We start from the raw sequence: 230686 nt of genomic DNA, 5'->3' as shown, positions 1-230686 counted from the left end.
AAAGGCTCCATCAGCAGTGACTGAAGGAAGTGTTGTCGCCGAAGAGAACGTTGTGGCAGAAAGCAAAGTGAGCGGTCAGGAACTGTTGTTGGGCAAAGAAACTGCCGAGGAGATCGATCCACGTTTTGCCGGATTGCTCAAGCCGCGCAGCCAAAACAACACCGCCCCGCAGCAATCCTTACGTGCGCAGGTGCAGGGCAACAACGCCAACTCGAACCCAGCCCAGTTGAATCCGACTGAAGCGGCACCTGTGGTGGCCGAGGCAACACCGGAACAGACTGATGCTGGAAAATTCGCCGAACTGCTGAGCAGCAATCCGAAGCAGGCGATGGATAACCTGGCTCAGCAAGTTCAGGGACAGGTTCAGCCAAACGCAACAGCTCAGACTCAGGGCATGGCCGGTAAACTGATGCCGGAAACCCCGATGGTGCAATTACCCAGCGGACAGCAGGTGGCCGAAAGTCAGATTTTTGACCAGGTGGTCGCGCGTTTCTCTGGTGGCTTTAACGGTGCTTCTGGAAAGATGGTTCTGCGCATGCAGCCGGCGGAACTCGGTTCCTTGCGGATTGAGCTGGCGGTAGAAGGTGATCGTATTACGGCTAATATCCAGGCCCAGAGTCAGCAGGTCCAGGAAGTGCTGGAGCGGAATCTTCCGCAACTGCGTAATGCTCTGGCCGAACAAGGACTGAAAATCGATCAGTTCAAGGTTGATGTTAACCAGGAGCAGGGTCAGCAGAATCAATTTGATCAGTTCGCTCAGCAACAACAACAGCGACAGCAGCAAGATTCGCATGCGCAATCGCGCTGGCAACAGAATTCGGCTGCCGAAGAACAGATCATTCCTTTAGCCCACCTGATGCAGAACGGTGGCGGAGGCATCAGTCTCCACGTGTAACCAAAAAATTAGAGAAAGGAGATCAGATAGATGTCAGCAATTAGTGGAATTGATACTGGTAACACGGCCCCCGCGACCTCAACGCAGGCCAAAGATGTTTCCATGGGTAAAGAAGACTTTCTCACCTTGTTGGTTGCTCAACTGGAAAATCAAGACCCGATGAACCCGGCGGATGCAACTGAGTTTACTGCCCAGCTAGCTCAGTTCAGCCAGCTTGAGCAGCTGGCTAATATGAATGAAAGTCTGCAGGGGCTCAACACGATGAGCAATGAGATGGAACGGATGTCGGCGCTCTCCCTGATCGGGACGGTGGTGATTGCCCAGACCGAGGAGTTTAGCTTTAGTGGCGAGGCCATGGAGCTCGGCTATGATCTTGAAATGCCGGCCGATGACGTCAAGTTGTATGTTCTCAGTCAAACCGGCGCGACGGTGGCGACTCTAAGTGCCCCTGATGGCTCTCCCGGTCAGCATTTTATCGAGTGGGACGGCACCGATGATGCCGGAATGCCGCTGGAACGCGGCGATTATGAACTGGTGATTCGCGCTGTTGATGCGGATGAAAGGGTTGTCGATTCGGCAAGTTTAATCAAGGGGCTCGTCTACGGGGTTGATTTGGACCCTTCCGGTTCGTTACTGGAAACCAGTTCCGGCCCTGTCAAAATGAGCAAGGTGGAAAAAGCGGGTGTGCCGCTATGAGCGACCCGATTACTATCATTCCGCAACCAATAACCCCATCTGGGCCAAAAGGGGGCACCCGGAATAAACAGCAAATCCCGGCCAACGGTGTTGGTAGCTTTGATCAATTGCTGCGTAAGCAAATTAATCAAGACGGGGTAAAGTTCTCCAAGCACGCGGTCGATAGGATGAATAGCCGGGGGATTCAGTTCAGCCCCAACCAGATGCAGCGGCTGGAAACTGCCGTCTCGCAAGTGGAGGCCAAGGGTGGCAAAGAGTCCCTGGTCATGCTTGATGACACGGCTCTGGTAGTGAGTGTCAAAAATGATACCGTCGTGACCGTTGTCGATAAACAGCAGTTGAAGAACAACGTCTTCACCAATATTGACAGCGCCGTTATCGCTTAACCGAACCGGTCCTCTTCGAGGAGGTTCACGAGCTGCCGACTGATTGACGCGGCTCAAACCTAAAGGAGTGACAAAATGGGTATTTCCAGTTCTTTGTACAGTGGTGTCAGTGGTCTGACCGCCAACGGTAACGCCATGAGTGTTATCGGTAACAATATTGCCAACGCCAACACCGTTGGTTTTAAAGCAAGTCGCACCGTTTTTGGCGACCTGCTTTCCAGCTCGATTTCTGGATCCGGCGGGAGCTCTCAGGTTGGCCGCGGTGTCGGCCTGTCGGTGGTGGACAATATTTTCAGTCAGGGAACCTTTGAGAATACCGAAACCAATACCGACCTCGCCGTCGAAGGTTCCGGTTTCTTTATCGTCAGTGACCCGTCAACCGGCAATGCATCCAATAACTTCACCCGTGCCGGGGCCTTTCGTTTTGACGCTGAAGGTTTTCTGGTCAACCCTGAGGGCTTTAACCTCATGGGCTATGCGTTGGATGATAACGGGAATACGGTTGGGGATTTGACGCCAATTTTTGCCAACACCCAGTCTTTTACCCCGGCACAACCGACCTCCAGCCTTAATCTGAATACCAATATTGATTCTGATTCGGTGACAATCAGTGTCGCCGACACCGCGACCAGTGCGACGGCCCTGGATAATGCAGTTATTACTGCCGGTGGAGCAACACATCCTGCGTACACCAATCTGGCTGCCGATCCGACCAATGGTCTGCTACAGGATGCTGCTCTGCTTCAGGCTATCAGCGATGAGAATGATGCAAACTCAGTTCTGTCCGGTGCGCCGGGCGATGTGGACGCCTTAGCGACGATTGCGGCAGTTGCCGATCTGCGCGCTGCCATTACCGGAGCCTTTGATATCAATGATCCGTCCGGGACGTCGAGCTACGCGACCTCAATCCAGGTTTTCGACAGCCTTGGCAGTACCCACCTGATGACCACCTATTTTACCAAGACCTCGGATCAAAACTGGGATTGGAACACCGTGGTCGATGGCGGTGAGGTGACCGGTGGAGCATCTGGCGAGCTGGAAATTGTTGGCTCGGGTGTCCTTGAGTTTGACTCCAGTGGTGATTTGATCAGGATTGGCCAGGAGGATAGTGCTGGCACGCTATCGCTTCAGGATCTCTATACGGTTGCCGGTGATACCAGCAGCGATCCGACCTTTCCGCGACCAACTGCGTCGACAAGGGATGGTGCTCTGACTTGGAATAACGGCTCAGTTCAGACCCAGCAGGTCGCTATCGACATGCAGACGACCCAATATGCCAGTCCCTCGGTGGTTGTTTCGCAGGAGCAGGATGGTTTTGGCACCGGTACTTTGGTTAAATTGAGTGTAGATGAATCTGGAAATGTTATTGGTAACTTTTCCAACGGAACACCACGCAATTTAATGCGTTTGGCCTTGGCTAAGTTTACCAACGCAAATGCCCTGACTAAAATCGGCAGTAACATGTATTCTCAGAGTGGTGGTTCCGGTGTCCCGGTTGTTGGTACGGTTGGCTCTGGTGTCGGCAATATTTTCACCAACGCTCTGGAATTATCCAATGTCGACCTGGCCCAAGAGTTCGTCAAAATGATCACCACCCAGCGCGGCTTTTCGGCCAACTCGAAAACCATCACCACCACCGACGAAATGTTGGCTGAAATTATCAACCTGAAACGCTAATCGCTCGTGGTCAAAATCATGACAAAAAGATCTGCCGCCCCTGTTTGGGGGCGGCATTTTTTTTGAGACTGGTCTTTCGCGCCCTTTTTGTGTTTCTAACATGCTGAAAGATATAGCTAAAAAAATAAAATTTGGCGGAGCCTGGGCTGGCTTGAAAATTGCTTACTCGTTAGGTGGTGCTAAGTTTTAGCCGTGATTCTATTCACGAGAATATAGAGGGTGACACATGGATTTAGCGACAATAGTCGGCTTGGTTGCAGCTTTTGGCCTGATGATCAGTGCGATCTTGCAGGGGGGATCACTGCTGATCTTTATCGATGTCCCGTCGATGATTATCGTTATCGGCGGTACTATCGGTACGTCGCTGGTCAACTTTCCTTTCGGTGATATCATTAGCGCTTTTAAGGTCGCACGCCATGCCTTTTTTCACAAATCAGTCTCTCCGGTCGATACCATCGGCAAGTTGATCAATTATGCCGGCAAGGCGCGTAAGGAAGGGATTCTTTCGCTGCAGTCGGTGATGGGCGAGATTGATGATGATTTTTTCCTCAAAGGTTTGCAGATGGCGGTGGATGGACAAGAGCCGGATGCTTTGAAGGAGATGCTGGAAAAAGAGATTGAATATGTCATGGAGCGGCACGAGAAGGGCGCCGATATCTTTATGACCTTTGCTGCGATTTCTCCGGCGATGGGAATGATCGGGACCCTGATCGGCCTAGTGCAGATGCTGCAGAACATGAGTGATCCTTCTTCGATCGGACCGGCGATGGCGGTTGCTTTGTTGACCACTTTCTACGGCGCAGTCATTGCCAACATTGTGGCAACGCCGATGGCAGGAAAGTTGAAATTGCGTTCGGCCAGTGAGGTGTTGAATAAAACCCTGGTCACCGAAGGAATGAAATCGATCCTCGAAGGGGAAAACCCACGGTTGATGGAACAGCGGCTGCATGCCTTTGTCGCCCCTGTCGATCGTGAAAGCAACTTTGGGAAGTAGAGACGACTGATGGCGAGAAAAGCGAAAAAGAAACCGCCCGGCGCCCCGATGTGGATTGTCACCTATTCTGATATGGTGACCCTGCTGCTGACCTTTTTCGTGCTGATGTTGTCGATGGCCAATATGGATCAGGTTAAGTTTAAGAAGGCCGCCGATTCCTTGGCCGGTGCTTTCGGCGTGATGGGCAGCAGCGACAAGACCGAGGTGACAACGCCCAAGGTGGTTTCTTTCACCCCGGTTAATGATGATTTTACCTCGCAGGTTTACCGACGTTTGAAGACCAAACTGCGGGAACTGAAACTGAACAAGAAGATTAAACTGGTCAAGGATCGGGGGGCGGTGGTCCTGCGGATTGATGAGTCGATCCTGTTTACCTCTGGGCAAAAAACATTGCATCCGGAAGCCTACCCGGTGTTACGCAAGGTAGCGGAGCTGGTTCGGCCCTTGCCGCTGAAACTGAAGGTTGAAGGGCATACCGATAATCGTGGTGATGAACTGGCCAATTGGGACCTGTCGGTCGGCCGCGCGGTTTCGGTGTTACGCTTCCTGGCCAGCAATCAACTGGTGCCTTTAAATCGCCTGGCCGCGACCGGTTATGGTTCGCAGAAACCGCTGTTCCCGAACAACAGTGTGCGGGAGCAGGCACTGAACCGCCGGGTAGAATTTGTCCTCGAAAGTCAGGGTGACCCGGATCAGGACCTGCCCTACTTGATCGATGCACGGGAACAAGCTCCGTTCTAGTTATAAATTGCTGCTGGCGTGATTTTGACGCTGTAGATGTAAGGGAAGGATGAATCATGGCCAAAAAAGATGCTGCGGAACAGCCGAAAGGTGGCGGCTCCAAAAAAATGTTGATCATCATTGTCGCGGCAGTGGTGCTGCTGATTGGTATCGGTGCCGGTGTCTTCATGTTCATGGGGGGTGAGGAGGAAGAGAAACTCACCCCGGAACAGGAGCAGGCGGAATTGGAGAAACAGGCCACGCGGGTCGGCCCGATGGTCAACTTCGACCCATTCATTGTCAATATCATCGATGATGAGCAGAGCCGTTACTTAAAGGCTGCCATCACCATGGAAGTGAATACGCCAGAAACGGTGATGGAGCTCAATGAGCGGATGGCACAGGTTAAGGATTCCATCCTGCTGCTGGTCGGCAACAAGACCTTCGGTGAACTGCAGGATATGCAGGGGAAAATCCAATTGCGCGCCGAACTGCTCAACCGGATCAACAGTATTCTGGTAAATGGCAAGGTCAAGCGGATCTATTTCACCGATTTCGTCGTCCAATAGGGGCAGCTTACGTGGAAAAGATACTCAGTAAAGAAGAAATCTCCGACCTGCTGTCAGCGGTACACCACGGTGATATCGCCGTCGATCAGGTCGCGGCAGAGCCGGGTAGACCAGCTGCTGCTCCAGCTGCTGCACGGGATGTTAAGGCCGAGGCCTGCAACCTGTTCAGCGCCGCCGGGCCGGAAGGTTGGAAGCTGCCGAACTTCGACATGGTTCTCGATAGTTTTGCACATAACTACGCGATGTCGCTGTCGACCCGCTTTCAGCGTTCGGTCAGCATCAAGCTGGATGCGATGGAGTCGATGAGTTTCGACGGTTTGTTGCAACGCTTATCCGGCCGCGGGGCGATCGGCATCCTGCAGATTGAACCGCTCAGTGGCGGTGGGCTGGTGATTTTTGACGAGCAGCTCTCATTTTCGCTCGTCGAGATCGTGCTTGGCGGTTCCTCCGAAAGCGAGATCGCCGCGCCCAATCGGGCGATGAGTGCTATCGAGCTGAATGTTATCCGCGACGTCATCGATTCGACCTGCATCGATTTGAACAAGGGCTTTCTGCAACTGCAGGAAGTTAAATCCTCACTGGTCAAGGTGGTCAGTAACCTGCGTCTGCTCAACTTTGTGTTGCCGGATGCCGGAGTTGTCGCAGCCCGTTTCCGGGTGACCATCGACAGCCTTGAGGGGGATATTACGCTGGCTCTTCCACATTCCGCACTCGAGCCATTACAGAGGCAACAGCAGAACAAGGCCATTCCGTCGAGCGCGGTGCAGAACAGCAAGTGGCGCAAGGTTGTTTGTGATGAGCTCGATCACATGGATGTGGAAATTGAAGCGATGCTCTCAACCCTTACGCTGCGGGTTCGCGACATCCTCAATTTTCAGGTCGGTGATGTTATCGAACTTGGTTGCAATCCTGATACGCCTCTAAAGGTGTTGATTGAGGGGCGCCCAAAGTTTTACGCCATGGCTGGGGTTCAGGGCGGAAAAAAAGCAATACAGATTATGGGACGCGTTCCCAATGGAGGATAGTAAATGAATGACATGAATAAGGACAGTGGACAGCAACTGCCTGATGGTGGGAAAAGTGATCTTGACGGGCGTGGTATCGACCTGCTGCTTGATATTCCGCTGCAGGTTTCGGTAGAAGTCGGCCGGTCAAAAATTCTCGTTCGCGATCTGCTGCAGATGCAGGAAGGAACCTTGATCGAGCTCGACAAACTGGCCGGAGAACCGCTCGATCTCTACGTTAATGGCCGGTTGATCGCCCGTGGTGAAGCGGTGGTGGTCAACGATAAGTTTGGTCTTCGTTTGACCGATGTTGTTAGTCCCTCAGAGCGGATTGAAAACCTCGGATGAAAACGCGTCTTTTAAGCATTATTCTGCTGTTATCGCCTTCTTTGGCGCTGGCGGCGGATATGGCCGATGATGCCAGCATGCTGGGTCCGGCGTTGAAAATGATCGCCGCGCTGGCGGTGATTGTCGGTCTGCTGTTACTTTTCTATGCCGCCAGTCGCAAAGGTTTCGGTTTTTTGCCCAAGCCGCGTGATGGGGCGATCAAGATCATCGAAACCAAGTCGCTAGGCGGTAAGAAATTCCTCTGCCTGGTTTCGGTGCGGGGCGAAGACATGTTGTTGGGACTGAGCAATGAGCGGATCGAATGTTTGAGCAAGCTGCCGCCGCGCAGTGATTTTTCCAGTGCCCTGCAGGAAGAGCTGGAGGGTGACGCATCGTGAAACTGAAAATCGCTCTTTTCCTCCTGCTGCTGCTGCTGCCGGTGGCCGCCTTTGCTGCCGGGCTGCCGACCATTACCCTCGGTATCGGCGAAGCGACCGAACCGGGTGAAGTCTCCACCGCTCTGCAGGCGTTGATTGTTCTGACGATCCTCTCGGTGGCGCCAGCAATCCTGTTGATGACCACCGGTTTTACCCGTATTGTCATCGTTTTGTCTTTTGTCCGGCAGGCGATGGGCACCCAGCAGGCGCCGTCGAACCAAATCGTTATCGGTCTGGCCCTGTTCCTGACCTTTTTCGTCATGGCCCCGGTTTTCGAACGGATCAATGATAACGCCGTGCAGCCTTACCTGGCCCAACAGATCAACCAGGAACAGGCCCTGCAAGAGGCGCTGACGCCAATGCGCGATTTCATGTTTTCCCAGGTCGGTGAAAAAGACCTGCAGCTGTTGGTCGATATCTCCCAGGCCCCGCAGCCGGAAAACCAGGACGATATTTCGATGTTAACCCTGATCCCGGCCTTTATGCTTTCCGAACTCAAGCGCGCCTTTCAGATGGGGTTTTTGCTGTTCGTGCCTTTTTTGATGATTGATATGATCGTCGCCTCAATTCTGATGGCGATGGGCATGATGATGCTGCCGCCGATTATTGTCTCATTGCCCTTCAAAATTCTATTGTTCGTGCTGGTTGACGGCTGGACGCTGGTGATCGGTTCACTGGTGCAGAGTTTTGGCTGATGACTCCTGAATTTGTCATAGATATCGGTCGCCAGGCGATTGAAACGACACTGATGGTGGCTGCTCCGATGCTGATTGTTGCGCTGGTCGTCGGCCTGATCATCAGCATTTTTCAGGCAGCCACCCAGATCAACGAACAGACCATGACCTTTATTCCGAAGATCGTTGGGGTTTTTGTTACCCTGCTGATCTTTGCTCCCTGGATGATGCAAAAACTCACCGCCTTTTTAATCATGATTTTCAACCAATTGCCAAATGTTGGCCAGTAAGCAGCGCGGGGAACGGTGATGGATTTACCCGAATTCACCTTACCGTTGATTCAGGGCTTTCTGATCTGTCTGGCGCGGGTCGGTTCGATGATCGGTTCGATACCGGTTTTTAGCGGTGGTCAGATTCCATCGCAGATGCGGATCGGTATTGTCGTGCTTTTTACCCTGCTGATCTATCCGGTGGTCTCAGTCTTTATCCCTGATCAGAGCTTTGGTGCGATCGAGTTGGCATTGCTGCTGGCCCAGGAAACCATTCTCGGATTGATGGTCGGATTTCTGGCCCAATTGGTGTTCATGTCCGCCGAATTTGCCGGATCCTTGATCGGTTACCAGATGGGCTTCGCCGCCGCCAACGTGTTTGACCCAACCACCCAGCGGCAGGTCGCTCTAATCTCACAGTTTCAGGGCATCTTTGCCATTTTGCTGTTTCTCGCCCTCGATGTTCATCACCTGTTTTTCCGCGCTATCGTTGCTTCCTTTGAGATGTTGCCCCCGGGGAGCCTCAATCTGGCTGGCGGCGCAATCCCGATGATCATGGAGGTGGCCAACCATTCCCTGGTGCTCAGTATCCAGATGGTTGCTCCGGTCATCGCTCTGCTGATGATGGCCAATCTGACCCTCGGCATCATGGCCCGGGTTTTTCCGCAGCTCAATGTCTTCATGCTCTCCTTCCCGATCAATATCGGTGTCTCCTTTATTATCATGGGTGCGACCATCGGTATCTTCGCCACAATGCTCAGTAAAGAATTTTCTGAACTTGCGGATCGATTTTTGCAACTCTTCAGTTTGCTCTAATTTTTCTCACCAATAACTGCCAAAATTCCGCCACCGTTTTGCTGACTTGAAACCTCAGGTCGCTGGTTCACGGTTGCTGGAAACGCAGCAGATAGCTGTTTAACGGCTGTCGAGGTTAAGCTATGGCTGACTCCGATCAGGAAAAAACCGAAGAGGCGACGGGAAAACGTCGCGATGATTTCCGTAAAAAAGGTCAGGTCGCACAAAGTAAAGAGGTTGGAACCGCTGCTTTGATGACCTTTTCCCTGCTGCTCTGGCTTTTTTACGCACGTTCCTTCTGGTCCGACCTGAACGACTTGATGAGCACCTTTCTGCGAATGATGGGACATTTCGAGGCGACCCCGCTTAGCGCGATTAATCTGCTCTGGAAGGTTGTGGCTATGCTCGGCGGCCTGCTCTGGCCGATTTTCCTGTTGACCATGGTGGTCGGCTTCTTCTCTTCATTTCTCCAGGTCGGACCACTGTTCACCCTGAAACCACTCGAACCGAGCCTGAGTAAGTTCAACGTCATTAAGGGGATGGCGAAGTTCGTCTCCAAGCGTTCGGCGGTGGAGCTGGTTAAGTCTCTCTCCAAGGTGGCGTTGATCGGTGCCGTGGCTTACAGCACGGTCAGTAACGAGTTTTCCACCGCCTTGATACTGGTCAACCTTGACCTGTCGCAGACGGTGGTCTTTCTTGCCCAAACCGCCTATCTGGTCATGGCCAAATCCTGCGGCATTCTGATCGTGCTGGCAATCATCGATTTTACCTTCAGTCGCTACGAGATGGAGCAGAAAATGAAGATGACCAAGCAGGAGATCAAAGAGGAGTTCAAGGAGACCGAAGGCGATCCGCAGCTTAAGGCCCGGATTCGTTCTACGCAGCAGGAAATGGCGCGCAAACGGATGATGTCTGAGGTACCGAAGGCCGATGTCATCATCACCAACCCGACCCACTTGTCGGTGGCGATCACCTATAACCGCGAGGAGATGGATGCGCCGACGATTGTGGCTATGGGCGCTGACCACCTGGCCTTTCGGATCCGTGAAATTGCCCGTGAACACCAGGTGCCGATCGTCGAAAATAAGCCGGTGGCACGGGCCTTGTACAAGATGGAAGTAGGTGCGCAGGTACCCGAGGAAATGTTCAAAGCGGTGGCCGAGATTCTGGCCTACGTTTATGGTTTGAAAAATCGTTAATTTACTGAAATAACAAAGATAATGCAGTGATCATAGCGCGGCGAAAACGAATGCCAAAAGCTTGACAGGTCGCTGTCAGAATTCAGGATCCAGGAGTAACTATGGCAGGTTTTGATGGAATAACCGCTGGTAACTGGCGAGAAAAAGTATTGCGCAGTGATGTGCTGGTCGCACTTGGGCTGGTGTTGATTCTGATGCTGATGATTTTGCCGGTGCCACCGATGCTGCTCGACATTTTTTTGTCGCTCAACATTACCATCGGTTTATTGATTCTGGTTATCGCCCTCTACACCACCAGGGCGCTCGATTTTGCCGTCTTTCCCAGTATCCTGCTGATAACAACCCTGTTTCGACTCTCCCTCAATGTCGCCTCGACCCGGCTGATCTTATTGCATGGCGACGAGGGGCCGAGCGCGGCCGGTAGTGTCATTCAGTCCTTCGGCCAGTTTGTGGTCGGCGGCAATTACGTGGTCGGGATCGTTATCTTCGCCATCCTGGTTTTGATCAACTTCATGGTTATTACCAAGGGTGCCGGTCGGGTTGCCGAGGTCGCGGCGCGTTTTACTCTGGATGCCATGCCGGGCAAGCAGATGGCCATCGATGCCGATCTCAATGCCGGTTTGATCGACGATAATGATGCACGGAAAAGACGGGCCGAGGTTGCTGCCGAGTCCGATTTTTTCGGTGCCATGGATGGTGCCAGTAAATTCGTCAAAGGGGATGCCATCGCCGGCATCATCATCACCCTGATTAACATCGGTGCCGGCTTTGTCATCGGCGTCGTGCAAAAAGGGATGCCGATGGCCGAGGCGGCTGCCAATTACACCATCCTTACTGTTGGTGATGGTCTGGTCGGACAGATCCCAGCGCTGATCATCTCGACCGGTGCTGGTATCATGGTGACCCGAACCGCCGGCGACGAGGATTTCGGCACCGAGATGAAGCGTCAGTTTTCGGTCCACCCGCGGGCACTGTGGGTGGTTTCCGGTATTCTGCTGGTCTTTGCGCTGATTCCCGGCCTGCCGCACATCCCCTTCTTCCTGATTTCCATCATGCTGGCAGGTATTGCTTACCGGGTGCAGAAAACCAAGGAGCAGGCCGCTTCGGTCGAGGAATTGGCCGCCGAGGCCCCAGAACCGAAACAATTGACCGAAGAGAACTACGAGCAGATGCTTTCCGTCGATCTGCTTGAAATGGAAGTCGGCTACGGTCTGATCCCACTGGTCGATGCGACCCAGAATGGCGAATTGCTGCCGCGCATCAAATCGATCCGTCGTCAGTTTGCCCTCGACATGGGCTTTATCGTCCCGCCGGTGCATATCAAGGATAACCTGCAGCTCAAGCCGAACGAATACGCCATCATCCTTAAAGGGGTGAAGATCGGCGGTGGAGAGCTGCTGCCCGGTCATTATCTGGCAATGAATCCCGGTACGGCGACTGAGACGATCAAGGGGATAGAGACGATTGAGCCGGCCTTCAAACTTCCGGCGATCTGGATTCCTGAGGACAAAAAAGAGCGGGCGCAGATCTCCGGTTACACCGTGGTTGATAACACCACTGTCGTCGCCACCCACTTAAGCGAACTGATCAAGCAGCATGGTCATGAACTGCTCGGTCGTCAGGAAACCCAGAACCTGCTCGATAACCTGGCCAACGAATATCCGAAGTTGGTGGAGGAGCTGGTCCCGAACCTGCTCAGCCTCGGTGTGACGATGCGCGTACTGCAGAACCTGTTGCGGGAAGCCGTCTCCGTGCGTGATCTTAGAACTATTTTAGAAACTTTGGCAGATTGGGCACCAGTTGTGCAAGATCCTGATCAGTTAACAGAACATGTTCGGGCGGTACTGGCCCGATCGATCAGTAACAGCTACAGCCAAGATGGGCAGGTATTAGAAGTGATGACCTTTGATCGCGATGTCGAAACCAGGATTCAGGAAGCGCTGCACACCACGGAACAGGGGTCTTATCTGGCCCTCGAGCCTGGGTTTGCTCAGTCGCTGATTAACAGCCTGACCCAGACGCTGCAGAATATGGCCGGGGCAACTCCGGTACTGCTCTGTACGCCAACAATCCGACTCCATGTCAAAAGGTTGACCGAGCGCTACCTGCCAAGCCTGGCTATCATCTCCCACAACGAGATCGCACCCCACCTCAAGGTGCGGTCGGTAGGAACGGTGACTGTCGATGTTAGTTAGAAAATTCGAAGCAAATGATATGGCGAGTGCCCTCAAGCAGGTCAAGGAAACCCTTGGTGCTGATGCGCTGATTCTTTCCACCAAGACCTTGCGTAAAAAGGGTTTGGGCGTGCTTGGCAAGCAGGTCATAGAAGTGACGGCCGCCATCGAGTCGCCGGCAATGAAGACCAGTTCAAATAGAAATGTGCAGCCCGCGGCGCAAAAGCCGGCTCCGCAAGCGATCCCCGCCGCTTATCTTAACCGGATGGCGACGCTTGAGGACGAACTGGTCGATTTGCCAAAGGCGGTCCCTGCTCCGGTCAGTCATGCCTTGGAAGATGAAGTCCGCACCTTGCGTTCACAGCTTGAGTCACAGAATGTCAGTCACCTGCAGGCTGAGATTGATCAGCTTAAAGGGCTGATGCAAGGTCTGGTCGATGCGCAAGGATCACCGGCGGTTGCGGTTGCTCCACAGCCAGAAGTGCCGGCAGTTGCCGCCGAAGCGATCCCGGTCGTAGAGCCGCTGCTGCCACGGCGTCAGGCTGCGGTTTCCCAACAGGTCAAGTCTGTTGTGCCCGAGCTGACCGATTTGATCGACCTGTTGGTTGAGCAGGGCATTGACAGTGACGCCGCCGCGACCATCGCCCGTTTTTCCGCTCAGCAGATGAGTGATCGGCAACGGCAGGAACCGCAGCTCTGTCGCGAGTTTTTGACCGGTACCATCGCCAATCTGGTGCAATCGACCGGTCCTTTGTGGCAAGCGGGTGAGCCGCAGAAACGGATTTCCCTGATCGGCCCAACCGGTGTTGGCAAGACCACCACCATCGCTAAATTGGCCGCCGAAGCAATTGGTGCAGGTGCTCGAATCGCCCTGGTGACCATCGATACCTACCGCATTGCTGCCGTTGAACAGCTGAAAATTTACGGCGAGATTATGGGACTACCGGTTGAGGTGGTTCTTTCTCCCGAGCAATTGCAGGACGCTTTTCGCCGTCATCGTGATAAGGATCTGATCCTCATCGATACTGCCGGGCGCAGTCCCCGCGATGGCGAAAGAATTGCCGAATTGAATGAATTTCTTGGTCAAGGCTCACAGGTCGAAAACTGCCTGGTGTTGGCCGCACCGACCGACGAACGTTTGCAACAGAAAAGTTTAGAGGCCTTCAGTAAATTACCAATTTCCCGCTTGATCTTTACCAAGCTGGATGAAACAGACCGCTGTGGTGCGTTGATCAACCTCCCGACCCGCAGCAATCTGCCGCTGGCCTATTTGACCAACGGTCAGCAGGTGCCAGAAGATCTGTTGTTGGCCGAACCGGCAACGGTAGCGAACCTGGTTATGGGCACTGAGACGGAATCACGGAGGATGGCCGTATGATGAATGGAGCCACCGATCAAGCTGGCACCTTACGCAACATGCAGGACCAGCTCGATAATACAGCAGTTGAATTAAACATGCCGGCAACGCGAGTGTTATCGATCACTAGCGGGAAGGGTGGCGTTGGCAAGACCGCCGTTGTTTCGAACGTGGCGGTGTCTCTGGCCAAGCTGGGCAAAAAGGTCCTGATCATCGACGCCGACCTGGGTTTAGCCAACGTTGACGTGGTTCTTGGTCTGTCCCCTCCCTATAATCTCAATCATTTCTTTAATGGCGAACGCAGCCTTGAGGAGGTGATGGTTGAAGGACCGCATGGGCTTAAAATTCTCCCGGCCGGGTCTGGCGTACAACAGTTTACGCGGCTCGATGGTCAGTTGAAAATGCGTCTGATCGATTCCCTGGATGCCATGGAGGAGCAGTTCGACGTGGTGTTGATCGATACCGAAGCGGGGATCTCCGACAATGTCACCTATTTCAACGTTGCCGCCCAGGACATCCTGGTGGTGACCACCCCGGAACCGACTGCAATCACCGATGCCTACGCATTGATGAAGCTCCTTTCCACCCAGTATCACCAGAAGAGTTTTCTGTTGGCAGTTAACTCGGTGCACGAACCGGATGAAGGTCTTGACGTCTTTGAAAAACTGACCATGGTTTCCGGTCGCTATCTTGATATCTCCATCGATTATCTCGGTTGTATCCCCTTCGACCGCAAAATGCATGATTCGGTACGCCAGCAGCAGGTGATGGTCGACCTCTGTCCCGACCATAAGGTCTCCAAGGCGTTTGTCGAATTGGCGGAGAATCTGATTGATACGCCGATGAATAAACAAGCCCAAGGAACGCTGCAGTTTTTCTGGAAGCAGTTTCTCGGAGTCGATTCGGAGGCGAATTGATGGCATATACGAACGGATATGGCCCGCCGGGACCGGCGGAACGGGAAAAGATGATCGAGGCACATCTGTCGCTGGTCGATTTTCTGGTCGACCGGATGATGACCCAGGTGCCGGCCTTTGTCGGCCGGGATGATATTCGCAGTGCCGCACTGATGGGACTGATGGATGCCGCCAGTCGCTTCGATCCGCGTCGGGGAGTGTTGTTTAAGACATTTGCTGAACGGCGCATCCGTGGTGCCGTTTTTGATGAAGTACGGCGCATGGATTGGTTTTCTCGCACCATGCGGGAAAAGCAGTCGCGTTTGACCAAGGTGACCGACGCCCTCGGAAAACGGCTTGGGCGGGCGCCAGAAGATGCCGAACTGGCTGAAGAACTGGACTTGGGGCTGGATAGTTTTCACGAATTAAAACTGCAGGTCAGCCAGCTTGGCACCGTCAGCCTGCACGAAAAACTCGATGACAATGACGAGAGTGGCAAGTCCTTTATCGATAACCTCGAAGATACCCGCCAGGCAAGTGTTCAGGAGCGGATGGAAGCGGGGGAACTGACCAAGGAACTGGCCGGTTATCTGGAGCATCTTTCGGAAAAGGAGCGGCTGGTGATTGCCTTGCTCTACTACGAAGAGCTGTCGCAGAAGGAAATTTCTGAAGTTTTAGAGCTGACCGAAGGACGGATTTCTCAGTTGCATAGTCAGGCCCTGGGTAAGCTCAAAGGCAAGATGAGGCACAGCATCAATGCCCTGCGTGGTGGAGAATAAGTGATGCTCTCTGGACAACTTTCATTGTTGCTGGTCGGCTGTTTGGCCCTGTTTGCACTGTTGCTAGCCCTTTGGCAGCTGCAGGGGGTACGCAAGCTGAGGCGCGAAGTGAGCGAGCTGCGCAACCAAGTTGTCAGTAACCCGACGCCCGATAGTAAAAGCCCTGTCAATTTTTCGACCAGCCTGGATGCGGTCGAGCGTCAGCAACTGCAAGAAACGCAAGCGACCCCACCGCGGAATTCGGCGGAAAAATATCGTTATATTGGTTCACTCTCCGCCCAAGGGCTCGATGCCAAGGGGATCGCAGAGGCATTACAGCTGCCGATTGCCGAGGTGGAACAACTGCTGCGGCTGGCGAAGTTAAGACCTGCCGCCTCGGCTAAGTGAGACGCTAAACTATTTTCGCCGGGTGGTCGACAAGTAGGCAACAGTTAAGGGATGGGAGAGAGTTAAATGGCAGATGGTAAGTATGGAGCAGTCGCAGGGTTAGTCGGCCGGATGCAGATGATGAATAACATCAGCGAGCAACTGGCGTCGGTAAAAACCTACGCCTATAAAAAAGGTGTCCCGACGTTCCAGGCACAACTTGCCGAAGCTCAATCCGGGATGGCGACTAAGGGAGTCAATTTTGTCCGCGTTGCGGAGGAAACCATCGATTTTACCCCCGGGCAACTGGAGTATACCGGCGAACCCTTGCATGTGGGGATCAACGGAGACGGTTTTTTCCAGGTTGAGCAGGCTGACGGCAGTCTCGCTTTCAGCCGTAAAGGAACCTTCAAGCTGGATGCAGAAGGGACCTTGATCAATACCGATGGGCGGCCGGTGATGAGTGCCGGTGGTGGTTCGATTACCTTGCCGAGTCCCGATGTCGATATCGCACCGGATGGGGCCATCTGGTACAACGCCGAGCCGATCGCACAGATCGCCGTATTCAAGTTCGAAGATACTTCGATTTTGCAACGTGCACCAGGGAGTCTTTTTCTTCCCTCCGATGGCAGTCAACCGGAACCACATCCGAAACCGCAACTGGTGCAGAATAATCTGGAAGGCTCCAACGTCGACATGATGCAGGCCATGGTGCGGATGACCGCCAATCTACGGGCCTTTGAAGCGACGCAGAAGGCATTGCAGATTTACAGCAAAATGGGCGCGAAGGCCGCCGAAATCGGCCTGGTTCAGTAAGAAATAAATGCTGCAAAACTGCAGCTTAAAAAAAGAAGGAGATTAACGATGATTAGGGCGCTTTGGACAGCATCGACCGGAATGCAAGCACAACAGACAAATATGGATGTCATTGCCAACAACCTGGCCAACGTTAATAGCTCCGGGTTTAAGAAGAGTCGGGCGGATTTTCAGGATATCCTTTATCAAACCAGTAGAGCCGCCGGAACCGGCGTTGATGGGAACGAAGTGCCTACTGGCGTGCAGGTCGGTCTTGGGTCCCGCGTTGCAGCAGTACAGAAGGTTTTTACCTCAGGTGATTTCCTGCAGACCGGTAATGAGCTGGATGTGGCGGTTGAAGGTTCCGGTTTTTTCCAAGTGACTCTGCCCGATGGAACAGAAGCTTATAGCCGTTCCGGGGCGATGAAAAAAGACAGCACCGGCCGCTTGGTGACTTCTGATGGTTTGCCTTTGGTCCCGGAAATCGTTATCCCGGAAAACTCAACCTCGATCACCATCGGTAGTGGTGGCAACGTCGAAGTTATCCTCGATGGCGAAAGTATCCCAACCCTCGCGGGGAATATTGAATTGGTCCGTTTCGGCAACCCCGCGGGATTAAAGAGCCTAGGCCGCAACCTCTATGCTGAAACCCCGACCACTGGCGCGCCGATCAACGGAACACCGGGTGAGGACGGTTTTGGTACCCTGTCGCAAGGTTTTCTGGAAGGTTCGAACGTCAACATCATGGAAGAAATGGTCAACATGATTGCCGGGCAACGCGCTTACGAGGTCAACTCCAAAGTCATCAAGACGGCCGATGAAATGCTGCAGATGACCAGCGGTTTAGTGCGCTAAGAGGCTGACCCGATGAGAAGACAGTTGCTCATACTTGCTCTGTTGATCCTGTCCCCGCTTCTGGCTCAGGCCGGACCGGAGGTAGCTTCTGGACAATTGATCCGCCCGCAGGAGATAGAGCAGGTGCTGAACGATTACCTGGCCGCCGAGTCCGAGCGCCTGCCGCGGGTGGAGCTGCGTTTCGCTTCCATCTCCTTGCCGAAACCGTTCAAGGTCCCCGAAGGGGCGATCGAATACCAGGTCATTCCGGCCAAACCGGGAGTCATCGGTAGTCGTCGCGTCACGTTGTTGACGCGGGTGGATGGTCAGGTCCTCAGCAATCGGTCAATTCGCGTTGAGTTGGAAGCGATGGCTGAAATTTTGGTTGCGACCGATAACCTACGTCGTGGCGAAGTGCTTGGCCCGCAAAATATCAGTGTCCAGTCCCAAGATATTTCCAAACTGAAACAGCCGCTGTTTAATGGCGATGACGTCTTTGGCAAGCGCCTGAAGCGCTCGTTACGGCTCGGTCAGCCGCTGCTGCGCAAGCAGGTGGAGTTTCCGCCGTTGATCAAACGTGGCGAGCGAGTCGTGATTCAAGCGCGGGGTTCAGGTTTGATGTTGTCGACTGCTGGAGAAGCAAAGCAAGATGGTTTGCTCGATGAGACCATTCGGGTGATGAACCTCGGCTCGCGCAAAGAAGTTCTTTGCCGAGTGGTGGCGCCCGGAACGGTGTCGGTGGAGTTTTAAGATGAATAAAAACGTATTTTGGCTGATCGTAATGTTGTTCCTCCTGGCCGGTTGTGCCGGTCCGGCAAGGCATATCAATCTCGCTGACGTCGAGCCGGTTGCGCCGATAATGCAGCAACCGTTGCCGCCGCAGACGTCCGGTTCGCTCTGGACAGAAAGCCGCGGAGGCCTGTTTCAGGACATGAAGGGCCGCACCGTCGGCGATATTATTACCGTGGTTATTGTCGAAAACGCCAGCGCCAGTAAAGAGGCGACCACCGAAACCGATCGCACCAGCAGCATGTCGGCTGGAATTACCGGTCTGTTCGGACTGGAGAGGAAGATCGGCAGCTTTACCGGAATGGACCCTTCTGCTCTGGTCGATGCTACAACCACCAACGATTTTTCCGGTGGCGGCAAGACGGCGCGCAAGGAGAACCTGGTTGCTACTTTAACCACCCAGGTGGTCGAGGTGCTGCCGAACGGCAACTTGCGCATTCAGGGCAATAAGACGGTCACGGTCAACAGCGAGACCCAGATTGTCTCCTTGACCGGCATCGTTCGCCAGCCGGATGTTTCGCCGCGCAACATCGTTGATTCGAAAAATGTTCTCAACGCCCGTATCGCCTATGTTGGTGAAGGGGTGATCAGTGACAAGCAACAACAAGGCTGGTTGGTTCGGGGCCTCGATCAGATCTGGCCGTTTTAGTTTGGGCGGCAGGAGTATGAGCATGATCCTAAAAAAGATACCGAATAAAATTATCATAATCCTGTTGATTCTTTGGGCGACGGTGCTTTTGTCGACCGCTGATGCTTCACGAATCAAAGAGTTGGCTCAGCTTGAAGGGGTACGCTCCAATCAACTGGTCGGTTATGGTTTGGTGGTTGGCCTCAACGGCACCGGTGATAGCGCCAGTACCCAGTTCACCATTCAGTCGCTGGTCAATATGATGGAGCGGCTCGGTGTGACTGTTGATCCGGATAAGGTCAAGGTTGCGAACGTGGCGGCGGTTATCGTCACGGCTGATTTGCCGGCATTTTCCCGCGCTGGCAACACTATTGATGTTTCGGTGGCTTCGGTTGGCGATGCCAATAATCTGGCCGGTGGAACCTTGATGATGACGCCGCTCAAAGCGGCTGACGGAAAAATATACGCTGTTTCGCAAGGAGCACTGGTGGTCGGTTCGCTGGCTTTTGGTGGTAAAGCGGCAAAGGTGCAGAAGAATCACCCGACCGCCGGTAGAATTCCTGACGGTGCTCTGGTGGAGCGCGAGGTACCTTTCGCTTTCGGCGATCAGCGTGAGCTGAATTACCGGCTCAAGGACTCAGATTTTACCACCGTGTCGCGCATGAGCGAAGCGGTCAACAAACAGTTTGGTGACAACGTCGCCCGTTCTCTGGATGCCGGGCAGATGCAAGTGATGATCCCCGCGAACTACCAGGATCGCGTGGTTGACTTTGTCTCTGTTCTGGAACGGTTGGATGTGATACCGGATGTTCTGGCGCGGATTGTGGTCAATGAAAAGACCGGCACCATTGTTATGGGCGAGCGGGTGCGGATTTCTACTGTGGCGGTTTCTCACGGTAATCTGAGCCTGGTGATCAGCGAAAAGACCGATGTTTCTCAGCCTAATGCGCTCGGTAGCGGGCGGACCGTTGAGTCGCCGGACACCTTGCTTGATGTCTCCGAAGACAAGGGCAACCTGGTGGTTCTGGAGCAGGGGGTCAGTATCGGTGATGTTGCAGCGGCCCTCAATGCCATTGGCGCTACCCCACGCGACTTGATTGCTATCTTCCAGGCGATCAAGGCGGCCGGCGCTCTTTATGCCGATCTGGTCATTCTGTAAGCGGAGTTTGTATGGACAGCAAGATCGATCCAAATCAGCTGCTCAGTCAAGCCTTGACTCAGGCGCCGAAAAAGGCTGCCGGACGGGATCCGGAAAAGCTCAAAGAGGTGGCTCAGCAGTTTGAGGCGATATTTATCCAGCAAATGTTCAAGGATATGCGCAATACAATCCCTGAAGGGGGATTGGTTGAGCGGGGCAACGCTGATGAGGTCTATGGGCAGATGCAGGACGCGGAAGTGGCCAAAGTGATGGCGGAGCGTGGCGGCATAGGCCTGGCTGATTTGATGCTCCAGCAGTTGCTCGATGAAGGTGAAAAATAGTTGGTACGACGGCTTTACATGTCAAAAGTAGTTCTTCAATAAAGAGCATAAAACCATATAAGCAATCGGACACGGATAAAATCTGATCAAATCGGATTTAAGTTTCAAGAGGGGCAGAAGCTAGGCCTTTACTGCTTATTTCTGCTTCCTGGTTATCCACTTGACTTAACCTTGGTTTGTTTCGTGATAACCCACGGTTAAAAATATTGGTCCACTGAAGACACGGAACTCACCGAAAAGTCAGAATCGAGCAAATTCCGTGTCTTCCGTGGACAAAAGCTAGAATATTTTTGCAATACCGATTTTCTGGTGGAGCGAAGTAGATAACCAGGTTTTGTTTTTACAATCAGAAGTTATCCGATTTGATCCGTGTACCAATTGTTTGTCAGGTTTGGCTTCTGGCGGATGATTCGTTCTCTTCAGGTTCGCCGTTGCTTTGGTGGTAAAGCTGTCGCACAATCGACTCAGCGGTAAAATCCCAGCAACTGCCAGCCCTTCTCATGATCCCCTCTATTTCGTCAGAAAAAGCTAAAGAAAAAATCCTCCAGCGTCGATAAAGTACCAAAGAGAGTGAAGCAGTGCCGCAGGACAGCACTGAAAAACTCTTCGCAACGGAGGAACATCATGACCGATCAAATCGATCCGACCCGCAGTGCCAAGCCCTTTGCCAGCGTGCAGCAGGATGAAATGATCCAACGCAAGCAGCGTGAAACAGCTAAGCCTGCCGCTGAGGATCGTGTCTCCTTGGGTGACCAGGAACAGGTTGACGAAACCTACGGTCCCGGACTTAAGGTTGCGACTCCCGACGAGCTGCTACGCAATCTGGTTATAAAAACCTTGCAGGAGCAGGGGCTTGAGTTGCAATTCAAGGCCGGTGATGTGGAGGTTGATTTCAACACCATGACCCCGGAAGACGCCCAGGCTTTGGTCGCTGAAGACGGCTATTTCGGTGTTGAACAGACATCGGAGCGGATTGTCGATTTTGCCATTAACGCCTTTGGTCGTGATCCAGAAAAACTGCAGCAGATGAAAGATGCTATCGATCAGGGCTTCCTTGGTGCACAAGAGGCCTTCGGGGGCGCGCTGCCGGAAATATCACAACAAACATACGACGCTATTACGGAAAAGCTGGACGCCTTTGCTGGCCAGTTTGAAGAATCAGGGGAATAAGGAGTCTATCATGGTCGACAAAATTATCGGTGGTAAGGGGTTCGGTCCTTTAGGGAATGTTAATCGTTCTGGTAAGGCAGGCGCAGCTAAGCAATCAGCTGCAGCCGGTAAAACCGATCGGGTTGATTTTTCCAGCGCCTTGCAGAATGCCAGCAAGGCCCAGGCAACCAGTTCCACCCAGCAATCTGCCAGAGCAGAAAAACTGCAGGCACTAAAGGCGCAGATCGACAGCGGCACCTACAAGCCCGACCTGGAAAAGGTCGCGTCAAGTCTGCTCCCTTTCATCTTGAAGGATAGCTGAGATGGCCAACTCCGATCTTAAAGCCACGCTTGAGACGCTCCTGGAGTTAGTGCTAGAGGAGCGGGAAGCGGCTAAGGCCCTCGATATGACTAGACTGCAGCAGGCGGTTCAGGCCAAAGAGGCTCTGCTGGCACTTTTGAATCCTCAGCCGGAAGAGGTCGCAGGGATGGAAGACCTGCTGCGGACGATTGATCAGGAAAATCGCCGTAACGCTTTTCTGCTCTGGACGGGACTTAATATGGTCCGCAACCTGATGGGCTTTTTCGGCAAGGCAGCAATGCCGGAAGTTTACGGCGGCGGAGGGCAGTCACGCGCTCTGACTCAGGGCGGTCGACTGTTGTCAGGAAGGGTGTAAAAGATGGGACTCAGCGCAGCATTGAACTCGGGCAGAACCTCTCTGCAGACCAATCAGAAAGCGATTGAAATCACTGGTCTGAATATTGCCAACGTTAATACCGAAGGCTATTCCCGGCAGACCCCGAATTTAACTCCCTATCCGGCCCTTAATTTCGGTGACTTTTTTATCGGCACCGGGGTGACCGTCGGCTCGGTAGAGCGCTCCCACGACGTTTTTCTTGATGGTCAGATCAAAGACATGGCGGCTAATTTCGGCCAGGAAAACAGTATGGTCAATACCCTCGCCGAGCTGGAGCGCACCATCGGCATCGGCAACGGCAGCCTGTCGGATGAATTCGATCAGTTTTTTGACGCCTGGCGACAGCTGTCAACCAACCCCGGCGGCGAGGTCGAGCGGCAGATGGTGTTGCAGCGCGGCGAATTGATCGGTAACTCGTTTAGCAGCGTTTACAACGAAACCCAGCAGGTGGTCAAAAACATCAACACCACCATTACCTCAAAAATTGATGGCGTCAATCTGCAGCTCGAAGAAATTGGCCAGTTGAACACCAGGATCTCGGCTTTGGAAACCTCCGGACAAGATGCCAACTCCGACCGCGACCGCCGCGATTATCTGCTGAAAGGTCTCACCGAAGCGATCGGTTCGACCAGCTTTGAGAGCTCAACCGGAACCGTTTCGGTGCAGCTGCCAAACGGCATGCCGCTGGTCGAGGGCTCTACTGCCAACCATATTGTCGCTTCCTACGCCGGGACCGATGTCAACCTTGAGCTTCAAGTGGGCACCACCAATGTCGCCCTCGGCCGGACCTCGCTTGGCGGCGAATTCCGTGGTCTTTACGAGGTCCGCGATGTGACGGTTCCCGATGTCGTCAACCGTCTGGATCAGTTGGCCTATTCTTTTGCCACTGAAGTCAATGCCATGCATCAGGCCGGAACCGATTTGAACGGCGCTGCCGGGCAGGCGTTTTTTGCCCCACCGGCCGCCCATGTCAGTCAGGGCTATGCCAATCCAGCCGCACCCAGTTTCGGCACCGGCGATCTGCAACTGAATGTCAATGGTACCGCAACCACAGTGACCATCGACGGCACCAATAATTCCGTCAACGGCATGGCTGCTGCGATCAATGCTTCCGGGGCCAATGTCACGGCCAGCGTCGATCCGGCCGATAACTCACTGATTATCACGCCCAATGTCGGCGGTGAGAATGTTCTGATCGATAGCAGCGGGCTCTCCGGTGGCAGCTATCCGCGACCGGTTTTTGGTTACGCTGACATGGCCTCATCGCTGGAGATGAACATCTCCACCACCAATGAAATCGCCGCCGGAACCAGTGGCGCACCTGGCGATAATACCAACGCCCTGGCACTGCTGCAAATCGAGCAGCAATCGCTTGGCGGGCTTGGCGGCAGCGATACCTTGGTTTCCTTCTACGGCAAGATTGTCGCTACTGTCGGCGTCGAGTCCGCTCGCAACCGACAGGCCGTGCAAGGCCATGAAGACAGCTTGATTCAGTTACAGAATTTGCGCGACGGGATTGATGGCGTTTCGCTGGAAGAGGAAATGATCAACCTGTTGCAATACCAAAAAGGCTTTGAAGCGTCGGCCAAATTTCTGTCCACTGTCGACGAGATGATGGACACTTTGTTGACGCTGAAAAGGTAGGTGAACTATGAGAGCAACGCAGACCACCACATACCGCAGCCTGCAGTCATTTATGGATCGGACCAGCGATAAGCTGGCCTCGCTGCAATTGCAGGCGGCGACCGGCAAGCGAATCAATCGGCCTTCGGATGATCCGACCGCAATCAGCCCGATTCTCAGTGCCCGCACTCAGATTAAATCCTCCGATCGTTATATCGAAACCATCGAATCGGGACTGGATCGCATTGATGGAGTCGACGGCTACCTTGATGGCATTGAAAATACCTTGGTGCGCCTCAAGGAAATCGGTATAGCGACAGTTAACAGTTCTTTGAGTGATCAGGACATGCGGACCTACGCGGATGAAGTCCATCAGCTGCGGGAAAGCCTGCTCGATTCCGGGAATGCCCAGATAGACGGCAAATACATGTTTTCCGGTTTTGCTGAAAAGACCGCACCTTTTGCCTTGAATCCCAACTACCCTAATTTGACGCCAGGGCCGACTCCGGTGCCGGTGCTGAATGTTCCGACCGATACGGCCGCGCTGCTGGATGGTGGTGGGAGTCCGGTCGCTCAGTTGGTTGTTCCCGGTGAGGGTACTTGGGACGTTGACGTTGCCGATGGCCTGACCTTTACCCCCGAACCCGGTTTTGATGGCACGGCAACTCCTGTCAGCTACACGATTGAAGATGCCATGGGCGTTATTTCTGCACCGGCAACCGTTACGACCAGCTACCATGACTCCCCGGTTCTCTACCATGGTGATACAGGTAAGGTGGAATTTGAAATCGCTCCCAACGAGTTGATCAACGTCAACATCACCGGTAGCGGCTTGCTGCTTGGTGACGCCGACAACGACGGGATCACCGATGCCGGCGCAGTCGATGTGTTCGCCTTGGTCACCCAGTTGGAAGAAGCCTTGAGCGCCAATGACCAGGCCGGTGTCCAGGCGTTGATTGATCCGCTGGAGACGGCCGCTAATCAAGTGCGCAGCCAGCGCAGCTTCAAGGGGAACATCGGTCGTCGACTAGAGACCGCTGGTGACCACATGGAGCAGATTAAGATTGAGATGGAAGAATTTCGCTCCCGCTTTGAGGATGCAGATATTATTGAAACCATTACCAACCTGCAGCAGCAGGAGCAGAGCTTTGAGGCGGCGATGAGTATTACCGGTCGGGTCTCGCAGCTTTCCATTCTCGATTATATTTAGAATTGTCTAAGGATTAAATGCCAGGCGGTCGATAAGTAATAAACACCGTGCTCGGAGGTAGCACGAACCATCAGCCAGGAGGCGCTATGTTGGTACTGACACGAAAAACCGGCGAAGGAATCATCATCGGTGACGATATAAAAATCACCGTTGTTGAGCTCAAGGGGGGCGGGGTGCGAATCGGCATCGATGCACCGCGTGAGATGAAGATCCATCGCCAGGAAGTTTTTGACCGGATCAAACAGGAGAACAGGGAGGCAACTCAGTGGGATTTGGACAAGCTGAACGAATTGAGCAGTATTTTGGATGCGGGGAGAAAAAAAACATGAAGACAATACAATCACGCTTTGGCGAAATAAAATATGATTCTGAAAATACCCTAGAATTTCCCGAAGGCTTGATCGGCTTTGAAGACCTGCGCAAGTTTGTCGTTATGCCGAACGAAAAGGATGGCCCGTTGTTCTGGATTCAGAGTGTCGAAGATCCCCAGATTGCCTTTGTCCTGACCGAGCCGGTCGGTTTTTACTATGATTATAAGATCGTTCCAGATGGCCGCGAACGCCAGAAGCTCGGCATCGACGACAACGCTGATTGTCATGTTCTCTCTGTTGTTACCGTGCCGGAGGATCTTAAAATCACCCTTAACCTGGCCGCGCCGATTCTGTTTGCACCAGACAGCAATCGTGCATTGCAGGTGGTTTTGGAAGGAACAACCTTCAGCTCCAAGACATCGCTGCCGACTATGGAAGAGCTGGATGTCTTGGAAAAGAAGTTGCAATCCAGGGAATGACAACATGGTGGCTAGGTCGTTTTGACAGGTTCTAGGCACTCGATGCGAGATGTGTTGCTGTTTCGACTTAGTGAATTAAATACTGGTGTTGTGGATCGTTTGTGATGCTTTGAATAGTAGAAGACATGGAGCTTATTGGGGGCTTCCTGGTACGTCAAAAAAAACTTTAACTGAAGAAATCGTTTTTTGGTCGAGTTATTACGCGTTTTTTTGACTATATCCCAGATTTTTTTTAGTTTATAGGTCGTGTGCGCATAAAATAATTAACAGGGAGGCTAGTGTGGGTGAGGTTTTTTTTGGTTTTGATACCGACAAAGAATGGGAATATGAAAATGGTTTTTATTTAACAAGCCACCCTACACGACTCCCCAAAATGCTTGCTCACTATGAGCTTTACAAATCAATTGTCGGTTTACCTGGTCACGTCGTTGAGTGTGGGGTTTTTAAAGGGGCTTCTCTTGCTAGATTTAGTACTTTTCGGCAGGTACTGGAAAGTCCTTATTCCAGGAAAATTATCGGATTTGACGCTTTTGGTAAATTTCCTGACCAGGGAGATGCCAGAGATAAAGAGTTTGTGGATAAATTTGAAAGTTCTGCTGGGGATGGCATCCCCGCTGATGAATTGAATCGGATCTTTACTTACAAAAACTTTGAAAATTTTGAGCTTATACAAGGGGATATCGTTAGTACGGTCCCTGATTATGTTACAAAGTATCCAGAATTAAAAATTTCCCTACTACACATTGATGTTGATGTTTATGCTCCTACATCGGTTATTTTGAATTGTTTGTATGATAGGGTCGTTGCTGGCGGCCTGATTGTTTTAGATGATTATGGAACTGTAGCCGGGGAGACTAGGGCTGTAGATGAGTTCCTCGAAGACAAGGATATTCTTATTGAAAAACTCCCCATTTCACATATACCGGCGTTTATAAGAAAGAAATAAAACGGTTCTACCCACCAAACAAAGGCTGCGGTTGAGTAGCGCCGCCATAAATTAGTTCGTCGTAGCTGGGTGCCGATAGTATGTTCAAGGAAATTTTCGAATTGTTCCAGTACCGGCTTCGCTTGCATCACCATCTTTGACAATCCGTTTCGCTTCTTTTCCACTGGTTCACGGTTGCTCCAGCGGACGGTAACCTCACTGAGTCAAAGAGGTATGTGTTGGAGGCTGACAAAATGAAAGACCCCTTGTTTGGCTCCTTCCAGGATCGCATTGACGGATTCTGTTGTGTTGATGTGAGCCTCTCAATGAGCATATTCCTTGATGCCATGGTGGACGCTCTCATTGCTAATTTTACTAATCGCCACATGGGGGGTAACTGGTCCGTCATGATTCGATCGATGGGGAAAACAACCTGTTTGACGTGCGGTGCCAGAACCGCAGAACTGTCATTAGATGTCACGCCAGACCGAACCGGGCCTTTCCGATTGGCCGCGACATGGGTACAGATTTTCTTGGTCCCTTGCCTCACGTGTGTTTTATTCCATGTTGAAACCTCGGCTTGCACCAAGGTGCTTTTCGTCCGACTCAGCGACACCAGTCCGATGGAGTCTGCATGCATAGCCAGCAGCCAGGTTCGATGCGGCAGTTTGGATCTGTGCAAGCGCGTGTTTGTTGTCACTGTGAACGTCCCATTGCAACCGCTGCACTCCTAAAGACCCGGACGGGAAAATTACCTTTAAGCAGCTACGGCTTCACGCGTTCACAGTGAGGACAAGGCCGACCAGAGTGCCAGATTGCTTTTTCCAGATATCTTCGATAGGTATCCTCATCTGGAAACATATTGCGAAACGGATTGAAGTTCGTGAACAGACTTCCTTTCGGAACTATGTTCCGTCACGATAATGTCAATCTAGTTCACATCCACCTTTTCTGGGTGGGTAGAACAGAAATTTATAGCAGCTGAGAAACTGACTGCGTAGCAAGGGGTATCTCAAATGAATGAAATAGAAATAGCAGGTCGTAAAATTGGTGAAAACCAACCTCCTTTCATTATTATGGAAGCTGGAATCAATCATGAGGGAGAAATCGCAAAAGCGCTGCAACTGGTTGACGCGGCTAAGGCAAGCGGGGCTGATTGCATCAAGTTCCAATGCCACATCACGGAAGAAGAAATGGTCCCGACCGACATGAAGCCGGGGGATATTTCCGACGAGCGCCTTTGGGACATTATCAAGCGGTGCGAGTTGACCGCGGCAGAAGAGTTACGAGTCCAGGCATATTGTGTGGAAAAAGAGATTCTCTACCTAAGTACCCCCTTTTCCAGGGCTGCAGCCGACCGGTTAAACGATATGGGGGTCCCTGCATTCAAAATAGGCTCGGGTGAATGCAACAACTATCCACTGATTGAGCACATTGCCCAGATGGGCAAACCGATTATTCTTTCGACAGGGATGAACGATATCCCCGCTATCAAAAAAGCGGTACAGCTAATACAGAAACACTCCTGTCCGCTTGCCCTCACTCACTGCACGTCGATGTACCCGACACCCTACGACAAGGTCCGACTCAATGCCATTACTGAAATGATTGACATTTTTTCAATCCCCGTCGGTCTCAGTGATCACTCCAAGGGGATTTATACCTGCCTTGGGGCTGTGGCGCTGGGTGCTAGTTGCCTGGAAAAACATTTCACCATCAGCCACGATTGGCCAGGACCCGACATCCCGGTTTCTATCGATCCGACAGAGCTGAGCGAGCTGGTCAAAGGCGCACATGCGATTTGGCAAGCAAGAGGCGGAAGCAAAACCATCCTGCCCGAGGAACAACCGGTTATCGCTTTTGCCTATGCTACAGTCGTTACCATCAAAAACATTAAACAAGGGGAACTGCTCACTCGCGACAATATCTGGGTAAAACGCCCAGGAACTGGGAAAATCCCGGCCGAGAACTTTGAAAAAATACTCGGTAAAAGAGCCTTGAAAGATCTACCGGCTGACACCCACGTTGACCCGGACGATTTCAGCTGATGATGACAAGGCAAGAAATTTATTCATTATTAGCGGTGCGGGTGGATTGATTGACCGCGAACTGACACTAAAAGCCGCGCAGTAGCGGCGCAAGGCTGTAGCTCAGGCACACAACCCTCGGAGGTAGCAAAGAGACCAAATCGGCGCCGTTGTGGGAATCTGACCAATATAGCTACTAGGGCTAAGCTTTTACCGTAGAAAACACCTTCAATAATCGGGAAGCAATCTTCGTTAATTTTGCCGCAACCAACGATGCAAAACGAGCCAACAGCGACCCGGCGCAAGCCTTTGACGCGAAGTTAAACTGGCCATCGAAGTATCTCTCAATGCCAGCAACCGCTTTATCAATACTTCTTCTACCGGTGTCTACCCAGGGAGACAATACGCCGGTATCCAAGCAAGATCTATTACGGCCAGCCTCTATCTATGCCGCAAGTAAAATGTTTAGTGACTCTTTCCTTCCTAGGTTTGCAGGGGAAATCCGTTGTTAAATTCTTAAGCTGGTCAAGGTCTATGTCCGGACAGTCCGGAGAACAGTGCCATGGGCAGAATTCTGAAGCAGATTTGTACCGGGGAGCCGATCAAGGGAATGGACACAATCTCGGTAGGCGACTTCATCTATGTTGACGATGTCATTAAAAATCATCCTCATCCCAGACCCCCTTCCACCCCAGGCGCCACAATCACTAACCCGTCAACCAGACCCGGCATCAGCTTCAGTGACTCGATACCCTCAAAGAGATCCCAGGGTTGGAGGCACTGCCGCCTTTCGGCAAAATAAGCAACAACGCCCTTGTTTTAGCGAACGATCTCCTGCAGAGTGGAATCAGCTAAAAACTGACAACGTCTCTGTTGGGTAGATTGCGTATCTTCCTCGACAATATCGGCGGCGAAAAATAATCTGTTGCCGTAACCCTTTTTAGTAGCCCTGCCCTTCTGACTACGTACGACTTAAGCAGTAATGAGCGATCCGAGTCAACCACGGCATAGTATTTGCTTTGCCCTTTAGTACTGTCAAAAAACAGACAACTAGCGGTTGTCGCAGCGTTATTGAGCGCCTAGCAATCAAATGGCTGGGCCTATTCTTAACCGACCTTGGAGAGAGAGTGCAACAGTGAGAAAAGTAGCATTGTTTACCGGAAATAGGGCGGAATACGGGCTGCAATACCCGATCATTAAAGCAATCGATGCCCATCCGGGTCTCGACTACCTCCTCCTCGTCTCTGGATCTCACCTTGACGAAGATTTCAGCAATTCCACCACAGAGATCAAAAAGGATGGCTTCAGAGTAGATCGCGAAGTTAGCATTGATATGCAGGACGATACCCTGCTGGCGATGGCACAAGCGATCGGCAGCGGCATTATCAGCATAAGCGAGGCGCTGGATGAGCTTCGCCCAAGCATTCTGGTCGTCTACGGCGACCGCTTCGAAAGCCTTGCGGCTGTCATCGCCGGAACCCAGATGGGCATCCCCACAGCCCACATTGAAGGTGGTGACATTACTGAAGGTGGAGCGTTGGACGACAACGTCCGCCACGCGATGACCAAACTCGCCCACCTGCACTTCGCAACCAATCAAGAAGCCGCTCAGCGTATCATCGCTATGGGGGAAGAGCCCTGGCGGGTTACCAATGTCGGCCTGCCAGCGATCGACATCATCTCTGCCGGTAACTTTGCCAAACCCGCAGAGTTGTTTGAACGCTACAACCTGGATATCAATAGACCGATCGTACTCTTCACCCAACATTCAATTACAACCGAATTCGAAGCGGCTGAAACGCAGATCACCCCCACACTTGAAGCCCTTGAAATTCTTGCTCAAGATGGCGTTCAGATCATTGTGACCTATCCAAATAACGATGCCGGGGGAAAACGTATTGTCGATCAAATCAAACATTGGTCAGCAGCTGGCATCGAGAATGTCCAAATCCACTCCAGTCTTGGCCGTTACAATTATCATGGGGTTTTACACCTCGCAGGTCATGGGCGCGGCCGTGGTGTATGTGTCGGAAATTCATCCAGTGGCCTCAAGGAGACCCCGGCCCTGGGATGCCCGGCAGTCAATATTGGCTCTCGCCAACAGGGTCGATTACGAGCTGAAAATGTATTAGATGTTGGCTACAATTGTAGCGAGATCCTGGCTGCCATAAAAAAATCCCTTTATGACGATGACTTTCGTTCCAAGTGCAACAATTGCCACAACCCCTATGGAGTTGGGAATTCCGGCAACAAAATTGCTGAAATTCTTGCAAACGCGGACCTTGGCCCAGGCTTGATCCAAAAGAAAATGACTATATAAAACCCCGCAAGAGCACTGGTGGAGAACACTAATGAGGAAGATAAAGAATATCTGCATAAGCCCACAGGCATCAATACGTACCACGCTTGAAGTTATTGATAAGGGAGTTATGCAGATTGCTCTGGTTGTTGAAAGGAACAAGCTTCTGGGGACCATTACCGATGGCGACGTTCGGCGAGGTTTTCTTAAGGGCAAAAACCTGGAAGATAGTATTGAGGGATTGTTCAACACCAATCCCTTCACTGGGAAAATCAATCAGTCACGGGAAGATATTATTCAGGCAGCACTCAGCCATGGTATCAAGCAACTGCCAATGCTTGATGATCAGGGCGACCTTGTCGGTATCGAACTCATTGATGATTATCTCCGTGGACCGGAAAAACCGAATGCAGTCGTACTGATGGCAGGTGGTCAGGGTAAACGGCTGAGGCCTCTTACCGCAAATATCCCTAAGCCAATGCTGACGGTTGGATCCAAACCAATTCTTGAAACCATCCTGGAAAGTTTTTCGCGCTACGGATTCCGCAACTTCTATTTCAGCGTTAATTACAAAGCCGAGAAAATACGCAACTATTTCAAAGACGGCCGCCAGTATGGGGTCAATATCACTTACTTGAACGAAACTCAACGGTTGGGCACCGCTGGGGCCCTCAGCTTGCTCCCAGAGCCAACCGATAAGCCAATAATTGTCATGAATGGGGATCTGCTAACGAATGTTAACTTTGAACATCTTCTTAATTACCATCTTCTCGCCGAAGCTAAAGCGACCATGTGTGTGCGCGAATACCAGTTGCAGGTTCCCTATGGGGTGGTAGAAACCAAGGGGGCATGCATACAGCAAATCAATGAGAAACCGACGCAAAAGTTTTTTGTCAACGCCGGTATTTATGTCTTGAACCCTGAGGTTCTTGAACTGATCCCCCAAAACAGATCTTTCGACATGCCGGAACTCTTTCAAGCCTTGATCAGGGAGGGCCAGAAAAGCTGCTCTTTTCCGATTAAGGATTATTGGATGGATATTGGGCAGCCCAATGACTTCGAGCAAGCAAACACCGAATATGAAGAGAATTTCGATGTATAAACAGAAGAAAATCCTCGGTATTATTACCGCGCGTGGTGGCAGCAAGGGGCTTCCGGGGAAAAATATCAGACCGCTCCACGGTAAGCCGCTAATTGCTAGATCGATCATCGCTGCCCAGGAAAGTCAACATCTTGACAGTTTTTTGGTCTCCACCGATAGCGTTGAAATTGCTGAAATATCGAAAAGCTATGGGGCGCAGGTTCCCTTCCTGCGGCCAGCTGAACTCTCCACCGATAAGGCATCGAGTATTGACGTAGTCCTGCATACCCTGGACTTCTTAAAAGAAGTCTATGAATGGGTGATGATTTTACAGCCCACATCACCCCTACGAACGGCAATTGATATTGATGCCGCCATTGAATTAGCTGACAGCAAAAAGGCGGACGCTATCGTTTCAGTATGTCCCAACGAACACCATCCCTGGCTCAGCAACACATTGCCTGACGATGGAAACATGAACAGCTTCCTCCGGCCAGAGACACAACATCGAACCAGACAAGAGTTCCCCATGTATTACAGGCTTAATGGGGCAATTTTCCTCACAAAAACCAGAGCTCTCAGAGAGACAAGGTCCTTTTTTGGTCCCCGAACCTTTGCCTATGAAATGCCGGCTGAACGCTCGATAGATATTGATCACCTGATTGATTTCAAGCTTGCAGAATGCTACCTCGAAACCCGACCACAAACCAATCTAGATCACTAACAAGGGAGATCGCTGAAGATGAAAGTTCTGCTTGTTGTTTACGACAACGATTCCTACATCAGTTGGTTTCCTCAAGGATTTGGCTACATTGCCGCGATTTTACAACAGCAGGGATGTGAGGTCGAAATATACAACCAGGACCAATGGCACTACCCCGATGAGCATCTCACCGAATATCTGGACAACAACAGATTCGACGTGATCGGTCTGAGTTTCGTCGCAGGATACTATCAGTACCGCAAAGCATTGAAGATTTCCGCAGCGATTAACCGCTCGAAAAACCGCCCTTTCTACATCATCGGTGGACACGGACCATCCCCGGAACCTGAATTTTTTATCAAAAAAACAGCCGCCGACGCCGTTGTTATAGGCGAAGGGGAAGAGACGATCACCGAACTGCTGAATGCCATCTCAAACAAAAGAGATCTGTCAGAAGTAAAGGGTATCGCCTATCGGGACGGCCAAGAAATCAAAATCAACGTACGGCGCCCCTTGATCGCCGATATCGACTCGATCCCCTTTCCAGCTTACGATCTATTCCCGATGGAATTTTATCGCCTGCTAAGGATGCCTCACGCCAGCAATTCAGACTTTCTTATGCCACTGCTCTCCGGGCGGGGCTGCACCTTCACCTGTACTTTCTGCTACCGAATGGATGAAGGCTTCCGTCAGAGGAGCAACGCCGCGATCATTGAAGAAATAAAATTTCTCAAACACAAATATCAAATAAACTACATCGCCTTTTCCGACGAGCTGTTGATGTCGTCACCGGCGCGGGTACAAAGTCTCTGTGAGGATTTCCTGCGCGAAGAGCTCAATATCAAGTGGGACTGTAACGGCCGGCTGAATTATGCCCATCCAGAAATCCTGCAACTGATGAAACGCTCCGGCTGCGTCTTCATCAACTATGGAATTGAAGCAATGGATGACGAGGTGCTGAAAAAGATGAATAAAGCGCTCAGTACCAAGCAGATTATCCTCGGTATCGAAGCGACCCTGGCAGCCGGGATCAGTCCCGGCTACAACATTATCTTCGGCAACCTTGGCGATACGAAAGAGAGCCTGGAGAGAGGGGTTGAGTTTCTCCTGAAGTACGATGACGGCGCCCAGATGCGCACCATCCGGCCAGTCACCCCCTATCCCGGTTCGCCGCTCTACGATCTGGCAATACAGCAAGGAAAAATTAAAGACTGCGAAGATTTCTACGAAAACCTCCATCTGAACTCCGACCTGCTTTCAGTTAACTTCACCGACTTGACCGATGCTGAGTTCCACCAGTGCCTGCTTGACGCGAACAGCACGCTACTGAAGAACTATTTCTCGAAAAAATCGCGATCCATGCTAGCGCAAACCAGACATCTCTACCTGAACCGGGATGCCAGTTTCAGGGGCTATCGGCAAAGCTGAGTGCGACAGTTCGAGGTACAAAATTGGTTTACTCTCTGGGCTGTTGAGGTCAACGTATAAGGGGTCTCTTCACATTAAGCAGTGCATAGCAGAGGCATGAAATGACAAAAATTGAAGAATTGAAAAACTTATTACCTCAGCAGCGCGCAGACTGCCTGGAACGTCTTTTTCAGAAAAACCAAGCTTTCTTCTCGGGTAAATACCCCTCTGTTGGAAACCTTTTGCGTTCCACTGGAACTGCGCCATTTCATATTAATGTTACAGATGATTTTCTCACCATCACCAACACTGAAACCGGAGAGTTGTGCCATCCTGAGGCGGGGTTGGATCGTTTTGCTGAAGCCCTTGGTGATTGGACGAACAATGCATGGATTGATTTGATTGAGGGCCGTGTGCTGCGTTATGAAAGCGATGATGAACAAGGCAAATATTCGCAGAATATGACCCGATTTCAACAGGAAATGCTCAGTCGCTTTCCTGGACTTGCCCCCCGCATGAATGACCGCAGCATAAATTTACCAACCTTGGCCAGCGGTAAACATTTTTCTAATCCGGTTGTATTCTTGGGTGTCTTTCATGGGCTGCATGTTGACTATTTTCTAAGCCGCACCCAATTGCGCACTGTCGCATTTGTCGAGCCGGATCCCTCACGTTTTGCTTTGTCATGCTATTTTCTTGATTACCAGGCTTTGGATAAGCGTTTCGATGGTTTGCTGCTGCATGTGGGAAAGGAATTCCCTGAAAACACTAAAGAGCTTTTTTTCAAAAAGGCCGATATTACCGGAGCGGTCTGGACGCGTATCCTACCGGGTTACCCTTCTGGCGAGTTTGGTACCATAATAGATCAGTTTCGTCTCAGATGGCGGAAACCATTTGATATTTGGTTTCCGCCGGAACGGCAATTGGATGGTTTGCGTAATGTTAAGGGGAATATCGCTGCGGGCCAGCGGATTTTGGCGCAACCGGTAGCATTGTCACCCCGGTCCCGCATCGCTGTTGTAGCTGCGGGACCCTCGTTAAGCAGTGATTTGGATTGGCTCAGGCAAAATCAGGATCAGTTTGTCATTTTTGCGGTCCACTCTGCAGTCTCTGCGCTGCAAAAAACTGGGATTGCCCCGGATTTTCAATTCAGTCTCGATATTAACCGTTGGGGAAAGGAGGAGTTTGAGCGTGTGCAGCTTGATCCATCTATTCCGATTGTCACCCTGGTAAATGATTTTCCGGAAAAATTTGCTTCCTTTGCCGAAGTACTGATGCTACCTGAGCTTCATGGTGTTTATCCGGTTAAGTTTAAACTTGCGATGCCCTTTCTTGATTTCACCACAGGGAATATGGCCTTGAGTTTTGCCTGCTGGTGCCGCCCTGAACATATCTATCTGTTTGGGTTGGATCTCGGCTATCGCCAGGCTACGCAGACCCATGTTGCAGAAAGTTCAGCGTATCGTGACGAGGAAGAGCACAGGGCGGTGGTGTTCTCGGGCCATTTGCAGGTGAAATCAAACTTTGATGAGACGGGACCTGTCTATACGCAGTCTTATTTTAGTGAAGCGCGCATAGCAGCGCAACGTCCCATCGCTTCGGTTGCCGGTCAGGTTCTGGTCTATAACTGTTCTGACGGTGCGCGTATCGCCGGGGCGAATCCCTGCCGCACAAGTGAGATTGAGCTACGTGAGTATGACAAAACGCGGGACGTTGATTTGATCCGGTCGATGTTTGTACCTCTTGAAGAGGGCGTGCATTGGCAAGCGCTGCCGCTGGATGGCGCGGTTCAATTAGAAGAGTTCAGAAAGGCAGCGTTGCGCGTAGTAAAGCTGAAAAAATTTAACTGGCTGAAATTTACAAAAAAAATAGATAATTTTGAAGCGCTCGTCGCGAAACAGCTGCCAAGAAACATCGCCCTGAACCTTGATCGGCGTATTGTCCCCTATATGCGCACTGTCAACAAACTGCTGATTTGCTGGTACATGTTTCTCTGCTTTACCAACAGCGAGGAGGAGTGGCAACAGGTTTACGATCTGGGCTATGCGCAGCTTTCCCAGTTGATCGACGAGATGGATTGGCCGGACGGGCTGTAAAAAAAACTTTTTTTGATAAGTTTTTTCTAAACTATTCGTCAGGCACCGCCGAGAAGACACTTGACGGGGAAATTTAACGCACAAGGAGGTTGTGAAACAAACGCGATTCCCGGAGATACACAGTAGGTTTAAACACAACAGGGCAAGGACGCCCGCAATCACTCATGGAGGAAAAACTCATGGCAATTTCAATTAACACTAACGTCGCTGCTCTCAACGCTCAACGGAACCTGGGTAAATCACAAGGCGCTCTTGGTAAATCGATGGAGCGCCTCTCTTCCGGTCTGCGCATCAACAGCGCCAAGGACGACGCCGCCGGCCTGGCTATCTCTGACCGCATGACCGCGCAGATTCGTGGTCTGAATCAGGCGTCCCGGAACTCCAATGACGGTATCTCCTTAGCGCAGACCGCTGAAGGCGCCCTGCAGGAGAGCACCAACATTCTGCAGCGCATGCGTGAGCTGGCCGTACAGTCGTCCAACGACACCAATAGCGCGTCTGATCGCTCTTCTCTTAACGATGAAATCGGGCAGCTCAAGGCTGAGCTCGACCGGATTGCCGAAACCACCGAATTTAACGGCCGCAAGGTCATCGATGGTTCCATGAGTAATGCGGTGTTCCAGGTCGGCGCTAACGCTGGTGCCAACCAGACCATCTCTTTCGGTATTCAGAGCGCAGCGACTGACGATCTGGGGCAGGCTGGCGTAGAGGCTGTCGCCCTGACAACCGCTGCGGGCACATATAACGGTTTTGAGATCTCAGCCTCTACCGGCAATGAAGGAAGTGGCGGTAACGAAGCATTCAAGGTGGTTGTGGTGCAAGGCACTATTGCTACCGCGTCAGCAAGTAATGTATCTAATGCTGGTGGCGGCGGTACGATAACCATTACGCTTGCTTCCACAGCAACGGTTAACACCGTTACTAATATTGGTGGCTTAATTTCGGCTGAGTTGGGCGATGTCAATGTTGACGTTTCTAGTGCGTCTGCAGTAACCGTGGACTCTAGCGGGTCGCTCTCCATGAACGGTGGCTTTGACCAAGTTCTGACGACTACGGTTGACGGTATTTCCGTAGGGACTCGTGACGCTGCCTTGGGCGCGATCAAGAGTGTCGATCAGGCTCTCTCTGATGTTGATAACATCCGTGGTGGTCTCGGTGCGGTGCAGAACCGTTTTGAGTCAACCATCGCCAACCTGAACAACGTCTCCGAGAACCTCTCGTCCGCGCGTTCGCGGATCCTGGATGCGGATATCGCTCAGGAAACCTCGGCGATGACCAAGAACAACATCCTGCAGCAAGCTGGGGTTTCGATCCTGTCGCAAGCCAACCAGGCTCCTCAGTTAGCACTGTCACTGTTGGGTTAATCTTAGACTAACTGGAATGGGGGCCGGCCTGTCCGGCTCCCATTTTTTTAGCGGCATGGTGGTTAACGTAAAGGTTGCAGGGGAGAAAATCATGAAAATCGAAGCTATTAATATCGCCGGTGGTTCACCACTGGCGTTACCGAAGGCCGCCGACAAGGTCGACGATCTGCGCAAGAAGAAGGACGATCTTGCTCAGGGGCCCCAGGTCGATAAAAACCAGGTGGCCCCCGAAGAGCTGCTCCAGCAGATCAAGGGCCTGACCGAAGACGGTCTCTTCAGCGTACGTTTCGAGAACGATGACCGATCCGATGTCCTGGTCGTGAAGATTGTCGACCGTGAGACCGATGAGACAATCCGGCAGGTTCCGGCAGAAGAGTTGCTGGATCTTAAAAGTTCTTTGGAACGTTTGCGTGGCAACATCGTAGATACCAAGAGTTGATTTTGTCCTGAGCAGGCAAGGTTTTTCGGACGGAAGGAGACAAGGATGGCCATCACATTTGGCGGCTTAGCAACAGGTATGGATACAAACGCCATTGTCGATCAGTTGATGGCGATTGAACGCCTGCCGATTAACCGTCTGGAAAGTGACAAGGCGTGGTTTTCGAAGCGGCAACTGGCTTATACCACCTTTGACAACAAGCTCAGGGGGTTTCTTTCGAGTATTCAAAAGCTCGGCTCATCCGACGATCTGCTCAAGAAATCGGTTACTGCGACCAGTGAAGATAACTTTTCAGTTACCGCCGCGCCCGATGCCTTGCCGGGGGCCAGTTACGAGATCGAAGTGGTTTCTCTGGCCAAGGTACAAAAGGATGTTTCACAGGGTTATGTTGACAAAACCGCCCAGAGTTTCGGTACCGGCGAACTGTCTCTGACCGTTGGCGACAACGAAGCCGTTAGCATTACCATCGATGAGACCAATAATTCCCTCGAGGGGATGGCGCAGGCGATCAACGCTGCCGATGCGGGGGTGAACGCTGCCATCATCAATGACGGAACTGGCAGCCCCTATCGCCTGGTCTTGACCGGCGCTGATGTGGCGACCGACTTTTCGATGACCTCAGACTTGCAGACCTTTAACGGAGATATCAGTCCACAGTTGCAGGCGGGCGGTTTTGCCGATCAGTCAGCCACAGTTTTTGGCAGCGGGACCCTTGATTTGTCTACCGGCCACCAGATCACCCTGGGCAACGCCACCAACTCGCTGACCGATATGATGGACGCGATCAATGCTGAGAGCGGAACCACCGGCGTGACCGCAGCTATCGTCGCCGATGGCGACAACTTTGTGCTCTCCTTAAGTGGTGGTGAAACGATTACGACGACGAATCTGGCCGGGGGGAATTATGATCCGTTTAGCCTGACAACAACTCAGGCGGCAACCCAGGCGCATGTCATAGTGGATACGATCGATATTTATTCCGCCAGCAATACGCTGGACGAGGCGATCCCCGGACTGACTCTAGATTTACTCCAGGCCGAAGAGGGTGTGAACACGGGTGTTTCTGTTGGGATTGATGAGGCAGCCATAAAGTCGCAGATTCAGTCCTTTGTAAAGGGTTACAACGAGGTTGCTAGCTTTATCAATAGCCAGTCCACGATCAACGATTCTGAGGGGGGGGTCTTGAATGGGGATTCGGGAGTCAATGTCGTTAAGCGGCGCTTGCAGAATCTGCTGACCTCTTCTGTCGATAACAGCGGGAGCCTTAGCGCCATGTCACAACTCGGGCTTAAAACCCAAATAGATGGAACCCTGTTGCTCGACGATGGAATCTTGACTGATGCCATTCAGAATAACCTGGCCAGCGTTGAAAAATTACTGGTCGGCGAGGACGATTCTGAGGGGGTGGCCGTCAAATTCCAGAACTATCTGGAGGATATCACCGATTCCATCGATGGCGTCTTGGCAGGGACGAAGAACAGCACAGCATCAAATACCAAGCGGATTGACAATCGCATCGAACAAATGGAAATGCGCCTTACTAAGCGGGAAGCAACCATGCGCAGTCAATATACCGCGCTTGAAAGCTTGATCAGCGGTATGAACGCGCAGAGCAGTTTTCTCACCCAACAAATGAATATGCTCAGCAACATGATGACGGGGAATAACTAATGAATGCCTATATGAGCCAATATCAGAACAACCAGGTTTTATCCGCGAGTCCAGAGCAGATTCTGATCATGCTTTACGATGGCGCCATCCGTTTTGTTCGTCAGGCGGAAAGGGCCCTGGCTGACGGTCGGGAAGCAGAGAAGGCTAAAGCGATCAGCAAAGCGGTCGCGATTATTGCCGAGTTCTCCAATACCCTTGACCGGGAAGTTGGTGGTGAGATTGCGGAAGATTTGAGCCGTCTGTATGATTTCATGATTCGTGAGTTGACCACCGCCAATATTAAGAATGATGCGGAAAAACTTGGGCCGGTGGAGAAGATCCTGCTCGATTTGCGCGAAGCTTTTGTCGGCGCAATAGAGATCTGCCGGCAGGATGCTCAAGGTGTGCAGGAAACCGCCAATCCCGGCGCGCAGCACGTTGCTGCGGCCTACTGATTCGGTGTCGTTATGGTTGATGTCGACTTGACAGCTTCGATCCAGCGGTATCGCACTATCATCGAGCACGCGCAGCAACTTGAGCAATTGCTCACCACGGGTGATCCTGAACAGTTACTAGCTTATACCGCCCGTTTGCAAGCGCTTCAGACCGAAGCCGGTTTGTATGATCGGGAATTGCTCGAAGAAATGGCCGCGGATTTTACCCGTTGGCAGGACCATCCATTGTTCCAGCAACGGCTGCAACTATCGAATCAAATTGTGGAAATGAATAATTTGCTTTTGCCAAGAGTCCGTGGCATGATGGCCGTTACTGCGGCTGAATTGACGCAGTTGAAAGAGGGGCGGATTGCCGTTTCCGGTTATCATCCAGAGCTTGCCCGAGGTGAAAAATCAATTAGAGGAATCGGCTGAGTCGGATCGGTCAAGTTGTCATATTATCGATCCTTTTATAGGGATCTGCCATGTCAGTTTTAGATCAATTAAAAGACTATCGGGTTGTCAGGGTTGTTCTGCCTTTGCAAGAGGGAGGGCAACAGCAGGTCGATGGTGTCGCCAAAACAACCACCCCACCTCAAATTGAAATTACTTTTCTACCCGATCAACTCGATTTTGATGCCCTCAATGTGGAAGAACCTTGTCAGATCTCTTTTGATGTGGCCGGTGCAACCAAAACGGTACGAGCCAAGATTATTAGTGTGCTCAGTGACGCCAAGCTGCAATTGGAAATGGTCGAATCTTTCAGCCATGTTCAGAAACGCTCTTATTTTCGGGTTGATGCCGAACTGTCGGTCAGCTATTGGGTGATAAGTGAGGGGAGCCCCTCGGCCAAGTCGATTCAAACGCCGGTCAATATCAGTGGTGGTGGGTTGCGGGTACCGGTTGATGAGCCGCTCAAGGATGGTGCAGAAATCGGTTTGGAGCTTATTATTGATGGTCCGGAGCCGCGTGTTGTTGAGTGCGTTGCGCAGGTGGTACGAACCTATGATACTGGTCCGACCGGCAAACAGGTTGCGATGAGTTTTGTCGACATGGAAGATGAAGATCAGGACGCTATTGTCGCTTATTGTCTGGCGGAACAGCGCAAGCAGCTCCGTCTGAAGGTCCAGGTGTTGGGGAACTGATCTCTTTTGCTGATTTATAAATAAAAAAGCCCGCGAGCATCGTTGCCGCGGGCTTTTTATGTCTAGGATTTGTCGTTCAGGTGCCAAACGCCATCTGGTGGGCAGGGGCGTAGGAAAAGTCGATTCGAGCGTGTTGTGGTCGGCTGTTCGGTTGCCAGATTTCCGTGCGGTTGCGACCATTCTCTTTGGCTTGGTATAGCGCCCGGTCAGCTTCTTCAATTAAACTGGAAGTATGAGAAAAGCCCTTTTTGTCGGCACAGCTAATGCCGATACTGACAGTAATGGGCATCTGCGTCTGTCGGAGTCGCCGCGAAGTCAGAGCGACTTGTCGGTGGATTCTCTCCGCCAGAATAATGGCATGATCGGTGGTGCTGTCGGGGAGAATGACACTGAATTCTTCGCCGCCGTATCGACAGCAGATGTCAGCGTCGCGAGCCGAATCGTTAATTGCTTTGGCGACGTGCTTCAAGACATTGTCCCCAGCCTGATGGCCATAACAATCGTTAAACATTTTAAAATGGTCAAGATCTATCATCAGCAAAGAGAAGGGCGTACCTGAACGTTGGGTGCGTGCGGTCGCCTGTTTGATGCTCAAGTCAAAGGTGGCTCGGTTGCCGACTCCGGTCAGGGCATCGGTCAAAGCCATTTTTTGCAGCTGCTCTTTGCTTTGGCGTAAGTCGAGTAAGCGTTGCCAGCGTTTTAGGTGGCCGAGCAGCCGGGCATTTAGCTCGTTGGGATCGGTCGACAGTTTAAGTGAGTCACTGGCACCAAGATTAAAGCCGTTGATCAGGCTCTGCTGGTTATCGGCAAAGGCGACCAGTGGCAGGTCGTGCCATTGATCGTGCCCCTGAAGTTTGTTGATCCAGTCCGCTTGTGACTCCCCATTATCGATAACCCAGCAGATGATATCTGCTGATTTGGTTTTCAAGTGCTGAAACAAAGCAGCAATCGATTGCAAGGGTTTCACGCGGTCAAAGAGCTGGGTTGCTGACAGGTGTTTAACCAGCTGCAACTTTTTGTTCGAGTCCGAGCCGATGACCAGGGCTGTGGCGTTCATCATTTAATATCCTTTCGTTTTGCGGATATTTGGATTGCAAATTAACTGTTAGTCTACCTCTCGTCATTTAACTGAGAAGTCTTTAGGTTTGTTTTCGATATAGCGAATTCCGTGCCACAGAAAAAACAATGTATAAAATTAGTAGGTTAGGGGTTTGTGACGTTATTTTGACGGTGCTGTCGCCTGGGAAAGGAAGGTAATTGTTAATGTGGGCGGAGTTTTGACTCTCTCTTCCTAGGCCTGTCGGTTTTTGCCGTAACAATGCTAAACTTAGGCGGAACAAGGAGGGTGTAAAATCTTTTGTGTAAATGCTCCCAGTCGGTTACAACCCGTAACCACTGGAGGAACTGATGACCATACCCGACGACTTGCTCGACTCCCTGATGAAGGATTACAAGAATCCTGAAGATCTTATCGGGGAAACTGGGCTACTGAAACAACTGACCAAACAGCTTCTGGAACGTGCAATGAAAACCGAGCTGACCGAACATCTCGGCTACGAAAAGAATGCTCCGTCAAACAACAAGGCTGGTAACGCCCGCAACGGTAGCTACCAGAAGAAGGTCAAAGGCGAGTTCGGCAATCTTGACATTACCGTTCCCCGTGACCGTGATTCCAGTTTTGAACCGATAATACTGCCTAAAGGGCAAAGCCGCTTCAGCGGTTTTGATGACAAGATCATCGCCCTGTATGCCCGTGGCATGACGACCCGCGATATTCAGGCGCATTTGGAAGAGATGTACGGTGTAGAGATTTCACCGACGCTTGTTTCCCAAGTGACGAAAGCGGTCCAAGAGGAAATCGTTCTTTGGCAGAACCGGCCGCTGGATGATATCTGGCCGATTGTTTATCTCGACGCCATTCGGATCAAAGTACGGCAAGAAAATCGAGTCATTAATAAGGCTGTTTATCTTGCCGTTGGTGTCAACCTTGATGGCCTCAAGGAAGTCCTTGGCATGTGGACCGCCGAAACTGAGGGTGCCAAGTTCTGGTTGCAAGTTGTCACAGAGTTGAAGAACCGGGGCGTAAAGGATATCTTCGTCGCCTGCGTCGATGGCCTGAAAGGCTTTCCTGAAGCGATTGAGACAGTCTTCCCTGATACACAGGTTCAACTCTGTATTGTTCACATGGTGCGGCACAGCTTAAACTACGTTTCCTGGAAACAGCGGAAAGAGGTCGCCAAGGATCTGAAGGCAATTTACTCATCAGCGACTGTCGAAGAGGCCGAGTTTAACTTAGAGCTGTTCGAAGATAGATGGAACGCCAGTCACCCGACAATTGCTAAATCCTGGCGACGCAACTGGGAGCGGATTACGCCACTGTTCTCATATCCGTCCGACATACGCAGAGCGATTTACACGACCAATGCCATCGAATCGGTGAACATGTCACTGCGGAAGGTCACGAAGAACCGGGGATCGTTTCCCAATGACGAATCAATGATCAAGCTGCTCTACTTAGCGTTACAGAATATTTCAAAGAAATGGACAATGCCGATCCACAACTGGCGATCGGCACTGAATCAATTTTCGATTATATTTGAAGGGCGAATGCCGCTACTCTGACCGACTGGCCATTTACACAATCTGCGTTACAGGCCCGGAACAAGGGTCGATGAGGAGCCTATGACTATACTGAATCCGATATCTACGGCAATTCCGGTAGCGCAGTCGTCAACTGTCCCCGTGACTAACTCTGAGGAGCGGCAGGTTGGTCTGCGGCCGGAGCAGATGGTGCGTGCGACGGTCGTCGAAGGTGGTCTTGATCGGGCGCTGCTGGAAATGAATAGCCGTCATTATCGGGCTCAGAGTGGTGTGGAGTTGCAGGCGGGGCAGAAACTGACCCTGCAGGTGTTGCAAACCCAGCCAACGCTGGAATTTCGCGTCATCAATGATCCCCTCGGCGGCCGCCTCAGTCAGCTACTGCCGTTATTAACGCAACAATATGATTGGACGCGGTTGCTTGAGGTGTTGCGCCAACAACCGCAGCAGCAACGTTTGCCGCAAAATACAGCACAGGTATATCAGCAACTTACGCAGTTGTTACAACCGAACGGGCAATTGCCGGCCGCTGTCGAGCATCAGTTGGGAGCATTGCCGGTTCAGTTACAGCAACTGTTTGTGTCTGTCGCCAGTGGACAGGGTCACGCCGAATCGTCGATTCCAGGGACGCAGTCCGCTGTTATTTATCGTGCTGATAGTGCTGGACAGCAGAATTTGCAACAACTCGTTCGGGGTTTACAGCAGCAGTTTTCTCAATTGTTGCAAGCCGACGGTCGACCGTTGCCACAGACTTGGGTCACGCAAACGCAAAATATACTTGTGCCGTTGCAGCAAGGGTTGTCGCCAGCACAAATTCCACTACCGCAGGTGACTGATCTGTTTGCTGTTTTGGGTCAAATGCGTCAGCAACCGAACCTGCCACCACAATTAAGCAGTGGCTTGGAGCGCTTGGTTCTGCAGTTGACCGTTCAGGTCGGTCGGGACCTCCCTGCTGCGGGGAAAGTCGCTGGCTCAACGGTTGTTCTGTCGCCAGCACCTGCAGCTGCAGTATCCCCTGCGTCCCTTGCCCCAGGGCAAGCAGCGCAACCGCCATCATCGGGACAAGCGGCACTCGCGGGTCAAACAGTACAGACAGCACAGACAGCACAAGCGGCACAAGCGGCACAAGCGGCACAAGCGGCTCACGCAGGTCCGCCTTTGCCGGGTCCGTCTGTCCAGCCGGCCGCCGGGTTTGTTGCGTCGGGGGGAATCTATCGGCCACCGGTTGCCCCGAGTTCACCGTTACCACCTGCCCCGCCGCCAGCGGTTATTCCCGAAGAGGTCAGCGCCGGTTTGGAGAAGTTGCTGGTTCAGGTCCAGCAAATGCAGGGCAAAACTGCACAAGTTTCACCTGAATTGCTCGGTCGCTTGGAAGGGTTACTGGATAAGCTGCATCAGCTTCCAGCTGCGGCCCGTTCGGGGCAGGTTGCTCTACCCGGCCTGGAACTGATTACTGCACAATTGTCGCAACTGGTCCAAGGCGGACCGCAGCCGCCCCAAGGTGGGCAGCTGGGGTTTCTTTCGCAACTGTTCGGCTTTCATCTTGAAGCGGAGCTGTTGCAAGGGAAAAAGAAAGAGGCTCTCGCTAGTTTGAAGCTGAGCTTGCTATCGTTAAGCAAGGAATTGGGTACCGAGGTGGAAGAGCCACTGCGGCGGCTGGAGATGTTGCAGCTTTGTAAAGCCAAGCTGGCCGAAGAGCAGATACAGTTTTTACCGTTGCCCTTCAATGAACTTGAAGAGGGTTACTTGTTGATGGAAAAACAACGCCAGGCGGATGAGGAGTCGGCTGCCGATCAGCCCTTGCAACTCTCCCTGTCGTTGCGGCTCTCGGCGTTGGGAAATATGCGCGTCGACATGCTCTATGAGAAGGACGGGCTGCACCTGCGCATGGCCTGTGAGGATGAAGAGAAGATGGCCTATCTGCAGGGCCATTTGCCCGAACTCAAGGAGTCGATCGAGACGGTGCCGTTGCAGGGCGTCAGTTTTTCCGCCGATGCCCAGGTGCCGGTTCGGCAATTGCTGGAACGACTATTGCCTGATTCTCCCGGCATGCTGGATGACAGGATTTAGTGATGAGTAAAACCAGTAAACCGATCCAGGCCGTTGCCCTGCGCTATGATCATGAGGCCGGCGCAGCGCCGAAGGTCACTGCCACTGGGCAGGGAGAGGTTGCACGGCGCATTATTGCGGCGGCACAGGCGGCCGGGGTTGATATCGTTGAGGATCCGGATCTGCTGGAAATTCTCGGGCGGATCCCGATCGGAGAGGATATCCCGCCGGAGCTGTTTCAGGCGGTCGCCGAAATCCTTGCTTTTATCTATCGCATCAACGGTCGTTATTCTGCTTCAAATAGCTGATCTTCATCGTTTTTCGTCATCATCCCGCGGCATAGAACGTATTGTGCAAAAATCCACTTTACAGTTTCTGGTTGGTTAGTGTAATGTACCCAGCTTGCGGAGAGGTGACCGAGAGGCCGATGGTGCTCGCCTGGAAAGCGGGTGTAGTTAACGCTACCCGGGGTTCGAATCCCCGCCTCTCCGCCATATTTTACTTGGCTGATGAAAAACGCCCGTCTGCGGCGTTGTCCTTTCTTCATGTCAACGACGTACCTTGCGGTACGTCTTATTCCATGAAACTGCGGACGCCTAGCATCCAGACGCTTTTGATCAGCCCAGTTACATATATTGCTAATTCAAATGAAGTATATCGGTAAACGTTGCCGGTAGAAGTGACAGCCAGGTCCCGCGCAACGGACTTCCGTGAACTCCGTCAGGCCCGGAAGGGAGCAGCGGCAGCGGTTTTGGACGTGTGCCGCGGGGGTGCCTGGCTGTCACTTGTATCGGCAATTTTTGTTTCTGCACTCGCCGGTTTATCGTAACGATTTCAGGGAGAATTCATGTCCTATCTGGTCCTGGCACGTAAATGGCGCCCTCAATCGTTTGGCGACCTGGTCGGCCAGGAGCATGTCAGCCAGACCCTGCAGAATGCTATCTCCGCCGATCGGGTTCATCACGCCTTCCTCTTTACCGGTGCTCGTGGCGTCGGTAAGACTTCTGCTGCGCGTATCTTTGCCAAAGCTCTCAACTGCCAAGAGGGGCCTATCGTCGAACCTTGCGGTGTTTGCCCTTCCTGTATTGAGATTACCGCCAGTCAAGGGGTTGATGTTTTCGAGATCGACGGTGCCTCCAATACCGGCGTTGATGACATCCGTGAACTGCGTGAAAATATCCGCTATCTGCCTTCCCGCTCGCGCTACAAAATATTCATAATCGATGAAGTCCACATGCTCTCGATCAACGCTTTCAATGCCCTGTTGAAAACGCTCGAGGAGCCACCGGATCACGCCAAATTTATCTTCGCCACCACCGAACCGCATAAGATCCCGATTACCATTTTATCCCGCTGCCAGCGTTTTGATTTCCGTAAGATCGGTCTTCCGCAGGTGCAGGGTCGGTTGCGCTATATCGTTGATCAGGAAAATGTGCAGATCAGTGATCTTGGCCTGTCGATGATCGCCCGCAGTGGCGGCGGCAGTATGCGGGATGCCCAGTCGACTCTCGATCAAGTGATTGCTTTTTGCGGCGAACAGATAGCGGATGATGACCTGCAGGGCCTACTCGGTCTGGTCAGCAGACGCATCCTGCTCGATACCATTGAGGCGATTTTGGAGCGCGATGCCCGGCAGGCGTTGTCGCTGGTGCAGAAGGTCGATGAACACGGGCACTCCTTTCGTCAATTCTGTCAGCAGTTGGTGGAGTTGGTCCGTGCTCTGGTGATTCTCAAAGTCGCTGAGCAGCCGGGCAGTCTTCTTGATTTTAGTGAAAGCGAACTGCAGGATTTGCGCACCCTCTCTGCTCCTGCCAATCTTGATGATTTGCAGCGCTTGTTGTCTTCTTTGATCCGCACCGAGGCCGATTTGGCCGTGTCTAACTATCCACGCTTGACGCTAGAAATGGTGCTGGTCAAGTTGGCCAGTTTGCCGGCGGGAATTGACGTGGCTGCGCTGGTTAAAAAATTGGAAGCTCTCGAACGCCGATTGGCGGCGGGGGGCTTGTCAGCGCCGGGCACCGCTCAGTCACCTGTCTTTGCCCCTCCTCAGCCGTCTGCAGCCAGGCCTCAGGCGCCGAGGCCCACGCAGAGTGAGGTGCCGCCATTGCCGATCGATCCAGAGCCGGCAGCTCGGAAGCCTGAGGTTGAACCTGTTTCCGTCGGCGATAAGAGTTGGGCCGGGCTGGTCGATTTTGTTCGTGAGCGGCGGCGCCCCCGGATTGCTTCATTGTTAGAACAGTCAAGCCTGTTGTTGTTGGAATTGCCGCGCCTTAAAATTGGCATGCCGGCGTGCTATTACAGTCTGGTTGATGCTGAAATGCGGGAGTTGATGGATGGCTTGGCGACGGAATATTATGCCGCTGAGGTCAAGGTTGAAGTCTGTCAGGTCAACGCACAGGAAAATGCCCCGCCTTCGCTGCACGAAGAACGGGCCCAGCAGGAAAGCGATCGGCAGAAAAAATTGCGTGAAAATGCGGCTGAACACCCGATGATCAAGTCGGCAATCGAGGTTTTTGGCGGCCAGATAGAAGAAATTAAGCCAACTGATAAGGGCTTTTAATAGCGGATTAATAACCGGCAAACGCCGATCATATTTCTGTGGAGGAATGAATCAATGGCAAAAGGGCTCGGCAACATTATGAAACAAGCTCAGCAGATGCAGGCCAAAATGGCCCGTGTGCAGCAGGAGCTGGAAAAAAAAGAGATCGAAGCGACCGCAGGTGGCGGCATGGTGACAGCTAAGGTCAACGGCAAGCAGGAGTTGCTTGCCCTGCAGATCGAAAAAGACGTGGTTGATCCGGAGGATGTGGAGATGCTGCAAGATCTGGTTATGGCTGCGGTTAACGAAGCGATAAAACAGAGCCAGCAGATGATTCAGGAAGAGATGGGGAAGGTGACCGGTGGAATGAATATTCCAGGGATGTTTTAATCCCACTAAATAATCGTTGTTTTAATCCCCGCAGTGTCAAATTATGTCTTCTGCGGGGATTTTTTATTGATCGGTGGTAATTTCCGATATGCGGTATACGATAAAGGATTGAAATCCCCCTTTTTCTTGTGGTAGAGTTCTGTTTGGTCAGACCAATGCACCAGAAAATGGCTTATAACACTTTGGGGATATTTTATTTTTTAAGTGATACTAAAAAAATAGAACAGCATTTTAAAATGTTGGATTTGGTGGAGAATACATGTTAGTGTCGCTCCCGTCTTTCGCTCGGGTTGTTGCCGAATTGAGCAAGCTCCCGGGCGTTGGTGGAAAGACCGCTGCGCGGTTGGCTTTTCATTTGCTACGGACATCTGATCGCGAGGTTGAAGCTTTGGCTGAAGCCCTGCTGGATATGAAGCGCAAGGTCAGTTTCTGCCAGCGTTGCTATCATATCGCCGAAGGAGATCTTTGCCAGATCTGTGGTGATTCGGCACGTGAAGCGCAGCGATTGTGTATTGTTCAGGAACCTCAGGATTTACTGGCGATAGAACGTAGCCACGCCTATCGCGGCTTATATCATGTTTTGCATGGTGCCCTCTCGCCACTTGACGGGATCGGCCCGGATGATTTGAAAATCTCACAACTGTTACAACGCCTTCAACAGGAGCAGATCGAAGAGGTTCTGCTGGCAACCAATTTTACTGTTGAAGGTGAGGCCACCGCTTTGTATCTGGCCACGCTCTGCAAGGAACAAGGATTGAGGGTGACCCGTTTAGCTCATGGGATACCTTCTGGAAGTGATCTGGAATATATCGATGCAGGGACGGTTCAGCAGGCGGTTAACGGACGTCGCGAACTATAGAGTTAGGGCTTAACTGTCTTCGATGGGAGCCTTGGGTGGGTTCTGTCGTTTTACGTTTTGTTGTTTAGCAGGTTTACGATTCTCATAATTTGGATCGTCATTTTCAACCTTAAAAGGAGGTTCCATGTCTCGGAAAATGGTTTGTATTGATGGTTGTTCTGCAGCCGCGCATGTCGCTCATGCGACCAATGAGGTCATTGCGATCTACCCGATTACCCCTTCGTCGGGGATGGGAGAGATCTCTGACGCCAAGAGTGCAGCAGGCGAGAAAAACATCTGGGGAACGATTCCCAAAGTTGTTGAAATGCAGTCCGAAGGCGGTGCCGCTGGTGCTGTCCACGGTGCTCTGCAGGGTGGCGCGCTGACTACCACCTTTACCGCTTCCCAGGGGCTGTTGTTGATGATCCCGAACATGTACAAGATCGCCGGTGAGTTGACCCCGACCGTCTTCCATGTTTCGGCTCGTGCGGTCGCCACACAGGCGCTGTCGATCTTCGGTGATCACTCCGACGTCATGGCTTGTCGCCAGACCGGTTGGGGGATGCTCTGCTCCAACAACGTACAAGAAGTCATGGACTTCGCCCTGATCGCTCAGGCGGTGACCTTGGAATCCCGCATTCCCTTCCTGCACTACTTCGACGGTTTCCGTACCTCCCACGAGGTGCAGAAGGTTGAAGAGCTGACGATGCAAGACATGAAGGCGATGATCGATGACGAGCTGATCGCTGCTCACCGTGCTCGTTCCCTGTCGCCGGATCATCCAGTACTGCGCGGTACCGCGCAGAACCCTGATGTTTATTTCCACGGCCGTGAAATCGCCAATTCCTACTACGACAAAGTTCCAGGGATCGTCCAGGCACAGATGGACAAGTTCGGCAAGCTGACCGGTCGCCAGTACAACATGGTCGATTACGTCGGTGCCCCTGATGCCGAGCGCGTTGTCGTCATGCAGGGTTCCGGTTGTGAAGCGATGGAAGAGTTGATCCTGCATCTGGTTGCTCAGGGCGAGAAGGTCGGCATGCTTAAGGTTCGCCTGTTCCTGCCGTTCCCGATCGAGCAGTTCTGCAAGGCGATGCCAGCCAGCGTCAAGAAAATTACCGTTCTCGACCGCACCAAGGAGCCGGGTTCCATCGGTGAGCCACTTTATCAGTCGATCCGTACCGCGATCGGCGAAGGCATGAGCGACGGACTGGCCAGCTTTACCGGCTACCCAACCATCGTTGGTGGTCGTTATGGCCTCGGTTCTTTCGAGTTCAACGCCGGTATGTGTAAATCCGTTTTCGATAACATGCTGCAGGATAAGCCGATGAATCACTTCATCGTCGGTTTCGAGGATGATATCAGCGGCAAGAGCCTCAAGTTCGACGAAACCTACAAGGTTCCGTTCACCGGGTACGCAGCCATGTTCTACGGTCTCGGTTCCGACGGCACTGTTGGTGCTAACAAGAACTCGATCAAGATCATCGGTGACAGTACCGATAACCAGGTTCAAGCATACTTCGTCTACGATTCGAAGAAGGCCGGCAGCTTGACCACTTCGCATCTGCGTTTCGGTGAGCAAGTGATCAAGAACACCTATCTGATCTCTGAGAATGAGTCCGATTTTGTTGCTTGCCACAACTTCTCTTTCCTTGAGAAGTACGACATGCTCAAAAACGCCAAAAATGGTGCAACCTTCCTGCTCAACTCACCTTTCAGTAAGGATGAGATCTGGGGCCAGCTGCCGAAATATGTCCAGCAGCAGATCATCGACAAGGGCATGAAGTTCTTTGTTATCGATGGTATCGCTCTGGGCGAGAAGCTTGGTCTCGGTGCACGGATCAACGTCATCATGCAGACCGCTTTCTTCAAGATCTCCAACATCATTTCCCTCGATCTGGCGATCAGCGAGATCAAGGGCGCTATCGTTAAGTCTTACGGTAAAGCTGGAGAAAAAGTCGTCAGCATGAACACCAAAGCGGTGGATGCGGCGCTTGAAAATATTCAGGAAGTGACGGTTTCTACTGCCGACAGTGCGATTGAAATGCAAATCGGCAAGTGGGACGGTTGCTCCGATCTCGTCAAGAACACCATCGGCCCGATCATCGACGGTCTTGGTCATAAATTGCCACTGTCGGCGATGTCTGAAGATGGCACTTTCCCAACCGCGACGGCCTGTGTCGAAAAGCGGAACATCGCGGTGACTGCGCCGGTTTGGAAAGAGGACCTTTGCGTCCAGTGCGGTATCTGCTCTTTCATGTGCCCACATGCCACCATCCGCATGAAGGTCTACGACGAAGCCGATCTCAAAGGTGCTCCGGCAACCTTCAAGTCGGTTCCGGCCAAAGGCAAGGATCTCGACGGCAAAAAGTTCACTCTGCAGGTTGCTGTTGAAGATTGTACCGGCTGTGGTGCTTGTGTTTACAACTGCCCGGCCAAGAGCAAGACCGACGAAGGTGTCAAGGCGATCAATATGGCACCGCAGCCGGCTTTGCGTGAAACCGAACGTGCCAACTTCGACTTCTTCCTCGGCCTGCCTGATCCTGACGAGTCACTGTTCAACCGTGCCACCGTCAAAGGTAGCCAGTTCCTGCCGCCGATGTTTGAATTCTCCGGTGCTTGTGCCGGTTGTGGCGAGACTCCGTTCGTCAAGCTCTGCTCGCAGCTGTTTGGTGACCGGATGATGGTCGCTAATGCGACCGGTTGTTCCTCGATCTACGGTGGCAACTTGCCGACCACTCCTTGGTCCAAGCGTAAGGATGGTCTCGGACCAGCATGGAGTAACTCGCTGTTCGAAGACAACGCCGAGTTCGGTTTCGGTATGCGTCTGGCGATCGATAAGACGGCTGAGTATGCGCGTGAATTGCTGACCAGCAATATCGATTGTGGTTGTAAGGCCTGTGAAGGTACTGCTGATCTGAAGAAGGATATCCTTGGCAGCGCTCAGGATTCCCAGGCAGAGATCGAAACACAACGTGGCCGGGTGGCCCAGTTGAAGAAGATCCTTGCCGCCTGTACCCACGAAACCGCTAAGCCGCTGTTGGGTGACGCTGATTACCTGGTTGTTAAATCGGTCTGGATCCATGGTGGCGACGGTTGGGCATACGACATCGGTTACGGTGGTCTTGACCACGTTCTGGCTTCCGGCGAGAACGTCAACGTGCTGGTCCTCGATACCGAGGTTTATTCCAACACCGGCGGTCAGGCTTCCAAGTCGACTCCGATCGGTGCGGTTGCTCAGTTCGCTGCCGGCGGTAAGGTGATGCCGAAGAAAGACCTGTCGATGATCGCCATGACCTATGGCAACATCTACGTCGCTCGGGTCGCGCTGAGTAATCCTGCTCAGGTGGTTAAGGCGATGATTGAGGCTGATGCCTACGATGGTCCGTCCTTGATTATCGCTTACAGCCACTGCATCGCCCACGGTATCAACATGACCAAGGCGGTTGACAACTGTAAGGAAGCCGTAGCCTGCGGTCACTGGCCGCTGTTCCGCTACGACCCACGCTTGGCTGTCGAAGGCAAGAACCCACTGCAGATGGACAGCAAAGAGCCGTCCATCAGCTTCGAGGAGTTTGCCAATAATCAGAACCGTTTCCGCGTTCTGAAGAAGGCCAACCCTGAGCACGCCGATGAGTTGATGGCCGCTTCGGCTAAGGAAACGGCAACGCGTTACGACCTGTACAAGAAGCTCGCTGAAATGCAGGCCGATTGCGGAAAATAAGCTGAGTTTTTTCAGCTGCTGATAGGAAGCCCCCGGTGCGAAAGTGCCGGGGGCTTTTTTTGTTTGCTGTTCTGCGTCTAAAGAGGCTAGCCTTAGCTCTTCCTCCCCCCCCCCTCTTTTTTTTTGTAGGTGTCGAATGGCAGAACTTTTTTCGATATTTTTAAACGTGATTCTGCCGGTGTTCGGCATTGTTGTACTCGGTTATCTGCTCGGTGGGCGGCTGCAACTGCAGGCCAGTACCCTGACCCGCACCGCCTATTACGTTTTTGTTCCGGCGTTTATTTTTCAGGCGATCAGTAGCGCAGACATTCAGTTTGACGTTGCTTTGAAAATGGTCTCTTTTATTGTTTTGAGCCATCTGTTGGCGGTCTTAATTGCTGGTGGCATCGGCCGGGTTCTCGGTCGTTCGAAAGAGATGATTGCTGCTTTTGTGATGATTGCTTCCTTCGGTAATGTCGGTAATTACGGGCTGGCGATGATCCGCTTTCATCTTGGCGATCAAGCCACGGTTCCGGCAACCCTCTATTTTGTCGCCATCACCATCAGTGCTTTTGTCGTCTGTGTTGGTGCTGCCGGTTGGGCTCATGGCGGTAGTAAGGGGGCCATCTGGGGGGTGTTAAAAACCCCGGCATTGTGGGCGCTGCCGCCAGCACTGCTGGTTTCGGCCGGTGGTGTGACAGTGCCACTGATGCTCTCTAGGATGATCGGCCTGCTGGCTGAGGCGATGATCCCGGTGATGTTGTTCGCTCTCGGCTTGCAACTGCTCGAGCAGCGCCGCGTCTCTTTGGTCGGCGATGTCTGGCTGGCTTCTGGAATCCGACTGTTGCTGGTGCCGGCGATTGCCTTTGTGGTGGCGATCCCCTTCGGCATGAACCAGATCGAGAGTGTTGCCGGAATTCTGCAGGCCGGGATGCCGACGGCGATTCTGGTGGCCATTATTGCCAAGGAAAACGATATTGTGCCGGGCTTTGTCACCTCGGTGGTGGTGGTTTCGACCCTGGCCAGTTTGGTGACCTTAACCCTGTTAATGGTCCTTCTTTAGGGTGGAAATGTCCCTGTTGGCGGGGAAAAGGTTGACTTGCTTTGCGCATTGTGATACTCCAGTCAGCTAAATTTCCTTTACGGAGTGAGACAATGAACAGAACTGCAGCAGCGGCAGCACGAGCGATTCAGGCGGCGATTAACGCCTGATAACTGTCCATCACCTTTTCAGGTGAGCTGCACGAGTTTGTATAAACACCGAGGCCATGGACAGAAAAGTCCATGGCCTTTTTATTTATTGAATTGGAGAGACAAAAACATGCGTAATAACATTGTTCACATCGGTGCCGGCGAACTGACCTATGAGATCCGCGCTATTGTCGAGATCGCCGAGAAGCTGAACAAGCTCGGCATCAAAACCAACATGGAAAATATCGGTGATCCGGTTGCCAAAGGGGAAAAAATCCCCGGTTGGATAAAGAAGATTGTTTCCGATCTGGCGATGAAGGATTGCTCGTACGGCTACTGCGCGACCAAGGGGGTTTTGGAGACGCGTGAGTTTCTCGCCGAATTCACCAACCAGCGTGGCAAGACGCAGATTACTCCCGAGGATATCATCTTTTTCAACGGCCTTGGAGATGCTATTCACAAGGTTTACGGCCAGCTAAAGCGTGAAGCCCGGGTGATAGGACCCTCACCGACCTATTCGACGCACTCCTCGGCGGAAGGTGCTCATGCCGGGCAGAAGCCGATCACTTATAAACTGGACCCCTCAAACCACTGGTATCCAGATATTGACGATCTGCGTCTTTCGGTCAAATATAACCCGGCCATCTCGGGGATTCTGATCATCAACCCGGATAACCCCACCGGAGCTGTTTATCCGGAACGGATACTGATGGAGATCATTGCGATCTGCAAAGAGTTTGATCTGTTTTTGATCTGCGATGAGATTTATCACAACATCTGCTACAACGGCACGTCCACCAAGCCGATCTCCGATCTGATCGGTGATTTGCCGGCGATCGCCATGAAGGGGATCAGCAAGGAAGTTCCCTGGCCGGGTGCCCGCTGCGGTTGGATCGAGGTCTACAATGCGGACAAGGACCCAATGTTTGCGCAGTATATCGAGAGTATTCTCAACTCAAAAATGGTTGAAGTCTGTTCGACGACACTGCCGCAAAAAGCGATCCCGGCACTGCTGAGTCATCCTGAGTACCCCAAGTACCTTGCCGAGCGGCGCAATCGCTATGAGCGCTACTCAAATATTGCCTATAATCTGCTCAAAGAAGTTCCGGGCCTTAAGGTCAACCGCACTAACGGCGCTTTTTATATGAGCGTGGTGTTCGAAAAAGACCTGCTTAACGATAAGCAGAGTTTGTCGATTGACAATGCCGAGGTCAAGGAACTGGTTGAGGGGTTGGTCAATGAGCCGGGGACTTCGACCGATAAGCGTTTCGTCTATTACATGCTGGCTTCGACAGGAATCTGTACCGTGCCGATCTCTTCTTTTTGTACCGAGGAGCGTGGTTTCCGGATCACTTTGCTGGAGTTGGATGAGAAGGTGTTTACCCAGATTTTTATCACCATCGCCAATGCGGTGACCAAATATCTGAAATCCTGATAGACTAAAGACGGAACGACCCCACTTTGCGAAAGGACTGTCGATGTCGACGGCCGAAACCTACGAGAATCAACAGCCGGTAGAAAATCTGCAGCAGTTAAGCGATTTTCTGGTCCGAGGTGCCCGACCACGGCGCGACTGGGGAGTCGGGCTGGAAACGGAGAAGCTGGTTATCGATCGGCAGACCGGCGAAGCGGCCAGCTATGCACAGATCCGCGATCTGCTGGCACGTCTTGAGGGGGTCGGTGGTTGGCAGGGCAGTTACGAGGGGGAGCATCTGGTCGGATTGCAGGGCAAGCGTTCTTCGGTGACCCTGGAACCGGGCGGGCAGTTGGAGCTTTCCGGGCGCTTCTGCTGTGATATCCACTGCAGCTGGCGTGACTTGGGTCGTTACCGGGAGCAGATCGTCGAGGCGGGCAAGGAAACCGGTTTGGCTTTTCTCGGTTTGGGGGTGCAGCCTTTCACCCGGGTGGAAGATATCTCCTGGCTGCCGAAACCGCGTTATGGCATCATGGGTCCTTACATGCTCAAGACGGGTGACATGGGCCAGCGGATGATGAAGCAGACTGCCGGCACGCAGGTCAATCTCGATTTTTCCGATGAGGCCGATTGTGCGCGTAAAGTCCGGGTGTCTCAGTGGTTGGCGCCACTGTGTTATGCCCTGTTTGCCAATTCGCCGATTCTCGAAGACCGACCGAGCGGCTTTCTTTCGCTGCGCGGAGAAATCTGGTCGCGTACCGATGCTGACCGTTGCGGCCTGATCGAGCAGCTGTTTAGTGCCGACAGCGGGTTTAGTGATTTCGTTGAATATGCTCTCGATGTGCCGCTCTATTTCCTGCAGCGCGATCACCGCCTGATCGATATGACCGGCAGTCGTTTCACCTTCCGTCAGTATCTGGAAAGCGGTTGGCAGCAAGAGCGGGCCACGCTGGCCGACTGGAATCTGCACCTGTCGACCATCTTCCCCGAAGTCCGTTTGCGCCCCCAGGTCGAAGTCCGCAGTGCCGATAGTCTGCCGCCAGCCTATACCGCATCGGTCGCCGCCTTTTATAAAGGCTTGCTCTATTGTGATGAGGCGTTGGCTTCCATCGAAACCATTTTTAGTGGTATCCCACGGGACGATTTTCAGCAGCTCTACCAGGATTCCTGGAAGGTCGGACTCAAAGCAAACTTTCGCGGCGGTACTTTGCAGGATGTTGCTGCCGCGCTGTTGCCGGCCGCCAGTAAAAGTCTCAAAAAACAATTTAGCTGTGGCAGCAGCGGCGCCGATGAGAGTCAGTTTCTGCAGCCGCTGGAGGAGATCGTTTCCAGCGGGGTGACCTTGGCCGAGCGTTTATTGGCGCGCTGGCAGGGGGATCGTCGCCAGAAACTGGAGCTTCTTTTTGAACACTGTGACTACGCGTAACGCTGAATTTTTACTGATTCCTTAGCTGGTAAGTCGGGCGACTGTGCATATGTACAGTCGCCTTTTGTGTTATTCGTAGCAAATAAATGCGTAAACGCACGTGTTTTTTCTTGCCGCAGGTGGGTACTGTAACCAACATCAACGGTCCGGTGTGGCAGTCGGACGGTTGGTATCAAAAGAAGGTTAATCACACCTCCTTTCTTGTTTAAGGGCCGATAACCGGGAACGCCTCCCTCAGGTTATCGGCCCGTTTTTTTGTTTGCCTGGAAATATTCTCAGCTTAAGAATGGCCATATCCCTTTTCAGCAAACAGATTTAATCGATTTTTCCACGACTTCCCCTTGTTTTTTAGTCCGGTTCCTGTTTCAATGTGCCCTTCAAAAATCCGACCAAGGAGTCATATAAATGCAGCCGAAAGAATTTAGCGATCCAGTTATCCGTGAATCGATCGATACCATCCGCCTGCTTGCCGCTGACGCAGTGGAAAAAGCCAAGTCCGGTCACCCCGGAACGCCGATGGAAGCAGCACCGATTGCCTACCTGCTTTACATGAAGCACTTGCGGCATAATCCGGCTAACCCCGATTGGGCCGGGCGGGACCGTTTTATCCTTTCCTGTGGACATGCTTCGACCCTGATTTATAGTATGTTGCATCTGACCGGGTACGATCTGTCGCTCGACGATATCAAAGACTTCCGCCAGTTCGGCAGCAAGACCGCCGGCCATCCGGAGTTCGGCCACGTGCCGGGCGTTGAGACCACCACCGGTCCTCTCGGACAGGGTGTTGCGGTTGCCGTTGGTATGGCGATGGGCGGTCAGTACCTGGCGCAGAATGTTGACGCCGATCTGTTCGATTACCGTACCTGGGTTATCTGCTCCGACGGCGACCTGATGGAAGGGGTTTCTGCTGAAGCAGCCTCCCTGGCCGGTCACCTCAGCCTCGGTCAACTGAATTATCTCTATCTCGATAACAAGATCACCATCGAAGGCGATACCTCACTGGCCTTCACCGAAGATGTCGGTGCGCGTTATCTGGCCTGTGGCTGGCACGTGCAGCGTGTTGAAGGCGAGAACCTGGCTGAAATTGATGCCGCTATGGAGCGCGCCAAGCACGATCCGCGTCCGTCGCTGATCATCGCCCGGACCCACATCGGCTTTGGTGCCCCGAACAAGCAGGATTCCCACGACGCTCACGGAGCTCCGCTCGGTGGCGATGAGTTGGCCTTGACCAAGCAGGCTTTCGGTCGCGATCCGCAGCAGACCTTTGTCGTCCCGGCTGAAGTGGCCGCGCACATGGGCGCCTGTGTTGCCAAAGGCACCGAGTTGGAAAAAGCCTGGCAGCAGCAGTTCGAGAGCAAAAAATCTAACCCTGCCGTAGCCAGCTGGTTGGCAGTCTCCAACGGTGACCTCCCGGCTGGTTGGGATGCTGAACTCCCGACCTTTGCGGTTGGTGATAGCAAGGCCACCCGTCAGGCCAGTGGTGCAGCAATCAACGCTCTGGCACCGAAAATGCCGTTTTTAATCGGCGGTTCCGCCGACCTGGCGCCATCGAATAATACCGAAATCAAAGGTGAAAACTCCTGGCTGCCGGGCCGCAGTGGCCGCAATATCCACTACGGTATCCGCGAGCACGCCATGGGCTCGATCATGAACGGTCTTTGTCATACTCCGGGCATGATCCCCTTTGCTGGCACCTTCTTCGTCTTTGCTGACTACATGCGCCCAGCGATCCGTATGGCCGCGCTGATGGGCCTGGCGCCGATCTATGTCTTGACCCACGATTCCATCGGGCTTGGCGAAGACGGTCCGACCCACCAGCCGATCGAGCATCTGGCTTCTTTACGCGCCATGCCGAACCTGACTGTGATCCGCCCGGCTGATGCCAACGAAACCGTCGAAGCCTGGAAGGCCGCGATCAGCAACCGCAAGGGGCCGACCGCTCTGGTGCTGACCCGTCAGGGTCTGCCGAGCGTTGACAGTGCTGTTGCGACTGGTTTGCAAAAAGGTGGTTACGTGTTAGCCGCCGAAGAGGGCGAACTGCAGGTTATCCTGATCGCCACTGGTTCCGAGGTGCAGCATGCTGTCGCTGCGCGTGAAACCCTGCAAGCAGATGGGATCGGTACTCGGGTGGTTTCACTGCCTTGTTGGGAGCTGTTTGAAGCGCAGACTGCTGACTACCGTGAGCAGGTGTTGCCATCTTCCTGCACCAAGCGGGTGTCGATGGAAGCGGCCTCAACCTTCGGTTGGGAGCGTTATGTTGGTCGTTGTGGTTGCATCATCGGTATGGAAGGTTTTGGGGCGAGTGCGCCGGCTGGGGAGTTGATGAAGCACTTTGGTTTTACAGCGGAGAATTTTGTTGCTAAGGCGAAGGAAATCCTCGGCTAGTACATATCATTACAATGGCGATCCGTTGGGTTGCTTGCTTTTGTTGATTGATGAAAAGGGTGGTCCGGATTGGGCCGCCCTTTTTTTATAATCAGAACCGTCGGGTCTCGGCCCGACAGCCGACGTCATTTTCTTTGGAAGGCCGCAAAGAAAACGAAGCAAAAGAAAGGCCTTTTTATTACTGTCTCGTCGGTTTGCAGCGTTGTTGGACCGAAGGTGGTTTGATAATGCAAAAAAGCAGCGTCGCTGTTGCAACTGAAAGCGATAGGCCCCGGACGAGCAAGGGGCCGCTCGAACGGGTTAAACGGGAGAAGCCGTGGGAGCAATCAAAAACGCTGCTGGGATCTGTTGTTTAAGGCTTTGCTTCTGCCGAGTGATTCCTTTGCTGCCGGAAGCTACGAAGAAACGCCACCACCGTTTAACCCGTGTGAGCTTGCGAGCCGGGGCCTTACCGATTTCTGCTGAACCGAAGCGCAAAATGTATTTATTTAAGCCGTATTACAGAAGAACACCGAGTCCTCGCGACAGAAATAAAAAAGCCATTTTTTGCTTACTTTTTGTGGGCTTGGACAAAAAGTAAGGCGTCTGGCGGGACGCAACCCGCCGATCCTGCCTTGTCTTACCGGTCTTGATTTTATCAAACAGTCCCTGTCAACCCCTTCAACTCATCCAGCAACCCACGCACAAAATCATACCCTTTTTGCCAAAACTCCGGATCACTCAAATCAATCCCAAACGGCTCCAATAGCTCTTGCGGCGGCGCACTGCCACCCGCCTTCAACAGATCAAGATAGAGCGGTACAAAATCCTCCCCCTGTTCCTGATACTGCTGATAGAGCGCCAGCACCAACAGCTCGCCGAAAACGTACGAGTAACAGTAAAATCGGGAGTGAATAAAGTGGCTGATGTACGACCAACCCCAACGATAAGGTTCGATCATCTCGACACTGTCGCCGAACAGCTTGGCGTTTTCCTGCATCCACAGTTCGCAATAATCGTCGGGCGATAGTAATCCCTCAGCGCGTTTTTTATGCGCGGCAATTTCGAAGCGGGTCAGGGCGTTCTGGCGGAAGGTGGTGGCGATGATCTCTTCCAGTTTGACGCAGAGCAGTTCAATCCGCACCTGTTTGTCTTGCTCCTGATCGAGCATCCGTCGGGTCAGCAGCATTTCGCCGAAGACGCTGGCCGTTTCGGCAAGTGGCAACGGCGCTTGAAAGTGGTAGAGGTTCTGCTGCTGGGAGAGGGCAAAGTGCACCCCGTGTCCCAACTCGTGGGCCATGGTCGAGACATCGCGCAGGTTGCCGGTGAAATTGAGCAGTACGTAGGGTTGATAGCCGGGCAGCATGCCCATACAGAAGGCTCCGCCGGTCTTGCCGGGGGCCGGGTGGCAGTCGATGCGCTGGTCAGTGAAAAAACTACCGGTAACCTCGGCCAGCTGCGGGGCGAAATCGTGAAACGAATCGAAGGTCAGCTGTCTGGCTTCGGCGATGCTGAATTTCCGGTCACTGCCGGGCAGCGGCGCGTAGATGTCGGTATTTTTCATCCGCTCCAGCCCGAGCAGCTGTTTCTTTAAGGCAAAGTATTCACGCGCCAGACCGTAGTTCTGTTCGGTGACCGCCATCATCTGCTCAACCATCTCAGCTTCGGTTTCACTGCTGAGATGGGTCGGCGTCATCAGGTCGGGATAGTTACGCAGTTCGCCTTCGCGTTCGTGATCGAGCAGCAGGTTGTTGAAACAGGCGGTCAGCACCAGACCATGTTCGCGATGTTTGTCGAGAAAGGTGGTAAAGGCCTGTTCGCGCACGGCGCCGTCGGGATGATAGAGCAGCGCCAGGAGTTCATCCCCAGTCATCGTCGCCGAGACCTGTTCGCCGGGACGCATGAATTTAAACTCAAACGAGGAGGTCAGCTCCTCAAACAGTTGCGAAAAGCCCTCTTTTCCAGAGAGGTCCTTGCGTTTCAGCGCTTGTTCCACCTCTTCGCTCAGGGTATAGGGTGCTCCCTTGCGCAGCTGATTGAGGTAGTGCCGATAGGGGGCAAGCTCCTTCGAATCACGCAGGGCACAAAACTTTTCTTCCTCGAGCTGGATCAGCTCCAATTCGAAGAACAGCAGCTCTTCGCTGATCTGTGACCATTCTTCCCGCACGCGGGCGAACAACGCTTTGTGCGTATCCGGGCGGCTGTCGGCACAAAACAGGAGTTGCGCGTAGAGGTAGGGGAGCAACCCTTGTTTCTGCAGTTGTTCGTAGCTGTCGAGGGCTGCTGCCAGCTGCTTGGGTGTCAGGGATAACAGTGTCCCCTTATAGCGTTGTCGAAAGCTGCTGGCTTGTCCCGTCAGTTGCTGCAGGGTTTTGTCGATCTGCGGATCGTCAGCTGCCGTATAGAGGGGATTTAAGTTCCAGTAGATTTTTTCTGCCATCGGTTGACCTCCCGTATGATCTCGTTTTCAACACTATCTGTTATTGCGGAATTGTCTGTCAACCGGACATCTCCTTGGGCTGCCAATATCGGGCGGGGTCAGTTGAGGGGGATTCATGTCGTTCCCGGCTGGTTTGCTCGCAAAAACACGGTAAACTTGTCTTCTGATGCGGAGGATTTAAATCCTGCTGCCAGGGGGTGGAAAATGGTGACAGAAAGTCAAACATACACCTTGCCGATATTGCCGTTGGAAAACACGGTGGTTTTTCCAACCCTCGCCATGCCGATCTCAATTCAAAAACCGGCATCGGTGCAGGCGGTTGAGCTCGCCCTGGCAACTGAGAACCGGATGATTGCCATCTTTGGCAAGAAGAATACGGAGGTAGAGATTCCCCAGCCGGCGGATCTCTATGACCTGGGTAGTGTAGCGACCATTCAGCTGATTGCCCGGTTCGGCGCGACGCTGCAGATCATCGCTCATGGGGTGGAGCGGATCAGGGTTGTCCATTTTATCCACACGGAGCCCTTTCTTAAGGCGCAAGTGCGGCCCTGTCCGGTGATAATCACCCACAATATTGAAACCGAAGCGCTGCAGCGTGACGTGTTGGAGCATACCGAACTCTATTTTTCCCTGGCTCACCCGGGCAAGGAGCTGCATTCCCCTGGCTTGGTTCCCCTCGAAGAAAACATCCTGCAGCTGGTTTTTCCGGTTGCTAAGCTGTTGCAGCTTGAACTGGCGCAAGAGCAGCATTTGTTGGCCGCCGACACCGATATCGAGGCGATGCAGCTGTTTAGCGACCATCTTAATCATGAAATTCAGGTTCTGGAGATCCGCAAAAAAATATCCGACCAGGCCCAGGATAAATTGACCACAGAGCAGAAAAAATACCTGCTGCGCGAACAGATCAAGGCGATGCAGCAGGAGCTGGGCGAAGGCTCACCAGAGGCAGAAAGCCGGGAGTTGCGCAAAAAATTCGAAGCATGCGAGCTGCCGGAAAAGGTCAAAGACGAGGTCGAAAAAGAGTTGGCCCGCCTCGAACAGATCCCCCCCTCTTCAGCGGAATATCAGGTTGCTTCGGCCCATCTGGAGCTGATTCTGGAGCTTCCCTGGCAGGGTCTGACCACGGACAATCTCGATTTAAACAATGCGCGCCAAGTGCTTGATCAGGATCACTATGGTCTGACCGAGGTAAAAGAACGGATCGTCGAACAGCTGGCGGTGATGAAACTCAATCCCCAGGCCAAGGCCCCGATCCTCTGCCTGGTGGGACCACCGGGGGTCGGCAAAACCTCCCTGGGGCAATCGATTGCCAAGGCCCTGGGGCGTAAGTTTGATCGCTTCAGCCTCGGCGGTATGCATGATGAGGCGGAATTGCGCGGCCATCGGCGCACCTATGTCGGTGCCATGCCGGGTCGGATTCTGCAGGCGATTCGTCGCGCCGGGGTGAAAAATCCGCTGCTGATGCTGGATGAAATCGACAAGCTGGGGCACGACTTTCGTGGTGATCCTGCTGCCGCGTTGATGGAAATTCTTGACCCGGCGCAAAATGATTCTTTCCGCGATAATTACCTGGATCTGCCCTTTGACCTTTCGCAGGTCTTTTTCATCACCACCGCCAATACCATCGATAATATCCCCAAGCCGTTGCTGGATCGCATGGAAACCCTGCACCTGAGCGGTTACAGCGATGAGGAAAAGCTGGAGATCGGCCGGCGCTACCTGTTCCCACGACAGCGCAGCGAAGCCGGACTGACGGACCAACAGTTTGCCGTGGCGGATGAAACCATGGTCACCATCATTCGCCGCTATACCCGCGAGGCCGGGGTACGGGAATTGGAGCGCATGTTGGGACGCCTGGCCCGCAAGGTGGCGGTGCGCTTTGCTGAAGGCGAAGCTGCCCAAGTCAGCGTTGCCGAGACCGACCTGTGCGAGCTGCTGGGGCCGGCACGTTTTTTTGTTGAGCAACAGCGCAAGGAGCTTTCCCCCGGGGTGGCCACCGGATTGGCTTGGACCGAAGCGGGTGGCGATGTTCTCTACATCGAAGCGCTCGAGCTTCCCGATGGGGAAAGGCTCACCCTGACCGGATATCTTGGCGAGGTGATGAAGGAATCGGCCATGGCCGCCAACAGCTATATTCTTTCTCATGGCCGTGAGCTCGGTATTGCCAAGAGCTTAGCAGCGGTACATCTGCATGTGCCCGCCGGCGCCATCCCGAAAGACGGCCCCTCGGCCGGAGTCACCATGGCAACCGCCTTGGCTTCCCTCTATCTGGGGCTGCCGGTCAGAGGGGACACGGCGATGACCGGGGAGATTACCTTAAGTGGTCTGGTGCTGCCGGTCGGTGGGATTAAGGAAAAGGTTCTCGCCGCCCGGAGGGCTGGGATTCTCCGGGTGATCATGCCGCGTGAGAACGACAAGGATCTGCCATCACTACCGGAGCAGGTGAGGGCTGAAATGGAAATTATTTTCGCCGACCGGATCGAAGATGTATTAAGTGCCGCGATTCCTACACCGGGAACGGAAAAACTTATCCCGCATTGAACGGCGATCGCTCCCTGTCTTGGCGGGGGCGATCCTGAGCAGTTTCTGTTTCCTGGTTCGGCGACAGAAAGCAATAATACCGTGCTGTTCGGCTCCGTTCTGGTCAATCCACAGCGGCTTCATATTGTCACCATGGTGACAATATGAAGCCGCTGCGCAACGATACCCTGTTGGCGAGTATCATGCTCGCCAACAATGAAACCGCCGTCTGTAATCCGGTCGCCAATTTGGCGCGACTCCCCAACGCCCTGAATATAGCCATCCATGGATCGTTGTGGATCAGTCTGAGTCGTTATCCTGACGAGAAGGACATTGAGCGGATCATTGCCACCCTGCCCGAGATTGTCGCTAACTTGAGAAGGCTTTCTCCTTATTGGGATGACCGGCGAAATTGCCTGGCGATCTCGCTATTTCTGGTTTGCTCTCTTTCCCGTCAGTAATACCTTTGGCGGCATTATCGCGACTATCGTCTGATTGAAAAATCTTTCTATTTTGCTAGGATTCGAGGTCCAGCATTATGGAAACTTTGTCTCAGCATTATTATAAGAAAGGACCCGTAATGGAACCACCGCGGCACAAGGACTATTCCCGTAAAGAGTTTATTGAGGAGGTCCGAATCTTGCGCGAGAGTGTTTATTGGCCCTACCTGCAGTCTAAGACGCAGGAAGATATTCTCGTCCTCCTCACTGAATACGCAGGTGAAAATTTTGAAGAGAGTTGAACGTGATGGCACCGGTTTAAAAGAACCTCTAGCTTTGATCTTTAAATGGCAGAAAGTCCGAAAACAGGAGGACCGCCGCCAGCAGGCGGTACTGAAAAAAGAAGCCTGGTATTGATTTCGATATTTTGGATAAGGATTTGAATCAGCGTCGCCCATCTGACCATTCTCCGCTCGCCTTACGACTCAAAAAGTGCGGTTGTAAAACTGCATCCATATCTTGATTTGCTTTAAAAATTCGGTAGTTTTAAGTGATAGGTTTTTATTCTTGTATCGCTAGTTGGGGGCAAATTGGGATCTGTTTGCTGCTCACCGGGAGTGTGGTTGCGAGTGACCAGGATCGAGATCGAGATCGTGACCGACTTTATGACCAGTCTTCTGATCAGGATCGCGATCGGCTGCGCGAAAGGGAGCATAGCAATGATGATGACAAGGTTTATGGTTCACAGTTGATGACAGAAAGGGAGCGTTATCAGTATCGCGAGCAGCTGCGCTCCATGCAAACCCTGGAGCAGCGCGAACAGTTTCGGCGCCAACATCATGAAAAAATGCAGAAGCGGGCGATAGCCAGGGGGGTAACGCTGCCCGATTATCCTCCCGAGCCGAGACATAACGGCTGGGGCGGCGCTGGCTTTGGCGGGGGTAAGTCTGGCCGTAAATAGCTGTGGGACCGCTGGGTAGATATTTGCTGTCTTGTCCCTACTCGTTCTTATTTGATCCATTTTTTTGCTTTGGGTTGTCGCGAAAACCGGCTGGCTAAGGAGGTCTCTATCATGAAAGTTCCTGTCGTCCTGAAAGATGGTACGGAAAGAACAGTCAGTAAGGATGAATTGCAGTTTTTGCTGACCACCAAGAGAATTATTTCTTTTGAGCGATCCGATGGTTGGGTTCGCCTTGGTCGCGATAAATTGCGTAACCGGAGTGTTCCCTACACCGGAGAGGATCGTCGTAAGCATCGTCCTTTTGCCAGAGATATTCTGTTCTGACCCCTCTATTTAGAGGCGCTGGGTCGTCCTTTGTTGCCGGTCTGTCCTGGCAATTAACCTGGACTTTTCCTCATGACTGACAACCAGTCTTTCCCGATAAATCTTGAGTGTTGAATTTAGATCCATTTTCCAGGCCCAGGAAGCGCGTTCGGCAGTGAATGGTCTGAGTGGTCATTGCGCTACCTGGCTGAAGAGCAGGGCAAAAGTCTGCCAGAACGCTGAAGGGTTTAAACCCTGCCAGGGAAATTGAGAAAGTCTGGCCGTGACCGGGCTATGGTCGGTCTGGTTTGATAGCGACCTCCATCGGGCTGCCGAGCTTCAGGTGAATTTCCTCGTGCTGGTGCGTAATGACCAGTTCCGTTCCCTCGCGTAGCAGATAGGTTGCGGACTCCTGCTTTAGCGTCACTTCCAATACCTGCCCGCGGATGGATAGCGGAAACTGTAAGCGATTCATCTGTTTGGGCAGGTGGGGATCGAAACTCAACTGTCCGGCGTAATCCCGCATTCCGGCAAAGCCGTAAACGACCACCATCCAGGTTCCACCCATCGATGCGATGTGGCAGCCATCTTTGACGTTGCCGCCAATATCGGCCAGATCCATGAGGACGGCGTAGTGGGAGTATTTGAGGGCCTGATCCAGGTCGCCGATCTCAGCGGCGATAATCGCCTGGATACCGGCGGAAAGGGACGAATCACCGGTGGTCAGCGGGTCATAATAATCGAAGTTGCGCTTTTTCTGTTCTAGGGAAAATTCATTGCCGAGCAGGAACGTGGCCAGTACTACGTCGGCCTGTTTGATCACCTGGTGGCGATAGATAACCAGCGGATGATGATAGAGCAGCAGCGGAAAACGGTCGCGCGGAGTGGCCTTGAGGTCCCAAACCTCACGGTCGAGGAAACTGTCATCCTGAGGGTTGATGCCTAATTGCTCATCATAGGGGATGTACATCCGGTCGGCGGCCTGTTGCCATTGTTCGACCTCATGTGGCTCCAGTCCGGTGCGATGGACCAGGGTGGCAAATGGCTCGGGATGGTTTTTTTGCATGTGGTCAACCGTCTCGGCTGCATAACGCAGGTTTCCCCGGGCCATGAGGTTGGTGAAGGCGTTGTTATTGACCACGGCGGTGTACTCGTCGGGGCCGGTCACGTTGTGGATGCAGAATTGCCCCTCTTTACGTTGTGAAAAAAAGCCCAGATCGAACCAGAGTCTGGCGGTTTCGACCAGCATCTCAGCCCCCTCGTTGTAGAGCAGCGCTTTATCGTCGGTAATTTCGACGTATTTGCGTAATGCGTACATGATATCGGCATTGATGTGATATTGAGCGGTGCCGGCGGCATAATAGGCACTGGCTTCTTCGCCGCTGATCGTCCGCCATGGGAACAGCGCCCCTTTCTGGTTCATATCGCGCGCCCGTTGTCTGGCCTGATCTAACATGCTGTGGCGAAAGCGTAACAGCGTGCGGGCGATGTGTGGCGCGCTGTAGATCAAAAAGGGCAGGACGTAGATTTCCGTGTCCCAAAAATAGTGACCTTCGTAGGTCTGCCCGGTTAAGCCCTTGGCCGGAATGCTGGCCCCTTCGACCCGCCCTGAGGCCTGCAGAATCTGAAACAGGTTCCAGCGCAGGGCTTGTTGGAATTCAGCCATCGACGACTGCTCCTGCTGTGGATCAGCGTCGATTTGGATATCACTGCGGCGCCAGAAATCATCCAGATAGCTGCGTTGGCTTTTCAGCAGAGTTTTGAAACCGTCTTTTTGTGCACGATCCAGGGTCCATTCTGACCGGGTGCAGAGCTTTGCCACCGGTGCGCTGTGAGAGCTGTGATAGGCAACGAACTTAACCAGCTGAATCGGTTTGCCCGGTTTTCCTTCGATGTGAAAGGAGACCTTGCCGTAATTGTCCGCGCACTCGCTATGCCAAGTGTAAGGGCAATCAGTCTCGAACTGATGATCGATCCCGCATGCCAGGGTCATTCCGCTGCTGCTGGCCTGGTGTCCCATCAGCAGGCGTAAGTCCCGGCAGTCATGCAGCTGAGGAATGAGAATCTGGTTGTTGAAGCCTTTTGCCTGGCGGGGATCATTGACCCCGGTCTGGTTGGGCTGATCGCCGATCAGTTCGGAAGAGATAACAACCGGCGCCTCGGCATTGAGCAAGGTCACCTGAAAGGAAAAGGCGGCCAGATGTCGGTGTTGAAAGGAGACCAGCCGACGCGATTCAATCAGGACCCGCTTGCCAGACGGGGTTTCCCAGAGGATCTCCCGATCAAGGGTGCCGGCTTGCATGTCCAGGGTCCGCTGATAGAGCTGCATGCTGGCCGCCGGCAGGTAAAAGGGCTCATCATCGATATAGAGAACGATGGCTTTGGCGTCGGTGACGTTAAGCATGGTCTGGCCTGTTTTGGCAAAACCGAAGGCGTCTTCGCCGTAAATAATCGGCCAGGTTTCATGGAAACCGTTTATGAAGGTGCCGCGCTGGAAATATGGGCTGCCCTCCTCAAAGGTTCCCCGTAGCCCGAGGTAGCCATTGCCCAGGGAGAAGAGGGTTTCAGTTTGGGCCAGAAAGCGCGGATAAAAGGTCGTTTCGATGATCTTCCACGGATTGATGGGGTAGATATGCAGTGGCGGATTGAGGGTCTGATGTCGAATCATCGTTGTCGGGCCTTTCCTTTCGTGGGCCAACTCCGGGAATTTATGTTGAATGCATTTTCGGTAGCAGTACTGCCAAATCGCTGACCACCAGGTCGGCACCGTTTTCCCTAAGTGCCTCGGCATCGCCATGCCGGTCGACGCCGATTACCAGCCCAAAACCACCACGCCGGCCCGCCTGAACGCCGGAGATGGCATCTTCGACCACAATCGCCTGCTGCGGGGGAATACCGAGGAGTTCGGCAGCCTTGAGGTAGGTTGCCGGTTCTGGTTTTCCGGGCAGTCCAAGGGATTCGGCCACTTTGCCGTCAACCCGCAGCTCAAACAGTTCGGCAATCCCGGCGGCATGAAGGACCGCTTCGCAGTTTTTGCTGGCCGAAACAACCGCAGTGCGGATGTCCTTGCTGCGCAGATAGCGCACCAGAGCAATTGATCCCTCGTAAACACCGACATTTCCGCCGGCTAGCATTTCACCGACCAGTTTGTCCTTGCGATTGCCCAGGCCGCAAACCGTCTCTTCCGTAGGCAGATCTTCGGTGCTCCCGTAGGGGATCTCGATAGCCCGTGACTGAAGGAAACTTTGCACCCCCTCGTGGCGCAATTTGCCATCTACGTAAAGACGGTAGTCCTGATCAATGTCAAAGGGTTGAAAAGCTTCTCCGGAAAGCAGCGATTTCTGCTGCAGATATTCGTCAAACATCTGTTTCCAGCAAATGGCGTGAATTTTGGACGTAGCCGTCAAGACTCCATCCAGATCAAAAAGTACTGCCGCAAACTGATCGAAGCTGACGCTGTAAGTTGTCTCGTCCATCGATTTGCTACGCTCCTGTCTGCTTGCACCGGGCGATTTGTTACACGAATCCCAGCAATCCGCCTCGCAAGATGAAAAATTACGTTTGTTGTCATTGAATTTTACTGCGAAAGGGTGGTCTGTCAAAGTTGATCTGGTTATGGGGAGTGGTAATGCGCCGCAGTCGGTACCTTTCTTCTGCGCGACCCTCTTGGTGGCAGGGGAAAAGATAGGAGTTGCTGGGCTGGCTGGATTTGCAAAAAGTGGGTTGGTTGTTAAATGATGCAATGATTTAAATGGTGGTGTGCTAGCTGTCCTGATGGAAGGAGAATAGGGATGGTGTTCGCTCTTTCGCTGGTCTGAACATCCGCACCCTCAGCCGGTTTCAGCTCTGTGCCTTCGGCGAGGATGTCTACATATGATTGGCTGGTTAAGCGTCATTTTCTTTTATCTCTTACGTAAATATCGTGAACCGTTCCGCTGCCCGATTTGCGCCGTTCAATTTCAAATAAGTCAGTTTCCTCAATTAACAAAGTAAGTGTTCGATAGCCATAGTTTCTTGGATCGAAATCTGGAAATTGCTTTTTAATAAGTTGACCACAGCTTGCGAGATGAGCCCAGCCATCGTCATTTTCATATTCACTAATCGCATTTCTTAAAATATTGACAAGTTTTGTATCGCCCCTTAGATCATTTTTTTCTTTTTTCTGACCTTTGCTTGTATTCGTGCCATTCGGTGGATCTTGCTTGTCTGAATCCGGGTTTTTAATTACCTCTGTAGAGATGAAATCATCACATGCGTTTCTGAAGGCGGTAGGGGTTTTTTTCTCACCAACTCCAAAAACGTAAATCTGGGATTCTTTCAGCCTGGAAGCCAGTTTTGTGAAATCACTATCACTTGAGACAAGTGCAAATGAATCAAACTTTCCGGAATACAATAGATCCATTGCATCAATTATCATTGCGGCATCAGAAGAGTTTTTTCCCTGAGTGTAGGAAAATTGTTGAACTGGATTAATAGCAAGTTCATTTAAAGGCTGCTTCCAATTTTTAAGATGATTGCTACTCCAATCACCATAAGCCCTTTTTGTAATGATGTGTCCATGCTTGGACAGCTCTGACAATACCGCTCCCAATACTGAATATTGTGCATTTTCGGCATCAATCAAAACAGCTATTTTTTTCTCAGACTCTATATCTTTCATTTTATCTCCATCATGAAGCGCTCAACGGTTTAGTTAACCGGCGGCGACGAACTGCCTGAGCACCACCGAACTATTCAAATTTATTGCAGAAGTATTTTTCGTCCGCGTTGATTAGATGGTTGGTTTTCTTTTGATGTTGATTGTAGTTCTCTATTGTTTTAAATATGTTTACTGTTTTTATTAGATTTGACTTTGTGTGGAAACCAGCAATGCTTAAATGTGGAATAGTTATGAAAATTCGTTTTTCTTGATTGTTGATTTCTATGATACTGCCAAGGCCATGTAGTCTAAATAATTCTATTTTTTTTAAAGTTGATAATTTTATCTCTAGTGGTGTTTGACCTGAAATACTAATTATCTCTTTGTCGATTGAAAGCTTCCCAGGTATAAGCTTAGTGTCAATTCTCAATCTATCTCCTACATGATAGATAATTTTAAATTTCATATTATTCTCGCTTATAAATATTGAAAGCTAACGAATTAAGGGTTTTTGCGACGCGAAGCCGCCGTAAAGACGCCTGTTGGACTAAACCCCTCCGTTTTGTTCTAGGGTGTTTTAACGCAATGTGTTGGAGGATTGACCGGGATTTTACCGGTGTTAATTACTTTTGGCAATGCTGAAGAGGCATATATGGTGTCTTGTGTCGAAGCATTGATGTTTTTTGGCGATTGATGTTGGTCATTTTGGTGGTTTTTTCGGCGGGGTTCGGTGCCTTGAGCGATCTTCCGGTTGGGTCATGGTGGACCTCGTGTTGCTCGGGGGGATTAGGGTGATGACCGGTGTGAAACGGTTTGGCAACGTGGACAAGGGGGCCGCTCTTCGGTTTCGTTGCTTGTCGGTGGCGGTTTAGCTGGACCCGGCGTACATCAGTTTCTGGTGACGCCAGGGGTTATCCTTCCGTCATCTCCACCCCCTCTGGATAGAGTTGCGGAAAATAGTATCCAGCGACTTTGGTTGGGAATGCTAAGCGAACAGGAGCTCTTTCCGAATCTGAAGTTAGGAGTTTCTTTTCAAGTAAATTTTTGAGAATGCGGCGTGCCGATCGGTCGGGTTTGCCAGTAATGCGTGCAACTTCTCCCCTTGGGACTTCTCCACGAAAAAAAGCTTCCTGTAGTAAGTAACTCGCTTCCGGCTGCAATTCTCCAAAGCTTACCTGTCGATCAACATACCCCTCTAGCCGACGCAGAAACCCATCGAGCTCTAAGCGTTCTGACATGAATGAAATTTGGTCCAGTGCCGTCCTTAGAAAGAATGTGCAGAAATCAAGTAAGCCTTTGTTGGACAGGTTCCCCCTCCCATCCAAGTCGCCATGTCGGTGTTCGTCAGCACCAGCCAATGCTTCCATATAGGCGGTTCGGTTTCGTGCCAGTCCTCTTGAAGCAGTCCATAACCCATGCCCGTCAATACGTGCCTTGACCAGATAGGCATGTGTGAAGAGGCGTGTCACTCTGCCATTGCCATCTAAGAAGGGGTGAATCCAAGCTAGACGATGATGTGCAGCTGCTGTCGCTATTACTTTTCGAACCTCTCCTAGTTTGACATTCCCGTAGCATTGCTCAAAGCGCATCATAAACGAATCCAGGCTTTCTGAGGCAGGAGGAAGATGACGACCGATTTCGACCTCATCTTCGCGCAATTTGCCTGGAATAACTGTTTTTATGTCTCCGTCTGGGGTTTCGATCTTCCTGAATTCATCAGGAATCCGCTCATAAAATTCTTGGTGAATCCAACATAGAAACGTTTGGGAGCAGGTGGTTTCATCCGGGTTTTCAACGAGCCTTTGTTCTATTAGTCGTTGAACGTCTATGTGGGCAACGCTCTCCACTTGCAGGGCGCGCTTTGCGGGCTCATCTGAAAAGTCGCGGGCCATGGCCCGTTCGATGTCAGCGGGATGGGTATTGTGTCCTTCAATCAGGTTGGAGTAGTAGCTGTTCATTGTGCGTACCAGCTCGACAACTCCCCTGCGGGTCAGCGGGTGCAGTTTCCCCCCTAATGCCGCAGACTGACGTATTACCTCAACGGCAAGATCATTTAGCTCTTCACCATTGGCGGAGGGGAACATTGGTTCCATCTGTTGAACTTTGTTGTAGAGAACATTTTGGACCACAATGAGCTCCTTTTTTCTTAGCTATTGTCAATGATAGCGGAGTATAGCATGCAGAAAACAACTACGCCACTAGCTTGGCCACTAACTTGGCCACTAACTAGTAAGTTAGCTAGGAGGCTCAACTTGAAGCTAACTATCTTTTCTAGCGAAGGAAGACAGATATGGGCTAGCTAGGCAAGTCAGGTAGAGACGCTAGTTGGGCATGATAATTTGGCCACTAACCACCAAAGCAATAATTCTTGATAGATGCAGCAGTAGTGGTGCGAAAATGAAGCAGTGGCCTTTCGTGTGTGAGGTGGAGCTCATGGTCTCGCTGCTCACCGGGCGGTTGATTTTTTGAACTCAGGGGGATGGCTGGATTGTGGTGTTGGTTGACAAATCGAGACAGTGGTACCTATGTGGTACCAAAAACAAAAAAAGGGTTACAGCAAAAGCTGTAACCCTTTGATATTTATGGTGCCCAGAGACAGAATCGAACTGCCGACACGAGGATTTTCAGTGTTTATATTGCAAGTTAATTTTTGTTCTCGATTGTTCTCAATGCACCGTTATTGCAGGTTTTTATGTGTGGGGGGTGCATTCTTTAGTCCTTGATAGTTCTCTATATTTCTCGGCTTTTCTGAGCATGATTACACAGGAATTACACACGATAAAATACACTGTCGATTACTAGTAGTATCACATCCTCAGGGTAGGCTCCTGTATGCAATTAATTGCATCGCTGTATGGTATGCTGTTTCATTGTTTCGGATTGTCTCCGTTACTGCACGTAAACTGCACTAGATTTCAGTACAGCTGTTTCTCAGGGATAACCCCCCGAACCCCGCCCTTGGGATTTGCAACATCTCCCTCTCTGCGTGGGATCAGATGGATATGAGCATGGGGGATTGATTGTCCAGCAACCTCCCCGCAATTCATCCCCACATTGAATCCTTTGATGGTGGTGTCAGATTCAGTCAGTCGTTTTTTCAGGATGACCAGCAATGTCTCAGTGTCTTTCTTTTCCTGTGCTGTCATAGAAAAGTAATCAGCCGTATGTCGCTTCGGCATAATCAGGTGATGGTCTTCAATAATATCAAGTTCCATGTTGTCGATGGTTGCTGTCATTGGTTGAACCCTCCGCAGATAAAATAATGAAAAGATAGACTGAAAGCATCAATGTAAAGATGGCTTGTCAATGTATATGTTGCTGATAATATTACGAATTGCAAGACGTCGGTGTTGGCGAACACAATGCTATTAGCGAGAGGTTGCAACGTCTGGTAGACTCGGTGCTTAAACATTCGATAAACACATGGGGGGATAGCGATGACCGAAGAGAGTTCAGAAGTAAAAACTAAAGAATGTAGTCATTGTTCTCAAAGTATTTCTCTGACTGCGAAAGTTTGTCACCAGTGTGGAAGGCATCAAAGTCAGATAATTAATGTACTGCAGCATTTAGCAACTGCGACAGCTTTGGTCATGGTCTTGTTGGCTGGAGGTCAGTTCGTAATGAGCTATTTTCAGATGGCTGAAACAAAAAAGAAACGAGTGGAAGCAGAGGAGGTTCTTGACGAGGCAAAGAGGGTACTCAAAACGGCTAAAGAGGACGCCGGACAAATCAGACAGGAAGCCCAAGTTGTTTTATCAACTGCTAAAGAACACTCGGGTGCAGCCATCAAGGAATCAAATACTGTGCTGAAAAATGCGAATGCCGCCTCTGAGTTTGCAAAGAGTGTTTCAGAAACAGTCATAAGTGATGTGGACCAAACCGTAGACCGGATAAATACCGCCTTGGAAGAAGCGAATCAAAGAATAGCTGTAAATGAGAAACAAGCCAAAGAACAAACTAACAGTATTCTCTCTGAAGTTAACAACCTAAAAGGTGATGTTTTGTCCCAGCTTGAGATTCTTACCCAAAGAAACAATCTTGTAGCACTTGCAGACAAAGCAATACTTGGAGATAGAAACTCTCTTGAAAGCCTTCAAGAACTTGTGAATGAAGATGTATCGAAAACTGCTGTCATTGCAGAGATTCTAAGAGTTAAGTCGTTTTACATTGGTGGAAGTAGAATAGCTGGCACAGAATACAAAAAAAACGGTGAAAAAATTGAACCCAAAGACATAGAAACTCAGGTGTTTGCAGCGAACCTTGTCAATCCTAATGCCGCATGGAAATTAAGGGGCCAGATAGCAAAAACACTTTCAGGAAGAAAAGAAAAGGTATCTTTAGAAGCTATTGTTAAATGTATTAAAGGAGATGAGAGTCTTGATGTTTTAAAGGTGTGTATAAATTCTTTTGAAGTAATTACAGAATATAAGAGCGGTGACGTTCTGAATCCGCAAAAATTACTGCAGTGGTGGGAGGAAAACAAAGAGGAGACACTGGCTAAACTAAATGATCAATAAAAAAGAGACTCAACAAATTGATGGACCTTGGGGAGGGTCACCTTGGAGGCTCTTCCAGAGTAAGAGCTTCAAGCCCCCTCTCTGTTGCCACATAATGTAATGGGCTTTGAATGGATCGTCAAGTGGTGACTGTCCCCACCAGATTCAACAAGAGACCTTATCAGGAGGGGCTGATAGATATGACTCATGGACATCTTGGTGGAAATGAACTGTTCAAGCTCTTCGTAGGTCATAATGCAAGTCTCAGCAATCATTTGAGCAAAACAAACCACCTACATCTGGGCAGTTAATCTATGAAAGTGGGGGAGCCTCTTTGCTGTGCCCACTTGGAAATTTATAACCTGTCATATCTGGCAGCACATATTGCATTGTCTTCCAATGCTTTGAATTTGAAATAACTGTTTGAGCGTTTTGGTAAACGATCTCCCTCTTTAAGGTTAATTTCCTCTCCATTCTTCATTATGACGACGTATTTTTTACCGTCATGTGAACCCATCCTTATTTTAGTAGTATATCCTCGAGGACCTCTGATCCAAACATCACTTACTTCACCCTTAGCCAGCGGCTTCGTTTCGTACCACTCGTTAGGTGGCAGGTCGATGTGAGTAATAGGGAACTTTGCAGTGATTTCTGTAGCTGAAAGATACTGAGGTAGTTCTTTTTTCAGGTTTGCCAGTAGTCGTTCATCATCTTTATTGGAATTTGCCTTTTCCAGTAGAAAGCTGCCCATTGCAGCATTGTTCCCCTTTGAATATCGACTTGCAGTACGGAACGCTTTCAGCATTCCATCAATATTTGAACTGAGACCGAACTGATAGAAGAGGTCACTCACGGTCTGATTCTGCGAACTGTCCAGTTGACTCAGTGCTGACAAATAAATATCAGCATTCAGCATTTGCCCTTTTTCAAGCTGACTCTTCCCAGAACGCAAGAGACTATTTAACGATTCCTGCTTCTTTGCTGGGTTGTAGGTGATTGCTTTCTCAAGAGAAGAGACCCCAGATCGTTGATTCCCACGACTTAGATAGTTGAATCCCTTGGTGATATAGGGTTCAGCTACTTTTGAGCAGTATGAGTTGTCCAGCTTACAGGCATTCTTCATCCCCAAGTCAAAGTCACTGGACATACCCAACTGACCATAGACGAGACCTGCTTCGTAATGAACATCTGCATCCAATGGATCATCGAGAATGGCTTGATTCAACAACTGCCTTGCTTCAGACGTTTTTTCTATTTTGGCGTAGTCACTGGCTTTATCAATATTGCTTTTAGCCAAGACAGGTTGAGGTAGGATAACCGTAGCGAGAACGAACATGGTGCATACTATTTTTAACATCTGGTCCCCCATAATGAATAACATTTCAAAGCCCTGCTAACTTGCCTAAGTTTGGCTCTGGATTTTTAATTCTTCTCGTAACTTTGACCCTTGCCGTTACATTTAGCTCAGGGCTAAGATATACAGAATAATTACGCCCGTGTGGCACGTTTTTTACAGTGCTACGGTAATAATTATTTTTAATTGAGATCCACTCGGGACTAAAGCCTTTACCCATGTTTACACACACGGGATCTTCACCTTTTTGAATGTCCGTAAATATTTCAATTAGATCACCTTTTCGGAATCTACTATCCCAGACATACAAAGGTGTCCACTCACCGCTTTTAGGGTTAGCGTTAGTGACGGTATTTTCGAAAACTACTTTGTCGTAAGGTTTCGGGAATACCTGAAAAACCTGTTCTTTTCCGAGAATCTCTACAGCCTTCGCTTTGAATACTTTGTAGTCGTAATTGGGCCATGCCTTGGCTGCGAGTTTAAGGAATTCATTGCCGATCAATGTCTTGGTTTCTTTGTCCCCACCTGTAAATCCTAAAGCTGCGCTGAAATACTTCCCCGCTTGGTCAGCACTGGCAGCTTTTCCTCTGTTTAGAAGTGTCGTAGCTATTCCAGCGGACAACGATTGGTCATATTTGCTGGCCAACTGGTAGAACCTCTCCGCACTCCTTGGATTGGATAAAGAGTTGTTTCCTGAACTTAGATAGGATTGGGCAACTTTTGGGCAGTAAGAGGTTTCAAGCTTACAGGCGTTCTTCATCGCCAGATCAAAATCACTGGACATACCCAACTGACCGTAAACAAGACCTGCTTCATAGTGGACATCTGCATCCAGTGGATCATCAAGAATGGCTTGATTCAACAACTGTCTTGCCTCGGAGGTTTTTTCTATTTTGGCGTAGTCTTTAGCCTTGTCTATATTGCTTTTAGCAAGAGCAGCTTGGGGTGAAACCAACGTAGCGAGAACGAACATGGCGCATAGCAATTTGAACATCTGAGACCCTCCTAAAAAATCAAATCAATATGGATAATTCTTACCCTGTAGTTTTTCATCGTAGGTAAAGCACTGTTCTGCTTTTTCCAGAACATCCTTCTTAAAGAACTCATCAAGGCTACCACCCCGGTATTTGTGCATTGGCATGTCGCACTGATGGACATAGGCTTTCAGTCGGAGTGTTTCCTTGAGCTTGAGATTCATTCCCTTACCCAGTTCCAGCTCAATGAGACCCGCATTGATAGGGTCCACAAGCAACGCATCTTCAGTCTGCCAGCCGTTCTGTTTAAACACAGAGACAAGCTTGGCTTGGGTTTTATAGGCCAGCAGAACGGTGTCTGTTGTTCGGTCACCGGAAATGTCAGGAATTTCAGTTTGAAGGGTAATGGTGGCGGTGATTTCATCGTTGGGATAGCTGATCTTTTTGAAGCTTTTGTTCAGGGTGTCAACAAGGGTTGTTGCACTGGCCAGAGAGGCGGACAGGAATAGAAACGTAATGGTACAGAGTGATATGAAGCTTTTCGGCATGATCATCCCCCCCAATAACAAGCAAATCAATGCAAGTACTCTACTGCTCGATCATTTTGGGGTCAACTCTTTCATTAGGGAGAGTGAGGTCACTCTTCGGGCCGCAATGTGCTTTTGATTGAATCAGGAATGTCACGCAGGGCGTTCATGATGTCCTTCTCAACCTCGTCCTGATATTCCAAGGGTATTTGCCTGATGAGGTGTCTATCCGCAGAGAAGACCGTTTCCCCAGTCCCCAGAACCCTAGGTTGTTTGGTTGCGTCCCCACAAAGACATAGAGTAACTCCAAGGTGTCATTATGGGGCTATGAGTTACAGTCAACCATTTGCAGTATGGATTTCCATTTGTGCAATCAATTGCACTGATCTTACAATAGCCCCTTCAGCATATTCTCTATATCCATAGTGCCGTTGATTTTGTGGGTCATTGATTCAACGTCTGTGGGGCCGATGCCCCATGCATAACACTCATGTTTTCCGGGTTCAAAACCATTAAGCCGTAATATGTCCAGCGCAGCCTTACGCCTCGTCTCCTCGTTTTCTGAATTATCCATCAGGTCGATCAAAGTTTGAATCGCCTTGTTTGGCGATTGTTGGAGCTGGCTTCTAGCACTCTCAAGAATCTCCGTTCTGAGGATATTTAGGGTAGCCATGAAGGCGGGGGAGTTCTTCCACTCAGAGACTGTCTGGGGGGTAACCGATACTTCTTTTGCAACGTCCTTCCCAGACATTCCTTGGGCCATCAGGGGGAGGGCTTTGAGCTGTTTGCTGGTTAGTTTATTCATGTTTATTCGTCTTCCTTCGTGTCTGTGCAATTGATTTCACAGGCGATATCTTTACTGGGCATCCCGTTGGTGAGTAATAGCTCAGCATTCTTCTGCTTGGGGGTGAGCTTCTGATATGTAGATTCAAGTGACATTGTTTGGGCCCTTTGGACTTCATTAGGCTATAATCCTGTATAGGACCTCCGTGTCAGTGGTTCAAGTTGAAAACTACATATCATTACACTCACTCCCCAGCAGATAGTATCAAGCTGGCTTCTTGTTGATAGTGAATAGGGGGCGCTTGTTAACACGAAGGAAGATAACTTTCTCTTGAGCTGAATTAACCGCACTCGTTCGATGTATGAAAGCCTTCATGCGTCTATCAAACTCCAATTGCATTTGTGCACCATTCTTGAGTTGCTGTGCACGACAAAGCCTCTGTAGCTTTTCAAGGTATTCAGTATGGCAATATGCTAGCAATTTATTGTCGCCGTGCCCTGCCTCCATCTCTTCAACCTGCATCGTCAGTATCTCAACGTCTTTCTTGGCCCTTAAATAAAGATATTCCATTCGCGTTTTTCCGTTTCCACGAGCTTCTGCGGTCTGATACCTCCGCTCCCAGTCTTCTCTAGTCTTGTAGGGCCAAGGGGTGCTATCCAGTGGGTCTGGCAGGTCTTTCACTCTCTCGCCAGTGATGATCTCCATGTCAGCCCAGCCCAACTGTCTGCGTTTATAGAGGTTCTCTTTTTTTTGAGAAGTGATCTTAGCCCACTGCGCGACAGTATGGGTTCTGCCATCATCATGAGTGAGGAAGACGTTATTACTCTTGTTGGAGTTCTGGGCATACTTATCTCGCCACTCAACAAATCCGGGACCATATGTGGGGTTATCATTGTCAAGGCGATCTAGGGTGTAGTTGGCGTTTGGTCTAGGACCAACATGCAAGAGAAAATCGTCGAAAGATTCAAGCTTTGGCGCAAGTACACCTAATCCTTTTTTGCAGCGAGATTTCATGTTTTTGTGTGAGCTGTACGTGCTGGGGTATTTCTCTCTAAGCTCAGTTTTCGTCAGGACTTTCACGTCTCGAACATGTTCAGGTTCTTGTTCAGAACCCAGCTCTTCAACTTTCTTTACTGTTGTATTTTCTAAGGTTTGAAGTGCTGTATTAGCAAGTTGAAGTTCACTGCTAAGAAAATCTTTCTTCGTGTTTTCCGGGTTGATAATTGTTATGCTCATTGGTGCCTCCATTATTGTGTCGTGGGGTGAAAGAATTGTACTGACAGACCCACGGTTGCCGCCGTGGGTTTTGTCTTTAGTCTGTCGTGTCGCAACTGCGACAATAAGAGTTAAGCCTTCTGGTTGGCTGCATTCCGATAAGACTTGAGATGCGTGTTGTTGTTCATGTCATATCTCCCCACCGCTCAACCATTTATCAATGTCTGATTTGAAATAGAAGACCAGTCCCCTTTTAGTGAAGCTCGGGCCACTGCCTTTGCTGCGCATCGTTGCCATGGTCTTTTCTTTGAGGCCGGTGTAAAGGGCTGCATTTTTGGTGTCCATTCTGCCGTCGGGGAGGACGGTGACTTTGACCTGATTGATGCTCTGTTCCATAATGTTCTCCTTTTATCAAAAAAATCCTTTGCAAATGTAGTACGCGATATGACACTGTAGTTCTTGAGAGGACGATAAGTTGCTTTGTCGTTTGTGTCAAGCCGTTTTTTTCTGTAAGTTATTGAGTTTCTTGACAAACCTTTAAACCTAAGGAATGAACATGCCGGTTACGTTTAAGAAGAGGACCAAGGGATCACCGTTTTCGGTGCGTTTTTCACCTCGCATAAAGTTTGCACTTGAGTTGATGGGGAGGAAGGAAAAGAGAACCCATGCAATGATCATCGAACGAGCATTAGAGCGTGAAGCGGAAGAACGTCTCTCTATCTCAGCAGGGGAGAGCCAGTGTATAGAGGGCGCTCCTCAGAACATGCTCGACTTTCTTTGGGACCCAGAGGAGGCTGATAGATTTGTTAAGCTGGCGCAGCACTTCCCCAAACTGCTGACCTACCAAGAAGATTTCCAGTGGAAGGCAATCAAGGAGTCCAAGAAGTACTGGGAGAGCAGACAGCCTGTAATGGAAGCGATACGGCAGGATTTTGAAGCGATCAAGATTGCTGCTGCCGAAAAATCTAAAGACTAAGGAGGGGAGCCTGATGGGTATTAAATACTCGAAACTGACCCGCACGAATATGCGGCAACTACTCAAAGACGAAGTGATAATTGAACACGGTATCATGTTCAGTCGACTTGCCAGCGGTGATGGGGTTTTTCGTGTCTGTGCGATGATTGACGGGATACGAGTCAACCGAACTGTCGGTTATGAGTCCGATGGCACTACGAGATCACAGGCGGAAGATCAGCTTGGTAAGTTTCGGCAGGATGCCAAGCATGATCGGTTAAGTTTACCAAGGGGACGGAAGTTGGCTTTGGGTTTTGAGGAGGCTGCCGGCAGCTACATGGAGAGGTTGAAGCAGGAGGGTGGTAAAGACATGGCGGCCAAGAAGCGTCGCCTCAATCAGCATCTGATCCCTTTCTTTGGTAAGACCCCGCTGGCGAAGATTACTACCTTCGACCTTAACCGCTTCAAGAAGCATCGTAAAGATGCAGGAGCTAAGGAGGGTACAGTAAATCGGGAGTTGGCCGTGGTATCCCATTTATTCAGCAAGGGGGTTGATTGGGGGTGGTTGAAGTGTCGTCCAGCAAAGATTGAACGACTGAAAGAGGATAATGGAAAAATCGTCTACCTCACGATTTCTCAGCTTCACCGATTAGTGGAAGAAGCAAGGGCCGATCAAGACCCCCGCATGTACCCTTTCATCATGATTGCAGCAGGTACCGCCATGCGTAAGATGGAGGTATTGTCGATCCGAAAAGAACACATTGATCTTAGTCGGCGGACTATCTTTGTTCCAGAAGCTAAGGCAGGGATGAGAGAACAGCCGATCACGAAGCAGTTGGTAACTTTCCTGCTGTGGTATCTGGAAACATTGCCTTCTGACACTCCGTGGTTGTTTCCGTCGCCCAGCTCTAATTCTGGGCACCGTGTCGAGATTCGGGATTCTTACCGTCGGGTTGTAAGGGCGGCTGGTATGGACCCCGATGAGATCGTTCGACACACTCTCCGTCACACCGCCATTACGCACTTGGTTCAAGCAGGGGTTGACCTTCCAACAGTGAAGCGTATCAGTGGCCACAAGACTCTGATTATGGTGGAGCGATATGCCCACCAGAATGGACAGCATATTCAAACGGCAATGGATGTACTTGATGATAGGTACGGTGAGCTGGCGTAAGACGCTACTATCTGCACCATTACACACGAATTACACATGGCAAATAAAAAGGGGTTACAGCATAAGCCGTAACCCCTTGATATTTATGGTGCCCAGAGACAGAATCGAACTGCCGACACGAGGATTTTCAGTCCTCTGCTCTACCGACTGAGCTATCTGGGCAAAAGGAGACACGTTTATAACCAATGGCCCTGATACTGTCAAGGAAAAATAGATGGGAAATTAGTTAGATGAGATATTAGCTTGCGCGGTTCTTTAAGGTTGATATGCTTTATTCTACGGTTCTATCCACAATACAAAGGCTGTGGCTGAGTAACGCCGCCCCAAATGGTTCTTCGTAGCTGGGTGCCGACAGCATGCTCAAGAAGGGCTTCAAACTGCTCCAGCACCGGTTTTGTTTGCATCACGATCTTTGACAATCCGTTTCGCTTCTTTTCCACGGGAACCCGATTGTTCCAGCGGAAGGCGACTTCGCTGAGATAGCGCGGTATGTGCTGGCGACTGACATAATGAAAGACGCCTTGCTTCGCTCTTTCCAGAATCGCATTGAAGGATTCTGCCGTGTTGACATGAGCTTCTCCGCGAGCGTATTCCCTGATGCCATGATTGACGCTTTCATGATCGGAAAACTCCTTCCCGAGCACCATGTAGGCATGCAATTGGTCCGTCATGACCCGCGCAGCAGGTGAAACGACCTGCTTGACGTGTGGTGCCAGAGCCGCGTAGCTATCGCCATGGATCACCCCGACTCGAACCGGGCCTTTTCGGCTGACCGCCACATGAACACAGGTTTTCTTGGTTCCTTTGCCCCTGGGGTGTTTCACGCCGTGTCGAAATCTCGGCTTGCCGCCAAGATACTTTTCGTCCAACTCTACGATGCCGGACAACAACCCGATGGCGTCAGCATGGACAGCCATCATGGTTCGAATCGCATGACCGACCTTCCATGCGGTTTTCTGATTGACGCCGAGCCACTTGCCTAAAAAGACCGATGAAATTCCTTTACTGGAGTTGATGATGAAATACATCGCCAGCAGCCAGGTTTGAAGCGGTAGTTTGGTGCTGTGCAAGGGCGCCTTTGTCGTTACAGTGAACTGCCCTGCGCACCCGCTGCACTCGTAAAGGCCTGGGCGGGCCGAGTCACTTTTGAGCAGCCAAGATTTCAAGCATCCACAGTGCGGACAAACCCGACCCGAGGGCCAAATCACCTTTTCCAGATATTTTCGACAAGCACCTTCATCTGGAAACATGTTGCGAAACTGATTAAGTGTCATGGGCATACCTCCTTGTGGAGCTATGTTCCATCACAATAATGTCAACCTATGTCACATCCACCTTTGTTTGGTGGATAGGACCGTTATTCTATATTTCAGTGACTTAGCTTTTGTGCCGGAATCTTACAGGAGAGTTCTGTCAGGGAGTGCGGCAATGCACGAGACTGCTATGGAATCACAGGATGATAATTTCCAGGTAAAAGATTGTGCGTTGATTACGCGGATGGCGGGGATCTCTTCGGTGATGAACTTGAGGGAGCTGCGTGAACGGCTGGCTGTCTGCCCGCTGGAGTCTCTTTATCATCATTTTTGCGAAACTCAGATTCGGCCGTCTTTTGATGATCCGGAATTTCGCAATGACTTTGCCGTTTGGGCTTCGCGTTTTCTGGGCGATCGGGCGTTAGCTGAGCGCTTCGGCATTCTTAATCCTTACGCTTTTAACAGTTTGGACGAATTGCGCGAGCGACTGGTTGAGATTGTCGATGAACGGGCAGCTGAATTACCACATGAAATATGGCATCCGGCAAGCGAGGATTTCCGTTTTATGCGCGCGGCGACGGTGATATTCGATACCGGCCTGGAATTACGTTCGCTGGCGGAGTTGCAGCAGGCGTTACCCGCCATGAGCCAGAGCAGCGTCTATTATCATTTTGTCGAAGCACGGCGGCGTACCGCTGGTGGCCAGGATGACTTTAGTTTTTGGTTACAGGGGAGGAAAGAAGCTGCGACAGCGTTTGTGGCTGGGCTGGCGAGCATCGATTTTTATTTTCTCACCTTGCGCGAATTGAAACGGGAACTGGTCGAACTTTGTCTGGCGCAGGAGGCGACGGCATGAGTCGAACGTTGCAATCTTACGAAGAGGTGGTCGGCTCGATTGTGATTTCGCAACTGCGCCAGTTTGCCAAAGAGCTGGCTGGGGCAACGGTGGTGCATGTCAATTCAACCCGGGTTGGTGGCGGTGTTGCGGAGATCCTGGCCTGGCTGGTCCCGCTGATGTGCGATCTGGGGATTGATGCCAGTTGGGAAGTTATCGAAGGTAATGAGCCGTTTTTCCACGTGACCAAATCGTTTCATAATGGCTTGCAGGGGGTGGCCGCGCCATTGACGCAGCGGATGATCGAAACCTACGAAGAGACGCTGACCAGTAATGCACAGCGATTGCGGCCGATTTTGGAAGCGGCTGACTTTGTCATTATTCATGATCCGCAACCGGCGCACCTATTGGAGCTTTGCCCGAATCGCAAGGGCAAGTGGATCTGGCGTTGTCATATCGATGCCAGTCACCCGTATCGGAAAATCTGGAAATATTTGCAAGGCAAGGTGCGCGGTTACGATGCCAGTATCTTTTCGATGCCGGAATTTGCGCAACCGCTGCCGCATCCGCAATTTCTGATCGCTCCGAGTATCGATCCGCTGAGTGAGAAAAATTGCCCGCTTCCCGATACTGAGATTGCCTCAACTCTGGAACGTTACGGGATTCCGAGCGACCGTCCTTTGCTGACGCAGGTGTCGCGCTTCGACCGTTTTAAGGATCCGCTCGGCGTGATTGAGGCATTCAAACTGCTTTCCGAGGTGGTTGATGCGCAATTGCTGTTGGCTGGTGGTGGGGCGACGGACGATCCCGAAGGCGCGGCGGTGCTCGAAGAGGTCGAAGATGCCGCCAAGGGCGATCCGCGGATTCAAATCTTGCTGCTGCCGGGTGATGCCCACCGGACCATCAATGCCCTGCAACGCGCGTCGACTCTGGTATTGCAGAAGTCGTTACAGGAAGGATTTGGACTGACCGTGACCGAAGCGATGTGGAAGGGCAAGCCGGTGATCGGCGGTAATGTCGGTGGCATTCGTCTGCAGGTGCACAACTATCATACCGGTTTTTTGGTCAATACGCCGGAGGGAGCGGCACTGCGGATGCGCGAACTGCTGCGGCGGCCAGAGACGATTAAGCAGATGGGTGACACCGCTAAGGGGTTCGTTAAGGACAATTTTTTGCTCACCCGTCACTTGCGCGAATACCTGACGCTGATGTTAGCCCTGCGGCGCGGGATGGCTGACCATCTGTTTGCCGCCTGATATGCAGATACTGAGCGAAACTTTAGTCTTGGAACAATTCTGGATGCGCTTGCGACAGGCACAGCAAGCGCTGCTGATCCTTGATTTCGATGGGACATTATCCCCCTTTGTCGCTAATCCCGAACTTGCGCGTCCTTATGCCGGGGTCGCTGAATTGCTCCAGCAGCTGATGGCGTTGGAAGATAACCGACTGGTTGTCATCAGTGGGCGTGAGCTGGAGAGCTTGAGGCCCTGTCTCGGGCTTGAACTAACACCTGAACTTTGGGGCTGTCATGGCTGGCAACGCTGTCTGCCGGAGGGGCGGAGTTTACAAAGGAGCTTGCCGGAGTCGGTGGGCAGGTTGCTGGAGCAGGCCGCCGATTTGGTCCAGGCGGCTGGATTTGCCGAGCAGTTGGAGCGCAAACCCGTCTCGCTGGCCCTGCATTGGCGCGGGCTTGATCTGGACAAGACAGCCTGTTTGCGTGATCAGATTGGTCAGAAATGGCGCCAGTTGGTCGCAGGAAAAGCGCTTCAGGTGCACAGCTTTGATGGTGGTTTGGAACTGCGTTGTTCCGGGGTGGACAAGGGAACCGCAGTCAAACAGCTGCTGGTGGAATCCGCCGAGGATGTTGTTGCGGCCTACCTGGGGGATGATTTGACTGACGAGGATGCGTTTGTGGAACTGGCTGATCGCGGGTTAAAGGTTCTGGTTCGAACGGAATGTCGCGCTACGGCAGCCGATCTCTGGTTGCGGCCGCCGCAGGAACTGCTGTGGTTTTTGCATCAATGGATCGCTAACAGGAGGGGGCAGCCCGGTGAATCAACTTGAGGAACAGCTTGTCGTCGTTTCTAATCGTTTGCCGTTGGTTGTCGAACAGGATGACAGTGGTTGGCAGATCAAGCCGTCTGCCGGTGGCTTGGTAACGGCCCTTGAGCCAGTTATGCGCCGGGTCAACGGTCTTTGGATCGGCTGGCCTGGCGGAGTAGTGGATTCTGTGCCGTATGCCGAGCTGTTTTCTCGTTTTGCCACTGAGCACGGCTACCGTTTGGCAGCGGTGCCTCTAACCGAAGAGGATGTCGAACTCTACTATCAGGGTTTTTCCAACGAAACTCTTTGGCCGTTGTTTCATGACCTGCTGGGGCGTTGTAAATTTAAGCTGTCAACCTGGCTGCGCTATTGCGAAGTCAATAAAAAGTTTGCCTTGGCAATTGCCGAGCAGGTGACCGATGGGCAACTGATCTGGGTTCACGATTATCAATTGACGCTGGTCGGCGGATTGCTGCGCGGCTTGGGGGTGAAGAACCGACTGGCCTTTTTCCTGCACATCCCTTTCCCTTCCTTTGATCTGTTTCGGCGGCTGCCGTGGAAGAAAGAGTTACTGGATGGGTTGCTCAGTTATGATCAGCTCGGCTTTCAAACCCTGCGTGATCGCCGCAATTTCGTTGCTGGCGTGCGTGAGATGTATCCCCATGTCAGGGCCGATATCCGCCGGCGGGTGACGGTGCTTGATTTTGGCGAGCGGCAGGTGACGGTCGGGAACTTCCCGATCAGCATCGATTTTGATGAGTTTGATCAGGGCGCCCGACAGAAGGACGTTGAGGAAGCCGCCTGGTATCTGCACGAACACTATCAGAGGCGGCAGTTATTGCTCGGGGTTGACCGGCTCGATTACACCAAGGGTATTCCCGAGCGGTTGTTGGCATTTGAGCGTGCCTTGGAGAAGTATCCGGCCATGCGCCAGCAAACATCACTGATTCAGGTGGTCGTACCGAGCCGGACTCTGGTGCCGGATTACCTGACCCTCAAGGAGACCCTTGATCGCCTGGTTGGCCGGATCAACGCGCGTTTCAGTGAACATGGCTGGGTGCCGATTCACTATCTCTATCGCAGCCTGAACCGAACCCAGTTGCTGGCCCATTACCGGAGCTGCGAGATCGCCCTGATTTCCCCTTTGCGTGATGGCATGAACCTGGTGGCCAAGGAGTACTGTGCGGCGTCAATTGAGGAGAATGGGGTGCTGATTCTCAGTGAATTTGCCGGGGCGGCGGTCCAATTGGGGCAGCAGGCACTGCTGGTTAATCCTTTTGATATCGAGGGAACTGCGGATGCTATTTGGCAGGCTTACTCAATGTCAGACGAGGAACGTCGCCAGCGGATGCGCCAGTTACGCAGCGAAATTCGGCGCAACAACGTCGATCGTTGGGTCGAGCAGGTTATCGCCGCATTACAGCCGCAAATAGGCGATCTGTATTAGTCCATAATCCCTGTGCTGTTGCTGAACGTCGGGCATCCGACTGGCCACTGTCGAGCATGGCCATGGCATTTGCAGAAAATCCTTGCATTGGCGGAGATTTCACGTTTAAACTGCGTCAACATTTTAACTTAAAGGGTGAACGAAGATGACTTTTTACCGCTCCTTTTATAGCTTTTTCTTTTGGTTTTTCGGTTTTTTTAAGCCGTCTGCCGCGGGAAGAGGTCTGTAAGGAGCTAGCAACTTCGGATCACACAAAACCATGGCAGAACGGCAACTCGGTTCTCCCATGGTTTTTCTTTTTTGCAGATTTGAAAATTAAAGGCCGCCGGGAGAATCGGGCGGCCTTTTGCCTTTAGCTGTCGAAACGACGGTAAAGGAGAGACCAATGATCATTGTTATGAAAAAAGGCGCTTCACAGGAAGCACTGGCGGAAGTTGAAAAGAAGATTATGGCCCTCGGTTACCAACCACATGTGATCCATGGCGAGACCCGCAATGTGATCGGCGCGGTCGGCGATGAACGCGGTAAAGAAAAGCTGCAAGCGCTGGAAATCCTGCCTGGCGTTGAGCGGGTGGTGCCAATTCTCAAGCCGTATAAACTGGCCAGTCGCGAAGTGCAGCCGCAGCCGAGTGAGATTGAGATTGTCCCCGGTCTGAGCATCGGTGGTAAGGAATTTGTCGTTGGTGCCGGTCCCTGCGCGGTTGAGAGTCTGGAACAGATTTGCGCCACTGCGGTCGCGGTGAAAAGTTCCGGTGCGCGTATGCTGCGTGGCGGGGCCTTCAAACCGCGCACCAGTCCCTACTCCTTCCAGGGGATGGAAGAGGATGGCCTGAAGCTGCTGGCGGAAGCACGTGAGCGGACCGGGCTGCCGATTGTCACCGAAGTGGTCAATCCGCGCGATGTTGAACTGGTCGCCAAGTATGCCGATGTGATGCAGGTCGGCGCCCGTAATACACAGAACTTCGCCTTGTTGAAGATGCTTGGCCAGCTCGACAAACCGATCCTGCTCAAGCGTGGCATGGCGGTGACCATTCAAGAGTTTTTGATGAGTGCCGAGTATATTCTTTCCGAGGGTAACCGACGGGTGATTCTCTGTGAACGCGGCATCCGCACCTTTGAGACGGCAACCCGCAATACCCTTGATATCTCGGCTGTTCCGGTTCTCAAGCAGCAAACCCACCTGCCGGTGATGATCGATCCTTCCCACGCCACCGGTCATGCCCACCTGGTCGCCCCGATGTGTTATGCCGCAGCGGCTGCTGGCGCCGACGGACTGTTGGTTGAAGTGCATCCCTGCCCAGAGGAAGCGACCAGTGATGGCCCGCAATCGTTGCGACCAGAAGATTTCCAGGTGATGATGGATAAACTGCGGGCCTTCGTTGCCGTCGCCGATCGAGAGATGGCCGACTGATAAATTCAAAACAGGATTGAGAACGTTTATGTATTTTGTCCCATTATCGCAGCTCGACAGTGTCGAGCTGCTGGTTCACAGCCTCAAAGCCGCTGGCGGCGAGGCTGATTGCACGATGTGCCCGGCCTACAAGGTCTGTATGAAGCAATGTCTGACAATCGCCAAGGCGGTTGGGCAGATGCTGGATGACGGCGCACTGCCGCAGATCGGTGGTGATCCCCCTGGTGCCTCCCTTAAGTCCGAAGAACCGGGGACCGATCCGGATAAACCCGCCGGTGGCGGGGCCACTGGGAAGGGGCGGTTGAAGATTGTGAAATAGCGGGGTGGTGATTGACAGCGAATTTGATCCATTGTGAAAACGTCTAGTAGCTTGTTTTTTCATGATATTTTGCCGTCTACAGGAGGAACTTTTATGTACAAAATCCTGACACACAACAAAATCTCTGTTAAAGGTCTGGACAAGTTTTCCCGTGACAAGTACGAGGTCGCCTCGGAGATTGTTCATCCCGACGCGATCATGCTGCGCAGTCATAATCTGACCCCGGAAACGATTGCCGACAGCGTCACTGCTATCGGGCGGGCCGGTGCCGGGGTCAACAATATTCCGGTCGCCGATTGTACCGAACGCGGTATCGTCGTGTTTAATGCTCCCGGCGCTAACGCCAACGCGGTCAAGGAACTGGTGATTGCCGGTCTGCTCATGTCCGGCCGCGATATTCTCGGCGGCATTAATTACGTTAAGCGGGAAGGTCCCGGGCTGACCGAAGGCGAGCTGCATAAGCTGGTTGAAAATGGCAAGAAGCTGTACTGTGGCGCCGAACTGGCCGGTAAAACTCTTGGGGTTGTCGGCCTGGGTGCGATCGGTTCGCTGGTGGCGGAGACCGGATTGATGCTCGGGATGAAGGTTCTCGGTATGGATCCGGCCCTGTCGGTTGATGCCGCCTGGCGTTTGTCGCGCGAGGTCGAGAAGGTCGAGAACATGCAGACCCTGCTCTCTAAATCGGATTATGTCTCTTTGCATCTGCCGGTGCTCGAAGCGACCCGTAATCTGATCAATCAGGAGCTGGCCGCAAGCTTTAAGCCCGGTTCGGTGCTGCTCAACTTCTCCCGTGAAAAATTGGTAGCTACCCCGGCGATTGTTGAGGCCCTCGATTCGGGTAAGTTGCGCCGCTATATCAGTGATTTCCCGATGCCGGAATTGCTCGGTCGCGATAACGTCGTACAGATGCCGCATTTGGGTGCCAGTACCGCCGAGGCCGAAGAAAATTGCGCAATTATGGTTGGCGATCAACTGATCGATTTTCTTGAGAACGGCAATATTAAAAATTCGGTCAATTTCCCTAATACCTCTTTGGAACGTAGTGGCGTTTGTCGGCTGGCGATTATCAACCGAAATGTGCCGAAGATGCTTGGGCAGATCCTTTCGGTGTTGGCCGATCGCGAGTACAACGTTGTCGATATGATCAATAAAAGTCGTGGCGAAATAGCCTACAATCTGATCGATATCGAGCACGAACCGCAGGAAGATCTGGTTGCGGTGCTCATGGAGATCGACGGCGTGATCAGCGCCCGTATCCTTTAATCATTTTTATCCGCTAATGGAGGAAGCAGAAGATGGCGAACAAGGTCTATAACTTCGGCGCTGGACCGGCAATGCTGCCGGAACAGGTGATGCAGAAAATTCAACAGGAGTGGCTCAACTACCAGGGGATGGGGGTTTCGGTTATCGAGATCAGCCACCGGTCTAAAGAATTTGTCGCCATCCTGGAAGAAGCCCAGTCACTGTTTCGTGAGTTGACCGGCCTGCCGGATAACTACAAAATCCTCTTTATCCATGGTGGCGCGCGGATGCAGTTTTCGGCCTTGCCGCTCAACTTGGCCGGGCGTAAGCCGGGCAAGAAGTGTCTTTATTTCGAAACCGGAAACTTTGCCAAGCTGTCCTCCACGGACGCTAAAGACCTGTGTAACGTCGAAATTGCTGCCAGCAGCGCGGCAACCAACTACGATCGGATTCCCGAGTACGACCCGGCAATCTTTAGCGAAGATGTTTCCTATGTGCACATCACCGGTAACAACACCATTTACGGAACCCGTTGGAATCAGTTCCCGGAGACTGGCGATGTGCCGTTGGTCGCTGATATGACCTCAGAGATCCTTTCGCGGAAGATCGATTATTCCAAGTTCGGTGTGATTTACGCGGGCATGCAAAAGAACCTCGGGCCGTCTGGTATGGCAATGGTAATTATCCGCGAAGACCTGCTTGGCAATGCGGCTAAAGAGACCCCGGTATTGCTCAACTACACCCAGGCTGCTGCCGATAACTCCCTGACCAATACCACTAACACCTTTGCTATCTACACCACCAAGCTGGTGCTGGAATGGATCAAGGAGCAAGGTGGGGTCGCTGCGTTTGAAAAGCGCAACGAAGAAAAAGCTGCCCGGCTCTATCAAGTGATTGACGCTTCTGGTTACTACCGTGGCGTGGCTCACCCGGAGCATCGTTCGATCATGAACGTCTCCTTCAATCTGCCGAGTGAAAAATTGGAAGCCAAGTTCCTTAAAGAGGCTGTCGCTGTCGGATTGTATGCCCTCAAGGGGCACCGCAATGTCGGTGGTATCCGTGCTTCGATTTACAACCCAATGCCGATGGCCGGGGTTGAGGCACTTGCCAGCTTTATGCAGGAGTTTGAAAAGAATAACAGCTGATTTTCTCCCTAGTCAGAACAGAGGCCGGACATGATTGTGTCCGGCCTTTTTTTGTTAAAAAAACCGATAGGTCTGCAAGTGGCTGGATGATTTTACCAAGATTCCTGCGGTTCTCGACGATGATGCTTCTGATGGTGATTCAAATTTCCCAAAACCTACAACAGCAGGGGCACCACTGGTCACTGAAGACTCGCAACCGGTTCCCGAGCCGTCAAGTTGGTTACTGATGGCCAGCGGGTTGCTGGTGGTTGCTTTGCGGCGTAAATGGCTCGGTCGTCGCTGATTGAGCTGGATTAAAACGCAGCGAGTCTCTAAAATGAGTGCCGAAATTGGTCCTTAAGGTCCTTTTCGGTTGAGTGAAGCTTCCTTAGCGTGACCGTAAGTGATCCTACTGTTTATTCTGGGCCGAGTAATACTCGGCCCTTTTTGTCTTTGAGGTGTTTTATGACTGCTGAAACTGTTTATCAGCCTGATCTAACCGGTGAGTCCGATTGGGATTTTTTTGACGCTCCGGCTTTGGTCGGCAGTTCGTTGCGTTTTGTCTCCGGCGATCCGCAAGGCCAGCGCTTTCGCACCCGCTACTATCGGCAGGCCGATCAGTCGTTGGTGGCGCGGATCTGGTTTGGCCCGGAGACCGAAGGCCCGCCGGGACATGCCCATGGTGGCAGCATGGCAGCGGTGCTTGATGAAGTTTTGGGCTTGGCTGCCTGGGCGGCCGGACACGCTATTGTTGTCGCAAACCTGAATGTAAATTTTCGTTGCCTGTTGCCGATCCTGCAAGTGGTACAGGTCGACACCGAAGTTGTTTCCATCGAGGGGCGCAAAATTCTGATTCGCGGTAAACTATGGGACGGCAAAGAGAAGGTTTATGCCGAGGCTGATTGTTTGTGTATTGAAATCCAGGCGGTTTAATTTTAGCCGCAGGGCAGGGTAAAGTGAGCACTGGTCCCCTGGCCCAAGTCACTGTCGAGCCAGATCTGGCCGTCGTGGGCGTCGATGATGCTTTTGACGATGGTCATGCCCAGCCCGGTGCCACCGACCGATGTGTCTGACTGGTTGCAGCGGTAGAATTTTTCGAAAACCCGCTCGGTCTGGTCTTGGGTCATGCCGACTCCCTGATCGCTGACCGTCACTTGGTAGCCGTTATCGTCCGGCTGACCGGTGACCGTTATCTCGCCCCCGGCCGGAGAGTATTTAACCGCATTGCTGCAGAGGTTTTCCATCACCTGCCAGATTTTTTCCCGATCGACCTGCAGCTGGAATGTCGGTTCATTTAGTTTTACTGAAAAAGGATGGTCGGGGGAGAAATGGCGGAAATGATGAATGGGCCGTTCGAACAATTCTGCCGCCGAATGTTCTTCTTTATGTAAAGCAAGCGGCTTGCCCGATTCGATGCGACCGATATCGAGGATTTCTCCGACCAGCCTGGCGAGAAATTCCGATTTTTCGTTGATGATGGTCAGGAACTCATGCTGTTCCTCCGCAGGGTATTCATGCTCAGAGAGGAGCAGCTCTGAATAACCCATAACGGCTGTTAATGGCGTGCTGAGCTCGTGTACCGCTGTGCTGATAAATTCACTTTTCATCCGTTCCATTTCGCGTTCGTGCGAGATGTCGTGGATAAGAAAAATCATCCCGACGGCTTCATCGTTCTTGCCGGTCATGACGTAGGTTCTGGCCTGCAGGAAGAGCGGTTTTTTCAGATCCTGAGAAATTTGTACGAACTCGATACGCAGGTCAGCGTATTGTTGTTGCACCGCTTCATCCATCTGTTCAAACACAGCCGCATCACGAATGATACTTTTCAGCGGCTGGCCGAGGCAGTTTTCGGCCTCACATTGAAACAGTTGTTCGGCGCTGGTGTTGAGCAGTTGTAGCTTGCCGTCGGTATCGGTAACGATCAGGGCATCGGTCACTGACGCGATCACATCAGTCAGCTGTTTACGTGTCTGGCTGGTCTGCTCCAGGGCCAGCCAAAGTTGCTCGGTTCGTTCCGCAACCCGCTCTTCCAGTTCGTCGTGAACCTTATTGAGTGCTGCCTCGGCAGCTTTTCGTTCATCGATTTCGCTTTCCAGTTGAACGTTTGTTTTGTGGACTTTTGTCATTTCACCAAGTAACTGTTGGTCGGTTGTCTTTAGTTGTTTCTCGGTTTTGCGCAGGATGGTTGAGGTAAAAAGAAGAAAGCCCCCCGTGGTCAGCAGGTAAAAGCAGGTAAAAATTAAGACCGCGTCCCAGTAGTCAGACAACGTGTCGGTGACATCGTGCAAAACCAGAAAATCTCCAACCTGGCGACCGGATGAGTCGGACAGCGGTTGCAACAGGCCCTGGTATTTGCGCTCAGCAAATGTGAGTTTGATGCGTTTGTCTGGATCGAGTGGCTTGTGTTGCAAGACCGCGAGAATCTCTGGTAGCATTTCTGGAATAGAGGTCTGGACGATGACCTTGTCAGCCAACTGGTCCCAGGTGGCCGGAGATTTTCCTAACATTTTAACCCCGACTTCCCACTGCTTGCGGTCGAGGAATTGTTTATTGATGGTCAGGGTCAGCGCTGTTTTGTCGTGTTTGAAATAGTTGCTTACCAGCAGGTCGATCTCTTCTCCCAACTCCAGATAACCGAGGAGTTTCCCATCTTTGTGCCAGGGTAGAACCGTTCGCAGGGTGAAGGTGCCGAGTGCCCCTAGCTCAACACCGTAGGTTGCTTGTTGCGTGTGGGCCGCCTGTTGCAGCGTGTGGCGGGTAATCCGGTCGCTATGAAGGGTTGGATTATGCACCCGCAAAAAGACCGTCTGGTCTGGATTGTGGACATAGTAATGGGAGATCCGCAAGTGGTCGAGCAGCAGTTGGAAGGTCGGTTTCACCTCAGCCAGCATGCCGCTACGGTTTTTTTGTATCATCAATTGCTGAAGATCTGTCGAGCGGGCCAGTTGCTCAAGTTGCACGCGCATGATTTGCGCTCGCTGGGTGAGCATGCTGTGGAATCTGGAATCGACGTTGGAAACTTTTTGTCTTAAATTGTTTTGGATTTCGCGCTCCAGGTACCAGGAGGTTGAGCCGATGTAGAGGGCTAGCAAAATCAGGATGCCGAAACTCATTGGTAGGAGGATTTTTAGATTTAGTTTTAGTCTTGTTGGCAGGATCGGCGGTGCTTTAGACATCTGAGCTTATTTCCTTGGTTTTGAATGTATATTGCCCGGGCAGGTTTCTGTGTCACATGCAGACACGTAGTACTTGCTCCAGATCCGTGTGTCCGCCCAGAACTTTTTCGATTCCGTCCATCATCAGGGTGCGCATGCCATTTTCTATCGCCAGATCACGCAGGTCTTCATGCATGATACTTTCCTTGATGGCTCGACGAATAGGCTCTGAGGTCGACAACAGTTCGTGGATTGAAACCCTTCCCCGGTAGCCGGTTTTGTTGCAATTCTCACAGCCCTTGGCGCGGTAGAGGGTAATTTGTTCGAGGTTGGTTGGTAGACCATGTGCTTCGTAGTAGCTGGCTCCGTAGTAATGCTGCAATTGCTCCAGCTCTGAGGTCTCTGGTTGGTAGGCTTCTCGGCACTGGTTGCAGAGGTGTCGAGCGAGGCGCTGAGCCAGGACCCCGAGCAGGGCATTGGCAAAATTAAAGGGATCCATCCCCATTTCCACCAGCCGGACGACGGTTTCTGCGGCGCTGTTGGTATGCAGGGTGCTGAGAACCAGATGCCCGGTCAGTGATGCTTCGATTGCGATCTTGGCAGTTTCCGGGTCGCGCATCTCGCCGATCATGATGACGTCGGGATCAGCACGTAAAAACGAACGTAATGCCTGATCGAAGGTGAAGCCGATCTTGGCATTAACTTGGACCTGACGCAGACCCGGCTGGGTGATTTCTACTGGATCTTCGGCAGTCCAGATCTTGCGATCCGGGGTGTTGATGTGGCCGAGTGCTGAGTGTAGGGTGGTTGTTTTACCCGCGCCGGTTGGGCCGACACAGAGGATAATGCCGTAGGGTTTTTCGAGGATCTCGATGAAGTTCTGCCGGTTGCTTTCGGAAAAACCCATTTCATTGATGCTCAGCGGTTGTGACGAGGAAAGAATGCGCAGCACGGCATCTTCTTGACCGCCAGCGGTCGGAGTGGTTTCGACGCGGAATTCAATCTTGCGACGATCGGAGCGCATGACGATTTTTCCGCTTTGTGGTTTGCGCCGTTCTGCTATATCCAACTTGGAGATGATTTTAATCCGCGAAATCATAGCTCGTTTATAGGTGTTAGCAATCTGGTGGGCAACGGCGCAGATTCCATCGATTCGATAGCGGATCTGTAGCGGAAGATTTCCCAGGCCAGGTTCAAAATGAATGTCGGAGGCCCCTTTGCGGAAGCCATCAAGCAGGATCTGGTTGACCAGCGTGATGATTTGCGAGTCAGTTTCGCTGATCGATGAATCGACCGTATCATCAGAGTCTTCTTCGACATTGATCTGTTCGTTGGACAGTTCGCCGATCAGATCGGCAATCTGTTCCTCGTTTTCACCACTGCCACCATAATGTTCTTCGATCGCATCGCGAATCTCCGAGGTCGGGGCGGCGACAAAGTCGATGGTTAGATTGGTGAAAAAGCGCAGGTTGTCACCGATGGTCGGATCGGTGGGATCTGAGGTTGCCACTGTCAATAGGCGGTTTTCCAGGCTTAAAGGCAGCACCTTTAATTGCATGACCATGCTTTTGGTCAGGGTATCCAGAGCTTCCGGGCTTGGCACGACGGTCTTCAGGTCTACGACCGTCATGCGAAACTTGGCGGACAGCGCCATCAGTAACTGTTCTTCGGTAATCATCCCCTTTTCTATCAGCAGCTCACCGACCCTTTTTTTCTTCCCTTCCGACTGGGTATTGAGGGCTGTTTCGACTTCTTCTCTGCTGATCAGCCCGGCCTGGATCAATAGATCACCAATTCTGACCTTCTTCAGGTTGGCAGGGGATGATTCAGTCTGTTGCGCCAGTTCCTCGATCTTTTCCGTTGTTACTGCGGACTCTTCAGCGAGGATTTCACCAACTTTACGTGATCGCAGCTTCTCTTGTTCGTTGAGAACTTCATCGATTATATTTTGCTGCAGCCAGCCGCGCTCTTCGAGAAAGTCGCTCAGCGGGCGTTCTTCACGGCGTTGCCGGATTCCTTGGGAAGTAAAGAAGATATTTCGATAGGATGCATCTTTATCGATGGGAAAAGCGTAGAAACCGCTTTTATAGTTTTGTGTCGGAACCCGTAAGTCGAAGTTGTCGCCGGTGGTTGTTTCGATATGCTCAACCAGTTCTCCCTCTTTGGTTGGCAGTTGCCAGCCGCTTTCGTCGAGAACCATGATATAGCATAGGTCTTCGAGGGGGATGCTGGCCTCTTCCGGGCAGCGCAGCAGTTCGACCAGTAATTGTTTGTCGCGTGGATGGAAGGGGCGTAGCAGGTTGACTTGTTCTTCACGGCCGGTCAAGAATTTGAGAATCAGAGGATGTTTCATTTAGTCGTCTCAGGAAGCGGGGAAGAAGAACCAATGCATCTCATCACAGATTATCGACAGACATCCCATCTCTACAACAGTGGCCTTGTGCTGTCAAATGGAAGTGCATTAATTTTCCCGTAAAAAAGGTGCAGAATGAAAAAGCCACCTGCAACTCAAAAGAATCGCGGTGGCTTGATAAAACGATCACTGACAATTTACGCAGAGGTCAGCTGATCGGGAGAGGCGCTTCTGTAAATTCGCGAATGAAGTTTTGCAGCCGACCCTGTTGCTCAGAACTCAGGTCTTTGAAATAGAGGCTGCCGCGCCGGACCGGAACCAGATTGTCACGTAAGCGATAGTCGGAGACGGTGCGCACGGGAACGGCATCGAGAATGAGTTCAAAATCATGATACAGGCTAACTTCTTTGATCTCGGAGCGTTTCAATTTCTGCCCGAGGTAGCGATAAGAGAGCCCACCTTCACTGATATCCATAATGTGATAAGGGAGAGATTCCGGGCCCTGGTCGATGAGAATTAAGGCCCGGTTGACGGCTTTGAAGCGTTGGTGGCTTCTAGCTGGCTGGTATGTGAGTCGACTTTCCATTTAGTGGCTCCTTCGCATGATTAATCCGCCCTTCGCTAAATTAAATATCATTGCACACATAATCATGTAATGCAGGAACTATGCCTTTGGGGGCTGACAAAGAGTGTTGGAGAACATAGTTGTCCACTGTTATAGTCTCGAGCAAGCCTGAAGTCTGGCTTAGCCTGTAGTTGCCGGTACCTTCGTGTATGTTGTTCATGGTACTTTCGCTTTAAAGATAGTGCAAAGGATTTATCCTCGAAAAGCGAAAATTTCTCAGTGTCGGGATTTTTGACAGTGAAGTTAGTGTAATGAAGTGTAGGCAAATAAATAAATGGGGCCTGCTGCTCGGCTTGGCAGTGCTCTGTCTGATCCTGATGTTTGTCGGTGGTCCCGGCCCCGATTCGTCGCGCACGTTCAGCTATGGTTGGGGGCTTGGGCATCTCTTTAGCTTTGCGCTTTGGACCTATCTTTATCTGAACTGGCGGAGCCCGCAAACGTTGCTGCGACTCGTTACGGAAGTTCTGTTCCTGACGTTGTTGCTCGGTGGGGGGACCGAGTTGTTGCAGGCCGAGATCGGGCGTGAGGCGACCTGGCAGGATTTAGGCAACGATCTGCTCGGCAGTGCGCTGGCCCTGGCCTTTTTTTCATCAATAAAAAACAGACTTTCGGCCCAGGGGCTCCTGTTGGTTAGGTTGCCGGTTCTGGCTTTGGTGTGCTGGGCTGTTTCCCCCTTTCTTAAAGTGACCCTTGATGAGGTGGTGGCCTGGCAGCAGTTTCCGCTCCTTTCCGGGTTCGAGACACCGCTGGAGCAAGGACGGTGGGGGGGCAACTCTCGGCGGCAATTGGCGTATCAGCATGTTTTCAGTGGCACGGCGTCGTTACAGGTCGAGTTGAACACCAAACGTTATTCCGGGGTCAGTTTGAGAAATTTCCCCGCCAACTGGAGCCAGTATCGGCTGCTGCGTTTTCGTGTCTATAATCCCGACAGCGACCAATTTCAATTTTACTTTAGAATCCATGACCAAGCCCATCGCAAGACCGGGAATCGCTATAGTGACCGTTATAATACCACGCTGGTCGCTTCGCCAGGTTGGAACGAGTTGGAGATCCCGCTGGCCAAGGTTGCGCAGGCCCCCAAAGGGCGAAACATGGACCTTGCGAAGATTGCCGGACTGACCCTGTTCGTTGGCAAGTTGGAGCAGCCACGCACCATCTATCTCGATGCGGTTGAGTTGGTCCGCTGATGGCTGACGGAGACTAACTTTCGCGCTGTGTGTATACCAATTGACATCGGTCGGAGATGGGCCTAAAATCGCCTCTTTTTTGCGACCGGTTTGGCCGCGCGGGTAAGAAAAGAAAGGTTGATGATGAAAGTATTAGTGACGGACGAAATCTCCAAGAACGGCTTGCTGCCGATTCTTGATGATCCACGGATTCAGGTCGATTTTAAGGTTGGGTTGCCGGTGGAAGAATTACACCAGGTGATCGGCGAATATCAGGCAATCATCACCCGCAGTATGACCCAGGTGGATCAGGCCCTACTGGATCGGGCTGAGAACCTCAAGGTTATCGCCCGGGCCGGGGTTGGCATCGACAATGTCGATGTCGATGCCGCCAGCAGCCGGGGAATTATCGTTGTCAACGCTCCTTACGGCAATGTTAACTCCGCTGCTGAGCATACCATGGCGATCATGCTTTCCTACTGCCGCAATGTGGCACTGGCCAATGCCAGTCTTAAAGCTGGCGAGTGGCAACGGGCGCCCTTTACCGGCCACGAGTTAAAGAATAAAACCATTGGTGTCATCGGTCTCGGCAAAGTCGGTGGTCGGGTTGCGCTGCGCTGTCGGGCATTTGAGGCCAATGTCATCACCTATGATCCCTATATCTCAGAAAAGCGCGCCGAAGATTTTGGTGTCAAACTGGTTTCGCTGGAAGACGTGATCCGTTTTTCCGATATCATCACCGTGCACACCCCGCTTAACGAAGAAACCCACGATTTGATCAACGCTGAGCATTTTGCCGGGATGCAGGATGGCGTTTTTATCGTCAACTGTGCCCGTGGCGGCATTATCAACGAGCAGGCAATACTCGATGCTTTGGAGAGTGGCAAGTGCGGCGGCGCGGCTTTTGATGTCTGGAGCGAAGAGCCACCGAAAACCGAGACGCTGAAAAAGCTGATTGGTCATCCAAAGATGCTGGTCACCCCGCACCTGGGAGCCAACACCTTTGAGGCGCAGAAAAATGTCGCCGTCGACGTCAGTAAGGAGATCGTCAATTATGTTGACGGCCGGCCGATGTCGAATGCAGTCAATATCCCGCGTTTCGATCCCGACCAGATGGAGCAGATGAAGCCCTACATGAAGCTGATTTCTGTTATGGGCGACTTTGTCTCCCAGCTGGCTCCGCCGAACCCGAACAAGATCACTTTCACCTATAATGGTAAATTGGCGCGATTCGACTGCACACCGTTAAGTGTTTGCGGTCTGGCTGCGTTGCTTAATCACTGTTCCGACCAGGAGGTGAATATGGTCAATGCCAACCTGATTGCGCGGGAGATGGGAATTGATGTCGAATCGGTACGCTCGACCTCGACCGACTCTTTCTCTAGCCTGATCACCTTGACGCTGGAAAGCTCACAGGGGAGGCGGACCATTGCCGGGACCCTATTCGAGGGCATTCCGAAGATTGTCAAGATGCGCAACTTCGATATCGACTTCCGTCCCGAAGATCACATGTTGGTAATGTCCTATGCCGACCGGCCCGGTTCCATCGGCAAGATCGGGACCATTCTCGGCAACGCCAACGTCAATATCGGCAATATGAGCCTCGGTCGGACCGAGAAAGCGGGAGAGGCGATGGTGGTTTTCTCCATCGATTCCCCGGCTGACGAGGCAACCATCAACGAGGTGAAAGAGGCGATCGGCGCTACATTTATCCGCTCGGTGCACATCAAGTAGTAAATTCAGCTCTGCATAATAAAAAAGGCGTGTCACCCCGATGTTGGGCGGCACGCCTTTTTTATTATGGTCTCTGCTCGAAGGCAGGGGCTCCGGTTTTGTAGGGGCGACCCATGGGTCGCCTGGGGAGTGGTGCCAGGGTTTTTAGCTAACGAACAGCGGTTGCTCACTGCGGGGAATGATGCCGCGCGCCTCTGCCCGGGAAAAAAGGGTTTCAATCGCCCGCAGCCCCTCTTCGCCGAGGTCGACGGAAAAGTCGTTGACGTAGAGTTGGATGTGGTTGCGAATGACGTCGTCTTCTAATTCTTGGGCATGCTGCCTGATATAGTCCTGCGGCAGTTGCGGGTTGGTAAAGGCATATTCGACGCTGGCACGCAAGGCACGATCAATCTGTTTGATCAGCTTCGGTCCCAGTGAGCGTTTTGCCAGGATGCCGCCAAGTGGTATCGGACAGCCGGAATCCGCTTCCCACCATTGGCCGAGATCGAGCACCTGGTGCAGCCCCTGCTGCTGGTAGGTAAAGCGCGATTCGTGGATGATTACTCCGGCATCGGCCCGTCCTTCACTTATCGCGGCCATAATTTGGTGGAATGGCAGAATCAGTAGGTCCTCGTATCCTTCACCATAAAGTTGCAGCAACAGGTTGGCCGTTGTCAGCTTCCCGGGGATGGCAATCCGCTTGCCGCGCAACTGTTGCATGTCGGTTGCTTGTCTGGAAATCACCAGCGGGCCACAACCTCGACCCAGTGCGCCACCGCTGCGAAGAAGACAGTATTCTTTCCGCAGATGACCGAGTGCATGATAGGAGATTTTCGTCAGGTCGAGTTCACCCGCAAGGGCAAGATGGTTGAGTGTTTCGACATCCTCCAGCCGTTCCTTGAAGCTTGTTCCGGGACAGGGGATTTTGCCGTGGACCAAACCATAAAAAATGAAGGTGTCGTTCGGGCAGGGGGAATAGCCCAGGGTTAAGTGCTGCATGTTCAGTCCTGTTTCTCCGGCCAGCGTTGCAGCAGTTTGAGCAGGCCCTGCTGGGCCGCTTCTGCTCCGCGGACGATATCCCATTGTTGTGGATCACGCGTGCCGGTCGGGTTTGAAATGCCGCGCAGTTCCAGCAGGGGCAATTGGTATTCGGTGCACACCTGCGCAGCTGCCGCACCCTCCATGTTTTCACAGATGCCGCCGGTTCGTTGGTGGAGCTCATCACTCAAGAGGGCGTGGCCGCTACAGCAATTTATGCTGACGAAGGGGCCGAAGCGGGCCTCTGGTAGGACCTGTTGTGCCCAGTCGGTCAGGCCTGATTGCAGGGGATGGCGTTGCTGGTTAATCAGCATCAGCTCTGGCTGCTGGGGGATGTTGAGTTGTTCAAGGGGGATGAAGCGATCTTCAGTCGCTACGCCGAGGTCGCCGCAGATCTCTTCGCTGGCCAACGCCAGATCGCCGTTTTGCAGGCCGCTTCCGGGGTAGCTCCCGCCACAGCCGCAGAGCAGGACTGCTGACGGCGAGTAATTTTCCAGCAAGCGGGTCAGGCGGATCGCCATGGCGTTTTGACCGACGCCGCTATGGGCCAAAAGGAGTTCCTGGTCGCAGAGACTGCCAGAAAACAGCTGCCAGGAGCCGAGCTGAACGGTGCTGCGGTTTTGCAGCTGTTGACGAAGCAGGGCTGTTTCCAGCGGGACGGCGGCAATGATCAGCAGCATGGGACCATCAGCGTTTGAACCAGTCTTGCCGGATCAGATCGCGGCGCAGGTCGATTCCTTGGTTGCGGACGATTCCCTGGTACCAGAAACGTTCCTGTTGCAGTTTTGGCTGCGAAGGGTGGTCGAGGCGGTTACGGCGATCGATCAGAGCATTCTGCAGAGTTTTGTCCGGCTCGGAGACAATCGAACCGATTTTATCCGCCAGTTGCTCGGGAGCCACTTCGATCACCAGTTGAATGGTGTCGCGAATTTTCAGCCCCTGACGGTACTCCCAGAGATCGCCCTCAAAACCATTTTCACACTCGGTGACAAAATCGCTCCAATCAAGCAGCAGGCTGCCAAATTCGATCTCTGCCAGTTCGTCGTCTGGAATTTCACGCTTGACCAGTTCGGCGATCTGTTCCTGCTCTTTGCGAGTCAGAAAAAACGACAGTCCCTCTTCAACCTGGTACATGTCGAGAGACTCAATCATGTCTTCACAAAAGAGGTTTGAATCGAGATCCTTATCGCTGAAGTGTTGCAACTCATCCGGCAGGTTTTGCTCTGTTAAGCCGAGTAGGGACAGGTGATCATGGCCGAAGTCCGCGGGCAAGGTCAGTCGTTGGGAGTGAGGGATCTGGTGCTGGTGCAGAAAATTGGACAGGCGCAGGTGGTTGTCGGTGAAAAAGGTCATCACTTTTTCTTCCGAATAGAAGAGCTCCAGCCCTTTGCGATTGTTGGCCAAACCAAAGCCGACAAAGCCATCATGAACCATTCGGCTGAGATAGGGGCTGACCAGCTTGAGCAGTTCCTGAGTCGGCATATAGGGTGAATAGTGAACCACCGGTGCCGGTCGTTCGGCTGAACCACTGGGGCGTAAAATAAGCGCTTCTTCCGGATAGTGCTCGAGGATAAAAAATGCCTCGTCCGGCAAAAAGCGGCTAAAATCACAGAAGATGGGCGCAACTTTGTTGGCATTAACCGCTGCTGTAAAGCGATAGGCATTATCGCAGCCTTCCAGCAAGGCCATTTCAAACCCTTCGCACTGCTGGGGGGCAGCAACCGGTTTATCGTGCCAGCGTTTTAGGCCGGCGGGAAATTTGAGGAAATTTGACAAGGGCAACCCTTTGTTCGTCTTGCTTGTAGAAATAAATACTGACTGCATAATTAGTGGATTTTCCCCGTCAAGTCAACCTGCAGATGTGTATGACGGGGAGGTTTGATTCGTCGTGTGTAAATTAAATGTTTTTTAAAAATGCCGGGAAACACCTTGATATGAGACTTTTTAAATGATATATAAAACTTTGTGCTTAAACTACGGCAAGGAGACACTACATGCTTGGTCCCCAGTCCTCTCTGGTGATGTACGACGAGGAGTACCAGCGTATTCTTGTGTTGCTGGAAAAACTTCTTCGTGAATCAAACTCAAAGGTTATCTTTCTGGTTGATAAAAATGGCCAGCTGATTGCTGCTACTGGGGAAACCGCCAACCTCGATACCACCAGCCTGGCTTCTTTGACCGCAGGCAATATCGCTGCAACCGGAGGTCTGGCCAAACTCATTGGTGAGAAGGAATTCTCCATTCTGTTCCACGAAGGGGAGAAGGATAATCTCCATATCTCCATTGTCGGTGGCAGGGTCATTCTGGTCGTCATTTTCGACCAGCGGAGTTCCCTTGGCTTGGTTCGGTTGCGGGTTAAAAAAGCAAGTGCTGATCTGGCGACAGTGTTTGAAGACTTGGCACGCAGGTCCGAAGTTGCAATGTCTCCGACCGCTGGTTCGGCCAGTCCCTTTGCTGAAATCACCGACGACGATATTGATAATCTTTTCAACTGATTGAGGTTCGCAGGATGTCATTCATTAACTATGCATCGCGTGAGATCAACTGTAAGATTGTCTATTACGGTCCCGGTCTCTGCGGCAAAACAAGCAATCTTCAATATATTTACCAAAAGACGGCAAGCGATGCCAAGGGGAAGATGATCTCCCTGGCGACGGAGACTGAGCGGACGCTTTTCTTCGATTTTTTGCCTTTGGCACTCGGCGAAATCCGCGGCTTCAAGACCCGGTTTCATCTTTATACCGTTCCTGGGCAGGTTTTTTACGATGCCTCGCGAAAACTGATCCTCAAGGGTGTTGATGGCGTTGTCTTTGTGGCCGACTCTCAAGAGGTACGACTTGATGCCAATATTGAAAGTCTGGAAAACCTGAAAGATAACCTTGAAGAGCAGGGTTTCGATATCGAAAAGATCCCCTTTGTCATTCAGTACAATAAACGCGACCTGCCGGAGGTTTCTTCCGTCGCAGAGTTGAGTGATTTGCTGAACCCACGCAAGGTCCCCGAGTTGGAGGCCTGCGCAACGACCGGGGAGGGGATTTTTGAAACCCTCAAATCGGTCGCCAAGCTAGTATTGACCGACTTGAAAAAAGGAGGCTGAAAAGTCTCTGTAAAAAAATCTTGACAGCGGTGAATCAATCCCATATATTCCGTCACCGCAACACGCTATTCCCTTTTAGCTCAGTTGGTAGAGCAGGTGACTGTTAATCACCTTGTCGCAAGTTCGAGTCTTGCAAAGGGAGCCATACAATCCAAGGGCTTACAGACGTTAAAATCTGTAAGCCCTTTTTGTTTTTCTGCCCAGGTAGCAAGATAGGTAGCAAGTTTTTTTCGTTACTCTATTTTTTCGTTACCCGTTACCCCATTTTCTAATAATTCAATTCTTGGCGGAAAACAGCTGCATAAGTTGATATGACCCTGAAGGTACGTGGTTTGTTCTGTTCTTCCGTTATTTTTTCAAATTTCACATGGAGTCAACCAGCGGTGCGGCGGTAATTCCCTTCGCTGGGAAATTTAGCTCTATTCCATTTTTCCATTCCATATTCAAAAAAAATCCCGCACACGCTGCCCGGGGCTGTGCGCCCCTTATGGGGGAAACCCCTCAGAAGGACCCAGCCCATATGAAAATAGAAAACAGCAATATGTAGAGTCTTTCGTTTTGGCTTGTTTGAGACTTTCTGCTGTCTCCCCTTTCTGGGTATGCTGGTGTGGTCAAGATCATCGTGGTTGAGAGTTTTTTCTGCGGATGTTTCATGATCCACCGGGGGTGGGGGGGATGTCGTTCTGAGAGGCAGGTCGATAGCCAGAAGAAGTGCTAGGTGGCGTTGTGCCGGGGTGAAGCATTGCAACCTAGGGAAGAGCATGGAGTGCAATGCCTTTATTGATTGTGGGCCGGTCCTGTCCCCCTTGCTCTAGTGTTCGATTCCATAGGTGTTTATTTTTTAGGGGTACGTGCAATAGTGGCTGTAGCTGGTTCATGTTCAAGCTCCAGGTTATTTAATAGCCATCCGGTATCAATTCCGGCGGCGGGTGTGATCCGCATATGCTTGCTCAATGACTTTGTACCCAATGGGATTTGTTTTTCGCCCATGAGGGGATAGGGCCTCAGCGCAGTAACGCCGCTTCTCGTTTGTCTGTGTCAGAGCCCCTGATTGCCAGAATGGGTTGACCGGGCGCAATGTTGTAGCGCGGTTCTATAAGGGGGCATTTCAGTAAGTCAAAATGCTGGGCTATTGCTTCAGATGTTGAGCCTAAGCTGATACGTCCGCACATGGGTTGAATTGTATCGCGAATAAATGGAAATTTTATTTATTGAAATTAGTTCGAGTTCACCACGCAGAGCTGTGCAGAGTTCTTTCGCGAGTTTCCCCTGCTTGCTATGCTCTTTTTCCTGTGGACGAAGAGTACGAGAAAGGCTAGTGTTCACAACTAGTTAAATTTAAGTCTGTTGATTTTGACTCTGGGAGGGGTAGTAAATGTCAACGCTATTTGTAATTCTTCTTTTTTTCGGAATCGCTGTCCTTGCGATTCTCTTTCTCAAGTCCAAGCTTTCCAAGTCGCATATTCCTGAAGAATCGGCCTCTGACGATTTCCCCTACCAGGCGCAGGATGCTTTTCTGACCCCTGCCGAGCGCTCCTTTTTTGGCGTGCTGGAGCAGGTGGTTGGTGATTCGTGTCGTGTCTTTGCCAAGGTGCGCATTTCAGACCTTTTGGCCGTGAAGAAGGGGCTGGAAAGTCGGGATCGGGTTTCTGCTCAAAATAAGATCAATTCAAAGCATGTGGATTTTGTGCTCTGCGATATTGACCGCGTTTCGATTCTGGCGGCGATTGAACTGGATGATAAATCGCACGGTGCGAAAAAACGGCAGGACAGAGACTTCTTTGTTGATGAGGCGTTTAGGGCTGCGGGCGTTCCGCTGCTACGCATGCCAGCCCAAAAAGGCTATTCACTTTCTGAAATAAAGTCGCTTGTGTCGGCCACTGTCGGACTGGAGAAGCTAATAACCGAAACTTCGGTGGCTGAAACTTCGGTGGCTGAAACTCCGGTGGCTGAAACTCCGGTGGCTGAAACTCCGGTGACTGAAACTCCGGTGACTGAAACTCCGGTGACTGAAACTCCGGTGACTGAAACTCCGGTAACTGAAACTCCGGTAACTGACGCTATTGCCCCGATCTGTTCCGCATGTGAAAGCAAAATGGTTAAGAGGCAGGCGAAAAAAGGGAAGCATGCCGGAAGTTATTTTTGGGCGTGTTCAGCCTACCCAAAGTGTAAGCAGATAATTTCGATTTAGTAAGAGGGTATTTTGAGCCCCCTGTGTTGCGGCAATGGGGATGAACTTAAATGCGTATTAAAGTCATTCATTCTTTGAGCGTTCTCGTTTGCAGAATCAAGGCTTTGCGGTGAAAGAGGTGAATATGAGTGCCATTGATGTCGTGAAAATCGAGGATAATGATGTTAAAAAAATATTAGCATTAGAAGAAAGCCATTTCGCGGATCTCAAGGCAATTGAAATTGCTCCTGCAAAACTCACCAGATCAATATCCGCATTTTCGAATGCAGAAGGTGGCGAACTTTATATCGGTATTGATGAGAATGAACAAGGCCGGAACTGGCGAGGCTTTAATAATATTGAAGCTGCAAATCCTTTTATTCAAACATTCGAAGAATTTTTCCCTCTCGGAAAGGGGTATTTGTATACTTTTCTTCGGGCGAAAGGCGAGCCAGGGTTGGTTCTCAAAGTTGACATTGAGAAGAGTCGAGAAGTTCGATCAGCTTCAAATAAAATAGTTTTTATAAGGCGTGGAGCACAAAATCTCCAAGTTAAATCTGAAGATGCACTAGCGCACCTTCGAAGATGCAAGGGCCTCACATCTTTCGAAACAGAAACAGTTGCCGTGGATTCAGATGTCATTACTGATTCACTGCAAATTACTGAGTTTATGATGGAAGTTATTCCTTCTTCAGAAGCTAAACCGTGGCTAAAAAAGCAACAACTTATCAGAGACGACAACCCTACGGTAGCAGGCATTGTCCTTTTTGCTGATGAGCCTCAAGCCATATTGCCGAAACGATGTGGAATCAAACTCTACCGCTATAATTCTAAAGAAGCAGAAGGTGCAAGAGAAACGCTTGCCTTTGATCCAATCTCAATCGAAGGAAGTGCATATTGTCAGATATATGAGGCAGTTGCTAAGGCTGCTGAATTAATTGAATCTGTGCGTATTATGACAACAGAGGGCCTTCAAGCTGCCCAATACCCAAATGAAGCGTTACATGAAATTCTAACAAATGCTGTTATTCATCGTGACTACAGCATTCCAGATGACACCCATATTAGGATTTTTGATAATCGAATTGAAGTTCTAAGCCCTGGAACCCTTCCTGCACACATTACTCCGGAGAATATCCTCGATGAACGTTTTTCACGTAATGGTGTTATTGTGCGGCTTATTAATAAATTTCCAAATCCACCCAATAAAGATGTTGGTGAAGGCCTAAATACTGCTTTTTCCGCAATGCGTAATATGAATTTAAAAGACCCAATCATTGAACAGCAGGGGCAATACGTTAAGGTGATACTGAGGCATGAATCACTTGGAAGGCCACAAGAGCTTATTTTAAAGTATCTTGAAACACATGAGTTTATTGCAAATAGAGACGCTCGCGAAGTTGGCAATGTTAGTTCTGAAAATGCTATGAAGCATATCTTGCAAAAAATGGTTACAACTGGTGAACTTGAAGTCGTCAAGGGGAAAACTGTATTCCAAACAAAATATCGTAAAGGGGCACAGGGCTAACCCAATCCCTCTCGGGAAATGTTTAGCTTGTTTATTAAATTTGCAACTCTTCTTCCCAGTGTCCAGACCCTTCAGTCACGGGGAGCCGTTCGGGAAACGAACAGCAACGCATAAGATTTCCTAGATTACGTTCCTTATAGAACACCAAGCGCCCACGATTACGATGTTGTGGGCGTTTTTCGTAGTACGTAATAAAGGTAGGCACTTTCGCTCAGCGAATTTCAAACGCTGCAAATAGCGGAATGCGGTTAATCTTGTCCTGGGTTATACTCTCGAAAAAATAGGAGTAACTTCAGTGACAGATAAGCAACAGTCCACCAGCGAAAATAGTAGCCCCAAAATGCCAATGTTTACGGAATCGGTAGCGGCAGGCTTCCCCAGTCCCGCAACTGATTACTGTGAATCCCGCCTCGATTTAAACGATCTCTGCGTAAAGCACCCCGCTGCGACATATTTCGTCCGTGCGCAAGGCGACGCTATGATAGATGCAGGGATCTATCCGGGTGATGTGCTGGTTGTGGATCGTTCCCTCACCGCCAAGCATGGTGACATCGTAATCGCTGCCCTGAACGGTGAGCTGACGGTCAAGAAGCTGGAACAAAACCCAAGTTACGTTTGGTCCCAATGAACGACCAATACTCCCCCGTCGAGATCCCTGAAGAAACAGATATTGAAATATTCGGCGTAGCGACAACCGTCGTCCACTCGCTAAAAAAACTATGAGCTCAGTCTTTGCCCTGGTTGACTGCAACAACTTTTACGCCAGTTGTGAACGGTTGTTCGAGCCCTCGCTAAAAAACACCCCGATCATTGTTCTCTCCAATAACGATGGCTGTGTTGTCGCTAGAAGCCCAGAGGTCAAAGCTCTGGGAATCAAGATGGCGGTCCCGGCGTTCAAGATCGAGCAACAGATCAAGCAGCACAACATCAAGGTCTTTTCCTCCAATTACGCTCTCTACGGTGATATCTCATCACGGGTCATGGCAACCCTCGAATCACTGGCTCCGCAGATCGAGGTTTACTCCATCGACGAAGCGTTTTTGAACCTGAGCGGTTTTAAGCTGATGGGGTCATTGGAAGAATACGGCCAAAAGATTAGACAAACAGTCGGCCAGCACGTAGGGGTTCAGGTCTGTGTCGGTATCGCGCCGACCAAGACTCTGACGAAACTTGCAAACCATGCAGCCAAAAAATATGCAGCGACCGGCGGTGTCGTTGACCTGACTGATCCTATCCGACAACGGAAGTTGATGAGCATCACTCCGGTTGACGAGGTCTGGGGTGTCGGCCGGAAGAATGCCGAAAAGCTGAAACAGCTGGGGATAAAGACCGTGCTGCAGTTGGCACAGATGGATAAGAGCAGAGCACAGAGACTTTTTTCAATCGTCATGGTCAAGATCATCGATGAATTAAACGGCCTCGAACGGTTCTCGCTTGAAGATAGCCCAACCACCAAGAAGCAGCTAATGTGTTCCCGCTCGTTTGCTGAACGGATGACAGAATACGATCCGCTGCGAGAAACCGTCTGCGAGTTCGCCGCTAGGGCCGCAGAACGTCTGAGAGGTGAAGGGCAGGTGTGCAGCGTTGTTAACGTGTTCATTCGCACCAGCATGTTTAATGCGCATGAGCCATCTTACTCAAACGCTGCAACAGCCAAGCTATCCACACCCGCTTCTGACACCAGAACCATTCTAAAAGCCGCAACCGACCTGTTCGATTCGATTTGGAAAGAAGGCTACCGCTACGCCAAAGCCGGGGTGATGCTGGGAGATTTCTGCGATCCAAATAAAGTTCAATTAGATCTGTTTGCCGACCCAGTGACCCAAGCCAGCGATGACGGCCTGATGTCAGTCATCGACAAAATCAACCTAGGGGGGCGCGGAACAGTATGGTTTGGAGGGCAGCAGCCCAAAGAAGACTGGTTTATGAAGCGAGCGAATCTTTCACCGGCCTATACGACCAGGTGGGAGGATTTGCCTTTGGTGAGTTAACAGTGCGGTCAAGTTTTCTAAGGGCACAATACAAATTTCTCGCAATTCATCAATAAAGGAGTCCAGCCAAGCGGAGGGGGATGTAAGGCTGGACTCTTCAGTTAGGAGCATATAGCCCCTCCAGATTCATTGATCTTGATACGGTTCAGGTATTGAGATTAATGTCACTGTCTGACAAATTCCTGAATCCACGTATTGAAACTTACAAGTTTTGAGAATGGATGACCTCAATGTCTCGAATCAGATAAGTGGTTGAAAATAGGAAAGCCTAAAGTCGATGAATCGAGGCTTTCCTGATGCCAAACGTTACAACTCAAAACTGTCCGATATTCTTAGGGCGATTCATTCGGACTTATTTCATGTGCTGTGACTGGTGACGCTTGCGAGTAGTGAAGCCCTTACCTCAGGTCATGTAAGTGAGCAATAAACTTGTCATATTCACCAACAGATAACATCATAGATTTTTGAAAAGCAGTCATCTTAATAGACATTTTATAAATTCTAGTTTTCCCGCTGCCTTTATATCGTAGCTCTTCGATGACATTGCAGCTTAACAAATCAGGAAGGATATCATCCATAAATCGAGCACCATCAAGGCCTAGTCTAATTCTAAAAACCTCATCTGTAACAGTTGTTGACCTCATAAACGCTCTGACTGCTTTTTTGCAAATTGTTATTCTGTCATCCTCTTCATTACTAACCTCTATATCATTGTGGCAGCCATTATCTATTTCGACATTAATCCCTACGCTACAGAGATTTTCAACAATTGAACGTGGATTAAACCATGATTTTTCGCTGTCAATATTAAAGATACTTTTCGGTGCCAAGCTTCTAAACACAACACTATCGACGATTGAATTTACAGATATATGGAACTTGTCGATAGTACAATCATCAAATATAATATTTCTAAGTGTTAAGCTGCACATATCAATATCGTAAAAAACACATTTCCTGAATGTAATATTATCAAGGACTTTCCCAGAAAACGAATCTGATGGATAATATAAGGACTCTAAAACAATCCCATTGCCATCAATACCGTTCAGCAAATGGGTGATAAGAGAACTACAGTTTTCTTTTATATACGATGTTCCCCCCTCGCTGGTAGCGGTCCTCACCAAATCCTTGACGGCGTTTAAGGGTTCAACTTCTCTAGATTGAAGCGCCAATGCAATCACCTGAAAGACCATGTCTGGCATCGAGGACTTTCTGAAAACAGCCTTAATGTCAGCAGTAGAATTTTCAGCAATTAGGCTTGCAATCCTGTCCCCCAGAAAGAAATACTTAAACTCATCATGATCAAACCCAAAGTCCCCCTTCTTGTCAGATTTAACTATCAGGGCATGCTGGATGATTCGCTCTGAAACCTGCCTTGATATATTAGAATCTTTCCCCAATGCATCACATGCCATTTCAGATATCATATTAAAGACAGGAGCCGAAAGAGAATCTGTTGAATTAAGCCACATCTCTTCGGCAATTAAGGATAGGATAAAATAATGGTCACTAACTGAGATTAAGGGTTTAGCCGCATCGCCAGTCTTATCTATCCACTTCTCTATTGCCTCTCTTTCAATCAAAACATCTATAAACTGCCTAAAGTAATCCTCTGTATCTATAGATAGCTTGTCTATGATGCTGTCAATTGATGTCTCTTTTATTACAGTAAAAAGTCTCTTAACAAGAACAGCCCTAGAGATAAGGGGATGATCATTAGATTTAAGTTTTGCAACTAAAAGATCGTACAAAGTATCGACATTTTCTATCTTACGACTTAATCCATACTCAATAAACTGCTTACGGCTCCACCTACTTAAAGATAATTTTGAAAATTCAACATCATTATCACAAAACGTATCAAACAATTGAAATTGGTTATTTATATCCTTGAATTCGAAATACGCTTTCCTTGCTGCAATAATTAATGACCCCTGAGACTTTAGCTCACCAACCAAGGATCCAAGGGCAGATATGGCATCCTTGCCAGATGAACTCTCGATGAACATCTCCTCAAATCCATCAAGGGCTAAGACCAGTGCACCCATCCTTACAAGCTCAATAACTGAATCAAAGTACAAATATGGAAATCTAAACTTATTTGTCAAAGTACCAACGACAACATCATCAAACCTAACAAAAGGACGACCACCAAGAGATACTGGCAAAATAAGATAGTCACTCTTTTTATTTTTAAATTTTTCAGCCTGCAACCGCGCAATGTGGTTAATTAGTGTCGTTTTACCTTCGCCAGCATCAGACGTAACATATATTACGTTGGTAGCTGCAACTATAGGCGAATCAATTCGCTCCACTAGATAATTCGCGACTTCATCTATGTGCTTTACGGTATTGCTTGGATTAATATTTACACTGTCAAGGTAATCCCCACTTGCCTCTACATAGTTTTCATCACAACCTATAGAACTAATCAATCGATCAGCAAGGATCGGCAGCTTTGCCAACCTTGCAACTATCCACTTTTCAGCTGGAAGCGCCCCACCACCATCATCTACATAAACATCATAATCGCGATAAGTTAACTCCGCTTCGATTATATCATCCCTGACCTGCATCATTAACTTGCCTGCAGAAAAATCAATATCCTCGGGATTGTCTGAAAAAAAACGCAATAACTGCCTAAAAGTACTTATCTGCACAATACACCTCTATATGTTAATGTAGCTATAGCTACCAGCAGAGCGGCCAAGGGCATGAAAATCCCAATTTCTATTTGTCTTCCCGCTTAGGTGCAGGACAGAAACCCCACTGTCAACAAGTCGCAACACTGCAGGAAAGAGGTCATCGTCCGAACTCACAATCCCAACCAAATCAACATCAGAACCTCTAAATTCCAACAAGTCAACGCACATCATTGTATCAACCTGTTTCTGTTCTTCTAATCCCACCATGTCATCTACTTTTGCCGGACAATTACCACTGGGACAGACACCTGACGTTAGAGTTTTCCAGACAATCTCAAGCCCACAATTATCCTTTCTGCACCCCATAGAGCTTGGATGTTTAGACCTCTTAAGGAAAGAAACATCTCTCTTCCTTCTAGTATTATATATATCCAGCCCTCCCCTATAGCTCAACCCAGTTGTTATCTCTACCCTAGCCAATATTTTTTTCTTTTCGTGTTCGCCGAGAAAGACCTCAAAAGCTTTTGGAAAAGATGATCTGATTTTGGCTGACAGGTCCAGAGCAGTTTTTGTCATTTTCCTACCAGAAAACCATCCGCCATAAATTTTAAACTCTAAGGCATCAACATTAGCAATATTTACAAAATCAATCTTATCTATGATTCGATCAATTATGTATTCAATGTCCGCCCTCTTGGCACCTTTCCAATCGGAAACAAGGTTGTCGTAATCAACAATAATCTTCATCTATTTCTCCATAAGCAGTGGCTCAAAATCAAAAAAGGAGCACCACGAAATTAAACTAGGAATTAAACAAGGGACACTGCCCATATTTCTGAGTGATTTTGAAAGCCACTGGACATAAATGAATTGCCAACAGTTTCCTAGGTATAGCTAAAAAAAACCATCTCCCCAAATATGCATTTGAAAGAAATGGCTTCTATTAATTACTAATTGCTGTCCACACTGCCGCCCCTACAGATAGATATCAATTCATTGTTCGATACTGGCCAAGCCAGTTCATTTAGTCAAGATTCTTTTGAGCAAAGGAATAAGCAAGGTAATGACTGATCAGTTATGCCCCGGTTACGGCCTTTCTCACCGGGAAACAGTTTACTTACTCTCACAGCCTCCCTCAATCCAATCTGAAGACCATTCTCAAAACTTTGGAATTGATCGACAGCAGACCGAGTGGATCTGTTGACTTGAGAGCCAGATAGAGCAAAATCGCTTCTGGAGCGACACCGCCATAAGCCTACCCTGCCGAAAAAAATCAACTATTCCCATCCAGATTGTCTCGAAAGTCCGTATCAAAAAGGCCCTCCCGCTAAACTGCTGAAATTACAACAAAGCGAAAGGGCCGATTTTGGGTTCCAAAAGTGGGGCAGTGAGAATGAAGTCACAATATTTGAGATTCAAAAGTGCCTATTTGGCTTGCGGTGTAGTTAGAGAGCGAAAACAAATCAGTCCCGTTTCCCCCAAAACAGTGGTAGCAGGTTTGCGGTTCACTCCAAGCATCTAAGCATCCAAGCAAAGCTTACTGTACAGGCTGTTGAGCCAGAAACAAAGTGTTCGAAACGCCCGCCCTGTTTGGCCTGGCCCAAACAGCAGCCTTTTCTCATGTCGCTATAAAAAGCAAAATTCAGCCACCTAGGACTGTCCCAAAACTTTAGACGCTCAAGGTCTCTTCTAGGTTGGAGTTGGTGATTCAAGAGGCGTGCACTTGAATGGTTTCCCCTCAGTACTTTCATTGGTAGCAAGATTGGTCTTTATCAAGGTCCGATACCAATCTGGCCCATTCCGGGAAAGCTTTATGCCAATAACCCATGTATGTTGTTCCAGCAAATCCCTTGAAATCCCAAGATGTTTTGCTAACAACATTGGGAATTCAACTGTATTGAGATTGTGAAGGTCTGGACATGGGTTTATTTTAGTTGGCTGTACCTGAGGGAAAAGGTAAATGCATGGTATTATGCCTCCAGCAGGAGCTCCTGGACAACTACGACATTGGGTTCCGCAAAATTGATCCCAGACAACAAGAACGTCATACCTTTTTGATTGCTCCGACTTATTTACCATCACCTTAACTAATCGACCAATAATTGACTGAACCTGCCTTTGCATAGGAACCTGAACTGCGCCGGTCAGCTGGCACCAGATAACAAGCTCATCGCAACCAATGGGGCGATGCGTTAGAGTTACGCTGTTACCTTCTCCTCCTTTTGATTCAACTACTATCTTGTGGCGAGAATTGGATAGCAATGAAAAATCATAGCGACTTCTGTCCGCAGTACAGTCTTCATAATCCAGTATTAACTCTTTTTTCTTCAGTTCATCTAGCACAGCACAAACAAAGGCTTCTCTTGCATTGCCGTCATCCGATCTAAACTTGCCAGTTAGAGATGCTACCGCACTCGGCAGTATTGCCGAATAAACCTCCTCATCATAATTGACGGCATCCAAGAGGCTGTTTGATGGATTTTTGAGGTGATCAGCAAGAGCGTTAGCTTTTTCAACTAATGTTGGATTGTTTGAACACTTAGGAATCTTAAGGGTTTGCTGCTTGTTTCCTTTGGCACCCATGGCCCAAATCCTCCTGTGCAATAAAATGAGCCCTAGGCTCAACAATTTCCCCCTCGGAGGTAAAATCCTCTTGAACATCAAAGAAGGCGTGGCGGATCGTTAAAGCCACATGATAAGCCAACAAAGGAGGAACCGCGTTCCCTACTTGAAGGTACTGAGACTCAAATGACCCCTTAAATACAAATGAATCAGGGAACGTCTGGAGTCGCGCACACTCTCGCACGGTAAGCTGTCGCGGCTCACTCGGATGCAGGTAATACCTTGGCGAATAGAATGAAGGTTGTATGGTATAGGAAGGGCTGTCCCAATGAACTCTGCGATACTTCTCATAATTGGCCTTCGATATGTCATAAAATCCGTTCCCTCTCTCTGCAAGGAAGCCTCGCAGTTCAAGGGATTTCATCATCTTTTCGACCTCACCATGCTGCATTTGTAAAATTTCAGATACTTGTTGGGCTGATAATGGATTGGCATCATTGCTTTTTTTACCGTTTATGTAGGTAGCGTATTTTGAAAGGCGGCGATTTCGCGCAACTGCTTCGAGAAGCGCTTTCTCTCTATCAGAAGTAGCCCCGAATACCGAAGGTATATTCCATGTCCGCACAGACGTCCAAGCATGCCGATTATTGCAAAGTTTCTGGCCTGGTCCAATATGCTTAATTATCTCTTTGTCACTCTTCCGAAGAAGTTTCTCATCGATTTCATGATTAGGGATTCCGCCTAAGGAAACAATATCTCCTATGGTTTCTCTGACTGTCTTGGCTTTGTCGCCACTGAAGCTAGAGTTAAGGGGCAAGGGCGAGCTTGGATTAGGATTAGGCCGATTCTCACGGTTTCCCACAATAAAAACACGTTCACGTTTTTGAGGAAGTCCAAATTCCGTGGCATCAACAAGGAATACATCTACTTGGTAACCGGCATCTTCAAAATCGCTTTTAATTCGCTCTATCGCCCGCCCTCCTCCAAGGCTCAGAATGCCTCTAACATTTTCCGCAACAAAAACCTTGGGCTTCTTAGCTTGAACAACACGGAGCATTTCTAGATATAAGGCATTTCGCCGATCATCTTCCTTTCGAATTGAACGGGCAACTGAGAAGCCTTGGCAGGGAAATCCTCCTATAATTACATCCGCATCAGGAATAGTATTTGTATCGATGTCCTCAATTGGACCCTCAAAGACTGTACTACGATTAAAATTATGGCGGTAAGTTTGGCAAGCCGAAGAATCAATATCGTTTGCCCATATAACATCAAATCCAGCCTTCTCAAATCCGACATCTTTGCCGCCGGCACCTGAGAAAAGACTTACGACTGTTGGGCGAGCTATTGAGGTCATCGAAAAAACATCTCCCTAAATTTATAAAGCAAAAATTACTTAAATATAGAAGTTCAACCGGTATTGATCTAATTACGTTAAATTAGGGCCAAAAGTGCTTTATGTCGCATTCCCAGATAACAAGATATCATCATCCTTTTTTCAATTCACGCTTGAGAGGAGAAACGATATCCATGGCAAGCACTCAAATAAAAAGAATGCCCCTGATTGCGTTGCATTATGTCAAATCAACCAAGAGGCAAGAGGCCCACAAACCACTGACCAAAATAACACAGAAGCAGGCCTTCCCCCATTTAATTTTATGGTTGCGAAGTACATTTAAGATACTGGGAAATCCCTTGGCATCTGATGTCCCAAGCTATCGGCAATTATTATATGCGCTGCACTAGGGCGGAAATTAATCTGTCCCGTTTTCGCCCACAGCGAATAGGGTCAGGGCGAGAAGAGCTTTTTTTATCAAGCACCCTCCGGAGAAAATGGCAGTTTCAGATCAATGATATTGAAAGTAATTTCTAGGTTGGGTGAAGTCAAGAAGGGTTTTCTTAATGGCAATTGCACCTTTCCCACGGCGCTGATCACTACGCCAGAGTCACCTAACCCGTACGGAGTCACAAAGCTATGGAATTTACCAAGGGCCGAAAAACCTACTTCGACACCTTAATCACCATTTTCTGAAATCGTGTCAAAAGGGGTTCTCACAAATCCAAGGACTTTTGAAATGAGGTGGCCAGCTTTAGATCAGAATCCCCGCCGGGTTTAATCAGAACAAACACCGATATTTGCCTGCATGGTGAGGATTCATTTCATGCTTGGGTTGACGGGTGCAGTTGACGGTGTTTGCGGGTCGGATCGCTGCCGATCAGGTCACTTTGCCCTGAATAGGGTGAATCTTCGTGCAGGCAGTGCCGGGTGAAGAATCGGTGTTCAATGTGTCCGGGGGCTATGGTGCGATCAGGCTAGCCGCGACAGTGCGGTGGCGTTAACTGCAATAAACAACGCTATGGCAGCATTCTTGACTGTTGTCGTTGATATATCCACTTGAAATCGGGAGGTTTCTTTCGTGGTCGACTTCTCCGCTTCTTTTTGTGAATGTGTGGCAACGCATTGCAACCTATGGCAGTGCATAGGCCGTAATGCGTTGGAGCGGTTCAACCCGTTTTGCATTATTGTTTGATTCCGGCGGCGGCTGTCTTTTTAAGAATGCGGGCAATCGTGGCAGTAACTCGTTTTTGTTCAGCATCCAGATAAATTAAAAGCCATCCGACATCAGTTCCAGCGGCGTTGATCTCTTCAGCCAGGTCTTGCACTCGCTTAAAGGCGGCGGTAGCTCCGGCAAGATAGACATGCTGAACTTCGGCGGTAGGTGTGATCTTCGTTTTCATGGTGAAGATTCCTTTCATGCGTGGGGTAATGGGTGCGGCTGGCGGTTTTTGAGGCTCGGGTCGATGCCGATAAGATAGCCATGCTCTGCATAGGGTGAATCTTTGCGCAGGCGGTACCGGGTGACGTGACAGTGGGCTATTCGGTGTTCTGTCTGATCGGGGTCTGTGGTGCGATCTGGCCAGCCGTGAAAGTGGTTGCGGTGGCAATAATTGCAATAAACAGCAATTTGACAGCAATCGGGGCCGTTGTAGCTGGTATACCCTCTTGAAATCGGTAGGTGATCTTCATTCATAGTCAGTGTTTCTGTTTGTGGATGTTATGTTTTTAAGTGGTTACGCTGGTTACGTGGTTACCTTGAAGATATTACAAAGGTTTTTCGTTACCTCCGGCGTAACCACGTGGTTACGCCGGAGGTAACTGTTTTCTTAAATGATTTCGCTTCTGTTACCGCGTAACCAGGGTAACCGCAGCGAAATATAAGTTTTATTCTTGTTCCTCAACTTTGGCCGCAAAGTGATAACAACGGGTCGGGCCGAGGCCGGGCAGTCTTTGTACAATTTGTGTTCGTCCGTTCTGTCCTGCGACCATAATCTTCTGTTCGACCAAAACCTTTGCAGCCCAAGTTGAGTCAAAACCTTTGACCAGCTCGGCTTTAAACATTTTCGGCAGGACAAAGTACTCAGTTCGGGAGTATTCGGGGTTTAAGCCGTTTACAACGCTGCGACGAAAACCGACACGATTTGGTATAGGTTGACGGTTTTTTGTATCCATCGATGAAAAGCGAGCCTCGCCATATTGTTCAAAATAACCTCCGACCTGAGCCAAAAGCTGTGAGATTTCTCCCTGTCCGGTAGTGCCTCGACGTGCCAGCCATGAGTCAAAACATTTCAGTGCTGCGACACTGGCCTCTCCGATCTCCCAGCCTGTCAGGCCATAATGCGTGGCAAGTTCCCCCCCGGCAGCGACCAGAGCGAAACGCTTTGCGACGCGGTGAACCTGTCCGGCGGCGGCAGGGGGCAGGACGTCGGTCATGAAGTTGACTTGGAAGTCGTTGAGCCAACGCAGGCGGGCGGCTCGCTGGTCGGAGTCGTTCATTTCTGCGACCAGTTTTTTTAGATATTCACGATAAACAGCACCATGATAGTGACCGGCAGCGGCCTTCAGATGATCGGCAAGATCAGCCGGGTTTGTAAAGTTGTGTTGGTTGGTCATGCTGTACCCCTTTACTCGACTGTGTGCAGAGTTTCAAAGATGCCCATCCCTTGCCCGGCATCGGCTTCAATGTCGGCAAGTCGCAGCTCTTGACCGGTGAAGCTGCGTTTCCCGGCGCTCGCCAGCATGGTTGAAAGGTCGGTTTCACCTGTGGTCAAAAACAGGACTCGCCATTGACGACGTTCGCGGGCGTTGCCATTTTGATCCGCACGGCCTCGGCCAATCCCCCCGGCCAGTTTGTAAACAACCTGTCCGATCTGCTCGGGGTGGGCTTGACCCAGCTCATCTAAAAACAGGCAAGCGTCGTTGTGCTGTGCAGCGGTCGACTCAAAAGCGTTGGCGGTGTTGTCGCAGGTCTTGATTTGTCCGTCTGGTGGTCCTGCTACCGATGCCGCTACGTGGAGACAGGTGGTCTTGCCATCGCCAGAACGGCCAACAATATTGAACCCGCCCCCTTCTACCCCCGAGAGGCGCAAAAGCGGCCCAGCCAAAGACAGGCTGCAGGCAAAAACAAGGCGACTATTACCGCTGCAATACTTGCCGATCTGCTCTTGCCATTCCTCAATAGTGCCGCTGATGCTGTAATCTGGTGCACCGGCTCCGGGGTCGGGAAGGATGACTTGCTCTTTGCTTGACGGTCCGATTGTTTCGTCCGTCAGAACAAAGGCGTGGTGTTGTGATTTGCTCATGGCTTTCTGATCTCCCTTAGTTTATGAGCCAGCCGGTCCGGTCGGCCAGAATGATGCGCGGTAGGTTGCGCGGATGCCGGACAAAACTTTTTAACAGGTCGGTAAATTGACTCCTCTCACGAGTTCCGGGGCCGAAAGCTCCCCCCAGATTGACGAACTGAACGCGGGCCTCATCGCCTCCGCTGCGATAGACAGATTCCTGTGGCAAGGTCCAAATCTTGGTTTTTCTGTCTAGGTCTGTCAGTTCCAGAATCAGGGAATACTGATTCCCCGCACAGGTACGCGCGATCCCCAGCGGGGCCAGTCGGGTTGAAAAATAGATTTCTTCTATGCTGCCATCCTTGGTGTCAATCTGAAGGTAAACAGCATCAGGCTTAACGATGAAGCGGCCATAGGGTGTGCCCTTGGCGGAGTCAATCGCCTTGCTGACTGCCTGTTTGACCGGCGCCAACCCTTTGGACTTGGCCAGGTCATTAAAGTCGGTATTCTCAGCCATGTTAAATGCTCACTTTCTCGGCAAAATCTGGTTCAACCACGAAGCCGTTAACTGCAGCGGCAGATAGCGCGGCGGCGGTGCGTCCGGCATTGTCAGCGTCAGCACAAATCACGATCTGAATCGCTGGGTACTTTGCCCGCAGCGCCAGAGAGACAGGCTTAAGGTTGCCAGCAAAAAAGGCGACGGCGCAGGGGTGTCCGGTGGCTTCAGTTAAGGTGGCAGCGGTGGCAAATCCTTCAGCCAAAAGCAACACGTCGTCGGGCGGGTTGCCGATGGCGTGATAGCAACCGGTAACCGCTGTTCCCTTTAAAAATCGCTTCCCGCCAGAGGCATCAATGAACTGGAGACCGGTTAATTCCCCGGCGCTGTTACGGACCGGCACTACCAGTGAACCGTTCATTTCCCGCAGGCCGAACGGTTTGACCTGTTTTTTAACCAGATACGGGTGATCTGCTGGCGGCGGCTTCGAGCGTCGCCAAAACCAGACCGCTTTGTCGGCTGCTTCAGTGTGGCGTTTCTGTTGTTGTTCGGCCTGCTTGCGACGGGCCTCTTTCATTCGTTGTGTAAACTCGGCACGTTCGGCGGCGGTTTGCGCCTTTTTGCTGTGCCAGGTAAACCTTTCCCCCGGATTTTTCCATGTCCCGAAGGCTGCACCGTGGGTTCCGTCGCCATTGTCGTACAGGACGATCCAGCCATTAGTGGTGCGTGGCTTGTCGCCTTCAATCCAGAACCGCTTCGGCAGGCCGTCAGCAATTATCGGGGCGCTTGTAGGAGCGATTCCAGCGGCCTGCATAGCTGCGATTAATTCGCTGAACATTTGCAGGTGCTCTGCTGCCATTCGAGCCGGTTAAAAGCTTCATCATCCTCGGCAGGGCTTAACTCTCCAGTCTCGAGAGTAACCACCATCGCAGCGGTACCATTACCTGCCCGACAACCGCTAAGACCAAAGGCAACAATGGGATCAAACTTTTCGCCCTCATCGGTTCGATACACTGCGACCAGGCCAGCGGGCGCTGGGCTTATCTGCATTAAGGTTTCGTCGTTTGTCATTGCGTTCCCCTTTTGCTGCGATTGCGCAGCCAGTTGGCAAGTTCTTGGGTGTCATAAGCGACTTTGCGACCGACACGAATCGCCGTTGGTACTCTCTCTCCACGAGATGATAAATTCGCGAGGGTTTTGCCTGAAAGGATGCCGCCCGAAAAGCGAGCAACCTCGGGGCGGGCAACCATGGAGGATGGCCAATGGTCGACCAGTTTGCTGAAATGATCTTGAGTGTTCATGATTTTGTGTCTCCCGTATTCAAGTGAGTGTTGTCGGGCGTCCCCGATTTGCCTTGTGCACGGTCAAAGGATCGCATTGGAACGGAGGCGTTCCGTCAAGGGGAAAAATTATGATTTTTATAAAAAAATAACCCCTTGTAGTCCAAGGGGTTAGGCGGTTTATTCTAGTTTTTGTTGTGTGGAACGGGGCGTTCCGATTATTTTTTCTCTCGGTGTTTGTGCAGCTCTTTGCGTTTTTGGGTTGCGTTTCTTGTTGTATGTTCAGGCCAGATTAAATCATGTAGTTCTTGGCCATCGAAACCATAGTTCGTTTCAATGTAACCGATAACCTCTTTCATCGGCGTGTTGGATTGCCGTTGTTGCGCAGCATACTCAGCCGCATGCTGCTGGTGTTGTTTTTCGATCCTCTCACGTTGTTGTTTTGGGCTGGCTTCTGGCGTGCAGCTGCTCATGGCCTGCTGTCGCTCGACTTCAGAAAACCAAAAGCGCGGTAGCGGATAACCGACGGCAGTGAACCATGGACGAAAATAATCCTGTTTAACGTTGATGCGTTCCTTTTCAATTTTCGATTGTGTTCTGTTCGTAAGGTGTTCAGAAAGATCAGGCTCTTTGCTGTGTTCCAACCAGAGGACGGAGCTTTCAATTTCCCATGGAATCCGTTCTAACACGGGGGATGAGGATAGAAGCCTTGGGGGGGGAGGGGGAGAACTCCAGCCTCTATCTCTTTTTTGGGGGGCATATTTGTCTATCGTTTTTCCTGTGGGCTTGTCTATCCCCCATGTGTTATCGGGGCACAGTATCAGTGGGTTTTCAATAGTATTAGGCAGGGGGGTACCTTTAATGCAGATGCTGTTTGTCATAAGGTTCAGCCAGTACCCTATTGGTTGGTCGTTTTCTTCTTGCAAGTTAATCGCTATGGTATAGATCGGCAGTGCAGGATAACCTGAAAAGTCGTGGGGTGGTGTCAGCATTGGTGGCACTCCCTTTTCGTGCTCTTCCCTCAAAAAAATAATCCGGGCAGGGCGGTAAGGGTTTCCGCCTTTTCAGTGATCAGCCTAGTCCGGCAATGGGTAAAACTATCTGCTCACTTTTTAACCTTTTTAAGTTCAATAACATTATCTCCAGCGGGCCGGATTGCTCGATTCAAAGCAGCTATTGCTTCGCGTTGGGCGTCGGCTGACACGTGTGAATATCTGCTGGTCATGATCAAGTTCTTATGGCCCATGAGGTCGCGGACTATCGGCAGGGATGCTCCATGTTCGACCAGCCAGCTTGCATATGTGTGGCGCAGAGAATGAAATACAACCTTGTCGCGTGGATCTTTGACGCCAACGTTTAAGCCAATCTCAGTGACGGTTCTTGAAAAGGTAGCGGGTACGCTTTTATATGGGCAAAGCGTTATTTCAGACGGTTCTTTTTTTTGTGACTGCTTGCTGGCGGCTTTGCTTATGACTGAGACAAAAACAATGCGCGGGTGTTGGCAATCGACCGACCGTTGCCGCAGCATTTCACGGGCTTCGTCGGTCAGGTAGGTTGTTCGGCTTTCTCCGTTTTTGGTATCGACCAGCAAAAGTTCACCCTTGGTCAAGTTCACCTTGTTCCAGGTCAGGTTGAAAATTTCACCTGCACGCAATCCACAATGAAGGGCCAGCAGGGCCATGTCATGCATATCTTTTGATTTGGCTTTAAGGGCAGCCAGTAGGGCGGCAGCTTCATTTTTCGTCAAGAACCGGGTGCGCTGGTTATTTACTTTGGGTTTTTTGAATGCCTTGACCGCTCCAGGCCATGCCCCAAAAGCAAGTGGGGGCTTGACAGCACAGGCCAGGTTCCAGACTTGTCGGATAAGCGCCAGGGCGTAATTAATGGTCCGTGGTGCCAATGGGCGCGGCGGTGTGCGTCTTTCTTGGGCATCCTTGGCCGCCTTCTTTTTGTCACGGGGGTTCCTTTTGATTTTGGCCCGCTTACCGGCGGCCATGTTGGCCTTGATTTTATTCAGGTGTTCGATACCGACTTGCTCAAAGGTTAATTTACCAATGACCGGTTCAACCCAGAGTCGATATAATCGTTCTTCGGAACGCGATGTTCCGGCGGCCTTGTCCAGTTTTGCTTGCGGGTGGTAAACCTCATCAAAAAACTTACTGAATGTTGTATTCTTCCGACTTTCTGCTGCCTGTTCTGCTTGTTCGGTCTTGATTCTCGCGTCGCGAGCCTCGCGTTCTTGGTCCAGCGATACGGGCCCGCTACTGTTTTTGGCGTTGGCACGGAATGCGGCTATCTTCTGTTCGGCATCCAGTTCAGAAAAGCCCTCGGTCGCCCAGCCGAAAACCTCGATACGGGTCTTGCCTTTAATCGTATAACGAAGAATCCAGAGGCGATCTTTTTTGACTCCGCACTTACGGGTTGAGTGCTCTTTGTAGAATACGCCTTTCCTGCCGGTCGGATTTAGGTCATCAAAAATAGCCATATTCATTACCTCATTTTTTCAACTCTTTAAATGTAGCTATCTGCTGCACTTTGTTTTTTGGGTAGCAAGATAGGTAGCAAGTTTTTGCATGAAGCGTTGTGTTTTTATGGGAACGTACAGGCTGATAATATAACCTAAGTATCTGTTATGTAAAGTGGAAAAAGTTCATGCAGGAATGGGAAGGAAAGATCCAGATCCCGCCTGTTAATCACCTTGTCGCAAGTTCGAGTCTTGCAAAGGGAGCCATACAATTCAAGGGCTTACAGATTTTAATCTGTAAGCCCTTTTTGTTTTTCTGGTTTGTCCCCACTCTGTCCCCACTGCATGACGATATCTCTTTGTTGTCTTGGATCTGCGCGCCTTATTTTTTGTCTGTTTTGACCTTCGTGGTTCGCAACCAATATCCACCATCACTTAGTCGCTTAAATGTTTACGGACTTTTAATTTCCAGGGGTAGTCGTTGTTGTTGAATAGATCCTGCCTTGATTTGCATAAACTGCTTCGACTACCGCAGGGGATGGAGTTTTCCCATTTATAATTGCTGACAGCAGTGAAGGTGTTTTCTTGTGATGGGTTGCCGTCATTTGTCGGGCCATACATTGTACGCAATAAATATAGGGAACAAGCAAGGTGTCGAAATACTTTACAGTTGAGGGACATGGATGTCCTGTGTTTATTAACTTCCCGTTTTTATAAGTAGTTATTTTTTTGGCAGCAAAGTTGCATAAAGACCCGATATCTACCTAAACTTGAACGCTTTGTATTTAATCAGCAATTTTGAGAGTGGAGGAAACTATGAAAAAAAGAATAGCGCTCGTAGGTGTTTTTTTTCTGTTAGTAGGGATGTGTGGTTTTGCCGGTGCTTATACAATCACCTATGATTACACTCTTGAGGGTGATGGTAACAGTTACACCACTAGTGTCGCTAATGCTATCGTAGAGGATTTTTCCGGTGGCACCTTGTCTACCGGGTGGGCTTTGTCGGGGAATTATGCCCTTGTTCAAGGATCACTCTCTGGGAAATATGCTGCGCCTGATGGGTTGACTGTTCCAGATACCTCCTTCTATCTAACCGTTCCAAAGGACTATGCTAGCGCTCCAACAGCAGTCTTTGATTTTGGGGCTGGGGAATACGGTTATTTCGGTCTTTGGTGGGGATCGGTCGATTCTTATAATCTTCTTGAATTTTATAACAACGGTGCCCTAGTTGAGGCGATTACTGGGTCACAGGCAGTAAACCCCTCTACCGCAAACGGAGATCAGCAAGCACCTGATACAAATCTGTATGTGAATTTTTTCAACCTTTCCGCTTTCGATGAGGTTCGCTTGACCAGCACAAGTTACGCCTTTGAACTGGATAATGTTGCAGTTGCTCCAGTTCCCGAGCCTTCCACCATGATCCTGCTCGGCAGTGGCCTTGCCGGTCTTGCTTGGTTCAATCGGAAGCGTAAAAAAGCGTAAGGTTTTCCGACAATAAAAATCTAAAAGGCGGGGTCTTAATGGCTCCGCCTTTTTTTGTGTCTACCAAAACCGCACCCCGAACCGCTGCGATACATACTGCGCCATCACAGCGACTTGAATAGGTAATGCGGTAGCAATGCCGACAATGGAAGTAACGGTGTTAATCGGCATGCAAAAATGACCCACTTACAGGGTTAATCGGCGTCCAAAATTGACCCACCTCAGCACTTGCTCCAAACTCTCAGATTTTGCCTGAGAGAGGAGCTTCTTTAAGGAGATGCTGATCGTGGAAACTATCCGTAAAATTCGTCTTGCCCATCACCGAGACCATAAACCCATACGCCAGATCGCCCGGGATATGAACCTGTCGCGCAATACCGTTCGCAAGATCATCCGTTCCGATGTGACGGAGCAGCATTACGAACGCCAGACCCAGCCCCGTCCAAAGCTTGAGCCGTATAAAGAGCAACTGATTCAGGCTCTCGATGAAGACCACGATAAGCCGAAGAAGCAGCGCCGCAGTGCCCAGTTGCTGTTTGAGATGCTGCAGCGTCAAGGCTTTGCTGGTGGCTACGATGCTGTCCGGCGTTTCGTTCAGAAGTGGACGCGGCAACAGACCGGCGTAAGCAAAGCGTTTGTTCCCTTGGTTTTTTCTCCCGGCGAAGCATTTCAATTCGATTGGAGCTATGAACCGGTTGAACTGGCCGGAGTAAATGTTCAGATCAAGGTTGCTCATTTCCGCCTCTGCCACAGCCGTAAACCGTTTTGTGTGGCCTATGTGCGCGAAACCCTGGAGATGGTTCTAGATGCCCATGTGCAGGCGTTCTCGTTCTACGGCGGAGCTTGTAGCAAAGGGATTTACGACAACCTGAAGACAGTGGTCAGCAAGGTACTGATGGGCAAAGAACGGGTCTTCAATCGACGTTTTTTGACTCTGGCATCCCACTACCTATTTGAGCCGGTCGCCTGCACTCCGGCGGCAGGTTGGGAGAAGGGACAAGTGGAGAGGCAGGTCGGTGTGGTGCGTCAGCGATTATTCGCCAAGCGCCGCAAATTTGCCGATTTGAACGAGTTGAACCAGTGGTTAAGGGATGAGTGCCAGACGATGGCGGCGACGCAGAAGCATCCTGAATTTTCCGAACAGACGGTCGCCGAAGTTGCGATCCGCGAGCAGGCGTCGCTGGTTCCGGTGCCGGTTTTGTTTGATGCCTATCAGGAGAGTACAGCGCGGGTCTCTCGGACAGCGTTGATCAACTTTGATCGCAATCGCTATAGCGTTCAGGCCAGCGCTATAGGCAAGACCGTCACCGTTCGTGCCTATGCCGATCGTATCTCGATGGTTCACAACGGAGAGCTGATCGGCCTGCATCGTCGTCAGTTCAGTCGCGACAAGACCGTCTATGAGCCTTGGCACTACCTTGCGGTTCTCAAGCAGAAGCCCGGCGCTCTACGTAACGGTGCTCCGTTTCAACAATGGGATCTGCCGGAGCCACTAAAAAAGGCTCGCGAGCGACTTGGATCCAGTTCCGATGACGATCGGCAATTCGTCGGAATCCTTGCGTCAGTTCCAACTCATGGATTAGAGGTGGTGGCAGATGCCTGCGCAGAGGCTCTGTCAGCCAGAACCATCAGTCGCGATCTGGTGCTGAACATCCTATCCCGCGCAAGCGAACCGGAACCCGCTACAAATTGTCAGCCACCAGCCCACCTGCCCAAATTAAGATTGCTACCAACCGCCGACTGCCAACGCTACGACCGTTTGCTGGCCGGAGGTGGACATGCTTCGTGAACAACTGCTGGATGCGATGGGAAGCCTGAAGCTGTACGGAATGAGAAGTGTCCTCGATGAGGTGCTGGTCACAGGGACCAGACAGCGCTCAACCCCGGAAAGGATCGTCCTTGAACTGCTGAACGCAGAGCAAGCCGAGCGAAAAGCCAAGAGCATTCGCTACCGATTGGGACAAGCCAAATTCCCCACAGCCAAGGATCTGGACCAGTTCGACTTTAGCGCCTCACCGGTCAACGAGATGCAGGTGCGCAGTCTCTACGAGGGGCAATTCCTGGCTGCCCAGAGCAACGTCATTCTGGTCGGTGGCACAGGAACTGGCAAGACCCACCTTGCCATCGCTATCGCCCGTCAGACGATTCACAATGGCAAACGTTGCCGCTACTTCAATCTGGTCGATCTAGTCAATCAGCTTGAGCAAGAAAAGCTCGCCGGTCGCGGCGGTAAACTTGCCACCAGCCTGGCCCGATTTGACCTGGTGGTACTCGATGAACTTGGCTATCTGCCATTCTCCAAAAGCGGAGGGCAGCTTTTGTTTCACCTGATCTCAAAGCTCTACGAGCAGACCTCACTACTGATCACCACCAACCTGACCTTCGGTGAATGGCCTCAGGTTTTCAGTGACAGCAAGATGACCACTGCCTTACTTGATCGGGTCACTCACCACTGTGAAATCATCGAAACAGGAAACGAAAGCTGGAGAATCAAAAACAGAAATTGCGACCAAAACTAACCCCCTGAGGTGGGTCAAAATTGGACGCCGGTGGTGGGTCAATTTTCAATGCCGATTGACAGTAGACACGTCTGAGCTGCATGTAATGACATCAGAGAGACCGTCTCAAAAATTGTGACTTAAATCCCACTTCTCCTTTTTGAAACACCCAAATTGGCCCTTTCGCTTTACTGTAGTTTCAGCAGTTTAGCGGGAGGGCCTTTTTGATACGGACTTTCGAAATGATTTTGGCGGGAATAGCCAAGTGTTTTTGGCCTGGTAGGGATTTGGGTAGATCGGTCAGGTGGTGTTTGGTTCGAATTGGGATCAAAATCAGCAGATCCGGACGAGCTGCTGTCGATCAACTTCATATTTTCCAGACAACCAGGCCGTCATCCCCAGTATTTGAAAATACATCTCTAATCACAGTAGAAAAGTCTTGACCTGTCTAAAGGTTCATAGTTTAGCTTGAGCCATAAGCTTTATCACTCTCTTGTGAGGATTTTAAACAGGATCCATTTATGTACAAAGTTTCAGATATCTGTAAAAGGATCGGACTTGCCCGTTCAACACTTCTCTATTACGAACGGATTGGACTGGTTAGACCATCCAGAGAGGAAAGTAACGGTTATCGCCTCTATTCTGAGCAGGACTTCAATCAGTTGATCATGATCCGGCAACTGCAGAAGGCCGGTTTGAGTCTACAAGAGTGCAAACGATTTCTGGCGGGACAAGTTGATGCGGAGCTTTTAGAGTGTCGTATATTCAGCCTTGATCAGGAGCTGCGAGAGATGGAGAGCGCCCGCGAGGTTCTATCCGCTCTTTACGGCAAAGTCACCGGCCGGTCGATCGGAAATGAAGTTTTCAGCCAGCGATTGCATGATTGGCACCTCAAATTTGACAAGCAATCGTCTGCGGCGCATATCCAATGGTTACAGAAACTTGGGTTTAGTGAAAAAGAGGCACTCCATATACGTTGTGTGTCCCGCGACTTGGCAACGAACAGGGAATATATGGAGCAGTTCTTTTCCGTTTATGAGCGGATGGAGCGCCCAGGGCCAGGCAGTCAAGATGCAACCCTGAGAGCTTTCAGGTTGATCCCACGTGAAACCGATATCAACAGAATTCTCGATATCGGCTGCGGCAAAGGTTCTGCCAGTCTGACACTTGCTGACGTTTGCGACGCCCGGATAACTGCCGCCGACAACCACGCGCCGTTTTTGCAAAGCCTGAAACAAAACATTGAAAAGCTTGGACTTAGCGACCGGATCACACCCGTTAGCGCAAGCATGTTGGAACTGCCATATGTCGACAGAAGTTTCGATCTACTCTGGGCCGAAGGGACTGCCTACATCATGGGGGTTGAAAACGCACTGCGCGAGTGGAAAAGGCTTCTGCCTGTTGGCGGCTACCTGTTTTTCAGTGACGCCGTGCTAACGACAGATCAGCCTTCGCCAGAATGTGTCGAGTTTTGGAAGACCGGTTATCCAGACATGACAACCTCGGAAAATCGTCAGAAACTTGCTGAGCAACTTGGCTATCGGGTAGTCGACTTTTTTCTTCTGCCTCGTGAAGACTGGATAGCCTTCTACGCCGACATGCAACAGCAACTAGAAGTGATCAGCAGACAATCTGGGCCAAGCAAGGCCTTTTCTGATATGCAGAAAGAAATTCGTATTGGTCAGCTCTATGGGGAAGAGTTTTCTTATATCTGCTTGATGCTGCAAAAACTTTGAACTTGAACTAAATAGGAAAATACGATGTCAAAACAGAAATTTCCAAAAGCAACTAAGTACAAAGATCTCGAAACAATTTATGCTCAATGCAGTGGCCCAGGAGGGCTCAAATTGGCCGAATTTATTGCTGACAAAATGTGCCTAAGTGAAAATTCACGATTGCTTGATGTCGGCTGCAATCGGGGGTATCAAAGCTGCTTTCTGGCAAAAGAATACAACGTATCCATTGTCGGAATCGACCCATGGGACGACCGTATGGATAGCAGACCGATGATTGAACATGCTCAGGAGAACGCTAATAATTGGGGTGTTGCTAATTCCTTTTTAGCGCTCAAAACAGGAGTTCCAGAAACGGGTTTTGCATCGTCATCTTTTGACTTCGTTTATTCGACCACCGCTCTGGAAATGCTCCGTGTGATGAATGGAGAGGAAGGATACATTGCCTGTCTGAAAGAAATCAGACGGATTCTAAAGCCTGGCGGCATATTTGGTTTAGGCGAACCGATGCATTTTGACGTCGATATACCAGCCGATCTTGAACCATATGTTTCTCAAAGCGAGTATCCCTGGAAAGAGTGTTTTTCCAATTTGAACACAACTGTTGAGTCGGTCAGGAAGGCTGGTTTCGAGTTGATAGAGTCAGCCTATGCACCAGAGTCCCGAGAATGGTGGCTCGAATATGCCGAACACGATCCGTTTTGTAAGGCAAAGCCTGATGAAGATCCCAAAACCCTTGAAATTGACCAAGGTCGATGGGTCAGTTTTGGGTATGTTATAGCTAGAAAACCGGTTCCAACCGAGTAATGACTTACTGGGGAAAGTATGTTTCAAATATTGTGACTTAATCTCATGGCCCCCGACATTTGGTACGTAAAATCGGCCCTTTCGCACTGCTGTAAATTCAGCAGTTTAGCGGATGGGCCTTTTTGATACGGACATTCGAGATAATCTGGCCAGAATTGCTGTGTGATTTCGTATATGTAGAAAGTTGGCTACTTCGATTCGGCAGCGTTTTGGTTGATTTGGCTTCAAAATCGGTCAATCTGAGCGCTCTACTGTCGATCATCTCCAAACATTTGAGCCGGAAATTCTTCCGATCATAAGTGTGCTTCTTTGCGGCATTAATTGGACACACGCCACCACCATGCCCGATCAATTGATAGTCTGAACGATAGCAACAGAGAAGTCCCCTTAGTATCTTCTCCTGTTGAAAAGTGGGAGAAATGTCGTATATTTTCGAGACGGCATACTGAAATGTCTTTCCTCGGGAGGTGCTTTGATGAACCGGGTCTCTTTTACGGTACGACGCATGATACTGCCTTATCTGCTCTCGTTTCCATCCCTGGTTGCTGAGAAGGAACTAGCCCCACTCCCACTTCCCCCCCCTCATATGAAAGGTGGCAGGCCTCTGATGCAGGTCCTGAATGAACGAAGGACTTCAAGGAGTTATGACCCCCACCCCTTGCCATCATCGGTACTGTCCAACCTGCTCTGGGCGGCATCGGGGGTCAATCGAGCGGAACAGGGGAAACGTACCGCCCCCTCGGCACGAAATCGACAGGAAATCGAGATTTTTATTTCCAGAGCTGATGGCCTTTATCTGTATGATGCAAAGAGCCATGGCCTTTGCCCGGTTCTGGAGAAGGATATTCGGATTTTGACGGGGAGAAGCAGGTTTGTAAGCGAGGCGCCGGTCAACCTGGTTTTTGTCGCCGATTTGGCCCTTTTCGATCACAAGAAAGAGTCCGATAAAGTCTTATATTCCGCCGCCGACACCGGGTTTGTCAGCCAGAACGTCTATCTCTTCTGCGCCTCCGAAGGGTTGGTGACCTGCGTGCGTGGCGATATTGACAGAGCCTCCCTGGCAAAGGTGATGAAGTTGAGACCCGAGCAGCAAATCATCCTGGCTCAGTCGGTTGGGTATCCAGCGGGGGTGGGGCAGTCTGGATACGCCTAAGCCAATGTCTCCATTGTAAGACGCCACGGACCTTCCCCCGCAAATGTTGACCTCTCTACCTAGCGAGGTGTTTTTTTCGTCTCATGACCCACCATCAATCAGACACAAAGGAAGCCCCGATGCGCTGGTTTGTGGCTTTGATACTGGTAGTTACTATTTGTTCAGGTTGCGCTGCGCCGAAGCAGAGGGACGCAAAAGTCCAGAACAACCTTGCTGTGATGTCCAATAATGAATATGCAAATCCACAGAACAACAAAGCAGCAGTCAATATGTATTGCCTTGCGGATGAGCAGGAAGATGCTGACGGCCAGTACAACCTTGCCCTGATGTACGATTATGGATATGACGTTCCCAAGGACTACAAAGCAGCAGTCAAATGGTATCTTCTTGCGGCAGAGCAGGGGCATGCTAAATCCCAGCACAGTCTTGGTTTGATGTACGATAATGGCCATGGCGTTCCCCAGAACCATAAAGAAGCAATCAAATGGTATCGTCGTGCGGCGGAACATGGGGATGCTGAGGCCCAGGCTCGGCTCGGCTTACTACACTATAGCGGTCAGGGCGTTCCTCAAGACTACAAAGAAGCTTACATTTGGTTTTTTATTGTGGCTGCAAATGGCAATGAAAGTGTGCGTGAGCTATTAGTGGGATCTGAAGAAAAGCTATCCCCATCCCAAATAGAGCAAGGCCAGAAACGGGCCAAGGAGATATTGATCAAGCTTGAAGGGCAGCAATAATCACCGATAAGTGACTATTGCCAGTTCCAGAATGTCCCTGCCTATGTTGACAGAAGGGGATACTGCTTCATCTTAGGATAAATAGAACATCCGCCAAGGTTGCTGCGTCTTAAATGTAGTAACTTAAATGAAAAGCCGCTGAGGCAGCCTCGGCGGCTTTTTTTTAAACTCCAGAAATTTCGATCATCACTACCTTTTACCACGTCGGGTAAAAAGATAAACAATGATCAGCAGGGGATATACGAAAAATGCTTCACCAAATTTTCCCTGGGAAAGTGCGAATGCGCTGAACAGAAAACTAAATATTAATAGGACTATAAGCAGTATTGCAATTGGACGGTTCATTATTCTCTCGCTTTGATAATCTCGATTCGGGAACCTGGGAATAGGACTCTTCATTTTAATACCGCAGGTTGTAAGACAAATCCAGTCATTGATTAGCAGCGAGATATTCCTTCAAGGTGAATAGCCAACAGAAAGCAGATATTTTCAAATCTCAAAAAGCGTGATTTCCCTTCTTGCACCATCCCATAATAGTGAAAGGCCCGCCACTTGTCGCGCGGGCCTTCTAAATATTCTGCGAGTTTCCCTGATCACGGGCTCTTCCGGCGCTCAATGCTCGCCGGTTGCGGTGTAGCACTCATCATTGAATCGGGCGCAGTTTCGATAGGCAAACCTCCTTGTTGGGGTTAGCGAACCTAATACATCCTATGTATACATTATAGCACTATCTGACTGCCGTTGCGCACGCCACAAGTCAATCAGTCTATCCAGACAGAGATGTCTCAAACTTTGTAAATTCACTTTATGTGACTATCCGGACTCCTGTAAAAATGTGCACCTTGACAGAGCCTCTGCTTGCGCTACCGTTGAGTAATCATCGCGATTTAGATGTGGGGATAGACTATGTTAATACCGGTGGTACTTAAAGGTGGTAATGAAGAGATAGTAAGCAAAGATGAGTTACAGTATCTGCTGGCTACTCAACAGATACTGCTTTTTAAGCGGTCGGATGGGTGGGCTGATGTCGAACGGGATAAAATGCGCGACCATAAGACACCTATCGCAGAAAAGGATCGAAGAAAGCATGACGTTTATGTAACAGATTATTAATAGTGGACGTTTAAATGTCGGATAAGTCACCATCTCCAGCACGAAAGAAAACTCCAACTTGTTATCAACTGGGGTTTTCTTGTTTTAGCAAAAGAAAATCTCAAATATTGTGACTTAAATCTCACTTCTCCATTTTGGAACACTAAAATTGGCCCTTTCGCCCTCCTGTACTTTCAGGGGTTTAGCGGAGGGGCCATTTTTGAATGACTTTCGAGACGGCCCAGGTGGAAATAGCTGTGTGATTGCGGCCTGGTAGGAAGTTGGTTGGACTGATCAGGTGGTAATCTGGGTCGACCGGGGTCAGAAACCGACATTTTGGACGGTTTATTGTCGACCATCTCCAAAGATTTGAGACTGAAAATCCCCGGTCAAAGTATTCTAGATTGCAGTAAGGAGAATGCTTTTTTGAGGCTTTATTAGGATTACCAGTAAGATTTCAGTGCTATACAAAATTGACAGGGGGGAGATAACCATTAAAGTGTATCTATATACAGGATGATGTTTTTTGCGGGCTCGGTTTGGGCATAGAGGAGACACCTCTAGCGACGCTGGCATTACTTTAAAAGTCAGTTTGCTGCCACTATATCGGTGCGCTGATGCGGGTCGTCCGTTCGTGTGATAGGGGGGAGGAAAATCTTCTGGCGACGCACGGCATGGATTGATATGGCTTTCATCTGATTTGTAGTGCGAGGAAATGGTTGCCCCCTGTTAGGTTTCCCCTCCTTTTTTCGCTGACCCGATCCTAAAGCTGCGACATTGGGATGATTATATGGCTACGATCTTCGGAACGGAATGCGATCTGGCGCAAGAAGATAGGTTGGCTTCCGCCGTCGACACGGCTGAACTAATGCTACTTTATGCTGCCGAGCAGGGCAAAGACTTTGAAAAGGACCATATTGATACGATCATTCGGGTAAGGAATAACCTAAATAGTCAAAACCGGGAAGAGATCGAGGAGGCGGAATTTTGGGATGCCTACCGCAACCTCCGTCTGGCAATAGAGCCGGTGTCGAGGGAGAGCCTCATGGATACCGCGTTTGAAACGCGGGATGGTGTACGGACCAAGTCTAAGGCTGACAAAGCTGTCAGCCTGTATCAAGTGATAAGAGGGTGTAAAATCTTTTGTGTAAATGCTCCCAGTCGGTTACAACCCGTAACCACTGGAGGAACTGATGACCATACCCGACGACTTGCTCGACTCCCTGATGAAGGATTACAAGAATCCTGAAGATCTTATCGGGGAAACTGGGCTACTGAAACAACTGACCAAACAGCTTCTGGAACGTGCAATGAAAACCGAGCTGACCGAACATCTCGGCTACGAAAAGAATGCTCCGTCAAACAACAAGGCTGGTAACGCCCGCAACGGTAGCTACCAGAAGAAGGTCAAAGGCGAGTTCGGCAATCTTGACATTACCGTTCCCCGTGACCGTGATTCCAGTTTTGAACCGATAATACTGCCTAAAGGGCAAAGCCGCTTCAGCGGTTTTGATGACAAGATCATCGCCCTGTATGCCCGTGGCATGACGACCCGCGATATTCAGGCGCATTTGGAAGAGATGTACGGTGTAGAGATTTCACCGACGCTTGTTTCCCAAGTGACGAAAGCGGTCCAAGAGGAAATCGTTCTTTGGCAGAACCGGCCGCTGGATGATATCTGGCCGATTGTTTATCTCGACGCCATTCGGATCAAAGTACGGCAAGAAAATCGAGTCATTAATAAGGCTGTTTATCTTGCCGTTGGTGTCAACCTTGATGGCCTCAAGGAAGTCCTTGGCATGTGGACCGCCGAAACTGAGGGTGCCAAGTTCTGGTTGCAAGTTGTCACAGAGTTGAAGAACCGGGGCGTAAAGGATATCTTCGTCGCCTGCGTCGATGGCCTGAAAGGCTTTCCTGAAGCGATTGAGACAGTCTTCCCTGATACACAGGTTCAACTCTGTATTGTTCACATGGTGCGGCACAGCTTAAACTACGTTTCCTGGAAACAGCGGAAAGAGGTCGCCAAGGATCTGAAGGCAATTTACTCATCAGCGACTGTCGAAGAGGCCGAGTTTAACTTAGAGCTGTTCGAAGATAGATGGAACGCCAGTCACCCGACAATTGCTAAATCCTGGCGACGCAACTGGGAGCGGATTACGCCACTGTTCTCATATCCGTCCGACATACGCAGAGCGATTTACACGACCAATGCCATCGAATCGGTGAACATGTCACTGCGGAAGGTCACGAAGAACCGGGGATCGTTTCCCAATGACGAATCAATGATCAAGCTGCTCTACTTAGCGTTACAGAATATTTCAAAGAAATGGACAATGCCGATCCACAACTGGCGATCGGCACTGAATCAATTTTCGATTATATTTGAAGGGCGAATGCCGCTACTCTGACCGACTGGCCATTTACACAATCTGCGTTACAGGCCCAGTGATAACGGTTATTTCCATGCTTGTCCTTTTGTTGTTCCAAGTCTACTGGGTATTTCTCTCAAATGTTGTGGAAAACGCAAAGAGAATAAACGATAAGATCATCGAGAATAAAGTCCTAAGGGAGGTGCCCTACATTGAGCTTAGGGCCGGAAAGTTTTCCGCCGTTGCGCCCAGTCTTGGACCTGATGAAGAAAGCATAAAACGAAGAACTGAAAATTATAGGCGGGAGTTGGAACTTGATCAGCTATCTGACCAACTTGAAGCTAACAATGAGCTCTTAGGTTGGACGAAAATCTTCGGGACAGGCAATGCCCTGCAAATACAGGCCGGCACCATTTCCCTTGACATCATGTCCCAGTACCTGCTGCCGATACTGTATGGACTTGTTGGTGCATGTGCCTATATCTTACGAACGATATCGAAGCAGATTAAGGAGCGTACCTTTACCGGCGCCTCCAATACCCTGCTCCAGTTACGAATGGTCCTAGGGGCTTTAGCTGGTTTTTCGATAGCTTGGTTTGCCAACCCGAAGGGTGGAGTGGGCCTACTAGAAAGTCTCACACCCTTCGCCCTCGCTTTTCTAGCCGGTTACAGCGTTGAATTGTTATTCTCTGCAATGGACACGCTTATAGAGGCCTTTTCGAACGGCCGTGCCTCATCGTAATGAGTGCGCAAACGGGCTTAGAGCTCGAATCGGAGCAGTTTCTTCGTCTCGGCTCGTTACCTTCACCCCGCATCTGAGGTTAATGGAGAGAATTTCTTTTATGTTTTTGGACAGGGTGTCTCATAAATTGTGACTTAAATCTCACTTCACCTTTTTGGAACAGTAAAATCGGCCCTTTCGCCCTGTTGTAATCTCAGCAGCTTAGCGGAAGGGCCTTTTTGATACGGACGTACGAGACGGTCTGGTTGAAAATAGCCATGTGATTAAAATTTGGTAGGAGGTTGGACGGACAGATCAGGTGATGATTTTGCCCTGGCTAGCTTCCAAATTGGCCAACCTAGACGATCGGCCGTCGATCAACTCCATAGTTTTAACAATTACCTAAAACGGTCAGGAGTGCCACAAATCGGTAAAAGTCCGACATGCACGTCGCTCATAGTAAAGTGGGATGATTGCTGTTATCAACTTCTCATATATACTTTAAGATTCTGAAAAACATAGACGAAAAGCCAATCTACCTCTTTTGCTGCTACTGGTGTCACCGTAACTGTTGCCGTTAACAATTCGGATAAGGAGCTTAGACATGAGATGGAAAGACGTTAGGTTGGCTGGGAAATTCGCCTGGGGCTTTGGTCTGGTCCTGTTGCTTCTGGTTATTGTCGGAGGTTGGTCCATTATTGGCATCGGCGGTATCACCGGTAGTGCCGAGGAAGTAATTGAAGGCAACAAGCTTCGAGGCGAAATGTTACAGAAGGAGCTGGATCATCTGAACTGGGCAAATCAAGTTAATGCTCTGCTGACTGATGATGCTGTTACTGAGCTTAACGTCCAGACCGATCCCCACAAGTGCGGTTTTGGCAAGTGGTATTACGGTGACGGTCGCAAGCAGGCGGAACATTTGGTTCCTGCCCTGAAAGCTGATCTGGCCGCCATAGAAGAACCACACAAAAAACTTCATCAGTCAGCAGCTGAACTCGGCAGCGCGTTTAAACAATCGCATCAGGGTCTAGCCGAAACCTTGGCTGCACGTCTGAAGGAGCACGTCTCCTGGGTCTCGAAGGTTGCAGAAGAATTGAGCGTCGAGGCCGGAACTCTCTATGCCTATCAAACTCAGGTAAAAAATGCCGTCGATCAGGCGACCTCAATCATAGAAGCCTATGCCAGCGATACCACTCTGGGTGATACCAGGGCCCGGCGAGCAGCAGCTATCAAAGCCTTGCGGGCAATCCGTTACGGTTCACAGGGAACGGATTATTTGTGGATTCAGGCGACCGACGCACACATGGTGATGCATCCCATCAAGCCAGCACTGGAAGGCAGAGACCTAACCGATTTCAAAGATGCCAATAATAAGAAATTTTTTATCGAGCTGACCAACATTGCTAAATCCGAGGGGGCAGGATTTGTCACTTACGTCTGGCCCAAGCCGGGAAGTGACGCACCGGTGTCGAAAATATCCTATGGAAAACTCTATAAGCCCTGGGGCCTGATCGTTGCCACCGGCGTCTACCTTGATGAAAACAACGCCGCGTTGCTGGCTCGTGCCGAAGAATTCGCCAAAGGGACCCCCTTTGCCTTCAGTGTACAGAAAGACTCCACTAAATGCGCTTTTGGCAAATATCTGGACAATCCCAAAACACACGAACTGGAGGGAGAATTCCCCGAGTTTAAGAAAGCTATCGATGCATGCCGTGCTCCTCATAAGAAACTTCATGGATTAGCCGTAAAGATCGAAAATAAGATTGCCGACCTCGATCTTGAAGGTGCCGTTGCTATTCTAAGTGGGGACATGAAGGCGGTCCTGATAGAGGTACAGGGCCATTTTAATGCTGCAATAACTGCGGAATCTGATCTGCGAGCAGGGGCTGCAAAGGCCGCTGGGATCTATGCAAACACAACGGTTCCGAACCTTGACATGGTTAAGTCTTTGCTTGGAAAGTTGATTAACACAGCCGGAGAGAACATCATGACCGATGACCAGATGCTCTCCGAGGCATCAACAACCCGGTCAATGATCATCGCGATCAGTCTGTTCGCTCTGCCGCTTGGCATTTTTCTGGCGTTCGTTATCGCCAAGGGAATTGTTACTCCATTGGGACAGACAGTACAGATGATCGAAGAGATGGAGAAGGGGCATATCACCACGCGCCTTAATGTCGATCGCAAGGACGAGATCGGGATGATGGCCGCTTCTATGGACTCTTTTGCCGATAGTCTGCAGAACGAAGTTGTCGCCAATCTACAGAAACTGGCGGCCGGCGACCTTACCTTCGATGTCACTCCTCAGGATGAGCAGGACGAACTTCGCAACGCAATAAAAGCTCTGGGCAGCGATTTGAATGAAATCTTTGGTCAGATTCAGGTGGCCAGTGAGCAGATCGCCTCCGGCAGCTGTCAGGTTTCTGATTCCAGCCAGTCGCTGTCGCAGGGAGCGACCGAACAGGCCAGCAGTCTGGAAGAGATTTCCGCTTCCCTCAATCAACTCTCCTCGCAGACCACAAACAACGCAGAGAATGCCAACCAGGCGAATGGTTTGGCTACAGAAGCCCGCACTGCCGCGCAGAAAGGCAGTGAGCAAATGGAGTCGATGGTCTCTGCCATGAGTGAGATCAACGAAGCGGGGCAGAACATTTCAAAAATCATCAAGACGATTGACGAAATCGCTTTTCAAACAAATCTGCTCGCCTTGAATGCCGCCGTCGAAGCAGCTCGCGCGGGACAGCATGGCAAAGGCTTTGCCGTAGTTGCCGAAGAAGTGCGTAACCTGGCAGCACGTAGTGCTAAGGCCGCCGAAGAGACTTCTGAACTGATTAAGGGTTCGGTGGAAAAAACCGAAAATGGCAGTGCTATAGCCAACCAGACTGCTGAAGCTCTTCAGGACATTGTTACCGGCATCAGCAAGGCTTCGGACCTGGTTGCCGAAATCGCGGCAGCAAGTTCTGAACAGGCTCAAGGAGTAAGCCAGATCAACCAGGGAGTAACCCAGATTGACCAGGTGACCCAGCAAAACACCGCAAGTGCGGAAGAATGTGCTGCCGCCTCGGAAGAACTTTCCGGACAGGCCGAGCAAATGCGGCAAATGCTACAGCGCTTTTCTCTCAAAAATGCCTCCGGGCGCAACCTTGCTACACCAAGATAATCAACGCCGCAACAGGAGCTCGGTTGGTCGCAGATGGAAGGCTAAGGTTATTGCCAAGTCAGGAATGAATATCGCACTTTATGATGGAGGGAAGATTAAATATCGCTAAACAACAGCCTTGTAGCGAGATTAGTTTTTCTTGTAAGCCACCATCCGTAAGACAAAAACGGCCCGACTAGATTCCAAATGGTTGGGCCGTCTCACATGTTGTAACAAAAGTAAGCCCCGGACCTAGCCGGGGCTTCTTCGTTTCGGCATCTCGTATTTAGTTAGTAGCCAAACCTTCGCGTCGCCGGTTATCATGAACCGTTCGGCACTGCTCGAAACTGGCAATTTATAGTCGATTCTTTTTTTCTATTTGAGCATTCACGATAAAATCGGGAGGTAACAGTTGGGATCAGACAGTGAATCTAAACATAGTGGTCTCAGCAAAATGTCTAAAAAGAGCGATGACGTCGCTGAATACTATGACAACTGGGCCACCGATTATAATGAAACCCTTGCCGATTGGCGCTACGAAGCACCTGAACAAGTGGCTTCAATGCTTCAGGTAAAACTATCGCCGCAATCATCAATTCTGGACGTGGGATGTGGAACTGGCCTAAGTGGCAAGGCGTTGCAAACGGCCGGTTTCGCTACTATCGACGGGATTGATGTTTCATGTCGTTCCTTGGAGATTGCTGGATTGACTGGTGCGTACAGCACCTTAAATGCGATGGACTTGCAACGGTTACCCTTGCCCATTCCAGATAACCATTACGACGGACTTGCCTGTGTGGGCGTACTCACATATCTAACGGACAGTGTAGGCACGCTCCGAGAGTTCAGTCGAGTTGTCAGATCAGGAGGAGTAGTTGCTATGACACAGCGCAGTGATTTGTTTGTGGAGCGCGAATTCAAGAGCGTGCTTGAAGGACTCTTAAATGAGGGGGTAATCACACAAGTGCACATCTCGGAGCCGTGTTCTTACCTCCCCAACAATAATGAGTTTGGTGACCAGATTCTCGTACACTACATTGGTTATACCGTCTTATAGGGTGGTACTGGCGGAGTTTTCATATAACTGCTAAAAAGCCGAACAAATTATTCAACCTGACTGTTTTCCGCGATACTCCGGAAACAGCAAGTTAACCCGGCGTTGAATAGCTGTGTCTCATATATGGTCTCCCCCCTGCATGCAAGGACTTTGTGATGAATGACAGTGACAAGGTTGCTACCATATATTCGGCCTCTTTTTAGCGGCTTTACGCCGCCGGGCCTTAATGATTTACGCGCGCATCGTCCTTATCAAAAGTTCGGTTTTTAATAACCGTTGAGACGCTCAGGTTTTCAATGCGCCGGTCTGACCTGTTTTGTCATTACTGATCACAGGGTCTTCGCAATTTCTGGTGGGAGTTCTCCTTTCCTCGCTTCGTTAATGCTTGATCGATGCGATGGTTACGCTATGTTCGGCTCATAACATGTGTTGTACTTCAGAATAGCCCAACCGATCCGCGCCATTTTGTTCGCCAACGCAACAACTGCTTTGTTCCACCCTCTTTGTTCTCGGATGCGATTGATCCATCGACTCAAGGGATCATCTCTATTGGCTGCTCGAAGGACGACGGTACGAGCGCCATGGATCAATTGCATGCGAAGGTATTTATCCCCGCGTTTGCTAATCCCCAAAAGAACATTTTTGCCGCCACTGCTGTGCTGACGTGGAACCAGGCCAAGGGATGCCGCTGCATGTCGACCGCGAACATAGGCACGCCCATCACCAATCGTACTGCGAAAGGCACTCGCAACAATCGGACCGAAGCCCGGGATTGTTTGTAATCTCTGGCAGGCATCATCCTGCTGACTTAATAACTCCAGTTCCTTCGTGTAAAACGCAATATGCTCGTCAAGCTCGACGAGCTGCTCATAGCGTCGCGCCAGGAGGTTGCGGAACCGAAAGCTCAACACGTTGTCGGCATCTTCCAGTAGTTCCGGAATCTTTTTGCGTAAAACGGTCAATCCTTTCGAGAAGCTGATACCGTACTCTCCGAGCAAGCCCCGTGTTGAGTTACTCAAGGCGGTGCGATCCCTCAAGCACTGGGAGCGCATCCGATGGATGGCTTGCATGTCATGTTCTTCCACTGTTTTAACAGCGACGAACGCAATTCTGGGTCTGTCAAGTGCCTCGGCAATGGCCCGCGCATCGTTGTAGTCGTTCTTGTTTCCTTGCACTAAAGGCTTCACGTACTGGGGTGGTACCAACTTCACATCATGACCAATGGCACGCAATTCCCGACCCCAGTAGTGTGATGTTGCGCAGGCTTCCATACCGACACGACATGGTGGTAATTGAGCAAAGAATTGAAGGACATGATTACGTCGAAGCATACGTTTCTTGACTTCCTTATTGCGCTCATTGAAACAGACAACATGAAAGACGCTTTTTGCCAAGTCCAAGCCGACAGTGGTAATATTCATTACGGTCTCCTCTCGCTCAACGTTGATGGTTAGCTTCTTACTCTCCATCATGGCGCATAGATGCCGATTTCGGTAGCGGGGGAGACCATTTCATCAAAAATAGTGACTTAATTATCACTGCCCCACTTTTGGAACACAAAATCGGCCCTTTCGCTTTGCTGTAATTTCAGCAGTTTAGCGGGAGGGACTTTTTGATACGGACTTTCGAGACAATCTGGATAGGAATAGCTGTTTGTTTCCGGCAGGGTAGCCTTATGATGGCATCGGCTCAGAAGCGATTTCTCTCTATCTGGCTTTAGAATCGACAGATTCAGCCGATCTGCCGTCGATCATTTCCAAAGATTTGAGACATCTATAACAATAAGTAAAATCTACAGCCCGTGCCTTGGGATACAGACAATCAAAACATCAGCAAAGAGCTTGATCTCTTATTGAGCCATGATATGAGTTAGGAGAGCAACGAGATAGTATGTAGACTCTTACTGTTGCTGGCCCATAAGTATCATTTGACGGGAGGTGCGCTTGTGAATTGCCCGCTCCCCAAGGTTCATGTTTTGCTACCTGCATGGATGCTTGCTGCTATCTTGATTCTTGTCTCGCCGATCACCGCTGTCGGGTGCAATATATTATTATGCGAAGAATTTAATATCTGCATAGTCGGTGGACTCATGAACGAGCGGGACGCTGTCTGTGTCGCAGCTCACAATGCGCATAATTTCTTCCGGCCGTTGGATTTGGATTTTCCTGATCAATTAACGGTTTCTTTCCAGCAGCAAATCCAACCGAGTGAAGACTCAGTATCTATCGGATGCTATCATCCAGATAGCAATAGCGTTGTTGTATTGGATTACCAGTCAGCAGTTGCAGCCTCCCACAGGGTTCCACCCGCCTTCGGTATCCCAATGAGCATCTATTTGTGGCGCAGTTACCTAGTTCATGAAATTGCGCATGCAATGGCTGAGAGACATTCCATGGCAGACGACCATAACCTTGCGGCAACAGAGTATATCGCTGCAGTAGCACAGCTCTCAACTTTGCCGAGTGATGTTCTTGCACATATACTTTCAAAGTATCAGCATGTTTCTGCATTCAGGGACAAGTCAGAAATAACTGACTTGTTTTATTTCATGAAGCCTTGTGAGTTTGCCGTCAAGGCATACCTACACTACTTGAGGCCAGCAACCGGACAGGAATTTATTCATCAGCTTTTGCAGGAGGGCCTACCAGAAGCGGGTATCCATGGCAGTATTCCATTTTTTTAGTACCCCCTCATTTCAGCAAAAGATTTATTATGAGCGTGGAGGGTCCGTTGCATGCTTCACCATTTCTAGCGTACAAAAATGAGTCTCATATATTGTAACAAAATGAAGCCCCGGTCCTTGCTGGGGCTTCTTCGTTTCTGCGTCTCGTATATAGTTATTTATGAGAAGGTAGAGCCGAAAGTTAGATGTTAAGTATAAGGCTCCAGTGCCCCGATCCGTCTTGCAAAGGGAGCCAAACAATTCAAGGGCTCACAGTTTATTAAATCTGTAAGCCCTTTTTATTTTTACTTTCAGTATTACTATTTGATATTAGTTCTCTGTTGTGGTCAGATTTCACTAGCCGCATGTAGGGGGAAGTTCATATATTGTCTTTAGAATGTTGGCTTGAGCCTTTCTCAGCAAAATCGTTGCAGCACTAAATTAAGGAATTAAATACATGCACACGCGTGATAACGACAACCTTCGCAAGATCGTGAATTCTCATTTGGGGACGAAGGCTGGAGAGGCATCAAAGGCAAATTTTGAAAAGGCGAAGACAGAGCTTGTTTTTACCAAGACAGCATTGGCTAAAGCGATCAGTCTCTTGACGATTGAAAAATACCTTGAAATTGTTGAGCAGGGCTCCCAGGCTGCTGCTGGTGAAAATAGTGCGACCGATATCGTTGATAGTTACTTTATTCCGCTGCCCAGTGAGTCCATCAATGGTGCTTTTGCTCGCGCCAAGAAAGAGTCGATAGCGAAGTTAAAGAGTGAAGTGGCTCAATTGAAATACTTTACCTTTAAGGATTATGGTTTTAAGAAGAAGGCGAAGGCTCCGGCGAAAAAAGTGCGATCAACCAATTTTGATAATGTCCGGGTTGAAAAAAAGCGAAAATCTTGATTTCTGCTTCGGTGGGAACTGGTCGGCCGACGCAAGATATCGGTAGGAGCCAAGGGGTGGCGAAGGAATCAGTTGCCGATACCCCGCCGCAGATCTCTTTGCCTGGCTGAATTTTCGGCTTTCTTAAAAACGGGACGCTGTTACAAGTTGAAGAGAAATGAAGAAACCCGCCGGGCTATCACAGCTGCCCTGCGGGTTTCTTTGTCTATTTCATGGTAGTTTGTTATGATTCCAAGGTGTTGTCGTTTTGGCTCCGGTTTCCATAGTTGAGTCATCTGCTGTTTCATTGCGTGTGCTGGGGTTTTTGATGGCTGAAAAACGGATAATTAAACGCAAGAGAAAGCGGCTCAAGTTACGTTTTGGGGTCGATTATCCTAAGCGGGTCGCTTTTACTGAAGATATTTCGGATCAAGGACTGTTTGTTATTACCGGGCAACCGGAACGGCCCGGTTCCATGCTGCTGATCGAGATAACCTTGCCGAGTGAAGAGCAGGTGATTGTCAGGGGGCGTGTTTGCTGGGCGAAGAAGGTCCCGCCGAATTTAGTCAGGGTCGCCAATAAAGGGGGGATGGGGGTGCGTTTGCTCAACTTTGAAAGTGGTGAACAGTCCTTTAAGGCGTTGGTCGCCGAATTGCGGCGTTAGAATTAAATGTGTTGCTGATGACAGATGTAACTGAAAAAACAGAATATCTGCCCGCCGTCGCCCCTGATCTGCTGTTGGTCCGTTGGGGGCACGGTGAATGGCAGGTGCGCAGTCTTTCCGAACGGCTGGCTCACTGGGCCGCTATCGATCCCCAGCAAGCCCGTGGCCGTTCTCCCGCCAGCCTGTTTTCCGCCGTCGTCCCGTCAATCATTGATCTGTCCGCCGAGGTTCTTGAGCAGGGCCGTGACCTGGTCGACGTCAAGGTTCGCTTGTTGCCGGCGCTGCCGGAATTTTTAGCCGATATCCAGTTTGCCGGTTTGACCGAGGATTATCTAGGCCAGTTGGTCCGGGTTAGCCTGCGCCGCGAGACGACCGCCAGTCGGCAGGAGATCGGTTTCCGCAGTTTGATCGGCAGCAGCCCGTCGATGCGTGAGGTGTTTCGCAAGATTCAGCTGTATGGCGCCTCCGATGCCGCGGTCATTATTACCGGCGAGACCGGTGCTGGTAAAGAATTGGTTGCGCAGGCGCTGCATGATGAAAGCGCGCGCCATGCACGCCCCTTTGCCGTGATCAACTGTACCGCGCTTAGTGAGCAGCTGCTGGAGTCGGAGCTGTTCGGACATGAGCGTGGCGCCTTTACCGGGGCGGTCCGCGAACATCGGGGTTATTTTGAACGCGCCGATGGCGGCACTCTGTTTCTGGACGAGATTGGTGACATGCCGCTACATATCCAGAGTAAACTGTTGCGGGTCCTCGAAGATGGACGGGTTCAGCGGGTCGGCGGAGAAAAGAGCCATCAGGTTGATGTGCGGATTGTCGGCGCGACCAATGTGCCGTTGGAGCAGGCCGTGGCGGAAAACCGTTTCCGGGCCGATCTCTATCACCGTCTGGCGGTGTTGCGCATCCACTTGCCGGCGTTGCGCGAACGGGGCGAGGACATTCCGTTGCTGGCCGATCTGTTCCTGCGCCAGTTCAATGCCAAGTATGGCAAAGGGGTGCAGCGCTTGACCAGCGAGGCGCTCCGTTTGCTGCAGTCCTACCTCTGGCCGGGGAACGTGCGTGAACTGCGAAATGTTCTCGAACGGGTGGTGGTCGAAGCGGAAACCGAGGCGATTGGTGCGCGAGCCTTTGGCGAATGGATTCAAGAGCGGCAGCAGTTTGCCCCGTCTGTCGCTGCGCCGCTGATGAAAAATCCGCAGAATCTGCCGGTTGTCGTGCCCTATTCTCAGCCTCACTTTGCCGAACCGGTGGTTGATGCCACCGTTGTTCGGTCGGGACGGGGCCGTGGCGTGCGGGCCGAACTTGATGAAGCTAGTATTCGAGAGGCTTACCGTGCCGCAGATGGAAATTTATCCGCCGCCGCCCGTCTCCTGGGGGTGCATCGCGCCACTCTTTATCGTCATTTATCCCATCTGAATCTTTCTCGCCAGCAACTTTCCTGATTTTTATCGTTGAAATTTTCCTTGCGACGTCGCACCTGTCTCAACTTGTCATTTGCTGCGACACCTGCAGCGTCGCAGCTTTTCCTCGGTTTAAAGTCAATCCCCGTAACTTGCTGATTTCATTGGAAACACCTGTGGATTAAAGTTGGCACTCCCTTTGTAATGTCTCTTTGTCAGCAACAACAACTGACGAAAGCTATACAAAAAAGGAGAACGACAATGTTTGGAGCACAGATGATTCACGAAATGGACAGTCTGCAGCGCGAAATGGACCAGATTTTCCGTGGTCTTGGCTTTAACTCTGGCACGACTCACTGCCGGCAAAAGTCGCAGTTCCGGTTGCACGATAGCGGTGAGGCGTTGCTGTTGGAGGCTGCTCTTGCCGGGATCGATAGCGATACCTTGGACATTAACATCCTTGGCCGCCGGTTGACCCTGTCCGGGGAGATCGCCGCTGTGGAGGTTCCGGAGCACGTTGTCTGGCACCGTCAGGAACGTAAGGCGGGTCGCTTCGAAGAAACCATCCAGCTGCCGGCAACTGTCGACCCTGAGCAGGTCGAAGCCGAATATCAGCATGGCATTCTGCGGATCAATCTGCCCAAGGCGGCGTCAGCAATGGCCAAGAAGATTACGGTCAAGACGAGCTGATTGAGTTTTCGAGGTTAACAACAGAATTTATAAAAAATAGCAACAGGAGCAGGATCATGAATGACAAGCAGATGATGGATAATGAAAAGAGTACGCTGGACAGCACTGTGTGGGTGTCCCCCGTTAGTCGGCATGCCCCGGCGGTCGATATCTATGAAAACGATGACGAGTTGGTGCTGCTGGCGAACCTGCCGGGAGTCGAAGAGCGGGCCTTGCAGATCGAGGTTGCACGTGGCTTGCTGACCATTGAGGCCGAAACAGCTGCCGTTGAGGGGGGCGTCAAGACAGCTTATTATCGGCAATTTAAGCTTTCGGAGCGGATCGCTGCCGATGCCGGAGAGGCCGTTTTAAAGGATGGCGTGTTGACCCTGCGCTTGCCGAAAAGTGAGGCCGGCAAGCCAAAAAAAATTGCCGTCAAGACGCTGCACTGATGCAGAGCCGGGCCAGGGGTTGTCGCTCCTGGCCTTTTTTTTCGTCTGAAAATATTCAAGGCGCTATAATTACGGAACGACCCTTTTTCAGGAGCTAGCGATGATTGATCTAAACCGAGCTACCCAGAAAGTCCAGGAAGCGTTGCAGGCCGCTCAGGCCTTGGCGCTGCGTTTCAGTCACGTCGAAATTGATGGCGAACACTTGTTGTTGGCTCTCTGTGAGCAGGAGTCTGGACTGACCGCAAGGTTGCTGCAGAAGTTGCAGGTGCCCCTTGATGGTTTTGCTGAAGGGTTGCGCCAGGAATTGCAATCGCGCTCGCGGGTCAGTGGCCCCGGGGCCGACAGTAGTCAGCTTTATGCCAGTCGCCGGCTGAGTAATCTGCTGTTGCAGGCCAGCGAGGAAGCCAAGCAGCTCAAGGATGAGTACGTCAGTGTCGAGCACCTGCTGTTGGCGGCCGTGGCGGAAGGGGAACGAACCGCATCCGGTCGTTTACTGCGCAAGCTCGGCATTGATCGGGATCGACTGCTGCAAGGACTGACCGAGATCCGTGGCAACCAGCGGGTCACCAGTCAGGATCCGGAAGATACCTACGAAGCATTGCTGAAGTACGGCCGGGATCTGGTCGAAGAGGTGAAAAAAGGCAAGCTTGATCCGGTCATCGGTCGGGATGACGAAATCCGCCGGGTGATTCGAATCCTGTCGCGTAAAACCAAGAACAACCCGGTGCTGATCGGCGAGCCGGGGGTGGGGAAAACCGCCATTGTCGAGGGTTTGGCGCATCGGATTGTCCGCGGCGACGTCCCCGAAGGGCTGAAGGGCAAGACCGTCTTCTCCCTCGATATGAGCGCCCTGGTCGCCGGGGCCAAGTACCGTGGCGAATTTGAGGAGCGACTTAAAGCGGTGCTCAAGGAAATCCACGACAGTGATGGGCGGATTTTGCTGTTTATTGATGAGCTGCACACCATTGTCGGGACCGGTAAGAGCGATGGTGCCATCGACGCTGGCAATATGCTCAAGCCGATGCTGGCCCGAGGGGAGCTGCACTGTATTGGCGCCACCACCCTCGACGAGTACCGCCAGTATCTGGAAAAAGATCCGGCGCTGGAGCGGCGCTTTCAGCCGGTGCTGGTCGAGCAGCCGAATGTTGAGGTGACCATCAGTATTCTACGCGGCTTGAAGGAACGCTATGAGGTCTACCACGGTGTGCGGATTCAGGATAATGCTCTGGTCGCGGCTGCCGAACTGAGTCATCGCTATATTGCCGATCGTTTTCTGCCCGATAAGGCCATTGACCTGATCGATGAGGCCTGCGCCACGATCCGCACCGAGATTGACTCGATGCCGGCCGAGTTGGATGCCCTGACCCGGCGCTTGATGCAGTTGGAGATTGAAGAGGCGGCGCTAAAAACAGAAAAAGATGCCGCCAGTTGCGAGCGGTTGGCGGTGTTGCAGCGGGAGCTGGCCGATCTGCACGAGCAACAGGGCTCTCTGTCGGCGCAGTGGCAATTGGAAAAGGGCGGGATCCGTAGCGTTCAGCAGTTGCGCGAGGAGATCGAACAGATGCGGCTGGATATCGCCGAGGCGGAGCGCGCTTACGATCTGAATCGTGCCGCAGAATTGAAACATGGCAAGTTGCCGGAGTTGGAGCGGCAACTTAAAGCTCAGGAGGAGCAGTTGCAGACCGCCGATGTGGCGGAAAAGATGCTGCGCGAAGAAGTGACCGAAGAGGAAATTGCCGAGATCGTCTGCCGTTGGACCGGCATTCCAGTGACCCGTCTGGTCGAGGGGGAACGGGAAAAACTGCTGCAGCTGGATGATGTTCTGCATCAGCGGGTGATCGGTCAGGACGAGGCCGTCCAGCGGGTTGCTGATGCCGTCATTCGGGCACGCTCAGGGATCAAAGATCCGAAGCGGCCGATCGGCTCATTTATCTTCCTTGGACCGACCGGCGTCGGCAAGACCGAACTGGCGCGGGCCCTGTCCGAGGCGTTGTTCGACAGCGAGGAAAACCTGATCCGTATCGACATGTCGGAGTATATGGAAAAACATGCCGTCAGCCGTTTGCTCGGTGCCCCCCCCGGTTATGTCGGCTACGAAGAGGGCGGTCAGTTAACCGAAGCGGTCCGTCGGCAGCCATACGCAGTCGTCCTTTTCGATGAGATTGAGAAGGCGCATCCGGATGTTTTTAACGTGCTTTTGCAGATTCTCGATGATGGTCGCGCCACCGATGCCAAAGGGCGGACGGTCAGCTTCAAGAATACCGTCATCATTATGACCTCGAACATCGCTTCACAGCAACTGCTCGAGGGGATTACGGAGGGTGAGATTCCCGATCGGGTGCGACAACAGGTCGAGTTGGCCCTACGGCAGAGTTTTCGGCCCGAATTTCTCAACCGGATTGATGATACCATTATTTTTAAGCCGTTAACGCGCGTCGAGATCCGCAAGATTGTCTTACTGCTGCTTGACGAAATCCGCCAGCGTCTGGTTGCGCGGCGACTGTCCCTGGAAGTATCAGCGGAGGCTTGTGATTACATTGCAGAAACCGCTTATGACCCGATTTACGGTGCCCGCCCGCTGAAACGATTTTTGCAGCACCAGTTGGAAACCCGTATTGGCCGGGTGTTGCTGGGCGGTGAGATTGAGGAGGGTGGCGTTTTGCGGGTGCTTCTTGAAGACGGCGAACTGCAGGTGAGAGTTGAAACTGAAGAATCGAAATCACCGGCGGATTAATATAAAGTACTTGCTAATCAAAAGAATGGGCGTATAATATGACAAAATCAGTCATGTATAAAAAGTAACCTGTGTTCAAAGGGGGACATTATGCGCATAGATATCGTTTGTAAGCCGGATCGGCCAGATGCTTGTCGCGGAACCGCGGCGAATGTTCGTGAAGCCCTTGAGAGGTTGGGAGTCGAAGCTGAGGTTCATCAGTTTAACGACTCGCGGAAAATGATTGATAACCGGATTTATGTTGTTCCCGCTCTGCTGATCGACGATCAGTTGCGAATTGCCGGTCGGGTCCCGGATGTGGATGAGATTGTCAGCTTTTTGGTTGAGCGTCCGCGCTATCTGAAGGATGTCGCCGACGTCGCCTGATCGCATTAGCAGAAGTGTTGTCTAGATAAGAGGTTCCCGTGCCCTAATGGCCGGGAACCTTTACTTTTTTCAGGTGCTCAGGTAGGATTTAGGATCATTTTTACGAGGAGTACTTTGATGCCGAAAATCCTGCTGGTCGATGATGTCGATCTGTTTCTTGAGCTGGAACGATCCTACCTCGAAGGCTGTGGTTACGACCTGGTGACCGCCTCTTCCGGTGAAGAAACCCTCCAGCGGCTAAATAAGGTTGCTCCCGATATTCTGTTGCTCGATTTCTATATGCCGGGCATGGACGGCGACGAGGTCTGTCGGCTGATCCGCGAAAATAAACGCTGGCAGAACCTGCCGGTCCTCATGGTCACCGCCGCCGGGAAGCCGGAAGAGGTGCAACGCTGTCTGCAGTCCGGCTGCGATGATTATATTACCAAGCCGGTCAATAAGCAGGAGCTGCGCGAGAAAGTCCAGCGCCTGCTCGGTGAAGTGACGCGGCGCACCGACGAGCGGGTGCCGGTTCAGTTGCCGGTCCAGATCCGTGAGGGTGGGCGGCTGCACGTCGCCAGTGCGCATGATCTTTCTGCCAGTGGTGTTTACCTGAAATCCACTGTTCCGTTAATGGAAAATACCGGGATTGAAATCCGTCTCGAATTGAGCGAAGAGAAGCCGTTGGTGCTGTTCGGCAAGATCAAGCGGACCGCCAAAAAAGCCGAGGATGGTTGCGGCGTTTACTTTATTCATCCGGATCCGGAGAGCAAAGGGCTGCTTGAGACGCTGGTGCGCAGTAAAAAGTCGGAACAGTTGCAGCGCGAAGGGGTCGATGATCAGCTCGCCCAGCGCATGTTAAGCCTTGAAGATGAGTGTCTAAAGCTGCGTAACGAACAGGATGAGGCGATGCGCCGGATCGGCGAACTGGAACAGGAGAATCTGGAGTTTGCCAATCAGTTGGTGCAGGTGGAGGATGTCAACAATAACCTGACCAACCTTTATATCGCCTCGTCGCGGCTGCACTCGACCCTTGATCGCGAAGAGACTTTGGAAATTATCAAGGAAGTTGTCATCAACTTCGTCGGTGCGGAAAAGTTTGCTGTTTTCCTTTTCGATCGAGCCACCGATCGTCTCCTGTTTGAGACCGGTGAAGGGTTTGATGAGGATGAGTTTCCTGAGGTTCCGCTCGGGGAAGGAGTGCTCGGCGAAACGGCGGCCAGTGGTGAAAACTACTTTGTTACCGGCTCGGTCAGTGACGGTTCGGATGATATCCTTTCGCCGATTATCGCCATTCCGCTGATCATTCACGAACAGATGATTGGGATTCTGGCCATCTATCGACTCTTTATCCAGAAAGAGCAGCTGGAGTCGATCGACTACCAGCTGTTCTCCATGCTCGGTGAGCACGCCGCCACCGCCCTGTTTTCTTCCACTTTGTATGGTAAGTCAGAGCGCAAGCGTCAAACCTATCAGGGCTTTGTCGACCTGCTGCTTAAGTAGCAGGCAGCAGTATCCCCTGCTCGACGGCAAACTGCAGCAACTCGTTTGCCGTTTGCCGTTCGATTCCATGCAGCAGTTTTTCTGTTTCCTGCTGACCGCTGGCACTGAGCAACAGCTGGGCAAAGTCGGGCTGCAATGATTCAACCACCGGCTGTCCGTGCTGGTGAAGAAAAATTCCATAAGATGTTTCTGCGTTCAATTGCTTTACCAGCCAGCTGAGTTTTTCGCCGCCGACCTGTTCCAGTTCATCCAGATCGTAATTAAACCTTTGAATTTGTACCGCTGGGTTCAGTTGCCAGCGTTGTTTGCGCAGTAGCTTTGTTTTCGGTGGTCGGTTTGCGGGCAGGCACTCCGGGGCGAGTAGCACCTCGGCGCAGCGGAAATGATAGTTGAGCAGGTCTTCGACCAGCGGCAAAAGTTTTTTCTTCCCCTTGGCGAGTAAAGATTCGGCAATAAAGTTTTGTTGTAGGGGGAGGATCTCGGCCGGTTGCCAGCCTTCGGCCGAAGCCTTCTGCTCGGCACTTAATTCCGGGCGTGCGTTCAGCCAGTCACTGAAGCTCTCCAGCAGTTCGGCCGGTCGATTGGCGAGGGCTTCACATAGCTGGGGGAAGAAGCCGACCGCACGACCGCGGTTGTAAAAGATGTCCGTCGCGGTTGCCAACCGCTGGCTCTGTTCCATCTCTGCCTGGCAATAGCTGCGGTTTTTCTCGATCAGATAGGGGGGCTGGGAGTTCGCGGTGATCCCGAATTCGCTTTGCCGCTGATGCAGTTCCGTTCCCGGCAGGATGGCCAGCGGAAAGATATCGACCTGATTCGGTTGCTGTTGCAGGGTAAAATCGAGGCTGTTAACAAAGCCGCTGTGATTATCGCCGGGCAGGCCGTAGATCAAGTCGAGGCCGTAAGTCACCCCGACGTTAGAAAGCAGCTGCAATGCCTGACTCATCTGTCCCGGTTTGAGTGTCCGGTTCAGCGGTTTAAGGACTTTCGGATCGGCAGACTGCAGTCCGATCTGCACCGAGCAGGAGAGTTGGGCGAGTAGTTCGGCCGTCTCTTGATCGAGGAAGTCAGCCTTGGCCTCCAGGTGGAAATGGATCTGCGGGGCTTGCTCGATTAACAGTTGCAACAGCTGTTTGCCGCGCTGTGGTGGTGCGTTGAAGGTAGAATCGAGGATCCAGATCTGCGCCACATTTTTCTCAACGAACAGTTGCAGTTCTGCCTGCAGCCGCTCCAGAGGTAGTGGGCGTACGCCCTGCTGGCCCTTAGCGTCGTAGCAAAAGGCGCAATTAAAGCGACAACCGCGGGCCACTTCCCAGAGGACCCCGCAGCCCTCTGTTAGTGGCAAGGTTGCCGTGAGCCACGGAGATGGCAACTGTGCCAGATCGGGGCAGATGGCCGGAGTAACGCTGTGGCTGGAATCATTCCCCTTGGCGAGAAATCCGGGGATGGCCACCGGCGGTTCGCTGCTGTTGAGTTGATTTACCAGCTGAGCAAAAGGCAGTTCTCCTTCGCCGCAGATGACGCCGTCCAATTCACCCTCTTTGATGACCGTTGCCGCATCGGCACTTGCTTCCGGACCGCCGGCGATGATGAACAACTCGGGGTACTGTCGGCGCAGGTCGCAACAGAGTTGCAATACCTGTTGCCGATTCCACAGATAGAGCGAAAAGGCGACCAGCTGTGGCCGATTCGCCATGATGCTCCGCATCATGGCGGCGCTGCTTTGTTCGGGGAATAGGTCGATCAGCGTGGTTTGGCGTTGCTGTTCTGCCGGTAGGCAGGCTTTAAGGTTGCCGGCGGCGAGGGGGACGGCCTGCGTGGACTGGCGAACGTGCAGGGTTGGTATTGAGATATGCATAAAATCCTGATCTTGCAGTAATGTTTTTAAAGGCTATTTCTTCAGGCTGACCTTGATCCGGGGCTTGTCGCCACTGGTGTCGATGCTGAAAGCAACCGGTCGGTCGCCGTAGCGTTGGCGGATTTTCTCCCGCTGGGCATCGAGAAAGGCGGCGACCTTGTCGGCTGCTGGTGCCTCGCCGGCTATCCCACAGGCTTGTCTGGCCTTGGCCAGTTCGTTTTGTAGCCGCTGTGCCTCGTCGGGTGGCGAAGCGGTTTTTTGCTGACTGGTGGTGGCCGCTGCCGAAGGGGCATTTATTTTCGCCGTGTGGCGATGATATCTCCCTTCATCCATCAGCCGCAGAATCCGGTCCCAGTACTGGGAATAGGACATGAAGCGCGAGATCAGCCCCTGGTAGCGGAATTTCAGGTCGGTCCAGACGATGCGGCGATTGGTGTACTGTCGCAGCCGCCGCGTCATATTTTTGCGGTCCATTTGCGGCTCTCGCTTTTCGACCCCGGCGAAGTACTGCTCGTAGCGAATTTCCAGCTCCTTCAGCTGTTGCTGGATTTCATCCAGTTCGTATCCCAGTGCGCGTCGTTCGTCCATTCGCTTGATCCTCCAGTCCGAGAACTATACGTGACTGGTCGGGGCTTGTAAATATTTCACCGATTTAACCCGCTTTTGGCCTGGAACCGCTTGACTTGGGTGGGGTCGTCCGAGATAATTGAGCGTTTTTTCTTATTATCAAAAAGCAACAGGGGAGTTCACATGAAAACAGGGCAAGCAGCGGTTATTCTGGCCGCCGGCAAAGGGACGCGAATGAAGTCGGCACTGCCGAAGGTGCTACATCCGATCAGTGGTCAGCCGATGTTGCGTTATCCGCTGCAGGCGGCGCAACAGGCCGGATTTGAGCAATTGGCGGTGGTGGTCGGTCATCAGGCGGAAAAGGTGCAGCAAGCCTTCTCTGCGGACAAGGTCACCTGGGTTGAGCAGACCGAACAGCTCGGTACTGGGCATGCCCTGCTTTGTGCCGCGGAAGCCTTGGCCGGGTTCTCCGGGACCTTGTTACTGCTCTGTGGTGATGTTCCCTTATTGCAAACCGAAACATTACAGTACCTGCAGAAGTTTCATTATCATGAGCGTTCGGTTGTCACCGTGCTGACTGCCGAGATGGCAAATCCGTCAGGTTATGGCCGGGTGATCCGTAGTGGTGAGCAAGTGCTGCAGATTGTCGAAGAGAAGGACGCCACCGATCAGCAGAAGCAGGTCACCGAGATCAATACCGGCATCTACCTGTTCGATGCCGAGTTCGTCTTTGCGGCGCTGAAAAATCTGAAAACCGACAATGCCCAAGGGGAATACTATTTGACCGATGTGGTCGCCGCTGCGGTTGCTGCCGGCAAGAAAACCCGTTCGGTCTGTGTTCCCGATGCAACCGAGGTGATGGGGATCAACGATCGCTGTCAGTTGGCCGAAGCCGAGGCGGTGATGCGCTGGCGGGTCAACACCGAGCTGATGCAGTCAGGTGTCTCGATGATCGATCCGACCACGGTTTATGTCGACACCACCGTTGTGATCGGTGCCGATACGGTCCTACATCCGAATGTGCATTTGTGCGGTGCCACCAAGATCGGTGCGAACTGTACGGTTGAAACCGGTGTCGTGGTGGTCGATTCGACGATTGCCGATGGTGTCCATCTTAAAGCCGGTTCGGCGCTCGAGGAAGCGCAGGTCGGCCCGGACTCAAAAATTGGCCCGATGGCGCATCTGCGACCGGGAACTGTGCTCAGTGGTAACAACAAGATCGGTAACTTTGTCGAAACCAAAAAAGTGCAGTTTGGTGAAGGTTCACAGTCGAGCCACTTGACCTATATCGGCGATGCCGAGGTCGGCCGCAACGTCAATTTCGGTTGCGGCACCATCACCTGTAATTATGACGGTGTCAACAAGCACAAAACGACGGTAGGGGATGATGTTTTTATCGGCAGCGACGTACAGTTTGTTGCCCCGGTCAGCATCGGTCGCAACAGCGTGATCGGTGCCGGTTCGACCATCACCAAGGATGTCCCGGCCGACTCACTGGCGATTTCGCGCAGCGAGCAGAAGGTGGTCGAAGGCTGGGCGTTGCGCAAAAAAGCGAAGAAATCCTGATAGGGGTCGATTATGTGTGGAATTGTCGGATATATAGGTTCGCAGCAAGCATCACCGATCATCATCGATGGCCTGCGTCGTTTGGAGTACCGTGGTTATGATTCAGCCGGAATCTGTACCCTTGATAGCGGAGAGCCGCAGATTTATCGGGCCGAGGGGAAACTGATCAATCTTGAGAATATCCTTCGCCAGACCCCGGCGGTTGGAACGCGTGGTATCGGCCATACCCGTTGGGCCACCCATGGTCGTCCCTCGGAGATCAATGCCCACCCGCACCGGGCCAGTGGTATTGTCGTCGTGCATAATGGCATCATCGAAAATTATATTAAATTGAAAGAGCGCTTGCAGGCGGTCGGTCACCAGTTCTCTTCGGAGACCGATACCGAAATCATCGCCCACTTGGTTGAAGAACATTATCGCCAGTGTGGTGATTTTGAGAGCGCCGTGCGTTTGGCCCTCGGTGAGGTCGAAGGGGCCTATGCGGTGGCGATTCTCTGCAGTGACGAGCCGGACAAATTGATCGCCGCCAAGCTCGGTTCACCGCTGGTTATCGGCCAAGGACAGGGGGAGTACTTTGTTGCTTCCGATATCCCGGCGATGCTCTCCCATACTCGGGAGATGATCTTTCTCGAAGATGGTGAGATGGTGGTCTTTACCACCAAAGAAATGCGCATCACCGATCTGGCCGGACAGCCGCTGGTGAAGCAGAGCAAGACCATCACCTGGAGCCCGCTGATGGCGGAAAAGGGTGGTTACAAGCATTTCATGCTCAAAGAGATCTACGAGCAGCCACGAGCTCTGGCTGATACCATTGCCGGTCGTCTGCGCAGTGACGAGGGGGATATTTACCTCGAGGATCTTGGGCTGGACGATGCTCAGTTGCAGGGGGTGGAGAAAATTTTCATCATCGCCTGCGGGACTTCCTGGCACGCCGGGCTGGTCGGTAAATTCTATATCGAAAAGCTGGCGCGGCTGCAGGTCGAGATCGATATCGCCAGCGAGTTCCGCTATCGCGATCCGATTGTTGATGACAAGAGCCTGACCATCCTGATCAGCCAGAGTGGCGAGACCGCCGATACCCTGGCCGGCCTGCGCGAAGCCCGGAGCAAGGGCAGCAAAGCGGTCTGTATCTGCAATGTGGTCGATTCCTCCATCTCGCGGGAAAGTGATGGTGTGATCTATACCCACGCCGGTCCGGAGATTGGTGTCGCTTCGACCAAGGCTTTCACCACCCAGTTGGTTGCCCTCTACCTGCTGGCATTAAAACTCGGCCGGGTGCGTGGAACCCTGAGCGCGGATGATTGTCGCCAACAGGTCGAGGAGTTGTTAACCCTGCCGCGTAAGTTGGAAGAAGCGTTGGAGCTGGACACGCAGATCGAGGTGATCGCCCGCGAGTTTATGAATGCCCGGGATTTTCTCTATCTCGGTCGTGGCAATCAGTATCCGATCGCCCTGGAAGGGGCGCTCAAGCTTAAAGAGATCTCCTACATTCATGCCGAAGGCTATCCGGCCGGAGAGATGAAGCACGGGCCGATCGCCCTGATCGACGAGAATCTGCCGGTCGTCGTGCTGGTGCCGCGCAATGCCACCTACGATAAGGTGGTCTCAAACATGGAAGAGGTTTGCGCCCGTGGCGGCAAGGTAATCGCCGTTGCCAGCGGCCAGGAGAGCGAACTGGAAGGCAAGGTCGCGGCTCTGATCCAGGTGCCGGAAACCAGCGAAGATCTGTTTCCGATAATTACTTCGGTGCCGATGCAACTGCTGGCCTATCATATTGCCGTGCTTAAAGGCACCGACGTTGATCAACCACGTAACTTGGCCAAAAGTGTCACCGTGGAATAAGTTATTGTTCACCGGTTACAGATAAAAAAGGCTACTGCGAAGATGTTCGCGGTAGCCTTTTTTTATGGCTCTGTGTGTGAATTGAGTTGGTTTCTCGTAAGTAGGGCCAATTGAACCGTCTCGAAACTTCTAAGGGTATATGCGACCCCTTTTGATATAACTTTTGAGAGCCGGATCGTGGGGTCTGGTGAAGAAGGCTGACATCGGTCACAAACCCATACTTTTGAGACAGGCATCACGCCACATCTTCTAAGTTTTGAAAACCTCGATAAAAGAAACTGTTTAGCCAAGGGGAAAGAATAACTAGAAAATTAGACATATTCGTCTATATATCAGTCGCTTAGCATTGCAATATCCATCTTGTTTGCTAGTATAACCAGCATAAGCAACGAATAACTCAAAAGCATTATGGAGTGACAAATGCCAATCCATTTTAATGACTTGGACGTGGCTGGTAAAGTTGAAGGACCAAGCTCTGTTTTGATTATTCCCTGCTATATGTGTCCAGCGGTAACAGTGGCCGTAAGAGAAGGCAGGCCTTTTATTCAACTATTCAGCAGCTTTCTGACTTCCCCTCCCTTTGAGAAATACCTCAAAAAGCTACAATCCCGTTTAGGTGAGAAGGGTGTAACCTCAAAGGTATTCAAGAGCAATTATGTTCATCAATGGTTTCTTTGTATGTGGACTTCTGGGTGCCGTAAGAAGCTTAAACGACAGCTTGAAGAATATGATTCTGCGATAGTTCTGGGTTGCGAGTCGGCGAATGAAACGGTACGTGACTTGATCAAAGATGATACCTGTAAAATAATTCAAGGTATGGAAGTTACAGGCTTTATGAATGCAAAAATGAGATTTCAATGGCCGGGCAATATATCCTTTGAAGACTGTAAGGTCGTCCCCTTCTCTCAGCAAGAGAAAGAAGAACGCACAGCAGTCTGAAAAAAACGTGACGGGGAAGGATCTGCGACACTGCGCCCCAAGGCAAACCGTTGTTAGACTGGTATTGTTTTTATATCTAGTTTTGGCAGGGAGGATCTGGAACCGTTGCAAAGTCACAATTTTCCGCAAATCTATGAAGATTACCGTTCCAGAATCACCAGATATCTGGCAGGACTCGCAGGCAAGGATGTCGCAGATGACCTCTCTCAGGAGGTTTTTGTAAAAGTCGCCAGAGGTCTCAAAGATTTTCGTGAGGAAGCTAATCTTTCAACCTGGATTTACCGCATTGCCACCAATACCTATCATGACCATGTTCGTGGTCGTGCCTTCAGGCAGCAACAGAAAGAACAACTCATTCCAACTGAAAATATTGATATCCCAGAAGGTGAGACACTGGGTATCGGCGAGAAAACTCCGATTGTCGAGCAAGGGGCGATCAGGAGAGAGATGATCGCGTGCATCCGTGGCTACATCAAACAGCTCCCTGAAGACTATAGGGTTGTGTTGCTCCTAAGCGAGGAGGAAGGGTTCAAGAATCGCGAGATTGCGGAAATTCTGAAGATCAGTCTGGAGAATGTCAAAATCCGCTTGCACCGGGCCAAGGCAAAACTTAAAGAGCTATTAGAGGGTCACTGCGAATTCTATCTCGATGATCAGAGTGAAGTTGCCTGTGACCGTAAACAAGGCTGTGATTGATAAAAGTCCACGTCCCTCACCGATTAAATTCTTTACGCAAGCTGTATCCTTTTATTGCCTCCCTTCGTCTATATAGACAGAAAGGAGGTGATCTTGATGACCACATTCGAAATTGCACAATTCTGGTGGCTACTACCTTTACTGTTCTTGGTTTGTTGCCTTTTCTGCTACAGGGGATGCTGCTGCACCCGCAAAAGCAAAATGAGGGAAAGGACAGAAGCCTGAGAGAAGGGCTTTGATGTTTTGGATATACGGTGGATAGTAGTTTAGGTTTTAGAGAAAGGAAACATTTCATGGACGAGAAATTAAAAGAAATGATCGCAGTCGGAGCGTCTGTAACCGCTAATTGCATTCCCTGTATCCGGTACCACTTCGCAAAGGCTTGTGACGCCGGCCTTACAGTCGCCGAGATTAGGGTCGCAGTCCAGATTGGCAGGGGGGTTAGAAAAGGTGCCGCTCTAAAATGGGATGAAGAAGTCAACGTTCTCCTCTCTTCCTCATCTGAGGAACAAAAAGACACTTGTGGCTGCGCATAACTTATTTTAAAAAGGAATTAAAGAAAGTCTGACCGTATTTCAAAACTGTAAAGTTGCGGCGACAGGTAGAAATAAAGGCGGGGACATCATTAGCCCCGCCTTGGGTGAACAGTAGTTACCCCGCTATCAGAAAAGCAGTCTCATATTTTGTGACTTAATTCTCAGACACCCACGGAGTATGAATCTTCATTCTCTTGTTTGTCTGAGTGCCTTGCCAGTACAAGGCACTCAGTAGGGCACTTTATTTTTCTAGTCAGATTTTTGCCGTATATAATTACAGCCGCTTACCTAGCCAGCGAGTATGAACTTTATTACTCGCCCACACAAGAAGGAGGGCTACTGCGAAGATATTCGCGGTAGCCTTTTTTTGTTGGCTCTGTTCGCGTATTGAGTTGATATCCGTCGTCTTTGAACCTGCGTTCCCTGAATAATATATGTTCGTCCAGCGGCAATTTATAAATCAAATGTATTGTTCCCTGGCTCTGTCTAAGGGGCTGATAATGCGACGCTTTGTTGCGATTTGCATTAGTATGTCGTCAGGAGGTATTTATGGCGCAATCAGTAAGGATCAATGATGGGTTGGCTAAATCTGCAAGAACAGTATCCATCGCAGAGCATCGGTCTATGGCGGGCCAACTTGAACACTCGGCTTCCATCGGTCGAGCTGCCGAGGAAAACCCAGATCTTCCGTTTTCCATGCTCCGTGAAATTCTTTTGGCCAAAGTAGAGGTTAATGCCGGGATGGTTGAAAATTACGTCTTTGGAGAGGGCGACTAATGCGGAAGGTTGAGCAAGCCCGCTGTTGGGTGCTTTGCTGATACGTCTCGAAAGAGCGAATGGCTAACTAGGTTCTTTGTCATTCTCTCGCCCATCGCGTACCCAACAACCTCCCCGGTGAAGAGGTCCTTGTGGCCAGCAAGGTACAGCCAGCCATCAGCAGTGGGGATATAGTTGATGGCAGTTGCCACGCCAGATTGGGCGCCTCGACTTCAAAACTTTGCTCTAACTAGATTCTCTGCAACAGGGAGTGAATGGTTAGTGTGCTCTGCCGGGTTAGTTCGCCTCTGTTGTTGGTCCCGCCTTTTTCGTATTTCACGGATTCTTTACTAGGACTGTCATCCCTTTTCAGTTCATAATAACTGCCGATTTTGATTTAGGCGTGTCCACCATCGAGTATGAAACTTTATTCCTTCTTTTTTCATTTGATCAGGACGTAAATTCGATGCAGTATGTAAGTTTGGTTTTTTAGGCTCAATGAATGACACGAGGTAGTGCGGTTTGAACAAGGCTTCAGTGGGTAAGGTTATTACCCGACTTCCATATTCTCAGCAGCTGCAGGGCTTGATCCAGCAGCTGCTGAATCGTTTTAAAATCAGCGAAAATACCTTTCTGATCGTTCTTGCGGTGATCATCGGTATGCTCGGTGGCTTAGGCAATTACCTGTTCCGCAAGACCATCGAACTGGTGCATTGGGTCGTGGTCGAACAGAGTATGGAACTGTTCGACATTTCTCTGGAGACCTGGTCTCCGGAACGTCTGCTGGTGGCTTTGTTCCCGGCGATCGGCGGTTTGCTGGTGATCCCCCTATGGATCTTTTTCGGCAAAGATCTCAAGGGTGGCTTTGCCGGTTTTCTGGTCAAGGTCAATCTCAAAGGGGCGAAATTGCCATTTCGGCCGGTTTTTACCCGTGGTCTCGGCGCCGCCATTACCCTGGGAACCGGCGGTAGTGCCGGGCAGGAAGGGCCGATTGCGGTGATCGGCGGAACCATCGGCAGTCAATTCGGTAAAATGTTCAAAATGAGCGGCGATCGTCTCAAGGTGCTGGTTGCCTGTGGGGCCGCTGCGGGGGTTGCGGCCACCTTTAATGCCCCGATCGCCGGGGTCTTTTTCGCCACTGAAATTGTGCTGCTCTCTTCTTTTGAGGTCGCCAGTTTTACCTCGATTGTCATTGCCAGTGGGATGGCCACGGTTGTCTCTCGGGCATTGCTCGGCAATACCTCGGAGTTGGTTGCCCCCACCTATCAGATGGGTAGCTTCTGGGAGCTCGGCCTCTATCTGCTGCTCGGGATCATCATCGGTGGCCTGGCGGCTGGTTTTATCGACGTTCACTTCCGCATCAAGGATCGTATTGATGCCATCAAGCTGCCCAAATTGGCCAAACCGGTTCTAGGCGGACTGACGGTCGGGATTATCGGCCTCGGGGTGCCGCAGGTGTTCGGCAACGGTTATGAGTTTATGAACGAGGTGATGCTCGGCGAGCATTCCTGGTACCTGCTCGGCTTGCTGATTGTCGCCAAGATGGTGGCTACATCGGTTACGCTCGGCTCTGGTCTGCCGGGTGGCATGTTTGCTCCCTGCCTGTTTTTAGGCGCGGTTGCCGGTGGCGCTTTTGGTCATCTGGTGGAGCTGGCCTTCCCTGCTGCCGGCTTTTCGGCCGGGGCCTACGCGCTGGTCGGCATGGGCGCTTTTCTCGCCGCTGCAACCCACTCGCCAATGACCGCCATCTTTTTGCTGTTTGAGATTACCGACAGCTATCAGGTCATCGTGCCGATTATGTTGACCTGTGTTATCGGTACCGCCATCGCTCGGCATCTGAAGAAGGACAGCTTGGAGACGGTTGAGCTAACCCGGGCTGGCATCGATCTGGAAGCGGGCAAAGAGCGCAATATCATGAAGGCCCTGTCGGTCGGCGAAGTGATGCAGCGCGGGGTGGAAACGGTACCGGAAAATATGACCCTCGGCAACTTTGCCCGGTTTATCGAGCAGACCCACCACACCAACTTTCCGCTGGTCAACGAGGCGGGCGATCTGACCGGGATCATCTCGGTGCAGGATTTCATGGGGGTGGTGTTCGAGCGTGATCTGATGGACCTGGTGGTGGTCAAGGAATTGGCCACCAGCAACGTGATTGTGGTGCATGCCGAGGAAGATCTGGACACGGCGATGCGCAAGATTGGTTATCGCAATATCGAACAGTTGCCGGTGGTCGATCGCGAAACCAATCGCAAACTGCACGGTATCATCTCCCGTCGTGACATGGTCTCCGCCTATAACCGGGCGTTGATGAGTCGGACCTTGGGGGACGATGATGTCTGATCTGCTCTCTGGTCTGAACGAGCCGCAACGTCAAGCGGTGCTGCATGATGCCGGTCCGCTGCTGCTGTTGGCTGGCGCCGGTTCGGGTAAGACCCGTGCCTTGACCCACCGGGTCGCCTATCTGATCCGCGAGCGGGGGGTGCCGGCCTGGCGGATTATGGCGGTCACCTTTACCAATAAGGCGGCGGCCGAGATGCGGGAGCGGGTGGAGGCGCTGCTCGACGACGGTGATTCCCCCTGGGTGGCGACCTTTCATGCCAGCTGTGTGCGGATTCTGCGCCAGGAGATCCAGCACTTAGGTTTCAATCGCGACTTCACCATCTACGATGATCAGGATCAGCAACGGCTGCTGCGCGAACTGCTCAAAGAGCAGGGCATCGCCGAAAAAAAACTCAAGCCGCGGGCGGTGGCGTCCTTTATCGACAACGCCAAAAACCGTGGACTGCTGCCGGAGATGCTCGCTGACTGCCGTCCCGATGAAGTTAAATTGGTCGAACTTTATGCCCTCTATCAGCGGCGGCTGAAAGCGGCTAATGCGGTCGATTTTGGCGACCTGTTGTTGCTGACGGCCCTGTTGTTTGAAAGGTTTCCCGAGGTGCGCCGCCGTTGGCAGGAGCGCTTCAAATATCTGCTGATCGACGAATTCCAAGATACCAATCGGGTTCAGTATCAACTGATTAAACAACTGCTCGGTCCCGAAGCGAACCTCTGTGTGGTCGGCGACGATGATCAGTCGATTTACCGCTGGCGCGGTGCCGAAGTGGGTAATATTCTCGGCTTCGAAAATGATTTCCCCGGCGCGGTGGTGGTTAGGTTGGAGCAGAATTACCGCAGTACCCAGGCGATTCTCAAGGCCGCGGGGCAGGTGGTTGGCCATAACCATGATCGTTGTGCCAAGGAGCTGTGGACCGAAAATCCCCTCGGCGACCTTCTGACGGTTGAAGCAGCCCCTGATGACCGGGACGAGGCGAGTTTTGTTGCCAGAGAGATCGGTCGTTTGCAGGGCGAAGGTTTTAACCTGCGCGACATCACCGTCTTCTATCGAACCAACGCCCAGTCGCGGGTGTTAGAAGAAGCTCTGATTGAGCACAAGCTCCCTTACGTCATGTTCGGTGGTGTTAAGTTTTATGCGCGGCAGGAGATTAAGGACGCCCTCTCGTATCTGCGGCTGTTGGTTAATCCGGCCGATTCGCTGGCGGCCCGACGGATAATCAATGCTCCGGCACGCGGCATTGGCGCGACCACCGTTGATAAAATTGCAGTTTTTGAGCAGGATGCAGGAGGCTTTCTCGCCGCTTGCCGGGTTGCGCTGGAAGCCAGCGCTCTTAAGGGCGCGGCGGCGAAACGTGTGGCCGGATTTGTCGACCTGATCGATGATTTTACTGCGCAACTGGAACGCTTGCCCTATCCGCAACTGATGGCTGAACTGATTCAACAAAGCGGCTACGGACCCACCTTGCAGGAAGAGGCAAAGCAGGGACTGACCAAGGACATCCGCGATGAAGCGAGCGGTCGGCTGGAAAACCTCGAACAGCTGCTGGCCGGGATGCAGGAACAGTCTGGCAAGGGCGGAGAACTCCAGGATTACCTTGAACAGGTGGCGCTGATCACTGACCTGGATCGTTACGATACCGAGCTGCAGCGGGTCACCCTGATGACCCTGCATTCAGCCAAGGGCCTGGAGTTCCCGGTGGTCTTTATGACCGGGATGGAAGAGGGGCTCTTTCCCCATTCCCGCTCCGGTGATGATGGCGAAGAGTTGGCCGAAGAGCGCCGGCTTTGTTATGTCGGCATGACTCGAGCGATGCAGCGGCTCTATCTTTCTCATGCCCGGCGGCGGCGGGTCTATGGCACCTATCAGTTCAATCCGCCGAGTCGTTTTCTGGCCGAAATCCCTCCAGAACTGCTGGCTGGTGAGGTCCCTGAGGTGATGGTTAAAAAAGCGGCCGCTGCTGAACACAACTTGGCCTCGCTGTTTGATCTGGCTGCGCCGAGCAGGGCTGCCGAGGCTGAACCGGTTGCCACTTTGCCAGCGCAGCGACCTCTGGCGGAAGAACCGGTTATCGAAACGCAGGGCGGGTTGCGCCTGGGGATGAAGGTGCGGCATATCAAGTTTGGGGCCGGTACCGTACGGCGGCTGGAAGGGAATGGCGACAAACAGAAGGTGACAGTGCATTTTAACTCGGTCGGCTCGAAGAAATTACTGCTTAAATTTGCTGGATTGATGCCGGTCTGAACGGTCGGTGCAAGGGGTGGGGATGGCAGATAGCAACGAACAGTTTACCCTGTTGTTGGTCGATGATAATCCGACCAACTTGACGCTTTTGGCGAAGATTGTCGAACTCGACCTGCCACAGGTCCGGGTGTTGACCGCCAGTAACGCGCTGGCTGGTTTGCAACTGGCCGAGCAGGAGCAGATTGACGGCGCCTTTATCGATGTGCAGATGCCACAGATGAGTGGCCTCGACATGTGTCGCGAGTTAAAAGCCAACCCGCGCACCACCGGCATGCCGCTGGTTTTGATCACCGCCCACCTGGCTTCGCCGGAAATGCGTGCCGAAGGGCTCGAAGTCGGCGCCTACGATTTTATTTCTCAGCCGATCAGCAACGTCGAAATGCTGGCGCGAATTAAGGTGATGTTGCGTCTTTGCCAGGGGGAACGGTCGCAGCGGCGCGAAAAACCCCAGCCACAAAAATCGGATCAGCAGAGTGCCAGCCAGTTGCGCTGGCTCAGCAGCCTGTTGTTGTCCGGGGATGGTCCCCAAGCGGATTCCGATCAGGAATTATTGCGCAACTTGGCGGCTGAGCTATCTGGTCCCGCTGAAACGGACGAGCTGTTGCTGACCAAACAGCTCGCTGGCAAGTTCCCGCTGGCGTGGCGACGGACCTTTGCGAAGCTCGCCCTGCTCGACATGTTTCCCATTTCTTTGGCGAGGAAGCTGAGCGAAATCAGAGACGTCGAAGCGGTGTTCGATTATCTCCAACGCCACGACCGGGTTTTTCTGCCGCATGCTGGCAGGGAGGAACAACTCTCCTTCAAACCCCAGGTTCGTCAAGTATTGCGCGAGCAGATTGATCAGACCCTGGATGCAGCAGAACGGCAACAGGTCTATCAGCGTGCTGCTGACTGGTATCAGCAGAAAAACGATCTGCCCGCCGCCTTGGCTTGTCTGTTGCGGATCGAGCAGTATCCGGCAGTTTCACAACTGCTCAGCCAATCTGGACTGAACCTGCTGGCGGAGCATTACCAGCCGCAGGTTGCGCAACTGCTGGGCGGGGTTCCTGAAGAGGAAGCGGTGCGATGTGGTTGGCTGGCGTTGTTCACCGGGGTTGGTTTTATGCGGACCCAGCCGCTGGATGTTGATAGCTGGCTGGAGTTGGCACGCACCCGGTTTGTCGCCAGTGCCGATCCGCGCGGTGAATTGCTGGCCTTGTCGCAGCAGATTATTCAGTATCTGGTCGCCGATGGACAACTGGAGTTGGGGTTGCCGCGCTTAGCCCGTTTGCGCCAACTGGCTAAAGAGCAGTTGGCGCTGCTCGACCCGTTCAACCGCCTCAAGGTGCTCTTTACCCAAGGTTTGGCCGAACTGTTCTATGCCGGCGACCTGTCCCGCTGTGAAGATATCTTGACCCGGGGGATGTCCGAGTCATTGCGTGAAAAATTGCTGGAACAGCAACTTGATTTTCAACTGTTGCAGGTTTTGTTGGCCCTTTTCCAGGGGCGCTTCCGGGTGGCGCGGGCTGCCATGGAGCAGGGGCGCCTGATTGGCTCCCGACTTGGAGGTGATTCCTTTTCGATCAAGGCCTTCTGGATTGTTGCCTGCGAACTGCTGTACAGCAGTGGAGAACTGGATTCCTTTTATCAGCAACGGCGCTTTGCTCGCCAGCTTTGGGGGCAGCAGGAGCTGCAACAGTCGGCTCTCGGTCCGTTGTTAAACTGTTTTGCGATTCTTGGTCGCATCGCACAAGGGAATTCGACTGCCGGTCTCGAGCAACTGGAGGTGACTCTGGTCGAAAGCCCGGCAACCGCACGGCCACATTTGCGCAGCTGGTTGCTGCAGCTGCGTGGTTTGCTCAATGCGCAAACGGGGCGGTCGGTCGAGGCGCAGGCAGACTCAGCGCAAGGGCTTGAACTCCGCCAGCAGGTTGGCAAGGGGCTTCAATGTTTGCCGAACCTGTTGCTGGCGGGGGCGACTTTGGTTGTTCTGCAACGCTATTCACAGGCCACCGAGCAACTCCAGCTTGGTTTGACCCATTCTGTTGCATTGGGAGAAGAGCGTTATCGTAGTGGCTTTCACGCCTGGTTGGCGCTGGCGCATCACGGGCAAGGGGAAGAGGCGCAGGCATTGCCTCACCTGGAGCGGATGTTTGAGCTGTTGCGCCGACAGAAGATTGATTTTTTCTTTGCCTTGACCCCCGAACTGCTGCGTAATCTGGTGCCGTTGGCCAGTAGCAGGGTTGAGTGGGCGGAGCCGTTGCAGCGCTTGGTTAGTCACTGGCTCGATTGTCGTGTCGTGGAGGATGGTCGCCTGGTCCCGCTGGCCAGGCTGCAGACCCTTGGCGGATTTCGCTTTCAACTGGGGGAGCAGTTTCTCGATCTCAGCGAGGTGGGTCTGGTTTCACGACAGATTCTGGCCATGTTGTCGGTGGCACCGAATTGCACCCTGAGTACTGAACTGTTGATGGCGAGCCTGTGGCCGGACAGCCCGCCGAGTAAGGCACGAAGCTGCTTCGATACCGCTCTTTCGAGACTGCGCAAGGCTCTGGAAGCTCGCTTTGGCAAGCAAATCCGCGTAGATTATCTGGTGTTGGAAAAGGGCCTGCTGCTGTTGCGCAACCTGCGAATTGATGCGGTTGAATTTACTCAGGAGCTGGAGGCGGTGCGGCGGCATCTGCAACGCCAGCACTTCTGGCAGGCCGAATTGGCTTTTTGGCAGGCTGAGCGTATTTGGGGCGGGGAATTCCTGGCCGGGTATGAGCTGGATGTCGATCTCCCCTACTGCCGGGATCAGTTTAATCAACAGCGTTTGGAGCAACTGGAGGGGCTGGCCCGACTGCTGCTATTGCGCGGTGAGAGTGACGAAGCGATTCGCCTGCTGCAGGCCGGTTTGCAGATTGATCCGACGCATGATGTTTTGGTTCAACAGTTGTTGGATATTTTCCAGCAGCAAAAAGATAAACGGGCTGTTCGGCAACTGCTCGACAGCTATAGTAAGGCGTTGCATGACGCTGATTATGATCTGGAAGAAATTGATGAAATGATGGCCACCTTGGGTCCCCAGCGGCTCGAACTTTGAAAAATTGAAACTTAACAAAAGGAAAGAGACCAAATCATGAGTAATTGTGACAGTTGTAGTGATAGCTCCTGCTCAGTGAAAGAGCCTGGAGAGGCCAATGATGAACAAGCCCAGATCCGTCAGAACCTGGCAATCCGTTTGTGTGGTATCAAGCACAAAGTGATGGTGATGTCCGGTAAGGGCGGCGTTGGCAAAAGTACCACCGCTTTAAACCTGGCTCTGGCGCTGGTCAAACAGGGCTTTAAGGTCGGGTTGCTTGATATCGACCTGCATGGGCCGAGTGTGCCGAAAATGGCCGGATTGGAAAATCAGCGCCCGCAGATGAGTGAAGAAGGGATTGAACCACTGGAGATCGAAGGCCTTAAGTTGATGTCGATCGGTTTCCTGCTCGCTTCGACCAGTGATGCGACCATTATGCGCGGTCCGATGAAGCACGGCGCGATTCAGCAGCTGCTGGCCGATGTGGTCTGGGGTGAGCTCGACTACCTATTGCTCGATTGCCCTCCGGGAACCGGCGACGAACCTTTAAGTGCCGTACAACTGCTGGGCAAAGGTGCGGCTGCCGTGGTGGTCACCACGCCGCAGGATCTCGCTCTGGTCGATGTCGAAAAATCATTGAGCTTTTGTCGTGAACTGAAGCTGCCGGTGGTTGGTTTGATTGAAAATATGAGTGGTTTTATCTGCCCGCACTGCAATGAAAAATCGGATATTTTTAAAAGTGGTGGCGGTGGTCAGCTGGCGGAAAAGGTCGGTGTGCCGCTGTTGGCAAAAGTACCGCTCGATCCGCGTGTGGTTGAAGCGGGCGATGCCGGCAAACCGCATATTCTTTCCTGTCCCGACTCGACTTGCAGCGTAGCACTCAATGCTGCGGCCCAAGCGGTAGTGAAATTCACTGGCGAGGAATGCTCCTGATCCAGGGGTTTCGCTTGTTTTCTCTGCTTTCGAATGCTAATTTCGAGTGTTTAATCACCGCATTGGAGAAGAAGTGATGAAAATCAGTCGCAACGAGGTAGAGCACGTGGCGCGCTTGGCTCGCTTGGCTCTGCAACCGGAGGAACTGGACGCCCTGACCGGGCAGATGGACGCCATCCTCGGTTATGTCGATAAATTGAACGAGCTGGATACCGATGGCATCGAGCCGACCGCTCACGCCGTGCCGATGGAGAACGCTTTTCGCGAGGATATCGTGAAAGCGTCGATCGGCGTTGAGCGGGCGCAGCAGAATGCACCGGCAACTGATGGGACGTGTTTCAAAGTGCCCAAAATCATCGAGTAGTGGGAGGGGCGGTCGATAAAAGACCATCTGCGGCGTTATGCTTGACCTTGGATCCTCGACGTAGCTTAGGCTACGCCTGCGGTCCAAGGTCTGCGCAGGCCCTGCATCTGGACCTTTCTCAACCGCCCTACAAAAGGTAGGTTTGCAAGAGACGTTCGAAAGTGATTCTGGAGTAAATAGGATGGAATTGAATAGTTTGACAATTTCGCAACTGCGGGAAAAGTTGCTGGCTGGCGAAACGACTTCGGTCGACCTGACCAAGGCGTTTCTGGCGCGGATTAAGGCGACCGACGATAAGGTCAACGCTTTTATTACTGTTTGCGAAGAGGAAGCACTGACCGCAGCTGCAGCTGCTGATCAGCGGATTGCCACTGGCGATGTTGCCCCCTTGACCGGGATTCCGTTGGCGGTTAAGGACATCTTCAATACGATTGATGTGCGCACCACCTGCGGCTCAAAGATTCTCGATAATTATATTTCACCCTATGATGCCACCGCGGTTGCCAAGTTGCGTGAGCAGGGGGCGGTGATTATCGGTAAGTTGAACATGGACGAGTTCGCGATGGGCTCCTCCAACGAAAACAGTGCAGCCGGCAGTGTTAAAAATCCCTGGGATCTGCAACGGGTGCCGGGTGGTTCCTCCGGTGGTAGTGCCGCTGCTGTGGCCGCCGGACAGGCGTTGGCGACCTTGGGTACCGATACCGGTGGCTCGATCCGTCAACCCGCTTCGCACTGCGGAGTGGTTGGACTGAAACCGACCTATGGGCGGGTCTCCCGTTACGGAGTGATTGCTTACGCCTCGTCCCTTGATCAGGTCGGACCGCTGGCGCGCACTGTTGAAGATTGTGCTTTGATGCTCGGCGCGGTAGCCGGTTATGACCCGGCCGATTCGACTTCGGTCGACACGCCGGTGCCTGATTATCTGGCCAGCCTCAAAGAGGGCGTCAAGGGGAAAAAAATCGGTCTGCCGAAGGAATATTTCATCGATGGCCTGGATGCTGATGTCAAACAGGCGGTCGAAGCGGCGATTGAAACCTATAAAAGCCTCGGTGCCGAGATTGTCGAGGTCAGCCTGCCGCACACCGATTATGCGGTGGCCTGTTACTACCTGATAGCTACCGCCGAAGCTTCGAGTAATCTGGCTCGCTACGACGGCGTGCGTTATGGCGTCCGCAAGGACAATGGCGAAGGGCTGATCGGCATGTATCAGCAGAGCCGTGCTGCCGGTTTTGGTGATGAGGTTAAACGCCGAATTATGCTCGGCACCTATGCACTGTCGTCCGGTTACTACGATGCCTACTACATCAAGGCGCAGAAGGTCCGCACCCTGATTCGGCAGGATTTTCTCGACGCTTTCGAGCAGGTGGATCTGCTGCTGACCCCGGTGGCACCGACTCCGGCTTTCAAAATCGGCGAGAAGACCGACGACCCATTGCAGATGTACCTGTCCGATATCTTTACCATTCCGCTCAATCTGGCTGGCACCTGTGGGCTCAGTCTACCCTGTGGCAGCAGTAGCGAGGGGCTGCCGATCGGATTGCAGTTGCTCGGTAAGCCTTTTGCCGAAGCAGAATTGCTTCAGGCGGCCTGGGCGTTCGAAAATGCCACTGATTTTGCTGGTAAGCTGGCACCGCTCTGATCTGAATCGTGTAGGGGCGACCTACAGGTCGCCCGCGTTGGGTGAAAACCGGGTGGCCCATGGGTCGCCCCTACAAATATTTGAAATAAAGGTTTCTATTTATGGATTCCAGATATGAAGTTGTGATCGGGCTGGAGGTACATGTTCAGCTCACCACCAAAACCAAGATTTTTTGCGGTTGCTCCAAAGATTTCGGCCAACAACCGAACAGTCAGACTTGTCCTGTTTGTTTGGGTCTGCCGGGAGCATTACCCGTTTTGAACAAACAGGTGGTCGAATATGCCATCAAAACCGGGCTGGCGACCAATCATCAGATCACACCGCGTTCGATCTTCGCGCGGAAAAACTATTTTTATCCCGACTTGCCGAAGGGTTATCAGATTTCCCAGTTCGAATTGCCGATCTGTGAGCATGGTTGGTTGTATATCGAAACCGAAGAAGGTGGCGCCAAGCGGATCGGTATAACCCGCATTCACATGGAAGAGGATGCCGGCAAGCTGCTGCATTCCGATGGCGATAGCAGCTTCGTCGATCTCAACCGCGCTTGCACGCCGTTGCTCGAAGTTGTTTCTGAGCCGGATATGCGCAGCGCCGAAGAAGCAATCGCTTATCTGAAACAGCTGCATCAGATCGTCATGTATTTGGGGGTTTGCGACGGCAACCTGGAGGAAGGGTCTTTCCGTTGTGATGCCAACGTATCGGTCCGGCCCTGGGGACAGAAAGAACTCGGAACCCGCGCCGAGCTGAAGAACCTCAATTCCTTCCGCTTTATCAAGCAGGCGATCGAGTACGAGGTGGTGCGACAGATCGATGTTATCGACGACGGGGGCAAAGTGGTGCAGGAAACCCGTCTGTTCGATGCCGATCAAGGTGTTTCCCGTTCGATGCGTGGTAAAGAAGAGGCGCACGATTACCGCTACTTTCCCGATCCCGATCTGGTGCCGCTGGTGGTCTCCGACGAATGGATTGAGCGGGTGCGGGGTGAACTGCCGGAACTGCCAGCTGTCAAGCTGCAGCGTTATAAGGAACAGTTCGAATTGCCCGATTATGATGCCGGGGTGCTCTCTGCCGAACGGGACGTCGCCGAGTATTTCGAGGCGTTGGTTGCTCTGCACGATAATGCCAAGCTTTGCTCCAACTGGGTGATGGGCGAGGTGTTGCGCTCTTTGAAGGAGAAAGAGATCGCCATTGCCGAGTGCCCGGTTTCGCCGCAACTGCTGGCCGGGGTATTGACGCGGATCGCTGACAACACCATCTCTGGAAAAATCGCCAAGACGGTTTTTGAGGAGATCTGGCAGACGGGTAAAAGTGCCGATCAGGTCATCGAGGACAAGGGCCTTAAACAGGTGACCGACACCGGTGCCATCGAAGCGATTCTCGATGAAGTGATCGCCGCCAATCAAGGCCAGTTCGAAGAACTTAAGGGCGGTAAAGACAAGTTGATCGGGTTCTTTGTCGGCCAGGTGATGAAGCTCAGCAAGGGCAAGGCCAACCCCGGCATGGTGAATCAGCTGATCCAGAAAAAGATTTCAGAGTAGCGGATACCGTAGAAACCGTTTGCTCGTTTAAAAGGAAATAGATATGTCCGGTTGTCAAATTGATCCCAATACCATCCGCCCGATCCGTTTTTTTAATGGCAAGTGCCAGATGCTCGACCAGCGTCTGCTGCCGACCGAAGAGATCTGGCTCGATTACACTGATTACCAAGGAGTGGCCGAAGCGATCCGCAGCATGGTGGTGCGTGGCGCTCCGGCGATCGGTGTCGCGGCGGCAATCGGTGCCTGGTTCGGGGTGCGTGATATCGAAACCGAGTCGGCAGAGGAATTCTACGCTGAGCTGGAGAAGGTGTGTGCGGTGCTGGCTGCGACCCGGCCGACGGCGGTCAATCTGTGCTGGGCGTTGGAGCGGATGAAGAATTTTGCTTACGCCAATCTCGACCGCAGCGTAATGGAACTGAAAATCGGCCTCGAATTTGAAGCGCTGGCGATCACTCAGGAAGACGAGCAGCTGTGTAAAAAACTCGGCAAACAAGGTGAGAGCCTGATCCCCGATGGGGCACGGGTCTTAACCCACTGCAACGCCGGAGCACTGGCAACCGCTGGTTACGGCACCGCCCTCGGCGTCATTCGTGCCGCTGTGGCTTCCGGGAAGAAGGTTTCGGTGATTGCTGATGAGACCCGACCTTTTTTGCAGGGCTCCCGTTTGACCGCCTGGGAGCTGCAGAAGGATAATATCCCGGTGACGCTGATTTGCGACAATATGGCCGGATACCTGATGAGTAAGGGCGAGATCGACTGCGTTATCGTTGGTGCCGACCGGATTGCGGCCAACGGCGATGTGGCTAACAAAATCGGCACCTACACGGTGGCGATTCTGGCCAAGGAGCACAATATTCCCTTTTATGTTGCCGCGCCGATTTCGACCATCGATCTGAGCTTGGCTGACGGCTCGCTGATTCCGATCGAAGAGCGGGATGGTCGCGAGATCACTCATATCAAAGATGTTCAGCTGGCTCCCGAGGGGGTTAGCGTGCGCAACCCGGCCTTTGATGTCACCCCGAATCGGTTGGTTACGGCAATTGTTACCGAACTCGGCGTGGTCGAGGGGAATTACCAGCAGGGGTTGGCCGGCTTGATTGAGAAGAACTAAGGGTTGTTGATGACACCGAATCGCCACGAATTACAGCGCAAACTTGCCCAACTGGGCGGCATTGAGGAGCAGGGTCTCGGCAACTGGCTGGAGAGCTTCGCCTTGTTCGACAGCCAACGGGTGATCACCAACCTGCGCTTGATCAATGAGCAGTTGGGTGATCAAGTGTTGCTGGTCGACATTCTGGAACAGGTGTTTTCCGTTGCCGATCCGGATACGGCTTTGAATGTTCTCGAGCGGCTGTTCGATGTCGTTGAGCAGAAATTGCTGATCAGCGTTTTGCAAGAGCCGCTACGGCGCCGGCAACTGCTAATTATTCTCGGCGGTTCACCCTTTTTATCCGGAATCCTGTGTCGTAAGCCGATCTTTCTCGAGCAGTTGCTGATCGCTGGCGGGATTGATGAGACCTGTGACGAAGCCCAGATGCTTAACGATCTGCGCCAGGCCATTCCAGAGCAGGTCGATTTTTTTGAACTAAAGGCGGGCCTGCGGCGCTACAAGGCACAGCAAATTCTACGTATTGGGAGCCGTGATCTTGCCGGGTTGGCCTCTTTGGAGGAGGTGACGGCTGAACTCTCCGGGTTGGCTGCGGCTTGTCTGCAGAGGGCCTACGAGGTCTGCGGTTTTCAGTTGCAGGCCGAATACGGGCAGCCGCTGGAAAACAAGGAGAATGGTCAGCAATCACCGGCCAAAATGACTATTCTCGGCATGGGGAAGTTCGGCGGCAACGAGTTGAACTTTTCCTCCGATATCGACCTGATCTACTGTTATTCCTCCACCAATGGTGAAACCTGCGGCGGCAGTCGTGGCGAGAAAATTAGCCTGCACCGTTATTTTGTCAAGCTGGCCGAGCTGGTTTCCCGGGCGCTCAATCAGGTCACCGAAGACGGCTTTGTGTTCCGCGTGGATACCCGTTTGCGGCCCGACGGCAATAGCGGCGATCTGGCTATCTCGATCACTGCTGCCGAGACCTATTACGAATCCTGGGGACAGAGTTGGGAGCGCGCGGCGATGATCAAGGCCCGGCCGGTCGCCGGCTCTATCTCTCTCGGTGTGGAACTGTTGCAACGGCTTAAGCCTTTTATTTATCGACGCTATCTCGATTTTGGCATGATCGAGGATATCAAGTTGATGAAGCAGAAGATCAACGCCAGTCTCAGTCGCGAGCAGGAGGGTGAGCGCAACCTGAAGCTCGGTCGGGGCGGAATCCGCGAAATCGAGTTTTTTATCCAGGCGCTGCAACTGGTTAATGCCGGTACCCGTCCGCAACTGCAATATCGGAATTCGCTGCGGATGTTGCAGTTGTTGCAAGCAGAAGGATTGGTCGAAGCGGAGGAACAGCAGCAGCTCAGCGATGCTTATCGTTTTTTGCGCACCGTCGAGCACCGCATTCAGATTGTGCAAGAGCAGCAGACCCACTCGTTGCCAGTTCGTCCTGCCGAGTTGCTGGCCTTGGCCCGGCGCAGCGGGTTTGCCGACAGTGAATCCTTCAGCGCGGAACTTGAGCGGCACCGGCAGTGCGTAAATAATATTTTTAAGGATCTGTTTCATTCTACAGAAGAAGATTTGCAGCAGATGCGGCCGGAGGTCAATTTTATCTTCGATCTCGAATCGGACCCGGATCTGGTCAAGGATCTGCTCGAGGAAAAAGGTTTCAGCAACCCGGACGGGGCGTACCAAAGCCTCAACCTGCTGCGTGGCGGCGATCCGCACAAGCGCTTGACCGAGCGCGGGCGGCGCTGTCTGGAAAAGCTGGCACCGCTGTTGCTGGGGGAGCTGCTTGACTCTGCGAACCCCGACCGAGCGCTGAATAATCTGGAAACCTTCATCGGTGGGATTCGCGCACGGACCTCGTATTTTTCCCTGCTGGCCGAAAATCCTGGGATTGTTAAGCTTTTGATTGCGCTGTTCAGCTCAAGCCAGTTGTTGTCGCGGATTTTCATTCAGCGGCCGGAGCTTCTGGATACCCTGGTTTCCCGCTCCTATGCGGTCGAGGATAAGGATCGACAGCAGTTAGCTGACTCTCTGGCTGAGCAGATGCGATTGGCTACGGATTATGAATTGCAGCTCGATGGGCTGCGCCGTTTCCGCAACGAAGAGTTTTTGCGTATCGCCTTAAGTGATCTGCATGGGCAGATGAGGCAGGGCCAAGGGGCCAGACAGTTGTCCTGGGTTGCCGAAGTCTGTTTGGAGCAGGCGGTGCAGATGTCGCAGCACGAGTTAGTCACGCGTTTCGGTGCTCCCTATGCTGCCGACGCTGGTGATGATGCGCAAGAAACGGCCTTTGCTATTGTCGCCATGGGGAAACTGGGTGGGCTGGAGCTGAACTACCATTCCGATCTCGATATTATCTTTATTTATGATAGCGAGGGGCAGACTCGGCCGGCGGTTGGAACCGATCAGAATCGTTTTCGGTCGATCAGTAACCACGAGTATTTCGCCAAGTTGGCGCAGCGCATTATCACCGCGCTGACGCTGATGACCCGCGAAGGTGTTGTTTACGAGATCGACACCCGCCTGCGCCCGTCGGGCAATCAAGGCCCGTTGGTGACCAGCTTAAGCGCTTTTAAACGCTATCATCACGAATCCGCACAATCCTGGGAACGGCAGGCGATGACAAAGGCGCGGGTGGTTTGTGCCCCTGCGGAATTTGCCGAGCGTTTGCAGCAGTTGGTCTCCGAGCTTGCTTTTGATCGACCCTTGTCCGGTGACTTGAAATCTGAGATTTACCGTCTTCGCGGGCGGATGGAAAAGGAAATCGCCAAGGAAACTGAGGATCAATTTAATATCAAGACCGGTCGCGGCGGCATGGTTGATGTTGAGTTTATTGCCCAATATCTGCAGTTGCGTTACGCACAGCAGGTCAAGGCTTTGTGGCAACAGAATACGCTGGAAATCCTCAGGGTTTTGGCGGACAATGATATTTTGCCAGTCGCCGAGGCTAAGCAGCTGATTAAAGGCTATAAATTTCTCCGCCGGCTGGAAAATAAACTGCGCTTGTTGCACGACCAGTCGATCAACGATCTTCCCCGGGAGAGCAAAGTTTTGAGAAAAATGACCCGAAGTCTCGGCTACGGAAAAAAAGGTGTTGTGCCGGAAAAGGAATTTCTGGAAGAATACCGCATGGTCACCGAGGGGATTCGGTCCCTGTTTGAACGTTACCTGAATCCGCAGCAGGATGGCGAGGTGAGTGAGGATGTCTGACATTTTGAAAAAAGTAATGGTCATTGATGACGACCAGGCCTTACGGTCCTATTTGCAAGAGAAGTTATCGGCTGCCGGTTATCAGGTTGAGACCGTCGATCGTGGTGCGGTGGGACTGCAGAAACTGTTGACTGACGATTATCAGCTGGTTTTGATCGATATTAATATGCCGGAGATATCCGGCCCCGCGGTCTGCAGCGCCCTGCGCAAGCATGAGAAAACCAAAGATCTGAAGGTGGTGATGATCACCTCGATGTTTCATAGCCCGGCGCAAATCGCTCAGGCGAAGGGCGATTACGGGCCCGATGAATTCCTCCTCAAGCCTTTTACTGCCGCTGATCTGTCCCGTTTGCTTGATAATCTGCTTGAAGGTGGAAGCCAGCAGAAAGCGGCCGGGCACGAGCAGGTAGAGTCGCTCGAAGGTTGCCGTTTGCCGCTGCTGTTGCACGAGCTCTATAGTGAAAAGGTAACCGGCCTGCTGCATTTGCAGCGTGGCGAAGCAAAGAAAATCGTCTATATCAAGGACGGTTATCCTATTTTTGTGCGCTCCAATGTGCTCAACGAATGTCTCGGTCGGATGCTGGTCAGTGATGGTGTTATTACCCAGGTGGACTGTGATGCGTCGGTTGAGCGCAGCAAGGAATCGGGTCGTCTCCAGGGGACGGTGTTGATCGAAATGGGTCTGTTGACCCCGCAGGATCTGCACGAAGCCTTGGCCCGTCAGGTGACGGAGAAACTGTTGTCGACATTTAAGTGGCAGGACGGTACCAGTCAATTTGTGGTCGGCAAGGATTTTAAAAAGAACGTCACTTCGATCAAGCTTTCACCGGCATCATTGATTCTGCAAGGGATTAAACGTTACTGGACGCCGCAGCAACTGGACGCCTACCTGAAGCCGTTTCGCAGCCTCTATATGAAACAGGCTTCGGATCCAAAGTATCGTTTTCAGGATATTGACCTGAACCGTCGTGGGGAAGAGATTTTTCGCAGCTGTCTCGGTGGTCTGACGTTGGATCAACTTCTCGAGCAGCACCCCTTGGCGCGTCGCGAGGTCCAGCAGGTGTTGACGGCTTTTCTGATCTCGGAACTGCTGCAAAGCAGTGAGATCGCTGAGCAAATCGAAGAATCAGAGATGCCGGGGCGAGGCAAAGATCAGCCGATTGATGAGCAGTTACGGCGAAAGATATTGGATGATTATCAGCGGGTCATGGAGTCCGACTATTTCGAGGCGTTGGGGATCGCTCGTCAGTGTGGCAGCCCGGAAGTGCGGCGGGCCTATTATAAGTTGGCCAAGGAGTATCACCCCGACCGTTTTCTCGGCAGCGGCTTGTCACGGGAAATGAGCACCAAAATCAATGAGATGTTTCAGTATATTACCCAGGCCTATACGGTGCTCAGCGAGCCCAAGGCTTGCTCTGATTATCTGGATGAGCTGGTTAACGGTCCGAAGAAAACGATCAATATTAATCAGGTGATCGAGGCGGAAACTGCCTATCAGGAAGGGCGGACCCTGCTCAATATCAGGCGTTATAATGCAGCACTCAAACCGTTGCAGCGGGCCATCGAACTCAGCCCGGAAGAGCCTGAATACTTGACCCATTTTGCTTGGGCGTTGTTCAAGTCTTCGCCGGAAAAAAACGCGGGGCAGAATCGCTCTCTGGAGGTGCTGCTTGCCTCCCGCGAGTTGAACCCCAGTCTGGACTTGACCCATCTGTATCTGGGCCATATCTATCATTTGCAGGGCAAGGATCGGCAATCGGAAAAATCATTCGAAATGGCCGTTCAGGCCAACCCCGATTGCACCGAAGCGTTGCGTGAATTACGTCTGATCAATCTCCGTCGAGAGCATTCCTCGCAGTCAAAGGGCTTGCTGAAAAAGTTTATGAAGAAGGACGAGTAGGCCGTTTAGGAGGTGCCATGCAGCGGTGGATCTTTTTCCTGCTGATAGTTGTGGTGCTTGCCGGCTGCCCGCCCTGCGTTCCCTGCTTGTAGGGACGGTCAATAGGAAGAAAATGGTCGGTTGAAATCGAGGAGGATGGCGGTCATGTCGTCGCTGTTCTCCTGCTTTGCGCAGAAGTTATCGACTTGGCCGAAAAGTTCGTCGAGAACTTCGATATGATCCCCGGCCGCCTCTTGAAACTGCTGAATCAAGCGTGGTGTGCCGAACATTTCCCCGGCCGGGTTTCTGGCCTCGGTAATCCCGTCAGTACAGAGTAATAGCCGGTCCCCCGGATTGAGTTGGAAGCTGCAAAGTTCAATTTCCGGGTTTTCGAAGAACCCGAGTGGCGGACCACTGGTATAGAGTGTCTTCAGCTCTCCATTTTGTTTGGCCAGCGGTGGGGTATGACCACAATTGACGTAGTCCATTTGCAGGGTTCGGGGGTCGATGATGGCGAAGAACAGGGTGGTCGAAAAAAAGTGATCCAGTTTCCTGGTGCGCTGCGCGAAGGTAGCGAGAAAACGGTTTACCCCTGCGGCGATTTCATTGGGAGAGCATTCCCCGAGTGTTGAACGGTGAATATAGCCGTAGATGAGTGACATAATGACAGACGCATGAAAACCGTGTCCCGTGACGTCGCCAATAAATATGCTCAGGCATTGATCCGGCATAGTGATGAAGTCAAAATAATCGCCCCCCAGTTTACGGGCCATACGGTTTTTGACCCCGGTACAGCACCAACTGCAAACGGGTGAACTGGGCGGAAAAAGCAGTTGTTGCACCTGACAAGCAAGGTCGAGTTCTTCCTCAATAATCGATTTTCCCGGCTTATTCATCTTGCCTTCCCCACGGTTCCCTTCAGCTGTTTTCCTCCCGCCGCGACAAGCTCTGATCGAGGAGGTGGCTCGGGTGGACGTTTCCCAGAGAGCTGATCATGCTGTTGCGGATTTCCGGAATCTCTTTGGCGAGCGTTTCAATCAACTGTTTCATCTTCTGCCTTTTCTGATCTTCAACCCCAGCAACCGGACAAGAGCAGCAGATGATGGGGTAGTCGCATTGACGACTGTATTGAATAATATCAGACTCTTCAACATAGACCAGCGGCCTGATCAGGGTATGTTTCCCATTGTCAGCCAATATCTTGGGAGTCATTGTCGCCAGGGTGCCGGCATAAAACTGATTGAGCAGCGAGGTTTCGATAAAGTCGTCCAGATGATGACCCAGGGCCAGCTTGTTGCAGTCGAGTTGCTCAGCCTGAGCATAAAGCACGCCGCGCCGTAGTCGTGCGCAGAAGGCACAATAGGACGAACCGGGGCGGCGGAAGGGATAATGCCACTCACCATGTAGTGTGTCATCCACAACACTCTGTTATGTATGTTTTTTATGGTTGTAAGAAGAGATGAGGTATTATTCATGTGGCGGATGCGCAGGAAAATGGTGCTTTACAAATCAGTTACCGGATACAATTTGCCGCCGGAAACGCCGACGGCGATGCGGTCACCATTTTCAATGAGATTGAAATCGCCAATCGCTTTGCCAGTCAATTTTTTGATCCGTTGAAAGAGCTTGTCAGTTTTATTTGCCACCAGTCCTTCTCCCAAAGTGAAGTCGAGAAGCAGTTGTATTATGAATTGGCAAGTAAATGCAAGCCCTTGAGTTGTAAGGATTACTTGCCGGTTCGAATATTGCAGTTACTTTGAGAAGAAGTGTTTTTATCGTCTTTTTTGACACTGTAAGGGGCTGGTTATGAGTATTGACTTGCTAAAGAATGATTTAGCCGTTTCGCCACCGTCAGGACGAGCGTCAATCGGGCGCCGGTCAGTTGTCGGTGGACAGGACTTTGCGCAGATATTAACAGCTGAAACAAACCGGGGCGATCAAGCCGCAATGGCGGTGCAACAGGCATCAGAGATGCTTCGACTGGCCCAGCTGCAGTTGCTGCAGGGACTGTTTGTTGGTGATGAGGACGCCGCTAATAAATCAGATTTGTTTGAATCCCTTGGTTTGGACCCGAAGTCTGCTGCTACTGCGCGGGTTGGTCAAAATATAGACAACCTCTATGTTCGTTTGCAGCCGACCCTGCTGGAAACCGATAAAGGCAATCGTAACGATATTGAAGGCATGATCGAGCAGGTCGCTGAGAAGGTGAGTCTTGCTCCTGAATTGATTCGTTCTGTGGTTGCCACTGAGAGTAATTTTCAGCCAGATGCAGTTTCTTCCGCCGGTGCTCAAGGTTTGATGCAGTTGATGCCGGGAACCGCTGAAGAGCTTGGTGTGACCGATAGCTTCGATCCGCAGCAGAATCTGTTGGCCGGCAGCCGTTATCTGAAACAGCTGATCGATAAATATGCCGGCGACATCGATTCGGCCCTGGCGGCTTACAACTGGGGGCAGGGGAATGTCGATCGTAAGGGTTTAGCACAGATGCCACAGGAGACCCGTGATTATCTCACTAAGGTGAAGGGTTTATTGGGTGGTCGCGTTTAACTGGGGGGAGGCTCCTGTAGGGAGTTATAAATTTGCCCCGGATGTTCAAGCTGTAAGCGCTGCGATTCCGTTAGCGATTCAAAACTGACACCGATAGAGGGGATCGCCATCGCAGTTCCCCAACAGGTCCAGCGGCAAATTTTGACCTTGATCGGTGTCTGATCGTCAAATTCAATAAATCGCAGCCAGACATAAGTTGCAAGTTCCCATTGCTGCGTGGTCAACAGTGAACAGCCACCGAGGGAAATATTCAGCGTTGTTGAGCGCTCCACGTCAAGGCGTTGGAACTTATCATCGTAAGAAATCAGGGTGTTAAAGTGCAGCGGGAAGCGTTTGTGTTTGCGCAATTTTCGTGATTGAAAGGGCCGGCAATAGTCTTCGATGAAGCGGCTGAGTGACATTCCGGTGTTGCTGATGCTGCCGTAGTGCAGGCAGCGCAACTCTTGGCGGTTTTCGTCCCACTTCAGCCGGAGAACCGGGTAGCGATGCAATGATTCATGGGCGGCGGCTTTTTCCGTCCGATCGGCTTTAACCAGCGTTGCCATGTCGATCAGCAGCCCGTTATAGGACGTTTGTTTGAGTGCGTCAAAGAGCTCGCCCAGGCTGGTGACGGAATCGCACTCCACGCCGAGTTTTTTTACTTCCTTATGGTAGCGGTTGCGTAGCTCTTCATTGGCTGCCACCACAATGGTTCGTATTCCCATGAATGCTCTCCAGAAACCCCTCCGCGACACCCTACGAGTATATCTGTGAAATGAGTATTGTTCAATGTTTATGGAAGAGAGAGCAGGAAAAACGGCTGTCAGAGATATTCTGTCAGCCGCGGGTAATGGAAACTAAGGGGAGGCTGTTTTACGTTTTAGTTACCGATTGAAATGCCAATAAGGATTGATCGATCAATCCTCAGAGTGATGGAGTTATTCCCTGGTAATCGGCAATGTTGTCTTTCGTCTGTTGCAGAATAGCGACAAACTCTTTTAATCTTGAGGATCTGGTCGCATTGAAAAGGCAGGGTTGTGTCGAGAAGAACCACCGCTGACCATCCCAGAAAACATCACGATTTATCGGTTGGTTTGGGTCGGTCACCACTTCACATGCTCCAGAAAGAGAGAATCCGCCATAGATTTGCGAGATTACGCAGTCGGCCCCTTCGACAATAATTCTCTCTTTAAGTCCGATCTTTGGGTGATTTTGTTTGCTGATCATGGTGTTTTTCCTCCCCGTTTCGTTGCTAACAATGACCCACGCTTTGTCTGCACGGCCAAAGTACGAAGTCGACAAAACAATAGCCTCTGCAACTGTAGACAACGTATAGGTTTTTTTAGCAGAAATTGACATTTTAGTAAAGCTTGTTGATTTATCCCCTCGGGTAAAGATGATGGAGAAAGAACAGCATAATGTGATCGACCAGGGACGTTGCTGTTTGCGTCAGGGCGATGAGAATTCCCCAATGGTTTTGGGCTGTTCAGGTGGCGCTCTCGTTAAAATTGTTGACTCATGACCGGTAGGGCAGCAAACTGACTTTTTGATAGTGGTGACACTCTGGGAGTGGAGCCGATTGCTGCCTTCTACCTGTATTTGAGCCGAGATAAACTGATGAAACGATTCACTAACCAGCGCGGCGTCGCCCTGATGGGGGTTTTGGTCGCCGTGGTCATCCTTGGTCTGATGTCCAGTATTGCTGGCTCAAGTTGGACAACCATCATGCAGCGCGCCAGGGAGCAGGAACTGCTCTGGCGCGGCAACCAGTATCGTCAGGCGATAGAATCTTATTATACAATGGCCCACGGTGGGACACAGTCGATGCTCCCTTCTGATCTGGAGAGTTTGACCAAGGATCCACGCTCGGTCGCGACACTAAGGCATCTGCGTAAGCTCTTTTCCGATCCGATGACCGGAGAGGATTGGGTGCTGGTCAAAGATCCCGGGGGACGGATCAAAGGGGTGCGCAGCAGTAGCCCGCTGGAGCCATTTAAGCAGGATGGTTTTGCTGAAGAGAATAAGGATTTTGTCGGCAAGACAATGTACAACGAGTGGTTATTTGTTTTTGATGTCACCACGGTGGCGAAAAAAAAGACGGAGAGCGCAGAAAAAAAGTAATTCGCTACTAGCACGTGAAGGTCTCAGTGAGCCCATGCACGTGTTTTGTTCGTTGTCTGTGTTATGAAAAAGGGCCGTCCGTTTGGACGACCCTTTTTCCGCTCTGTGTTCTCACTCAATTTCCGGTTGCTGGTAGGCATGCTCTTCCTTCAGACCGAACAGCCGGCGAATATCTTCCAGTATTAGATACAGTGCCGGAATCAACAGCAGGATGATGCCTGTACCGAAGAGTATGCCGAAGCCGAGCGAGAGCGCCATCGGGATAAGGAATTTGGCCTGTACGCTGGTTTCCAGAATCATCGGCATCAGACCGAAAAAAGTTGTCAGTGAGGTCAGCACGATCGGTCGAAAACGGCGCGTGCCGGCGGCAACAATCGATTCGTACATGGGCATTCCGTCGCGACGGTTACGGTTGGCTTTATCAATCAACAGCAGCGAATCGTTGACCACCACCCCGGAGAGGGCGACTAGGCCGAACAGACTGAGCAGGCTCAGGTTGTAGCCCATGATGATATGACCGAGCACTGCGCCGATCATGCCGAAAGGGATCGCCGCCATGATCAATAGCGGTTGACTGTAGCTGCGGAAGGGGATCGCCAGCAGAATGTAGATCGCCACCAGCGCCAGCTTGAAGCCGCCGAGCATGCTGCCCAGAGAATCTTTACGTTCCTTCTCTTCCCCTTCCATGTCCCAGGATAGCCCCGGATAGTCAGCCACCAGTTGCGGTAGCAGCTCCTGTTTCAGCACCCCGATAATTTCCTGCGCATTGGCGCGTTCGGCATCGACCGTCGCTGAGACGTTGATCACCCGTTTGCGGTCGGTGCGGTTTATCTCTGAAAAGCCGTAGCCTTCAATTACCTCGGCCGCCTGCAACAGCGGAATTTGCTTTCCTCCGGGAGTGTGGATGCGCATCGTTTCCAAGTTCCACAGCTCGCGTCGGTCGGCTTCGGGGTAACGGACCATGACCTTGATTTCGTTGCGGCCGCGCTGCAGACGTAAGGCTTCAGCACCGTGATAGGCAGCGCGTATCTGCCGACCCAGGTCGGCTTCGGTAATGCCGAGCGTGCGAGCGGCCGGTTTCAGTTTAAATTTGATTTCCTGCTTGCCGCGCGCGTAGGTATCTTCAATATCACTGACTCCCTGGTACTCGGTCAGGGTGGCGCGAATCCGCTCAGAGGCCTGCTCCAGTGCGGCGAAATCCTTGTGGGCCAAAAGAACATCGATATTGGCACCCATGCGAACCAGGTTAGAGCGGAAAGTCATGGAGTCGACGCCAGGGATCTCACCGATTTTTTTTCGCCAGAGGGCGGAAATCTCGGTCGCCGGGATATTGCGTTGTTCGCTTTCGGTCAGGTACATGGCGATATTGCTCAGGTGGGTCGCGGTGACACTGCGTCCGCCGCCAGGGCCACCGCCGGGGATATTGCCGCCGACCACCGAATACATATTGCGCAGAATACTGTCCCCTGCGGGGCGGTTGGCGTCATAGTCGGCGACAGTTTCCAGGCCCTTTGCCAGGGCCAGTTCGGTCACCCGGGCGGTCTCTGCGACCGGGACGCCGCGGTTCATCTGGATCGCCACGGTGATGCGGTCGCCGTCAACCTCTGGCATAAAGCTGAATTTGATCAATCCGCTTTTAACCACGCCGAAGCAAAGCAGCAGCATGCAGATGCCGACGGCCAGAGAGGCATAGCGAAAACGCAGGTTAAAGTGCAGCATCCGCAGATAGGGACCGTTGATAAACCTTTCCATGGCCGCGCCGAACCAGCGGCGAACGTTATCGATCCGGCCGAGCAGACCGCCGTTGGTTGGCCGCGCTTTGCCGCCGCTTAAGTGGGCGGGTAGCACCAGCAGCGATTCAAGCAGCGAGGTCAGCAACAGGGTGATGACGATGACCGGGATAACACTGATGAATTTGCCCATCATGCCGCTGACGAAGATCAACGGCAAAAAAGCCGCAACCGTGGTGAGAATCGAAAAGGTGACCGGAACCGCAACTTCCAACGCGCCGTCGATCGCTGCCTGGCGATAGGGTTTGCCCTGCTGGCGGTGGGAAAAAATGTTCTCGCCGACGACAATCGCATCATCGACCAGAATCCCCAAGGCGAGGATGAAGGCAAACAGGGAGATCATATTGATCGACACGCCGATCCAGGGCATGACAAACAGGGTACCGAAAAAAGAGATCGGAATGCCGAGCATGACCCAGGCCGCCAAGCGGAGTTCCAGAAATAGGCCGAGAATGATGATCACCAGCAACAATCCGAGCATGGCGTTTTTTTGCAGCAGGCTCATGCGGCTGTTAAATATTTCCGTGGTATCGTTCCAGATGGCCAGTTGCAGACTGTCGGGAAGGTTTTGCTGTTTTGCCTCGACGTAGGCGAGAATCTGTGCGGAAATTTCGGTCGGCTTCTGCTCACCGATACGGAATACCTTGACCATCGCCGCCGCTTTGCCATCGAAGCGGCCGTAGGTTTCGCCGTCGGCAAACCCGTCGACGACGTTAGCGATCTCTCCGAGTCTCACCTGTGAGCCGTCAGCCTGGCTGATGATGGCAATATCGGCGTATTCCGGCCCCCAGTAACGGCGCTCTTTGGTGCGCAACAGAATCTCACCGCCAGTGGTTTTGATCGTACCAGCCGGCAGATCGAGGGATGCTGCGCGGATGCGACTGGCAACTTGTTCGAGGGTCAGATTGTAGCGGCGCAGGTTCTCTTCTGGAACCTCAATGGTGATCTCCAGCGGGCGCACCCCGCTCAGATCGACCTGGGTTATATTCGGCAGCTCCAGCAGTTCATCGCGAATCACCTCTGCCTGATCGCGAAGCACCTTTTCCGTCGCATCGCCGTAGACCACCACTGAAACCACTTCGCGGCGATTGGAGAGCTTGCTGACGATCGGTTTCTCGGCGTCTGCGGGGAAGGTGGTGATGCGATCGATCTCACTCTTAATATCGGTCAAAACCTCATCGACATCGGAGTAAACTTCGGCGATGACCGAACCGGAACCCTCGTTGGCGGTCGATTTCATCTGCTTGATGCCATCAACCGCAGTCAGGCTTTCCTCTATCTTGAGGATAATGCCTTCTTCCACTTCCTCCGGCCCGGCTCCGGGGTAAGGCACCGACACCGAGATCCGATCGAGAGAGACCTCGGGGAAAATTTCCTGTTTGATACTCGGCCCCATCAGCAGGCCACCGAGAATCAGTGCCAGCATCAGCAGGTTGGCGGCCACATGGTTTCTGGCCATCCATTTGACGGCGCTGTTCATGGGGTCTGCTCCTGCAGAATCGGCCGTAACAGCAGACCGTCGGCGGCACCGGACAGGGTCGTCATGATCAGTTTATCCCCGGCGGCCAGCCCCCGGTCAATCAGCAACGTCTGCTGTTCACGGCGCAGGATGTTGACCGCTCGCAAGCTCAGTCGATTGTCTTGGTCGGCAATCCAAACCTGCCCTCCAGAACGCAGTGCATCGCGCGGGATACGGATAATCTGCTCCAGCTGTGCACCCAAAAACTCAACTTCTACGAACTGTCCGTTGAGCAGAGCGCTCTTTTTCTCACCATTTTGCAGGCGGTACGGATCGTCAATGCTCACCACCACCGTCGCCATACGGCTGCTGGCATCGATCTCACCGAGGCTGCGCGTGACGCGACCTTGCCAGTACGGCTCTGCTTGGTCAGGAATCCTGATGATGGCTGTCGAACCGGCTTCGCTGTTTGTCCCGGCCGGGATGCTCAGCCAAGCGAGTTCGCCTACCGGCAGGGGCGCTTGTATTTCTGCGCGATCGGTGCCGGCAAAGGTGCCGATGCTGGTGCCGGCGCGCAGGTACTGACCAAGGTCGACCTGCTCCTGGCGGATGCGACCATTGTAGGGGGCGCTAAGTTCGGTACGCTGCAGATTCAGTTGAGCCTGTTTTAGGTTGGCATTGGCAGCTGCCAGGTTGGCCTGCTCCTGCAGCAGCTGGATTTCACGGGTGACCAGCGGACCGGGTTCACCTTTGTCGGTCAGTTCCATCCGCTGCCACTCCTGCTGCGCGACCAATGCCCGCTCCTGTTCTGTACGCAGTGCAACCTCGGCACGGGCGATCTCGGCGCGGGCTTTTTCCACCGCCAATTGATAATCGCTGGCTTCAACCTTCAGTAAGAGGTTGCCGGATTGAAAGAGGCCACCACTGACAAACTGCGGTGCAAGCCAGACCACCTTGCCGCTGACCTCTGGCACCAGTGAGATTTCCTGTTCGGCATTGACCGTGCCGGTGGTATGAACCTTGATCTGCTGGGTTTCGGCCCGCAGTTCTATCACATCGACCAGTACCCCAAGCTGTGGCGGTTTTTGCCGTTGCGGCACTTTTTTCATTTTGTTCAATGCCACAAATCCGCCGACGCCGAGCAGCAGGATTAACAGCGGCAGGATGATTTTAACAGCGGTGCCGGATTTCTTGTCTTCGGTCATCTATTTATCCCCAGCTTCTTCAAGGTCTTGTTGTTGTCGGGCTAATTCTTCTGCCATCCAGCTACCGCCGAGAGCGCGGGCCAGGGTAATGCGATTGCTCAGCCATTGGCGCTGACCGGAAATGTTCTGGCTGGATATCTCCAGATAACGGATTTCACTGGAGAGCAGATCCTGACTGTTGATAAGGCCGTGGCGATAATTGTCGAGGGAGTGCAACCGCTCCTGCTGGCTGGCCTGCAGTTGCTCCTGCAGCCATTGTTGGCGCAAGGCGCTGTTCTGATCGGCAATCAGGGCACTTTCCACTTCCTGTACGGCGGTCAGGATGGTTTGCTGATATTTGGCGACCTGTTCGTTGCGGACCGCTTGTTGACGGTCACTTTCTGCGCGCCGCCGGCCGCCGTCAAAGAGCGGCTGTGTCAAACCGAGGGCCAATGTCCAGAAGGTGCCTTCGATGTCCCCCCGCGCCAATTGGCTCGCCGAGTAATAGGCGGTAGCACTCAAGTCGATGGACGGCAGGCGATCCGCGAGCGCCGCTGCAAGCTCTTTATCCGCCGCCTGCAGGTTGGCGAGGGCGGCGGTCACATCCGGCCGCTGTGTCAGCAAGCTCGCCGGCAAGCCTGCGGCAACGGCTGAGGTCAGTTTCGGTAAGCTGTCAAGCGCTGTCAGCTGCTTCTGTGGAAAGCGGCCTAACAGTAAGGCGATACTGTTCTCCGCTTTTGCCACGCCGGTGCGATATTGCGGACGCAGGGCTTCGGCGCGGGCTAGATTTTGTCGCGCCTGGTAGAGCTCTCGGGCGGTTGCGAGTCCACTTTTGTAGCGATTTTCGATCGTCGTGATCAGCTCTTGGTAGTGGCCGATTTGTCCTTCTACCAGACGCAACTGAGCGCGTTGCTCAGCGGCACTGAAATATTGTTCCGCCAGTTGCGCCGAGAGACTCAGCAGTAGCGCCTGGGTTTCCAGAGTGCCCGCAGTGCTGCGTAATTTGGCGGCCGAGGCCTTGTCGTGTAGCCGGTTCCAGAGATCGACCTCGTAACTGGCGGCCAGCGCGGCCCGCTCGGTGGATGCGTAGGTTGAGCTGTTACTGGCGGGGGATTTATCCCGGCTGAGCGAACCACTTAAGGTCAGCATCGGCCAGAGGCTGGCCCCGTTGCTGCGTTGCAGCGCATCCAGCTGTTCCAATCGGTACAGGGCCTGGCGCAAATCGAGATTGTCAGCCAACATCTGTTGCTGCAGTTGGTTGAGCTGCGGCTGGGCAAAAGACTCCCACCAGCGTTGCGGTAGCTTGATGGCTGCTGCTGTCTGCTGGGAACTATATGTTTCCGGCAGTTGCGGCGGTGCTGTTTCCGGCTGGGAAAAGGGACTGCAGGCCGAGAGTAACAGCAGCAGAATGATGCTGGCAGAACGACTTAACATGGTGCCTCCAGCCCGGAGGCGACAAAGCTGACGAGTTCATCGACCAGTTGCTTGTCGGTCAACGGTTCTGTGAGGCCGGGGAACAGTGCGTTGGGGCGCGAACTACCACACATCACATGGCTCATCGATCCCATGGTGAACTGCAATCTGGCCATCAAAATGTTTGTCGGTAGTTCCGGCAGCGCCAGCTGCAGGGCGTCGTAAAGTTGTTTGAAAAGCGAGGCGACCTGGCTGATGAAGTAGTTACGGACCGTTTCGTCCGGTTCGCTCAGTGAGCGGCCGACCAGGGCAATGAAATCCTTGGCCCCGGGGCCGGAGTTACGAAAATCGAGCGTCGGCTCAATAAATGCGCGTAACAGCTCCGCGGCTGCCGGGGGGACGCCGTTGACCGCCGCACCGGCAAGGACCAGCTCAATCTTTTTTTCGCGGATGTCGTTTAATGGCAGTAACCGTCTGTTGATGACGACTTGCAGCAGACCTTCTTTGGAACCGAAATGGTAATTGACGGCCGCCAGGTTGACGTTGGCCTGTTCCGTCAGTCCGCGCAGTGAGGTCATGTGGAAGCCATCGCGAGCAAAGAGCTGCTCCGCGGCGTTTAAAATTCTACTTTTGGTGTCTGTTTGTGACATTGCGTATCCTCTTCGAGAGTTATGGGTTTAATTTAAACACTCGTTTGAAACGCATGTCAACCGCTTCTGGAATTTTTTATTCTGCGCCATTTTATTCTGCACAGTGGCTGCGCAGTTGCCCTATTTGATGCTTAAAAAAAGGGCATCGATTTGCGGTTCTTGTATTTTGGTCTATATAAATCAGCTAGTTATAGACTTGGCACGTGCCCTGCTATAAAGAAATCCGTGTTACGAAATTGAGCGTGACACGAAAATTTTGAATTGATCAGTCGACGAAACAACGCTGTTTCGCATTGATGACTGCTTAAAGGGCAATGGCGCTCTTAACTTCGGAGGATATGGAGTTAAGAGCGCCTTTTTATTTTTTATCTCTCTAACAAAGGAGATCAGGCGAATGAGAAAAATCGAATGCATCATCAAGCCATTCAAGTTGGACGACGTCAAGTCGGCCCTGTGTGATCTGGGCATTAACGGTATGACCGTCAGTGAGGTTCGTGGTTTCGGTCGGCAAAAGGGCCACACCGAGCTCTATCGCGGCGCCGAGTACCAGATCGATTTTATCCCCAAGGTTAAGCTTGAGTTGGTGGTATCCGCTGCTCAGGTTGATGAGGTCGTTGCTGCCGTGCAACGTGAAGCTTGTACCGGTCGCATCGGTGACGGCAAAATTTTTGTCACCCCGGTTGACCAAGCTGTCCGGATCCGCACTGGCGAAACCGGTAACGATTCCCTCTAATTCCTTCAACGACTGATTGAACAGTAGACAATAAAGGAGATTAACCCGATGAATAAATTGACCTCTATCCTCGTTGCCGGTTTGCTGCTTGGCCTGCCTTCCCTGTCGCTGGCTGAAGATGCACCCATTTCGGAACTGTCCTACGTCCTCAATTCCTTCTCCTTTTTGGTGATGGGAATTCTGGTTATGTGGATGGCTGCCGGTTTCGGTATGCTCGAAGCTGGTCTGGTGCGCGGCAAGAACGTGGCCACCATCTGCCTGAAGAACATCTCGCTGTTCGGTATCGCCGGTATCCTCTTTTACCTCACCGGTTACAATCTGATGTATGCCGGGGTTGACGGCGGTTTCATCGGTTCTTTCGGCCCCTGGGCTGCTGATGATGCGGCTGCTCTGGCGGGTGATTTTTCTGCCGGCTACTCGGCCAGTTCCGACTGGTTTTTCCAGATGGTCTTTTGTGGCGCTGCCTGTTCGGTGGTTTCCGGTTGTGTGGCCGAGCGGATCAAACTCTGGTCGTTCCTTGCTTTCTGTGTGGTCCTCTGCGGTATCATCTATCCGATCCAGGGCTCCTGGGGCTGGGGCGGCGGTTGGTTGTCGGAAATGGGTTTTGCTGATTACGCCGGCTCGACCATCGTTCATTCGGTCGGCGGCTGGGCTGCTCTGACCGGCGCCATTATCCTCGGCGCACGTAAAGGCAAGTACGGTAAAGACGGTCGCGTCAATCCGCTCCCAGGGTCCAATATCCCGATGGCGACCTTGGGTACCTTCATCCTCTGGATGGGTTGGTATGGATTTAACGGTGGTTCGGTGCTGGCCCTCGGCGATGCCGCTTCGGTTATCGAGATGGGCAATGTCATTGCAAATACTAACCTGGCTGCATGTGGCGGAATGATCGCTGCGATGATTATGGTTCAGGTCCTGTACAAAAAAGTTGATGTCACCATGGGCCTCAACGGCGCACTGGCTGGTTTGGTTTCGATTACTGCCGGTCCGGCAACACCATCGCTCGGCGCTGCGGTCCTGATTGGTGCTGTCGGTGGTGTGTTGGTTGTTCTCGCTGTTCCACTTTTCGACAAACTGAAGATTGATGACGTTGTTGGTGCGCTATCGGTTCATTTGGTCTGTGGTATATGGGGAACCATGGCAGTCCCTTTGACTGATGATGGCGCCAGCTTTGTGACCCAGTTCATCGGTGTGGCAGCAACCGGTGCCTTCGTCGTCGTCGCCAGTTCGATCGTCTGGTTGGCTCTTAAATACACCGTCGGTATCCGCGTTAGCGAAGAAGAAGAAATGATCGGCTGTGATATGAGCGAGATTGGGATGGAAGCTTACCCCGATTTTCAAACGGTCAGCATCGGTGGCGGCAGCGGAGTACTCTCTAGTTATAGTGCTGCCTCAATGGCAGCCAAGGCAACCCAGCCAGCCAAGCAGAGCTGAAATTGATTGATTCACACAGACTGGCAGCCCATCGGGGGCTGCCAGTTTTTTTTAACAAAACATTATATTGAGTAAAGCTGGAGGGCTGAAAAAGAAATATCTGCCACTGCTTCAATCGGCCATTCTTTCGACCTGCAGGAAGGGTTGTCGCTGAGTCTCGGCGCTCTGGCCAGTTATTCCGATAATGAAACCTTCAGCGATCTGTACAATGCCGAGTTCAGCGCTGGAATTGATTACACGATCATCGAGTAGGTGACGCTGAGCCCGGCAATGGTTTATTCAACGCCGATCAGTGACGACGCTGACGATGCCATTAATGACTCATTTATGGTAGGGCTGACCTTGACTCTCAGCTTCTGATCTCCCTACATACGCAAGTCAATAAAGGCCGCTACCCGGCAAATGGGTAGCGGCCTTTTGCGTTGTCGAACGGCGTAAGGTGATAATTTTGTTGCTTTGTTGGCTGGATGTTGTTTCAGTGTTGCTATCGTCCCTGGTTTTATGTGAATTAAAACTTGGGCAGGGGAGGTTTGTTTCTGTAAACCGCAGTATTTCATGTTGTGGCACGAAGGAGGTCATGCTTGGCAAGGTTGTTTCAGAGGCGATTGATACTTGTTGTCCTGACATCGCTGCTGATTTTAAATGCAGCTGTTCTTGGCGGTAGCCGACTGATACTGCTTGACAGTTACCTGCAGATTGAGCGGCAGGCTGTTGAGGCAAATCTGCTCCGCGTTGCCAATGCCGTGCGCAATGAATCTGAGGCCCTCGGGACCTTGTGCGCCGATTGGGGCACTTGGGATGATACCTATGCCTTTGTAGCAAATATCAGTCCGGATTATATCTCCTCAAATCTGGTTGATATGACGCTGGTCGATTTAAGTCTTAATGCCTTACTGATTTTTGATGCGCAAGGGACGTTAGTGTTCGGCAAGGGAATGGATCTTGTGGAGGAAACTCCCCTTCCTCCACCGTCACAACTGCTGACCTATTTCAAGCAGCGAACAGCGTTCTGGCCGCCACAAAAAAATGTTAGCCGTCAAGATGGGTTGTTGACCTTTTCCGGTCGGCCGCTGTTGCTCTCCTTTCGACCCATTCTGACCAGTCTGGGAGAAGGCCCAGCCCGGGGGATTGTGGTGATGGCACGTTGGTTTGACGCCGCGGTGATTGAGCAGTTGGCCGAGCAAACAGCCCTAAAGCTTAGCCTTCAGCCATTGACCGGACAGCGGGTTGAGGCTGATCAGGTGGTGTCGATTCAAGTGACGGCTGCTGAGACGGAGAATATCCACGGAGAGGTCCTGCTGCACGACATCGAAGGCGCCCCCGCTTTTCATTTGGCCATCGACATGGAACGGAAGCTCTTCAAACAGGGGCAGAATACCGTTGCCTATTTTCAACTCAGTTTCTTTTTGGTCAGTATTGGCTTTGGCGTGCTGCTTTATTTTCTGCTGATTGTTTCTCGAACCAGGCGCGCCGCCGCCGAAAAGAGATTTCGTCAGGTTTTTGAAAATGCCACGGACGGTCTTTTTGTGGTGGAAAAACCTGATCAGCTTGCTTTTGTCAATCCAGCGGCGAAAAGAATACTCGGTGGAGTCGTTGATCGGCAGCAGGCGGAGCAGGTCTGTTTTGCACACCCCGAGTTGTCTGATTTAATCACTGCGGGGTTGGCCGGGAAAATCTCTGGTCCAGTGGATGTGTCGATATCCGGTCCGGTGGAGAGTCACTTACGCGCCTATATGGCACCGTTGTTGGCCGAAGATGGCAAGCACCATGGAGCTATTGCAACCTTGCAGGATACGACGCGCGAAAAAGAACTTGAGCGCTTAAAGAATGAATTTGTCGCTGCTGCGGCCCACGAGCTGAATACCCCTTTGTCGATTATTATCGGCTATACCGATCTTTTATTAAGTGGCGAGCATACTGACGCAGAAGAATTACTGGAATTCTATAATCTGATTAACGAAAAATCCCACGCGTTAGAAAAAATTGTCGACGATTTACTCCATCTTGGCAAGGTTGAGTCTGGGCGGGAGATCTTTTTAGATGTGGCACCCTATGATTTGTCCGCTAGCATTCGGCAGATCGTCGTTGCTTTCGAGAAGAAAACAGTGCAGCACCACTTTAATATCAATCTTCCGGAAGAACATCTTATCGTTATCGCTGATCGCCACCGTCTTGGACAGGTCTTTGATAATCTGCTCAGCAACGCCATCAAATACTCTCCGGATGGCGGCGTTATCAGTGTTTGTGCAGTCAAGACCGAAGGTGAGTTGTTAATCAGTGTGGCTGACCAGGGTGTTGGGTTGACTGAGGAACAGGTGGCACAGGTGTTCGAAAAGTTTTATCGGGTCGATAATTCATCGACCGCTGTCCGCGGATTGGGACTTGGCTTGAACATTACCAGGAATATTCTTGAAGCGCATGGTGGGCGGATCTGGCTCGAGAGTGTTCCGGGCGCGGGGACGCGTTTTTATTTCACCCTGCCTGATGATCTGAACGGTCATTGCTGATAGCACAAACTGCTGTACTTAATCTTTGGTTGTGACCTGCTGCGGGATATCCGAGCCGAGCAGAATCGCCAGCCAGTTGGTGGAATCATTCACTTCCAGGGCGATTTTAACGATCATCGTCAGCGGGACCGACAGCAGCATCCCGACCGGTCCGAGTACCCACCCCCAGAAGACCAAAGACAGAAAGACCACCAGTGACGAAAGCCCCAGTTTGCGGCCCATCAGTTTCGGCTCGACAGCATTGCCCATCACGACATTGATGCTCAGATAGATTGCGGCGACGATTAGCGCCTGTCCAAGCCCCAGTTGGACCACGGCCAGCAACACGGCTGGAACCGCGGCGATAATCGAGCCAATATTGGGAACATAGTTTAGCAAAAAGGCGATCAGTCCCCACAGCAGTGGGTAGTCAAGTCCGAGCAGGAACAGGCCGAGGGCGACCGTTGCTCCGGTGGCCAGACTGACAAGGGTTTTGATGGCCAGATACTGGCGCACGCCGTTGACGAATTTTTCAAATGAGGCCAGGGAGGAATCGGCGTTGGGTAACGCCGCCTGAAGCTTGGCCGGCATTCCGGCCGCCTCGAAGAGGATGAAGATGACCGTCAGTAGGATCAGAAAAGAGTTGGTCAGTACCCCTCCTGCTTTGGCCAGCATGCTGGCCGCAGACTGCATGACGGCACCAGGATCGAAGTGGTCGAGGAGGATTTCTTTGGAAATCTGAATGCCGAATTTATCGAGATAGCTGACTAACTGGAGTGTTTGACCGCGCAGTTTCTGCTGATAGACCGGAATCTCTCGGGTGAAGTCATTAACCGAGGTGCCGATCAGGGTGACGACCAGCAAGCCGGCCAGCATCACCGTACCAATAACCAGCAGCAAGGCCAGTGACGGCGGAACTTTGCGTTGTTGTAGCCAGTGAAAGGGGCCGGCGCAGATGATGGCGATAAAAATTGCCAGTAAAAAGGGGACCAGCAAGGCTGAGGCGGTTTTTACCCCGGCGATGATGATGACCAGCGCAGCCAGGGTGATAAGTAAACCCGTCGAGTTTTTCGGCAGATTGAGGCTTGACATGTAGGTCCGACCTTAGCGTTTGAGTGTCTGTTGTAAGCTTCGCAGACATCTAAACAGCAAGAGCCGGGACTTGTCAATCTTCAGGAGTGGTCATTTGAGTTTGCAGCGCAGCATTTTGACGTCGGATTCGAATTGGACTTCCATTTTGTTCGGTCGGATGCAGTTGACGACCTGGCCAAGACCGAAGCTTGGATGCATGATCAGCATGTCGATTTTCATCGGCGTATTCATGCTGTAGGGCACCGGCTCTTGTTGGCGGGCTTTGTCCTGCAGTTCTTCCCAGCTGCGCTGGGCTTTGGTTGCGGTGCGTGGTTTTGCTGCTGCAGTTTTTCGCACAGCAGGCGCTTTTTTCTTGGTTTCCGCGCGGTAGTTGTGAGTACTGCCACAGATGTTACATTGCACTTTAACGACTTTTTCGCCGACCATTGCCACAATCGTATGATTGGTGGTGTCTTTGCATTTTGTGCATTTGGAAGCGATATAGTCGCCAGCGGATAGAACTTTTGTGGTCATACAAACTCCTTGAAGAAAGGGGAGCATTTTTACCCCGTGAGCGTTGGACTGTCAATCACCGAAAGATTAAAAGATTCAATGAAGCCTTGTACTCTCGCGGTCAGGCGATTATCTTGAATGAACTTCAAATTTCAACCCGTAAGAAGGGGCAATTAAATGCCGATAATCACCTGGGAAAAGGAATTCAGTGTAGGCGTTGCTGAGATAGATGGCCATCATAAGCAGCTTATTAGCATGATCAATGAACTCTATTTCGCGATGAGTCAGGACCGTGGGCAGGCTCTGGTGAACAACATTATTCACGAAATGCTCGATTACGCAAAAATGCACTTTGCCGCCGAAGAGGCCCATATGCATCAGTGTGAGTATTTGGGGGCGTTGCAACACCATCGTGAGCATGAAAAATTTATCAAAAAAGCTGAAGAGTTTTTTAACCGCACACAAGAAGGAGCGTTTGTCCTCTCGTTTGAGGTGATTCAGTTTCTTTCCGACTGGTTGAAAAGCCACATTCTGGAAACCGATATGAAGTATGCACCGCTTTTCAAGGAGAAGGAGTTGCGTTAGCTACCCACGATGCCGACCCTCTCCCTGCTAGATTGATTGTCCTCCCCGATAAATTTCAGCGCAGCTGAATTGATGCAGTAGCGCAGCCCGGTTGGATGCGGCCCGTCGTTAAAAAGATGGCCCAGGTGGGCGTCACAACGAGCGCATACGGTCTCGGTTCGAGCCATGAAATGACTTCGATCTTCCAGGCAGGCAATATTTTCCTTGGCAACCGGTTGGGAAAAACTTGGCCAGCCACTGCCCGAGTCAAATTTGCTGTTCGAATGAAACAGCTCCAGCCCACAGCAGACACATAGATAACGGCCTGCGTTATGGTTGTCGCAGTAGCGGCCACTGAAGGCGCGCTCGGTTCCCGCTTCACGTGTTATGTGGTATTCTTCCTGGTTGAGTCGCTTGCGCCATTGTTCTTCAGAGAAAAACACTTTATCGGTCATCAGATCAGCACCCTGCTAAGGTTTCGCGGTCTTTTTTTTATAACGCTTGAGGATAATGCTAACACAGAGTGGCTGACGAAAGGCAAGGGGGGCGCTTCGATTGTCGATGGAGAGGGTTGTGAGCGCGTGTTGGATAGGGGGCGGCTCGTAACGTAACAAAGTGCCGTTTAGCCGTGTTTAGATGGCGTATATTTCATGTGCCCACTTGATGGCATCCATGTAGGCTTCATTCAGTGGTTTTTCGTTGATATTCAATTCTTCTGACAGAGCCGCAACCTGATCCCAGTCACCTTTTTCGATGGCGACGATCATCTCCAGTATCGTACGCATGGTGCCCGCAGTGCCGACCAGTGCTTCCTGAATATCTTCTTCTACAGTGATCTCTTGCAGAATTTCATCAATCGGGCGCGACATGATGACATCTAAAAGAGAGAACAGCCCCATCAAGAAAAGGTCTGAACCGCGCCCTGGCAATCCACAAGGGTCCGCCAGATGCTCGCAGAATTTGGCTCGTACCAGTGAATTGACAACCAGTTCGGCTGGCTTGTCATCGGCCATGGCCGAGATGGAAAGCAGGGAAATCCAGGAACGGATTTCGCGGATGCCAAGCAGCGACAGCGCCTGCAGGATATTGGTGACCTTGTGACGCAAGCCGAAGGCAGCAGAGTTGATCAGTTTCAACAGCTTGTAGGAGAGGGAAACTTCAGCCTGAATGGTTTTGGCCAATTTTTTGAATTCGATATCTTCAGCGTGGATATCTTTTAAAATACGTAAATACTGCAGTTTGTTGGTTGGGATGTCCTTGCGTGAAATGATCACTGGTCGACTAAAGAAGTAGCCCTGAAACAGTTGGTAGCCCATCTCTTTGGCTTGCTCGTAGACCTCGTGGGTTTCAACTTTCTCCGCCAGCATGCGGATGCCGCGCGGGATCATCATCTTGGCCAGCCGTCTTTGCTCGTCAACATCGCTTTCGAGAAAATCGACCTTGATGATGTCGGCAATCTCAAGGAGTGGCTCGTAGTTGTCGTGGTAGACAAAATCATCCAGGGCCAGTATGTATCCCTGTTGTTTCAGTCGCCGGCAGGCTCCAATGACTTCCTCATCCGGGATGACATCTTCCAAGACCTCGACCACTGCCTGATGTTTTGGCAGGACGGTCATAAAATCGTTAACCAGAACCTTGCGGGTACAGTTGATAAAAACCTTAGCCCCGCCACTCATCTCATTGAGCCCGAATAGCAGGCTACTGTTGGCGATTACGCTGGCCGCGGCCTGATCTTGGTCGGCGGCATCAAAGTAATTATGCAGGCCGGAGCGGAACAGGAGTTCGTAGGCGTAGACATTCCCTTTTTGGTCGAAAATCGGTTGACGGGCAATAAAATGTTCCAAGGGGATGCTCCAAAAGATATCTTGATTCGCCGGTTAAACCCTGCTTCGCAGAAAGTATACAATACCTCATTATGCCTATTTGCAAAAGAAATTAATCTTCTAATCGCTCCTGGGAGTTGACGGCTCTTGCGAGGTAAGATAACTTATTTAGTGACATTTACAGTGATTTATTTTGTAACTCCTCTAACAACCATAGGTGGGTCTGATGAAAAAAATTCTCTTGTTATTGGCTGTCGTGGCTATTTGTGCTGTAACCGCTGCTGTTGCTGTCCCTCCAGGGAAAACGCTCGATTTCTCCAGCAGCTCGATGGGCAAGGTGACGTTCTCCGGGCAGATTCATAAAGATGCCGGGGTCAAGTGTATGGAATGTCACAACAAAGAGATGTTCCCGAAGATGAAGCAGGGAACGGTTTCGATCACCATGGATCAAATTTACGCAGGCAAGCTCTGTGGAGTCTGTCACAATGGTCAGCGGGCTTTTGAGGCCAAGGCAAACTGTAATCGCTGTCACGTAAAATAACAGCTGTAGAAAAAGCATCTAGTCAAAAAGAGTCGCTGCCACGGATTGTGCAGCGGCTCTTTTTTGTTTCTCGTTTAACGCAATTTCAGGCTTGTTACACGTTGTTGTGGGTTTAGGGATAAGGTCAGATCTGCACGTTGCGGAAGTTCCTGCAGTTGATGTTTGGTCAGGCGTTCGTAGTGCATGATAAAGCGGTGCAAGGCGACCTCGCCCATCACCCCGACACCACTGTCTTTAGCGGCGAGTTGTTGTTCCTGTCGTTTGCGCCAGTGGTAGACCATCTCCCAGTCCGGGATCTTCAGCATCATCAGCAGGTCCAGTTGGCTGAATAATTGCCGGTAGGGGCCGTCGAGTTGTTTATTGACGTAGCGCCGCCAGAGTCCAGCGCCGTCCTCCTTTGTTTCGAGACGGTTGATTGGTTGGCGCAGCTCTTCTTCCGTCTGGGGTGTTGCTCCGACACACCAGCCCTCAAACAGAATCAGGTCGATCTCTCCATTGATCGATTCCCATTCATTTGCTGGCAAGCGATCATCGGTAGCCTTACTAAAGCGCGGCATCTCGATGGTTCCTTCTGCTGGGTTATTTTTCAGCCGAGTGAACAACTCCATTCCCAGTGGAACATCATGGGTCCCCGGGACTCCGCGGGTGGTCAACAGCGGGTGGATGTTTTGCGCCAACTGCTGGCGTTCCCGTTTGGGAAGATAGAGATCATCAATCGAGACAATGCAGGTGCGACAGCTAAAGGCCGCTTCGAGAATCCATTTCAGCAGATTACAGAGCGTCGACTTGCCGCTGCCCTGAGAGCCGTTGAGGCCGACCAGCAATGGACCGTTGGCAGGCCGCTGCTGGTTCAGCCAAGCGGCCAGCGGCAGAAAGAGTCGCGAAAGTTCGCTGTTCAGTTCTACTGGGAGCTGATTAAGAACCAGCTGTCCGGCAAAGGTTGGTTTTAGCAGTTGCAGCAGCTCGGCATGCTCGCTCTCTGAAAGGGGCAGATCAGCGGCAGGCCAAAGTGTACTTTCGTCCATATCTCCCTCTTTTATGATGATGACTGTTTGAGTTAAGACTAGCGTGTATAAATGAAGTCGACAAGCGGTGAATTGTTTAGATAACGGGGATTTATCGTTGGCGGCGTGACCTGCTCAGCGACGGGTGCAGTGCTACTGTCGATTGGCAGAGAATCTGGCTTGGATCGCAATACTGTCGAAATGATTTCAGCGCGATGAGACAGGTTGCAAGAGCGGGACACACTCTTGCAACCTGGACGTTTTAGCCTAATAGCTTTTTCATTATTGACAGCGCCGCTCTGCGTCCATCGGCGGCTGCGGTCACGACCAGATCCGCGCCGCGATAACAGTCACCTCCGGCATAAATCTTTGCATTGCTGGTTGCGCTGGTTTCCGTTTCAATCTGTATCTGCCCCCAGTTGTCGCACTCCACCTCGGCGTCGATCAAGCCGGGAAGTGCCTCCATGTCGAAACCAAGGGCCATGATGATGACATCCGCTGTGACGCAGTGGGTGCTGTCGGGGATAATTTCGACCCGCTGGCGGCCATCCTCGCCCGCTTTGCCCAGGCCTGTCTTTTCTACTTCGACGCAGTACTGGCCGTTGTCGCGCTGGTAGATGCGACGCGGACTGATGTTGAAGCAGAAATCAACCCCCTCTTCGACGGCGTTGTGATATTCCTTGTGGCTGCCGGGCATATTCGCCATGTCGCGGCGGTAAAGGCAGGAAACGCTCTCGGCACCGTCGCGCATCGCGGTCCGCAGGCAATCCATTGCCGTGTCGCCGCCACCAATGACAACCACCCGTTTGTCTTGCAGGTTGTATTTGCCGTCGATCTCTTTACCAAAAATCTGGTGCTGCTTAAGGGTCAGGTATTCCATTGCCGGAACCACCTCCGGCAGATCCTCTCCTTCCAATCCGCCCCGTTTCCCTTTGGTGGCACCGATGCCGACAAACACCGCTGCGTACTGGTCGGTCAGTTCCTTCAGGGCAATGTCTGTACCTACTTCCTGTTGCAGATGCAGGGTGAGCCCAGCTTTACGTAACAGCTTAAAGCGGCGTGCGACAATTTCCTTGTCGAGTTTGAAGCCGGGGATGCCGTAGGTCAGCAGACCACCAGGTCGCTCGGCCCGCTCATACATGTCAACCCCAATTCCGGCGCGCAACAGAAAGTGGGCACAGGAGATCCCCGCCGGGCCGGAGCCGATCACGGCAACCTTCTGCTCATGGCGGATGCCGGGAAAGGGCAGTTGCAGGCCGGCCTCAAAAGCCAGGTCGGTAATCGAGGCTTCGATGGCACCGATGGTAATCGCCCCGTGGCCGTCATCCAGGGTGCAGGCTCCCTCGCAAAGATGACCCTGCGGGCAAACGCGACCAAGAATTTCCGGGAACGGTGAACTTTCGTTCGACAGGTAAAAGGCGCGCTCCAGATCGCGGGCGGCAATCGCTTCCAGCCATTGGGGGATATGGTTCTGCAGTGGACAACCGATGGTGGCGCAAAAAGGGTCGCCGCACTGGACGCAGCGTTCGGCTTGCCTGCGAACCTGGCGATTATCGAAAAACTGGTAGATTTCCGCAAAATTTTTCAGTCGCTCGGGGGCTTCAACTTTTTCCGGGTCACGGCGACTGGTATTTATAAAGTTCTGCATAATGTAGGCTTCCTGTTCACTAAAATGATTCGTTCGTAAAGTCTGTATATTTGTGACTTTTGAACTTCGTCAATTAATCGCCTTCTTTTGGGTTTAACGGCGCACTCATATCCTTCGGTGTGACCATCCAGAAATAAGCCAGTTCTTCACGGAAATCATTGAGGATTCTTTTCGCTTTGGGACTGCGGGTGCGGTTGTGGAAACTGGTCAAAATCTTCTTCAGGTAGAGCTTGCCTTCGTTGTCATCATCAACGTCAATCCGCCTGGCGATAACCAGTTCCTGATTAAGTCGATCGATAAACTTCTTCTGCCGGTCATAAACGAAGGCAACGCCGCCGGTCATGCCAGCGCCGAAATTGATACCGGTTTCTCCGAGAATCACCACGGTGCCGCCGGTCATGTATTCGCAGGCATGATCGCCGGTTCCTTCAACCACCGACAGGGCGCCCGAGTTACGGACCGCAAAACGCTCACCGGCAGTTCCAGCGACGAACATTTTACCGCCGGTGGCGCCGTAGAGACAGGTGTTGCCGACCGCGGAAGCCCCTTCCATATAAATGGCCGGGGTGATGATGATCCGTCCGGCGTGCATCCCTTTGCCGGCATAATCATTGGCGACGCCGCTCAGGAAGATGTTGACGCCGCCAGCGAGAAAGGCGCCGAGCGATTGACCGGCAACGCCTTGCAACTTGATGGTAATCGCTTCTTTCGGCAGTCCTTTGTCGCCGTAATAGCGGGCAATGGCCCCACTGATTAAGGTGCCGAAGCTGCGGTTGGTATTGACGATCTGCCGTTCGACGACAATTTCATCGCTCGGATTTTTAATCACCGGCATGATCTCTTCGAGCAACTGTTTTTCGAAGGCGTTGTCATCGAAGGGTGGATTCGGTTTTTGTTTGGTGTTGCAGCCCTCGATCTGCTGCAGAATCTGCGAGTAGTCGAATTTGCGAATCTGTGGATCATCCAGCTGTTGCAGTAGATCGTTGCGGCCGATGACGTCGTGCAGCGAGGTAAAGCCGAGTTCGGCAAGGATCTCGCGGACATCTTCAGCAACATTGCGTAGGTAGCTGACTACTTTGTCGACCGTGCCTTGGTAGTGGGTACGGAGATTGTCGTCCTGGGTGGCGATACCGACAGTACAACGATTGAGATGGCAGACGCGCAGAATTTTACAGCCGAGGATGACCAACAGCGGGGTGCCGAAGCCGAAGCCTTCTGCGCCCATCATTGCCGCCTTGACGACGTCACGGCCGATTTTAAGGCCCCCGTCGGTTTGCAGTGTGACCAGTTCCCGCAGGTTGTTGGCCTTGAGGCTCAAATGCGCTTCGCTCAGTCCCAGTTCCCAGGGATTACCAGCGGCCTTGATCGAGCTAAACGGTGCTGCACCGGTGCCGCCATCCCCACCGGAAATGACGATTTTATCAGCGTAAGCCTTGGCGACGCCAGCGGCGATGGTGCCGACGCCTTCGGTGGAGACCAGCTTGACGCTGATGATCGCCTCGGGATTGACCTGTTTGAGATCGAAAATTAGCTGCGCCAGATCTTCAATCGAGTAGATGTCATGATGCGGCGGGGGTGAAATCAGCGTCACACCGGGAACAGTGAAGCGCAGGGTGGCAATCAGCGGGGTGACTTTTTCGCCGGGGAGTTGTCCCCCTTCGCCCGGTTTTGCGCCTTGTGCCAGTTTGATCTGGATTTCAGCGGCATTGCGCAGGTAGCCGGGGGTGACGCCGAAACGGCCCGAGGCAACCTGCTTTATTTTACTGTTTTTGACGGTTTTGAAGCGGGCTGCATCCTCTCCGCCTTCGCCACAGTTTGACGAACCGCCAAGCTGATTCATTGCTTCGGCCAACGCCTCATGCGCTTCGGGAGAGAGGGCACCGAGGGACATGGCGGCCGAATCGAAACGGCGGGTAATCGCCTCGATCGGTTCGACGTCTGCGAGTTTGACCGGCTGGTTTGGACTCTTGAAAGCGAGGCCGTCGCGGACAAAGGCAAAACCACGATTATCGATCAGGGCCCGGAATTTGAGGTATTCATCGCGACTGCGCTGTTCCGCAAAACGGTGCATCTGGATGACCGTCTGGGAGTTGAAGTCGTGATACTCGAAGCCTGGATTGTCACGATAAAAACCACCGATCTCCAAGGGATAAACCGGTGTCATGTAGTTTTCGACAAACACCTTGCGGTGGATTGTGTCGATCCGTTGTTCAATGTCTGCATAACCGAGGCCTGGCAGCAGTGCCGGTGAACCGTCGAAGCAATTATCGACCATCTCCTTGCTCAGACCGATGATATCGAACAGGGCAGCATTGCGGTAACTGGAGACGGTGCTGATGCCCATCTTCGACATTACTTTGAGAATCCCCTTAGTCAGGGCATCGTAGAGGTTTTTCAGCTGCTGGCGGATATCTTTGGCGGCAGCATTCCGTTTTTCGCAGAGCTGTAGGCCGCTGGCGTACAGCAGCCAGGGATAGATCGCGACAGCGCCGTAGCCGATCAGGACACAGGCCGAATGCGGTTCAAGTACTTCTGCCGTGCTGGCGACAATGGTCACCAAATGCCGCAGTTTGGCTTTGAGCAACTGCTGATTGACGTAGCCGACCGCCATCGCCATCGGCAGCGGTTTCTGTTCGGCCGAAAGGCCTCGGTCATCGAGGATGATGACCCGTACCGCGTCGTCACTTACGGCACTGACTACTTCTTTGCCCAGCGACTGGAGTGATTGCTGTAGGCCCTGCTGGTAACAGGTGCTGAAGGTGCGATGCTTGTAGCAGGGCTCGAAGCGTGGCATTTCCGGGTTGCCGAAGGTCAGCAGTGCCTGGAAGATGTCGTTGGAGAGGATCGGCGAAATGCTTTTCAGGCGTTTGCCGCGCTCCTTGGTTTCGATCAGCGGGTTGCCGATGCCGCCAAAGCCGATGGTGGTCGACATGACCGCTTTTTCGCGCAACGGGTCGATCGGCGGGTTGGTGACCTGGGCAAATTTCTGTTTGAAAAAATCGCAGAAATTGCGTTGCACCCTGGAAAATGCGGCTGGTGGGCAATCGTCGCCCATCGAACCGACCGGCTCTTTGCCCTCGGTCATCATCGGTCGGATCACCAGGTCAACCACTTCACTGGTAATGTTGTGGTAGCGCTGCAGGGTTTCCAGATCCTCGTAGCGATAATCGGATAGGTCTTCGAACTGGCGCTGGATAAACTCCTGCAGATAGTGGGTGTGATCGGTCAGCCATTGATTATAGGGCTGCGACTCCATCAGATAACGGTCGATGTCACGGGTGTAAAAGACCTTGCCCTGTTTCAGGTCGGCAGCAATCATCTCGCCGCTTTGCAAGCGCCCGCGTTCGCGGATTTTCTCCGGCGGGGTGCCGAGTACACCGTATTCACTGCTGATCAGCAGTCGGTCGTCGGTGGTGATGACGTATTTGGCCGGGCGCAGACCGTTGCGATCGAGCACGCAACCGATGTAGCGGCCGTTGGTCAAACTGACGGCAGCTGGGCCATCCCAGGGTTCGAAAGCGGCGGAGCTGTATTCGTAAAAGGCACGCAGCTTGGCCGGCATGTTGGCGACATTGTGCCGCGCCGGGGGGATCAGTGAGCGGATCGCTTTAAAAAAATCGACGCCGTTAGCGAGCAGAAACTCGATCATGTTGTCGAGGTTGGCGCTGTCACTGACGCCGTTTTCCAAGAGCGGCAACAGGCGCTCAAGTTCCTCGCGAGAAAAAACCGGACTCTCTGCGTCGGTAAATTTGTTGCGGCTTTTAAAGCGGTTGCCCTGAATTGAGTTGATCTCGCCGTTGTGGGCGATCACGCGCAGCGGTTGAGCCAGTTTCCATTTTGGTAGCGTATTGGTGGAAAAGCGCTGATGGAACATGGCGAAGGCAATTTTGAAATCCTCGTTCTGCAGGTCGGGGTACAATTTGGCGATATAATGTGGCATCACCAGGCCCTTATAAGAGACGACCGTGCGGGAAAAACTGGGGATATAGAAGTCTGGATCACCAAGCAGCTGTCGCTCGACCTCTTTGCGGGTCAAATAGACCAGCGAGTCGAAACGGCGGGTGGCGATCAGCGCTGCCGGGACAACAAAGACCTGGACAATTTTCGGCAGCATCGACAGGGCATATTCGCCGAGGGCGTCGGTATCGAGCGGCACATCGCGGACCAGCAGCACGCTCAGGTCGTTTTTTTCGCACTGTTCACGAAAGACCGTCAGCTGCTTTTCTTCCTCACTGAGGAATAGGGTCGCCACGGCGAACTGCTCAGGCAACGACATCCCCGCGTCTTCGGCGACTTTACGCATAAAAGTGACCGGCATCGAGCATAGAAGTCCACTGCCGTCACCGGTTTTGCCGTCCGCCGAAACGGCGCCGCGGTGCATCATCCGGCTTAACGCCTGAATTGCATCCAGGAGGAGTTGATGACTGGGTTGGTTGCGGATATGGGCCAGCAGGCCGAAGCCGCAGTTGTCTTTAAATCGTTCGGCAAGATTCATGAAGCTAATCCTTTGTTACATATAATAATTGGCGTTTCAGGTTTTCAGGTAAGGCCGCGAAGGTACCTGATTTAAGCAATAAACGCAAAGATGCCAACAAAGTATACAATATTATCAGCCCCTTCTCGGCGGCTGGAAGAAGAAAAGCGCGCGTTGCCCCAGGGACACGCATCAATTGTTTGTTGGGAATGATTATTGCCATTCTGTTTGCTGGCCAGGGGGCAGGCGTGCTTGGAACTATGCTCAGAAAGTAGTACGATTTTTAATCTCTTTGCGCTTTGGGGGGGGCTTGTGGAAATACAGGTTTTGCAGTTTGACGAGCGGGTTGGTTTGGGTACTTTCCAACCTTGGTTAGAGCAACAGCAGTGTGGTGTGCGCAGTTGGCGCTGTGATCAGCTACAGTTTCCAGGCAGTGCTGATCACGGACCGGTATTGTTGCTCGGCGGCTACATGGGGGTCGAGCAGCGTCAGAACCGCCCATATTTGCAGGCTGCCATCGACTGGGTTGGCGCCGAAGTCGAGACGGGGCGTCCGATTTTGGCGATCTGTTTGGGCGGGCAACTGCTGGCTCACGCTTTAGGTGGGGAGGTGCACAGCCATAAGAATCAGGAAAAAGGGATAGCCGCTGTCTCCCTGACTGCTGTCGGTCAAGCCGATCCGTTGTTTCGTGGTTTACCCGATCCATTTGTCAGTTTCGAGTGGCACAATGACAGTTTTGATCTGCCCGCCGGGTCAGTCCATTTGGCGCAGACGGCTGCTTGTCCAGGACAGGCTTTTCGTCGTCGCAATGCCTGGGGCATACAGTTTCACCCCGAAGTGGATGAGTTGATTGTCGCCGACTGGTGCCGGCGGACGAAAGCGGGCGAGGAACCGTTGGAGACTTTTCGGCAATGGCAGGACGATTATTTTGCCCACTCGAAGCAGCTGTTGCAGAACTTTGTCGCCGTTGCGGCGCGCTTGACAGGTGAACACTAAATCAGCTTGGCAATTTCTGAATGGCTTGCTGTAGGGCAGAGAGCTGATCTGGTTTTTTCAGGAAACCGCTGCTGCCTTTGCCGGCAAAATTTTGTGAAACCTCTTGTTCTTTGTCGCCGCTGCTCATAATGACTTTGACGGTGGGTTCGGTGCGTCGGATTTTAGTGAGGAGTTGAACCGCGGTTTATAGCGATTAATGCCATTTATGCTTGTAATTTATGCATTGCCGGGCATGCGGTCGTGCAAATCGATCCAATGCCGAGAAACGGTTTGCCGGCCATAGCAGTGTGTGCTAAAAAAAAGTGCAGAAACGTAGTTTTGTGCGACCTTCTTTACACTCTCCCTTTTCACTTGGAGTTCGAGATGGATTCAGCGGCACGGGTGTCAACCGGTTATGCCGGGCTTGACAATATTCTTGATGGTTTGCGGATTGGCGACAATGTTGTTCTGACCGTCGATTCGATCGATGATTATCGTTACTTTGTCGGCCCCTATGTGGACCAGGCTTTGGCTGATGGTCGCAACATTATCTATTTCTGTTTTGGCGACCATGTTCCTTTATTGGGCGCTTCTCCGAAAATAAAAAAATACGATCTCGATCCGCGCCAGGGTTTTGAGCTGTTTACCCGCCGTATCCACGAAGTGGTGACCGAGCAGGGCGTTGGTGCTTTTTATGTCTTCGATTGTCTTTCCGATCTGGCCACCGCCTGGGCGACCGATCATATGGTCGGTAATTTTTTCCGCGTCACCTGCCCCTACCTGTTTGAGCTTGATACCGTTGCCTACTTTTCGTTGATTCGCGATCGGCATTCATTTCGGACCATTGAGCGGATTCGCGATACCACCCAGGTATTGATTGATGTTTTTAACCACGGGCAGCATTTTCATATCCAGCCGATCAAGGTCTGGCAACGCTATTCGCCGACCATGTTTCTGCCGCACCGTAAAAATGGTGAGGAATTTGTCCCGCTGACCAACAGTTTCGAGGCCACCCGCCTGCTCAGCTCGCTGGCCGAGCGCGACAAGGATAGTGCCCGGCGACAGATTGATCACTGGCACCGTTTGTTCCTCGATGCCGAGCGGGTCAATGAGGATCCCGAGGGCCGACTTGAACAAGAGCAGATGAGTAAGCATATCTGTCGCCATATGATCGGTCGCGAAGAGCGCATTCTCGGTCTGGCGCACAAATATTTAAACCTGCAGGATTTGCTCGGTATCAAATCGCGGGTCATCGGTTCCGGCTTTATCGGCGGTAAAGCGGTCGGCATGCTCCTGGCGCACAGTATCTTAAGGCGTGACAGCCGATTTGACTGGGACAAACATCTGGAGACCCACGACTCCTTCTATGTCGGCTCCAACGTTTACTATTCCTATATTGTGCATAACGGTCTCTGGCGACTGTTCATGCAGCAGAGGAGTGAGGCCGGCTATTTTGATGCCGCCAAAGAGTTGCAGGAAAAGATCCTGCAGGGCAGCTTTCATCAGAGTCTGCGTGAAGGTTTTCAGAAGATGCTCGAATACTATGGGCAGTACCCGATTATTGTCCGCTCCAGTTCTTTGCTCGAGGACAGTTTCGGCAACGCCTTTGCCGGTAAGTACGATAGCTTTTTCTGCGTCAATCAGGGCTCGCCGGAAGAGCGTTTGGCGCAGTTTGAGGATGCGGTACGCAAGATTTTTGCCAGCACCATGAGCGAGGACGCCCTCACTTATCGCCTGCAGCGCGGTTTGGATCAGCAGGATGAGCAGATGGCCCTGCTGGTGCAGCGGGTCTCCGGGGCTTATCGGGATCATTATTACTTCCCAGAGTTGGCCGGGGTCGGTGTCTCCTACAATACCTTTGTCTGGGATAAGGAGATGGATCCGCGCGCCGGAATGCTGCGTTTGGTGCTTGGACTTGGGACCCGCGCGGTCGATCGGGCCGAAGGGGATTACCCTTGTATCGTCGCACTGGATGCGCCGCAGAAGCGCCCGCACAAGGGCTTTGCCGACACGCGCAAGTTTTCGCAGCGCGATGTCGATCTGCTCGATATCCAGAACAACGAGCTGCGCACCATTTCTTTGCTGAGCCTGACCGAGGAAAAGATCGACATCCCCTGGCATAATTATGCCGTGCGTGATTATGACACCATGCAGCTCCTCGAGCAGCGCGGCAAAAAAGGGCTGGATGTCTGGTTATTGACCTTTGATCAGCTGTTTAAGGAAACGTCCTTTATTGAGCTGATGCAGCGCATGCTCAAGACCATCGAGAAGGCCTACGAGTATCCGGTCGATGTCGAGTTTACGGTCAACTTCGCCAGTGATGGAACGCCGCAGATTGATGTGGTGCAATGTCGGCCGCTGCAGACCAAGGGCGCAGATAAGGAAGTGCAACTGCCCAAGCGGGTGCCCGAGGAGCGGACCTTCTTTAAGAGCGAAGGCAACTTCATGGGCGGCAACATTTCACGTCAGCTAAAGTGGATTATCTGGGTTGATCCCTCGCAGTATGTAAAGCTGCCGATGAATGATAAGTACGAGATCGCCCGTTTGATCGGTCGGCTCAATAAGCGGATTGCCGATAAGGAAAAAAGTCCGACCTTGCTGCTCGGTCCCGGCCGTTGGGGCACCTCGACACCGTCGATGGGAGTGCCGGTCACCTTCTCTGAAATCAGTAATCTGACCGCCTTGGCCGAAGTGGCCTTTACCGCCGGCGAACTGATGCCGGAGTTGTCCTTCGGTTCGCACTTTTTTCAGGATTTGGTTGAGGCGGATATCTTCTATCTGGCCCTGTTTCCAGAAAATAAAAACTGCTTCCTCAATACTGCTTGGCTGGAAAAACAGCCGAACATTCTTGAGGGCTTGCTGCCATCCAGTAGTCATTTCAAAAAGGTGGTCAAGGTTTGCCGCGTCTCTGATGTTGGCTTGTCGCTGATGGCCGATGTGGTGGCGCAAAAATTGATCTGCTGCACGGAAAAATAGTTTCAGGATGCACAGCGGTGTAGAGGCTCGATTGGAGTTCCCCGGAGCATTGCGCTGCGGGGAACTTTTTTTGTCGGCAGAAGAGGTGGGTTTTCGATAGCGTGCCGCCGCAAAAGCAAGTAAACTCGGCTCTCTTGGGTGTGCTTTTGTCTTAGAAAGTGCCCTGTCTTGTAATAGCAATCGAATATCTTTTGGAGTGGCAGATGGATCTTGGCATCGTATATACAGTTGGACTTCCCGTTGTCATCGTCATGGCTTTGCTGTGGTCATTTGTTTTGGATAAGAAAAAGCCGCCGACAGTGAAAGAATTTGTCGCCAAGCTGGCGGCAAGAGCGTTGCTATTAATTGTGTTTCTCGCCGTGATTGTGGGCTTTATTTCTCTGGCGATTGTCGGACCCCTAACCACCTAGTACCTTGTACCCCCTAAATCGTCGCATCTTGCTTGTTATTTGACGCGCCACCTGCGTTGTGACTTCAGTTGCATAGCGGTGCTATGCGCCCTTAATCACGCCTTATTGGCACGCCAAATCCCTTCGCAATCTTGCGACACTTTAAGAGTTACAAGGCACTAGTCCCTTGGGACCATGTAGGGCGGGGGGCTTTGACCGGAATCCATAACCACGCAGTGAGGCGGGTTCAAAGGGCCAGGTCGTCGAGCAGCCACCACTGCTAAATTTGAAAAAGCTCTGTCGGCACCTCTGTGTGCTTGATGGGCCGTATCTACTAGAGCGCTAGCGCCCACGGTTTTCTGATCGTGGGCGTTTTGTGTTTCCTCACGAAATCTTTACACGATCTTTATCCTGTCTTTAATCAGTCGTTAAATAGGTAGGGTATGATTCAAATACTTGAAAACACAAGCTCGGTAGCGAACTGCTCGGAGCAAAAAAAATAATGGAGGACGACATGAAGATTCTGGTAATGACCATTCTCAGCCTGCCGCTGGTTCTGATCGGCTTTCACCCGGTGGAGAGTCAGGGCATGGAACAAAATACTAACGAAATGATGATGTCTCAATCGGTGCGGTCGGACGATATGAAAATGAAATCGGATGATATGGCGAGGGGGCCGGCCACGACTCCACAACGCGACAACAAGGTCCCCGCGGATGCGGAACTCCGTCGCCGGTTAACCCCGCTACAGTATGCCGTGACCCGCAATGATGACACCGAGCGACCGTTTGCCAATCCCTATTGGGACAATAAAGAGCAGGGAATTTACGTCGATGTGATCTCCGGCGTCCCGCTTTTTAGTTCCTCTGATAAATATGTATCGGGAACCGGATGGCCGAGTTTCACGCAGCCGTTGGAGCCAAACAATATCGTAGAGAAAGATGACCGTGGCTTCTTCGCGGTTCGAACCGAAGTGCGTAGCAAGCTCGCAGATTCTCATCTGGGCCATGTCTTCAACGACGGGCCCGCTCCCAACGGGTTGCGTTATTGCATGAACTCGGCGGCAATGCGTTTCATTTCGAGGGCCGATTTGGGAAAAGAAGGCTACGGGGAATACCAGAAGTTGTTCAAGTGATTGCCGCATCGGCCATTGTGGGCCCTTGGGTTTAGTGGAGATGTTTGCGTTCCCCACTCCTTGCCATCTGTTCGTGGCAGGAGAGACTATCCGCGGTCTTGTTTTTTGTCAGCAGCTAACAAATTTAAGGTGGTTTTATGAAAAATAAATTACTCTTTTCCCTGTTTGCAGTTTTTCTCGCTTTTGCCTCAACGGCCTCAGCCGATAAAACAATATTGGCCGGAGGATGTTTCTGGTGCATGGAGTCAGACTTTGAAAAACTCGATGGAGTCACGGCTGTAGTTTCCGGGTTTACCGGCGGAACAGTGAAAACCCCAACCTATAACGGAAATCATGCCGGGCATTTTGAAGCCGTAGAGATAACCTATGACCCCCATAAGGTGAGTTACCAACAGCTGTTGGATCATTACTGGGTCAACATCGATCCATTTGATAGCAGGGGACAGTTTTGCGATAAGGGTCCCAGTTATCTTAGTGCGATTTTCGTAGCGAATGCGGCAGAAAGAAAAATTGCTGAAGAGTCCAAGGTTCGTGTTGAAATGCAGTTTCCTGGTGAAAAAGTTGTCACGCCAATCTTGGATGCAGCAACATTTTATCCGATTATGGGAAAGGAAAGTTATCATCAGGATTATTATAAAAATAACCCAATTCGCTACAATGCTTATCGCTGGAATTGTGGGCGAGACAAACGCTTAAAAAGTATTTGGGGCGACCAGGCAACGCATTAGCACTAAAAACGGACCTGGTGATTGTTAATCGAAAATCAACTCTAAGAACAAATGTGAGCAAAAAAAATGGCCCCCCGAACGGGGAGCCTGCAGAGTTGCAATAAATAAATGCTGAAAATAATATCTTGATAGCCCCCAGCCTTGCGGCCGGGGGCTATTATCGTACGGTGCTGCGGTTGTCGATCAGACAACACCCATGGCCAGCATGGCGCGGGCCACTTTGACGAAGCCAGCGATGTTGGCGCCGACCACATAGTTGCCGGGTACGCCGTACTCTTCGGAGGTCTCGTAGCAATCCCTGTGAATGTTCTGCATGATCTTGTGCAGACGGTCTTCGGTGTAGGCGAAGTCCCAGGAGTCGCGACAAGCGTTCTGCTGCATCTCCAGGGCCGAGGTGGCGACACCGCCGGCGTTGGCTGCTTTACCTGGGCCGTAGGCGATACCGGCATCGAGGAAGACTTTGACGCCTTCTGGGGTGGTCGGCATGTTGGCGCCCTCACCGACGGCGATACAGCCGTTTTTGACCAGCATGGCGGCATCCTTGCCGTTGATCTCGTTCTGGGTTGCCGAAGGCATGGCGACCTGGCAGGGGATCTCCCAGATATTGCCACCGGCCACATATTTGGCGTGCTTGACGGTTTCAGCGTAGACGCTGATCCGGCGGCGTTCAATTTCCTTGATCTGCTGAACCAATTCCAGATCAATCCCTTTTTCGTCGTAGATGTAGCCGTTGGAGTCGGAACAAGCGACAACTTTACCGCCGAGTTGGTTGATCTTTTCGATGGTGTAGATGGAGACGTTGCCCGAGCCCGAGACGATGCAGGTTTTGCCGTCAAAGGAGTCCTTGCGCACCTTGAGCATTTCGTCGACGAAGTAGGCCGCACCGTAGCCGGTTGCTTCGGTGCGGACCAGGGAACCACCCCAGTTGAGGCCTTTGCCGGTCAGAACGCCAGCTTCCCAGCGGTTGGTAATGCGCTTGTACTGGCCGAACATGAAGCCGATTTCGCGGCCGCCGACACCGATATCGCCAGCCGGTACGTCAGTATGCTCACCGATGTGGCGGTACAGTTCGGTCATGAAGCTCTGGCAAAAACGCATGATGTCGCCATCGGTTTTGCCCTTGGGGTCGAAGTCGGAGCCGCCTTTGCCGCCGCCGATCGGCATGCCGGTCAGGGAGTTTTTGAAGACCTGCTCGAAGCCGAGAAATTTGATGATGCCGAGGTAGACCGAGGGGTGGAAGCGCAGGCCGCCCTTGAAGGGGCCAAGGGCGCTGTTGAATTCAACCCGGAAGCCACGGTTGATTTGTACCCGGCCGTGGGTATCAACCCATGGTACCCGGAAGATGATTTGCCGCTCCGGTTCGCAGATCCGTTCGATTAGCTTGTAGTGTGCAAACTCGGGATGTTTTACCAGGACCGGACCGAGTGTTTCGACAACTTCACGAACCGCTTGATGGAATTCAACTTCCCCTGGATTGCGGTCGAGAACTTCTTTGTAGATCGGCGCAATTTTTTCGTCTAGCTTGGTCATCTGGTGTCTCCTTGGCTGGATGTGGCTAAAAAATAAGCAAGTAGGATCTGCTTTGGTCTTCTTTTCTGTGTATTGGTTGTTTCTCTATCCAAAGAGCGTGCCATGTGACTAATTAATAGACAGGTCCGTCTTGGGGGCCGTTATTATGGGCTTCTGTCGAGAATAGGGTCTGCATGTTTGTGTGGCGGGTGTGTTGTGTCGACCGCTGTGAGTGCTTATTGTGAGTGTTTGTGAGTTGTGGCGATACTCAGGTGCTGGGCTGTGTGTGAGGCAGGGTTTGCTATTCTCTCTGCTGCGAGGTTCTTCCTTTCAGTTGCTGGCAAAACAATCCAGCAATAATGAGCAGCAAGCCAACAAAGGTTGCGGGGAGGATGGTTTCTCCGACCATGAAGTAGATGAAGACCAGGGAAAGGAAGGGTGAGATAAAGATCAGGTTGCTGATCCGTGCGGTGTTGTCGGTACTTTTCAGCGCCATTAACCAGAGGACGAAACAGGCGCCCATTTCGAAGGTACCAACGTAGGCGGCACCGAGGAGCCCCGCCAGCGACGGCCATTGATAATCAGCGGTCAGTAGATAGTAGCCGAAAACAAAAGGGAAGCTGCAGAGGAAATTGATGAACAGTCCGACCACCGGGTCGCGGCTGTCTTTGGTACTGTAGATCCAGTAGAGGGCCCAGATGATGGTGCTTGCCAGGGCCAAGATGACCCCGAGAGGATCGGTGAACTGCAGGCTGAAGGGGTTTCCCTCTGTTGAAATGATCAGCACACCGCAGTAGCTGATGAGCAGGGCCAGCCATTGTTGACGACTGACCTTTTGTTTCAGCAGCGGCACCGAAAGCAACGACAGGGTGATGGCCCAGGTGTAGTTGAGGGGTTGCGCCTGTTGCGCCGGAAGTAACTCGTAGGCCTTGAGCAGAACCAGGTAGTAGAGGAACGGGTTAAGCAGGCCGAGGGCGACAGAGAGCAGATACTCCTGCCTGCTACACTGAAAAACAAGTCTCAATTTTCCTTGTGCAAGAAGAATCGCACCGAGCAGCAGGGTGGAAAAAGCGCCTGCGAACAGCAGCAGTTCAATCGGACTTAAATGTCGTAACGAAAGCTTAAAGGCTGTGGCAATGGTTGACCAAAGCAGTACTGCGCTAAGTCCGTAAAGGGTCGCTTGTTGTTCGGGGGGCATCGGTTTATGTCCGGTTTCTAGAAGGGTTTATGTTGTGTTGACTGTATAGACTATGGCTGTTTCAGTACAACAAATTATCTTCTTGATAAAGCTAGATTTCACTTTCTGGTACTACTTTTTTTCTAGTCTGAAGCGCTGGTTGTGGAAGAAAGGTCATGGCAGTGTGTTGTTAGCTAATATGTTTGTTTTTTTGTTTTTGTATTACCGATGGATTGAGTCTCCTCTTGGACACAGAGAGAATGTTGATGCTGTAATTTTTTAAGCCGTGATCCGGTGGAAATTCTATAACCAGCTGATTTTCAATGTGGATATGTTATAATTGGCGCATAGTTGGGTGGGTTTTCTTGAGGTGCGTTTACTTTGTCTCGTTGGCTTTTTTGGGGGGGGCGAGATTCTAGAACATAACTATTTGAAAGAACAATTTTGTTCTTCGTGTAGCGGTTGCCTGGGTGGGGTGGCTTTTCTCCGCTGTCGTTGCAGATATGTTTTGTTCTAAATCTTTTAGGGGGGAACAATGAACGGCAAAGAGAAGATGAACTGTGCTGGGTGCTGTCATAATGGTCGCGCCGTTAAAGTTGTCGCGAAAACTCGTTTTTCAGGTGAACAATTAGCTTTTTTTCTGGAAGAGCAGACCGGGGCCCGCTGTTCCTGTTTTCATTCATTGGCTGAGTTAGCACAGAATGACAGCGATCAGCATGATGATAATCCCCTTATTCTTCTCGAGGCAAATCAGGAACATATGCAGCTAACGAATAAGCTTTGTGCTGATGTCATTGAGTTAACCACACGCCATCATCTTCTTGCCATTTTCAATACACCTAAATCGGCGAAATTTGAAAAGACTGCCTTGTCTTGTGGCATTCGTGGGATTTTCCACGAAAACGATCCTGCTTATGATCTCGTCAAAGGTGTCTGTTCCATTTTTCAAGGTGAAATTTGGGTTTCGCGTCAGGTCATGACCGAGTGCTTTCTGGAGGCACAACGCTTTACTGTCAGGCCGCTGCGGAACCATGAAAACTCCCTCCCTGAACTGACAGCTCGCCAAAAAACGATCCTTTCATTAATTGCCTCAGGAGCGAGCAACCAGCGTATCGCTGACGAGTTATGTATCAGTCCCCATACGGTAAAAACGCATATCTATAATATCTTCAAAAAGATCAGAGTTCCCTCTCGTACCCAGGCCGCACTGTGGGCAGCGAAGAACCTTTAGCTCTGTTGGTACTTTCTTCGTATTAAAAGGACAGGGAATCACCTGAAAGTACCAAGTAGAAATTTACAAATTAAGAAATTAATCACACTTTTGCTCGATTCATCTTTTCTCTTGATCTTGCCATAGTGACACCCTGAAACGTTTTTATTGCGCTAGGGGGATGGTCACTATGGGGAGAAGTCAAACCTGCACGTTATCGCCTGCACTACCCCATTTTGTTTTCTTCCACTGCAAATTCAATTCAATGCTCAGCATCGCAAACTCTGCTTGGATATATTCTGGATAACTGTGGGCGGTTTTTTTTATCGGCACGGAGGTCGTGTCTCGTGCGTTGTTGATAGCGGCTGTTCCTAGTGCCAATCCATATTTGGTTTAGTAACCTCGCTAAGGCAATTGTTGAGGGGAGAGGAGGGTGCAGACCCTATAAATGAAATGGCCAAGTCCTGACTTTTTTGAATGTGAGGTAGTTATGCGAAATGAAAAGTATCTGTGTGAGCGTTTTAGTTTTCTATCGGGGGCATTATGAAAAGGCTGGGTTGCATCATTTTCGCACTATTGCTTTTTTCCTCCACTGCATATGCAGTGCACAACGAGGGGCCAGGTTTGGTTCAGGCACCACTCATCACCCAAACTCTTGAAAAAATTGGTGTTGTCAGTGTCTGGAATACCGGCGACAAGTTTCAGCTTCGGCTCGACGGCGTTGACGGCTGGAAGTTGAAAACGACCCATATCTACGTCGGTAACGATCCGGTTCCGGCATCCAGAAAAGGGAACCTGGTCCCCGGTCGATTTACGTACAAGGACCCTTACCAAGATTCAGAGGGGAGCGGCGTTCTGGTGCTCGACCTAGAAGCAGACCTGGGCTTCTCCTGGGGCGAACCTTACTCCGAGCTGCGAGTGCAGAATATCGCCGTGCATGTCACCGGGGAACAGTTCGATGACAACGGCAATATCATCGCCGCCGCAGCGGCCTGGGCCTATACCGGCGAGGGTGCCGACACCGAGTTCGGCGATATCGACGAAGAGTCGCTGGACGAACTGGAATTCGAAGGGGTCGGTAAGGGCTGGTGGTTCAGTTACATGCTGTCGCACCCGAGCCGCGGCCACTTTATCGATTCTCCGGTCGGCGGCCTGACATTTCGCACCCCGACCAATAGCAACTTGACCGACGAAGCTGGTGCCTTCGATTTTTTCCCCGGCGAATCGGTCACCCTGTCGATCGGCAATTATGTCCTCGGTACCACCGTTGCCGCCCACAAAATTTCACCGCTCGATCTGTTTGAAATGGCCGATACCACCAATAGGGAAGTAGGTAATATGGCCAGCCTGCTGCAGAGTCTAGATAGCGATGCCGACCCACAAAGTGGGATCTCCATCACCCCGGCAGTCAATGACTATCTGGATGCGGCGATGCAGGAATTGGGTTATGACAGTTTCGATTTTTCTGACAGTGTTCAGATTGAAGATATTATTGCCAAAACAATCGAACTGGCTGAAGTCGATGGCTTGATGCTGGACAACGTGAATGTCGAGGATGCGTTGGATCATCTGGACAAGACTCTGGACAGCGTTATGTTCCGCAAGAATGTTTCCAAGACACCGCTGCTCGGCAGCGCAAAAGCCAAGTTGAATGTTATGGGTGTCTGGTTCCCGGCGTTGGAGGCCAACGCAGCGCAGGTTCCCGATTCCGATTATCCAGACGACGCGGAACTTTACACCGACCCGGTTCCGGTGACGATCGAATACTATGACGAAGAGGGTAATTTCATACGTGATGCGGAGGTTGCCAAGCCGTTGATCGCAACTTATACCGACGAAGACCCGGAAACCGGAGCCCATGATGTCTGGGCAGCGGTTTCCCGCGATGATGGCAAGACCTGGAAACGGAAAAATATTTCGCGTATGGCCTATCGTTCATCATTTCTTCTGGCCAACGGCGAAGAGTTTTATGGTCATTGTAAAAAGCCGGTCTTCCAGGTCAAGGGCAACAAAATTCTGATTTCCTGGACCAGCAAGTTCGCCAAAGGTGGCAAGCCGCGTTATGCGATTACGGTAGATGATCCATTAACGACGGATACCGACGAAGGAGATGGGTACACGTACGACGATCCCTATGTCGTGGATGATATCTGGGGTGTTAGTGGTCCGCATCTCTCGGTTGATTACACCGACCAGGGCTACCCGGAAGTCGGCGAAGTGCCCTACAGCGCTGTGTGGACTGCACGCGGCATCATCGCCACCCAGACCGATGTCAACAATGGTGTTGGTGCTTTTGAGGGAGATATTGTTTGGTTCAAGCCTGAGCGTTTGACCTCGGGACGCCGCGATGCCAACCAGATTTTCATGGGCGCTGCCGATGGTGCCGGTTTCGGTATCTCCTGGCAGGAAGACCCGGGCGGCTTGCGTCCGGGTGAAGCCAAAGGCCCCGGTCCCGGTTGGGGCGGTGCAACCACCAACCACAAGACCGACATCTGGTACAGCTACGTGACGTGGGCCGATTTCGCCAAGGTCGATGAAAACTTCGTTTCGGGTGGCGATCCGGAGCATGACGATATCGATTTTGCCGGGCGGGTCAAAGCTTTGGTTCCGATGTCACTGCCTGTGCGGATTTCTGACAACGATGTGGTTAACACTGAGAATATGTGGGTTGAGTTGGATGAAGCCACAGGGCTACCAGCGGTAGATGACGATGGTAATTTTACTCCGATCTACAATACAGAGACCAGTTCCGATGCTGACAGCGACGGTGCCCATCGCTACGGATATATGTTGGAAGGTTTATGGGACTGGGATGGCACTCTGGTCCATGAAGGTGATGCCGTTGATTGGAACGATGGGGATGGCGGTGTTCTTTATGAATTCACCAACCAGCAGGATGAATTGAAGACCGTGGTGGTTACCAACGATGGCCGGGCGCTCGATGGCAACACCGGCGCGGCGCGGCCGAACCTGTTCATGCAGACCTACACTAAGCCTGACGGAACCAAGAGCGCTTGGGCGATTATGGCTTACGAGGAAACCAAGGGTGTCGGTCTGGGGCCGGACGAGGATGCGGGCGAAACAGATGGCGACCAGCTTGAGGATGGCACCGGTTATGATCCCTACGAAACCTTCCCGGATTCGGGCAAGAACGCTATCTATCATAGCTTCGATTTCCAGAATCCCGATAAGGTCAGTGCCGGCACTATCCTCAACCTGCCGGAGACGGATGCCGACGGCAACCCGCTCAACGTTGTTGAACCTGAATATCGCGGCTCCGAGCTGGTCGGTGACGAATACGTTCCGATAGACAACCCGCTGGCTGGCCAGCAGGTCAACGACTGGAAGGGTGATCCGATCCTGGCCTACGAAAACGCCCGGCGGCCGCGCTTTATCCTGCAGTCGAAGACCGCAGCTTTGACGGGAAACTCCGGTACAGTGCTGCTCGTGCTGTACAAAGAAGGTGAAGATGGTGCCGGTCGGCCGTCCGACATCATGGTTCGACGCTGCGTGGTTAAAGATCCAGACGGAAATGTCATCCTCGGCAATCCATGGGCGCCAAAGAACTTCATTCCGCAGAGTGAAGCCGATACCCGGGTCGCCGTGCAGAACGTCAGCACCGTGACCCCGATTGATACCTGGATTAACCCGGATCGTGATGATGCGGCCAAGGGAGATGGTACCAAGGTTTGCAGTTGGGAACAGCCGGAAGAAAATCTGTTGCTGAAGTCGGGCGAGAATCCTTACGAAGATGCCCGCGCCCACCGTGGTGCGATCCGTGGCGACTTCGTTGTGATGGGCTATTCTTATACCCCTAATTGGGCTGCTTCGCGTATGGCTCATGACAAGTACGATTTCTACATCCGTCGTTCTTTCAACGGTGGCGAAACCTGGACTACTGATCCGGCTCCAACTGCGAACGAAGATGGGACGCCGGTTTTGGTGGAACATACCGATATCTTCATTGATCCAGAAGGTATCTCTGGGGCAGAGTTGTCAGACGACGGGGACGATGTCACCGAAGCGACCATGCATTACGAGGTTGTCACCTCTTATGAGCCTGATGAGTATGAGCCGGCGAAGAACGTTTCGCTGATCCAGAACAACAAGATCAGCGTGATTGAGCCGCGGATCGTCGCTGTCCCCGGCACGATCAAGGCGTTAAACACTGCAACAGGGGTTGCAGTGTGGACGGGAGTCGCAGAAGACAAGCAGAACCCGAATATCTTCTACTTGGCCTACGGAACCTCCACCAACCTGCCGGACGTTGAAAAGGCGCCGGAAGATCTGTTCTACAGCTTCTCAATGAACAAGGGAACGACCATGATTGAAGAGGAGTGGGAGGTCAACCCCGACAGTGATGGGAACTATTCCGAGATTCCCGATGAGGATGGCAACATCTTCCCACAGATCGTAACCCGTTGGGATTATCTGGGCAAAGGCGATCCCGAGCAGGGCGAGGTGCAGTTGCGGATGACCCCGGATGGTTCCCGTTTCTACAGCTGCTGGCTGCAGGAAATCGAGCCAGTCGATCCTGAAAGTCCGGGCCACTTCGAGGGCAGCGACATCTGGTTCCGCCGTATTGCGCCGATGGAGTTTTCTGTTAATGAAGCAGCTCCTGAAACAACGACTGAGGTTTTGGCAGAGGATGTCGGTTCGGATGGTGACTTTGGCGACGACTCCGGTGGCGATAGCGACTGATTCTGAACTGAAAGGATAAAAGCAAAAGAGCTGCCGGCGTTGCGGCTGGAACACAAATCCGTCCATCATCGGCTCGGGCCGATGATGGACGGGTCGACATGACATGGTCGTCAAGATGAACTGTACCAAGTGTCACAGTGTGTACCGTCGTCACTGTAAATAGAAACTTGAATGAGGGGCTATAGACGTAAGGCATATTGAAAGGTGTGCCTTGCATTTCAACTAAATGGAAATGGGGAGTGAAATCATGAAAAAGATAATTGTTTATGTGTCAGTGTTTGTTTTTTTGTTTGGAATGGTTGCGCAAGTTGGCGCTGACTCAAAAAAAGGGCCAGTAACCAAGCCCGGTGTTTCTCACAAGAAGATCCAGCCAAGATCAACAACTACGGAGCATTCTTTCATTCGCAAGGCACCGAATAAGAAATAAAAAATTTGATTTTCGTGCTTAGGGTTGAGCCGAGACCTCCCGGCTCAACCTGTTTTTACTCGTCTGTAGGCTGGTCTGCGTTTTAACACCAGTGATGCAAGGCCGAGGAAAATCAGGGCGATGCCAGCAAATGCTTGGATATTCAACTGCTCACCGAGAACAATGATCCCCAGCATGGCAGCAGTCATTGGTTCAGCCAGAGTTAGGGTAACTGCCGTACTGACCTGCACAGTTTTTAGGCCATGACCAAACAACAGATAGGCAAGCGCGGTCGCGGCCACTCCAAGATGCAATGCAACGGCAATCGAGCGTGGCTGCAATAACCAGTTAATATCTGCTTGCAACATGATTGGCGATAGGATAATTGCTCCGAGGCAGAAGACTACGGCCGTTACTGCAATCGTAGAGTTTCCCTGTAGTAGATCTTTGAGTACCAGTGTGAAAGCCGCGTAAAAAACGCCGGCACCGATCGCCAGTAGAATCCCCAGAGGGTCGACCGAGACGTCTCCTCCCGATAGGCTGAGGAGCGCGCAGCCGGAGATCGCGAGCAAGGTTGCAATAACCCAGCGACGACCCAGCTTTTCGCCATGGAAAATCCAACCCAACAAGCCACCGGAAATCGGACCGCTGCCGATACCGACGACAGTTCCAATGGCAACGCCGGTTTTTGCCACTGCGGCAAAAAAGCAGAGCTGATAGCCGGCGGTAAATATGGCCGCGAGTAACAGGGGCCAGAATTTTAAGTTGTTTAGATTCCGCAGTTCACGCCGAAAGATAGCTAACACCAAGAGAGCCAGCCCACCAATCAACAAGCGCAGGGTGCCAATCACCAGCGGATCATAGCCGGCTGGAGCAAACGCCTGAGCTGTTCCGGTTGTTCCCCAGAGAACTGCGCCAGCGAGGATGAACCAGTGACCGTTGCTGGCTGTTGGTTGTGTTAGATCAGATTGAGACAAAAGTATCGTTCCTTTAGGCTTAGAGTAGCGGACAGTTTAGCGCTGCTACGTTTCTCGTTCTTGTACAAAATTGATCTTCAGTTGTTTATTGACCGGCCGCCGCAGAATTGCAACCGCCAGGAGTCTTCCAAGCAGGTAAGCGATTGAAGCGGCTACAGCACCGGAAACGGGGAAGTATAGCACCGCCAAGGTCAAAATAGCGAAAATCCCACAGGCCTCGATGGCTGTGGCAATCGATACCGGGCGGGTGACTCGGGCGTCAATCAACAGTGCTCGTTGCCAGCAGATCAACACCGTTAGTGCTGGGAAAATAGCCATGAATTGCAGCGGTGGGGTAGCAAAATCACTCATCTCCTGACTCAGCCCAGACAGGTCGCGGAACCAGAGTTCGGCCAGCGGAGTAAAGGCGATCAGGCTGAGGCAGGTTGAGGTGAACAGTCCCAGGCCAATGGCAAAGTTGCGAAGTTTTCGATAGTTGCTGCGGTCTTCACCGATTAGAGCAATCGCCACTTCTTGATAGGAAATCCCGACCGCACGAAAAACGAAGGTCAGCCCGTAAATGACTGGCATCACAGCCAAAGATTCGAGGGCATCGCGACTTTTGCCAAGAAAGAAGGTGACCAGAGGATGGATCGACAGGCCGATAAAGGGAGTCAGGGCGAGCGGCAAGTAGTAGTTCCAGATGTCGCGGTAGCTCATCTGTTTGCTATCGACTGCCGGTTGTTTCTGCAGGATTTCAGCAATCGCCTGACTGGAAAGATAGCGGGTAAACAGCGCTTCGGCTGTCACCCCGCAAGACAGAGCCAATGCTCCAACCTGTGCACCGTTTAGGTTCCCAAAGTAGTAAAACAGCAGCGCCGTGGATGTCATCGTTGTCAGGCGCAATATCGTTGCCACGGCTACCCGGCGGGTTTTGTGGCTGGCAATCAGGATTCCTTGATAAAAGCGCCGTACGCCGATCGCCGCCGCCCAAGGGAGGAGGCAGAGGAGTGCCCGATGGGTCAGTGAGGCGATTTCGGGAGATAGGCCGAGCAGTGTTTCGGCAAAAAAGGAAAACGGTGCTGGCAGCAAAAACAGCCCGAGTAACAGGGTGACTGCCAGGCAGAGCCAGAGGGTAAAGGTTCGTAGTCGTTGGTAGCTGATCCGGTCTTTACAGAGAGAGGTGCTGGCACTCATCAACATAATGACGGGCGATTCGGCCACCAGCCCAAAAGCGTAGGCAATGCCGTAGGCTGCTAGGTTCAGTTTTTCCGCAGACATGCGGGCGATAATCGCTGCGAGAAACGGACCTTCCGCCGCCATCATCAGCCAGGTTGCCGCCAGCGGCAGCCAGAAGCGAAAGATTTTGCCGTAGGTGAGTTGCTCGGGCATGTCGCGGGATTCTTTCCGGGGCGCTTGAAATAAAAGGGAGCGGCCGAATCGGGCCGCTCCCTGGGGATCTGTTTTTTTTAGGAAAAAAGTCTATACCGCCAGTGCCATTTTTTTCTTCAGGCGGACGCAGTTGCGGGAGCTCCAGTGGATGCTGTCGCGGATACGTGGCAGGCGAATGGTCTGGCCAATAGTGAACTCGTCGCTCCTGTCTACTTGCTGTTGCAGTTGAACGGTCACATTGTCACGGGCGATCTTTACGATGATCCCCTCCCCGTGATAGTAGAAACCCTCTTTGCACCAGAAGGCCATGACCTGTTTGCCGACGGCTAAGCGCTTGTCTTCACCAAGATAATCACACTCGGTATCGCTGACCATTTCGTCCCCCTCTTTTAAGTGGGATTATTGCGCGTCTGGTTTGCTGCCCTATTGCTTGAGCAAGGGAAGTGCCAAATGTGGTAATTTATTTGTTAAAAATAAGGTCTGAGTAATATAGCAGAAAATCAGCTAGTTGCAGGGCTTGTCGGGGGCGTATACGGTTTTTATGTTAGAGGGTAAGCATTTTTGAATGTGGCTTATCTGCAACGGAAAAACCAACTATGTGTGTTTGCATAAACGGAGCGGCGGTTTATTCATATCTGAATAGGAAATTGTTGTTTCAGCCGCCGATCAACGCCAGCAAATCGTGGTTGGCGAAGATCGCAAAGCAGCGCTGCAAGTCTTCGGCGGACGGTTCTGCCATCGCCGCCAGGTTGCGGCTCTGTCCGAGTTTCTGATCTTTGCCACTGGCGATATTGTGGTAGGGCAACAGGTCCACAGATTTTTTTTCTCCAGCTAATTTCGCAATAAAGGCTGCGGTCGCAGCGAGATTATCATCGTCGGCATTAATCCCCTTGATCAAAGGGATGCGGATCTGGATGGCCGCACCACTTCTTGCTAATGCCTGCAGGTTTTCCACAATCAGTTCATTGCCGACCCCGGTCCATTGTTTGTGCTTTTCGCTGTCCATATGTTTGAGGTCAAAAAGAAACAGATCGGTGCGTGTGGCGATTTCGAGCAGGGTTGCGGTTTTTGCCAGACCGGCGGTATCGATGCAGCGATGGATGCCGCGTTTTCCACAGGCGTCGAGAATTTCGTAGAGAAATTCCGGGTAGAGCAGCGGTTCTCCGCCGGAGAAGGTCACCCCGCCGCCCGACTGGTCGAAGAAGGGGCGTTCTTTTTCGATGATTTCCAACAACTCAGCAACCGTTTGCGTTTGACCTGACATCTCTGTCGCCAGGGTTGGGCAGACCTCAGCGCACTGGCCGCACAGCTTGCACAGCTGCGGATCGGTGATGATTCCCTCTTTGGTCAATTTACAGGCTTCGCCCGGGCAGACCTTGACGCACTCCCCGCAACCGATGCACTTGCTGGCACTGAACAGTTTCTGCACCAGCGGAGAGATGCTTTCTGGGTTGTGGCACCAGTGGCAGTTCAGCGGACAACCTTTGAGGAAGATGCAGAGGCGGATGCCGGGGCCATCGTTGATGGCGTAGCGTTTGATGTCGAAGGTAAGTGCAGATTGCATGAGCTGCTTTCTTTTGCTTGTGAACTTAAATCCCGTGTGACGCCGCCGGAATGTAGCGCTGCTTTGCAGGGATTTCGAAGGGCAAGGAGGTCGGGCGCCTTTTTCTGCTTACTCTTTTGTGGCGTGACAAAAGAGTAAGGCGGTGTGCGGGGCCGCAACCCCGCGACCTTGATTTTTTGATGAAACAGTCAGAAGCAGGACCGGCGGGATTCGGCCCGCCAGCCGAGTTCATTTTCTTGCTCGTCCAAGAAAACGAACCAAAAGAAGACGCCCCAAGCTGTTTTCATCCGCTGCGCGGAAACCTACGCTACATCAAGATCTCGGGGCCGCTCCCATGCGCTTCGCTTAACCTCGCGGCAAAGCCCCCGAAATCTTGATTCCGCTACGGCGAAAACAGATGGGGGGAAGGGCAAAGGCAAAGGCGAAACCGTAGGGGCGACCCGCTGGGGCGCCCGCTTGATCAAAAAGCCTCATTCTCTGTCCGCTCAATAACTTCCTGCTGCAGATCCTGATTCATATCGTTGAAATAATCACTATATCCCGCCATCCGCACCAGCAGATCCTTGTAATCCTCCGGACACTCCTGCGCGGCCTTCAGCGTTGCTGTATCGACAACATTAAACTGGATGTGGTGACCGCCCAAGGTGAAGTAGCTGCGGATCAACTGCCCCAGCCTGGTGATGTCCTCATCCCGTTTCAACAAGCTCGGTAAAAAGCGCTGGTTGAGGAGGGTGCCGCCGCTCATGGTGTGGTCGAGCTTGGTCAGTGAGCGGATCACCGCCGATGGCCCCTTGGTGTCAGCACCGTGCGAAGGTGAGGTGCCATCCGAAATTGATTTGCCGGCAAAGCGCCCGTTGGGGGTGGCGCCCATCACCTTGCCGAAGTAGATGTGGCAGGTGGTCGAGAGCATATTCAGGTGGAAGGTTTCGCCCTTGGTGTTCGGTTTGCCATCGATAGCGGCCAGCAGATCGGCATAAACCTGCAGGGCGATATCATCGGCGTAATCGTCATCGTTACCGAAAAACGGCGTCTTGTTGAGAATCGTCTGGCGGAGGAACTCTTCCCCCTCAAAGTTCTTCGCCACCGCATCGAGAACCTGTGCCATGCTGAAGGTCTGTTCTTCAAAAACGTGTTTTTTCAGTGTCGCCAAGCTGTCGGTAACAGTGCCGAGGCCGGTGCACTGGATATAGTTGGTGTTGTAGCGCGGACCGGCATCGTAGTAATCCCTGCCTTTACTGATACAGTCTTCGATCACCACCGACAAAAACGGAGCCGGGGCGTACTTGGCGAACATCCGGTCGATGTAATTGCTGACCCGTACTTTCAGGTCGACGATATAGTTGAGCTGTTTGACGAAGGCATCGTACAGCTCTTGATAGCTGGTGAAATTACGCGGATCCCCTGTTTTGATACTGACCTGTTTGCCGGTAAGCGGGTCGATGCCGTTATTCAAGGTCACCTCGATCAGTTTCGGTACGTTCAAATAGCCGGTCAGGACGAAGGCTTCTTTGCCGAAGGCGCCGACCTCGATGCAGCCGCTGGTGCCGCCTTCGCGGGCGTCTTTGAGTGACTTGCCCTGGCGCATCAGTTCGACCACGTAAACATCAGGATTAAAGACCGATGGGTAGCCGTGACCTTGGCGGATCACCTTGCAGGCGGCATTGAGGAAACGATCGGGGGTTTTGCTGCTGACGTGCACGGCGTTGCCCGGTTGCAGAATGTGCAACTCCTCGACGATCTCCAGCATGATGTAGGACACTTCGCTGACGCCATCCTTGCCGTCACTGGTGATGCCGCCGATATTGAGGTTGGTGAAGTCGTTGTAGGTGCCACTCTCACGGGCTGTGATGCCGACCTTCGGTGGCGCCGGGTGGTTGTTAACCTTGATCCAGAAGCAGCAGAGCAGCTCTTTGGCTTGTGCGCGGTTCAAAGTGCCGGCGGCGATTTCAGCGTTGTAAAAAGGCGCCAGGTGCTGGTCGAAGTGGCCGGGGTTCATGGCGTCCCAACCGTTCAGTTCGGTGATAGTTCCCAGATGAACGAACCAGTACATCTGGATCGCCTCGTAAAAGGTCCGTGGTTTGTTGGCCGGTACAAAGCGGCAGGTCTCGGCAATCTTCTTTAGCTCTGCGGCCCGCTGCGGATCGTCCTCTTTTGCCGCCAGCTGTTCTGCTCGCTCTGCGTGGCGTTCGGCAAACAGAATCACTGCGTCGCAGGAGATATCCATCGCTTTGAGTTCTTCGAACTTGTCGGTCGCTTCCGGGTCGTTCAGGTAATCGAGGGCAGCAATCTCGCTGGCGATCTGCGCTTTGAAATCGAGCATCCCCTTTTGGTAGATCTGTCCGTCGAGAGCCGTGTGGCCGGGGGCGCGCTGTTCCATAAACTCGGTGAACAGACCGGCTTCGTAGGCGGTCTGCCACTCGCTCGGCACGTGGCCGAAAATCCGCTCGCGCACTGTGCGTCCCTGCCAGTAGGGGATAACCTCGCGCGCGTAGGTGTCGATATCTTCCTGGCTGATCGTGTAGCGTTGCTGGTCGCGGGTGTTCAAAACATGGAAATCTTCAACGCTGTGACAGGTCAGTTCCGGGAAGGTCGGCACCGCACAGGGACGTGGGCCACGTTCGCCGACGATCAACTCGTCAGCACCGATATAGAGGGTTTTCTTTTGGCAGTGATCGAGGAAGTTCAGCGCGCGCAGCACCGGGGTGGAATATTTCCCATAGTTTTCTTTGTAGAAGGCCGTTTCGTGCAAAGCACGTTCGATCGACAGGCTCGGTGCGGTTTCGACGCTCAGTTTACGTAACCGCTGAATCCGTGGGTTCGTTCCGGGGCCGATGGCGCTTGGCAGGTCGGGATAAAAATTGCCTTCGGCGGCGGCTTTACGCTGCGGAACGTTTTCTGCGTTTGGTTTGATTTCCATTTTGCTCCCTTTACACTTTAAACCAGCCAGCGGTGTGATTGCCTGCGCTGAAAAACAACACTCGGTAAGTTTACTGTGGATGCCGCTGTAGAGACAAGATGTGTCGCCGTTGCGGACCGCACTATTCTATTGAGCAATTTGGATACCAATCATTCGCTGGTGTTGCCATGTTGACTAATCTATCGAAATTACTACAAAAAGAGCTGTTTTGTTTGGTTGTGGAGCAAGGGTGGAACCAAGATCTTTATTTGCCAATGAATAAAATAGTCACGCGTAAATAAACCGGGGGGAGTGGACCACTCCGAAATTAGAGTGTGTCGTTTTTGTTTTACAGCGCATCAAAGAACAAATTAATTTAATACCAAAAATGGTAAAAGATACCTTGACTGATGGCGGGTCGGTGATAGAGTTCTCCTTGTCTGTATC

198 protein-coding genes, 3 tRNA genes, 1 other RNA gene and 2 pseudogenes (1 of these 204 only partly in view) are annotated in these 230686 nt (G+C 51.7%); 139 read left to right on the top strand and 65 right to left on the bottom strand.

What is annotated here, in order from left to right; genetic code table 11:
- From ACZ5PT_RS03580 to ACZ5PT_RS03420, 33 genes are all read left to right on the top strand, one after another.
- Positions 1 to 895, top strand: the 3' portion of a protein-coding gene (locus ACZ5PT_RS03580) for a flagellar hook-length control protein FliK (protein ID WP_464265435.1). 734 nt of this gene lie to the left of the window's left edge; 895 of the gene's 1629 nt are visible here — the last part of the coding sequence; its start codon lies off the left edge, out of view; the stop codon is at positions 893 to 895.
- Positions 896 to 925: 30 nt separating this feature from the next.
- Positions 926 to 1591 (top strand): flagellar hook assembly protein FlgD, encoded by a 666-nt coding sequence (locus tag ACZ5PT_RS03575; RefSeq protein ID WP_464265434.1) that lies wholly within the window; start codon positions 926 to 928, stop codon positions 1589 to 1591.
- Positions 1588 to 1977 (top strand): TIGR02530 family flagellar biosynthesis protein, encoded by a 390-nt coding sequence (locus ACZ5PT_RS03570; protein ID WP_464265433.1) that lies wholly within the window; start codon positions 1588 to 1590, stop codon positions 1975 to 1977. The genes ACZ5PT_RS03575 and ACZ5PT_RS03570 overlap by 4 nt, the downstream gene beginning before the upstream one ends.
- Before the next feature lie 75 nt (positions 1978 to 2052).
- Positions 2053 to 3654, top strand: coding sequence for a flagellar hook protein FlgE (locus tag ACZ5PT_RS03565; RefSeq protein ID WP_464265432.1), 1602 nt, complete (start codon positions 2053 to 2055; stop codon positions 3652 to 3654).
- A 226-nt stretch (positions 3655 to 3880) separates the two neighbouring features.
- A complete protein-coding gene (locus ACZ5PT_RS03560; protein ID WP_464265431.1) occupies positions 3881 to 4648 on the top strand; it encodes a motility protein A in 768 nt (255 codons plus the stop codon).
- 9 nt (positions 4649 to 4657) lie between these two features.
- The gene (locus ACZ5PT_RS03555; protein WP_464265430.1) at positions 4658 to 5389 is read left to right on the top strand and encodes a flagellar motor protein MotB; all 732 of its coding nucleotides are present in this window, start codon (positions 4658 to 4660) and stop codon (positions 5387 to 5389) included.
- A 56-nt stretch (positions 5390 to 5445) separates the two neighbouring features.
- Complete coding sequence (locus ACZ5PT_RS03550; RefSeq protein ID WP_464265429.1) at positions 5446 to 5937, top strand: flagellar basal body-associated FliL family protein; 492 nt, start codon at positions 5446 to 5448, stop codon at positions 5935 to 5937.
- An 11-nt stretch (positions 5938 to 5948) separates the two neighbouring features.
- On the top strand, positions 5949 to 6962 hold the full coding sequence (locus ACZ5PT_RS03545; protein ID WP_464265428.1) for a flagellar motor switch protein FliM: 1014 nt from the start codon (positions 5949 to 5951) through the stop codon (positions 6960 to 6962).
- A gap of 12 nt (positions 6963 to 6974) precedes the next feature.
- Positions 6975 to 7289, top strand: coding sequence for a flagellar motor switch protein FliN (gene fliN, locus ACZ5PT_RS03540; protein ID WP_464266704.1), 315 nt, complete (start codon positions 6975 to 6977; stop codon positions 7287 to 7289).
- Positions 7286 to 7666 (top strand): FliO/MopB family protein, encoded by a 381-nt coding sequence (locus tag ACZ5PT_RS03535; RefSeq protein ID WP_464265427.1) that lies wholly within the window; start codon positions 7286 to 7288, stop codon positions 7664 to 7666. Before fliN ends, ACZ5PT_RS03535 begins: the two co-directional genes overlap by 4 nt.
- Complete coding sequence (gene fliP, locus ACZ5PT_RS03530) at positions 7663 to 8400, top strand: flagellar type III secretion system pore protein FliP (RefSeq protein WP_464265426.1); 738 nt, start codon at positions 7663 to 7665, stop codon at positions 8398 to 8400. Before ACZ5PT_RS03535 ends, fliP begins: the two co-directional genes overlap by 4 nt.
- On the top strand, positions 8400 to 8669 hold the full coding sequence (fliQ, locus tag ACZ5PT_RS03525) for a flagellar biosynthesis protein FliQ (RefSeq protein WP_464265425.1): 270 nt from the start codon (positions 8400 to 8402) through the stop codon (positions 8667 to 8669). Before fliP ends, fliQ begins: the two co-directional genes overlap by 1 nt.
- An 18-nt stretch (positions 8670 to 8687) precedes the next feature.
- A complete protein-coding gene (gene fliR / locus ACZ5PT_RS03520; RefSeq protein ID WP_464265424.1) occupies positions 8688 to 9464 on the top strand; it encodes a flagellar biosynthetic protein FliR in 777 nt (258 codons plus the stop codon).
- Between the two features lie 122 nt (positions 9465 to 9586).
- Complete coding sequence (gene flhB, locus ACZ5PT_RS03515) at positions 9587 to 10642, top strand: flagellar biosynthesis protein FlhB (RefSeq protein ID WP_464265423.1); 1056 nt, start codon at positions 9587 to 9589, stop codon at positions 10640 to 10642.
- A gap of 101 nt (positions 10643 to 10743) precedes the next feature.
- Complete coding sequence (gene flhA, locus ACZ5PT_RS03510; RefSeq protein ID WP_464265422.1) at positions 10744 to 12837, top strand: flagellar biosynthesis protein FlhA; 2094 nt, start codon at positions 10744 to 10746, stop codon at positions 12835 to 12837.
- Positions 12827 to 14194: a flagellar biosynthesis protein FlhF gene (flhF, locus tag ACZ5PT_RS03505; protein ID WP_464265421.1), complete on the top strand. Its 1368-nt coding sequence runs from the start codon at positions 12827 to 12829 to the stop codon at positions 14192 to 14194. Before flhA ends, flhF begins: the two co-directional genes overlap by 11 nt.
- Positions 14191 to 15090 (top strand): MinD/ParA family protein, encoded by a 900-nt coding sequence (locus ACZ5PT_RS03500; RefSeq protein WP_464265420.1) that lies wholly within the window; start codon positions 14191 to 14193, stop codon positions 15088 to 15090. The genes flhF and ACZ5PT_RS03500 overlap by 4 nt, the downstream gene beginning before the upstream one ends.
- A complete protein-coding gene (locus tag ACZ5PT_RS03495; RefSeq protein ID WP_464265419.1) occupies positions 15090 to 15848 on the top strand; it encodes a FliA/WhiG family RNA polymerase sigma factor in 759 nt (252 codons plus the stop codon). Before ACZ5PT_RS03500 ends, ACZ5PT_RS03495 begins: the two co-directional genes overlap by 1 nt.
- Positions 15849 to 15851: 3 nt before the next feature.
- Positions 15852 to 16235, top strand: coding sequence for a hypothetical protein (locus tag ACZ5PT_RS03490; RefSeq protein WP_464265418.1), 384 nt, complete (start codon positions 15852 to 15854; stop codon positions 16233 to 16235).
- Positions 16236 to 16301: 66 nt separating this feature from the next.
- On the top strand, positions 16302 to 17030 hold the full coding sequence (locus ACZ5PT_RS03485; protein WP_464265417.1) for a flagellar hook-basal body protein: 729 nt from the start codon (positions 16302 to 16304) through the stop codon (positions 17028 to 17030).
- A 48-nt stretch (positions 17031 to 17078) separates the two neighbouring features.
- Positions 17079 to 17864 carry a flagellar basal-body rod protein FlgG gene (gene flgG, locus ACZ5PT_RS03480; RefSeq protein ID WP_464265416.1) on the top strand — a complete coding sequence of 262 codons (786 nt, stop codon included), beginning with the start codon at positions 17079 to 17081 and terminating at the stop codon, positions 17862 to 17864.
- 12 nt (positions 17865 to 17876) lie between these two features.
- Positions 17877 to 18593 carry a flagellar basal body P-ring formation chaperone FlgA gene (flgA, locus tag ACZ5PT_RS03475; protein ID WP_464265415.1) on the top strand — a complete coding sequence of 239 codons (717 nt, stop codon included), beginning with the start codon at positions 17877 to 17879 and terminating at the stop codon, positions 18591 to 18593.
- A 1-nt stretch (position 18594) separates the two neighbouring features.
- The gene (locus tag ACZ5PT_RS03470) at positions 18595 to 19281 is read left to right on the top strand and encodes a flagellar basal body L-ring protein FlgH (RefSeq protein WP_464265414.1); all 687 of its coding nucleotides are present in this window, start codon (positions 18595 to 18597) and stop codon (positions 19279 to 19281) included.
- A 22-nt stretch (positions 19282 to 19303) separates the two neighbouring features.
- Complete coding sequence (locus ACZ5PT_RS03465) at positions 19304 to 20419, top strand: flagellar basal body P-ring protein FlgI (RefSeq protein ID WP_464265413.1); 1116 nt, start codon at positions 19304 to 19306, stop codon at positions 20417 to 20419.
- Between the two features lie 11 nt (positions 20420 to 20430).
- Entirely contained in the window at positions 20431 to 20739 is a 309-nt protein-coding gene (locus ACZ5PT_RS03460; RefSeq protein ID WP_464265412.1) for a rod-binding protein, read from the top strand.
- Positions 20740 to 21363: 624 nt separating this feature from the next.
- Positions 21364 to 21909: a hypothetical protein gene (locus ACZ5PT_RS03455; RefSeq protein ID WP_464265411.1), complete on the top strand. Its 546-nt coding sequence runs from the start codon at positions 21364 to 21366 to the stop codon at positions 21907 to 21909.
- Positions 21910 to 21919: 10 nt separating this feature from the next.
- Positions 21920 to 22210: a flagellar biosynthesis anti-sigma factor FlgM gene (flgM, locus tag ACZ5PT_RS03450; RefSeq protein ID WP_464265410.1), complete on the top strand. Its 291-nt coding sequence runs from the start codon at positions 21920 to 21922 to the stop codon at positions 22208 to 22210.
- 1 nt (position 22211) lies between these two features.
- Positions 22212 to 22565, top strand: coding sequence for a hypothetical protein (locus tag ACZ5PT_RS03445; RefSeq protein ID WP_464265409.1), 354 nt, complete (start codon positions 22212 to 22214; stop codon positions 22563 to 22565).
- Between the two features lie 3 nt (positions 22566 to 22568).
- Positions 22569 to 24230 (top strand): flagellar hook-associated protein FlgK, encoded by a 1662-nt coding sequence (gene flgK, locus ACZ5PT_RS03440; RefSeq protein WP_464265408.1) that lies wholly within the window; start codon positions 22569 to 22571, stop codon positions 24228 to 24230.
- Between the two features lie 7 nt (positions 24231 to 24237).
- Entirely contained in the window at positions 24238 to 25419 is a 1182-nt protein-coding gene (flgL, locus tag ACZ5PT_RS03435; protein ID WP_464265407.1) for a flagellar hook-associated protein FlgL, read from the top strand.
- A gap of 86 nt (positions 25420 to 25505) precedes the next feature.
- Positions 25506 to 25748 carry a carbon storage regulator CsrA gene (csrA, locus tag ACZ5PT_RS03430; RefSeq protein ID WP_464265406.1) on the top strand — a complete coding sequence of 81 codons (243 nt, stop codon included), beginning with the start codon at positions 25506 to 25508 and terminating at the stop codon, positions 25746 to 25748.
- Positions 25745 to 26209, top strand: a complete 465-nt coding sequence (locus ACZ5PT_RS03425; RefSeq protein WP_464265405.1) for a flagellar assembly protein FliW — start codon at positions 25745 to 25747, stop codon at positions 26207 to 26209. The genes csrA and ACZ5PT_RS03425 overlap by 4 nt, the downstream gene beginning before the upstream one ends.
- 280 nt (positions 26210 to 26489) lie before the next feature.
- Positions 26490 to 27155 (top strand): TylF/MycF/NovP-related O-methyltransferase, encoded by a 666-nt coding sequence (locus ACZ5PT_RS03420; protein WP_464265404.1) that lies wholly within the window; start codon positions 26490 to 26492, stop codon positions 27153 to 27155.
- 744 nt (positions 27156 to 27899) lie between these two features.
- Here ACZ5PT_RS03420 and ACZ5PT_RS03415 read toward each other — a convergent pair.
- On the bottom strand, positions 27900 to 27995 hold the full coding sequence (locus ACZ5PT_RS03415) for a transposase (RefSeq protein ID WP_464265403.1): 96 nt from the start codon (positions 27993 to 27995) through the stop codon (positions 27900 to 27902).
- Between the two features lie 155 nt (positions 27996 to 28150).
- Here ACZ5PT_RS03415 and ACZ5PT_RS03410 point away from each other — a divergent pair, with 155 nt between their 5' ends.
- The 12 genes from ACZ5PT_RS03410 (at position 28151) to ACZ5PT_RS03355 (ending at position 41779) form a co-directional block, all read left to right on the top strand.
- Complete coding sequence (locus tag ACZ5PT_RS03410; protein ID WP_464265402.1) at positions 28151 to 29182, top strand: N-acetylneuraminate synthase family protein; 1032 nt, start codon at positions 28151 to 28153, stop codon at positions 29180 to 29182.
- 1114 nt (positions 29183 to 30296) lie between these two features.
- Complete coding sequence (gene neuC, locus ACZ5PT_RS03405; protein WP_464265401.1) at positions 30297 to 31481, top strand: UDP-N-acetylglucosamine 2-epimerase; 1185 nt, start codon at positions 30297 to 30299, stop codon at positions 31479 to 31481.
- A 31-nt stretch (positions 31482 to 31512) separates the two neighbouring features.
- A complete protein-coding gene (locus tag ACZ5PT_RS03400) occupies positions 31513 to 32562 on the top strand; it encodes a nucleotidyltransferase family protein (RefSeq protein WP_464265400.1) in 1050 nt (349 codons plus the stop codon).
- Positions 32555 to 33265, top strand: coding sequence for an acylneuraminate cytidylyltransferase family protein (locus tag ACZ5PT_RS03395; protein ID WP_464265399.1), 711 nt, complete (start codon positions 32555 to 32557; stop codon positions 33263 to 33265). Before ACZ5PT_RS03400 ends, ACZ5PT_RS03395 begins: the two co-directional genes overlap by 8 nt.
- Positions 33266 to 33283: 18 nt before the next feature.
- A complete protein-coding gene (locus tag ACZ5PT_RS03390) occupies positions 33284 to 34672 on the top strand; it encodes a B12-binding domain-containing radical SAM protein (protein ID WP_464265398.1) in 1389 nt (462 codons plus the stop codon).
- Positions 34673 to 34773: 101 nt separating this feature from the next.
- Positions 34774 to 36747 (top strand): motility associated factor glycosyltransferase family protein, encoded by a 1974-nt coding sequence (locus ACZ5PT_RS03385; RefSeq protein ID WP_464265397.1) that lies wholly within the window; start codon positions 34774 to 34776, stop codon positions 36745 to 36747.
- Between the two features lie 179 nt (positions 36748 to 36926).
- Positions 36927 to 38111 carry a flagellin gene (locus ACZ5PT_RS03380; protein ID WP_464265396.1) on the top strand — a complete coding sequence of 395 codons (1185 nt, stop codon included), beginning with the start codon at positions 36927 to 36929 and terminating at the stop codon, positions 38109 to 38111.
- Positions 38112 to 38202: 91 nt separating this feature from the next.
- Positions 38203 to 38550: a flagellar protein FlaG gene (locus ACZ5PT_RS03375; RefSeq protein ID WP_464265395.1), complete on the top strand. Its 348-nt coding sequence runs from the start codon at positions 38203 to 38205 to the stop codon at positions 38548 to 38550.
- A 45-nt stretch (positions 38551 to 38595) separates the two neighbouring features.
- On the top strand, positions 38596 to 40221 hold the full coding sequence (fliD, locus tag ACZ5PT_RS03370; protein ID WP_464265394.1) for a flagellar filament capping protein FliD: 1626 nt from the start codon (positions 38596 to 38598) through the stop codon (positions 40219 to 40221).
- Between the two features lie 11 nt (positions 40222 to 40232).
- Complete coding sequence (gene fliS / locus ACZ5PT_RS03365) at positions 40233 to 40655, top strand: flagellar export chaperone FliS (RefSeq protein WP_464265393.1); 423 nt, start codon at positions 40233 to 40235, stop codon at positions 40653 to 40655.
- Positions 40656 to 40667: 12 nt separating this feature from the next.
- Positions 40668 to 41069, top strand: a complete 402-nt coding sequence (locus tag ACZ5PT_RS03360; RefSeq protein WP_464265392.1) for a hypothetical protein — start codon at positions 40668 to 40670, stop codon at positions 41067 to 41069.
- A 50-nt stretch (positions 41070 to 41119) separates the two neighbouring features.
- Positions 41120 to 41779, top strand: a complete 660-nt coding sequence (locus tag ACZ5PT_RS03355; RefSeq protein WP_464265391.1) for a flagellar brake protein — start codon at positions 41120 to 41122, stop codon at positions 41777 to 41779.
- A gap of 76 nt (positions 41780 to 41855) precedes the next feature.
- Here the strand turns inward: ACZ5PT_RS03355 and ACZ5PT_RS03350 are convergent, their stop codons facing one another.
- Positions 41856 to 42839, bottom strand: a complete 984-nt coding sequence (locus tag ACZ5PT_RS03350) for a GGDEF domain-containing protein (RefSeq protein ID WP_464265390.1) — start codon at positions 42837 to 42839, stop codon at positions 41856 to 41858.
- A 347-nt stretch (positions 42840 to 43186) separates the two neighbouring features.
- On the opposite strand from ACZ5PT_RS03350, the gene ACZ5PT_RS03345 reads away from it, so the two are divergent.
- The 13 genes from ACZ5PT_RS03345 to tkt all read left to right on the top strand — a co-directional run bounded on the left by ACZ5PT_RS03345 (position 43187) and on the right by tkt (position 60312).
- Entirely contained in the window at positions 43187 to 44401 is a 1215-nt protein-coding gene (locus ACZ5PT_RS03345; RefSeq protein WP_464263630.1) for an IS256 family transposase, read from the top strand.
- Positions 44402 to 44461: 60 nt separating this feature from the next.
- A complete protein-coding gene (locus ACZ5PT_RS03340) occupies positions 44462 to 46447 on the top strand; it encodes a flagellar hook-length control protein FliK (protein ID WP_464265389.1) in 1986 nt (661 codons plus the stop codon).
- Positions 46448 to 46449: 2 nt separating this feature from the next.
- Entirely contained in the window at positions 46450 to 46734 is a 285-nt protein-coding gene (locus tag ACZ5PT_RS03335) for an EscU/YscU/HrcU family type III secretion system export apparatus switch protein (protein ID WP_464265388.1), read from the top strand.
- Between the two features lie 98 nt (positions 46735 to 46832).
- Positions 46833 to 46920: transfer RNA gene (locus tag ACZ5PT_RS03330), tRNA-Ser, on the top strand.
- A gap of 190 nt (positions 46921 to 47110) precedes the next feature.
- An RNA gene (ffs, locus tag ACZ5PT_RS03325) (signal recognition particle sRNA small type) lies at positions 47111 to 47209 on the top strand.
- A gap of 64 nt (positions 47210 to 47273) precedes the next feature.
- Positions 47274 to 48986 carry a DNA polymerase III subunit gamma/tau gene (gene dnaX, locus ACZ5PT_RS03320; RefSeq protein WP_464265387.1) on the top strand — a complete coding sequence of 571 codons (1713 nt, stop codon included), beginning with the start codon at positions 47274 to 47276 and terminating at the stop codon, positions 48984 to 48986.
- Between the two features lie 54 nt (positions 48987 to 49040).
- Complete coding sequence (locus ACZ5PT_RS03315; RefSeq protein WP_464265386.1) at positions 49041 to 49355, top strand: YbaB/EbfC family nucleoid-associated protein; 315 nt, start codon at positions 49041 to 49043, stop codon at positions 49353 to 49355.
- A 259-nt stretch (positions 49356 to 49614) separates the two neighbouring features.
- The gene (recR, locus tag ACZ5PT_RS03310; RefSeq protein WP_464265385.1) at positions 49615 to 50214 is read left to right on the top strand and encodes a recombination mediator RecR; all 600 of its coding nucleotides are present in this window, start codon (positions 49615 to 49617) and stop codon (positions 50212 to 50214) included.
- Between the two features lie 124 nt (positions 50215 to 50338).
- A complete protein-coding gene (gene nifJ / locus ACZ5PT_RS03305; RefSeq protein WP_464265384.1) occupies positions 50339 to 53917 on the top strand; it encodes a pyruvate:ferredoxin (flavodoxin) oxidoreductase in 3579 nt (1192 codons plus the stop codon).
- 136 nt (positions 53918 to 54053) lie between these two features.
- Positions 54054 to 54959, top strand: coding sequence for an AEC family transporter (locus ACZ5PT_RS03300; protein WP_464265383.1), 906 nt, complete (start codon positions 54054 to 54056; stop codon positions 54957 to 54959).
- A 258-nt stretch (positions 54960 to 55217) separates the two neighbouring features.
- Positions 55218 to 56522, top strand: coding sequence for a pyridoxal phosphate-dependent aminotransferase (locus tag ACZ5PT_RS03295; protein ID WP_464265382.1), 1305 nt, complete (start codon positions 55218 to 55220; stop codon positions 56520 to 56522).
- A 43-nt stretch (positions 56523 to 56565) separates the two neighbouring features.
- Positions 56566 to 57927, top strand: coding sequence for a glutamate--cysteine ligase (locus tag ACZ5PT_RS03290; protein ID WP_464265381.1), 1362 nt, complete (start codon positions 56566 to 56568; stop codon positions 57925 to 57927).
- A gap of 405 nt (positions 57928 to 58332) precedes the next feature.
- Positions 58333 to 60312, top strand: a complete 1980-nt coding sequence (tkt, locus tag ACZ5PT_RS03285; protein WP_464265380.1) for a transketolase — start codon at positions 58333 to 58335, stop codon at positions 60310 to 60312.
- 637 nt (positions 60313 to 60949) lie between these two features.
- Here the strand turns inward: tkt and ACZ5PT_RS03280 are convergent.
- The gene (locus tag ACZ5PT_RS03280; RefSeq protein ID WP_464265379.1) at positions 60950 to 62731 is read right to left on the bottom strand and encodes a M3 family oligoendopeptidase; all 1782 of its coding nucleotides are present in this window, start codon (positions 62729 to 62731) and stop codon (positions 60950 to 60952) included.
- Between the two features lie 204 nt (positions 62732 to 62935).
- Between ACZ5PT_RS03280 and lon the strand changes: the two genes are divergently transcribed.
- The 5 genes from lon to ACZ5PT_RS03255 all read left to right on the top strand — a co-directional run bounded on the left by lon (position 62936) and on the right by ACZ5PT_RS03255 (position 66976).
- Positions 62936 to 65272: an endopeptidase La gene (gene lon, locus ACZ5PT_RS03275; RefSeq protein ID WP_464265378.1), complete on the top strand. Its 2337-nt coding sequence runs from the start codon at positions 62936 to 62938 to the stop codon at positions 65270 to 65272.
- A 143-nt stretch (positions 65273 to 65415) separates the two neighbouring features.
- Positions 65416 to 65712: a hypothetical protein gene (locus ACZ5PT_RS03270; protein ID WP_464265377.1), complete on the top strand. Its 297-nt coding sequence runs from the start codon at positions 65416 to 65418 to the stop codon at positions 65710 to 65712.
- 267 nt (positions 65713 to 65979) lie between these two features.
- Positions 65980 to 66108 carry a hypothetical protein gene (locus ACZ5PT_RS03265; RefSeq protein ID WP_464265376.1) on the top strand — a complete coding sequence of 43 codons (129 nt, stop codon included), beginning with the start codon at positions 65980 to 65982 and terminating at the stop codon, positions 66106 to 66108.
- Between the two features lie 202 nt (positions 66109 to 66310).
- Positions 66311 to 66652 carry a hypothetical protein gene (locus ACZ5PT_RS03260; RefSeq protein ID WP_464265375.1) on the top strand — a complete coding sequence of 114 codons (342 nt, stop codon included), beginning with the start codon at positions 66311 to 66313 and terminating at the stop codon, positions 66650 to 66652.
- 111 nt (positions 66653 to 66763) lie between these two features.
- Entirely contained in the window at positions 66764 to 66976 is a 213-nt protein-coding gene (locus ACZ5PT_RS03255; RefSeq protein ID WP_464265374.1) for a GSU3473 family protein, read from the top strand.
- A 271-nt stretch (positions 66977 to 67247) separates the two neighbouring features.
- Here ACZ5PT_RS03255 and ACZ5PT_RS03250 read toward each other — a convergent pair whose 3' ends face one another.
- From ACZ5PT_RS03250 to ACZ5PT_RS03225, 6 genes are all read right to left on the bottom strand, one after another.
- Positions 67248 to 69623 (bottom strand): glycoside hydrolase family 65 protein, encoded by a 2376-nt coding sequence (locus ACZ5PT_RS03250; RefSeq protein ID WP_464265373.1) that lies wholly within the window; start codon positions 69621 to 69623, stop codon positions 67248 to 67250.
- A 40-nt stretch (positions 69624 to 69663) separates the two neighbouring features.
- Positions 69664 to 70431: an HAD family hydrolase gene (locus ACZ5PT_RS03245; protein ID WP_464265372.1), complete on the bottom strand. Its 768-nt coding sequence runs from the start codon at positions 70429 to 70431 to the stop codon at positions 69664 to 69666.
- 416 nt (positions 70432 to 70847) lie between these two features.
- Positions 70848 to 71615, bottom strand: a complete 768-nt coding sequence (locus ACZ5PT_RS03240) for an NYN domain-containing protein (protein ID WP_464265371.1) — start codon at positions 71613 to 71615, stop codon at positions 70848 to 70850.
- A 70-nt stretch (positions 71616 to 71685) separates the two neighbouring features.
- On the bottom strand, positions 71686 to 72060 hold the full coding sequence (locus ACZ5PT_RS03235) for a hypothetical protein (protein WP_464265370.1): 375 nt from the start codon (positions 72058 to 72060) through the stop codon (positions 71686 to 71688).
- Between the two features lie 445 nt (positions 72061 to 72505).
- The gene (locus ACZ5PT_RS03230; protein ID WP_464265369.1) at positions 72506 to 73723 is read right to left on the bottom strand and encodes a Fic family protein; all 1218 of its coding nucleotides are present in this window, start codon (positions 73721 to 73723) and stop codon (positions 72506 to 72508) included.
- Positions 73724 to 74509: 786 nt separating this feature from the next.
- Positions 74510 to 74830 carry an HIT family protein gene (locus ACZ5PT_RS03225; protein ID WP_464265368.1) on the bottom strand — a complete coding sequence of 107 codons (321 nt, stop codon included), beginning with the start codon at positions 74828 to 74830 and terminating at the stop codon, positions 74510 to 74512.
- Between the two features lie 201 nt (positions 74831 to 75031).
- Here ACZ5PT_RS03225 and ACZ5PT_RS03220 point away from each other — a divergent pair, with 201 nt between their 5' ends.
- Positions 75032 to 76111, top strand: a complete 1080-nt coding sequence (locus ACZ5PT_RS03220) for a hypothetical protein (protein ID WP_464265367.1) — start codon at positions 75032 to 75034, stop codon at positions 76109 to 76111.
- Between the two features lie 334 nt (positions 76112 to 76445).
- Here the strand turns inward: ACZ5PT_RS03220 and ACZ5PT_RS03215 are convergent, their stop codons facing one another.
- From ACZ5PT_RS03215 to ACZ5PT_RS03190, 6 genes are all read right to left on the bottom strand, one after another.
- Positions 76446 to 77447 carry a tetratricopeptide repeat protein gene (locus tag ACZ5PT_RS03215; RefSeq protein ID WP_464265366.1) on the bottom strand — a complete coding sequence of 334 codons (1002 nt, stop codon included), beginning with the start codon at positions 77445 to 77447 and terminating at the stop codon, positions 76446 to 76448.
- Between the two features lie 25 nt (positions 77448 to 77472).
- The gene (locus ACZ5PT_RS03210) at positions 77473 to 78438 is read right to left on the bottom strand and encodes a hypothetical protein (RefSeq protein WP_464265365.1); all 966 of its coding nucleotides are present in this window, start codon (positions 78436 to 78438) and stop codon (positions 77473 to 77475) included.
- A gap of 24 nt (positions 78439 to 78462) precedes the next feature.
- Positions 78463 to 78966 carry a hypothetical protein gene (locus tag ACZ5PT_RS03205; RefSeq protein ID WP_464265364.1) on the bottom strand — a complete coding sequence of 168 codons (504 nt, stop codon included), beginning with the start codon at positions 78964 to 78966 and terminating at the stop codon, positions 78463 to 78465.
- Between the two features lie 367 nt (positions 78967 to 79333).
- A complete protein-coding gene (locus ACZ5PT_RS03200) occupies positions 79334 to 79750 on the bottom strand; it encodes a hypothetical protein (RefSeq protein WP_464265363.1) in 417 nt (138 codons plus the stop codon).
- A 243-nt stretch (positions 79751 to 79993) separates the two neighbouring features.
- Entirely contained in the window at positions 79994 to 80965 is a 972-nt protein-coding gene (locus ACZ5PT_RS03195; protein ID WP_464265362.1) for a hypothetical protein, read from the bottom strand.
- 168 nt (positions 80966 to 81133) lie between these two features.
- The gene (locus ACZ5PT_RS03190; protein WP_464265361.1) at positions 81134 to 81340 is read right to left on the bottom strand and encodes a helix-turn-helix domain-containing protein; all 207 of its coding nucleotides are present in this window, start codon (positions 81338 to 81340) and stop codon (positions 81134 to 81136) included.
- A gap of 274 nt (positions 81341 to 81614) precedes the next feature.
- Here ACZ5PT_RS03190 and ACZ5PT_RS03185 point away from each other — a divergent pair, with 274 nt between their 5' ends.
- Together ACZ5PT_RS03185 and ACZ5PT_RS03180 are read left to right on the top strand one after the other, a co-directional pair.
- The gene (locus ACZ5PT_RS03185; RefSeq protein ID WP_464265360.1) at positions 81615 to 81920 is read left to right on the top strand and encodes a hypothetical protein; all 306 of its coding nucleotides are present in this window, start codon (positions 81615 to 81617) and stop codon (positions 81918 to 81920) included.
- A 13-nt stretch (positions 81921 to 81933) separates the two neighbouring features.
- Entirely contained in the window at positions 81934 to 83073 is a 1140-nt protein-coding gene (locus ACZ5PT_RS03180) for a tyrosine-type recombinase/integrase (protein ID WP_464265359.1), read from the top strand.
- Positions 83074 to 83159: 86 nt separating this feature from the next.
- On the opposite strand, the gene ACZ5PT_RS03175 is transcribed toward ACZ5PT_RS03180, so the two are convergent.
- A tRNA-Phe gene (locus ACZ5PT_RS03175) sits at positions 83160 to 83235 on the bottom strand.
- 122 nt (positions 83236 to 83357) lie between these two features.
- Positions 83358 to 84347 carry an IS1595 family transposase gene (locus ACZ5PT_RS03170; RefSeq protein WP_464265135.1) on the bottom strand — a complete coding sequence of 330 codons (990 nt, stop codon included), beginning with the start codon at positions 84345 to 84347 and terminating at the stop codon, positions 83358 to 83360.
- Positions 84348 to 84501: 154 nt separating this feature from the next.
- On the opposite strand from ACZ5PT_RS03170, the gene ACZ5PT_RS03165 reads away from it, so the two are divergent.
- From ACZ5PT_RS03165 to ACZ5PT_RS03120, 10 genes are all read left to right on the top strand, one after another.
- Positions 84502 to 85182, top strand: a complete 681-nt coding sequence (locus tag ACZ5PT_RS03165; protein WP_464265358.1) for a DUF5752 family protein — start codon at positions 84502 to 84504, stop codon at positions 85180 to 85182.
- Entirely contained in the window at positions 85179 to 86417 is a 1239-nt protein-coding gene (locus ACZ5PT_RS03160) for a glycosyltransferase (protein ID WP_464265357.1), read from the top strand. The genes ACZ5PT_RS03165 and ACZ5PT_RS03160 overlap by 4 nt, the downstream gene beginning before the upstream one ends.
- 43 nt (positions 86418 to 86460) lie before the next feature.
- Complete coding sequence (gene otsB, locus ACZ5PT_RS03155) at positions 86461 to 87225, top strand: trehalose-phosphatase (protein WP_464265356.1); 765 nt, start codon at positions 86461 to 86463, stop codon at positions 87223 to 87225.
- Entirely contained in the window at positions 87212 to 88651 is a 1440-nt protein-coding gene (locus ACZ5PT_RS03150; RefSeq protein ID WP_464265355.1) for an alpha,alpha-trehalose-phosphate synthase (UDP-forming), read from the top strand. Before otsB ends, ACZ5PT_RS03150 begins: the two co-directional genes overlap by 14 nt.
- Positions 88652 to 89036: 385 nt before the next feature.
- Positions 89037 to 90062, top strand: a complete 1026-nt coding sequence (gene aroF, locus ACZ5PT_RS03145; RefSeq protein WP_464265354.1) for a 3-deoxy-7-phosphoheptulonate synthase — start codon at positions 89037 to 89039, stop codon at positions 90060 to 90062.
- Between the two features lie 28 nt (positions 90063 to 90090).
- A complete protein-coding gene (locus ACZ5PT_RS03140; protein WP_464265353.1) occupies positions 90091 to 90381 on the top strand; it encodes a hypothetical protein in 291 nt (96 codons plus the stop codon).
- Between the two features lie 93 nt (positions 90382 to 90474).
- The gene (locus tag ACZ5PT_RS03135) at positions 90475 to 91644 is read left to right on the top strand and encodes a phosphoglycerate dehydrogenase (RefSeq protein WP_464265352.1); all 1170 of its coding nucleotides are present in this window, start codon (positions 90475 to 90477) and stop codon (positions 91642 to 91644) included.
- Between the two features lie 32 nt (positions 91645 to 91676).
- Positions 91677 to 92768: a 3-phosphoserine/phosphohydroxythreonine transaminase gene (serC, locus tag ACZ5PT_RS03130; RefSeq protein WP_464265351.1), complete on the top strand. Its 1092-nt coding sequence runs from the start codon at positions 91677 to 91679 to the stop codon at positions 92766 to 92768.
- Between the two features lie 82 nt (positions 92769 to 92850).
- Positions 92851 to 93051, top strand: coding sequence for a PEP-CTERM sorting domain-containing protein (locus tag ACZ5PT_RS03125; protein WP_464266703.1), 201 nt, complete (start codon positions 92851 to 92853; stop codon positions 93049 to 93051).
- A gap of 161 nt (positions 93052 to 93212) precedes the next feature.
- Entirely contained in the window at positions 93213 to 93680 is a 468-nt protein-coding gene (locus ACZ5PT_RS03120) for a PaaI family thioesterase (RefSeq protein WP_464265350.1), read from the top strand.
- A gap of 2 nt (positions 93681 to 93682) precedes the next feature.
- Here ACZ5PT_RS03120 and ACZ5PT_RS03115 read toward each other — a convergent pair whose 3' ends face one another.
- From ACZ5PT_RS03115 to ACZ5PT_RS03105, 3 genes are all read right to left on the bottom strand, one after another.
- Positions 93683 to 95923, bottom strand: coding sequence for an ATP-binding protein (locus tag ACZ5PT_RS03115; protein ID WP_464265349.1), 2241 nt, complete (start codon positions 95921 to 95923; stop codon positions 93683 to 93685).
- 52 nt (positions 95924 to 95975) lie between these two features.
- Positions 95976 to 98255, bottom strand: coding sequence for a GspE/PulE family protein (locus tag ACZ5PT_RS03110; protein ID WP_464265348.1), 2280 nt, complete (start codon positions 98253 to 98255; stop codon positions 95976 to 95978).
- Between the two features lie 208 nt (positions 98256 to 98463).
- A complete protein-coding gene (locus ACZ5PT_RS03105; protein WP_464265347.1) occupies positions 98464 to 98841 on the bottom strand; it encodes a PilZ domain-containing protein in 378 nt (125 codons plus the stop codon).
- A gap of 290 nt (positions 98842 to 99131) precedes the next feature.
- On the opposite strand from ACZ5PT_RS03105, the gene ACZ5PT_RS03100 reads away from it, so the two are divergent.
- Complete coding sequence (locus ACZ5PT_RS03100; protein WP_464265346.1) at positions 99132 to 100067, top strand: CIA30 family protein; 936 nt, start codon at positions 99132 to 99134, stop codon at positions 100065 to 100067.
- A gap of 123 nt (positions 100068 to 100190) precedes the next feature.
- On the top strand, positions 100191 to 101780 hold the full coding sequence (gene serA / locus ACZ5PT_RS03095; protein ID WP_464266702.1) for a phosphoglycerate dehydrogenase: 1590 nt from the start codon (positions 100191 to 100193) through the stop codon (positions 101778 to 101780).
- 144 nt (positions 101781 to 101924) lie between these two features.
- Here serA and ACZ5PT_RS03090 read toward each other — a convergent pair whose 3' ends face one another.
- From ACZ5PT_RS03090 to ACZ5PT_RS03080, 3 genes are read right to left on the bottom strand one after another with little or no spacing between them, the layout of a single operon-like run.
- On the bottom strand, positions 101925 to 102758 hold the full coding sequence (locus tag ACZ5PT_RS03090; protein WP_464265345.1) for a menaquinone biosynthesis family protein: 834 nt from the start codon (positions 102756 to 102758) through the stop codon (positions 101925 to 101927).
- 2 nt (positions 102759 to 102760) lie between these two features.
- Positions 102761 to 103477, bottom strand: coding sequence for a futalosine hydrolase (gene mqnB / locus ACZ5PT_RS03085; RefSeq protein ID WP_464265344.1), 717 nt, complete (start codon positions 103475 to 103477; stop codon positions 102761 to 102763).
- A gap of 7 nt (positions 103478 to 103484) precedes the next feature.
- The gene (locus ACZ5PT_RS03080) at positions 103485 to 104573 is read right to left on the bottom strand and encodes a hypothetical protein (RefSeq protein WP_464265343.1); all 1089 of its coding nucleotides are present in this window, start codon (positions 104571 to 104573) and stop codon (positions 103485 to 103487) included.
- 218 nt (positions 104574 to 104791) lie between these two features.
- Here ACZ5PT_RS03080 and ACZ5PT_RS03075 point away from each other — a divergent pair, with 218 nt between their 5' ends.
- The 3 genes from ACZ5PT_RS03075 (at position 104792) to ACZ5PT_RS03065 (ending at position 106039) form a co-directional block, all read left to right on the top strand.
- Entirely contained in the window at positions 104792 to 105292 is a 501-nt protein-coding gene (locus ACZ5PT_RS03075; RefSeq protein WP_464265342.1) for a roadblock/LC7 domain-containing protein, read from the top strand.
- A gap of 14 nt (positions 105293 to 105306) precedes the next feature.
- On the top strand, positions 105307 to 105894 hold the full coding sequence (locus ACZ5PT_RS03070; protein ID WP_464265341.1) for a GTP-binding protein: 588 nt from the start codon (positions 105307 to 105309) through the stop codon (positions 105892 to 105894).
- Between the two features lie 69 nt (positions 105895 to 105963).
- A tRNA-Asn gene (locus ACZ5PT_RS03065) sits at positions 105964 to 106039 on the top strand.
- An 859-nt stretch (positions 106040 to 106898) separates the two neighbouring features.
- Here ACZ5PT_RS03065 and ACZ5PT_RS03060 read toward each other — a convergent pair.
- Positions 106899 to 107066: an SOS response-associated peptidase family protein gene (locus tag ACZ5PT_RS03060; RefSeq protein ID WP_464265340.1), complete on the bottom strand. Its 168-nt coding sequence runs from the start codon at positions 107064 to 107066 to the stop codon at positions 106899 to 106901.
- 203 nt (positions 107067 to 107269) lie between these two features.
- On the opposite strand from ACZ5PT_RS03060, the gene ACZ5PT_RS03055 reads away from it, so the two are divergent.
- The 4 genes and pseudogenes from ACZ5PT_RS03055 (at position 107270) to umuC (ending at position 111583) form a co-directional block, all read left to right on the top strand.
- Positions 107270 to 108085 carry a DUF2726 domain-containing protein gene (locus tag ACZ5PT_RS03055; RefSeq protein ID WP_464265339.1) on the top strand — a complete coding sequence of 272 codons (816 nt, stop codon included), beginning with the start codon at positions 107270 to 107272 and terminating at the stop codon, positions 108083 to 108085.
- Positions 108086 to 108209: 124 nt separating this feature from the next.
- Positions 108210 to 109592, top strand: a complete 1383-nt coding sequence (locus ACZ5PT_RS03050; RefSeq protein ID WP_464265338.1) for an ATP-binding protein — start codon at positions 108210 to 108212, stop codon at positions 109590 to 109592.
- 340 nt (positions 109593 to 109932) lie between these two features.
- A pseudogene (gene umuD, locus ACZ5PT_RS03045) lies at positions 109933 to 110315 on the top strand (translesion error-prone DNA polymerase V autoproteolytic subunit).
- The gene (gene umuC, locus ACZ5PT_RS03040) at positions 110312 to 111583 is read left to right on the top strand and encodes a translesion error-prone DNA polymerase V subunit UmuC (RefSeq protein ID WP_464265337.1); all 1272 of its coding nucleotides are present in this window, start codon (positions 110312 to 110314) and stop codon (positions 111581 to 111583) included. The pseudogene umuD and the gene umuC overlap by 4 nt, the downstream one beginning before the upstream one ends.
- A 398-nt stretch (positions 111584 to 111981) precedes the next feature.
- Here the strand turns inward: umuC and ACZ5PT_RS03035 are convergent, their stop codons facing one another.
- The 14 genes from ACZ5PT_RS03035 to ACZ5PT_RS02970 all read right to left on the bottom strand — a co-directional run bounded on the left by ACZ5PT_RS03035 (position 111982) and on the right by ACZ5PT_RS02970 (position 125674).
- The gene (locus ACZ5PT_RS03035) at positions 111982 to 114246 is read right to left on the bottom strand and encodes an NACHT domain-containing protein (protein ID WP_464265336.1); all 2265 of its coding nucleotides are present in this window, start codon (positions 114244 to 114246) and stop codon (positions 111982 to 111984) included.
- Between the two features lie 9 nt (positions 114247 to 114255).
- A complete protein-coding gene (locus tag ACZ5PT_RS03030; protein ID WP_464265335.1) occupies positions 114256 to 114978 on the bottom strand; it encodes a hypothetical protein in 723 nt (240 codons plus the stop codon).
- Positions 114979 to 115920: 942 nt separating this feature from the next.
- Positions 115921 to 116814: a hypothetical protein gene (locus tag ACZ5PT_RS03025; protein ID WP_464265334.1), complete on the bottom strand. Its 894-nt coding sequence runs from the start codon at positions 116812 to 116814 to the stop codon at positions 115921 to 115923.
- Positions 116780 to 118150 (bottom strand): DNA cytosine methyltransferase, encoded by a 1371-nt coding sequence (locus ACZ5PT_RS03020; RefSeq protein ID WP_464265333.1) that lies wholly within the window; start codon positions 118148 to 118150, stop codon positions 116780 to 116782. The genes ACZ5PT_RS03025 and ACZ5PT_RS03020 overlap by 35 nt, the downstream gene beginning before the upstream one ends.
- A gap of 1163 nt (positions 118151 to 119313) precedes the next feature.
- The gene (locus tag ACZ5PT_RS03015; RefSeq protein ID WP_464265332.1) at positions 119314 to 119532 is read right to left on the bottom strand and encodes a hypothetical protein; all 219 of its coding nucleotides are present in this window, start codon (positions 119530 to 119532) and stop codon (positions 119314 to 119316) included.
- A gap of 14 nt (positions 119533 to 119546) precedes the next feature.
- Positions 119547 to 119825 (bottom strand): hypothetical protein, encoded by a 279-nt coding sequence (locus ACZ5PT_RS03010; protein WP_464265331.1) that lies wholly within the window; start codon positions 119823 to 119825, stop codon positions 119547 to 119549.
- A gap of 191 nt (positions 119826 to 120016) precedes the next feature.
- Complete coding sequence (locus tag ACZ5PT_RS03005; protein WP_464265330.1) at positions 120017 to 120745, bottom strand: hypothetical protein; 729 nt, start codon at positions 120743 to 120745, stop codon at positions 120017 to 120019.
- A gap of 11 nt (positions 120746 to 120756) precedes the next feature.
- On the bottom strand, positions 120757 to 121434 hold the full coding sequence (locus ACZ5PT_RS03000; RefSeq protein WP_464265329.1) for a DUF927 domain-containing protein: 678 nt from the start codon (positions 121432 to 121434) through the stop codon (positions 120757 to 120759).
- Between the two features lie 16 nt (positions 121435 to 121450).
- Entirely contained in the window at positions 121451 to 121930 is a 480-nt protein-coding gene (locus tag ACZ5PT_RS02995) for a DUF927 domain-containing protein (protein ID WP_464265328.1), read from the bottom strand.
- Position 121931: 1 nt separating this feature from the next.
- On the bottom strand, positions 121932 to 122747 hold the full coding sequence (locus tag ACZ5PT_RS02990) for a toprim domain-containing protein (protein WP_464265327.1): 816 nt from the start codon (positions 122745 to 122747) through the stop codon (positions 121932 to 121934).
- Positions 122732 to 122980 (bottom strand): hypothetical protein, encoded by a 249-nt coding sequence (locus ACZ5PT_RS02985; protein WP_464265326.1) that lies wholly within the window; start codon positions 122978 to 122980, stop codon positions 122732 to 122734. Before ACZ5PT_RS02985 ends, ACZ5PT_RS02990 begins: the two co-directional genes overlap by 16 nt.
- Positions 122977 to 123210 carry a hypothetical protein gene (locus ACZ5PT_RS02980; protein ID WP_464265325.1) on the bottom strand — a complete coding sequence of 78 codons (234 nt, stop codon included), beginning with the start codon at positions 123208 to 123210 and terminating at the stop codon, positions 122977 to 122979. The genes ACZ5PT_RS02985 and ACZ5PT_RS02980 overlap by 4 nt, the downstream gene beginning before the upstream one ends.
- A 197-nt stretch (positions 123211 to 123407) precedes the next feature.
- Positions 123408 to 124181 carry a hypothetical protein gene (locus ACZ5PT_RS02975; RefSeq protein ID WP_464265324.1) on the bottom strand — a complete coding sequence of 258 codons (774 nt, stop codon included), beginning with the start codon at positions 124179 to 124181 and terminating at the stop codon, positions 123408 to 123410.
- A 113-nt stretch (positions 124182 to 124294) separates the two neighbouring features.
- Complete coding sequence (locus ACZ5PT_RS02970; RefSeq protein WP_464265323.1) at positions 124295 to 125674, bottom strand: tyrosine-type recombinase/integrase; 1380 nt, start codon at positions 125672 to 125674, stop codon at positions 124295 to 124297.
- A gap of 795 nt (positions 125675 to 126469) precedes the next feature.
- Here ACZ5PT_RS02970 and ACZ5PT_RS02965 point away from each other — a divergent pair.
- From ACZ5PT_RS02965 to ACZ5PT_RS02905, 13 genes are all read left to right on the top strand, one after another.
- Entirely contained in the window at positions 126470 to 127135 is a 666-nt protein-coding gene (locus tag ACZ5PT_RS02965) for an Npun_F0296 family exosortase-dependent surface protein (protein ID WP_464265322.1), read from the top strand.
- 277 nt (positions 127136 to 127412) lie between these two features.
- A complete protein-coding gene (gene istA / locus ACZ5PT_RS02960; protein ID WP_464265321.1) occupies positions 127413 to 128924 on the top strand; it encodes an IS21 family transposase in 1512 nt (503 codons plus the stop codon).
- Positions 128914 to 129654, top strand: a complete 741-nt coding sequence (gene istB / locus ACZ5PT_RS02955; protein ID WP_464265320.1) for an IS21-like element helper ATPase IstB — start codon at positions 128914 to 128916, stop codon at positions 129652 to 129654. Before istA ends, istB begins: the two co-directional genes overlap by 11 nt.
- Positions 129655 to 130154: 500 nt before the next feature.
- Entirely contained in the window at positions 130155 to 131369 is a 1215-nt protein-coding gene (locus tag ACZ5PT_RS02950; protein WP_464265319.1) for a MerR family transcriptional regulator, read from the top strand.
- 24 nt (positions 131370 to 131393) lie between these two features.
- Positions 131394 to 132173 (top strand): SAM-dependent methyltransferase, encoded by a 780-nt coding sequence (locus ACZ5PT_RS02945; RefSeq protein ID WP_464265318.1) that lies wholly within the window; start codon positions 131394 to 131396, stop codon positions 132171 to 132173.
- 607 nt (positions 132174 to 132780) lie between these two features.
- Positions 132781 to 133326 (top strand): nitroreductase family protein, encoded by a 546-nt coding sequence (locus ACZ5PT_RS02940; RefSeq protein ID WP_464265317.1) that lies wholly within the window; start codon positions 132781 to 132783, stop codon positions 133324 to 133326.
- Between the two features lie 119 nt (positions 133327 to 133445).
- Positions 133446 to 134063: a tetratricopeptide repeat protein gene (locus tag ACZ5PT_RS02935; RefSeq protein ID WP_464265316.1), complete on the top strand. Its 618-nt coding sequence runs from the start codon at positions 133446 to 133448 to the stop codon at positions 134061 to 134063.
- A 906-nt stretch (positions 134064 to 134969) separates the two neighbouring features.
- Positions 134970 to 135176 carry a GSU3473 family protein gene (locus tag ACZ5PT_RS02930; protein WP_464265315.1) on the top strand — a complete coding sequence of 69 codons (207 nt, stop codon included), beginning with the start codon at positions 134970 to 134972 and terminating at the stop codon, positions 135174 to 135176.
- A 769-nt stretch (positions 135177 to 135945) separates the two neighbouring features.
- Positions 135946 to 136404 (top strand): hypothetical protein, encoded by a 459-nt coding sequence (locus tag ACZ5PT_RS02925; protein WP_464265314.1) that lies wholly within the window; start codon positions 135946 to 135948, stop codon positions 136402 to 136404.
- Complete coding sequence (locus ACZ5PT_RS02920; RefSeq protein ID WP_464263630.1) at positions 136349 to 137563, top strand: IS256 family transposase; 1215 nt, start codon at positions 136349 to 136351, stop codon at positions 137561 to 137563. Before ACZ5PT_RS02925 ends, ACZ5PT_RS02920 begins: the two co-directional genes overlap by 56 nt.
- 55 nt (positions 137564 to 137618) lie before the next feature.
- Positions 137619 to 138266, top strand: coding sequence for a hypothetical protein (locus tag ACZ5PT_RS02915; RefSeq protein WP_464265313.1), 648 nt, complete (start codon positions 137619 to 137621; stop codon positions 138264 to 138266).
- 583 nt (positions 138267 to 138849) lie between these two features.
- Positions 138850 to 141405, top strand: a complete 2556-nt coding sequence (locus ACZ5PT_RS02910) for a methyl-accepting chemotaxis protein (protein ID WP_464265312.1) — start codon at positions 138850 to 138852, stop codon at positions 141403 to 141405.
- A 391-nt stretch (positions 141406 to 141796) separates the two neighbouring features.
- Positions 141797 to 142441: a class I SAM-dependent DNA methyltransferase gene (locus tag ACZ5PT_RS02905; RefSeq protein WP_464265311.1), complete on the top strand. Its 645-nt coding sequence runs from the start codon at positions 141797 to 141799 to the stop codon at positions 142439 to 142441.
- A 401-nt stretch (positions 142442 to 142842) separates the two neighbouring features.
- On the opposite strand, the gene ACZ5PT_RS02900 is transcribed toward ACZ5PT_RS02905, so the two are convergent.
- Positions 142843 to 143862: an IS110 family RNA-guided transposase gene (locus ACZ5PT_RS02900; RefSeq protein ID WP_464263625.1), complete on the bottom strand. Its 1020-nt coding sequence runs from the start codon at positions 143860 to 143862 to the stop codon at positions 142843 to 142845.
- Between the two features lie 524 nt (positions 143863 to 144386).
- Here ACZ5PT_RS02900 and ACZ5PT_RS02895 point away from each other — a divergent pair.
- From ACZ5PT_RS02895 to ACZ5PT_RS02855, 9 genes are all read left to right on the top strand, one after another.
- Complete coding sequence (locus ACZ5PT_RS02895) at positions 144387 to 145124, top strand: DUF6639 family protein (RefSeq protein WP_464265310.1); 738 nt, start codon at positions 144387 to 144389, stop codon at positions 145122 to 145124.
- A gap of 436 nt (positions 145125 to 145560) precedes the next feature.
- Entirely contained in the window at positions 145561 to 146004 is a 444-nt protein-coding gene (locus tag ACZ5PT_RS02890) for a hypothetical protein (protein WP_464265309.1), read from the top strand.
- Between the two features lie 307 nt (positions 146005 to 146311).
- On the top strand, positions 146312 to 146647 hold the full coding sequence (locus tag ACZ5PT_RS02885) for a PilZ domain-containing protein (RefSeq protein WP_464265308.1): 336 nt from the start codon (positions 146312 to 146314) through the stop codon (positions 146645 to 146647).
- A gap of 17 nt (positions 146648 to 146664) precedes the next feature.
- Positions 146665 to 148089, top strand: a complete 1425-nt coding sequence (locus ACZ5PT_RS02880) for a sigma-54 interaction domain-containing protein (RefSeq protein ID WP_464265307.1) — start codon at positions 146665 to 146667, stop codon at positions 148087 to 148089.
- A gap of 219 nt (positions 148090 to 148308) precedes the next feature.
- Positions 148309 to 148737, top strand: a complete 429-nt coding sequence (locus ACZ5PT_RS02875) for an Hsp20/alpha crystallin family protein (RefSeq protein WP_464265306.1) — start codon at positions 148309 to 148311, stop codon at positions 148735 to 148737.
- Positions 148738 to 148793: 56 nt separating this feature from the next.
- Positions 148794 to 149168 (top strand): Hsp20/alpha crystallin family protein, encoded by a 375-nt coding sequence (locus ACZ5PT_RS02870; protein ID WP_464265305.1) that lies wholly within the window; start codon positions 148794 to 148796, stop codon positions 149166 to 149168.
- Positions 149169 to 149271: 103 nt separating this feature from the next.
- Entirely contained in the window at positions 149272 to 151902 is a 2631-nt protein-coding gene (gene clpB, locus ACZ5PT_RS02865) for an ATP-dependent chaperone ClpB (protein WP_464266701.1), read from the top strand.
- A gap of 90 nt (positions 151903 to 151992) precedes the next feature.
- Positions 151993 to 152268 (top strand): thioredoxin family protein, encoded by a 276-nt coding sequence (locus tag ACZ5PT_RS02860; protein ID WP_464265304.1) that lies wholly within the window; start codon positions 151993 to 151995, stop codon positions 152266 to 152268.
- 117 nt (positions 152269 to 152385) lie between these two features.
- The gene (locus tag ACZ5PT_RS02855; protein WP_464265303.1) at positions 152386 to 153750 is read left to right on the top strand and encodes a response regulator; all 1365 of its coding nucleotides are present in this window, start codon (positions 152386 to 152388) and stop codon (positions 153748 to 153750) included.
- Here ACZ5PT_RS02855 and ACZ5PT_RS02850 read toward each other — a convergent pair.
- Entirely contained in the window at positions 153743 to 155605 is a 1863-nt protein-coding gene (locus ACZ5PT_RS02850) for a B12-binding domain-containing radical SAM protein (RefSeq protein ID WP_464265302.1), read from the bottom strand. The two genes, ACZ5PT_RS02855 and ACZ5PT_RS02850, sit on opposite strands and share 8 nt — an antisense overlap.
- Before the next feature lie 33 nt (positions 155606 to 155638).
- Positions 155639 to 156193, bottom strand: a complete 555-nt coding sequence (locus tag ACZ5PT_RS02845; protein WP_464265301.1) for an MXAN_5187 C-terminal domain-containing protein — start codon at positions 156191 to 156193, stop codon at positions 155639 to 155641.
- A gap of 162 nt (positions 156194 to 156355) precedes the next feature.
- On the opposite strand from ACZ5PT_RS02845, the gene glmU reads away from it, so the two are divergent.
- From glmU to ACZ5PT_RS02760, 17 genes are all read left to right on the top strand, one after another.
- Positions 156356 to 157738, top strand: a complete 1383-nt coding sequence (gene glmU, locus ACZ5PT_RS02840) for a bifunctional UDP-N-acetylglucosamine diphosphorylase/glucosamine-1-phosphate N-acetyltransferase GlmU (protein WP_464265300.1) — start codon at positions 156356 to 156358, stop codon at positions 157736 to 157738.
- Positions 157739 to 157750: 12 nt separating this feature from the next.
- Complete coding sequence (gene glmS, locus ACZ5PT_RS02835; protein ID WP_464265299.1) at positions 157751 to 159580, top strand: glutamine--fructose-6-phosphate transaminase (isomerizing); 1830 nt, start codon at positions 157751 to 157753, stop codon at positions 159578 to 159580.
- Between the two features lie 420 nt (positions 159581 to 160000).
- A complete protein-coding gene (locus ACZ5PT_RS02830; protein WP_464265298.1) occupies positions 160001 to 160519 on the top strand; it encodes a hypothetical protein in 519 nt (172 codons plus the stop codon).
- Positions 160520 to 160624: 105 nt separating this feature from the next.
- A complete protein-coding gene (locus ACZ5PT_RS02825; RefSeq protein WP_464265297.1) occupies positions 160625 to 161215 on the top strand; it encodes an RNA polymerase sigma factor in 591 nt (196 codons plus the stop codon).
- Between the two features lie 293 nt (positions 161216 to 161508).
- On the top strand, positions 161509 to 161751 hold the full coding sequence (locus ACZ5PT_RS02820) for a carboxymuconolactone decarboxylase family protein (RefSeq protein WP_464265296.1): 243 nt from the start codon (positions 161509 to 161511) through the stop codon (positions 161749 to 161751).
- 549 nt (positions 161752 to 162300) lie between these two features.
- Entirely contained in the window at positions 162301 to 162528 is a 228-nt protein-coding gene (locus tag ACZ5PT_RS02815; protein WP_464265295.1) for a TA system antitoxin ParD family protein, read from the top strand.
- Between the two features lie 501 nt (positions 162529 to 163029).
- Complete coding sequence (locus ACZ5PT_RS02810; RefSeq protein WP_464265294.1) at positions 163030 to 164847, top strand: chloride channel protein; 1818 nt, start codon at positions 163030 to 163032, stop codon at positions 164845 to 164847.
- Positions 164840 to 167083, top strand: coding sequence for an ATP-dependent helicase (locus ACZ5PT_RS02805; RefSeq protein WP_464265293.1), 2244 nt, complete (start codon positions 164840 to 164842; stop codon positions 167081 to 167083). Before ACZ5PT_RS02810 ends, ACZ5PT_RS02805 begins: the two co-directional genes overlap by 8 nt.
- A gap of 22 nt (positions 167084 to 167105) precedes the next feature.
- Positions 167106 to 170144, top strand: a complete 3039-nt coding sequence (locus ACZ5PT_RS02800; RefSeq protein WP_464265292.1) for a response regulator — start codon at positions 167106 to 167108, stop codon at positions 170142 to 170144.
- Positions 170145 to 170180: 36 nt separating this feature from the next.
- On the top strand, positions 170181 to 171056 hold the full coding sequence (locus ACZ5PT_RS02795) for an Mrp/NBP35 family ATP-binding protein (RefSeq protein WP_464265291.1): 876 nt from the start codon (positions 170181 to 170183) through the stop codon (positions 171054 to 171056).
- A 76-nt stretch (positions 171057 to 171132) separates the two neighbouring features.
- The gene (gene gatC, locus ACZ5PT_RS02790) at positions 171133 to 171420 is read left to right on the top strand and encodes an Asp-tRNA(Asn)/Glu-tRNA(Gln) amidotransferase subunit GatC (RefSeq protein ID WP_464265290.1); all 288 of its coding nucleotides are present in this window, start codon (positions 171133 to 171135) and stop codon (positions 171418 to 171420) included.
- Between the two features lie 181 nt (positions 171421 to 171601).
- Entirely contained in the window at positions 171602 to 173059 is a 1458-nt protein-coding gene (gene gatA, locus ACZ5PT_RS02785; RefSeq protein ID WP_464265289.1) for an Asp-tRNA(Asn)/Glu-tRNA(Gln) amidotransferase subunit GatA, read from the top strand.
- A 101-nt stretch (positions 173060 to 173160) separates the two neighbouring features.
- The gene (gatB, locus tag ACZ5PT_RS02780) at positions 173161 to 174597 is read left to right on the top strand and encodes an Asp-tRNA(Asn)/Glu-tRNA(Gln) amidotransferase subunit GatB (protein WP_464265288.1); all 1437 of its coding nucleotides are present in this window, start codon (positions 173161 to 173163) and stop codon (positions 174595 to 174597) included.
- Between the two features lie 43 nt (positions 174598 to 174640).
- Positions 174641 to 175708: an S-methyl-5-thioribose-1-phosphate isomerase gene (mtnA, locus tag ACZ5PT_RS02775; protein WP_464265287.1), complete on the top strand. Its 1068-nt coding sequence runs from the start codon at positions 174641 to 174643 to the stop codon at positions 175706 to 175708.
- A 9-nt stretch (positions 175709 to 175717) separates the two neighbouring features.
- Positions 175718 to 178912, top strand: coding sequence for a bifunctional [glutamate--ammonia ligase]-adenylyl-L-tyrosine phosphorylase/[glutamate--ammonia-ligase] adenylyltransferase (gene glnE, locus ACZ5PT_RS02770; RefSeq protein ID WP_464265286.1), 3195 nt, complete (start codon positions 175718 to 175720; stop codon positions 178910 to 178912).
- Positions 178905 to 180812 (top strand): response regulator, encoded by a 1908-nt coding sequence (locus ACZ5PT_RS02765; RefSeq protein WP_464265285.1) that lies wholly within the window; start codon positions 178905 to 178907, stop codon positions 180810 to 180812. The genes glnE and ACZ5PT_RS02765 overlap by 8 nt, the downstream gene beginning before the upstream one ends.
- A 17-nt stretch (positions 180813 to 180829) precedes the next feature.
- Positions 180830 to 180904: a lipoprotein gene (locus tag ACZ5PT_RS02760; protein WP_464266700.1), complete on the top strand. Its 75-nt coding sequence runs from the start codon at positions 180830 to 180832 to the stop codon at positions 180902 to 180904.
- A gap of 6 nt (positions 180905 to 180910) precedes the next feature.
- Here ACZ5PT_RS02760 and ACZ5PT_RS02755 read toward each other — a convergent pair whose 3' ends face one another.
- The 3 genes from ACZ5PT_RS02755 to ACZ5PT_RS02745 all read right to left on the bottom strand — a co-directional run bounded on the left by ACZ5PT_RS02755 (position 180911) and on the right by ACZ5PT_RS02745 (position 182437).
- Positions 180911 to 181687, bottom strand: coding sequence for a PP2C family protein-serine/threonine phosphatase (locus ACZ5PT_RS02755; protein WP_464265284.1), 777 nt, complete (start codon positions 181685 to 181687; stop codon positions 180911 to 180913).
- Between the two features lie 22 nt (positions 181688 to 181709).
- Positions 181710 to 182210 (bottom strand): PP-loop family protein, encoded by a 501-nt coding sequence (locus tag ACZ5PT_RS02750; protein ID WP_464265283.1) that lies wholly within the window; start codon positions 182208 to 182210, stop codon positions 181710 to 181712.
- 83 nt (positions 182211 to 182293) lie between these two features.
- Positions 182294 to 182437 (bottom strand): hypothetical protein, encoded by a 144-nt coding sequence (locus ACZ5PT_RS02745; RefSeq protein WP_464265282.1) that lies wholly within the window; start codon positions 182435 to 182437, stop codon positions 182294 to 182296.
- Positions 182438 to 182597: 160 nt separating this feature from the next.
- Here ACZ5PT_RS02745 and ACZ5PT_RS02740 point away from each other — a divergent pair, with 160 nt between their 5' ends.
- Positions 182598 to 183338, top strand: a complete 741-nt coding sequence (locus ACZ5PT_RS02740; protein ID WP_464265281.1) for a lytic transglycosylase domain-containing protein — start codon at positions 182598 to 182600, stop codon at positions 183336 to 183338.
- Here the strand turns inward: ACZ5PT_RS02740 and ACZ5PT_RS02735 are convergent.
- Positions 183335 to 184042, bottom strand: coding sequence for a PilZ domain-containing protein (locus tag ACZ5PT_RS02735; RefSeq protein WP_464265280.1), 708 nt, complete (start codon positions 184040 to 184042; stop codon positions 183335 to 183337). The genes ACZ5PT_RS02740 and ACZ5PT_RS02735 overlap by 4 nt on opposite strands.
- Positions 184043 to 184241: 199 nt before the next feature.
- Positions 184242 to 184544, bottom strand: coding sequence for a hypothetical protein (locus ACZ5PT_RS02730; RefSeq protein WP_464265279.1), 303 nt, complete (start codon positions 184542 to 184544; stop codon positions 184242 to 184244).
- 390 nt (positions 184545 to 184934) lie between these two features.
- On the opposite strand from ACZ5PT_RS02730, the gene ACZ5PT_RS02725 reads away from it, so the two are divergent.
- Entirely contained in the window at positions 184935 to 185438 is a 504-nt protein-coding gene (locus tag ACZ5PT_RS02725) for a type II secretion system protein (RefSeq protein ID WP_464265278.1), read from the top strand.
- Positions 185439 to 185549: 111 nt separating this feature from the next.
- Here the strand turns inward: ACZ5PT_RS02725 and ACZ5PT_RS02720 are convergent, their stop codons facing one another.
- Genes ACZ5PT_RS02720 through ACZ5PT_RS02705 form a run of 4 tightly spaced genes read right to left on the bottom strand, consistent with a single transcriptional unit; the run spans position 185550 to position 191934 of the window.
- Positions 185550 to 188708 (bottom strand): efflux RND transporter permease subunit, encoded by a 3159-nt coding sequence (locus ACZ5PT_RS02720; protein ID WP_464265277.1) that lies wholly within the window; start codon positions 188706 to 188708, stop codon positions 185550 to 185552.
- A complete protein-coding gene (locus ACZ5PT_RS02715; RefSeq protein ID WP_464265276.1) occupies positions 188705 to 189892 on the bottom strand; it encodes an efflux RND transporter periplasmic adaptor subunit in 1188 nt (395 codons plus the stop codon). Before ACZ5PT_RS02715 ends, ACZ5PT_RS02720 begins: the two co-directional genes overlap by 4 nt.
- Positions 189893 to 191305 carry an efflux transporter outer membrane subunit gene (locus ACZ5PT_RS02710; RefSeq protein WP_464265275.1) on the bottom strand — a complete coding sequence of 471 codons (1413 nt, stop codon included), beginning with the start codon at positions 191303 to 191305 and terminating at the stop codon, positions 189893 to 189895.
- Positions 191299 to 191934, bottom strand: a complete 636-nt coding sequence (locus ACZ5PT_RS02705) for a TetR/AcrR family transcriptional regulator (protein WP_464265274.1) — start codon at positions 191932 to 191934, stop codon at positions 191299 to 191301. Before ACZ5PT_RS02705 ends, ACZ5PT_RS02710 begins: the two co-directional genes overlap by 7 nt.
- 394 nt (positions 191935 to 192328) lie before the next feature.
- On the opposite strand from ACZ5PT_RS02705, the gene ACZ5PT_RS02700 reads away from it, so the two are divergent.
- The 3 genes from ACZ5PT_RS02700 (at position 192329) to ACZ5PT_RS02690 (ending at position 196608) form a co-directional block, all read left to right on the top strand.
- Entirely contained in the window at positions 192329 to 192667 is a 339-nt protein-coding gene (locus ACZ5PT_RS02700) for a P-II family nitrogen regulator (protein ID WP_464265273.1), read from the top strand.
- Between the two features lie 48 nt (positions 192668 to 192715).
- Positions 192716 to 194101, top strand: a complete 1386-nt coding sequence (locus ACZ5PT_RS02695) for an ammonium transporter family protein (RefSeq protein ID WP_464265272.1) — start codon at positions 192716 to 192718, stop codon at positions 194099 to 194101.
- Positions 194102 to 194682: 581 nt separating this feature from the next.
- Positions 194683 to 196608, top strand: coding sequence for a CHASE4 domain-containing protein (locus ACZ5PT_RS02690; protein WP_464265271.1), 1926 nt, complete (start codon positions 194683 to 194685; stop codon positions 196606 to 196608).
- A gap of 18 nt (positions 196609 to 196626) precedes the next feature.
- Here the strand turns inward: ACZ5PT_RS02690 and ACZ5PT_RS02685 are convergent, their stop codons facing one another.
- A complete protein-coding gene (locus ACZ5PT_RS02685) occupies positions 196627 to 197679 on the bottom strand; it encodes an AI-2E family transporter (protein ID WP_464265270.1) in 1053 nt (350 codons plus the stop codon).
- Positions 197680 to 197769: 90 nt separating this feature from the next.
- Entirely contained in the window at positions 197770 to 198192 is a 423-nt protein-coding gene (locus ACZ5PT_RS02680) for a hypothetical protein (protein WP_464265269.1), read from the bottom strand.
- A gap of 156 nt (positions 198193 to 198348) precedes the next feature.
- Between ACZ5PT_RS02680 and ACZ5PT_RS02675 the strand changes: the two genes are divergently transcribed.
- Positions 198349 to 198756, top strand: a complete 408-nt coding sequence (locus tag ACZ5PT_RS02675; protein ID WP_464265268.1) for a bacteriohemerythrin — start codon at positions 198349 to 198351, stop codon at positions 198754 to 198756.
- Here ACZ5PT_RS02675 and msrB (ACZ5PT_RS02670) read toward each other — a convergent pair.
- Together msrB (ACZ5PT_RS02670) and ACZ5PT_RS02665 are read right to left on the bottom strand one after the other, a co-directional pair.
- Positions 198753 to 199190: a peptide-methionine (R)-S-oxide reductase MsrB gene (gene msrB / locus ACZ5PT_RS02670; RefSeq protein ID WP_464265267.1), complete on the bottom strand. Its 438-nt coding sequence runs from the start codon at positions 199188 to 199190 to the stop codon at positions 198753 to 198755. The genes ACZ5PT_RS02675 and msrB (ACZ5PT_RS02670) overlap by 4 nt on opposite strands.
- 177 nt (positions 199191 to 199367) lie before the next feature.
- Positions 199368 to 200579: an EAL and HDOD domain-containing protein gene (locus ACZ5PT_RS02665; RefSeq protein WP_464265266.1), complete on the bottom strand. Its 1212-nt coding sequence runs from the start codon at positions 200577 to 200579 to the stop codon at positions 199368 to 199370.
- Between the two features lie 205 nt (positions 200580 to 200784).
- On the opposite strand from ACZ5PT_RS02665, the gene ACZ5PT_RS02660 reads away from it, so the two are divergent.
- Positions 200785 to 201099: a c(7)-type cytochrome triheme domain-containing protein gene (locus tag ACZ5PT_RS02660; protein ID WP_464265265.1), complete on the top strand. Its 315-nt coding sequence runs from the start codon at positions 200785 to 200787 to the stop codon at positions 201097 to 201099.
- A 74-nt stretch (positions 201100 to 201173) separates the two neighbouring features.
- Here ACZ5PT_RS02660 and ACZ5PT_RS02655 read toward each other — a convergent pair whose 3' ends face one another.
- From ACZ5PT_RS02655 to gltB, 3 genes are all read right to left on the bottom strand, one after another.
- On the bottom strand, positions 201174 to 202124 hold the full coding sequence (locus ACZ5PT_RS02655) for a hypothetical protein (protein WP_464265264.1): 951 nt from the start codon (positions 202122 to 202124) through the stop codon (positions 201174 to 201176).
- A gap of 241 nt (positions 202125 to 202365) precedes the next feature.
- On the bottom strand, positions 202366 to 203751 hold the full coding sequence (locus ACZ5PT_RS02650) for an FAD-dependent oxidoreductase (protein ID WP_464265263.1): 1386 nt from the start codon (positions 203749 to 203751) through the stop codon (positions 202366 to 202368).
- Between the two features lie 73 nt (positions 203752 to 203824).
- On the bottom strand, positions 203825 to 208246 hold the full coding sequence (gltB, locus tag ACZ5PT_RS02645) for a glutamate synthase large subunit (RefSeq protein ID WP_464265262.1): 4422 nt from the start codon (positions 208244 to 208246) through the stop codon (positions 203825 to 203827).
- A 291-nt stretch (positions 208247 to 208537) separates the two neighbouring features.
- On the opposite strand from gltB, the gene ACZ5PT_RS02640 reads away from it, so the two are divergent.
- Positions 208538 to 209221 carry a type 1 glutamine amidotransferase gene (locus ACZ5PT_RS02640; protein ID WP_464265261.1) on the top strand — a complete coding sequence of 228 codons (684 nt, stop codon included), beginning with the start codon at positions 208538 to 208540 and terminating at the stop codon, positions 209219 to 209221.
- 1 nt (position 209222) lies between these two features.
- Here ACZ5PT_RS02640 and ACZ5PT_RS02635 read toward each other — a convergent pair whose 3' ends face one another.
- The gene (locus ACZ5PT_RS02635; protein WP_464265260.1) at positions 209223 to 209348 is read right to left on the bottom strand and encodes a hypothetical protein; all 126 of its coding nucleotides are present in this window, start codon (positions 209346 to 209348) and stop codon (positions 209223 to 209225) included.
- Positions 209349 to 209584: 236 nt separating this feature from the next.
- On the opposite strand from ACZ5PT_RS02635, the gene ACZ5PT_RS02630 reads away from it, so the two are divergent.
- The 4 genes and pseudogenes from ACZ5PT_RS02630 (at position 209585) to msrA (ending at position 214428) form a co-directional block, all read left to right on the top strand.
- Positions 209585 to 212176 carry a PEP/pyruvate-binding domain-containing protein gene (locus ACZ5PT_RS02630; protein WP_464265259.1) on the top strand — a complete coding sequence of 864 codons (2592 nt, stop codon included), beginning with the start codon at positions 209585 to 209587 and terminating at the stop codon, positions 212174 to 212176.
- 203 nt (positions 212177 to 212379) lie between these two features.
- Complete coding sequence (locus ACZ5PT_RS02625) at positions 212380 to 212586, top strand: hypothetical protein (RefSeq protein WP_464265258.1); 207 nt, start codon at positions 212380 to 212382, stop codon at positions 212584 to 212586.
- Positions 212587 to 213274: 688 nt separating this feature from the next.
- A pseudogene (msrB, locus tag ACZ5PT_RS02620) lies at positions 213275 to 213700 on the top strand (peptide-methionine (R)-S-oxide reductase MsrB); the annotation flags it as partial.
- Between the two features lie 137 nt (positions 213701 to 213837).
- Positions 213838 to 214428, top strand: coding sequence for a peptide-methionine (S)-S-oxide reductase MsrA (gene msrA, locus ACZ5PT_RS02615; RefSeq protein ID WP_464265257.1), 591 nt, complete (start codon positions 213838 to 213840; stop codon positions 214426 to 214428).
- A gap of 183 nt (positions 214429 to 214611) precedes the next feature.
- On the opposite strand, the gene gdhA is transcribed toward msrA, so the two are convergent.
- Together gdhA and ACZ5PT_RS02605 are read right to left on the bottom strand one after the other, a co-directional pair.
- Positions 214612 to 215958, bottom strand: coding sequence for an NADP-specific glutamate dehydrogenase (gene gdhA, locus ACZ5PT_RS02610; RefSeq protein WP_464265256.1), 1347 nt, complete (start codon positions 215956 to 215958; stop codon positions 214612 to 214614).
- Between the two features lie 280 nt (positions 215959 to 216238).
- Complete coding sequence (locus ACZ5PT_RS02605) at positions 216239 to 217135, bottom strand: DMT family transporter (protein ID WP_464265255.1); 897 nt, start codon at positions 217133 to 217135, stop codon at positions 216239 to 216241.
- 514 nt (positions 217136 to 217649) lie between these two features.
- On the opposite strand from ACZ5PT_RS02605, the gene ACZ5PT_RS02600 reads away from it, so the two are divergent.
- The 3 genes from ACZ5PT_RS02600 to ACZ5PT_RS02590 all read left to right on the top strand — a co-directional run bounded on the left by ACZ5PT_RS02600 (position 217650) and on the right by ACZ5PT_RS02590 (position 223452).
- On the top strand, positions 217650 to 218345 hold the full coding sequence (locus tag ACZ5PT_RS02600) for a helix-turn-helix transcriptional regulator (RefSeq protein WP_464265254.1): 696 nt from the start codon (positions 217650 to 217652) through the stop codon (positions 218343 to 218345).
- 522 nt (positions 218346 to 218867) lie between these two features.
- Positions 218868 to 223025 (top strand): choice-of-anchor O protein, encoded by a 4158-nt coding sequence (locus ACZ5PT_RS02595; protein WP_464265253.1) that lies wholly within the window; start codon positions 218868 to 218870, stop codon positions 223023 to 223025.
- A 247-nt stretch (positions 223026 to 223272) separates the two neighbouring features.
- Positions 223273 to 223452, top strand: coding sequence for a hypothetical protein (locus ACZ5PT_RS02590; protein ID WP_464265252.1), 180 nt, complete (start codon positions 223273 to 223275; stop codon positions 223450 to 223452).
- Positions 223453 to 223496: 44 nt separating this feature from the next.
- Here ACZ5PT_RS02590 and ACZ5PT_RS02585 read toward each other — a convergent pair whose 3' ends face one another.
- From ACZ5PT_RS02585 to hypD, 5 genes are all read right to left on the bottom strand, one after another.
- The gene (locus tag ACZ5PT_RS02585) at positions 223497 to 224408 is read right to left on the bottom strand and encodes a DMT family transporter (RefSeq protein ID WP_464265251.1); all 912 of its coding nucleotides are present in this window, start codon (positions 224406 to 224408) and stop codon (positions 223497 to 223499) included.
- 45 nt (positions 224409 to 224453) lie between these two features.
- Positions 224454 to 225779, bottom strand: coding sequence for a hypothetical protein (locus ACZ5PT_RS02580; protein ID WP_464265250.1), 1326 nt, complete (start codon positions 225777 to 225779; stop codon positions 224454 to 224456).
- Between the two features lie 90 nt (positions 225780 to 225869).
- Positions 225870 to 226154: a hypothetical protein gene (locus ACZ5PT_RS02575; RefSeq protein ID WP_464265249.1), complete on the bottom strand. Its 285-nt coding sequence runs from the start codon at positions 226152 to 226154 to the stop codon at positions 225870 to 225872.
- 280 nt (positions 226155 to 226434) lie between these two features.
- On the bottom strand, positions 226435 to 227343 hold the full coding sequence (locus ACZ5PT_RS02570) for a glycyl-radical enzyme activating protein (RefSeq protein ID WP_464265248.1): 909 nt from the start codon (positions 227341 to 227343) through the stop codon (positions 226435 to 226437).
- A gap of 460 nt (positions 227344 to 227803) precedes the next feature.
- Complete coding sequence (hypD, locus tag ACZ5PT_RS02565; RefSeq protein WP_464265247.1) at positions 227804 to 230260, bottom strand: trans-4-hydroxy-L-proline dehydratase; 2457 nt, start codon at positions 230258 to 230260, stop codon at positions 227804 to 227806.
- Positions 230261 to 230686: the final 426 nt, after the last annotated feature.

The organism is Desulfuromusa ferrireducens (assembly GCF_055389805.1).
Note: the sequence above shows the minus strand (reverse complement) of the source record. Positions and strands in the feature narration are given on the sequence as shown.

What these genes read in the sequence shown, in the direction of transcription:
- tkt (WP_464265380.1), top strand. Translation starts at nt 58,333, where the DNA reads ATGCAGCCGAAAGAATTTAGCGATCCAGTTATCCGTGAATCGATCGAT.
- gdhA (WP_464265256.1), bottom strand. Translation starts at nt 215,958, where the DNA reads ATGACCAAGCTAGACGAAAAAATTGCGCCGATCTACAAAGAAGTTCTC.
- ACZ5PT_RS02570 (WP_464265248.1), bottom strand. Translation starts at nt 227,343, where the DNA reads ATGCAATCTGCACTTACCTTCGACATCAAACGCTACGCCATCAACGAT.
- ACZ5PT_RS02845 (WP_464265301.1), bottom strand. Translation starts at nt 156,193, where the DNA reads ATGGACGAACGACGCGCACTGGGATACGAACTGGATGAAATCCAGCAA.
- ACZ5PT_RS03560 (WP_464265431.1), top strand. Translation starts at nt 3,881, where the DNA reads ATGGATTTAGCGACAATAGTCGGCTTGGTTGCAGCTTTTGGCCTGATG.
- ACZ5PT_RS03020 (WP_464265333.1), bottom strand. Translation starts at nt 118,150, where the DNA reads ATGACCTCAATAGCTCGCCCAACAGTCGTAAGTCTTTTCTCAGGTGCC.
- ACZ5PT_RS02965 (WP_464265322.1), top strand. Translation starts at nt 126,470, where the DNA reads ATGAAAAAAAGAATAGCGCTCGTAGGTGTTTTTTTTCTGTTAGTAGGG.
- recR (WP_464265385.1), top strand. Translation starts at nt 49,615, where the DNA reads ATGTTAGTGTCGCTCCCGTCTTTCGCTCGGGTTGTTGCCGAATTGAGC.
- flhF (WP_464265421.1), top strand. Translation starts at nt 12,827, where the DNA reads ATGTTAGTTAGAAAATTCGAAGCAAATGATATGGCGAGTGCCCTCAAG.
- ACZ5PT_RS03135 (WP_464265352.1), top strand. Translation starts at nt 90,475, where the DNA reads ATGTACAAAATCCTGACACACAACAAAATCTCTGTTAAAGGTCTGGAC.
- ACZ5PT_RS02720 (WP_464265277.1), bottom strand. Translation starts at nt 188,708, where the DNA reads ATGAACAGCGCCGTCAAATGGATGGCCAGAAACCATGTGGCCGCCAAC.
- ACZ5PT_RS03180 (WP_464265359.1), top strand. Translation starts at nt 81,934, where the DNA reads ATGGGTATTAAATACTCGAAACTGACCCGCACGAATATGCGGCAACTA.
- ACZ5PT_RS02590 (WP_464265252.1), top strand. Translation starts at nt 223,273, where the DNA reads ATGAAAAAGATAATTGTTTATGTGTCAGTGTTTGTTTTTTTGTTTGGA.
- ACZ5PT_RS03070 (WP_464265341.1), top strand. Translation starts at nt 105,307, where the DNA reads ATGTCATTCATTAACTATGCATCGCGTGAGATCAACTGTAAGATTGTC.
- ACZ5PT_RS02985 (WP_464265326.1), bottom strand. Translation starts at nt 122,980, where the DNA reads ATGACAAACGACGAAACCTTAATGCAGATAAGCCCAGCGCCCGCTGGC.
- ACZ5PT_RS02805 (WP_464265293.1), top strand. Translation starts at nt 164,840, where the DNA reads ATGTCTGATCTGCTCTCTGGTCTGAACGAGCCGCAACGTCAAGCGGTG.
- ACZ5PT_RS02855 (WP_464265303.1), top strand. Translation starts at nt 152,386, where the DNA reads ATGCCGAAAATCCTGCTGGTCGATGATGTCGATCTGTTTCTTGAGCTG.
- gatB (WP_464265288.1), top strand. Translation starts at nt 173,161, where the DNA reads ATGGATTCCAGATATGAAGTTGTGATCGGGCTGGAGGTACATGTTCAG.
- ACZ5PT_RS03030 (WP_464265335.1), bottom strand. Translation starts at nt 114,978, where the DNA reads ATGAAGATTATTGTTGATTACGACAACCTTGTTTCCGATTGGAAAGGT.
- ACZ5PT_RS02860 (WP_464265304.1), top strand. Translation starts at nt 151,993, where the DNA reads ATGCGCATAGATATCGTTTGTAAGCCGGATCGGCCAGATGCTTGTCGC.
- ACZ5PT_RS02900 (WP_464263625.1), bottom strand. Translation starts at nt 143,862, where the DNA reads ATGAATATTACCACTGTCGGCTTGGACTTGGCAAAAAGCGTCTTTCAT.
- msrA (WP_464265257.1), top strand. Translation starts at nt 213,838, where the DNA reads ATGAAAAATAAATTACTCTTTTCCCTGTTTGCAGTTTTTCTCGCTTTT.
- ACZ5PT_RS03445 (WP_464265409.1), top strand. Translation starts at nt 22,212, where the DNA reads ATGGCCAACTCCGATCTTAAAGCCACGCTTGAGACGCTCCTGGAGTTA.
- ACZ5PT_RS02705 (WP_464265274.1), bottom strand. Translation starts at nt 191,934, where the DNA reads ATGTCACAAACAGACACCAAAAGTAGAATTTTAAACGCCGCGGAGCAG.
- ACZ5PT_RS03010 (WP_464265331.1), bottom strand. Translation starts at nt 119,825, where the DNA reads ATGAATGAAGATCACCTACCGATTTCAAGAGGGTATACCAGCTACAAC.
- gatA (WP_464265289.1), top strand. Translation starts at nt 171,602, where the DNA reads ATGGAATTGAATAGTTTGACAATTTCGCAACTGCGGGAAAAGTTGCTG.
- ACZ5PT_RS03380 (WP_464265396.1), top strand. Translation starts at nt 36,927, where the DNA reads ATGGCAATTTCAATTAACACTAACGTCGCTGCTCTCAACGCTCAACGG.
- ACZ5PT_RS02880 (WP_464265307.1), top strand. Translation starts at nt 146,665, where the DNA reads ATGACAGATGTAACTGAAAAAACAGAATATCTGCCCGCCGTCGCCCCT.
- ACZ5PT_RS03490 (WP_464265418.1), top strand. Translation starts at nt 15,852, where the DNA reads ATGCTCTCTGGACAACTTTCATTGTTGCTGGTCGGCTGTTTGGCCCTG.
- ACZ5PT_RS02575 (WP_464265249.1), bottom strand. Translation starts at nt 226,154, where the DNA reads ATGGTCAGCGATACCGAGTGTGATTATCTTGGTGAAGACAAGCGCTTA.
- ACZ5PT_RS03390 (WP_464265398.1), top strand. Translation starts at nt 33,284, where the DNA reads ATGAAAGTTCTGCTTGTTGTTTACGACAACGATTCCTACATCAGTTGG.
- dnaX (WP_464265387.1), top strand. Translation starts at nt 47,274, where the DNA reads ATGTCCTATCTGGTCCTGGCACGTAAATGGCGCCCTCAATCGTTTGGC.
- ACZ5PT_RS03110 (WP_464265348.1), bottom strand. Translation starts at nt 98,255, where the DNA reads ATGAAACATCCTCTGATTCTCAAATTCTTGACCGGCCGTGAAGAACAA.
- ACZ5PT_RS02715 (WP_464265276.1), bottom strand. Translation starts at nt 189,892, where the DNA reads ATGACCGAAGACAAGAAATCCGGCACCGCTGTTAAAATCATCCTGCCG.
- ACZ5PT_RS02735 (WP_464265280.1), bottom strand. Translation starts at nt 184,042, where the DNA reads ATGGGAATACGAACCATTGTGGTGGCAGCCAATGAAGAGCTACGCAAC.
- ACZ5PT_RS02795 (WP_464265291.1), top strand. Translation starts at nt 170,181, where the DNA reads ATGAGTAATTGTGACAGTTGTAGTGATAGCTCCTGCTCAGTGAAAGAG.
- ACZ5PT_RS03055 (WP_464265339.1), top strand. Translation starts at nt 107,270, where the DNA reads ATGTCAACGCTATTTGTAATTCTTCTTTTTTTCGGAATCGCTGTCCTT.
- ACZ5PT_RS03470 (WP_464265414.1), top strand. Translation starts at nt 18,595, where the DNA reads ATGAATAAAAACGTATTTTGGCTGATCGTAATGTTGTTCCTCCTGGCC.
- ACZ5PT_RS02725 (WP_464265278.1), top strand. Translation starts at nt 184,935, where the DNA reads ATGAAACGATTCACTAACCAGCGCGGCGTCGCCCTGATGGGGGTTTTG.
- ACZ5PT_RS03465 (WP_464265413.1), top strand. Translation starts at nt 19,304, where the DNA reads ATGATCCTAAAAAAGATACCGAATAAAATTATCATAATCCTGTTGATT.
- ACZ5PT_RS02930 (WP_464265315.1), top strand. Translation starts at nt 134,970, where the DNA reads ATGTTAATACCGGTGGTACTTAAAGGTGGTAATGAAGAGATAGTAAGC.
- ACZ5PT_RS03355 (WP_464265391.1), top strand. Translation starts at nt 41,120, where the DNA reads ATGTCAGTTTTAGATCAATTAAAAGACTATCGGGTTGTCAGGGTTGTT.
- ACZ5PT_RS02990 (WP_464265327.1), bottom strand. Translation starts at nt 122,747, where the DNA reads ATGTTCAGCGAATTAATCGCAGCTATGCAGGCCGCTGGAATCGCTCCT.
- ACZ5PT_RS03170 (WP_464265135.1), bottom strand. Translation starts at nt 84,347, where the DNA reads ATGACACTTAATCAGTTTCGCAACATGTTTCCAGATGAAGGTGCTTGT.
- ACZ5PT_RS02875 (WP_464265306.1), top strand. Translation starts at nt 148,309, where the DNA reads ATGTTTGGAGCACAGATGATTCACGAAATGGACAGTCTGCAGCGCGAA.
- ACZ5PT_RS02870 (WP_464265305.1), top strand. Translation starts at nt 148,794, where the DNA reads ATGAATGACAAGCAGATGATGGATAATGAAAAGAGTACGCTGGACAGC.
- ACZ5PT_RS02970 (WP_464265323.1), bottom strand. Translation starts at nt 125,674, where the DNA reads ATGGCTATTTTTGATGACCTAAATCCGACCGGCAGGAAAGGCGTATTC.
- ACZ5PT_RS03220 (WP_464265367.1), top strand. Translation starts at nt 75,032, where the DNA reads ATGACCGAAGAGAGTTCAGAAGTAAAAACTAAAGAATGTAGTCATTGT.
- ACZ5PT_RS02635 (WP_464265260.1), bottom strand. Translation starts at nt 209,348, where the DNA reads ATGAGCAGCGGCGACAAAGAACAAGAGGTTTCACAAAATTTTGCCGGC.
- ACZ5PT_RS03385 (WP_464265397.1), top strand. Translation starts at nt 34,774, where the DNA reads ATGACAAAAATTGAAGAATTGAAAAACTTATTACCTCAGCAGCGCGCA.
- flgM (WP_464265410.1), top strand. Translation starts at nt 21,920, where the DNA reads ATGGTCGACAAAATTATCGGTGGTAAGGGGTTCGGTCCTTTAGGGAAT.
- aroF (WP_464265354.1), top strand. Translation starts at nt 89,037, where the DNA reads ATGATCATTGTTATGAAAAAAGGCGCTTCACAGGAAGCACTGGCGGAA.
- ACZ5PT_RS03140 (WP_464265353.1), top strand. Translation starts at nt 90,091, where the DNA reads ATGTATTTTGTCCCATTATCGCAGCTCGACAGTGTCGAGCTGCTGGTT.
- ACZ5PT_RS03500 (WP_464265420.1), top strand. Translation starts at nt 14,191, where the DNA reads ATGATGAATGGAGCCACCGATCAAGCTGGCACCTTACGCAACATGCAG.
- ACZ5PT_RS03165 (WP_464265358.1), top strand. Translation starts at nt 84,502, where the DNA reads ATGCACGAGACTGCTATGGAATCACAGGATGATAATTTCCAGGTAAAA.
- ACZ5PT_RS02630 (WP_464265259.1), top strand. Translation starts at nt 209,585, where the DNA reads ATGGATTCAGCGGCACGGGTGTCAACCGGTTATGCCGGGCTTGACAAT.
- ACZ5PT_RS03565 (WP_464265432.1), top strand. Translation starts at nt 2,053, where the DNA reads ATGGGTATTTCCAGTTCTTTGTACAGTGGTGTCAGTGGTCTGACCGCC.
- ACZ5PT_RS03295 (WP_464265382.1), top strand. Translation starts at nt 55,218, where the DNA reads ATGCGTAATAACATTGTTCACATCGGTGCCGGCGAACTGACCTATGAG.
- ACZ5PT_RS03570 (WP_464265433.1), top strand. Translation starts at nt 1,588, where the DNA reads ATGAGCGACCCGATTACTATCATTCCGCAACCAATAACCCCATCTGGG.
- gatC (WP_464265290.1), top strand. Translation starts at nt 171,133, where the DNA reads ATGAAAATCAGTCGCAACGAGGTAGAGCACGTGGCGCGCTTGGCTCGC.
- ACZ5PT_RS03105 (WP_464265347.1), bottom strand. Translation starts at nt 98,841, where the DNA reads ATGGAAAGTCGACTCACATACCAGCCAGCTAGAAGCCACCAACGCTTC.
- fliR (WP_464265424.1), top strand. Translation starts at nt 8,688, where the DNA reads ATGGATTTACCCGAATTCACCTTACCGTTGATTCAGGGCTTTCTGATC.
- ACZ5PT_RS02820 (WP_464265296.1), top strand. Translation starts at nt 161,509, where the DNA reads ATGGACGAGAAATTAAAAGAAATGATCGCAGTCGGAGCGTCTGTAACC.
- ACZ5PT_RS02885 (WP_464265308.1), top strand. Translation starts at nt 146,312, where the DNA reads ATGGCTGAAAAACGGATAATTAAACGCAAGAGAAAGCGGCTCAAGTTA.
- ACZ5PT_RS03025 (WP_464265334.1), bottom strand. Translation starts at nt 116,814, where the DNA reads ATGGGTGCCAAAGGAAACAAGCAGCAAACCCTTAAGATTCCTAAGTGT.
- ACZ5PT_RS03185 (WP_464265360.1), top strand. Translation starts at nt 81,615, where the DNA reads ATGATCATCGAACGAGCATTAGAGCGTGAAGCGGAAGAACGTCTCTCT.
- ACZ5PT_RS02685 (WP_464265270.1), bottom strand. Translation starts at nt 197,679, where the DNA reads ATGTCAAGCCTCAATCTGCCGAAAAACTCGACGGGTTTACTTATCACC.
- ACZ5PT_RS03250 (WP_464265373.1), bottom strand. Translation starts at nt 69,623, where the DNA reads ATGATTCGACATCAGACCCTCAATCCGCCACTGCATATCTACCCCATC.
- ACZ5PT_RS03400 (WP_464265400.1), top strand. Translation starts at nt 31,513, where the DNA reads ATGAGGAAGATAAAGAATATCTGCATAAGCCCACAGGCATCAATACGT.
- ACZ5PT_RS02995 (WP_464265328.1), bottom strand. Translation starts at nt 121,930, where the DNA reads ATGGCTGAGAATACCGACTTTAATGACCTGGCCAAGTCCAAAGGGTTG.
- serC (WP_464265351.1), top strand. Translation starts at nt 91,677, where the DNA reads ATGGCGAACAAGGTCTATAACTTCGGCGCTGGACCGGCAATGCTGCCG.
- ACZ5PT_RS02660 (WP_464265265.1), top strand. Translation starts at nt 200,785, where the DNA reads ATGAAAAAAATTCTCTTGTTATTGGCTGTCGTGGCTATTTGTGCTGTA.
- ACZ5PT_RS03115 (WP_464265349.1), bottom strand. Translation starts at nt 95,923, where the DNA reads ATGTCTAAAGCACCGCCGATCCTGCCAACAAGACTAAAACTAAATCTA.
- ACZ5PT_RS02940 (WP_464265317.1), top strand. Translation starts at nt 132,781, where the DNA reads ATGCAGGTCCTGAATGAACGAAGGACTTCAAGGAGTTATGACCCCCAC.
- ACZ5PT_RS03455 (WP_464265411.1), top strand. Translation starts at nt 21,364, where the DNA reads ATGACCGATCAAATCGATCCGACCCGCAGTGCCAAGCCCTTTGCCAGC.
- lon (WP_464265378.1), top strand. Translation starts at nt 62,936, where the DNA reads ATGGTGACAGAAAGTCAAACATACACCTTGCCGATATTGCCGTTGGAA.
- ACZ5PT_RS02850 (WP_464265302.1), bottom strand. Translation starts at nt 155,605, where the DNA reads ATGCATATCTCAATACCAACCCTGCACGTTCGCCAGTCCACGCAGGCC.
- fliS (WP_464265393.1), top strand. Translation starts at nt 40,233, where the DNA reads ATGAGCCAATATCAGAACAACCAGGTTTTATCCGCGAGTCCAGAGCAG.
- glnE (WP_464265286.1), top strand. Translation starts at nt 175,718, where the DNA reads ATGACACCGAATCGCCACGAATTACAGCGCAAACTTGCCCAACTGGGC.
- ACZ5PT_RS02975 (WP_464265324.1), bottom strand. Translation starts at nt 124,181, where the DNA reads ATGCTGACACCACCCCACGACTTTTCAGGTTATCCTGCACTGCCGATC.
- mqnB (WP_464265344.1), bottom strand. Translation starts at nt 103,477, where the DNA reads ATGCTGCTGATCATTGCCGCCGTCCCGCTGGAAACAGCCCTGCTTCGT.
- ACZ5PT_RS02910 (WP_464265312.1), top strand. Translation starts at nt 138,850, where the DNA reads ATGAGATGGAAAGACGTTAGGTTGGCTGGGAAATTCGCCTGGGGCTTT.
- ACZ5PT_RS02655 (WP_464265264.1), bottom strand. Translation starts at nt 202,124, where the DNA reads ATGGACGAAAGTACACTTTGGCCTGCCGCTGATCTGCCCCTTTCAGAG.
- msrB (WP_464265267.1), bottom strand. Translation starts at nt 199,190, where the DNA reads ATGACCGATAAAGTGTTTTTCTCTGAAGAACAATGGCGCAAGCGACTC.
- ACZ5PT_RS03535 (WP_464265427.1), top strand. Translation starts at nt 7,286, where the DNA reads ATGAAAACGCGTCTTTTAAGCATTATTCTGCTGTTATCGCCTTCTTTG.
- ACZ5PT_RS03200 (WP_464265363.1), bottom strand. Translation starts at nt 79,750, where the DNA reads ATGAATAAACTAACCAGCAAACAGCTCAAAGCCCTCCCCCTGATGGCC.
- ACZ5PT_RS02595 (WP_464265253.1), top strand. Translation starts at nt 218,868, where the DNA reads ATGAAAAGGCTGGGTTGCATCATTTTCGCACTATTGCTTTTTTCCTCC.
- ACZ5PT_RS02700 (WP_464265273.1), top strand. Translation starts at nt 192,329, where the DNA reads ATGAGAAAAATCGAATGCATCATCAAGCCATTCAAGTTGGACGACGTC.
- ACZ5PT_RS02915 (WP_464265313.1), top strand. Translation starts at nt 137,619, where the DNA reads ATGCTTGTCCTTTTGTTGTTCCAAGTCTACTGGGTATTTCTCTCAAAT.
- ACZ5PT_RS02945 (WP_464265318.1), top strand. Translation starts at nt 131,394, where the DNA reads ATGTCAAAACAGAAATTTCCAAAAGCAACTAAGTACAAAGATCTCGAA.
- serA (WP_464266702.1), top strand. Translation starts at nt 100,191, where the DNA reads ATGAAAGTATTAGTGACGGACGAAATCTCCAAGAACGGCTTGCTGCCG.
- ACZ5PT_RS03190 (WP_464265361.1), bottom strand. Translation starts at nt 81,340, where the DNA reads ATGGAACAGAGCATCAATCAGGTCAAAGTCACCGTCCTCCCCGACGGC.
- flhA (WP_464265422.1), top strand. Translation starts at nt 10,744, where the DNA reads ATGGCAGGTTTTGATGGAATAACCGCTGGTAACTGGCGAGAAAAAGTA.
- hypD (WP_464265247.1), bottom strand. Translation starts at nt 230,260, where the DNA reads ATGGAAATCAAACCAAACGCAGAAAACGTTCCGCAGCGTAAAGCCGCC.
- ACZ5PT_RS03300 (WP_464265383.1), top strand. Translation starts at nt 54,054, where the DNA reads ATGGCAGAACTTTTTTCGATATTTTTAAACGTGATTCTGCCGGTGTTC.
- ACZ5PT_RS03340 (WP_464265389.1), top strand. Translation starts at nt 44,462, where the DNA reads ATGACTATACTGAATCCGATATCTACGGCAATTCCGGTAGCGCAGTCG.
- nifJ (WP_464265384.1), top strand. Translation starts at nt 50,339, where the DNA reads ATGTCTCGGAAAATGGTTTGTATTGATGGTTGTTCTGCAGCCGCGCAT.
- umuC (WP_464265337.1), top strand. Translation starts at nt 110,312, where the DNA reads ATGAGCTCAGTCTTTGCCCTGGTTGACTGCAACAACTTTTACGCCAGT.
- ACZ5PT_RS03000 (WP_464265329.1), bottom strand. Translation starts at nt 121,434, where the DNA reads ATGAGCAAATCACAACACCACGCCTTTGTTCTGACGGACGAAACAATC.
- istB (WP_464265320.1), top strand. Translation starts at nt 128,914, where the DNA reads ATGCTTCGTGAACAACTGCTGGATGCGATGGGAAGCCTGAAGCTGTAC.
- ACZ5PT_RS03215 (WP_464265366.1), bottom strand. Translation starts at nt 77,447, where the DNA reads ATGTTAAAAATAGTATGCACCATGTTCGTTCTCGCTACGGTTATCCTA.
- ACZ5PT_RS02765 (WP_464265285.1), top strand. Translation starts at nt 178,905, where the DNA reads ATGTCTGACATTTTGAAAAAAGTAATGGTCATTGATGACGACCAGGCC.
- flgA (WP_464265415.1), top strand. Translation starts at nt 17,877, where the DNA reads ATGAGAAGACAGTTGCTCATACTTGCTCTGTTGATCCTGTCCCCGCTT.
- ACZ5PT_RS03550 (WP_464265429.1), top strand. Translation starts at nt 5,446, where the DNA reads ATGGCCAAAAAAGATGCTGCGGAACAGCCGAAAGGTGGCGGCTCCAAA.
- fliN (WP_464266704.1), top strand. Translation starts at nt 6,975, where the DNA reads ATGAATAAGGACAGTGGACAGCAACTGCCTGATGGTGGGAAAAGTGAT.
- ACZ5PT_RS02830 (WP_464265298.1), top strand. Translation starts at nt 160,001, where the DNA reads ATGCCAATCCATTTTAATGACTTGGACGTGGCTGGTAAAGTTGAAGGA.
- ACZ5PT_RS03120 (WP_464265350.1), top strand. Translation starts at nt 93,213, where the DNA reads ATGACTGCTGAAACTGTTTATCAGCCTGATCTAACCGGTGAGTCCGAT.
- gltB (WP_464265262.1), bottom strand. Translation starts at nt 208,246, where the DNA reads ATGAATCTTGCCGAACGATTTAAAGACAACTGCGGCTTCGGCCTGCTG.
- ACZ5PT_RS02650 (WP_464265263.1), bottom strand. Translation starts at nt 203,751, where the DNA reads ATGCAGAACTTTATAAATACCAGTCGCCGTGACCCGGAAAAAGTTGAA.
- ACZ5PT_RS03210 (WP_464265365.1), bottom strand. Translation starts at nt 78,438, where the DNA reads ATGTTCAAATTGCTATGCGCCATGTTCGTTCTCGCTACGTTGGTTTCA.
- ACZ5PT_RS03375 (WP_464265395.1), top strand. Translation starts at nt 38,203, where the DNA reads ATGAAAATCGAAGCTATTAATATCGCCGGTGGTTCACCACTGGCGTTA.
- ACZ5PT_RS03360 (WP_464265392.1), top strand. Translation starts at nt 40,668, where the DNA reads ATGGTTGATGTCGACTTGACAGCTTCGATCCAGCGGTATCGCACTATC.
- ACZ5PT_RS02675 (WP_464265268.1), top strand. Translation starts at nt 198,349, where the DNA reads ATGCCGATAATCACCTGGGAAAAGGAATTCAGTGTAGGCGTTGCTGAG.
- ACZ5PT_RS03460 (WP_464265412.1), top strand. Translation starts at nt 20,431, where the DNA reads ATGGACAGCAAGATCGATCCAAATCAGCTGCTCAGTCAAGCCTTGACT.
- ACZ5PT_RS03090 (WP_464265345.1), bottom strand. Translation starts at nt 102,758, where the DNA reads ATGCAGCACTTAACCCTGGGCTATTCCCCCTGCCCGAACGACACCTTC.
- ACZ5PT_RS03245 (WP_464265372.1), bottom strand. Translation starts at nt 70,431, where the DNA reads ATGGACGAGACAACTTACAGCGTCAGCTTCGATCAGTTTGCGGCAGTA.
- flgL (WP_464265407.1), top strand. Translation starts at nt 24,238, where the DNA reads ATGAGAGCAACGCAGACCACCACATACCGCAGCCTGCAGTCATTTATG.
- ACZ5PT_RS03235 (WP_464265370.1), bottom strand. Translation starts at nt 72,060, where the DNA reads ATGAAATTTAAAATTATCTATCATGTAGGAGATAGATTGAGAATTGAC.
- istA (WP_464265321.1), top strand. Translation starts at nt 127,413, where the DNA reads ATGCTGATCGTGGAAACTATCCGTAAAATTCGTCTTGCCCATCACCGA.
- ACZ5PT_RS03555 (WP_464265430.1), top strand. Translation starts at nt 4,658, where the DNA reads ATGGCGAGAAAAGCGAAAAAGAAACCGCCCGGCGCCCCGATGTGGATT.
- ACZ5PT_RS02625 (WP_464265258.1), top strand. Translation starts at nt 212,380, where the DNA reads ATGGATCTTGGCATCGTATATACAGTTGGACTTCCCGTTGTCATCGTC.
- ACZ5PT_RS03395 (WP_464265399.1), top strand. Translation starts at nt 32,555, where the DNA reads ATGTATAAACAGAAGAAAATCCTCGGTATTATTACCGCGCGTGGTGGC.
- glmU (WP_464265300.1), top strand. Translation starts at nt 156,356, where the DNA reads ATGAAAACAGGGCAAGCAGCGGTTATTCTGGCCGCCGGCAAAGGGACG.
- ACZ5PT_RS03050 (WP_464265338.1), top strand. Translation starts at nt 108,210, where the DNA reads ATGAGTGCCATTGATGTCGTGAAAATCGAGGATAATGATGTTAAAAAA.
- ACZ5PT_RS02740 (WP_464265281.1), top strand. Translation starts at nt 182,598, where the DNA reads ATGAGTATTGACTTGCTAAAGAATGATTTAGCCGTTTCGCCACCGTCA.
- ACZ5PT_RS02580 (WP_464265250.1), bottom strand. Translation starts at nt 225,779, where the DNA reads ATGCCCGAGCAACTCACCTACGGCAAAATCTTTCGCTTCTGGCTGCCG.
- glmS (WP_464265299.1), top strand. Translation starts at nt 157,751, where the DNA reads ATGTGTGGAATTGTCGGATATATAGGTTCGCAGCAAGCATCACCGATC.
- ACZ5PT_RS03280 (WP_464265379.1), bottom strand. Translation starts at nt 62,731, where the DNA reads ATGGCAGAAAAAATCTACTGGAACTTAAATCCCCTCTATACGGCAGCT.
- ACZ5PT_RS03195 (WP_464265362.1), bottom strand. Translation starts at nt 80,965, where the DNA reads ATGAGCATAACAATTATCAACCCGGAAAACACGAAGAAAGATTTTCTT.
- ACZ5PT_RS03495 (WP_464265419.1), top strand. Translation starts at nt 15,090, where the DNA reads ATGGCATATACGAACGGATATGGCCCGCCGGGACCGGCGGAACGGGAA.
- fliQ (WP_464265425.1), top strand. Translation starts at nt 8,400, where the DNA reads ATGACTCCTGAATTTGTCATAGATATCGGTCGCCAGGCGATTGAAACG.
- ACZ5PT_RS02755 (WP_464265284.1), bottom strand. Translation starts at nt 181,687, where the DNA reads ATGAATAAGCCGGGAAAATCGATTATTGAGGAAGAACTCGACCTTGCT.
- ACZ5PT_RS03255 (WP_464265374.1), top strand. Translation starts at nt 66,764, where the DNA reads ATGAAAGTTCCTGTCGTCCTGAAAGATGGTACGGAAAGAACAGTCAGT.
- ACZ5PT_RS02935 (WP_464265316.1), top strand. Translation starts at nt 133,446, where the DNA reads ATGCGCTGGTTTGTGGCTTTGATACTGGTAGTTACTATTTGTTCAGGT.
- ACZ5PT_RS03290 (WP_464265381.1), top strand. Translation starts at nt 56,566, where the DNA reads ATGTCGACGGCCGAAACCTACGAGAATCAACAGCCGGTAGAAAATCTG.
- flhB (WP_464265423.1), top strand. Translation starts at nt 9,587, where the DNA reads ATGGCTGACTCCGATCAGGAAAAAACCGAAGAGGCGACGGGAAAACGT.
- ACZ5PT_RS02815 (WP_464265295.1), top strand. Translation starts at nt 162,301, where the DNA reads ATGGCGCAATCAGTAAGGATCAATGATGGGTTGGCTAAATCTGCAAGA.
- ACZ5PT_RS03075 (WP_464265342.1), top strand. Translation starts at nt 104,792, where the DNA reads ATGCTTGGTCCCCAGTCCTCTCTGGTGATGTACGACGAGGAGTACCAG.
- ACZ5PT_RS03410 (WP_464265402.1), top strand. Translation starts at nt 28,151, where the DNA reads ATGAATGAAATAGAAATAGCAGGTCGTAAAATTGGTGAAAACCAACCT.
- ACZ5PT_RS02890 (WP_464265309.1), top strand. Translation starts at nt 145,561, where the DNA reads ATGCACACGCGTGATAACGACAACCTTCGCAAGATCGTGAATTCTCAT.
- ACZ5PT_RS03335 (WP_464265388.1), top strand. Translation starts at nt 46,450, where the DNA reads ATGAGTAAAACCAGTAAACCGATCCAGGCCGTTGCCCTGCGCTATGAT.
- ACZ5PT_RS03425 (WP_464265405.1), top strand. Translation starts at nt 25,745, where the DNA reads ATGAAGACAATACAATCACGCTTTGGCGAAATAAAATATGATTCTGAA.
- fliD (WP_464265394.1), top strand. Translation starts at nt 38,596, where the DNA reads ATGGCCATCACATTTGGCGGCTTAGCAACAGGTATGGATACAAACGCC.
- ACZ5PT_RS02730 (WP_464265279.1), bottom strand. Translation starts at nt 184,544, where the DNA reads ATGATCAGCAAACAAAATCACCCAAAGATCGGACTTAAAGAGAGAATT.
- ACZ5PT_RS03485 (WP_464265417.1), top strand. Translation starts at nt 16,302, where the DNA reads ATGGCAGATGGTAAGTATGGAGCAGTCGCAGGGTTAGTCGGCCGGATG.
- ACZ5PT_RS03240 (WP_464265371.1), bottom strand. Translation starts at nt 71,615, where the DNA reads ATGAAAGATATAGAGTCTGAGAAAAAAATAGCTGTTTTGATTGATGCC.
- csrA (WP_464265406.1), top strand. Translation starts at nt 25,506, where the DNA reads ATGTTGGTACTGACACGAAAAACCGGCGAAGGAATCATCATCGGTGAC.
- ACZ5PT_RS03315 (WP_464265386.1), top strand. Translation starts at nt 49,041, where the DNA reads ATGGCAAAAGGGCTCGGCAACATTATGAAACAAGCTCAGCAGATGCAG.
- ACZ5PT_RS02695 (WP_464265272.1), top strand. Translation starts at nt 192,716, where the DNA reads ATGAATAAATTGACCTCTATCCTCGTTGCCGGTTTGCTGCTTGGCCTG.
- ACZ5PT_RS03415 (WP_464265403.1), bottom strand. Translation starts at nt 27,995, where the DNA reads ATGTTTCCAGATGAGGATACCTATCGAAGATATCTGGAAAAAGCAATC.
- ACZ5PT_RS02800 (WP_464265292.1), top strand. Translation starts at nt 167,106, where the DNA reads ATGGCAGATAGCAACGAACAGTTTACCCTGTTGTTGGTCGATGATAAT.
- ACZ5PT_RS03270 (WP_464265377.1), top strand. Translation starts at nt 65,416, where the DNA reads ATGAAGCCGCTGCGCAACGATACCCTGTTGGCGAGTATCATGCTCGCC.
- ACZ5PT_RS02980 (WP_464265325.1), bottom strand. Translation starts at nt 123,210, where the DNA reads ATGAACACTCAAGATCATTTCAGCAAACTGGTCGACCATTGGCCATCC.
- ACZ5PT_RS03205 (WP_464265364.1), bottom strand. Translation starts at nt 78,966, where the DNA reads ATGCCGAAAAGCTTCATATCACTCTGTACCATTACGTTTCTATTCCTG.
- ACZ5PT_RS03345 (WP_464263630.1), top strand. Translation starts at nt 43,187, where the DNA reads ATGACCATACCCGACGACTTGCTCGACTCCCTGATGAAGGATTACAAG.
- ACZ5PT_RS02680 (WP_464265269.1), bottom strand. Translation starts at nt 198,192, where the DNA reads ATGACCACAAAAGTTCTATCCGCTGGCGACTATATCGCTTCCAAATGC.
- ACZ5PT_RS03005 (WP_464265330.1), bottom strand. Translation starts at nt 120,745, where the DNA reads ATGACCAACCAACACAACTTTACAAACCCGGCTGATCTTGCCGATCAT.
- ACZ5PT_RS02920 (WP_464263630.1), top strand. Translation starts at nt 136,349, where the DNA reads ATGACCATACCCGACGACTTGCTCGACTCCCTGATGAAGGATTACAAG.
- flgK (WP_464265408.1), top strand. Translation starts at nt 22,569, where the DNA reads ATGGGACTCAGCGCAGCATTGAACTCGGGCAGAACCTCTCTGCAGACC.
- ACZ5PT_RS03225 (WP_464265368.1), bottom strand. Translation starts at nt 74,830, where the DNA reads ATGACAGCAACCATCGACAACATGGAACTTGATATTATTGAAGACCAT.
- ACZ5PT_RS02710 (WP_464265275.1), bottom strand. Translation starts at nt 191,305, where the DNA reads ATGTTAAGTCGTTCTGCCAGCATCATTCTGCTGCTGTTACTCTCGGCC.
- flgG (WP_464265416.1), top strand. Translation starts at nt 17,079, where the DNA reads ATGATTAGGGCGCTTTGGACAGCATCGACCGGAATGCAAGCACAACAG.
- ACZ5PT_RS03100 (WP_464265346.1), top strand. Translation starts at nt 99,132, where the DNA reads ATGAAGTGTAGGCAAATAAATAAATGGGGCCTGCTGCTCGGCTTGGCA.
- ACZ5PT_RS03160 (WP_464265357.1), top strand. Translation starts at nt 85,179, where the DNA reads ATGAGTCGAACGTTGCAATCTTACGAAGAGGTGGTCGGCTCGATTGTG.
- ACZ5PT_RS02605 (WP_464265255.1), bottom strand. Translation starts at nt 217,135, where the DNA reads ATGCCCCCCGAACAACAAGCGACCCTTTACGGACTTAGCGCAGTACTG.
- ACZ5PT_RS02950 (WP_464265319.1), top strand. Translation starts at nt 130,155, where the DNA reads ATGTACAAAGTTTCAGATATCTGTAAAAGGATCGGACTTGCCCGTTCA.
- ACZ5PT_RS02600 (WP_464265254.1), top strand. Translation starts at nt 217,650, where the DNA reads ATGAACGGCAAAGAGAAGATGAACTGTGCTGGGTGCTGTCATAATGGT.
- otsB (WP_464265356.1), top strand. Translation starts at nt 86,461, where the DNA reads ATGCGCTTGCGACAGGCACAGCAAGCGCTGCTGATCCTTGATTTCGAT.
- ACZ5PT_RS03015 (WP_464265332.1), bottom strand. Translation starts at nt 119,532, where the DNA reads ATGAAAACGAAGATCACACCTACCGCCGAAGTTCAGCATGTCTATCTT.
- ACZ5PT_RS03060 (WP_464265340.1), bottom strand. Translation starts at nt 107,066, where the DNA reads ATGTGCGGACGTATCAGCTTAGGCTCAACATCTGAAGCAATAGCCCAG.
- mtnA (WP_464265287.1), top strand. Translation starts at nt 174,641, where the DNA reads ATGTCCGGTTGTCAAATTGATCCCAATACCATCCGCCCGATCCGTTTT.
- ACZ5PT_RS02925 (WP_464265314.1), top strand. Translation starts at nt 135,946, where the DNA reads ATGGCTACGATCTTCGGAACGGAATGCGATCTGGCGCAAGAAGATAGG.
- ACZ5PT_RS03350 (WP_464265390.1), bottom strand. Translation starts at nt 42,839, where the DNA reads ATGATGAACGCCACAGCCCTGGTCATCGGCTCGGACTCGAACAAAAAG.
- ACZ5PT_RS03575 (WP_464265434.1), top strand. Translation starts at nt 926, where the DNA reads ATGTCAGCAATTAGTGGAATTGATACTGGTAACACGGCCCCCGCGACC.